This is a genomic window from Pseudomonas sp. FP1762 (assembly GCF_030687105.1).
Classification (GTDB): Bacteria; Pseudomonadota; Gammaproteobacteria; order Pseudomonadales; family Pseudomonadaceae; genus Aquipseudomonas; species Aquipseudomonas siliginis.
In genome coordinates this window covers 1207670-1432894 of sequence record NZ_CP117458.1, presented here as the reverse complement: position 1 = coordinate 1432894, position 225225 = coordinate 1207670, and the positions used below count along the sequence as shown (strand labels likewise).

At 60.5% G+C, this 225225-nt stretch carries 213 protein-coding genes, 2 tRNA genes and 1 pseudogene (1 of these 216 running past the window's edge); 87 read left to right on the top strand and 129 right to left on the bottom strand.

What is annotated here, in order from left to right:
- Positions 1 to 2093: the 3' portion of a beta-glucosidase BglX gene (gene bglX, locus PSH90_RS06225; protein ID WP_095180574.1), read on the top strand. The gene continues 199 nt to the left of window position 1, outside the view; only the last 2093 of its 2292 coding nucleotides appear in the window; its start codon lies off the left edge, out of view; it ends in the stop codon at positions 2091 to 2093.
- A 195-nt stretch (positions 2094 to 2288) separates the two neighbouring features.
- Here bglX and PSH90_RS06220 read toward each other — a convergent pair whose 3' ends face one another.
- The 5 genes from PSH90_RS06220 to PSH90_RS06200 all read right to left on the bottom strand — a co-directional run bounded on the left by PSH90_RS06220 (position 2289) and on the right by PSH90_RS06200 (position 6624).
- Complete coding sequence (locus PSH90_RS06220) at positions 2289 to 3446, bottom strand: phosphatidylserine/phosphatidylglycerophosphate/cardiolipin synthase family protein (RefSeq protein WP_305382369.1); 1158 nt, start codon at positions 3444 to 3446, stop codon at positions 2289 to 2291.
- 1 nt (position 3447) lies between these two features.
- The gene (locus PSH90_RS06215; RefSeq protein WP_039762684.1) at positions 3448 to 4038 is read right to left on the bottom strand and encodes a YceI family protein; all 591 of its coding nucleotides are present in this window, start codon (positions 4036 to 4038) and stop codon (positions 3448 to 3450) included.
- A gap of 170 nt (positions 4039 to 4208) precedes the next feature.
- On the bottom strand, positions 4209 to 4505 hold the full coding sequence (locus PSH90_RS06210; RefSeq protein WP_236167999.1) for an amidase: 297 nt from the start codon (positions 4503 to 4505) through the stop codon (positions 4209 to 4211).
- Entirely contained in the window at positions 4502 to 5581 is a 1080-nt protein-coding gene (locus PSH90_RS06205) for a serine hydrolase (RefSeq protein WP_305382368.1), read from the bottom strand. The genes PSH90_RS06210 and PSH90_RS06205 overlap by 4 nt, the downstream gene beginning before the upstream one ends.
- 164 nt (positions 5582 to 5745) lie before the next feature.
- Complete coding sequence (locus PSH90_RS06200; RefSeq protein ID WP_305382366.1) at positions 5746 to 6624, bottom strand: acyl-CoA dehydrogenase family protein; 879 nt, start codon at positions 6622 to 6624, stop codon at positions 5746 to 5748.
- Positions 6625 to 6777: 153 nt separating this feature from the next.
- Here PSH90_RS06200 and olsB point away from each other — a divergent pair, with 153 nt between their 5' ends.
- Positions 6778 to 7533: an L-ornithine N(alpha)-acyltransferase gene (gene olsB / locus PSH90_RS06195; RefSeq protein WP_016771324.1), complete on the top strand. Its 756-nt coding sequence runs from the start codon at positions 6778 to 6780 to the stop codon at positions 7531 to 7533.
- Positions 7533 to 8327 (top strand): 1-acyl-sn-glycerol-3-phosphate acyltransferase, encoded by a 795-nt coding sequence (locus PSH90_RS06190; RefSeq protein WP_122691696.1) that lies wholly within the window; start codon positions 7533 to 7535, stop codon positions 8325 to 8327. The genes olsB and PSH90_RS06190 overlap by 1 nt, the downstream gene beginning before the upstream one ends.
- Positions 8328 to 8432: 105 nt before the next feature.
- Here the strand turns inward: PSH90_RS06190 and PSH90_RS06185 are convergent, their stop codons facing one another.
- Positions 8433 to 9017, bottom strand: coding sequence for an ACP phosphodiesterase (locus PSH90_RS06185; protein ID WP_150636452.1), 585 nt, complete (start codon positions 9015 to 9017; stop codon positions 8433 to 8435).
- 168 nt (positions 9018 to 9185) lie between these two features.
- Here PSH90_RS06185 and PSH90_RS06180 point away from each other — a divergent pair, with 168 nt between their 5' ends.
- From PSH90_RS06180 to PSH90_RS06170, 3 genes are read left to right on the top strand one after another with little or no spacing between them, the layout of a single operon-like run.
- Positions 9186 to 9488: a helix-turn-helix transcriptional regulator gene (locus PSH90_RS06180; RefSeq protein ID WP_016771327.1), complete on the top strand. Its 303-nt coding sequence runs from the start codon at positions 9186 to 9188 to the stop codon at positions 9486 to 9488.
- A 34-nt stretch (positions 9489 to 9522) separates the two neighbouring features.
- Positions 9523 to 10689: an MFS transporter gene (locus PSH90_RS06175; protein ID WP_056783415.1), complete on the top strand. Its 1167-nt coding sequence runs from the start codon at positions 9523 to 9525 to the stop codon at positions 10687 to 10689.
- 33 nt (positions 10690 to 10722) lie between these two features.
- Entirely contained in the window at positions 10723 to 11772 is a 1050-nt protein-coding gene (locus PSH90_RS06170; RefSeq protein WP_016771329.1) for an alkene reductase, read from the top strand.
- A 211-nt stretch (positions 11773 to 11983) separates the two neighbouring features.
- On the opposite strand, the gene emhR is transcribed toward PSH90_RS06170, so the two are convergent.
- Positions 11984 to 12616 (bottom strand): efflux system transcriptional repressor EmhR, encoded by a 633-nt coding sequence (gene emhR, locus PSH90_RS06165; RefSeq protein ID WP_016771330.1) that lies wholly within the window; start codon positions 12614 to 12616, stop codon positions 11984 to 11986.
- 266 nt (positions 12617 to 12882) lie between these two features.
- Here emhR and emhA point away from each other — a divergent pair, with 266 nt between their 5' ends.
- From emhA to PSH90_RS06140, 5 genes are all read left to right on the top strand, one after another.
- Positions 12883 to 14040, top strand: coding sequence for an efflux RND transporter periplasmic adaptor subunit EmhA (gene emhA, locus PSH90_RS06160; protein WP_039762673.1), 1158 nt, complete (start codon positions 12883 to 12885; stop codon positions 14038 to 14040).
- A gap of 3 nt (positions 14041 to 14043) precedes the next feature.
- Complete coding sequence (emhB, locus tag PSH90_RS06155) at positions 14044 to 17208, top strand: efflux RND transporter permease subunit EmhB (protein ID WP_041478908.1); 3165 nt, start codon at positions 14044 to 14046, stop codon at positions 17206 to 17208.
- Positions 17205 to 18665 carry an efflux RND transporter outer membrane subunit EmhC gene (emhC, locus tag PSH90_RS06150; RefSeq protein ID WP_024011945.1) on the top strand — a complete coding sequence of 487 codons (1461 nt, stop codon included), beginning with the start codon at positions 17205 to 17207 and terminating at the stop codon, positions 18663 to 18665. Before emhB ends, emhC begins: the two co-directional genes overlap by 4 nt.
- Before the next feature lie 368 nt (positions 18666 to 19033).
- Complete coding sequence (locus PSH90_RS06145) at positions 19034 to 20293, top strand: OprD family porin (protein WP_305382365.1); 1260 nt, start codon at positions 19034 to 19036, stop codon at positions 20291 to 20293.
- A 292-nt stretch (positions 20294 to 20585) separates the two neighbouring features.
- Positions 20586 to 21392 carry a methyltransferase domain-containing protein gene (locus tag PSH90_RS06140; protein WP_305382363.1) on the top strand — a complete coding sequence of 269 codons (807 nt, stop codon included), beginning with the start codon at positions 20586 to 20588 and terminating at the stop codon, positions 21390 to 21392.
- A 103-nt stretch (positions 21393 to 21495) separates the two neighbouring features.
- Here the strand turns inward: PSH90_RS06140 and pcaC are convergent, their stop codons facing one another.
- From pcaC to pcaR, 11 genes are all read right to left on the bottom strand, one after another.
- Complete coding sequence (gene pcaC / locus PSH90_RS06135) at positions 21496 to 21888, bottom strand: 4-carboxymuconolactone decarboxylase (RefSeq protein WP_305382361.1); 393 nt, start codon at positions 21886 to 21888, stop codon at positions 21496 to 21498.
- Positions 21889 to 21898: 10 nt separating this feature from the next.
- A complete protein-coding gene (pcaD, locus tag PSH90_RS06130) occupies positions 21899 to 22690 on the bottom strand; it encodes a 3-oxoadipate enol-lactonase (RefSeq protein WP_305382359.1) in 792 nt (263 codons plus the stop codon).
- A gap of 11 nt (positions 22691 to 22701) precedes the next feature.
- A complete protein-coding gene (locus PSH90_RS06125) occupies positions 22702 to 24066 on the bottom strand; it encodes a 3-carboxy-cis,cis-muconate cycloisomerase (RefSeq protein WP_305382358.1) in 1365 nt (454 codons plus the stop codon).
- 45 nt (positions 24067 to 24111) lie between these two features.
- Positions 24112 to 25407 (bottom strand): MFS family transporter, encoded by a 1296-nt coding sequence (locus PSH90_RS06120; protein WP_041478914.1) that lies wholly within the window; start codon positions 25405 to 25407, stop codon positions 24112 to 24114.
- A 261-nt stretch (positions 25408 to 25668) separates the two neighbouring features.
- Positions 25669 to 26235 (bottom strand): protocatechuate 3,4-dioxygenase subunit alpha, encoded by a 567-nt coding sequence (gene pcaG, locus PSH90_RS06115; RefSeq protein ID WP_095180561.1) that lies wholly within the window; start codon positions 26233 to 26235, stop codon positions 25669 to 25671.
- Position 26236: 1 nt separating this feature from the next.
- Positions 26237 to 26941, bottom strand: a complete 705-nt coding sequence (pcaH, locus tag PSH90_RS06110; protein WP_041478916.1) for a protocatechuate 3,4-dioxygenase subunit beta — start codon at positions 26939 to 26941, stop codon at positions 26237 to 26239.
- A gap of 36 nt (positions 26942 to 26977) precedes the next feature.
- Positions 26978 to 28183, bottom strand: a complete 1206-nt coding sequence (gene pcaF / locus PSH90_RS06105; protein ID WP_177434204.1) for a 3-oxoadipyl-CoA thiolase — start codon at positions 28181 to 28183, stop codon at positions 26978 to 26980.
- The gene (locus PSH90_RS06100) at positions 28180 to 28959 is read right to left on the bottom strand and encodes a CoA-transferase subunit beta (RefSeq protein ID WP_016771341.1); all 780 of its coding nucleotides are present in this window, start codon (positions 28957 to 28959) and stop codon (positions 28180 to 28182) included. The genes pcaF and PSH90_RS06100 overlap by 4 nt, the downstream gene beginning before the upstream one ends.
- Entirely contained in the window at positions 28959 to 29816 is an 858-nt protein-coding gene (locus PSH90_RS06095) for a CoA transferase subunit A (RefSeq protein ID WP_024011937.1), read from the bottom strand. The genes PSH90_RS06100 and PSH90_RS06095 overlap by 1 nt, the downstream gene beginning before the upstream one ends.
- Positions 29817 to 30085: 269 nt before the next feature.
- Positions 30086 to 31432, bottom strand: coding sequence for an MFS transporter (locus tag PSH90_RS06090; RefSeq protein ID WP_041478919.1), 1347 nt, complete (start codon positions 31430 to 31432; stop codon positions 30086 to 30088).
- A gap of 293 nt (positions 31433 to 31725) precedes the next feature.
- A complete protein-coding gene (gene pcaR, locus PSH90_RS06085; RefSeq protein ID WP_016771343.1) occupies positions 31726 to 32568 on the bottom strand; it encodes a pca regulon transcriptional regulator PcaR in 843 nt (280 codons plus the stop codon).
- Between the two features lie 631 nt (positions 32569 to 33199).
- Between pcaR and PSH90_RS06080 the strand changes: the two genes are divergently transcribed.
- Positions 33200 to 33400: a hypothetical protein gene (locus PSH90_RS06080; RefSeq protein ID WP_008080067.1), complete on the top strand. Its 201-nt coding sequence runs from the start codon at positions 33200 to 33202 to the stop codon at positions 33398 to 33400.
- 370 nt (positions 33401 to 33770) lie between these two features.
- On the top strand, positions 33771 to 35246 hold the full coding sequence (locus PSH90_RS06075; RefSeq protein WP_016771345.1) for an inorganic phosphate transporter: 1476 nt from the start codon (positions 33771 to 33773) through the stop codon (positions 35244 to 35246).
- A 983-nt stretch (positions 35247 to 36229) separates the two neighbouring features.
- Here the strand turns inward: PSH90_RS06075 and ccoM are convergent.
- The 3 genes from ccoM to PSH90_RS06060 all read right to left on the bottom strand — a co-directional run bounded on the left by ccoM (position 36230) and on the right by PSH90_RS06060 (position 37095).
- On the bottom strand, positions 36230 to 36343 hold the full coding sequence (gene ccoM, locus PSH90_RS06070) for a cytochrome c oxidase subunit CcoM (protein WP_016771346.1): 114 nt from the start codon (positions 36341 to 36343) through the stop codon (positions 36230 to 36232).
- A gap of 154 nt (positions 36344 to 36497) precedes the next feature.
- Entirely contained in the window at positions 36498 to 36659 is a 162-nt protein-coding gene (locus PSH90_RS06065; RefSeq protein ID WP_016771347.1) for a hypothetical protein, read from the bottom strand.
- Positions 36660 to 36753: 94 nt separating this feature from the next.
- Positions 36754 to 37095 (bottom strand): hypothetical protein, encoded by a 342-nt coding sequence (locus PSH90_RS06060; RefSeq protein ID WP_024011931.1) that lies wholly within the window; start codon positions 37093 to 37095, stop codon positions 36754 to 36756.
- A gap of 252 nt (positions 37096 to 37347) precedes the next feature.
- On the opposite strand from PSH90_RS06060, the gene rapA reads away from it, so the two are divergent.
- Entirely contained in the window at positions 37348 to 40194 is a 2847-nt protein-coding gene (gene rapA, locus PSH90_RS06055) for an RNA polymerase-associated protein RapA (protein WP_252868915.1), read from the top strand.
- Positions 40195 to 40304: 110 nt separating this feature from the next.
- On the opposite strand, the gene PSH90_RS06050 is transcribed toward rapA, so the two are convergent.
- Positions 40305 to 41654, bottom strand: a complete 1350-nt coding sequence (locus PSH90_RS06050; RefSeq protein WP_041478024.1) for an MFS transporter — start codon at positions 41652 to 41654, stop codon at positions 40305 to 40307.
- A gap of 301 nt (positions 41655 to 41955) precedes the next feature.
- Between PSH90_RS06050 and PSH90_RS06045 the strand changes: the two genes are divergently transcribed.
- Both PSH90_RS06045 and PSH90_RS06040 read left to right on the top strand, forming a co-directional pair.
- A complete protein-coding gene (locus tag PSH90_RS06045; protein ID WP_256810546.1) occupies positions 41956 to 42324 on the top strand; it encodes a YkgJ family cysteine cluster protein in 369 nt (122 codons plus the stop codon).
- Between the two features lie 150 nt (positions 42325 to 42474).
- Positions 42475 to 44757, top strand: a complete 2283-nt coding sequence (locus tag PSH90_RS06040) for a bifunctional diguanylate cyclase/phosphodiesterase (protein WP_305382356.1) — start codon at positions 42475 to 42477, stop codon at positions 44755 to 44757.
- Here PSH90_RS06040 and PSH90_RS06035 read toward each other — a convergent pair.
- Positions 44648 to 45544, bottom strand: coding sequence for an NAD(P)-dependent oxidoreductase (locus tag PSH90_RS06035; protein WP_305382354.1), 897 nt, complete (start codon positions 45542 to 45544; stop codon positions 44648 to 44650). The genes PSH90_RS06040 and PSH90_RS06035 overlap by 110 nt on opposite strands.
- A gap of 196 nt (positions 45545 to 45740) precedes the next feature.
- On the opposite strand from PSH90_RS06035, the gene PSH90_RS06030 reads away from it, so the two are divergent.
- Positions 45741 to 47939, top strand: coding sequence for a hypothetical protein (locus tag PSH90_RS06030; RefSeq protein WP_095180557.1), 2199 nt, complete (start codon positions 45741 to 45743; stop codon positions 47937 to 47939).
- A gap of 284 nt (positions 47940 to 48223) precedes the next feature.
- On the opposite strand, the gene PSH90_RS06025 is transcribed toward PSH90_RS06030, so the two are convergent.
- Positions 48224 to 48529 carry a DUF2288 domain-containing protein gene (locus PSH90_RS06025; protein WP_016771353.1) on the bottom strand — a complete coding sequence of 102 codons (306 nt, stop codon included), beginning with the start codon at positions 48527 to 48529 and terminating at the stop codon, positions 48224 to 48226.
- Between the two features lie 351 nt (positions 48530 to 48880).
- Here PSH90_RS06025 and PSH90_RS06020 point away from each other — a divergent pair, with 351 nt between their 5' ends.
- The 9 genes from PSH90_RS06020 (at position 48881) to PSH90_RS05980 (ending at position 56619) form a co-directional block, all read left to right on the top strand.
- Positions 48881 to 50008 (top strand): branched-chain amino acid ABC transporter substrate-binding protein, encoded by a 1128-nt coding sequence (locus PSH90_RS06020; protein WP_016771354.1) that lies wholly within the window; start codon positions 48881 to 48883, stop codon positions 50006 to 50008.
- 229 nt (positions 50009 to 50237) lie between these two features.
- Positions 50238 to 51161, top strand: a complete 924-nt coding sequence (gene livH / locus PSH90_RS06015) for a high-affinity branched-chain amino acid ABC transporter permease LivH (RefSeq protein ID WP_016771355.1) — start codon at positions 50238 to 50240, stop codon at positions 51159 to 51161.
- The gene (locus PSH90_RS06010) at positions 51158 to 52414 is read left to right on the top strand and encodes a high-affinity branched-chain amino acid ABC transporter permease LivM (RefSeq protein WP_016771356.1); all 1257 of its coding nucleotides are present in this window, start codon (positions 51158 to 51160) and stop codon (positions 52412 to 52414) included. Before livH ends, PSH90_RS06010 begins: the two co-directional genes overlap by 4 nt.
- Positions 52411 to 53178 (top strand): high-affinity branched-chain amino acid ABC transporter ATP-binding protein LivG, encoded by a 768-nt coding sequence (gene livG, locus PSH90_RS06005; protein WP_016771357.1) that lies wholly within the window; start codon positions 52411 to 52413, stop codon positions 53176 to 53178. Before PSH90_RS06010 ends, livG begins: the two co-directional genes overlap by 4 nt.
- The gene (locus tag PSH90_RS06000) at positions 53179 to 53880 is read left to right on the top strand and encodes an ABC transporter ATP-binding protein (protein WP_003222380.1); all 702 of its coding nucleotides are present in this window, start codon (positions 53179 to 53181) and stop codon (positions 53878 to 53880) included.
- A 292-nt stretch (positions 53881 to 54172) separates the two neighbouring features.
- The gene (locus tag PSH90_RS05995; protein ID WP_016771358.1) at positions 54173 to 54478 is read left to right on the top strand and encodes a DUF2282 domain-containing protein; all 306 of its coding nucleotides are present in this window, start codon (positions 54173 to 54175) and stop codon (positions 54476 to 54478) included.
- 25 nt (positions 54479 to 54503) lie between these two features.
- Positions 54504 to 55391, top strand: coding sequence for a DUF692 domain-containing protein (locus PSH90_RS05990; RefSeq protein ID WP_305382353.1), 888 nt, complete (start codon positions 54504 to 54506; stop codon positions 55389 to 55391).
- Positions 55388 to 56146 carry a DUF2063 domain-containing protein gene (locus tag PSH90_RS05985; RefSeq protein WP_305382352.1) on the top strand — a complete coding sequence of 253 codons (759 nt, stop codon included), beginning with the start codon at positions 55388 to 55390 and terminating at the stop codon, positions 56144 to 56146. Before PSH90_RS05990 ends, PSH90_RS05985 begins: the two co-directional genes overlap by 4 nt.
- Entirely contained in the window at positions 56143 to 56619 is a 477-nt protein-coding gene (locus tag PSH90_RS05980) for a DoxX family protein (protein ID WP_305382351.1), read from the top strand. Before PSH90_RS05985 ends, PSH90_RS05980 begins: the two co-directional genes overlap by 4 nt.
- Positions 56620 to 56729: 110 nt before the next feature.
- On the opposite strand, the gene PSH90_RS05975 is transcribed toward PSH90_RS05980, so the two are convergent.
- Positions 56730 to 57644 carry a LysR family transcriptional regulator gene (locus tag PSH90_RS05975; protein ID WP_056783386.1) on the bottom strand — a complete coding sequence of 305 codons (915 nt, stop codon included), beginning with the start codon at positions 57642 to 57644 and terminating at the stop codon, positions 56730 to 56732.
- Positions 57645 to 57748: 104 nt separating this feature from the next.
- Between PSH90_RS05975 and PSH90_RS05970 the strand changes: the two genes are divergently transcribed.
- The 3 genes from PSH90_RS05970 (at position 57749) to PSH90_RS05960 (ending at position 60772) form a co-directional block, all read left to right on the top strand.
- Positions 57749 to 58348, top strand: coding sequence for a short chain dehydrogenase (locus PSH90_RS05970; RefSeq protein ID WP_252883296.1), 600 nt, complete (start codon positions 57749 to 57751; stop codon positions 58346 to 58348).
- Between the two features lie 60 nt (positions 58349 to 58408).
- Complete coding sequence (locus PSH90_RS05965; RefSeq protein WP_252868910.1) at positions 58409 to 59062, top strand: COG3650 family protein; 654 nt, start codon at positions 58409 to 58411, stop codon at positions 59060 to 59062.
- 96 nt (positions 59063 to 59158) lie between these two features.
- The gene (locus PSH90_RS05960) at positions 59159 to 60772 is read left to right on the top strand and encodes an NAD(P)/FAD-dependent oxidoreductase (RefSeq protein ID WP_258707701.1); all 1614 of its coding nucleotides are present in this window, start codon (positions 59159 to 59161) and stop codon (positions 60770 to 60772) included.
- Between the two features lie 138 nt (positions 60773 to 60910).
- On the opposite strand, the gene PSH90_RS05955 is transcribed toward PSH90_RS05960, so the two are convergent.
- Positions 60911 to 62005 carry a PLP-dependent cysteine synthase family protein gene (locus PSH90_RS05955; protein ID WP_305382350.1) on the bottom strand — a complete coding sequence of 365 codons (1095 nt, stop codon included), beginning with the start codon at positions 62003 to 62005 and terminating at the stop codon, positions 60911 to 60913.
- A gap of 251 nt (positions 62006 to 62256) precedes the next feature.
- On the opposite strand from PSH90_RS05955, the gene nhaA reads away from it, so the two are divergent.
- From nhaA to PSH90_RS05930, 5 genes are all read left to right on the top strand, one after another.
- On the top strand, positions 62257 to 63441 hold the full coding sequence (gene nhaA, locus PSH90_RS05950; protein ID WP_122505756.1) for a Na+/H+ antiporter NhaA: 1185 nt from the start codon (positions 62257 to 62259) through the stop codon (positions 63439 to 63441).
- Positions 63442 to 63612: 171 nt separating this feature from the next.
- Positions 63613 to 64827 carry an S-type pyocin domain-containing protein gene (locus tag PSH90_RS05945; RefSeq protein WP_305382348.1) on the top strand — a complete coding sequence of 405 codons (1215 nt, stop codon included), beginning with the start codon at positions 63613 to 63615 and terminating at the stop codon, positions 64825 to 64827.
- Between the two features lie 7 nt (positions 64828 to 64834).
- On the top strand, positions 64835 to 65086 hold the full coding sequence (locus tag PSH90_RS05940; RefSeq protein ID WP_252879551.1) for a colicin E3-like toxin immunity protein: 252 nt from the start codon (positions 64835 to 64837) through the stop codon (positions 65084 to 65086).
- Positions 65087 to 65332: a colicin E3-like toxin immunity protein gene (locus PSH90_RS05935; protein ID WP_095180547.1), complete on the top strand. Its 246-nt coding sequence runs from the start codon at positions 65087 to 65089 to the stop codon at positions 65330 to 65332.
- A 22-nt stretch (positions 65333 to 65354) separates the two neighbouring features.
- The gene (locus PSH90_RS05930) at positions 65355 to 65606 is read left to right on the top strand and encodes a pyocin S6 family toxin immunity protein (protein WP_122705009.1); all 252 of its coding nucleotides are present in this window, start codon (positions 65355 to 65357) and stop codon (positions 65604 to 65606) included.
- Positions 65607 to 65679: 73 nt separating this feature from the next.
- Here PSH90_RS05930 and PSH90_RS05925 read toward each other — a convergent pair whose 3' ends face one another.
- The 6 genes from PSH90_RS05925 to dinG all read right to left on the bottom strand — a co-directional run bounded on the left by PSH90_RS05925 (position 65680) and on the right by dinG (position 74278).
- Entirely contained in the window at positions 65680 to 66144 is a 465-nt protein-coding gene (locus PSH90_RS05925; protein WP_016771369.1) for a glycine zipper 2TM domain-containing protein, read from the bottom strand.
- 180 nt (positions 66145 to 66324) lie between these two features.
- Positions 66325 to 66972 carry a pyridoxamine 5'-phosphate oxidase gene (pdxH, locus tag PSH90_RS05920; protein WP_130902007.1) on the bottom strand — a complete coding sequence of 216 codons (648 nt, stop codon included), beginning with the start codon at positions 66970 to 66972 and terminating at the stop codon, positions 66325 to 66327.
- A 24-nt stretch (positions 66973 to 66996) separates the two neighbouring features.
- Positions 66997 to 68100 (bottom strand): OmpA family protein, encoded by a 1104-nt coding sequence (locus PSH90_RS05915; protein WP_305382346.1) that lies wholly within the window; start codon positions 68098 to 68100, stop codon positions 66997 to 66999.
- A gap of 113 nt (positions 68101 to 68213) precedes the next feature.
- Complete coding sequence (locus tag PSH90_RS05910; RefSeq protein ID WP_024011913.1) at positions 68214 to 69359, bottom strand: EstA family serine hydrolase; 1146 nt, start codon at positions 69357 to 69359, stop codon at positions 68214 to 68216.
- Positions 69360 to 69569: 210 nt separating this feature from the next.
- The gene (locus PSH90_RS05905; RefSeq protein WP_305382345.1) at positions 69570 to 72038 is read right to left on the bottom strand and encodes a beta-galactosidase; all 2469 of its coding nucleotides are present in this window, start codon (positions 72036 to 72038) and stop codon (positions 69570 to 69572) included.
- 95 nt (positions 72039 to 72133) lie between these two features.
- Positions 72134 to 74278: an ATP-dependent DNA helicase DinG gene (gene dinG, locus PSH90_RS05900; RefSeq protein ID WP_150636400.1), complete on the bottom strand. Its 2145-nt coding sequence runs from the start codon at positions 74276 to 74278 to the stop codon at positions 72134 to 72136.
- Positions 74279 to 74375: 97 nt separating this feature from the next.
- Here dinG and PSH90_RS05895 point away from each other — a divergent pair, with 97 nt between their 5' ends.
- Complete coding sequence (locus PSH90_RS05895) at positions 74376 to 74846, top strand: DUF2269 family protein (RefSeq protein ID WP_305382344.1); 471 nt, start codon at positions 74376 to 74378, stop codon at positions 74844 to 74846.
- Positions 74847 to 75046: 200 nt separating this feature from the next.
- Here the strand turns inward: PSH90_RS05895 and PSH90_RS05890 are convergent, their stop codons facing one another.
- From PSH90_RS05890 to PSH90_RS05875, 4 genes are all read right to left on the bottom strand, one after another.
- The gene (locus PSH90_RS05890) at positions 75047 to 75805 is read right to left on the bottom strand and encodes a collagen-like protein (protein WP_305382342.1); all 759 of its coding nucleotides are present in this window, start codon (positions 75803 to 75805) and stop codon (positions 75047 to 75049) included.
- The gene (locus PSH90_RS05885; protein ID WP_016771375.1) at positions 75798 to 76079 is read right to left on the bottom strand and encodes a DUF1145 domain-containing protein; all 282 of its coding nucleotides are present in this window, start codon (positions 76077 to 76079) and stop codon (positions 75798 to 75800) included. The genes PSH90_RS05890 and PSH90_RS05885 overlap by 8 nt, the downstream gene beginning before the upstream one ends.
- Before the next feature lie 160 nt (positions 76080 to 76239).
- Positions 76240 to 76962, bottom strand: coding sequence for an OmpA family protein (locus tag PSH90_RS05880; protein WP_150636395.1), 723 nt, complete (start codon positions 76960 to 76962; stop codon positions 76240 to 76242).
- A gap of 90 nt (positions 76963 to 77052) precedes the next feature.
- Positions 77053 to 77748: an OmpA family protein gene (locus tag PSH90_RS05875; protein ID WP_024011908.1), complete on the bottom strand. Its 696-nt coding sequence runs from the start codon at positions 77746 to 77748 to the stop codon at positions 77053 to 77055.
- Between the two features lie 199 nt (positions 77749 to 77947).
- Between PSH90_RS05875 and PSH90_RS05870 the strand changes: the two genes are divergently transcribed.
- The 4 genes from PSH90_RS05870 to PSH90_RS05855 all read left to right on the top strand — a co-directional run bounded on the left by PSH90_RS05870 (position 77948) and on the right by PSH90_RS05855 (position 79721).
- The gene (locus PSH90_RS05870) at positions 77948 to 78445 is read left to right on the top strand and encodes a DUF6231 family protein (protein WP_252868904.1); all 498 of its coding nucleotides are present in this window, start codon (positions 77948 to 77950) and stop codon (positions 78443 to 78445) included.
- A gap of 4 nt (positions 78446 to 78449) precedes the next feature.
- Entirely contained in the window at positions 78450 to 78926 is a 477-nt protein-coding gene (locus PSH90_RS05865; protein ID WP_041478058.1) for a YchJ family protein, read from the top strand.
- Positions 78927 to 79026: 100 nt separating this feature from the next.
- Positions 79027 to 79512, top strand: coding sequence for an LEA type 2 family protein (locus PSH90_RS05860; RefSeq protein ID WP_024011906.1), 486 nt, complete (start codon positions 79027 to 79029; stop codon positions 79510 to 79512).
- Positions 79513 to 79517: 5 nt separating this feature from the next.
- The gene (locus tag PSH90_RS05855) at positions 79518 to 79721 is read left to right on the top strand and encodes an SEC-C metal-binding domain-containing protein (protein ID WP_003198420.1); all 204 of its coding nucleotides are present in this window, start codon (positions 79518 to 79520) and stop codon (positions 79719 to 79721) included.
- 146 nt (positions 79722 to 79867) lie between these two features.
- Here the strand turns inward: PSH90_RS05855 and PSH90_RS05850 are convergent, their stop codons facing one another.
- Positions 79868 to 80425: a cysteine hydrolase family protein gene (locus tag PSH90_RS05850; RefSeq protein ID WP_305382340.1), complete on the bottom strand. Its 558-nt coding sequence runs from the start codon at positions 80423 to 80425 to the stop codon at positions 79868 to 79870.
- Positions 80426 to 80626: 201 nt separating this feature from the next.
- On the opposite strand from PSH90_RS05850, the gene PSH90_RS05845 reads away from it, so the two are divergent.
- From PSH90_RS05845 to pdeM, 10 genes are all read left to right on the top strand, one after another.
- Positions 80627 to 83077 carry a penicillin acylase family protein gene (locus tag PSH90_RS05845; protein WP_305382339.1) on the top strand — a complete coding sequence of 817 codons (2451 nt, stop codon included), beginning with the start codon at positions 80627 to 80629 and terminating at the stop codon, positions 83075 to 83077.
- Positions 83078 to 83490: 413 nt separating this feature from the next.
- Positions 83491 to 84525, top strand: a complete 1035-nt coding sequence (locus PSH90_RS05840) for a ligase-associated DNA damage response exonuclease (protein WP_305382338.1) — start codon at positions 83491 to 83493, stop codon at positions 84523 to 84525.
- On the top strand, positions 84522 to 86210 hold the full coding sequence (locus PSH90_RS05835) for an ATP-dependent DNA ligase (RefSeq protein WP_305382337.1): 1689 nt from the start codon (positions 84522 to 84524) through the stop codon (positions 86208 to 86210). Before PSH90_RS05840 ends, PSH90_RS05835 begins: the two co-directional genes overlap by 4 nt.
- A 374-nt stretch (positions 86211 to 86584) precedes the next feature.
- Positions 86585 to 87367 carry a transporter substrate-binding domain-containing protein gene (locus PSH90_RS05830; RefSeq protein WP_041478063.1) on the top strand — a complete coding sequence of 261 codons (783 nt, stop codon included), beginning with the start codon at positions 86585 to 86587 and terminating at the stop codon, positions 87365 to 87367.
- Between the two features lie 56 nt (positions 87368 to 87423).
- Entirely contained in the window at positions 87424 to 88152 is a 729-nt protein-coding gene (locus PSH90_RS05825; protein ID WP_016771383.1) for an ABC transporter permease, read from the top strand.
- Positions 88149 to 88859: an ABC transporter permease gene (locus tag PSH90_RS05820; protein ID WP_305382336.1), complete on the top strand. Its 711-nt coding sequence runs from the start codon at positions 88149 to 88151 to the stop codon at positions 88857 to 88859. The genes PSH90_RS05825 and PSH90_RS05820 overlap by 4 nt, the downstream gene beginning before the upstream one ends.
- Before the next feature lie 28 nt (positions 88860 to 88887).
- Positions 88888 to 90006 carry a succinylglutamate desuccinylase/aspartoacylase family protein gene (locus PSH90_RS05815; RefSeq protein ID WP_041478065.1) on the top strand — a complete coding sequence of 373 codons (1119 nt, stop codon included), beginning with the start codon at positions 88888 to 88890 and terminating at the stop codon, positions 90004 to 90006.
- A 12-nt stretch (positions 90007 to 90018) separates the two neighbouring features.
- Positions 90019 to 90783 (top strand): ABC transporter ATP-binding protein, encoded by a 765-nt coding sequence (locus PSH90_RS05810; protein ID WP_041478066.1) that lies wholly within the window; start codon positions 90019 to 90021, stop codon positions 90781 to 90783.
- Positions 90784 to 90976: 193 nt separating this feature from the next.
- Positions 90977 to 93466, top strand: coding sequence for a ligase-associated DNA damage response DEXH box helicase (locus PSH90_RS05805; RefSeq protein WP_252877597.1), 2490 nt, complete (start codon positions 90977 to 90979; stop codon positions 93464 to 93466).
- A complete protein-coding gene (pdeM, locus tag PSH90_RS05800) occupies positions 93463 to 94116 on the top strand; it encodes a ligase-associated DNA damage response endonuclease PdeM (protein ID WP_370695115.1) in 654 nt (217 codons plus the stop codon). Before PSH90_RS05805 ends, pdeM begins: the two co-directional genes overlap by 4 nt.
- A 44-nt stretch (positions 94117 to 94160) precedes the next feature.
- On the opposite strand, the gene PSH90_RS05795 is transcribed toward pdeM, so the two are convergent.
- Complete coding sequence (locus tag PSH90_RS05795; protein ID WP_016771389.1) at positions 94161 to 94370, bottom strand: hypothetical protein; 210 nt, start codon at positions 94368 to 94370, stop codon at positions 94161 to 94163.
- Between the two features lie 107 nt (positions 94371 to 94477).
- Complete coding sequence (gene dcd / locus PSH90_RS05790; protein WP_007940589.1) at positions 94478 to 95044, bottom strand: dCTP deaminase; 567 nt, start codon at positions 95042 to 95044, stop codon at positions 94478 to 94480.
- Between the two features lie 355 nt (positions 95045 to 95399).
- Here dcd and PSH90_RS05785 point away from each other — a divergent pair, with 355 nt between their 5' ends.
- Positions 95400 to 95609 carry a cold-shock protein gene (locus PSH90_RS05785; protein WP_002554837.1) on the top strand — a complete coding sequence of 70 codons (210 nt, stop codon included), beginning with the start codon at positions 95400 to 95402 and terminating at the stop codon, positions 95607 to 95609.
- Positions 95610 to 95728: 119 nt separating this feature from the next.
- On the opposite strand, the gene PSH90_RS05780 is transcribed toward PSH90_RS05785, so the two are convergent.
- Complete coding sequence (locus PSH90_RS05780) at positions 95729 to 96736, bottom strand: DUF481 domain-containing protein (RefSeq protein WP_024011896.1); 1008 nt, start codon at positions 96734 to 96736, stop codon at positions 95729 to 95731.
- 165 nt (positions 96737 to 96901) lie between these two features.
- Between PSH90_RS05780 and PSH90_RS05775 the strand changes: the two genes are divergently transcribed.
- The 4 genes from PSH90_RS05775 to PSH90_RS05760 all read left to right on the top strand — a co-directional run bounded on the left by PSH90_RS05775 (position 96902) and on the right by PSH90_RS05760 (position 101674).
- Positions 96902 to 97255: an MGMT family protein gene (locus PSH90_RS05775; RefSeq protein WP_083352143.1), complete on the top strand. Its 354-nt coding sequence runs from the start codon at positions 96902 to 96904 to the stop codon at positions 97253 to 97255.
- A gap of 43 nt (positions 97256 to 97298) precedes the next feature.
- Positions 97299 to 98858 carry an AmpG family muropeptide MFS transporter gene (locus tag PSH90_RS05770; RefSeq protein ID WP_076566230.1) on the top strand — a complete coding sequence of 520 codons (1560 nt, stop codon included), beginning with the start codon at positions 97299 to 97301 and terminating at the stop codon, positions 98856 to 98858.
- Positions 98859 to 98987: 129 nt separating this feature from the next.
- Positions 98988 to 100703, top strand: coding sequence for a proline--tRNA ligase (locus PSH90_RS05765; RefSeq protein WP_041478071.1), 1716 nt, complete (start codon positions 98988 to 98990; stop codon positions 100701 to 100703).
- A 17-nt stretch (positions 100704 to 100720) separates the two neighbouring features.
- A complete protein-coding gene (locus PSH90_RS05760; protein WP_056783330.1) occupies positions 100721 to 101674 on the top strand; it encodes a hypothetical protein in 954 nt (317 codons plus the stop codon).
- A gap of 126 nt (positions 101675 to 101800) precedes the next feature.
- Here PSH90_RS05760 and dinB read toward each other — a convergent pair whose 3' ends face one another.
- On the bottom strand, positions 101801 to 102862 hold the full coding sequence (gene dinB / locus PSH90_RS05755; protein WP_252877596.1) for a DNA polymerase IV: 1062 nt from the start codon (positions 102860 to 102862) through the stop codon (positions 101801 to 101803).
- A gap of 277 nt (positions 102863 to 103139) precedes the next feature.
- On the opposite strand from dinB, the gene PSH90_RS05750 reads away from it, so the two are divergent.
- The 5 genes from PSH90_RS05750 to PSH90_RS05730 all read left to right on the top strand — a co-directional run bounded on the left by PSH90_RS05750 (position 103140) and on the right by PSH90_RS05730 (position 108757).
- Positions 103140 to 103216, top strand: a tRNA-Met gene (locus tag PSH90_RS05750).
- Between the two features lie 217 nt (positions 103217 to 103433).
- Positions 103434 to 103510 (top strand) — tRNA-Met (locus PSH90_RS05745).
- 279 nt (positions 103511 to 103789) lie between these two features.
- A complete protein-coding gene (mprF, locus tag PSH90_RS05740) occupies positions 103790 to 106429 on the top strand; it encodes a bifunctional lysylphosphatidylglycerol flippase/synthetase MprF (RefSeq protein ID WP_252877595.1) in 2640 nt (879 codons plus the stop codon).
- On the top strand, positions 106429 to 107724 hold the full coding sequence (locus PSH90_RS05735) for a virulence factor family protein (RefSeq protein WP_252877594.1): 1296 nt from the start codon (positions 106429 to 106431) through the stop codon (positions 107722 to 107724). Before mprF ends, PSH90_RS05735 begins: the two co-directional genes overlap by 1 nt.
- 718 nt (positions 107725 to 108442) lie before the next feature.
- A complete protein-coding gene (locus tag PSH90_RS05730) occupies positions 108443 to 108757 on the top strand; it encodes a DUF3077 domain-containing protein (RefSeq protein ID WP_252877593.1) in 315 nt (104 codons plus the stop codon).
- Positions 108758 to 108955: 198 nt separating this feature from the next.
- Here the strand turns inward: PSH90_RS05730 and PSH90_RS05725 are convergent, their stop codons facing one another.
- Positions 108956 to 110797, bottom strand: a complete 1842-nt coding sequence (locus PSH90_RS05725) for a potassium transporter Kup (protein ID WP_370695135.1) — start codon at positions 110795 to 110797, stop codon at positions 108956 to 108958.
- Positions 110798 to 111146: 349 nt separating this feature from the next.
- Between PSH90_RS05725 and rimO the strand changes: the two genes are divergently transcribed.
- The 6 genes from rimO to tsaA all read left to right on the top strand — a co-directional run bounded on the left by rimO (position 111147) and on the right by tsaA (position 116485).
- Positions 111147 to 112484, top strand: coding sequence for a 30S ribosomal protein S12 methylthiotransferase RimO (rimO, locus tag PSH90_RS05720; RefSeq protein ID WP_041478077.1), 1338 nt, complete (start codon positions 111147 to 111149; stop codon positions 112482 to 112484).
- Between the two features lie 321 nt (positions 112485 to 112805).
- A complete protein-coding gene (locus PSH90_RS05715) occupies positions 112806 to 113279 on the top strand; it encodes an acetyltransferase (RefSeq protein WP_252877592.1) in 474 nt (157 codons plus the stop codon).
- 189 nt (positions 113280 to 113468) lie between these two features.
- Complete coding sequence (locus PSH90_RS05710) at positions 113469 to 114179, top strand: rRNA pseudouridine synthase (protein ID WP_056783317.1); 711 nt, start codon at positions 113469 to 113471, stop codon at positions 114177 to 114179.
- Positions 114180 to 114249: 70 nt separating this feature from the next.
- On the top strand, positions 114250 to 114720 hold the full coding sequence (locus tag PSH90_RS05705) for a DUF1456 family protein (RefSeq protein ID WP_056783315.1): 471 nt from the start codon (positions 114250 to 114252) through the stop codon (positions 114718 to 114720).
- A gap of 129 nt (positions 114721 to 114849) precedes the next feature.
- Positions 114850 to 115620 (top strand): SDR family oxidoreductase, encoded by a 771-nt coding sequence (locus tag PSH90_RS05700; protein ID WP_252868891.1) that lies wholly within the window; start codon positions 114850 to 114852, stop codon positions 115618 to 115620.
- A 166-nt stretch (positions 115621 to 115786) separates the two neighbouring features.
- The gene (gene tsaA / locus PSH90_RS05695; RefSeq protein ID WP_252877591.1) at positions 115787 to 116485 is read left to right on the top strand and encodes a tRNA (N6-threonylcarbamoyladenosine(37)-N6)-methyltransferase TrmO; all 699 of its coding nucleotides are present in this window, start codon (positions 115787 to 115789) and stop codon (positions 116483 to 116485) included.
- Positions 116486 to 116658: 173 nt separating this feature from the next.
- Here tsaA and fpr read toward each other — a convergent pair whose 3' ends face one another.
- Entirely contained in the window at positions 116659 to 117438 is a 780-nt protein-coding gene (gene fpr / locus PSH90_RS05690) for a ferredoxin-NADP reductase (protein WP_007908723.1), read from the bottom strand.
- 132 nt (positions 117439 to 117570) lie between these two features.
- Between fpr and PSH90_RS05685 the strand changes: the two genes are divergently transcribed.
- Positions 117571 to 118497, top strand: coding sequence for a LysR family transcriptional regulator (locus PSH90_RS05685; RefSeq protein ID WP_024011881.1), 927 nt, complete (start codon positions 117571 to 117573; stop codon positions 118495 to 118497).
- Here PSH90_RS05685 and PSH90_RS05680 read toward each other — a convergent pair.
- The 3 genes from PSH90_RS05680 to PSH90_RS05670 form a co-directional block, all read right to left on the bottom strand.
- Positions 118494 to 118856 (bottom strand): diacylglycerol kinase, encoded by a 363-nt coding sequence (locus PSH90_RS05680; RefSeq protein WP_042607041.1) that lies wholly within the window; start codon positions 118854 to 118856, stop codon positions 118494 to 118496. The genes PSH90_RS05685 and PSH90_RS05680 overlap by 4 nt on opposite strands.
- Before the next feature lie 74 nt (positions 118857 to 118930).
- Positions 118931 to 119581: a response regulator transcription factor ErdR gene (gene erdR, locus PSH90_RS05675; protein ID WP_016771412.1), complete on the bottom strand. Its 651-nt coding sequence runs from the start codon at positions 119579 to 119581 to the stop codon at positions 118931 to 118933.
- Between the two features lie 223 nt (positions 119582 to 119804).
- The gene (locus PSH90_RS05670) at positions 119805 to 120551 is read right to left on the bottom strand and encodes a tRNA-uridine aminocarboxypropyltransferase (RefSeq protein WP_305382334.1); all 747 of its coding nucleotides are present in this window, start codon (positions 120549 to 120551) and stop codon (positions 119805 to 119807) included.
- A 189-nt stretch (positions 120552 to 120740) separates the two neighbouring features.
- Between PSH90_RS05670 and PSH90_RS05665 the strand changes: the two genes are divergently transcribed.
- Positions 120741 to 121166 (top strand): PA3611 family quorum-sensing-regulated virulence factor, encoded by a 426-nt coding sequence (locus PSH90_RS05665; protein WP_007908738.1) that lies wholly within the window; start codon positions 120741 to 120743, stop codon positions 121164 to 121166.
- Here the strand turns inward: PSH90_RS05665 and PSH90_RS05660 are convergent, their stop codons facing one another.
- The gene (locus PSH90_RS05660; RefSeq protein ID WP_016770569.1) at positions 121167 to 121364 is read right to left on the bottom strand and encodes a hypothetical protein; all 198 of its coding nucleotides are present in this window, start codon (positions 121362 to 121364) and stop codon (positions 121167 to 121169) included.
- Positions 121365 to 121705: 341 nt separating this feature from the next.
- On the opposite strand from PSH90_RS05660, the gene PSH90_RS05655 reads away from it, so the two are divergent.
- Positions 121706 to 122821 (top strand): TIGR00730 family Rossman fold protein, encoded by a 1116-nt coding sequence (locus tag PSH90_RS05655; RefSeq protein WP_305382333.1) that lies wholly within the window; start codon positions 121706 to 121708, stop codon positions 122819 to 122821.
- 59 nt (positions 122822 to 122880) lie between these two features.
- Here PSH90_RS05655 and recX read toward each other — a convergent pair whose 3' ends face one another.
- The 40 genes from recX to PSH90_RS05455 all read right to left on the bottom strand — a co-directional run bounded on the left by recX (position 122881) and on the right by PSH90_RS05455 (position 154541).
- Entirely contained in the window at positions 122881 to 123351 is a 471-nt protein-coding gene (recX, locus tag PSH90_RS05650) for a recombination regulator RecX (RefSeq protein ID WP_252877589.1), read from the bottom strand.
- Between the two features lie 8 nt (positions 123352 to 123359).
- Positions 123360 to 124418 (bottom strand): recombinase RecA, encoded by a 1059-nt coding sequence (gene recA / locus PSH90_RS05645; RefSeq protein WP_024011876.1) that lies wholly within the window; start codon positions 124416 to 124418, stop codon positions 123360 to 123362.
- Between the two features lie 83 nt (positions 124419 to 124501).
- Positions 124502 to 125002 carry a CinA family protein gene (locus tag PSH90_RS05640; protein WP_041478216.1) on the bottom strand — a complete coding sequence of 167 codons (501 nt, stop codon included), beginning with the start codon at positions 125000 to 125002 and terminating at the stop codon, positions 124502 to 124504.
- A 67-nt stretch (positions 125003 to 125069) separates the two neighbouring features.
- Positions 125070 to 125588 carry a lysis system i-spanin subunit Rz gene (locus PSH90_RS05635; RefSeq protein WP_095180519.1) on the bottom strand — a complete coding sequence of 173 codons (519 nt, stop codon included), beginning with the start codon at positions 125586 to 125588 and terminating at the stop codon, positions 125070 to 125072.
- On the bottom strand, positions 125567 to 126133 hold the full coding sequence (locus tag PSH90_RS05630; protein WP_305382331.1) for a glycoside hydrolase family 19 protein: 567 nt from the start codon (positions 126131 to 126133) through the stop codon (positions 125567 to 125569). Before PSH90_RS05630 ends, PSH90_RS05635 begins: the two co-directional genes overlap by 22 nt.
- A gap of 113 nt (positions 126134 to 126246) precedes the next feature.
- Entirely contained in the window at positions 126247 to 126693 is a 447-nt protein-coding gene (locus PSH90_RS05625; RefSeq protein WP_236168043.1) for a phage tail assembly chaperone, read from the bottom strand.
- Positions 126694 to 127581 (bottom strand): hypothetical protein, encoded by an 888-nt coding sequence (locus tag PSH90_RS05620; protein ID WP_056783294.1) that lies wholly within the window; start codon positions 127579 to 127581, stop codon positions 126694 to 126696. It abuts the gene before it with no gap.
- Positions 127581 to 128051 carry a phage tail assembly chaperone gene (locus tag PSH90_RS05615; protein ID WP_056783291.1) on the bottom strand — a complete coding sequence of 157 codons (471 nt, stop codon included), beginning with the start codon at positions 128049 to 128051 and terminating at the stop codon, positions 127581 to 127583. Before PSH90_RS05615 ends, PSH90_RS05620 begins: the two co-directional genes overlap by 1 nt.
- Positions 128051 to 128977: a hypothetical protein gene (locus PSH90_RS05610; protein ID WP_305383111.1), complete on the bottom strand. Its 927-nt coding sequence runs from the start codon at positions 128975 to 128977 to the stop codon at positions 128051 to 128053. The genes PSH90_RS05615 and PSH90_RS05610 overlap by 1 nt, the downstream gene beginning before the upstream one ends.
- Positions 128978 to 129121: 144 nt before the next feature.
- Positions 129122 to 129637, bottom strand: a complete 516-nt coding sequence (locus PSH90_RS05605; protein WP_305382330.1) for a phage tail protein — start codon at positions 129635 to 129637, stop codon at positions 129122 to 129124.
- A complete protein-coding gene (locus PSH90_RS05600) occupies positions 129634 to 130791 on the bottom strand; it encodes a phage tail protein (protein WP_256810411.1) in 1158 nt (385 codons plus the stop codon). Before PSH90_RS05600 ends, PSH90_RS05605 begins: the two co-directional genes overlap by 4 nt.
- Before the next feature lie 13 nt (positions 130792 to 130804).
- Entirely contained in the window at positions 130805 to 131404 is a 600-nt protein-coding gene (locus PSH90_RS05595) for a YmfQ family protein (RefSeq protein WP_305382328.1), read from the bottom strand.
- Complete coding sequence (locus PSH90_RS05590) at positions 131392 to 132438, bottom strand: baseplate J/gp47 family protein (protein WP_305382327.1); 1047 nt, start codon at positions 132436 to 132438, stop codon at positions 131392 to 131394. Before PSH90_RS05590 ends, PSH90_RS05595 begins: the two co-directional genes overlap by 13 nt.
- Complete coding sequence (locus PSH90_RS05585; protein ID WP_056783279.1) at positions 132428 to 132826, bottom strand: phage GP46 family protein; 399 nt, start codon at positions 132824 to 132826, stop codon at positions 132428 to 132430. The genes PSH90_RS05590 and PSH90_RS05585 overlap by 11 nt, the downstream gene beginning before the upstream one ends.
- Entirely contained in the window at positions 132826 to 133335 is a 510-nt protein-coding gene (locus PSH90_RS05580) for a phage baseplate assembly protein V (protein WP_056783277.1), read from the bottom strand. The genes PSH90_RS05585 and PSH90_RS05580 overlap by 1 nt, the downstream gene beginning before the upstream one ends.
- Before the next feature lie 142 nt (positions 133336 to 133477).
- Positions 133478 to 134521, bottom strand: coding sequence for a phage baseplate assembly protein (locus PSH90_RS05575; RefSeq protein WP_056783274.1), 1044 nt, complete (start codon positions 134519 to 134521; stop codon positions 133478 to 133480).
- Between the two features lie 3 nt (positions 134522 to 134524).
- Complete coding sequence (locus tag PSH90_RS05570; RefSeq protein WP_305382326.1) at positions 134525 to 135763, bottom strand: DNA circularization protein; 1239 nt, start codon at positions 135761 to 135763, stop codon at positions 134525 to 134527.
- Positions 135760 to 137649, bottom strand: coding sequence for a phage tail protein (locus PSH90_RS05565; RefSeq protein WP_305382325.1), 1890 nt, complete (start codon positions 137647 to 137649; stop codon positions 135760 to 135762). The genes PSH90_RS05570 and PSH90_RS05565 overlap by 4 nt, the downstream gene beginning before the upstream one ends.
- A 130-nt stretch (positions 137650 to 137779) precedes the next feature.
- A complete protein-coding gene (locus PSH90_RS05560) occupies positions 137780 to 138076 on the bottom strand; it encodes a phage tail assembly protein (protein WP_007908778.1) in 297 nt (98 codons plus the stop codon).
- Positions 138073 to 138420 carry a phage tail tube protein gene (locus tag PSH90_RS05555; RefSeq protein ID WP_007908779.1) on the bottom strand — a complete coding sequence of 116 codons (348 nt, stop codon included), beginning with the start codon at positions 138418 to 138420 and terminating at the stop codon, positions 138073 to 138075. The genes PSH90_RS05560 and PSH90_RS05555 overlap by 4 nt, the downstream gene beginning before the upstream one ends.
- A gap of 67 nt (positions 138421 to 138487) precedes the next feature.
- Positions 138488 to 139984 (bottom strand): phage tail sheath subtilisin-like domain-containing protein, encoded by a 1497-nt coding sequence (locus PSH90_RS05550; protein ID WP_305382324.1) that lies wholly within the window; start codon positions 139982 to 139984, stop codon positions 138488 to 138490.
- Complete coding sequence (locus tag PSH90_RS05545; RefSeq protein ID WP_024011856.1) at positions 139984 to 140166, bottom strand: DUF2635 domain-containing protein; 183 nt, start codon at positions 140164 to 140166, stop codon at positions 139984 to 139986. The genes PSH90_RS05550 and PSH90_RS05545 overlap by 1 nt, the downstream gene beginning before the upstream one ends.
- Complete coding sequence (locus tag PSH90_RS05540; RefSeq protein ID WP_252877582.1) at positions 140163 to 140747, bottom strand: hypothetical protein; 585 nt, start codon at positions 140745 to 140747, stop codon at positions 140163 to 140165. The genes PSH90_RS05545 and PSH90_RS05540 overlap by 4 nt, the downstream gene beginning before the upstream one ends.
- A 157-nt stretch (positions 140748 to 140904) precedes the next feature.
- Entirely contained in the window at positions 140905 to 141927 is a 1023-nt protein-coding gene (locus PSH90_RS05535; protein WP_056783265.1) for a phage tail protein, read from the bottom strand.
- Between the two features lie 9 nt (positions 141928 to 141936).
- On the bottom strand, positions 141937 to 142149 hold the full coding sequence (locus PSH90_RS05530; protein WP_056783262.1) for a tail protein X: 213 nt from the start codon (positions 142147 to 142149) through the stop codon (positions 141937 to 141939).
- Positions 142142 to 142525 carry a phage tail protein gene (locus tag PSH90_RS05525; RefSeq protein WP_041478101.1) on the bottom strand — a complete coding sequence of 128 codons (384 nt, stop codon included), beginning with the start codon at positions 142523 to 142525 and terminating at the stop codon, positions 142142 to 142144. The genes PSH90_RS05530 and PSH90_RS05525 overlap by 8 nt, the downstream gene beginning before the upstream one ends.
- On the bottom strand, positions 142525 to 144498 hold the full coding sequence (locus tag PSH90_RS05520) for a phage tail tape measure protein (RefSeq protein WP_095180503.1): 1974 nt from the start codon (positions 144496 to 144498) through the stop codon (positions 142525 to 142527). The genes PSH90_RS05525 and PSH90_RS05520 overlap by 1 nt, the downstream gene beginning before the upstream one ends.
- A gap of 128 nt (positions 144499 to 144626) precedes the next feature.
- Positions 144627 to 145208, bottom strand: a complete 582-nt coding sequence (locus tag PSH90_RS05515; RefSeq protein WP_305382322.1) for a phage tail assembly protein — start codon at positions 145206 to 145208, stop codon at positions 144627 to 144629.
- Between the two features lie 152 nt (positions 145209 to 145360).
- Complete coding sequence (locus PSH90_RS05510; RefSeq protein WP_039762530.1) at positions 145361 to 145867, bottom strand: phage major tail tube protein; 507 nt, start codon at positions 145865 to 145867, stop codon at positions 145361 to 145363.
- Positions 145867 to 147033: a tail protein gene (locus PSH90_RS05505; protein ID WP_016771437.1), complete on the bottom strand. Its 1167-nt coding sequence runs from the start codon at positions 147031 to 147033 to the stop codon at positions 145867 to 145869. Before PSH90_RS05505 ends, PSH90_RS05510 begins: the two co-directional genes overlap by 1 nt.
- A 2-nt stretch (positions 147034 to 147035) precedes the next feature.
- The gene (locus tag PSH90_RS05500; protein ID WP_039762525.1) at positions 147036 to 147221 is read right to left on the bottom strand and encodes a hypothetical protein; all 186 of its coding nucleotides are present in this window, start codon (positions 147219 to 147221) and stop codon (positions 147036 to 147038) included.
- A 103-nt stretch (positions 147222 to 147324) separates the two neighbouring features.
- Positions 147325 to 147870, bottom strand: a complete 546-nt coding sequence (locus PSH90_RS05495; RefSeq protein ID WP_305382320.1) for a DUF4376 domain-containing protein — start codon at positions 147868 to 147870, stop codon at positions 147325 to 147327.
- Between the two features lie 9 nt (positions 147871 to 147879).
- A complete protein-coding gene (locus tag PSH90_RS05490; protein WP_305382318.1) occupies positions 147880 to 149757 on the bottom strand; it encodes a phage tail protein in 1878 nt (625 codons plus the stop codon).
- Positions 149758 to 150393: a phage tail protein I gene (locus PSH90_RS05485; RefSeq protein WP_252868878.1), complete on the bottom strand. Its 636-nt coding sequence runs from the start codon at positions 150391 to 150393 to the stop codon at positions 149758 to 149760.
- Complete coding sequence (locus PSH90_RS05480) at positions 150390 to 151385, bottom strand: baseplate J/gp47 family protein (protein WP_305382317.1); 996 nt, start codon at positions 151383 to 151385, stop codon at positions 150390 to 150392. The genes PSH90_RS05485 and PSH90_RS05480 overlap by 4 nt, the downstream gene beginning before the upstream one ends.
- Positions 151382 to 151714: a hypothetical protein gene (locus tag PSH90_RS05475; protein ID WP_056783245.1), complete on the bottom strand. Its 333-nt coding sequence runs from the start codon at positions 151712 to 151714 to the stop codon at positions 151382 to 151384. The genes PSH90_RS05480 and PSH90_RS05475 overlap by 4 nt, the downstream gene beginning before the upstream one ends.
- A gap of 14 nt (positions 151715 to 151728) precedes the next feature.
- Positions 151729 to 152337, bottom strand: a complete 609-nt coding sequence (locus tag PSH90_RS05470) for a phage baseplate assembly protein V (protein WP_095180495.1) — start codon at positions 152335 to 152337, stop codon at positions 151729 to 151731.
- Positions 152338 to 152340: 3 nt separating this feature from the next.
- The gene (locus PSH90_RS05465; RefSeq protein ID WP_256810376.1) at positions 152341 to 152862 is read right to left on the bottom strand and encodes a hypothetical protein; all 522 of its coding nucleotides are present in this window, start codon (positions 152860 to 152862) and stop codon (positions 152341 to 152343) included.
- Positions 152863 to 152933: 71 nt separating this feature from the next.
- The gene (locus PSH90_RS05460; RefSeq protein ID WP_041478110.1) at positions 152934 to 153272 is read right to left on the bottom strand and encodes a phage holin family protein; all 339 of its coding nucleotides are present in this window, start codon (positions 153270 to 153272) and stop codon (positions 152934 to 152936) included.
- Positions 153273 to 153797: 525 nt separating this feature from the next.
- The gene (locus PSH90_RS05455) at positions 153798 to 154541 is read right to left on the bottom strand and encodes an XRE family transcriptional regulator (protein ID WP_056783238.1); all 744 of its coding nucleotides are present in this window, start codon (positions 154539 to 154541) and stop codon (positions 153798 to 153800) included.
- Positions 154542 to 154743: 202 nt separating this feature from the next.
- Here PSH90_RS05455 and mutS point away from each other — a divergent pair, with 202 nt between their 5' ends.
- Complete coding sequence (gene mutS / locus PSH90_RS05450; protein WP_305382316.1) at positions 154744 to 157326, top strand: DNA mismatch repair protein MutS; 2583 nt, start codon at positions 154744 to 154746, stop codon at positions 157324 to 157326.
- 163 nt (positions 157327 to 157489) lie between these two features.
- Positions 157490 to 157813, top strand: coding sequence for a ferredoxin FdxA (gene fdxA / locus PSH90_RS05445; RefSeq protein ID WP_056783233.1), 324 nt, complete (start codon positions 157490 to 157492; stop codon positions 157811 to 157813).
- 527 nt (positions 157814 to 158340) lie between these two features.
- Here fdxA and rpoS read toward each other — a convergent pair.
- The 8 genes from rpoS to PSH90_RS05405 all read right to left on the bottom strand — a co-directional run bounded on the left by rpoS (position 158341) and on the right by PSH90_RS05405 (position 165566).
- Positions 158341 to 159348 (bottom strand): RNA polymerase sigma factor RpoS, encoded by a 1008-nt coding sequence (gene rpoS / locus PSH90_RS05440; RefSeq protein WP_016771451.1) that lies wholly within the window; start codon positions 159346 to 159348, stop codon positions 158341 to 158343.
- A 106-nt stretch (positions 159349 to 159454) separates the two neighbouring features.
- Positions 159455 to 160324, bottom strand: coding sequence for a peptidoglycan DD-metalloendopeptidase family protein (locus tag PSH90_RS05435; protein ID WP_016771452.1), 870 nt, complete (start codon positions 160322 to 160324; stop codon positions 159455 to 159457).
- A gap of 212 nt (positions 160325 to 160536) precedes the next feature.
- The gene (locus tag PSH90_RS05430; RefSeq protein WP_160768345.1) at positions 160537 to 161172 is read right to left on the bottom strand and encodes a protein-L-isoaspartate(D-aspartate) O-methyltransferase; all 636 of its coding nucleotides are present in this window, start codon (positions 161170 to 161172) and stop codon (positions 160537 to 160539) included.
- 38 nt (positions 161173 to 161210) lie between these two features.
- On the bottom strand, positions 161211 to 161960 hold the full coding sequence (gene surE, locus PSH90_RS05425; RefSeq protein ID WP_305382314.1) for a 5'/3'-nucleotidase SurE: 750 nt from the start codon (positions 161958 to 161960) through the stop codon (positions 161211 to 161213).
- Positions 161948 to 163006: a tRNA pseudouridine(13) synthase TruD gene (gene truD / locus PSH90_RS05420; RefSeq protein WP_305382313.1), complete on the bottom strand. Its 1059-nt coding sequence runs from the start codon at positions 163004 to 163006 to the stop codon at positions 161948 to 161950. Before truD ends, surE begins: the two co-directional genes overlap by 13 nt.
- The gene (gene ispF, locus PSH90_RS05415) at positions 163003 to 163476 is read right to left on the bottom strand and encodes a 2-C-methyl-D-erythritol 2,4-cyclodiphosphate synthase (RefSeq protein WP_016771456.1); all 474 of its coding nucleotides are present in this window, start codon (positions 163474 to 163476) and stop codon (positions 163003 to 163005) included. The genes truD and ispF overlap by 4 nt, the downstream gene beginning before the upstream one ends.
- 43 nt (positions 163477 to 163519) lie before the next feature.
- The gene (gene fghA / locus PSH90_RS05410; protein ID WP_305382311.1) at positions 163520 to 164365 is read right to left on the bottom strand and encodes an S-formylglutathione hydrolase; all 846 of its coding nucleotides are present in this window, start codon (positions 164363 to 164365) and stop codon (positions 163520 to 163522) included.
- 88 nt (positions 164366 to 164453) lie between these two features.
- A complete protein-coding gene (locus PSH90_RS05405; RefSeq protein WP_007908835.1) occupies positions 164454 to 165566 on the bottom strand; it encodes an S-(hydroxymethyl)glutathione dehydrogenase/class III alcohol dehydrogenase in 1113 nt (370 codons plus the stop codon).
- 116 nt (positions 165567 to 165682) lie between these two features.
- Here PSH90_RS05405 and PSH90_RS05400 point away from each other — a divergent pair, with 116 nt between their 5' ends.
- Positions 165683 to 166579, top strand: a complete 897-nt coding sequence (locus PSH90_RS05400) for a LysR substrate-binding domain-containing protein (RefSeq protein WP_056783227.1) — start codon at positions 165683 to 165685, stop codon at positions 166577 to 166579.
- 132 nt (positions 166580 to 166711) lie between these two features.
- Here PSH90_RS05400 and ispD read toward each other — a convergent pair whose 3' ends face one another.
- The 23 genes from ispD to rpsB form a co-directional block, all read right to left on the bottom strand.
- Positions 166712 to 167419, bottom strand: a complete 708-nt coding sequence (gene ispD, locus PSH90_RS05395) for a 2-C-methyl-D-erythritol 4-phosphate cytidylyltransferase (RefSeq protein ID WP_305382309.1) — start codon at positions 167417 to 167419, stop codon at positions 166712 to 166714.
- Positions 167416 to 167694: a cell division protein FtsB gene (gene ftsB / locus PSH90_RS05390; protein WP_016771460.1), complete on the bottom strand. Its 279-nt coding sequence runs from the start codon at positions 167692 to 167694 to the stop codon at positions 167416 to 167418. Before ftsB ends, ispD begins: the two co-directional genes overlap by 4 nt.
- Positions 167695 to 167863: 169 nt before the next feature.
- Positions 167864 to 169153 (bottom strand): phosphopyruvate hydratase, encoded by a 1290-nt coding sequence (eno, locus tag PSH90_RS05385; RefSeq protein ID WP_056783223.1) that lies wholly within the window; start codon positions 169151 to 169153, stop codon positions 167864 to 167866.
- A 155-nt stretch (positions 169154 to 169308) separates the two neighbouring features.
- A complete protein-coding gene (gene kdsA / locus PSH90_RS05380) occupies positions 169309 to 170154 on the bottom strand; it encodes a 3-deoxy-8-phosphooctulonate synthase (RefSeq protein ID WP_007954807.1) in 846 nt (281 codons plus the stop codon).
- A gap of 4 nt (positions 170155 to 170158) precedes the next feature.
- Complete coding sequence (locus PSH90_RS05375) at positions 170159 to 171790, bottom strand: CTP synthase (RefSeq protein WP_076566135.1); 1632 nt, start codon at positions 171788 to 171790, stop codon at positions 170159 to 170161.
- A gap of 274 nt (positions 171791 to 172064) precedes the next feature.
- On the bottom strand, positions 172065 to 173393 hold the full coding sequence (tilS, locus tag PSH90_RS05370; RefSeq protein WP_305382308.1) for a tRNA lysidine(34) synthetase TilS: 1329 nt from the start codon (positions 173391 to 173393) through the stop codon (positions 172065 to 172067).
- A gap of 131 nt (positions 173394 to 173524) precedes the next feature.
- A complete protein-coding gene (locus PSH90_RS05365; RefSeq protein WP_016771465.1) occupies positions 173525 to 174472 on the bottom strand; it encodes an acetyl-CoA carboxylase carboxyltransferase subunit alpha in 948 nt (315 codons plus the stop codon).
- 139 nt (positions 174473 to 174611) lie between these two features.
- Positions 174612 to 178133, bottom strand: a complete 3522-nt coding sequence (dnaE, locus tag PSH90_RS05360; RefSeq protein ID WP_056783220.1) for a DNA polymerase III subunit alpha — start codon at positions 178131 to 178133, stop codon at positions 174612 to 174614.
- A 76-nt stretch (positions 178134 to 178209) separates the two neighbouring features.
- On the bottom strand, positions 178210 to 178836 hold the full coding sequence (gene rnhB, locus PSH90_RS05355) for a ribonuclease HII (protein ID WP_016771466.1): 627 nt from the start codon (positions 178834 to 178836) through the stop codon (positions 178210 to 178212).
- 11 nt (positions 178837 to 178847) lie between these two features.
- Entirely contained in the window at positions 178848 to 179978 is a 1131-nt protein-coding gene (gene lpxB, locus PSH90_RS05350; protein ID WP_370695114.1) for a lipid-A-disaccharide synthase, read from the bottom strand.
- A 2-nt stretch (positions 179979 to 179980) separates the two neighbouring features.
- Entirely contained in the window at positions 179981 to 180757 is a 777-nt protein-coding gene (lpxA, locus tag PSH90_RS05345) for an acyl-ACP--UDP-N-acetylglucosamine O-acyltransferase (protein ID WP_150636319.1), read from the bottom strand.
- Entirely contained in the window at positions 180754 to 181194 is a 441-nt protein-coding gene (fabZ, locus tag PSH90_RS05340; RefSeq protein WP_016771469.1) for a 3-hydroxyacyl-ACP dehydratase FabZ, read from the bottom strand. Before fabZ ends, lpxA begins: the two co-directional genes overlap by 4 nt.
- 106 nt (positions 181195 to 181300) lie before the next feature.
- The gene (gene lpxD / locus PSH90_RS05335) at positions 181301 to 182356 is read right to left on the bottom strand and encodes a UDP-3-O-(3-hydroxymyristoyl)glucosamine N-acyltransferase (protein ID WP_056783213.1); all 1056 of its coding nucleotides are present in this window, start codon (positions 182354 to 182356) and stop codon (positions 181301 to 181303) included.
- A gap of 3 nt (positions 182357 to 182359) precedes the next feature.
- Positions 182360 to 182863: an OmpH family outer membrane protein gene (locus PSH90_RS05330; protein ID WP_003222140.1), complete on the bottom strand. Its 504-nt coding sequence runs from the start codon at positions 182861 to 182863 to the stop codon at positions 182360 to 182362.
- A 45-nt stretch (positions 182864 to 182908) separates the two neighbouring features.
- Complete coding sequence (gene bamA, locus PSH90_RS05325) at positions 182909 to 185284, bottom strand: outer membrane protein assembly factor BamA (protein WP_041478127.1); 2376 nt, start codon at positions 185282 to 185284, stop codon at positions 182909 to 182911.
- A gap of 74 nt (positions 185285 to 185358) precedes the next feature.
- Complete coding sequence (gene rseP / locus PSH90_RS05320; protein WP_095180489.1) at positions 185359 to 186711, bottom strand: sigma E protease regulator RseP; 1353 nt, start codon at positions 186709 to 186711, stop codon at positions 185359 to 185361.
- A gap of 54 nt (positions 186712 to 186765) precedes the next feature.
- Entirely contained in the window at positions 186766 to 187956 is a 1191-nt protein-coding gene (gene ispC, locus PSH90_RS05315) for a 1-deoxy-D-xylulose-5-phosphate reductoisomerase (RefSeq protein WP_305382307.1), read from the bottom strand.
- On the bottom strand, positions 187953 to 188759 hold the full coding sequence (locus PSH90_RS05310) for a phosphatidate cytidylyltransferase (protein ID WP_016771474.1): 807 nt from the start codon (positions 188757 to 188759) through the stop codon (positions 187953 to 187955). The genes ispC and PSH90_RS05310 overlap by 4 nt, the downstream gene beginning before the upstream one ends.
- Complete coding sequence (gene uppS, locus PSH90_RS05305; RefSeq protein ID WP_016771475.1) at positions 188759 to 189514, bottom strand: polyprenyl diphosphate synthase; 756 nt, start codon at positions 189512 to 189514, stop codon at positions 188759 to 188761. Before uppS ends, PSH90_RS05310 begins: the two co-directional genes overlap by 1 nt.
- A gap of 14 nt (positions 189515 to 189528) precedes the next feature.
- Positions 189529 to 190086 carry a ribosome recycling factor gene (gene frr / locus PSH90_RS05300; RefSeq protein WP_263470729.1) on the bottom strand — a complete coding sequence of 186 codons (558 nt, stop codon included), beginning with the start codon at positions 190084 to 190086 and terminating at the stop codon, positions 189529 to 189531.
- A complete protein-coding gene (gene pyrH, locus PSH90_RS05295; protein WP_003222124.1) occupies positions 190083 to 190826 on the bottom strand; it encodes a UMP kinase in 744 nt (247 codons plus the stop codon). Before pyrH ends, frr begins: the two co-directional genes overlap by 4 nt.
- A gap of 209 nt (positions 190827 to 191035) precedes the next feature.
- The gene (gene tsf, locus PSH90_RS05290; RefSeq protein ID WP_095180487.1) at positions 191036 to 191899 is read right to left on the bottom strand and encodes a translation elongation factor Ts; all 864 of its coding nucleotides are present in this window, start codon (positions 191897 to 191899) and stop codon (positions 191036 to 191038) included.
- A 191-nt stretch (positions 191900 to 192090) separates the two neighbouring features.
- Positions 192091 to 192828 carry a 30S ribosomal protein S2 gene (rpsB, locus tag PSH90_RS05285; RefSeq protein WP_003222119.1) on the bottom strand — a complete coding sequence of 246 codons (738 nt, stop codon included), beginning with the start codon at positions 192826 to 192828 and terminating at the stop codon, positions 192091 to 192093.
- Positions 192829 to 193201: 373 nt separating this feature from the next.
- Between rpsB and map the strand changes: the two genes are divergently transcribed.
- The 3 genes from map (at position 193202) to dapC (ending at position 198149) form a co-directional block, all read left to right on the top strand.
- A complete protein-coding gene (gene map, locus PSH90_RS05280) occupies positions 193202 to 193984 on the top strand; it encodes a type I methionyl aminopeptidase (RefSeq protein ID WP_024011828.1) in 783 nt (260 codons plus the stop codon).
- A gap of 40 nt (positions 193985 to 194024) precedes the next feature.
- Positions 194025 to 196727 carry a [protein-PII] uridylyltransferase gene (locus PSH90_RS05275; RefSeq protein ID WP_016771478.1) on the top strand — a complete coding sequence of 901 codons (2703 nt, stop codon included), beginning with the start codon at positions 194025 to 194027 and terminating at the stop codon, positions 196725 to 196727.
- Between the two features lie 222 nt (positions 196728 to 196949).
- Positions 196950 to 198149 carry a succinyldiaminopimelate transaminase gene (gene dapC, locus PSH90_RS05270; protein ID WP_305382305.1) on the top strand — a complete coding sequence of 400 codons (1200 nt, stop codon included), beginning with the start codon at positions 196950 to 196952 and terminating at the stop codon, positions 198147 to 198149.
- Between the two features lie 45 nt (positions 198150 to 198194).
- Here the strand turns inward: dapC and PSH90_RS05265 are convergent, their stop codons facing one another.
- The gene (locus tag PSH90_RS05265) at positions 198195 to 199826 is read right to left on the bottom strand and encodes a Na+/H+ antiporter (protein ID WP_305382303.1); all 1632 of its coding nucleotides are present in this window, start codon (positions 199824 to 199826) and stop codon (positions 198195 to 198197) included.
- A gap of 345 nt (positions 199827 to 200171) precedes the next feature.
- Here PSH90_RS05265 and PSH90_RS05260 point away from each other — a divergent pair, with 345 nt between their 5' ends.
- The 4 genes from PSH90_RS05260 to PSH90_RS05245 all read left to right on the top strand — a co-directional run bounded on the left by PSH90_RS05260 (position 200172) and on the right by PSH90_RS05245 (position 203284).
- Positions 200172 to 200480 carry an arsenate reductase gene (locus PSH90_RS05260; protein WP_050977860.1) on the top strand — a complete coding sequence of 103 codons (309 nt, stop codon included), beginning with the start codon at positions 200172 to 200174 and terminating at the stop codon, positions 200478 to 200480.
- Positions 200481 to 200511: 31 nt separating this feature from the next.
- Positions 200512 to 201546: a 2,3,4,5-tetrahydropyridine-2,6-dicarboxylate N-succinyltransferase gene (gene dapD, locus PSH90_RS05255; protein WP_041478134.1), complete on the top strand. Its 1035-nt coding sequence runs from the start codon at positions 200512 to 200514 to the stop codon at positions 201544 to 201546.
- A 131-nt stretch (positions 201547 to 201677) separates the two neighbouring features.
- On the top strand, positions 201678 to 202883 hold the full coding sequence (locus tag PSH90_RS05250) for an aminotransferase class V-fold PLP-dependent enzyme (protein ID WP_305382301.1): 1206 nt from the start codon (positions 201678 to 201680) through the stop codon (positions 202881 to 202883).
- Positions 202880 to 203284: a SufE family protein gene (locus tag PSH90_RS05245; protein WP_305382300.1), complete on the top strand. Its 405-nt coding sequence runs from the start codon at positions 202880 to 202882 to the stop codon at positions 203282 to 203284. The genes PSH90_RS05250 and PSH90_RS05245 overlap by 4 nt, the downstream gene beginning before the upstream one ends.
- Before the next feature lie 89 nt (positions 203285 to 203373).
- Here PSH90_RS05245 and tcdA read toward each other — a convergent pair whose 3' ends face one another.
- A complete protein-coding gene (gene tcdA / locus PSH90_RS05240; protein ID WP_039762445.1) occupies positions 203374 to 204192 on the bottom strand; it encodes a tRNA cyclic N6-threonylcarbamoyladenosine(37) synthase TcdA in 819 nt (272 codons plus the stop codon).
- A 214-nt stretch (positions 204193 to 204406) separates the two neighbouring features.
- Here tcdA and PSH90_RS05235 point away from each other — a divergent pair, with 214 nt between their 5' ends.
- From PSH90_RS05235 to PSH90_RS05220, 4 genes are all read left to right on the top strand, one after another.
- A complete protein-coding gene (locus PSH90_RS05235) occupies positions 204407 to 206998 on the top strand; it encodes a glycosyltransferase (RefSeq protein WP_110645889.1) in 2592 nt (863 codons plus the stop codon).
- 242 nt (positions 206999 to 207240) lie between these two features.
- The gene (gene dapE, locus PSH90_RS05230) at positions 207241 to 208392 is read left to right on the top strand and encodes a succinyl-diaminopimelate desuccinylase (protein ID WP_236168067.1); all 1152 of its coding nucleotides are present in this window, start codon (positions 207241 to 207243) and stop codon (positions 208390 to 208392) included.
- Positions 208392 to 209201: a putative RNA methyltransferase gene (locus PSH90_RS05225; RefSeq protein ID WP_305382298.1), complete on the top strand. Its 810-nt coding sequence runs from the start codon at positions 208392 to 208394 to the stop codon at positions 209199 to 209201. Before dapE ends, PSH90_RS05225 begins: the two co-directional genes overlap by 1 nt.
- Positions 209202 to 209276: 75 nt before the next feature.
- The gene (locus PSH90_RS05220; protein ID WP_056783189.1) at positions 209277 to 209654 is read left to right on the top strand and encodes a hypothetical protein; all 378 of its coding nucleotides are present in this window, start codon (positions 209277 to 209279) and stop codon (positions 209652 to 209654) included.
- A gap of 137 nt (positions 209655 to 209791) precedes the next feature.
- Here PSH90_RS05220 and PSH90_RS05215 read toward each other — a convergent pair whose 3' ends face one another.
- Positions 209792 to 210001, bottom strand: coding sequence for a cold-shock protein (locus PSH90_RS05215; RefSeq protein WP_016771489.1), 210 nt, complete (start codon positions 209999 to 210001; stop codon positions 209792 to 209794).
- Between the two features lie 236 nt (positions 210002 to 210237).
- Here PSH90_RS05215 and plsB point away from each other — a divergent pair, with 236 nt between their 5' ends.
- The 3 genes from plsB to PSH90_RS05200 all read left to right on the top strand — a co-directional run bounded on the left by plsB (position 210238) and on the right by PSH90_RS05200 (position 213970).
- Positions 210238 to 212739, top strand: a complete 2502-nt coding sequence (gene plsB, locus PSH90_RS05210) for a glycerol-3-phosphate 1-O-acyltransferase PlsB (RefSeq protein ID WP_122610711.1) — start codon at positions 210238 to 210240, stop codon at positions 212737 to 212739.
- A gap of 119 nt (positions 212740 to 212858) precedes the next feature.
- Positions 212859 to 213257 carry a YbaY family lipoprotein gene (locus PSH90_RS05205; protein ID WP_137215256.1) on the top strand — a complete coding sequence of 133 codons (399 nt, stop codon included), beginning with the start codon at positions 212859 to 212861 and terminating at the stop codon, positions 213255 to 213257.
- A gap of 23 nt (positions 213258 to 213280) precedes the next feature.
- Positions 213281 to 213970 (top strand): DUF4197 domain-containing protein, encoded by a 690-nt coding sequence (locus PSH90_RS05200; protein ID WP_122747638.1) that lies wholly within the window; start codon positions 213281 to 213283, stop codon positions 213968 to 213970.
- Here PSH90_RS05200 and PSH90_RS05195 read toward each other — a convergent pair.
- The 3 genes and pseudogenes from PSH90_RS05195 to PSH90_RS05185 all read right to left on the bottom strand — a co-directional run bounded on the left by PSH90_RS05195 (position 213967) and on the right by PSH90_RS05185 (position 220098).
- Positions 213967 to 215354 (bottom strand): annotated as a pseudogene (locus PSH90_RS05195) (Fic family protein). The gene PSH90_RS05200 and the pseudogene PSH90_RS05195 overlap by 4 nt on opposite strands.
- Positions 215355 to 215922: 568 nt before the next feature.
- Positions 215923 to 218991, bottom strand: coding sequence for an efflux RND transporter permease subunit (locus tag PSH90_RS05190; protein WP_041478146.1), 3069 nt, complete (start codon positions 218989 to 218991; stop codon positions 215923 to 215925).
- 6 nt (positions 218992 to 218997) lie between these two features.
- Positions 218998 to 220098 carry an efflux RND transporter periplasmic adaptor subunit gene (locus tag PSH90_RS05185; protein WP_305382296.1) on the bottom strand — a complete coding sequence of 367 codons (1101 nt, stop codon included), beginning with the start codon at positions 220096 to 220098 and terminating at the stop codon, positions 218998 to 219000.
- Positions 220099 to 220192: 94 nt separating this feature from the next.
- Between PSH90_RS05185 and PSH90_RS05180 the strand changes: the two genes are divergently transcribed.
- Positions 220193 to 220828 carry a TetR/AcrR family transcriptional regulator gene (locus PSH90_RS05180; protein WP_056783182.1) on the top strand — a complete coding sequence of 212 codons (636 nt, stop codon included), beginning with the start codon at positions 220193 to 220195 and terminating at the stop codon, positions 220826 to 220828.
- 108 nt (positions 220829 to 220936) lie between these two features.
- On the opposite strand, the gene PSH90_RS05175 is transcribed toward PSH90_RS05180, so the two are convergent.
- Positions 220937 to 221719 carry a class I SAM-dependent methyltransferase gene (locus tag PSH90_RS05175; protein ID WP_041478224.1) on the bottom strand — a complete coding sequence of 261 codons (783 nt, stop codon included), beginning with the start codon at positions 221717 to 221719 and terminating at the stop codon, positions 220937 to 220939.
- A 92-nt stretch (positions 221720 to 221811) separates the two neighbouring features.
- On the opposite strand from PSH90_RS05175, the gene PSH90_RS05170 reads away from it, so the two are divergent.
- Positions 221812 to 222432 carry a hypothetical protein gene (locus tag PSH90_RS05170; RefSeq protein ID WP_056783179.1) on the top strand — a complete coding sequence of 207 codons (621 nt, stop codon included), beginning with the start codon at positions 221812 to 221814 and terminating at the stop codon, positions 222430 to 222432.
- A gap of 3 nt (positions 222433 to 222435) precedes the next feature.
- On the opposite strand, the gene PSH90_RS05165 is transcribed toward PSH90_RS05170, so the two are convergent.
- Genes PSH90_RS05165 through PSH90_RS05150 form a run of 4 tightly spaced genes read right to left on the bottom strand, consistent with a single transcriptional unit; the run spans position 222436 to position 225167 of the window.
- Positions 222436 to 223128: an extensin family protein gene (locus PSH90_RS05165; RefSeq protein ID WP_305382295.1), complete on the bottom strand. Its 693-nt coding sequence runs from the start codon at positions 223126 to 223128 to the stop codon at positions 222436 to 222438.
- A gap of 2 nt (positions 223129 to 223130) precedes the next feature.
- On the bottom strand, positions 223131 to 223967 hold the full coding sequence (locus PSH90_RS05160; protein WP_095180473.1) for an oxaloacetate decarboxylase: 837 nt from the start codon (positions 223965 to 223967) through the stop codon (positions 223131 to 223133).
- A gap of 31 nt (positions 223968 to 223998) precedes the next feature.
- On the bottom strand, positions 223999 to 224859 hold the full coding sequence (locus PSH90_RS05155) for a DUF72 domain-containing protein (RefSeq protein WP_305382294.1): 861 nt from the start codon (positions 224857 to 224859) through the stop codon (positions 223999 to 224001).
- Complete coding sequence (locus PSH90_RS05150) at positions 224859 to 225167, bottom strand: hypothetical protein (RefSeq protein ID WP_016771497.1); 309 nt, start codon at positions 225165 to 225167, stop codon at positions 224859 to 224861. The genes PSH90_RS05155 and PSH90_RS05150 overlap by 1 nt, the downstream gene beginning before the upstream one ends.
- Positions 225168 to 225225: the final 58 nt, after the last annotated feature.

Here is a 225225-nt window from a genome sequence, read left to right as displayed (position 1 = left end):
AAATTGCCGGCGGCAACATCGGTGGCACGTTCAACTCGATCACCCGCGCGGAAAACCGTCCGATGCAGGACGCGGCCATGCGCAGTCGCCTGAAGATTCCAATGTTTTTCGCGTACGACGTGATCCACGGTCACCGTACGATTTTCCCGATTCCGCTGGCCCTTGCGTCGAGTTGGGACATGGACGCCATTGGCCAGTCCGGCCGCGTTGCGGCGAAAGAAGCCGCTGCCGACAGCCTCGACATCACCTTCGCGCCGATGGTGGATATCTCCCGCGATCCGCGCTGGGGCCGCAGCTCCGAAGGTTTCGGCGAAGACACTTACCTGACCTCGCGCATCGCCAAAGTCATGGTCAAAGCCTATCAGGGCGAGACCCCAAGCGCCGCCGACAGCATCATGGCCAGCGTCAAGCACTTCGCCCTTTACGGCGCGGTCGAGGGCGGCCGCGACTACAACACCGTCGACATGAGCCCGGTGAAGATGTACCAGGATTATCTGCCGCCCTACCGCGCCGCGATCGATGCCGGTGCTGGCGGTGTGATGGTGGCGTTGAACTCGATCAACGGCATTCCGGCCACGGCCAACACCTGGCTGATGAACGACCTGCTGCGCAAGGACTGGGGCTTCAAAGGCCTGGCGGTCAGCGATCACGGCGCGATCTTCGAACTGATCAAGCACGGCGTCGCCCGCGACGGTCGCGAAGCGGCAAAGCTGGCGATCAAGGCCGGCATCGACATGAGCATGAACGACACCCTCTACGGCAAAGAGCTGCCGGGGCTGCTCAAGTCCGGCGAGATCGAACAGAAAGACATCGACAATGCTGTGCGCGAAGTGCTCGCGGCCAAGTACGACATGGGCCTGTTCAAGGACCCGTACCTGCGCATCGGCAAGGCCGAGGATGACCCGGCCGATACCTACGCCGAGAGTCGCCTGCACCGCGCCGAGGCCCGCGAAGTCGCGCGGCGCAGTCTGGTGCTGCTGAAGAACCAGAACGAAACCCTGCCGCTGAAGAAAGACGCGAAAATCGCGCTGGTCGGCCCATTGGCGAAAGCGCCGATCGACATGATGGGCAGCTGGGCCGCCGCCGGGCGCCCGGCGCAATCGGTCACGCTATTCGATGGCATGAGTTCGGTGATCGGCGACAAGGCCAACCTGATCTACGCCCGTGGCGCCAACATCACGGGCGACAAGAAGGTCCTCGACTACCTGAACTTCCTCAACTTCGATGCCCCGGAAGTGGTCGATGACCCGCGCCCGGCCAGCGTGCTGATCGACGAAGCGGTGAAAGCGGCGAAGGATGCTGACGTGATCGTTGCAGCGGTGGGCGAGTCCCGTGGCATGTCCCACGAATCCTCGAGCCGCACCGACCTGAACATCCCGGAAACCCAGCGCGAATTGATCCGCGCGCTGAAAGCCACCGGCAAGCCGTTGGTGCTGGTGTTGATGAACGGCCGTCCGCTGACGATTCTCGAAGAGAACCAGTCGGCCGATGCGATTCTGGAAACCTGGTTCAGCGGCACCGAGGGCGGCAACGCCATCGCCGACGTGCTGTTCGGCGACTACAACCCGTCGGGCAAACTGCCGGTGACCTTCCCGCGTTCCGTGGGCCAGATCCCGACCTACTACAACCACCTGAGCATCGGCCGGCCGTTCACGCCGGGCAAACCGGGCAACTACACCTCGCAGTATTTCGATGACACCACCGGCCCGCTGTTTCCGTTCGGTTATGGTCTGAGCTACACCACCTTCGCCCTGAGCGATATGGCGCTGTCATCGACCACCCTGAACGCCAGCGGCAAGCTCGACGCCAGCGTCATGGTCAAGAACACCGGCAAGCGTGACGGCGAAACCGTGGTGCAGTTGTACATCCAGGACGTCACCGGTTCGATGATCCGCCCGGTGAAAGAACTGAAGAACTTCCAGAAGATCATGCTCAAGGCCGGCGAACAGAAAGTCGTGCACTTCACCATTACCGAGGAAGACCTGAAGTTCTACAACGCCCAGCTCAAATACGCGGCCGAGCCTGGCAAGTTCAACGTGCAGATCGGCCTGGATTCGCAGGCGGTGACGCAGCAGAGCTTTGAATTGCTGTAACAGCAAGCACACCGCCCCCCTGCACTGATCGTTCCCACGCTCTGCGTGGGAATGCAGCCGTGACGCTCCGCGTCACTGGACGCGGAGCGTCCCTAGAGGCATTCCCACGCGGAGCGTGGGAACGATCAAATGACACACCGCTTTCGCGAGCAGGCTCGCTCCCACATTGGATTCAGGGTGTATTCAAAATCGTGGTTATCCGCGTCTATCGAGAATATTCACCACCAACCGATCCACCCAGCCCCACACCCGCTGCTTGATCCGCCGCCACAACGGTCGGCGCTGCCATTCCTCCAGGCTCACCAGCTGACTCAAGCCGAAGTCCTTCACAAAACTCGCCTCTACCGCTGCCGTCAACGCCGGGTCCAGCGCTTCCAGATTCGCCTCCAGATTGAAACGCAGATTCCAGTGATCGAAATTGCACGAACCGATGCTTACCCATTCGTCGACCAGAACCATTTTCAGGTGCAGGAAACACGGCTGGTATTCGAAGATCTGCACCCCGGCCTTGAGCAGGCGCGGGTAGTAGCGATGGCCGGCGTAGCGCACTGACGGGTGATCGGTGCGCGGGCCGGTCAGCAGCAACCGCACATCGACACCGCGTGCGGCGGCTTTGCGCAGCGAGCGGCGGATTTTCCAGGTCGGCAGAAAGTACGGCGTGGCCATCCAGATGCGTTTTTGCCCGCTGTTCAACGCACGGAACAACGACTGCAAAATGTCGCGATGTTGACGGGCATCGGCATACGCCACGCGGCCCATGCCTTCGCCCTTGTCCGGCACACGCGGCAGGCGCGGCAAACCAAAATGCGCGGCCGGGCGCCAGGCGCGGCGGTAACGGTTGGCGATCCACTGGCGATCAAACAGCAATTGCCAATCGATCACCAATGGGCCGCTGATCTCGACCATCACTTCGTGCCACTCGCTGACATCATGGCCCGGCGTCCAGAATTCATCGGTCACGCCGGTGCCGCCGACCACGGCCAGGCATTGGTCGACCAGCAGCAACTTGCGGTGGTCACGATAGAAATTGCCGACCCAGCGCCGCCAGCTCAGGCGATTGTAGAAACGCAGCTCGACCCCGGCCTGGGTCAGGCGCTGGCGCAGATGCAACGTGAACGCGAGGCTGCCGTAATCATCGAACAGGCAACGCACGCGCACTCCGCGCTCGGCCGCCGCGACCAGCGCCTGGACGATGGCTTCGGCGCAGGCGCCGGCCTCGACCAGGTACAGCTCCAGTTCGATCTGCTCGGTAGCTCCAGCGATGTGCTCGAGCATGCGCGGAAAGAACTGCGGGCCGTCGATCAACAGTTCGAAACGGTTGCCGTCACGCCAGGGGAACACCGCACCGCGCATGTCAGCGCGCCGTGAAAATCAGCACCGCACCCACCGGCACCGACAGACTGATCGCCGACAGATCGGCGAGTTTGCGCAGGTTTTCCAGGCCAGGCGCCAGATCGAAATCCTCGGCGTTGATCACCAGCGGTTCCAGCGTGACCACCTGAAAGCGCCGATCATCCAGACGCGTGGCGAGCAACTCGGCCGGGTATTCGTGCTGCTTGCCGTGCAGGCTGACGGTCAGCGGCAGGCGCAACTCCAGCTGCGCGCCGGGGGCCAGATCGTTGATCGGGCGCAGGTCGATCTGGGTAGTGATGGTGGCTGCGGGAAACTGCTCGATCTGGAACAGCTCCTTGCGCATGCGCTCATCGCGCAGCGGAATGCCGCTGTTGATCGATTCGAGCTCTACTTCGACCTCGGCGCGACCGTTGGGGTCGACCTTGCCGTGCAGCACCAGAAAGCGCTGCACTTCCGAAACGCTGGCATTTTTGGTGCTGACGAACGACAGCCGCGACGACTCGCCGTCCAGATACCAATTGGCCTGGGCCGGCAGCGCAGCGGCGGTCAACAGCAGACTGGCGAAGGTTGTATAGAGGGAGCGGTTGAACATTGAACACTCGTGGGGGCGATAAACCTGCACGAACCTTAACCGCCCGCCAAGTTATTGCAAGCCCTGTGGGAGCGAGCCTGCTCGCGAATGCAATGCTCGCCGCACAGCATGTATTGCGGCTTGCGACGATTTCGCGAGCAAGCTCGCTCCCACAGGGGAGACCAGATAATTCAGGGATTCAGGCGACAGCCCTGGCGTTCGCTCAGCCACTGCGCGCTGTGGCTGCGGCCCAAGCCGCTGACGGTGATGGTTTTGCTCGAAGCGTCATCGGTAAAACGGCTGGTTGGCAGCCATTGCTTCACATAGCCACGGCAATACCCAGCATCGTTGTTCATCACATAACGACACGAGCAATATTCCTTGGCGGTGTAGGCGCTGATGATGTCCGGGAAAGCCCAGAGATTCTCCCGCTCATACCAACCCCAGCCGAGCAGCACGACCAACAGCAACAATAGAAAGCGCTTCATCGCCGCACCGCCTGCAACACGCGTTTGAGCAGTTCGTTGTGCCGGTAGCTGCCATCGCGGTCATCGCCGTAACGCACGATCACCAGTTTCTGGCTGGGCATCACATACAGCGCCTGGCCCCAGTGGCCGAGGGCGGCGAAGGTGTCGGGTGGGGCGTCGGGCCATGGTGATGTGGCGCCGTCGACACGACGATTGAGCCACCAGTGGCCGCCGGGTACGGCTTCGTCCTGATGCGCCTTGTAGCCGGCAAACGGTGTGAGGTTGAACGCGAGCCAATCCTCGGGCAGCAACTGCCGATCGTTCCAGCGCCCGCCCCGCGCCATCAATAGACCGACCCGCGCCAGATCCCGCGCGGTGAGATAGGCGTAGGACGAGGCGACAAAGGTGCCGCTGGCATCGCTTTCCCACACGGCGTGGCGAATGCCCAACGGCTCGAACAATGCTGTCCACGGATAATCGGCATAACGCTCTGCGCCGACCATGGTTTTCAGGGCAGCGGCGAGCAGATTGCTGTCACCGCTGGAATAACGGAAAGCCTGACCCGCTGCGGCGTAGGCGTCGTGGCCCGCAGTGAACGCGGCCATGTCGCGATGGCCGCGGGTGTAGAGCATCGCCACCACCGAAGATTTCAGCGGGGCGTATTCGTAGTCCTCCTGCCAATCCAGACCGGAGGCCCAGTTCAGCAGATGGCCGAGGGTGATCGCCGGGTGTTTGTCCAGCGCCGGGTAGAACTTCAGCGCTGGATCATCGAGTTTGAACCGGCCTTCGCCGTAGGCCACACCGAGAACGGTTGCCAGCAGACTTTTGCTGATTGACCAGGTCAGATGCGGTGTCTGAGCGGTGGTCGGAGCGGCGTAGCGTTCGTAGATGATCTGGCCGTCGTGGATGATCAGCAAGGCGTCGGTGCGGATGCCGTCGCGGGTGGTGTCGTTGCGCGGCGCGAAGGCGTAGTTTTCCAGCGCCTCGACGGCCGGGCCGGTGATCTGCGGGGCGATTGGCCATTGCTCGCCGGGCCATTGTTCGGCGCGGACGGTGAGGCTGATCAGCAGCAGGAACAGGGACAGGCCTTTGAACATGGTGGGCGCTCAGGGAATGAACCTGTCGAGACTAGTCGGGGTTTATGACAGATGTATGGTGATTTTGAGGCCGCCTTCGCGAGCAGGCTCGCTCCCACAGTTGATCGCATTTCAATTGAAGAATACCGTCCCTGTGGGAGCGAGCCTGCTCGCGAAGGGGCCGCTCAGGTCACCGCCAAAGCCTTGGCCAACCGCTTCGCCCTCGCCCCTGCCGCCAACTGCATCACGCCCTTGTCCCGCTGCCACATCTGCGCCCACTCCACCGGGCCATTGCCCAATGCCTGGTCCACCTCCCCCGCCAGCGCTTCAAACTGCGCAAACAACCCGCCCAGCAGCACATGCCCGGGCGGATTGTTCGGCGCTTGCCGGCTGGCCTCGGCGCACCCGGCCAGCAGCGCCAGCAAACGCAATTGCAGGGCCTGCGGCCAGTCGCTGTCCTGGCCGACGCCGTACAACCACGCGGTCATGGCGCTGAGCACGTAGACATCTTCAAGGGTGCGAAACGGTTTGACGTAGGCGTCCCAGCCGTCGCCGGCGAGCAATTCGCACAGGGCGCCGTCGAGGTACAGGCGACCGTGGCTGATGTCCGGCATCAACGGCAACGCCGGCAGTTTTTCCACCTTCACGCCGGGCTCGCCGGGATACACCACCGCCAGACTCAGGCGCGGTGGTTCGCCAGGCTCCTCACTGCGCGCAGCCACCAGCAGCCAATCCGCCGCGTCGCCGGCGGTGACGAAATCCTTGCGCCCGCTCAGGCGCAAATCTTTCAGCCGCGTTTGCATATCGGCCGGACGCAGGCTGCGTTGTTCGGTAGCGCACAAGGCGCCGAGGCTCAGCGGCGCGCTCGGCCACAACATGCGCAGCGCCGCCTGATAACCCACCAGAAACGCCAGCCCCGGCGTCGCCATCCGCCGCCCGCCGGCCACCGCCAATTCGAACGGCGTGACGTTGCCCAGCGTCTGCAACAACGTTGCAAAGCCCTCGGCCAGATCAGCTGCGGCGGGCAAGCGTTCACGGCGGTGCAGCAGATCTGTCCAGGGCATGGGCGCCTCCTCGTGGGCTGTCATATAAGCATCACCGAACGTTCATGGCGATGACACCGGGGCTACATAGCCTGACTTTGCACAACACGGCTGCATAAAGAAAGTCGATCGGCTGCAACCCACGACGGGTTAAAGGCCCGTACGGAGATTCACATGACGCAAATCGCCCGCATCAGCGACACCGGCAATGAACGCCGCCTGCAAGCCGAACGCCTGATCGGCGCCGAAGCCTTGCAGCAAGCCCAGGCCCTGCGCTTCGCCGTCTTCAGCGGCGAGTTCAACGCCAAACTCAAAGGCGCCGAACTGGGTCTGGACATGGATGATTATGATGTTCACTGCAGCCACATCGGCGTGCGTGATCTGAACACCGGGCGCCTGGTGGCGACCACGCGTCTGCTCGATCACACCGCCGCCAGCAGCCTCGGCAAGTTCTACAGCGAAGAAGAATTCAGCCTGCACGGCCTCGCCCATCTGCAAGGCCCGATCCTGGAAATCGGCCGCACCTGCGTCGATCCGGCGTACCGCAACGGCGGCACCATCGCCGTGCTCTGGGGCGAATTGGCCGAAGTGCTCAATCAGGGCGGCTACAGCTACCTGATGGGTTGCGCGAGCATCCCGATGCAGGACGGCGGCATTCAGGCCCATGCGATCATGCAGCGTCTGCGCGAGCGTTATCTGTGCACCGAACACCTGCGCGCCGAACCGAAAAATCCGCTGCCGACGCTGGATATCCCGTCCAACGTCATCGCCGAAATGCCGCCGCTGCTCAAGGCCTACATGCGCCTCGGTGCGAAGATCTGCGGCGAGCCGTGCTGGGACGAAGACTTCCAGGTGGCCGACGTGTTCATCCTGCTCAAGCGCGACGAACTCTGCCCGCGCTACGCCAAACACTTCAAGGCGGCGGTGTGATGAGCCGGTTGCGGGTGTACGCGCGAATCGCGCGAGTGCTGCTGGTGGTGACGCTGGGGCTGACCATGGCCAGCGTCTTCGGCGTGTTCGAGCGCATTGGTCTGGCGCACTCGATGGAGCGGCGTCAGCGCTGGTCGCGCTTCTTCATGGCGCGGCTGAGCAACGCCCTGCCGTTTCGCGTGAGCGTGCATGGCGAGCTGCCGAAACAGCCGATGCTTTGGGTCAGCAATCACGTGTCGTGGACCGACATTCCGCTGCTGGGCATGCTCACGCCGCTGTCGTTTCTGTCCAAGGCCGAAGTGCGCACCTGGCCGGTGGCCGGCTGGCTCGCAGCCAAAGCCGGCAGCCTGTTCATCCGCCGTGGGTCGGGCGACAGTCAGTTGATCCGCAAGCAGATGACCCGCCATCTGCAAACTGAACATGCACTGCTGATGTTCCCCGAAGGCACCACCACCGATGGCCGTTCGCTGCGCACCTTTCATGGTCGCCTGCTGTCGGCGGCGATCGATTCCGAAGTGATGCTGCAACCGGTGGCGATTCGTTATCTGCGTGACGGCGAAATCGATACGCTCGCACCGTTCATTGGTGACGATGATTTGCTCTCGCATCTGATGCGCCTGTTCAGCCATGACTGCGGCGATGTCGAGGTGCATCTGCTCAAGCCGATTGCCTGTCAGGGCCGCGAGCGCGCGGCGCTGGCGTTCGAAGCGCAGCAGGCGGTGCAGAAGGTGTTGTTTGGTGAGGTGGCGAAACCTGCCGAACCGCGTCGCGCAGGCGATTTGATCGCCGCCTGAAAATACAAATCCCCTGTGGGAGCGAGCCTGCTCGCGAATGCGACCTGTCAGTCGCCGAATATATTGACTGACAGGACGCCTTCGCGAGCAGGCTCGCTCCCACATTCAGATCTTCAGTGGATCAGAGTTTTGTGCGAAATCCTGCAATTGCGGGTAGAACAAGCTGAAGTCTTCACTCAACGGCTCATACAACCGCCGCAACTCCGCCATTGCCCCCGCCAATTCCTCCGGCCTGGTCAGCCGTCGCGAGATCCCGCGCAGCACCTGTTCCAGCACCTCAAATTCGCGATACGAGCCCAGCCAGTCGTTGGCGACCATGTGCGGGGCGATCTTTGCCAGCCGTTCCGGCAACTGTCGTTCGCGGGACAGCACCTGATAGACGTCTGCGGTGAACTGCTCCAGCGGTCGGTCGGCATACAGCGTCCAGTCCCGCGCAAGACAATGATCGAAAAACACATCGAGGACGATTCCGGCATAACGCCGCCGCGTTTCGTTGAAGCGGCCCAGAGCGATGTCGACCAGTGGATGCCGATCGGTGAACACGTCGATGCGCCGATGCAGCGCAATCGCCGCCTCCACTTCCGGGTCGAACTGGCCTTGCAGCCGACCTTTGACGAAGTCGCCATAGAGACTGCCGAGTAACTGACCGGGGCGCTGGCCGCCGAGATGCAAATGCGCGAGATAATTCATGAGCGCAGCTTAGCACTGCGGTCGCTCCTCCAGCATCCTCGTATCGTTATAACCCGATATAGCGATTTATGCGTTCGTCAGACCGAATTCATATTGGTATATCGCGATCCAACGATTTAAAGTTCGCTCCATCACGATATATCGCTACTGCCACCACGAGCCCAAGCCATGAACCTCGACCTCGACGAAATAATAAAAGCCCTGGCGCACCCAGTACGGCGAGACATCCTCAACTGGCTGAAGGACCCGAAAGGCGAATTCCCGGAGCAGTTGCACAACCACGAATACGGTATTTGCGCCGGGCAGATAGATCAGCGTTGCGGCCTGTCGCAATCGACCGTGTCGGCCCACTTGGCGACGTTGCAACGGGCCGGGCTGATCAGCAGCCAGAAGGCCGGGCAGTGGCATTTCTTCAAACGTAACGAGGACGTCATCCAGGCGTTTCTCAGCACCCTCAGTAAAGAGCTCTGACCCTTAACGTCAGCCAGCCGACAAGGAAACCTGCATGCCCCTTTCGCTTCTCATCCTCGCCCTGAGCGCCTTCGCCATCGGCACCACCGAGTTCGTCATCATGGGCCTGCTGCCCGACGTGGCGGCGGATCTTGGTGTGTCGATTCCCGGCGCCGGCTGGCTGGTCACCGGGTACGCCCTGGGCGTGGCCATCGGTGCACCGTTCATGGCGCTGGCCACCGCCAGGTTGCCGCGCAAGGCAGCGCTGGTGGCGTTGATGGGCATCTTCATTGTCGGCAACCTGCTCTGCGCCATCGCCAGCGACTACAACGTGCTGATGTTTGCCCGGGTAGTCACCGCGCTGTGTCACGGCGCGTTCTTCGGCATCGGCTCGGTGGTGGCGGCCAATCTGGTCGCGCCGAACAAACGTGCCTCGGCAGTAGCCTTGATGTTCACCGGTCTGACCCTGGCCAACGTACTTGGCGTACCGCTGGGTACCGCATTGGGTCAGGAAGCCGGCTGGCGTTCGACCTTCTGGGCAGTGACCGTCATCGGTGTGATCGCGCTGATCGGCCTGATCCGCTTTCTGCCGGCCAAGCGTGACGAAGAGAAACTCGACATGCGCGCCGAACTCGCCGCCCTCAAAGGCGCCGGCATCTGGCTGTCGCTGAGCATGACCGCGCTGTTCGCCGCCTCGGTCTTCACCCTGTTCACCTACGTCGCCCCACTGCTCGGTGAAGTCACCGGTGTGTCGCCGCGTGGCGTGACCTGGACACTGATGCTCATCGGTCTGGGCCTGACGGTCGGCAACATCATCGGCGGCAAACTCGCCGATAAAGGCATGGCCGCCACGCTGATCGGCGTGTTCATCGCCATGGCCGTGGTTTCCACGGTGCTGAGCTGGACCAGCGTCGCGCTGATCCCGACTGAAATCACCCTGTTCCTCTGGGCCACCGCGTGTTTCGCCGCTGTGCCCGCGCTGCAAGTCAACGTGGTGACCTTCGGCAAGGCTGCGCCGAACCTGGTTTCGACCCTGAACATCGGCGCTTTCAACGTCGGCAACGCGCTTGGCGCTTGGGTCGGCGGCAGCGTCATCGCCCACGGCTACGGCCTGACCAGCGTGCCACTGGCCGCCGCCGCGCTGGCCGTACTTGCCCTGCTGGTGACCCTGATTACCTTCCGCCAGAACGGCAATGCCGAGCTGGCGCCTGCTTCCAACTGATCAACTTCCTTAATTAAAGAGAGGCTTTTAGACATGGCGACTATTTTCGACCCGATCAAACTCGGCGACATCGAGCTGAACAACCGCATCATCATGGCCCCGCTGACCCGCTGCCGCGCCGACGAAGGCCGTGTGCCGAACGCGCTGATGGCCGAATACTACGTACAACGCGCCTCGGCCGGCCTGATCCTCAGCGAAGCCACTTCGGTAACACCGATGGGCGTCGGCTATCCGGACACCCCGGGCATCTGGTCCAACGATCAAGTGCGTGGCTGGGCCAACGTGACCAAAGCGATTCACGGCGCCGGCGGCAAGATCTTCCTGCAACTGTGGCACGTCGGCCGCATATCTCACCCTTCGTACCTGAATGGTGAAGCACCGGTCGCGCCAAGCGCCATCCAGCCAAAGGGCCACGTCAGCCTGGTGCGTCCGCTGGCCGACTACCCAACGCCGCGCGCTCTGGAAACCGCTGAAATCGCCGACATCGTCGACGCCTACCGCACCGGTGCCGAGAACGCCAAGGCCGCCGGTTTCGACGGCGTGGAAATCCACGGCGCCAACGGCTACCTGCTCGACCAGTTCCTGCAAAGCAGCACCAACCAGCGCACCGACCAGTACGGCGGCTCGCTGGAAAACCGTGCGCGCCTGCTGCTGGAAGTGACCGACGCCGCGATCGAAGTCTGGGGCGCTGGCCGCGTTGGTGTGCACCTGGCACCGCGTGCCGATTCCCATGACATGGGCGATGACAATCTTGCCGAGACCTTCACCTACGTCGCCCGTGAACTGGGCAAGCGTGGCATCGCGTTCATCTGCTCGCGCGAAAAAGAAGGCGCCGACAGCCTCGGCCCGCAACTGAAAGAAGCTTTCGGTGGCCCGTACATCGCCAACGAGAAGTTCACCAAGGAAAGCGCCAACGAGTGGCTGGCCAGCGGTAAGGCAGACGCCGTAGCGTTCGGCGTGCCGTTCATTGCCAACCCGGACCTGCCGGCACGTTTGCAGGCTGATGCGCCGCTGAACGAGCCGCATCCGGAGACTTTCTACGGCAAGGGTCCGGTCGGTTATATCGACTATCCGACCTTGTAATCACGCTGTAGCGCAGAAATAAGAAAGCCCCTGACTTTTGAGAGTCAGGGGCTTTTTGCTATTGGCGCAGGACAAGCGCAAGCAAACACCGTTTAACAACAGCGACACAATTTCCCTACAAAATCCACGACTCGCTACGTTTAAACTCCCCGCCGCGATGATCAGCCATGGCGGCTGATTGACATCCTGCCGGGCAATTGCGCATTTTGTTTCATTTGCGCAGGCTTGGGCTCAGGCGCAGCATGTCCAGCCCGGTGTCGACCCAGCGTTCAGCCTCGGCGTGCAGTTCGAAGCTGTCCGGGGCCAGCAGCCAGCCGTACAGCAGGCCGTCGATGTAGGCATGAATGCTGATGGCCGCGCGGGCAGTGTCGAGGTCTTCCGGCAACTGGCCGCGATTCACCGCATTACGCAAGGTCAGGCCGATGCGCAGATTGCAATCGAGACTGGCCGTCCGGCGCTGCTGGCGCAGATCGCACATTTCATCGGTGAACTCGCACTTATGAAACAGAATTTCGTTGATGCGCCGGGTTTTCGGGTCCAGTGCAACTTGATGAAACAAATGAATCAGCAACTGCCGCATGCAGCCCAGCGGGTCCGGTTCGTCCTCGCTTTCGCTGGCCTTGGCCAGTTCATCCAGCGGTTCGTGCAGGCTGTCGAGCATCGCCTGGACCAGATCGGCCTTGTTGCTGAAATGCCAGTAGATGGCGCCACGCGTTACGCCGGCGAGGGTCGCGATGTCCGCCAGGGTGGTGCGGGCAACCCCCCTTTCATAGAAGGCTTTCTCGGCCGCTTCCAGAATCTGGCTGCGGGTTTCCTGAGCTTCCTCTTTGGTACGACGGACCATGGCAGTAAAACCTCAAACAGGATGTTTCAGGGATGGCTGAATATCCGCTGAATAAAGAGGGGGCGATCTCTCGTGAATCGACTCCCCGGCCTACAATTTCAAACCTTGCGACGACTTTTGTATCAGGGTGGGTACGCGGCGCAGGTGTTTACAAACAACCATGAACGTAAGTATATTACTTAGCAAGCTACTTATCCACCCGGTGCCCGATTTTTACTCTTTCACACTTCTTGTGCGCTTCTTGCGCGCCTGACCCGAGGATCTTCATGCAATTCAAGCCAGCTGTTACCGCTCTGGTCACTGCCGTCGCCCTGGCATCGCTGCTCAGCGGATGTAAAAAGGAAGAAGCGGCCCCTGCCGCTCCGCCTCCTCAGGTCGGCGTCGTCACCCTGCAACCACAAGCCTTTACCCTGACCTCGGAACTTCCGGGCCGCACCAGTGCGTTCCGCATCGCTGAAGTTCGCCCACAGGTCAACGGCATCATTCTCAAACGTCTGTTCAAGGAAGGCGCCGACGTCAAAGCCGGTCAGCAGCTTTATCAGATCGATCCGTCGGTCTATGAAGCGACGCTGAAAAGTGCCGAAGCCAACCTGCGTTCGACCAAGTCCATCTCCGACCGCTACAAGCAATTGGTCGATGAGCAAGCCGTAAGCCGTCAGGAATACGACACCGCATTGGCCAACCGCCTGCAATCGGAAGCGTCGCTTCAGACTGCGCAGATCAACGTGCGTTACACCAAGGTCTATGCGCCGATCTCCGGCCGTATCGGCCGCTCTTCGGTGACCGAAGGCGCACTGGTCAGCAATGGCCAGGCCGATGCAATGGCAGTGATTCAGCAGCTCGATCCGATCTACGTCGACGTCACCCAGTCGTCGGTGGAACTGCTGGAACTGCGCCGCGAACTGGAAAGTGGCCGTCTGCAGAAGGCTGGCGACAACGCCGCCGCAGTCAAGCTGACCCTGGAAGACGGCAGCCAGTACAAGCTCGACGGCAAGCTGGAATTCTCCGAAGTCTCGGTTGACCAGACCACCGGCTCGGTGACCCTGCGCGCAGTGTTCCCGAACCCCGATCACACCCTGCTGCCAGGCATGTTCGTCCACGCCCAGTTGCAGGCCGGCGTCAACAGCGCAGCGATCCTCGCGCCACAGCAAGGCGTGACCCGCGACCTCAAAGGCACCCCGACCGCACTGGTCGTCGGCGCCGACAACAAGGTCGAGCTGCGTCAGCTCAAGGCCAGCCGCACTGTCGGAAGCCAGTGGTTGATCGAAGACGGCCTGAAAGCCGGCGATCGTCTGATCACCGAAGGGCTGCAGTACGTCAAACCGGGCGTCGAGGTCAAAGCGACCGAGGCGACTAACGTCGGCACCAAGAACCCGGCCCCCGCACAGGCAGCTGACAAAGCCGCCGGCGGCAAAGGGGAGTAACCCATGTCAAAATTCTTCATCGACCGTCCGATTTTCGCTTGGGTAATCGCCCTGGTGATCATGCTGGTCGGGGCACTTTCGATCCTGAAATTGCCGATCAACCAATACCCGAGCATTGCGCCACCGGCCATTGCGATCCAGGTGACCTACCCGGGTGCGTCCGCACAAACCGTGCAGGACACCGTGGTGCAGGTCATCGAGCAACAGCTCAACGGTATCGACAACCTGCGTTATGTGTCGTCGGAAAGTAACTCCGACGGCAGCATGACCATCACCGCGACCTTCGAGCAAGGCACCAACTCCGACACCGCGCAGGTCCAGGTCCAGAACAAGCTGAACCTGGCCACCCCGCTGCTGCCGCAGGAAGTGCAGCAACAGGGTATCCGCGTGACCAAGGCAGTGAAAAACTTCCTGCTGGTGATCGGCGTGGTGTCGCGTGACGGCAGCATGAGCAAGGACGACCTGTCCAACTACATCGTGTCGAACATGCAGGACCCGATCTCGCGCACCGCCGGTGTCGGTGACTTCCAGGTCTTCGGTGCGCAGTACGCGATGCGTATCTGGCTCGACCCGGCCAAGTTGAACAACTTCAACCTGACCCCGGTCGACGTGAAGAACGCCATTGCTGCGCAGAACGTCCAGGTGTCGTCCGGTCAGCTCGGTGGCTTGCCTGCCGTGCAGGGCCAGCAACTGAACGCGACGATCATCGGCAAGACCCGTCTGCAGACCGCTGAGCAGTTCAAGGAAATCCTGCTCAAGGTCAACAAGGACGGCTCGCAGGTTCGCCTCAAAGACGTGGCTGAAGTCGGCCTCGGCGGTGAGAACTACGCGATCAGTGCCCAGTTCAACGGCAGCCCGGCGTCCGGTCTGGCGGTGAAACTGGCCAACGGCGCCAACGCCCTCGATACCGCCAAAGCGCTGCGCAACACTATCGACAGCCTCAAGCCGTTCTTCCCGCAAGGCATGGAAGTGGTGTTCCCGTACGACACCACTCCGGTGGTGACCGAGTCGATCAAAGGCGTGGTGCACACCCTGGTCGAAGCGATCGCGCTGGTGTTCCTGGTGATGTTCCTGTTCCTGCAGAACTTCCGCGCCACCGTCATCACCACGATGACCGTGCCGGTGGTACTGCTCGGTACGTTCGGCATCCTCGCCGCCGCCGGTTTCAGCATCAACACCCTGACCATGTTCGGCATGGTGCTGGCCATCGGTCTGCTGGTGGACGATGCCATCGTCGTGGTGGAAAACGTCGAGCGGGTGATGAGCGAAGAAGGCTTGTCACCGAAGGAAGCGACGAAGAAATCCATGGGCCAGATCCAGGGCGCACTGGTCGGTATCGCCCTCGTACTCTCGGCGGTACTGCTGCCGATGGCATTCTTCAGCGGCTCCACTGGTGTGATCTACAAGCAGTTCTCGATCACCATCGTTTCGGCGATGGCCCTGTCGGTGCTGGTTGCCCTGATCTTCACCCCGGCGCTGTGCGCGACCATGCTCAAGCCGATTCCGAAAGGCGAGCACGGTACTCCGAAGAAAGGTTTCTTCGGCTGGTTCAACCGTAACTTTGACCGTGGCGTACGCAGCTACGAGCGCGGCGTCGGCAACATGCTGACCCGCAAGGCGCCGTACCTGCTGGCGTATCTGCTGATCGTCGTCGGCATGATCTGGCTGTTCACCCGCATCCCGACCGCGTTCCTGCCGGAAGAAGACCAGGGCGTACTGTTCGCCCAGGTGCAGACCCCGGCCGGTTCCAGTGCCCAGCGCACGCAGGTGGTCGTGGATGAAATGCGTGAGTACCTGCTGCGTCCGAACAAGGACGGTGGTGAGGCGGACGCGGTGGCTTCGGTGTTCACCGTGACCGGCTTCAACTTCGCCGGCCGTGGGCAGAGCTCGGGTATGGCGTTCATCATGCTCAAACCGTGGGGCGAGCGTAACGCCGACAACAGCGTGTTCAAGCTCGCCGCGCGTGCCCAGCAACACTTCTTCAGCTTCCGCGACGCGATGGTGTTTGCCTTCGCCCCGCCAGCGGTTCTGGAATTGGGTAACGCCACCGGTTTCGACGTGTTCCTGCAAGACCGCGCCGGTATCGGTCACGAAAAACTGATGGAAGCGCGCAACCAGTTCCTTGGCATGGCGGCGCAAAGCAAGGTGCTGACCCAGGTGCGTCCGAACGGCCTGAACGATGAGCCGCAGTTCCAGCTGGAAATCGACGACGAGAAGGCCAGTGCCCTCGGCATCACCATCAGCGATATCAACAACACCCTGTCGATCGCGCTGGGCAGTAGCTACGTCAACGACTTCATCGACCGTGGTCGGGTGAAGAAAGTCTACGTGCAGGGCCAGCCGGATTCGCGCATGAGCCCCGAAGACCTGAAGAAGTGGTACGTGCGCAACGCCGAAGGCACCATGGTTCCGTTCTCGGCGTTCGCCAAGGGTGAGTGGGTCTACGGTTCGCCGAAACTGGCGCGTTACAACGGTGTGGAAGCGGTCGAAGTCCTCGGGGCTCCGGCGCCGGGCTACTCCACCGGTGAAGCGATGGCTGAAGTCGAAGCGATTGCCAAGAAGCTGCCGGCCGGTGTCGGTATCTCCTGGACCGGTCTGTCCTACGAGGAACGTCTGTCCGGCTCGCAAGCGCCAGCGCTGTACGCCCTGTCGCTGCTGATGGTGTTCCTGTGTCTGGCGGCGCTGTATGAGAGCTGGTCGATTCCGATCGCGGTCATGCTCGTGGTACCGCTGGGGATCATCGGTGCGCTGATGGCTACCAGCCTGCGCGGTCTGTCCAACGACGTGTACTTCCAGGTGGGCTTGTTGACGACCATCGGTCTGGCGGCTAAAAACGCCATTCTGATCGTCGAATTCGCCAAGGAACTGCATGAACAGGGACGCAGCCTGCGTGAAGCGGCAATCGAAGCCTGCCGCATGCGTCTGCGCCCGATCATCATGACCTCGCTGGCCTTCGTTCTCGGTGTTGTGCCGCTGGCGATTTCCACCGGCGCCGGTTCAGGCAGTCAGCACGCGATCGGTACCGGCGTGATTGGCGGTATGCTCACGGCCACGATCCTGGCGATCTTCTGGGTCCCACTGTTCTTCGTTACTGTGTCGTCCATCGGTCAGCGTAAAAAGACCGACGCGGATGAGACTACTGAAACTCCTAAAGAGGCTGGCCAATGAGCAAGTCGCTACTCTCCATCGCAGTCGCCGCCTTCGTGCTGAGCGGTTGCTCGCTGATACCTGACTATCAGCAGCCTGAGGCTCCGGTCGCAGGCCAGTACCCGCAGGGGCCGGCATATTCGCCGGCCCAGGCTCCGGCGCAAGCCGCTGCCGAACAGGGCTGGAAGCAGTTTTTCCATGACCCGGCACTGCAACAGCTGATCCAGGTCGCCCTGGAAAACAACCGCGACCTGCGTGTCGCGGCGCTGAACATCGACGCTTACGCGGCGCAGTACCGCATCCAGCGCGCAGACCTGTTCCCGGCAGTGTCGGCCAATGCCGCCGGCAGCCGCCAGCGTCTGCCGGCCCGTGCCTCGCAGACCGGCGAGTCGATGATCAGCAGCTCCTACTCGGCTACCGTCGGCGTCAGCGCCTACGAACTCGACCTGTTCGGTCGGGTGCGCAGCCTGAGCGAGCAAGCGTTGCAACAGTACTTCGCTACCGAAGAAGCACGCCGCAGTACGCAGATCAGTCTGGTCGCCAACGTCGCCAATGCCTACCTGACCTGGCAAGCGGACAAGGAACTGCTCAAGCTGACGCAGGACACCCTCGGTGCCTTCGAAGAAAGCTACAAGCTGACCAGCCGCAGCAACGAAGTCGGTGTGGCTTCGGCGCTGGACCTGGCGCAATCGCGCACTTCCGTGGAAAACGCCCGGGCACAATTGGCGCGTTATACCCGCCAGGTCGCGCAGGACGAAAACAGCCTGACCCTGCTGCTCGGCACCGGTATCCCGGCCAATCTGCAAGCCGCCAAACCGCTGTCTGATGATCTGCTCAGCGACGTACCGGCCGGTCTGCCTTCGGACCTGCTGCAACGTCGTCCGGACATCCTCCAGGCCGAGTACAACCTGAAGGCGGCCAACGCTAACATCGGCGCGGCGCGGGCAGCGTTCTTCCCGAGCATCAGCCTGACCGCCAACGCGGGCAGCCTGAGCCCGGATCTGTCCGGTCTGTTCAAGGGTGGCTCGGGGACGTGGCTGTTCCAGCCGCAGATCAACCTGCCGATCTTCAACGCCGGCAGCCTGCGCGCCAGCCTCGACTACGCCAAGATCCAGAAGGACATTGGCGTGGCGAACTACGAGAAGTCCATTCAAACGGCCTTCCAGGAAGTCGCCGACGGCCTGGCCGCGCGCCAGACCTACACCGAGCAGTTGCAAGCGCAGCGTGACTTCGTGCAGGCCAACCAGGATTACTACCGCTTGGCCGAACGTCGCTATCGCATCGGCGTCGACAGCAACCTGACCTTCCTCGATGCCCAGCGTCAGTTGTTCAGCGCACAACAAGCGCTGATCACCGACCGCCTCGCGCAGCTGACCAGTGCGGTCAACCTGTACAAGGCCCTGGGTGGTGGCTGGAATGCGCAGACCGCGCAGAACGAAGCGCTGAAAGAAGAAGCGCCGAAGATGAAGCTGTTCTGATCCTCGGCTGAATACATCAAGCCCACCTTATTGGTGGGCTTTTTGTTTTTTGAAGATCAAAAGATCGCAGCCTTCGGCAGCTCCTACATTTGAAATGCGTTGCCCTGTAGGAGCTGCCGAAGGCTGCGATCTTTTGCTGTTCGATAACCGCCCAAAACCCGCTTTCAGCAATTGAACCTGAACACACAGTCCCTTCACCATTCGAACCAGAAAACCAATAACAACAAGGTTCGACACCATGCTCCAGCGCCCTGCCCCGCCCGGCTGACCGCCACCGCTGCATCTCAGACCTGCATCACGTTGCCTGCGCCGCACCCGCCGCGACAGCGCAGCCGTTCGCCCTAAAAAAACAAGAGAGACCCAAGTCCATGACAGTTTTCCCTGTGCCCTACGCATTGCCCGCTGTGATCGCCCTGGCCATCGCCGGTCTGGCCCTGCCGGCAAGCGCCGAAGAAGCCGGCTTCATCGAAGGCGCCAAGGTCAACCTCAACCTGCGCAACTTCTATATCAACCGCAACTTCACCAACCCGACCAAAACCCAGGGCAAGGCTGAAGAATGGACGCAGAGTTTCATCCTCGACGCCAAATCCGGCTTTACCCAAGGCACCGTCGGTTTCGGCATGGACGTACTCGGGCTGTATTCGATCAAGCTCGATGGCGGTAAAGGCACGGGCGGTACGCAGTTGTTGCCGCTGGACCATGACGGGCGCCCGGCGGACAACTTCGGTCGCACCAACGTCGCCTTCAAGGCCAGACTTTCGCAGACCGAGGTCAAGGTCGGCGAGTGGATGCCGGTATTGCCGATTCTGCGTTCGGACGACGGTCGCTCGCTGCCGCAAACCTTCCGTGGCGGCCAGATCACCTCCAAGGAAATCGCCGGCCTGACCCTCTATGGCGGCCAGTTCCGCGCCAACAGCCCGCGCGACGACAGCAGCATGAGCGACATGTCGATGACCGGCAAAGCCGCGTTCACCTCTGACCGTTTCAACTTCCAGGGCGGCGAATACCTGTTCAACGACAAGCGCACACAGATCGGCTTATGGAATGCGCAACTCAAGGACATCTACAGCCAGCAGTACCTCAATGTGCTGCACAGTCAGCCGCTCGGTGACTGGACGCTGGGCGCCAACCTCGGCTTTTTCTATGGCAAGGAAGATGGCAGCGCGCGTGCCGGCGATCTGGACAACAAGACCTGGTACGGGATGTTTTCGGCCAAGTACGGCGGCAGCACGTTCTACCTCGGCCTGCAGAAACTCACCGGCGACAGCGCCTGGATGCGCGTCAACGGCACCAGTGGCGGGACTCTGGCCAACGACAGCTACAACGCCAGTTATGACAACGCTCAGGAACGCTCCTGGCAGTTGCGTCACGACTACAACTTCGCCGCCATGGGCATCCCCGGCCTGACCCTGATGAACCGCTACATCAGCGGCGACAACGTGCACACCGGGACGATCACCGACGGCAAGGAATGGGGTCGCGAATCGGAACTCGGTTACACGGTGCAGAGCGGCACGTTGAAGGATTTGAACGTCAGATGGCGCAACTCGACCATGCGCCGCGACTTCAGTAACAACGAGTTCGACGAGAACCGATTGATCGTCAGCTACCCGATCAGCCTGCTTTAACCAAACATGCTCCACTGTGGGAGCGAGCCTGCTCGCGAAAGCGCTGCTTCAGTCGACATCTGTGTCGAATATGAAATGGCCTTCGCGAGCAGGCTCGCTCCCACATTTGATTCCCATCACAGATGCATGCCATTGGTCAGGCCATGTAGCGCTTTTGCGGGCGGCGGTTACAGTGAGCAAACCTGAAGGACTCAGGTGCTCCAACCCTTCACGCTTCCGTTTCGTAGTCGGTCTCCAGCTGTGCACCAGGTTGTCATCGGAAGACACCATTTGATCACCGGAGGATCACCTCATGATCACACGCCGCACCACTGCACCCGATTGGGACGCCAAGGCGTACCAGCAGTTTTCCCGTCTCAGACAACGTCCGGTCAACGAATTGCTCGACCGTATCGAACTGCAAAATCCCCAACGTATTTACGATCTGGGCTGCGGCACCGGCATTGCCACGCAGTTGTTGGCCAAACGCTGGCCGCGCGCGCAGTTGCAGGGCGTCGACAGCTCCGCGCAGATGCTCGTTGAGGCACGCTGCCTGCCGATCCGGGCGTTGTGGAAACATTGCGACCTGCTTGATTGGCAACCTGAGCAACCGGCGGATCTGCTGTTCGCAGCCGCCGTGCTGCACTTTATCGAAGGCCATGAAAAACTGCTGCCGCGCCTGCTCGGTTATCTGAATCCCGGCGGCTGTCTGGCGGCGCACATGCCGGACTGGCGCGATGCGCTGTGGTATCGGCTGATGCTCGACACCCTCGAAAACGGCGGCCCCGGTGGCACACCACTGGGCACACCTGAACTGCGCCAGCGCATGGCGGCGCGGCCGTTATTGGCACTGGAGGATTACTATCGGTTGCTCGCGCCCATGACTATGTCGCTGGATATCTGGGAGACCGAGCAGTTGCAGGTGGTTGACGGCAAGTCGCCGGTGTATGACTGGGTGAAGGTCTCGGCGCTGCGGCCGGTGATGCAGGCGTTGAGTTCAGCGGAACAGGCGCGGTTTATCTATCACTACCTGATGCGGGTGCATGAGCATTATCCGCAAGAGGGGGATGGGCATACGTTGTTTGCATTCAAGCGAATATTTATTGTCGCCAGGGTGTGATTCGTTACGGCCGCTACCGCTTTCGCGAGCAGGCTCGCTCCCACAGGGAAATGCATTCCAATGTGGGAGCGAGCCTGCTCGCGAAGGCGTCAGTGCAACAACCTCACTCGCGGGATTCAACCCCGAGTTCATCCCACACCGATTCGGCCAGATGAAACGTCGCGTTCGCCGCCGGTATGCCGCAGTAGATCGCGCTCTGCATGATCACTTCCTTGATCTCGCCACGGCTCACACCATTATTGGCCGCTGCGCGCAGGTGCAGTTTCAGTTCGCCCTTGCGGTTCATGCCGATCAGCATGGCGATGGTGATCAGGCTGCGGGTGTGCCGGGGCAGGCCCGGGCGGGTCCAGATGTCGCCCCAGGCGTGGCGGGTGATCATTTCCTGGAACTCCGAGTTGAACTCGGTCAGCGTGGTCAGGCTGCGATCGACGTGGGCATCGCCCAGCACCGCGCGGCGTACTTGCATGCCTTCGTCGTAACGTTGTTTCTCGTCCACAAAATCTTCCTCACTGAGCCTGCAAAAACGCCAGCACACGGTCGCTGAAATCGGCGCCGGCCTGCACGTTGGACAAATGCGCCGCATGGAACTCGGCGTACTCGGCGTCGCGCACATGGTCGCGAATGAAGTGCCCGCCGGACGGCGGCGTCACCGCATCTTCGCTGCCGGCAATCACCAGCAACGGCACGTTGATCGAAGCCAGTTGTTCACGAAAATCGGCATCTCGCACGGCCGCGCAGTTGGCCGCATAACCTTGTGGATTGGTCGCGGCGAGCATGTCGGTAATCTTCTTCGCCGCCTCGGGATGCGCTGCGGAAAAGTCTGGGGTGAACCAGCGCGCAATCGAGGCATCACGCAGTGCGACCATCGCCGCCGGGCCGTCACGCAACACGGTTTCGATGCGTGGATTCCATACCGACGGATCGCCGATTTTCGCCGCCGTGTTGCACACGATCAATTTGTGCAGACGATGGCCTGCGTTGATCCCCAGCCACTGACCGATCAGCCCGCCCATCGACAGCCCGCAGAAATGCGCGCGCTCGATGTGCAGCGCATCGAGCAGACCGAGTACGTCATGGCCCAATTGCTCGATGCTGTACGGCCCTTCGGTGACCAGCGATTGCCCATGGCCGCGCGTGTCGAAACGCAGCACGCGGTAATGCTCGGCGAACGCCGGCATTTGCGCGTCCCACATGTGCAGGTCGGTGCCCAGCGAGTTGGACAGCACCAGCACCGGCGCAGCGGCCGGGCCTTCTATTTGATAGTGCAGTTCGCCATCGGCGAGTTGAACGAAAGCCACAGCCCTCTCCTTCAGACAGTCAAAGCGTTGTGTTCAGCCACCGCGCGCTCGACCCAGACTTGCGCCTGGCCAAGGTAATGCGCGGGGTTCAGAAGATCATCGAGTTCAGCGCCACTGAGTTCGGCGGTGACTTGCGGCTCGTCAGCGAGCACCGCACGCAGATGGCGCTGCTCGGCCACCGCGCGTTTGCAGCACTGTTCGAGCAGATGATGCGCGGTGTCGCGGCCGACGCGTTGGGCGAGGACGATGCTCACCGCTTCGGCCAGCACCAGGCCTTGGGTCAGTTCGAGGTTGCGGGCCATGCGCGCCGCGTCGACTTCCAGACCGTCGGCCAGCAAACGCGCCTGTTGCAGCGAACCGGACACCAGGCAGCAGATCTCCGGCAAGGTTTCCCATTCGGCGTGCCACAAACCGAGACTGCGTTCGTGTTCCTGCGGCATCGCGCTGAACAGCGTCGACACCAGCCCCGGCACCCGCGTGGCCGCGCCGATCAGCACCGCCGCGCCGACCGGGTTGCGTTTGTGCGGCATGGTCGACGAGCCGCCCTTGCCCGGTGCCGCTGGCTCAAAAACTTCCGCTGCTTCGGTCTGCATCAACAGGCTGATGTCGCGGCCGAATTTGCCGAGGCTGCCGGCGATCAGGCCAAGCACAGCGCCGAATTCGACGATGCGATCACGCTGGGTGTGCCACGGTTGCTCGGGCAGGGTCAGTTGCAGCTCTTCGGCCAAGGCCTCAGCGATTGGCAACGCCTGTGCCCCCAGCGCCGCGAGCGTGCCGGAGGCGCCACCGAATTGCAGCACCAGCAGCCGTGGCTTCAGTTGTTGCAGACGCTGACGGCTGCGCGTCAAAGCGCCCAACCAACCGGCGATTTTCATGCCGAGGGTCACTGGCGTGGCGTGTTGCAGCCAGGTGCGCCCGGCCAGTGGCGTGGTGGCGAAACGTTGTGCCTGAGTGGCGAGCGAGTCGGCCAGTTGTGCCAGTTGGTTTTCGATCAGCGCCAGCGCCTGGCGTAATTGCAGGACCAGCCCGGAATCCATCACGTCCTGACTGGTCGCGCCCAGATGCACATAGCGCTCGGCTTCGGCATCGCTCGAGGCGATCTGCTTGCCCAAGGCCTTGACCAGCGGAATCGCTGAATTGCCGGCCGTAGCAATCGCCTCGCCCAGCGCCGCAAAGTCATACAGGCCCGCCTCGCACGCTGCGGCAATCGGTGCCACGGCCGATGAAGGAATCAGCCCGACCCGCGCTTCGGCCCGGGCCAGCGCCGCTTCGAAATCGAGCATCGCCTGCACCCGGCCCTGATCGCAGAACACTTCGCGCATATCGCGGGCGGTGAAGTAGGCATCGAACAATTGATTGCCCGGTCGCTGAGTCATAAACAGTCCTTGCCGGCGCGGGCCTCGCAGCCCGCGCACATGGGTTTACAGATCGTGGTGCAAATACTTCGCCTGCTTGGGCAAACGCAGACTGAACAGGAAGGCCACCGCCATCATCGCCGTAACGTACCAGTAGAAGGCGTTTTCCATGCCGCCGGCCTTGAGGCTCAGGGCCACAAACTCTGCCGAACCACCGAAGATCGCATTCGCCACCGCGTAAGCCAGGCCGACACCAAGCGCGCGGACTTCCGGCGGGAACATCTCGGCTTTTACCAGACCGCTGATCGAGGTGTAGAAACTGACGATTGCCAGCGCCAGGGTGATCAGCACGAAGGCGAGGAACGGGCTGCTGATACTTTTCAGGCTGAGCAGAATCGGCACGGTGAACAGCGTGCCAAGCGCGCCGAACCAGAGCATCGAATTACGCCGGCCGATCTTGTCGGCGAGCATGCCGAACAACGGCTGCATGCACATATACAGGAACAGCGCGCCGGTCATGATGTAGCTGGCGGTCTTGGCGTGCATGCCGGCGGTGTTCACCAGGTATTTCTGCATGTAGGTGGTGAAGGTGTAGAAAATCAGCGAGCCGCCAGCGGTGTAGCCGAGCACGGTGATGAACGCCGCTTTGTGATCGCGGAACAGTGCAGTAATGCTGCCGGCGTCTTTGTGCGCGCGGGTTTCTTTGTTGGTGGTTTCCTTCAGCGAACGACGCAGGAACAGCGAAATCAGCGCCGCCACCGCACCGACCACGAATGGAATCCGCCAGCCGTAGGCACGCAGGTCTTCTTCAGTGAGGAACTGTTGCAGCACCACCACCAGCGACACCGCCAGCAATTGGCCGCCAATCAGCGTCACGTACTGGAACGAGGCGAAGAATCCGCGCTGACCCTTGAGCGCGACTTCGCTCATGTAAGTCGCGGTGGTGCCGTACTCGCCGCCGACCGACAGACCTTGCAGCAAACGCGCGAACAGCAACAGCACCGGTGCCCAGACGCCGATGTCCTTGTAGGTCGGCAGGCAGGCAATCAGCAGCGAGCCGAAGCACATCATCAGAATCGAGATGAGCATCGAGTTCTTGCGCCCGTGCTTGTCAGCGACCCGGCCGAAAATCCAGCCACCAATCGGACGCATCAGGAACCCGGCAGCGAACACGCCAGCGGTGTTGACCAGTTGCACAGTCGGGTTATCGGAGGGGAAAAACGCCGGGGCGAAATAGATCGCGCAGAAGGCGTAGACGTAGAAGTCGAACCATTCGACGAGGTTGCCGGACGAGGCGCCGACGATGGCAAAGATGCGCTTGCTGCGCTCTTCGCCGGTGTAGTGGGAGGTGGTGGTTGTCATTGTTTTTCACTCGATAGGGACAGTCACAGTCTAGACATACTTTGCAACAGTCCCGTTCCGCATCGGATCATCACCCACGTATGGATCAGCCTTTGTGGCGAGGAGATTTATCCCCGCTCGAGTGCAAAGCACTCGCAAATCAGATACACGCGGTTCATCTGAATACCGCGCCGACTGGTTTTTGGGGCTGCTTCGCAGCCCAGCGGGGATAAATCCCCTCACCACAGGGACTCTGTCCTGCAGGGGATTTGGGGTGTTCTCTCAATAATCGAAGAACACCGTCTCGGCATCGGTGCCCTGCAGAACTACATTCCACTGGTACACACCCGACGCATCCGCCTTGGCCAGCAACGTCTGGCGACGCTCCGCCGGCACGCACTCGAGCAACGGGTCAGCAACGTTCGCCGGTTCGCCTTCAAAATAAATCCGCGTCAGCAAATGCTTGACCAGACCACGAGCAAACACCAGCACCACCAGATGCGGCGCCTGGGTCGAGCCTTTCAACCCCGGCACAGAGCCCGGTTTGATCGTGGTGAAACGGAAGCGCCCTTCGGCGTCGACCGGCACCCGACCGAAACCTTCAAAATTCGGGTCGAGCGGTTTGTCCTGCTGATCTTCCGGGTGGTCGTACTTGCCGGCGGCGTTGGCCTGCCAGACTTCGAGCATGGCGTCGTTGACGACATCGCCATTGCCATCCACCACTTGGCCGGTGATTGCCACGCGCTCGCCGAGGGTCAGCTCGTTGGCCAGGGTTTCGCGGTTCAGCCAGGTCAGGCCGATGTGGTAATACGGCCCGACGGTGTGGGACGTGGTCGCATAGAGCGTCATCTTATTTCTCCATCGGCGTGGCTTCACGGCCGCGCAGCACGATGTCCCAGCGGTAACCGAGGGCGTAGGACGGAATGGTTTTTTCCAGATCGAAACTGGCGATCAGGCGTTCCTTGGCCGAAGTGTCCGGCACGCAGTTGTAGATCGGGTCATACGCCAGCAGCGGATCACCGGGGAAGTACATCTGCGTGACCAGACGCGTAAGAATGCTCGGCCCAAACAGGGAAAAGTGGATGTGCGCCGGGCGCCAGGCGTTGTGGTGGTTGCCCCACGGATAGGCGCCGGGCTTGATGGTCTGGAACTGGTACCAGCCATCGGCATCGGTGACGGTGCGGCCGGTGCCGGTGAAGTTCGGGTCCAGCGGCGCGTCGTGCAGGTCGCGGGCATGGTTGTAGCGGCCGGCGGCGTTGGCCTGCCAGATCTCCACCAGAATCCCCGGCACCGGCAGGCCGTCTTCGTCGAGCACGCGGCCGTGAATGATGATGCGCTCGCCCAGCGGCTCGCCGTCGTGCTGCGCGGTGAGGTCATTGTCCTTCTCGGCAACGTGTTCGGCACCGATGGTCGGCCCGGTGATTTCCGACAGCGAGTGCGGCAGGTGCACCAACGGCTTGGACGGCGAGCGCAGGTTGGTGGATTGATACGTCGGGTGCAGGTAGTCAGGCTGAGTGCCTGCCTGTGGGCGACGGTAACCAGGCTTGTCAGTCATTTTGCTTTCCTCAGTTCTTGTAAGTGCCGCAGCGCGTCAGACACGTTCGATGGCTAGGGCCAGACCCTGGCCGACACCGACGCACATGGTCGCCAGACCTTTCTTGCCGCCAGTCTTTTCCAGATGATGCAGGGCGGTCAGCACCAGCCGCGCACCGCTCATGCCCAACGGGTGACCGAGGGCAATCGCGCCGCCATTCGGGTTGACCTGCGGCGCATCGTCGGCCAGACCCAACTCGCGCAGCACCGCCAAGCCTTGGCTGGCAAACGCTTCGTTGAGTTCGATCACGTCGAAATCGCTGACCGCCACGCCGAGGCGCTCGGTCAGTTTGCGCACCGCCGGCACCGGGCCGATGCCCATCACCCGTGGTGCGACACCGGCGCTGGCCATGCCGAGCACTTTTGCGCGGGCGGTCAGGCCGTGTTTTTTCACCGCTTCGGCCGAAGCCAGAATCAGCGCAGCAGCACCATCGTTGACCCCCGAGGCATTGCCGGCGGTGACGGTTTTGTCCGCGCCGTTGACCGGTTTCAACTTGGTCAACGCTTCAATCGTGGTATCGGCGCGCGGATGTTCGTCCTGGCTAACCACGGTTTCGCCCTTCTTGTGGGCAATCCGTACTTCAACAATTTCTTCGGCGAAGTAACCGGCGGCCTGCGCGGCGGCGGTACGTTGCTGACTGCGCAAGGCAAAGGCGTCCTGATCTGCGCGCGAGACCTTATAGTCGTCGGCGACGTTGTCAGCGGTTTGCGGCATGGCATCGACGCCGTACTGCGCCTTCATCAGCGGGTTGATGAAACGCCAGCCGATGGTGGTGTCCTCCAGCTTCATGTTGCGCGAGAACGCCGCGTCGGCCTTGCCCATCACGAATGGCGCGCGGGACATCGACTCGACGCCACCGGCAATCGCCAACTCCATCTCGCCACTGGCGATAGCGCGGAATGCGGTGCCGATCGCGTCCATGCCCGAAGCGCAGAGGCGATTGAGCGTAACGCCGGGCACGCTGTCCGGCAGGCCGGCGAGCAGCAATGCCATGCGTGCGACGTTGCGGTTGTCTTCGCCGGCCTGATTGGCGCAGCCGAGGAACACCTCATCGACGGCATTCCAGTCCACCGATGGATTGCGCTCCATCAGGGCCTTGATCGGCACGGCGGCCAGGTCGTCGGCGCGCACGGCGGACAATGCGCCACCGAAGCGGCCAATGGGGGTGCGAATCGCGTCGCAGATATACACGTCACGCATCATGCTTCTCCCGGTGCCTGACCGTGGGCGGCAGCGGTGCGCGCTTCAAGATCACGCAGCGCCGTCAGCTCGACTTCGGTCGGCTCAGCGGTGGTTTCAACAGAGTCGGCAAAACGGATCGCCCAACCGGTGGCGGCGACCACTTGCTCGCGGGTCACGCCCGGATGCAGCGCGGTGACCACAAATTCGTGGGTGCCCTCCTCCGGTTCCATGATGCACAGGTCGGTGATGATCCCCACCGGCCCGGCGCCCGGCAGGCCGAGACGTTTACGCGAATCGCCGCCCTCGCCGTGACCGACCGAGGTGATGAAATCGAGTTTGTCGACAAACGAACGCGCCGACTGTTTAAGGATGATCAGCACGCTTTTCGCCGAACCGGCAATCTCCGGCGCGCCACCGGCACCCGGCAGGCGCACTTTCGGCGCGTGGTAGTCGCCGACCACGGTGGTGTTGATGTTGCCGAAACGGTCGACCTGCGCGGCGCCGAGGAAGCCAACGTCGATGCGCCCGCCCTGCAACCAATAGCGAAAAATCTCACCGGTCGGCACCACGGTGTCGGCGGTCTCGGCCAGCTCACCGTCACCGATGGACAGCGGCAGTACGCTCGGCTTAGCGCCAATCGGGCCGGATTCGTAAATCAGCACCACGTCCGGCGATGAAGTCAGGCGCGCGAGGTTGGCGGCTTTCGATGGCAGGCCGATGCCGACGAAGCATACCGAGCCGTTCTTCAGGCGCCGGGCCGCCGCGACGGTCATCATTTCATTGGTGGTGTAAGTCATTACTTGGCCTCCGAAGCAGCGGCCAATTTGGCCTGGAATTCGCTGAAGTCAGCGCAGCCATGGATGTATTCGTTGATCCACGCGGTAAACGTCTCACGGTCGCGAGCGATCGGGTCCCACGCCTGATAGAAACGATTGTCACGCTCGGTGTAACCGTGGGCGTAGGACGGATGCGCGCCGCCCGGCACGTGGCAGACCGCGCTCAAGGCCCAGGTCGGCAGTACGCAAGCGTTCATCGGTGCGTTGAGGTCATCGACGATCTCTTCCACCGTGACGATGCAGCGCTTGGCCGCCAGCGCGGCTTCTTTCTGCACACCGAGAATGCCCCAGAGCAGCACGTTGCCTTTGCGGTCGGCCTTTTGCGCGTGGATCACGGTGACGTCCGGGCGCACCGATGGCACTGCCGCCAGCACTTCGCCGGTGAACGGACAGGTCACGGTTTTGATCAGCGGATTGACCTTCGGCAGGTCGGAACCGGCGTAGGCACGCAGCACCGCGAACGGCAGCCCGGACGCGCCGGCGACGTAGGCGTTGGCGAGGTCGGCGTGGCTGTGTTCTTCGATTTCCAGCGCGTGTGGCCACTGCTTTTCGACCGCGTCACGCAGACGGTGCAGCGAACCCACACCCGGGTTGCCGCCCCAGGAGAAAATCAGTTTGCGCGCGCAACCGGCGCCGATCAGTTGGTCGTAGATCAGGTCAGGCGTCATCCGCACCAGCGTCAGATCTTTCTTGCCTTGACGAATGATTTCATGACCCGCTGCCGTAGGGATCAGGTGAGTGAAGCCTTCGAGGGCGACGGTATCGCCGTCGTTGACGAATTGCTTCACCGCGTCGTGCAGCGAAAGGATCTCAGCCATGGAGCGGGCTCCTGTTCTTGTAAGGAATCGCCAGTGATAAAAAGGCGCGAGGTTCAGCGCCGGAGTCACTGAAGATTAAGCTCGGGAAAATCGCCAAACAATCCGATAATCGACTGAGTGTTCGTTTATCGAACGGATTGTTGTTCAGCTAACAATCAGATCAAAAGCTTCGCGAGCAGGCTCGCTCCCACCTTGGAATGCATTCCAGAATGTGGGAGCGAGCCTGCTCGCGAAGGGGCCAGCCTGTTCAATAACGATCTGCGCCCGATTCAGGTCGCATCCGCATGACTGACCATGCCCTTGATCAACACCGCCGCCGTCGCCAACCCCGCCGGGATCACCAGAGCGGTCAGCACTTGCTCGAAATTCCAGCCCAGGCCGAGCAAGGTTGCGCCCATCCACGCGCCAAGAATCGCGCCGAAGCGGCCGATGCCGAGCATCCACGACACCCCGGTCGCACGGCCCTGGGTCGGGTAGAAGCGCGCTGCCAATGACGGCATCGCCGATTGCGCGCCGTTAACGCACATGCCCGCCACCAGTACCAGCGTCGCCAGCAAAGTGATGTTGCCCAGGCTCTGCCCCACGGCGTAGGCAAACACCCCGGCCAGCAGGTAGAAAATGCCGATGACCTTGTGCGGATTGAAGCGGTCCATCGCCCAGCCCACCCCGACCGCGCTCAACACCCCACCAAACTGGAACAACGCACCGATGAACGCGGCCTGTTCCATGCTCGCGCCGCTGTCGCGCATCAGCGTCGGCAGCCAACTGGTCAGCAGGTAGACGATCACCAGGCCCATGAAATAGGTCAGCCACAACAGCAGCGTGCCGGTGCTGTAAGTGCCGGAGAAGATCACCGCGAAGACATTGCGCGCCTTGACGGTTTTCTGTTCCGGCACGCTGAAGCTCGCAGCCTGGGCGACGGTAATTGGATCGATCGGTGCCAAGGTCTTGCGAACTTTGTCGGTGCCGCGGTTGCGTACCACCAGGTAGCGCGCCGACTCCGGCAGCCAGAACACCAATACCACGGCGAGGATCAGCGGCAGGATCCCGCCGATCATCAACAGCGCGTGCCAGCCGAACGCCGGGATCAGTTTTGCCGAGATGAAACCGCCGCCGGCCATGCCGAGGTTGAAGCCGCAGAACATGCTGGTCACCAGCAGCGACTTCTTGCGCTCCGGGGTGTATTCCGAGAGCAGCGTCGTCGCGTTGGGCATGCCCGCGCCGAGACCGAGGCCGGTAAGGAAGCGCAACACCAGCAGTTGTTCGACGTTGGTGCTGTACGCCGAGGCCAGGCTGAAGCCGCCGAACAGAATCACCGCACCGACGAGTACGACTTTGCGCCCGAAGCGGTCAGCCAAAGGGCCGGAGCCGAGGGCGCCGAAGACCATGCCGATCAGCGCAGCACTCATCACCGGGCCGAGGCTGGCGCGGTCGATGCCCCAGTCTTGCGACAGCGCCGGGGCGATGAAGCCCATGGCGGCGGTGTCGAGGCCGTCGAGAAATACGATCAGGAAACACAGGATCACCACTCGCCACTGATAGCGCGAGATCGGTTGGGCGTTGATAAAGGTCTGCACATCGAGGCAGTTACCCACAGCGGACTGAGGCTGGTTCATTATTTTTATTCCACGCAAAAAACGCAGTCGAACGGCGGCCGGCCAAAGGAAGGCACGGTCACAAGAATAGAAGGTTGTTATCAGGCGTTGCGGTGAACCCGGCAACAACGGGTGGGATACGGACAGTCGGGGAGCGAGCGCATGGTGAGTTGCCTCTTGTCATTATTATGGGGTCGACAGTCCGGCGAGCTCATTCACATCAGCGCCGGATGACGCTGCCGCGACATTAATGATCCGAGGGTTTTAGCGTCAATTCGATAAACGCAACACTGTGCGTTTATCGAACAGCTTCCTCAGGCGAACAACTGCGCACTGAGGTCGCGGCTGGCGCTGAGCAGGCCGGGCAGGAAGCGCTGCTCCAGCTCGGCGCGGCTGACTCGCCCGGCGTGGGTGCTGACATTCAGCGCGGCGACCACTTGCCCGGAGGCGTCGTACACCGGCACAGCGATCGAGCGCAGGCCCTGTTCCAGTTCCTGATCGACAATGCACCAGCCCTGCTGACGCACCTGCTGCAAACATTCGAGCAACGCGTCCGGGGTATGAATGGTGCGGCTGGTCTTGGCCACCAGTTCGGCGTGGTCGAGGTATTCGCCCAGGGAGGTGTCATCCAGTGCCGCTAGCAGAATCCGCCCCATCGACGTGCAATACGCCGGCAACCGCCCACCGACGGAAAGGTCGACCGAGATCAATCGCTGAGTGGTCGCCGAACGTGCGATATAGAGAATGTCATCGCCCTCCAGCGTCGCCATGTTGCAGGCTTCGTGCAGTTGCTCGCTCATACGGTCGAGATACGGCTGTGCGGAAACGGCCAGCGGGGTTGAGGACAGATAGGCGTGGCCGAGGGTCAGCACTTTCGGCAGCAGCGAATAGGTGCGCCCGTCGGTGGTGGCGTAGCCGAGCTTGATCAGCGTGTGCAGACAACGGCGCACGGCGGCGCGGGGAATTTCCGTGCGATGACTGATCTGCGCGATGGTCAGGTGGCGTTTACGTTCCTGAAACGCCTGCACCACCGCCAGACCACGGGCCAAGGACGTCATGAAATCCGGATCACCGGTCAGCGCCTGAATGCGCTTGGCCGGCGAAGCGACGATGGGCGGCGCCACCGACGTGAAGGAGTTGCGCATTTGATCGTTCATTTCTTGTCCTTGTCCGGCACGCATCGATGCCTAGTCAAACGGCTCGCCGCGCGATGCACAAGCATCGCGGCACCAACATTGGGCGATTATCGAACCGCCGACCGATAATCGCAATCCAGCCGCCCGCCCTCCTCTTCATCGTTGAGGCAGCTTTAGCGATTCTGCTCGCAACTTAGTTGTTCCAGTTAATGGCGCCAAAAACAGAACGCCTGTTCTATAACGCGGTCTTTACACTTAACTAGCGGTAAAAGTTGCCGGTAACAAAACCCTCACACATTCAGAACCGTTTTTAACTTGGCAAAGATAGTCATTCCCGAATCGGCCGCTATAATGCACCCTAGTCGCGGCGCTTTAATCAAAAGCCCGCGACTTGCTGAAACGAGGTCCTTCGTCTCAGCTCCGGCCAGCGCCCGGCGCCCATCACACATGCAACGCCAGCGCTCGCTGAAACAGGAAACTGATGCTGCGTCAGTTTTTATCTGGTGCCGTAGCCGCCTGTAACACGGAAGTCTTGATCGCCTCTGCAATGTCTCCGCGCCTGATCGGGCTGTGGATGACTGGCGGGTTCGCTCAATTGACTCGTTGCAGTGTGTTTCACCGGATATTCAATTCAACTCATACAGGTAGCACCGTGACGAAAGACGAACTGCGCGCGGAACTAGAGCGCCAGGAACAACGTTACAAGGAAGTTTACGGCGGGGAAGTCACCACCTACGCCGCTCAGCCGGAACCGGAACGCAAGGCATGGCGCAAGCGCCCTACTGTTCAGGATCAGGTGTTCAAGCAGGAAATCGAAAAGATCGAAAAGGAACTCAAAGCCGAAGAGCCATGAGCCACGGCGGTTGAGCATTCGAAAGTCGGCGTCCGCCTGAGCCACAGCGCGGTGGAAGACGACACCTCGCGCGCCCGCTAACCGCGGGCAGCGGCTGCATCGCTGTTCTACGGCTTATGAACGAGCGTCCCACAGGTTTCAGAGATATTTCAGACAAGCGTTTGAGCCTTTGCGATGTCTGAAAAAACGGCTCGAAAATATAGTTTATTCAATAAAATCAAGTAGTTGAAAAACCCTGCGTGCTGCTTGGTTTTCACGCCCTGCAACAAATTAAATCGAAGAAGGGTGTGACCAGTGAGCAGACGGGGCATCGATTTCCTGTCTTTTCTGGCATAATCGCGCCCCCTTACGACCGGGTCAGAAAACCTTCATGATCGATTTATTCAGCGGACTGGATGCTTGGGTGCTTGTGAGCCTCTTGCTCGCCCTGACGTTTGTCCTCGCCTTCGAGTTCATCAATGGATTTCATGACACCGCTAACGCGGTAGCCACTGTTATCTACACCAAAGCCATGCCGCCACACCTGGCGGTGTTCTTTTCCGGTGTGTTCAATTTCCTCGGCGTGCTGCTGGGCGGCGTTGGCGTGGCTTATGCCATCGTCCACCTGCTGCCGGTTGAACTGCTGATCAATGTGAACACCGGCCATGGCCTGGCGATGGTGTTCTCGTTGCTCGCCGCGGCAATCGCCTGGAATTTGGGCACCTGGTACTTCGGTATCCCGGCTTCCAGCTCGCACACCCTGATCGGCTCGATCCTCGGCGTCGGTCTGGCCAACGCGCTGATCAACGACATTCCGTTGAGAGATGGCGTGAACTGGCAGAAAGCGATCGACATCGGCGCCTCGCTGGTGTTCTCGCCGATGGCCGGCTTCCTCATCGCCGCGCTGGTGCTGATCGGCCTGAAATGGTGGCGCCCGCTGTCGAAGATGCACAAGACGCCGGAACAGCGTCGCAAGATCGACGACAAAAAGCACCCGCCGTTCTGGAACCGTCTGGTTTTGGTGATCTCGGCCATGGCCGTGAGCTTCGTGCACGGTTCCAACGACGGCCAGAAAGGCATCGGCCTGATCATGCTGGTGCTGATCGGTATCGTCCCGGCGCAGTTCGTACTCGATCTGAACAGCACCACCTACCAGATCGAACGCACCCGCGACGCGACCCTGCACCTGAGCCAGTTCTACCAGCGCAACGCCGATTCGCTGGGTGAGTTCCTGGCCCTGGGCAAGAGCGTGGAAGGCGACCTGCCGGAGAAGTTCCGCTGCAACCCGCAGCAGACCGAACCGACCATCACCGCCCTGCTGCATACCCTCAAAGGTGTAGCGGACTACCATTCGCTGTCGTCGGACAGCCGCATCGAAGTGCGTCGCTACCTGCTCTGCCTGGACGACACGGCGAAGAAAGTCGGCAAATTGCCTGGCCTGGAAGCTCGTGAAAAAGCTGACCTCGACAAGCTGCGCAAAGACCTGACCACCACCACCGAATACGCGCCGTTCTGGGTGATCCTGGCGGTCGCCCTGGCCCTGGGCCTGGGCACCATGGTCGGCTGGAAGCGTGTGGTGCTGACCATTGGCGAGAAGATCGGCAAGCAGGGCATGACCTATTCCCAGGGCATGTCGGCGCAGATCACCACCGCCAGTTTGATCGGCATGGCCAACATCTTCAGCCTGCCGGTGTCGACCACTCATGTGTTGTCTTCGGGTGTGGCCGGGACCATGGTTGCCAACAAGAGCGGCCTGCAGGGTGGCACGGTCAAGACTATTCTGCTGGCCTGGGTGTTGACCTTGCCAGCGACCGTGGCGCTGTCGGCCGGGTTGTTCTGGTTGGCTTCGAAGGCTTTGGGTAGTTGATCTTTAGCTGTTGATTGGAAAAGGCGTGATTCGTGAGGATCACGCCTTTTTTGTTATAGGGATTGGGGGCATATCCGTTGCTGCGGGTGCTGCCGCTGGCGGTTTCGCTCTTACAGCGACTCACTTTTTCAAACGCCAAAAAGTAAGCAAAAGGCTTTGCCCCGGCGTACGGCCCGCTCGCTGGGGCTCGGGGTACCTTCGTTACGGGACCGATCCGGGCGCAGCGGCTCCGGTTGGCTTCGCTGCACCTACACTCGCTGTGTACGACTGCGTCGTACAGTCGCTACGCTCCCACCCCCGGATCGATCCCGTAACGAAGCCTGCCGAAGGGGCAAAAGATCAAAAGCAAAAGCCAAAGCCAGATCAAGAGCCCCTCACCCTAGCCCTCTCCCAGAGGGAGAGGGGACTGACCGAGGTGTTTGGGCGAAACACGCCGACTTGCGATACCGAGTCGAATGCAGGTTTTGAACACCGCAAAAATCGGCTCCCTCTCCCTCGGGAGAGGGCTGGGGTGAGGGGCGAATCCACCGAAAATCTCAAGCCATGCGACGCTTCTAACCACTCAACAATGAGCGCAAGCTCGAGTGCTTTTGATCTACGGGCGACGTCGGAAGGCTGAGTGGAGGGATTGATCCGGGGGTGGGAGCGCAGCGGCCGTCTGGCGCAGCCAGACACAGCGGAAGGAGGTGCAGCGAAGCAAACCGGAGCCGCTGCGCCCGGATCAGTCCCGGAGCGAAGGGACCCGAGCCTGCGAGGGCCGAACGCAGGAGCTAGCGTTTTTTGCTTACTTTTTTAGGCGCTTGTAAAAAAGTAAGTCGCCGTCAGGCGAAACCGCCAGCAGCCGCTACCGAAGCAACGGATATTCACCCAACCCCCCAACAGCCTGGTGGGCCCAAAGGCCGCCAAGGCCGCCAAGGCACAAAAAAAAAGGGGCAACCGAAGTCGCCCCAAAATGCCTTGCGTGCCCATCAATCCAGAAGAACTCACTTGCGCCGCTTATGCGCATCCTTCCAGATAAAAAATCCAAACCCTGCAAAAAACAGCACCATGAGCCCCACCGTGAGAACCCCGGCAAACACCACGTTATCGAAAAACATGACTGACCTCCCGGCCCTGCTTTGCTTTGCTTTGCTGCGATGGACTCAAATTAACAAACACACAGGCGCACATATTGATCAGGATCAATATCCGCAACGAAGGGAAATAAAGGAGGGGAAATAACTGATCTGCATCAACCAATGCAGCGGGAGATCAACGCTTTTTCGGTTTGTTCTTCGACTTTTTCTTGGCTTTTCCCAACGGCATCGCCTGCTCGAAAGCCTGGCGCACTTCGTTCAGGCGCTTTTCGTTGAGGTCATGCACTCGCTTGGCGCGTTCAGTGCTGAGGTCGATCAGTTTGTCGTCTTGGCTCATGGCGTCCGGCACATCGCAGAAGAGATCACAGCTGCCGTCACCGACAGGATTGCGCCAATCATGCCGCCTGGCGCAGGCGCTGACCAGTCACTGTTCAAATCTCGATATCGACCCACAAGCCCTGACGCGGCTGATCGTCTATCAGCGGCACCACCGGCACGGTGTTATCGGCATTGAGCTCAGTGCCCGGCACGGCCAGATGCTCTTCCGGATCCTCATCGGCCTCGCGACGTCGGCGGTCACGTTCCTGTTGGCGGCGCTGTTCTTCGCGCGCCAGCAGACGATCCTCTTCCGGATCACGCTTCTGCAGATCGATCGTGCTTTCGTTGGAGCTTTCCTGCACCGGCACCACCGGCGGGATGTCCGGCCGCTGTCGGATCGGATCCTGCTGGGAAGTGATCGGCACGGCGCTCAAGGGGAGCATCGGTGGCAACATATAAAGGTCTCCTGTCTGCAGGCTATCGGCTGGGGTGCAGGCGCCTTGAGCCGCCTGTCGTAATTGTGTGATGCACCTCGCACCCGTAGGAGCTGCCGCAGGCTGCGATCTTTCATGGGACAACGCAAAACCCAAGTGTTCCCACAGATCAAAAGATCGCAGCCTTCGGCAGCTCCTACGCCAGTAATCTTTGGCCCTGAAGCCGTCATTCCGTTAAGATAGCCCGCTTTTTCAAGGTGGGAGTCAGGCAGCATGGCGCAGCAGTATCAACCGGGGCAACGCTGGATCAGTGACAGCGAAGCAGAGCTTGGTTTAGGCACCGTTCTGGCACAGGACGGCCGCTTGCTGACCGTGCTTTACCCGGCCACTGGCGAAACCCGCCAGTACGCGCTACGGAATGCGCCCCTGACCCGCGTGCGGTTCTCGCCGGGCGACTCCATCACCCATTTCGAAGGCTGGAAGATGACCGTGCAGCAGGTCGACGACGTCGACGGGCTGATGGTCTATCACGGCCTCAACGGGCAGAACGAAGTCGTCACCCTGCCGGAAACCCAGCTGTCGAACTTCATTCAGTTCCGTCTGGCCAGCGACCGCCTGTTCGCCGGACAGATCGACCCGCTGCCGTGGTTCTCCCTGCGCTACAACACCCTTGAACACACCAGCCGCCAGTTGCAGTCCTCGCTGTGGGGCCTGGGTGGCGTGCGTGCGCAACCGATCGCGCACCAGCTGCACATCGCCCGCGAAGTCGCCGACCGTATCGCCCCGCGCGTATTGCTGGCGGACGAAGTGGGTCTGGGTAAAACCATCGAAGCCGGTCTGGTCATCCATCGCCAACTGCTTTCGGGGCGCGCCAACCGCGTGCTGATCCTGGTCCCGGAAAACCTCCAGCATCAGTGGCTGGTGGAGATGCGCCGCCGCTTCAATCTGCAGGTCGCGCTGTTCGACGAAGAACGCTTTATCGAAAGCGATGCCACTAACCCGTTCGAAGACACGCAACTGGCGCTGGTCGCGCTGGAGTGGCTTGTCGACGACGAGAAGGCGCAGGACGCCTTGTTCGCTGCCGGTTGGGACCTGATGGTGGTGGACGAAGCGCATCACCTGGTCTGGCATGAAGACAAGGCCAGCGCGGAATATTCGCTGGTCGAGCAACTGGCCGAAGTGATTCCCGGCGTGCTGCTGCTCACCGCCACCCCGGAACAACTCGGTCAGGACAGCCACTTCGCCCGTCTGCGCCTGCTCGACCCGAATCGTTTCCACGACCTGGCCGCGTTCCGCGCCGAGAGCGACAACTATCGCCCGGTCGCCGAAGCGGTGCAGGAACTGCTCGACAAGGGCCGTCTCTCCGCCGAAGCGCACAAGACCATTCACGGTTTCCTCGGCAACGAAGGTGAAGCCCTGCTCACCGCCGTCAACGATGGCGACACTGAAGCCAGCGCCCGCCTCGTCCGTGAGCTGCTTGATCGCCACGGCACCGGTCGCGTGCTGTTCCGTAATACCCGCGCCGCTGTGCAGGGTTTCCCGGAGCGCAAACTGCATCCGTACCCGTTGCCGTGCCCGGACGAATACCTCGAACTGCCGCTGGGCGAACACGCCGAGTTGTACCCGGAAGTCAGCTTCCAGGCGCAGCCGGACGCCAGCGAAGAAGAGCGCTGGTGGAAATTCGATCCGCGCGTCGAGTGGCTGATCGATCAGCTGAAAATGCTCAAGCGCACCAAGGTGCTGGTGATCTGCGCCCACGCCGAAACCGCGATGGACCTGGAAGACGCGTTGCGCGTGCGTTCCGGCATCCCGGCCACGGTGTTCCACGAAGGCATGAACATCCTTGAGCGTGACCGCGCCGCCGCCTACTTCGCTGATGAAGAGTTCGGCGCGCAAGTGCTGATCTGCTCGGAAATCGGCAGTGAGGGTCGCAACTTCCAGTTCGCTCATCATCTGGTGCTGTTCGATCTGCCGTCGCACCCGGACCTGCTCGAGCAGCGCATCGGCCGTCTCGACCGGATCGGCCAGAAGCACATCATCGAACTGCACGTGCCGTACCTGGAAACCAGCCCGCAAGAGCGCCTGTTCCAGTGGTACCACGAAGCGCTCAACGCCTTCCTCAATACCTGCCCGACCGGCAACGCCTTGCAGCATCAGTTCGGCCCACGCCTGCTGCCGCTGCTTGAAGAAGCCGATGACGGCGAATGGCAAGCGCTGATCGACGAAGCACGCGCCGAGCGTGAGCGTCTCGAAGCCGAGCTGCACACCGGTCGCGACCGTCTGCTGGAATTGAATTCCGGCGGCGCTGGCGAAGGTGAAGCGCTGGTCGAGGCGATTCTCGAGCAGGACGATCAGTTCGCCCTGCCGATCTACATGGAAACCCTGTTCGACGCGTTCGGCATCGACAGCGAAGACCATTCGGAAAACGCCCTGATCCTCAAGCCGAGCGAGAAGATGCTCGACGCCAGTTTCCCGCTCGGCGACGACGAAGGCGTGACCATCACTTACGACCGCAATCAGGCGCTGTCGCGCGAAGACATGCAGTTCATCACCTGGGAACACCCGATGGTGCAGGGCGGCATGGATCTGGTGCTGTCCGGTTCGATGGGCAACACCGCCGTCGCGCTGATCAAGAACAAGGCGCTGAAACCAGGCACCGTGTTGCTGGAATTGCTCTACGTCAGCGAAGTGGTCGCACCGCGCTCGCTGCAACTGGGTCGCTACCTGCCACCGGCGGCGCTGCGTTGCCTGCTCGATGCCAATGGCAACGACTTGTCGCCCCGGGTGTCGTTCGAAACCCTCAACGATCAGCTGGAAAGCGTGCCCCGCGCCAGCGCCAACAAATTCATCCAGGCTCAACGCGATCAGTTGACGCCACGGATCAATGCCGGCGAAGAAAAGATCGCCCCGCGTCACGCCGAACGTGTGGCCGAAGCGCGCCGTCGTCTGGCCGCCGACACTGACGAAGAACTGGCGCGCCTGACCGCCTTGCAAGCGGTCAACCCGACCGTGCGCGACAGCGAACTGGAGGCGTTGCGCACTCAGCGTGAGCAGGGTCTGGCGATGCTCGACAAAGCGGCGTTGCGCCTGGAAGCGATTCGGGTGTTGGTGGCGGGTTAACCGCCCCGCTTCACCGCTGAAAACCAAGAGGCCCGCAGTGATGCGGGCCGATCGTTCCCACGCTCTGCGTGGGAACGATCATGTGGGAGCGAGCCTGCTCGCGAAAACGGTCAGGCAGTCGCCGCAGAAATTTCAGGTTCAACCACCGCCACCAACCCCTCCTTCATCCGCTGTGCATCGCGAACAAAACACCGCGATGCCAGAAACAGAAAGACCATGGTCAGGAACAGCGCCACTGGGATCAGGTACATCGCGTCATGCAGGCCGACAGCCTTGAACGCTTCGGTCATCTGCTCAGCCCCTGCCGCCAGCATCGCCGTGTGCGCGAAGTGATCCGACAGACCACCCACGACCACCGGCCCCAACCCGCCGCCGAGCAGATACAGACCGGCGAAGAACAACGCCATCGCCGTGGCCCGCAGGCGCGGTTCGACGACGTCCTGAATCGCCGTGTACACGCAGGTATAGAAGTTGTAAGCGAACAGCCAGCCAACGCTGAACACCGCGACGAACACGCCGATCTCAATGCGCCCGGCATGCAGCGCCCAGGCTGTGCACAACGTCGAAATGATCAGACTGAACGCGGCGAACAACAGCCGCCCACTGGCGAAACGCTGATGGATCTTGTCGGCGATCCAGCCGCCAAGGGTCAGCCCGACCAGTCCGGTGACGCCGACGATCACGCCCGTGGCCACCGCTGCCTCCTGCAACGGCATGAGAAAGTAGCGTTGCAGCATCGGCACCAGAAACGAGTTGCAGGCATAGGTCGCGAAGTTGAAGCACAGCCCGGCCATCACCAGCCACAGGAAGGTCGGCACAGCGAGAACGCGGCGGATAGGCCTGTCGACTTTCTCCTGCGAGACCTGCACGGTTTCAGCCGCGCCGCGTTTCGGCTCTTTGATGAAGAACATGAACACCGCGAGGATCAGCCCCGGCACGGCGGCGATGAAGAACGGCGCGCGCCAGCTGTCGAACGCCTTGACCATCGCGCCGATGGTGAAGAACGCCAGCAGCAGCCCCAGCGGCAGGCCAAGCATGAAAATACCCATCGCCCGCGCCCGACGGTGCGCCGGAAACAGATCGCCGATCAGCGAGTTGGCCGCTGGTGCATAACTGGCTTCGCCGATGCCGATGCCCATGCGCACGATCAAAAAGCTCCAGAAACTGCCGACCATACCGTTGACCGCAGTCAGCGCACTCCAGGTGGCCAGGCCCCAGCCCATCAGCTTGCTGCGTGAACCGGTGTCGGCCATGCGCCCGAGTGGCAGGCCGGCAATGGCGTAAACGATGGTGAACGCGGTGCCGATGATGCCCAGCTGAAAGTCGCTGAGGTGCCATTCCATGCGGATCGGTTCGATGATGATCGCCGGGATGGTGCGGTCGAAGAAATTGAACAGGTTGGCGAGGAACAGCAGGAACAGAATGCGCCAGGCATTCGCCGCTTGGGTCGAGTTCTGCATGGGTCCGTCTCTTTATTGTTATGAGGGCTTCACTGCCAGCGCGTCGAGCCCGGAACCTGCAATCTAGTCAGCCGCGCGGGGGCTGTCTGTCATCATTCGTCAGCCTGATATCGACCCATCGCACTGTAACGAAACGTAAGCCCTTGATAACTCTGGAATCCCCCGCCATACGGGGCTTTCGCGGCAAAATCCGGCGACAAAAAAATAGTTTCGCGCCCCCCTTCCCAACGCCATGGCAAAGTCTAGAATGGCCGCCGGATCCGTCCGGATCTTCCGATCAATCCCTTTGATACCCCCGCTCATGTCCGAAGCCAGTCCGTGTCTGAATTGCGGTGCCTGCTGTTCCCATTTTCGCGTGTCTTTTTTCTGGGGTGAGTGCTCATCCTCTGGCGGGACGGTGCCCGATGAACTGGTCGCGCAGATCACCCCGAGCCGGGTGGCAATGATCGGCACCGATCGCAAACCGGCGCGTTGCATGTCCCTGGCGGGTGAGGTCGGCAGTGCCGTGGCCTGCACGATCTATGACAAGCGCTCGAGTACGTGTCGTGAGTTCGAGGCGTCGTGGGAGAACGGCGAACACAACCCGGACTGCGACAAGGCCCGCGCTGCCCACGGCCTGCCCCCCTTGCCGCCACACTGGAATGATCTGCCACTGGAGCGCACTGCCTGAGCCTTAGCGCAAATCGCTATGAGGCTAATGGCAAAATCATTACCACCAATGTGCCACTACGCCTTGCAGCGTGAAAACCGCCTCTATACTCCATCCATTCGCCTGCGTTGATTGACGCACGGGCCAGATGAATCCGAGACGGGGCATGCTATGGAGTGGCTTGGTTTGCAGTTTGTTGCCGAGCTGCCGGCGAGCGGGCAGATTCTCCTCGATTGCAGCCACAACCCTTTGTTGGTGATGGTGGCCTACCTGGTCGCCTGCGCGGCGAGTTTCGCCACCCTGGACATGGCAGAGCGCCTGGTACATGCCGAAGATCCGGGGTCGCGGCGCATCTGGCGCTGGATCGGCGCGACCTGCCTGGCCGGCGGCATCTGGGCCATGCACTTCATCGGCATGCTGGCCTTCCAGACCCCCATCGATATTCAGTACGACCTCGGCATCACCCTCTTGTCGTTGCTGATCGCCCTGCTCGCCTCGTGGCTGGCCATGCATACCCTCAGTGAGGTGCAGCCGAGCGCATTGCATTGCCTCAAGACCGCATGTGTCATCGGTTTGGGCATCGCTGGCATGCATTACGTCGGCATGGCCGCGATGAAGTCGAGCGCCACCGCCTACTACCAGCCGGGGCTGTTCGCGCTGTCGGTGCTGATTGCCATCGGCGCCAGTTTCGCCGCGCTGTGGGTGGCGCGCTATCTCAGCGAAGGCAGCGGCGTCGCGCATCAATTGCTCAAGTACAGCGCGGCGCTGATTCTCGGCGCTGGCATCATCAGCATGCACTTCACCGGCATGGCTGCGCTGGATCTGGTGCTTCCCGAAGGCGCTCTGGCAGCCAGCGGCGGCGACACCGGCCATCTGCAACTGGGCCTGACCGTAGCGCTGATCATCCTGTTGATTCTCGGCAGTGCGATCAGCGCCGCCCTCGCCGACAAGAAACTGCAGAACAAGGAAAACGACCTGCGCCGGCTCAACGCCCTGCTCAGCCAACTCGATCAGGCGCGCATGTCCTTGCAGCAAGCGGCCAATTACGACGCGCTGACCAACCTGATCAACCGCCGTGGTTTCAACCAGATGTTCGCCGAAAAACTTAGCCAGAAAACCAGCGAGGGCGGCATGCTCGCGGTGATGTTTCTCGACATCGACCACTTCAAGCGCATCAACGACAGCCTCGGCCATGACGCCGGTGACGCGCTGCTCAAAGTCATCGCCCAGCACATCAAGAGCTCGGTACGCAGCCATGAAGACGTGGTCGCGCGGTTCGGCGGCGACGAATTCTGCATCCTCATCAGCCTTCGCGACCGCGAAGAGGCGCGCGGCATGGCCCAGCGCATCATGCACAAGATGAAAGAGCCGATCGAACTGGCCGGCCGGCGCATGGTGATGACCACCAGCATCGGCATCAGCCTGTTCCCCGAAGACGGCACCACTTGCGAAGAGCTGCTCAAACACGCCGACCTGGCCTTGTACCAATCCAAGGGCGCCGGGCGCAACGGTCTGCACTTCTTCAATTCCAGCCTGAAGACCCGCGCCAGTTTCGAGCTGCAACTGGAAGAGGAACTGCGCAGTGCGCTGCGGCAAGACAACGCGCTGATGCTCTACTACCAGCCGATCTTCGAAGTGAAAACCGGACGCGTGACCAAGCTCGAGGCGCTGATTCGCTGGCAGCATCCGGTTCACGGTTTGCTCACCCCGGATCGCTTCATCGGTATCGCCGAGAACAACGGTCTGATCGCCGAACTGGACAACTGGGTGCTGCGCCGCGCCTGCAAGGATCTCGGCGAGCTGTCGCGGCATGGTTGTGCCGAACTGAAAATCGCCTGGAACTGCTCGCCGCTGAATCTGGCGCGCGAACAGCTGGCCGAGGAGATCGAGCACGCCTTGCACACGGCGGGCGTTGCCCCGGAACGCCTGGAACTGGAGGTCACCGAAAACGCCTTGATGGGCAATATCGCCGACACTCTGGTGCTGCTGCGGCAGATCCGCGCCCTCGGTGTGTCGCTGTCGATCGATGACTTCGGCACCGGCTACTCGTCGCTGGCCTACCTCAAGCGCCTGCCGCTGAACACCCTGAAGATCGACCGCTCGTTCATCCTCGACATCCCCACCGCCACGGCGGACATGGAGATCGTCCAAGCGATCATCGTCATGGCTCACACCCTGCATCTGCAGGTGGTCACCGAGGGCGTCGAGAGCCTGGAGCAATACGAGTTTCTCGAGCGTTCGGGCTGCGACTTCATTCAGGGTTATCTGCTCAGCCGCCCGGTGCCGCTGGACGAATTGCGCGCGGTGCTCGATGAAATCAACCAGCGCAACCCCGTGCTCGGGGTCAATCCGTTGAGTCTGGCGCGCGATACATTTGCACCAGCGTCGCTGGATCCTTCGCTAAAAAGCCTTGCGCCCCATGCAGGCGCATCAACTGTGCGGCCAATCCGCTGATTGGCGTCGCCGAGCCCTGCTCGCGGGAAAATTTCACCGCTGTGTCGAGATCCTTGAGCAGCGTGCGCACGTGCCACTTGATCGGTTCGAAACGGCTTTCGGCCATTTGCGGGGCAAGGATCTGCAACGGCTTCGAATCAGCAAAGCCACCGGCCAGCGCCTCGGCGATCAGGCTGGCATCGACCCCGGCCTGTTCGGCCAACGCCACCACTTCGGCAATCACCAGCGCATTGCACGCGACGATCATCTGGTTGCAGGCCTTGGTCACCTGGCCGGCACCGATGCCGCCCATGTGCGTGACGCGCTGACCGAGGCTGAGCAGCACCGGGCGTACGCGCTCAAGATCTGCCGCTGCACCACCAACCATGATCGCCAGACTGCCGGCCTCGGCGCCGACCACGCCGCCGGACACCGGGGAGTCAAGCCAGTCCATGCCGCTTTTCTCGGCCAGCGCTGCGGCCATCTCGCGAGTCGCGGTCGGTTCAAGACTGGAGAAATCCACCAAAAGCTGGCCGTTTTTCGCCCCTTCGGCGATGCCGCCAGTGCCAAACACCACTTCACGCACCACGGCGGTATCGGCCAGACACAGCATGACGATGTCGGCGTGTGCGCACAGTTCGGCGGGGCTCGATACCTGGCGGGCGCCGGCCGCAACCAGCGGTGCACACTTGTCCGGGTTGCGGTTCCACACCGCCAACGGGTAACCCGCCGCCAGCAGACGCCGGCACATCGGCAGGCCCATCAGGCCGATTCCGGCAAACCCCAACGAAGGTAGCGTTGACATCATTTCGCCTCTTTTCGATTAAAGATCACCGAATCATGGCCGATTCATCAACGATCAGGAAAGGATTCCGCCCGGCGATCAGACCAGCCAGCACTACGACGCCCGGGCCGTATTCGCGCACACAAGACGCGAGATCTTATTCCGAGAGGTTCGCCGGCACTGTTCGGCGGGCCAACCCAGTCCAGGTAAATGGCGCACCATGACCTCTAAAAACAACCCCGCCAGTGCAACAGCCGATCTGACCCTGAGCCCCGCCGCGAACAGCGCGTCATTATCCAGACCGACGCCGCCTTCGCGCCCGCTGTCGACCCAGCAATACCTGTACTTCACCGAAACCAACACTGACCGCATCCTCGATAACCTCGACGGCCTGCGCGATTCGGTATTCCCGCGCCCGGCGCATCAGGAAGGCGACAACGAGCAGCACAACGACCAGGAATTCCCCTCGGTGTGCCTGATCGGCCTCGGCCGCTGCGGCTCCAACATCGCCCTCGACGTGGCGGAGCTGGTGTACAACGCGCGCAAGTTCTACCTCAACGAATTCAACAACGAAGACCGCCCGAGCGACCGACGCCTGGCCGACAAGGGCTACAGCCCAGCGCAGTGGATCAAGAACAATCTGCGCATCGGCACCAGCAAATCGACCAAACCGGTGTTTCTGGTCGAACCGCTGGTGATGCTTGGCGACCTCGACAAGGACATCGCCGGGCGCATCCGTTTCTCGCGCAAGGGCGAGAAAAGCGGCTTCCTGCGCGACTACAGCAAAATGAAGATCATGGACTTGTCCGAAGTCCACGCCGGTGGCGCCGGTAACGCGCCGATCCTCGGCCAGTACCTGGCGAAGATCATCCTCAACAAGGACACTCAGCGCTTCTCCAGCCCTGACTGGAAAATGATCCACTCGTACCTGATCGACAGCTGCGGGATCAAAGCCAACCAGTCGCGCCTGTATTTCTCGATCTTCAGTGCCGGCGGCGGTACCGGTTCGGGCATGGCCTCGGAGTTCGGTCTGGCGCAGCAGCACTCGTACATGAACAAGACCTTCGACACCAAGCCGATGGACGAGCATGACGGCAAGAGCGGCCATTCGTTTGTCTTTGAGCCGATCTTCACCAGCGGCATCTGCGTGCTGCCGAACATTTCCGACCACCGCAGCGAAATGTCCGAAGCGCTGCACATCAACGCCGGGCGCCTGCTGTGCAAATACCTGTCGGAGGAATGGGATTTCTCCTACAACTTCGCCAACGAAGACAGCAGCGAAGCCAGCGTGATGGGGCGTATCCGCCCGTGGAACGCGATGATGCTGATCTCCAACGACATCATGCGTTACGCCGAAGAAAGCGATGACGGCAATATCCAGAACATTGATGTCAATGCCATGGAGAAGCATGCCAACCAGTACATCTCGCAGCAGATCTTCAATATTCTGACGGCGCAGGCAGTCACCACCGACTACGACCAGAACTACTTCCGCCGCGCCGGCATCGACATCGGCGAAACCATCCGCCTGGATGCCAACGACCTGTTCATGAGTCTGGCCGGCCCTGTGGCGATTGCCTACGCCGAATCGGTAGTCCCGGAAACTCCGCCGCCGAGCAGCGACAAGTTCAAGGTCTTCGATAAAGAGCCGCAGCGCCTGAACATCGACGACCTGTTCTTCCGTTCGATCGACCTGCCGCACTTCAACAAGGTCACTCAGGCCATCGAAGGCATCAGCCTGCTGCCGATCGAATCCAAGCGTTATCGCGCTTCGCTTGAGCAGTACAAGAATTCCGGCTACGACGCCGCCGCGCTGCACGATTTGCACTTCTTCAAGAATTGCTCGTCGGTGGTCTCGATCGTCTCGCTGCCGAAAGACTACAAACTGTCGTACATGGATCTGAACCGGTTGAAGACCCACCTCAACAGCCTGTTCCCCAACACCACGCTCAAGCGCTATGCGCTGGTGATCGGCGCTTCGGCCAACCTGTCGCTGACCACCCTGATCGCCAAGAGCCCGTGCCTGTCGGACGACTTCCTCACGCTGATCGTGGCGTTCATCAAGCGCTGCTTCGCGAAGAATCCGTACCGTTTCGACGAGACGCTGGATAACTCGATTCTCGACTTCATCATTCAGGAAGACTTCGACGAGGAACGGATCGACGACCTGCTCAACGAATTCGAGAACCCGGCGAAGATCCTCGATACCAACTGGTACGCGATCAAACCGATGTACGAGAAGAAATACCGCGAGCTGATCAACGACAAGGACAAGTTCGTCTCGATCAATGACATTCGCCTGTCACGCGATTGCGTGAAGAAGTCGATCAAGTACCTGCGCGAGATCTACCGCCACCGGATTGGCAAGACCAAGGTGATTTCGCTGAATAACCATACCGGCAAGACTTACTCGGTCTGATCCAGCACCGAGTCGCCCCATTCGCGAGCAGGCTCGCTCCCACAGGAAAGTGCATTCCAGTGTGGGAGCGAGCCTGCTCGCGAAGGCGCCCTCGACTTCACCGACAAACTCCAACACTGCGAACATTCAGAAACAATTAAGCGACCCTCAGGCCGCTCCATAAACTGTTCCCGTTACGTTTACGTCACCGTGAGGCGTGGCATTTCTCCACGGCAAGGTGCCATCACGCTACTCCGCTACACACTTGCGGTGCGGCAATCGAGGCACCAAAAGGGTGCAGGCAATTAAACGGCCGCCCTTTCCTGGATCAGAATCCACGGCGAAACCACCACGGCCCACAGCTGCGGATCACGTTCGAAAATATCCAGCGCCCGCGTTTCAGACAGCTTGGCGACCTTGTCGTCGGCCAGCCAGGCCGCGACTTTCTCGCCTTCATCCGAGGCCACGGCCTCGGCGGCGGCGATCAAATCGAGGTCAGGGTCGACCCACAATAGGGCACCCTTGGCGAAGAACGGCTCCAGCTCTTTCCAGGTAATAGATGCCGTTTCACCAAGCAGCTTGGCATAGAGGGTGCTAGGTTCTTGATTCATGGGAGCTGTCCGGAAAAGAAATCGACGCGAATGATAACGTCGGTGGTCCGGCAGAAAAACCCGGTTGCAAATCGCTGCACCGAACGAAAAGAGCAGGAACGCCAGGGAATGCTGCCTTTTGGGATATATGCCCCCGATTGCTCCGCCGCAATTCTGTCTCTTTCATTCAAAAATGCGACACCCCCAAGTTTTGCCCCGTGGCGCCCGCTTCCCAGTTGATCAAGCGGCGCTCTACACTGTACCGGTACAGTTGCCGGGGCATTTTCCGGAGGGTATCGCAAAGATATCTGACCCGGTTCTGCTGCTACGGCGCCAGAACTCTAAAAAATACAACAGTAAGAGTGGAGCACTATGACTAAGGCTACTAAGCAGATTTCCAAACTGTTTGCCGCTATGGTTCTGGCCGGGGTTGCCAGCCATTCGTTCGCAGCTGACACCATCAAAATCGGTATCGCCGGTCCTAAAACCGGTCCAGTAGCCCAGTACGGCGACATGCAGTTCAGTGGCGCGAAAATGGCCATCGAGCAGATCAACGCCAAGGGCGGCGTCGACGGCAAGAAACTCGAAGCCGTTGAATACGACGATGCCTGCGATCCGAAACAAGCGGTAGCGGTAGCGAACAAGGTCGTCAACGACGGCGTCAAGTTCGTGGTCGGTCACCTGTGCTCCAGCTCCACACAGCCAGCTTCGGACATCTACGAAGACGAAGGCGTGATCATGATCACCCCGGCTGCCACCAGCCCGGACATCACCGCCCGTGGCTACAAAATGATCTTCCGCACCATCGGTCTCGACAGCGCCCAAGGCCCTGCCGCCGGCAACTACATTGCCGATCACGTGAAACCGAAAGTGGTTGGCGTGCTGCACGACAAACAGCAGTACGGTGAAGGCATTGCCACCGCCGTCAAATCGACCCTTGAGAAGAAAGGCACCAAGGTTGCCGTCTTCGAAGGCGTCAACGCTGGCGACAAGGACTTCTCCGCCATCATCGCCAAGCTCAAGCAAGCCGGCGTCGACTTCGTCTACTACGGCGGCTACCACCCGGAGCTGGGCCTGATTCTGCGTCAGGCTCAGGAAAAAGGCCTGAAAGCCCGCTTCATGGGTCCGGAAGGCGTGGGTAACGACTCGATCACCCAGATCGCCAAGGACGCGTCCGAAGGCCTGCTGGTGACCCTGCCGAAATCCTTCGACCAGGATCCGGCCAACGTTGCCCTGGCTGACGCGTTCAAAGCCAAGAAGGAAGATCCGAGCGGTCCGTTCGTGTTCCCGTCCTACTCGGCAGTGACCGTGATTGCCGAAGGCATCAAGGCGGCCAAGTCCGAAGACGCGACCAAAGTGGCTGAAGCCATCCACGCCGGTTCGTTCAAGACCCCGACCGGCGACCTGAGCTTCGACGACAAGGGCGACCTGAAGGACTTCAAATTTGTCGTGTACGAGTGGCACAACGGCAAACCTAAAACCGAAGTTTCGCCTCAGTAAGGCCTTGCCCGACTGACTGCCAATAAAGCCCACGGCGTGCCGTGGGCTTTGTTTTGCGAATGTATGGGCCGCGCTGGCGTGATCCGCCAGTCTGCCCACCTGAAAATCTCAAAACCGTCATCAGCGGTTCGCTGGCAAAACCCGGATTCGAAGTGGATAGAGATCCACGGGGCCGGGCGGGAAAATGACTCCACCAGTGAAATGCGTACAGGTTTTTAGGAGCGCTGTAATGCCTGACCTCTATCACTTCTTCCAACAGCTGGTTAACGGCCTCAACGTTGGCAGCATGTATGCCCTGATCGCCATCGGCTACACGATGGTCTACGGCATCATTGGAATGATCAACTTCGCCCACGGCGAGGTGTACATGATCGGTTCCTACGTGGCCTTCATCGCCATCGCCGGGCTGACCATGATGGGACTCGACAGTGTCCCGCTGTTGATGACCGCGGCGTTCATCGCCAGCATCGTCGTCACCAGTTCCTACGGTTACAGCATCGAACGGATCGCCTACCGCCCCCTGCGCGGCAGTAACCGTCTGATCCCGCTGATTTCTGCCATCGGTATGTCGATCTTCCTGCAGAACACCGTTCTGCTGGCGCAAGACTCCAAGGACAAAGCTATCCCCAACCTGATCCCGGGCAACTTCGCCTTCGGTCCGGGTGGCGCACAAGAAGTGCTGATTTCCTACATGCAGATCGTGGTGTTCGTGGTGACCCTGATCGCCATGCTCGGCCTGACCCTGTTCATCTCCCGTTCCCGTCTGGGCCGCGCCTGCCGCGCCTGTGCCGAGGACATCAAGATGGCCAACCTGCTCGGCATCAACACCAACAACATCATCGCCCTGACCTTCGTCATCGGTGCTGCGCTGGCGGCGGTCGCTGCCGTGCTGTTGAGCATGCAATACGGCGTGATCAACCCTAACGCCGGTTTCCTCGTCGGCCTCAAGGCCTTCACCGCTGCGGTACTGGGCGGCATCGGCAGCATCCCCGGGGCAATGCTCGGCGGCTTGGTGCTCGGTGTAGCGGAAGCGTTCGGTGCCGATATCTTCGGCGACCAGTACAAGGACGTCGTTGCGTTCGGCCTGCTGGTTCTGGTGCTGTTGTTCCGTCCGACCGGCATTCTGGGCCGTCCGGAGGTTGAGAAAGTATGACTAGGAATCTTAAACAGGCACTATTCAGTGCCTTGCTGGTGTGGGCGGTGGCCTACCCGGTACTGGGTCTGAAACTGACCATCGTCGGCATCAATCTGGAAGTGCACAACACCAGCCCTGCGGTACTCGCGACCATCGCGATCTGCTCGGTGCTGATGTTCTTGCGCGTGCTGTTCAACCAGCAGATCAGCAAGGCCTGGCGCTCCTCGCCGGGCATGCCGCTGATCCCGGCCAAGGCCAGCAACTTTCTGACCCTGCCAACCACCCAGCGCTATTTCATCATTGCGCTGATTCTGATCGCCCTGGTCTGGCCGTTCTTCGGCTCCCGTGGCGCGGTGGATATCGCAACGCTGATCCTGATCTACGTGATGCTCGGCCTGGGCCTGAACATCGTCGTCGGTCTGGCCGGTCTGCTCGACCTGGGTTACGTCGGTTTCTACGCCGTCGGCGCCTACAGCTACGCGCTGCTGTCGCATTACTACGGCTTGAGCTTCTGGATCTGCCTGCCGATTGCCGGCCTGATGGCGGCGACGTTCGGCTTCCTGCTGGGCTTCCCGGTGTTGCGTCTGCGTGGCGACTATCTGGCGATCGTGACCTTGGGTTTCGGCGAAATCATCCGTCTGTTCCTGCGTAACCTGACCGACATCACCGGTGGCCCGAACGGCATCAGCAACATCGAAAAACCGACGTTCTTCGGCCTGACCTTCGAGCGCAAAGCCGCCGAAGGCCTGCAGACGTTCCACGAGTATTTCGGCCTGCAATACAACTCGATCAACAAGGTGATCTTCCTTTACCTGGTTGCGCTGTTGCTCGCACTGGCCGCGCTGTTCGTGATCAACCGTCTGCTGCGCATGCCGATCGGCCGTGCGTGGGAAGCACTGCGTGAAGACGAAATCGCCTGCCGCGCGTTGGGCCTGAACCCGACCGTGATCAAGCTCTCCGCCTTCACCCTGGGCGCTGCGTTCGCCGGTTTCGCCGGCAGCTTCTTCGCTGCACGTCAGGGGCTGGTAACGCCGGAGTCGTTCACCTTCATCGAGTCGGCGATCATCCTCGCCATCGTCGTGTTGGGCGGCATGGGCTCGCAACTGGGCGTGATTCTGGCGGCGATCGTGATGATCCTGTTGCCGGAAATGATGCGTGAGTTCAGCGAGTACCGCATGTTGATGTTCGGTGCGCTGATGGTGCTGATGATGATCTGGCGTCCACAAGGTCTGCTGCCGATGCAACGCCCACACATGGAGTTGCGCAAATGAGCCGCGAGATCCTTAAAGTCGAAAATCTGAGCATGCGCTTCGGCGGCTTGCTAGCGGTCAACGGCGTGGCGCTGACCGTCAAGGAAAAACAGGTGGTTGCCCTGATCGGCCCGAACGGCGCCGGCAAGACCACCGTGTTCAACTGCCTGACCGGTTTCTATCAGCCTACCGGCGGCAGCATCCTGCTCGACGGCGAGCCGATCCAGGGCCTGCCGGGCCACAAGATCGCCCTCAAAGGCGTGGTGCGTACCTTCCAGAACGTGCGTTTGTTCAAGGACATGACCGCGGTCGAGAACCTGTTGATCGCCCAGCACCGTCACTTGAACACCAACTTCCTGTCCGGCCTGTTCAAGACCCCGGCGTTCCGCAAAAGCGAGCGCGAGGCGATGGAATTTGCCGAGTACTGGCTGGAAAAGGTCAACCTCAAAGAGTTCGCCAACCGCACCGCCGGCACCCTCGCCTACGGCCAGCAACGGCGTCTGGAAATCGCCCGCTGCATGATGACCCGCCCGCGAATCCTCATGCTCGACGAACCGGCCGCCGGCCTGAACCCCAAGGAAACCGAAGACCTGAAGGCGCTGATCGGTGTGTTGCGCGAAGAGCACAACGTTACCGTGCTGCTGATTGAACACGACATGAAACTGGTCATGAGCATTTCCGACCACATCGTCGTGATCAACCAGGGCACGCCGCTGGCCGACGGCACGCCGGAACAGATCCGCGACAATCCTGAAGTGATCAAAGCCTACCTGGGGGAAGCGTAAATGCTGCAGTTCGAAAACGTTTCCACCTTCTACGGCAAGATTCAGGCCCTGCACAGCGTCAACGTCGAAGTCCGTCAGGGCGAGATCGTGACACTGATCGGCGCCAACGGTGCCGGCAAATCCACGCTGCTGATGACACTCTGCGGTTCGCCGCAGGCGCACAGCGGCAGCATCCGCTACATGGGTGAGGAACTGGTCGGCCAGGACTCGTCGCAGATCATGCGCAAGAGCATCGCCGTGGTCCCGGAAGGTCGTCGAGTGTTTGCCCGTCTGACCGTGGAAGAAAACCTGTCGATGGGCGGATTTTTCACCGACAAGGGCGACTATCAGGAACAGATGGACAAGGTCCTCGGACTTTTCCCACGCCTGAAAGAGCGTTTCAACCAGCGCGGCGGCACCATGTCCGGCGGTGAACAGCAGATGCTCGCCATCGGCCGTGCACTGATGAGCAAGCCCAAGCTGCTGCTGCTCGACGAGCCGTCGCTGGGTCTGGCGCCGATCATCATCCAGCAGATCTTCGACATCATCGAACAGCTGCGCAAGGACGGTGTGACGGTGTTCCTGGTCGAGCAGAACGCCAACCAGGCACTGAAAATCGCTGACCGCGCCTACGTTCTGGAGAACGGCCGCGTGGTCATGCAAGGCACCGGTGAAGCGCTGCTGACCGACCCGAAAGTACGCGAGGCGTACCTCGGCGGTTGAGTGTTATCGCTGCACAAAAAAAACGGCCTTCGGGCCGTTTTTTATGCCCAAACGAAAAACACCGATCCTCTGTGGGAGCGAGCCTGCTCGCGAAAGCGATGTATCACGCACCAATAATGTTGAATGTCACACCGCCTTCGCGAGCAGGCTCGCTCCCACAGGGATACTGCTGAATCCGAAATTTTTAATAAATTTCTCGCCCCACCTGTAACGCATCCCCCCACCCGTTCTCTAGAGGGACAAGCAAGCGCAACAGCACTTGCAGAAACCCTGATAAACCTGGAGAAACATCATGACTGCGACTACCCGTACCCTGTCCGCTACCGCCCTGGTTCTGGCCCTCGGTTCCGCTCTGAGCATCGCCACTGTCTCCACCGCCCAGGCCGCCGATGCCAACATGGAAAAATGCTTCGGCGTGGCCATGAAGGGCAAGAACGATTGCGCCGCAGGTGCCGGGACTACCTGCGCCGGCACGGCGAAAATGGACTATCAGGCCAACGCCTGGAAGCTCGTTCCGAAAGGCACCTGCGCCACCACCGAAAGCAAAACCTCGCCGACCGGTTTCGGTCAGCTCGAAGCCTTCAAAGCCAAGTCCTGATCCACGTCCTGCCTGAGTGACGCCCATGTTCAGTCATCACGAACCGTCCCTGCCGCGCACTCAGGCAGCTCGCACCGAGCTCCCTGCCCGCGCCGGGCTGGGGCTCAAGACCGGGCACTTCCTCGAAGTGCTCGGCTCCGTACCTGACCTCGGCTTCTTCGAAGTCCACGCCGAAAACTACATGGTGGCCGGCGGCCCGTTTCATCATTTTCTCGGTCTGATTCGCGAACAGTACCCGCTGTCATTGCACGGCGTGGGGCTGTCGATCGGTGGCGAAGGCGCGCTGGACAGCCAGCACCTCAAACGCCTCGCCGAGCTGATCGAGCGCTATCAACCGCAAGCCTTTTCCGAACACCTGGCATGGTCGAGCCACGGCCCGGTGTTCCTCAATGACCTGCTGCCACTGGCTTACGACACGCCGACGCTGAACCGCGTCTGTGCGCACATCGACCAGGTGCAGAACACTCTGAAGCGACCGATGCTGCTGGAGAACCCGGCGACGTATCTGGCGTTTGAGCATTCGACAATCGACGAGGCCGAGTTCATCGCCGAAGTAATCCGCCGCAGCGGCTGCGGCTTGTTGCTTGACGTCAACAATGTCTACGTGTCGTGCATCAATCATCAGCGCGATCCTTTGGCCTACCTTGATGCGTTACCGCTGCACGCAGTCGGCGAGATTCATCTGGCCGGCTTCGCTGAAGATTGCGACAACCTCGGCGACCGCTTGCTGATCGACGATCACGGCGCGCCGATTGATCCGGCCGTCTGGGATCTGTACCGGCAAGTGCTGCAACGTATCGGCCCGGTGGCGACACTCATCGAACGCGATAATCACGTCCCGACTTTCAACGCATTGCTCGCCGAAGCGCAGCAAGCCGAGACGCTGTTGCGCCGCGCGGAGCGTGCGGCATGAGCACGCAAGCGGACTTCGCCGCCGCCCTGCTCAATGCGCAACTGCCGCATCCCAAGGGCCTGTGCAGCCGCAATGGCGCTGATCCGTCGCGGCGTTTCGCGGTCTATCGCAACAACGTGCAAAGCTCGCTGATCAATGCCTTGGCCGACAGTTATCCGGTGGTGCTGCAATTGGTCGGCGAGGAATTCTTCCGCGCCATGGCGGCGATTTTCGTCCAGAGTCAGCCGCCACAAAGTCCGTTGATGAGCCGCTATGGCGAGAATCTCGCCGACTTCATCGCAGAGTTTGAACCCATCGCCGGCGTGCCTTATGTCGCTGATGTCGCGCGACTCGAGCATTTGCGCACTGTTGCCTACCACGCCGCCGATGCGCAGCCGATCCGGCCTGAACAAGTCAGTGCCGCGCTGGCCGATCCGCAGTTGCTGAGTGAACTGTGTTTCGAACTGCATCCCTCGCTGCACCTGCTCGACTCTGCTTTTGCGGTGGTGGCGATCTGGGCCGCGCATCAGCAGGAGCCAAGTCTCGCGGGCATTGGCCTCCATCAAGGCCAGCATGCCCTGGTGCTGCGCAACGGTCTCGACGTTGAGGTGTTCGCTCTTGAGGCGGGTGCGAGCGTGTTCATTGGTCATCTGCTCCAGGGCTCGCCACTGCTCGCGGCGGCAGAAAACAGCCCGCCGTTCGATCTCGCCCAAACCCTCGCTTTACTGATTGCGCATAACGCGATCACCCAGCTGAATTACAAGGAGTTGCCATGAACGCTTTTATCCCGCGCGTCATCGCGCTGTTGGAAAAAATCCCGCACAGCCTGATTGCCTTCATCGCGCGTTTTTCCATCGCTGCGGTGTTCTGGAAATCCGGGCAAACCAAGGTCGAAGGCCTGGCCGTCGATTTGATTGACGGCACCTTTGAACTGGGCTGGCCGCGTTTGGCCGACTCGACGATTCCGCTGTTTCAGAGCGAGTACCACCTGCCGCTGCTGTCGCCGGAAATTGCCGCGCATCTGGCGGCGTTTGCCGAACATGTGTTTCCGCTGCTGATCCTGCTCGGCTTCGCCACACGGTTTTCGGCGCTGGCATTGCTCGGCATGACGTTGACTATCCAACTGTTCGTCTACCCGGATGCCTACCCGACCCACGGCACCTGGGCGGCGGTGTTGCTGTACCTGATGGCGACCGGGCCGGGCAGGTTGTCGATCGATCACCTGATTGCCCGCCGTTTGGCAAAATAAGATCCCCCCTGTGGGAGCGAGCCTGCTCGCGAAAGCGGTGTGTCATTCAACATCGGTATCGACTGAACTGACGCATTCGCGAGCAGGCTCGCTCCCACAGGGAAATCACATCAGCGCTGGAGTCGATCCAGCGCCTCGCCACTGCGCTTGAACCAGCCCATCAAATAATCCGCCAACACCTGCGTGCGCTTGGGCAAACCACCCTGATACGGGTGCACCAGATACATCGGCATGCGTCGGGTCTGGTAATCGCGCAGCAACCAGCGCAAGCGGCCGTCCGCCAGTTCCGCTTGCAGTAGATACGACGGCAAACGGGCGATGCCGGCGCCGGACAGCGCTGCTTTCTTCAACAGGCTGTAGTGATTGCTGGCAAACGGACCCGAAACCCGCACCCGCAACAACTCGTGCTGCTGGTGATACAGCCATTCTTCGCGACCGCTGTAATGGCTGTTGAGCAGACAACGATGCTCGGCCAAGGCATGGGGCGTCGCCGGCTCGCCGAAGCGCTCGAGGTAGGCCGGGCTGGCGCAGGTCATTTCGTGCCACGCCAACAACGGCTTGGCCACCAGCCGATCGTCATTGGCCACTTCGGCGCGAATCGCCAGATCAAAGCCATCGCGCGACAGATCGCGATAGCTGTTGTTCAGCTCCAGCTCGATTTGCACCTCGGGGTATTGCCCGGAAAACTCCAGCAGCAAGCCATCGAAGAAGGTCTCGCCGAGCGACACCGGAACCGTCATGCGCACGGGGCCGGCCATGTCGTCCTTCAACCGCGCCAAAGCCTGCCGTGCGCGTTCGACCTGGACCACCAGCGCCTGGGCCTGTGGCAGCAGCGCCGCCCCCGCCGCCGTCAGGCTCAAGCGCCGGGTGGTCCGTTGCAGCAATACCACACCGAACTGCGCTTCGAGCTGGCTGATGCGCTTGGACAACTGGCCTTTGCTGCAGCCCAACTGCTGCGCCGCAAGGGTGAAACTGCCGGCCTCGATCAGCACAGCGAACGCGGCGAGATCATCCATTTCGCTCATGGATTGTTTCCATTTGAAAACCAAAGGTTGCCTATTAGTGCGCTTATCCGCAGAAAAAACCACCCTAGACTGAAACCTCATTCACACACATGGGGTACAGCACGATGAAAATTCTGTTGATAGGCGCAGGCGGCACCATCGGCTCAGCGGTGGACAAAGAATTGTCGCAACGTCACGAGGTCATTCGTATCGGTCGTAACAGCGGTGACTTGCAAGTGGATATCAGCGACAGCGCCTCGATCCGCAAGCTGTTCGAACAGACCGGCAAGTTCGATGCGCTGATCTGCGCGGCGGGCAACGTGACGTTCGCAGCGCTGGACGACATGACCGAAGACAGCTTCGCCCTCGGCCTGAAAGACAAACTGATGGGTCAGGTCAATCTGCTGCTGATCGGCCGCGAGTACGCCAACGATGGCGCTTCGTTCACGTTTACCACCGGCGTGCTCAGCCACGACCCGATTCGCAGCGGTGCCTCGGCAGCGCTGGTCAACGGCGCCATCGACAGCTTCGTCCGCGCCGCCGCCATCGAACTGCCGCGTGGCCTGCGGGTGAACTCGGTGAGCCCGACCGTACTGACCGAAGCCCTGGGCAAATACGCGCCCTACTTCCGTGGCTTCAAGCCGGTTCCTGCCGCGGAAGTGGCATTGGCCTACGCGAAAAGTGTCGAAGGCCTGCAAACCGGTCAGACGTTTCACGTGGGTTAAGGCCCTTGTGATGAGCGGTCAGGCTGCGTAACGTGGCAGCACTTGTCTGGAGAGCCAAAGATGCGTGTTGCCCGTTCGTTCGTCCTCGTTGCCCTGCTGCCGATGTTTGCCGCCTGCCAGTTGTTCGACGGCCAGCGTGAAAGTGTGTCCCATGCCGGACAGACGCGCATGCAGGGGCAACTGACCGCCGCCGACGGCAAACTGGTGTTCCAGCCGTGCCAGGATCAGCGGCAACTGGTGGTCAACGACATCGGCGGCACCAGCGTCCTGCAAGAGGCCGCTACACTCGCCGACGAACAGGGCAAGCTGTTTGCCGATGTGCGCGGCAAGGTCTCCGGCGACCGTCTCGACCTCGGCCAGTTGTATCGCGTCGAGCGCTCGGGCACGGCCTGCGACGACCCAAATTTCAAACTGCTGATCCTGCGCGCTGCCGGCCATGGCCCGGAGTGGAACGTCAAGGTCAGCGGCAAAGGCATGGTCATCGAGCGCGACGGCCAGGCTCCACTCGCCGTGCCGTATGTGGAAGAGCAACTGGGCGACGGCCGCTTCAATCTCAGCAGCGAAGCCAACAACCAGCGCATCGAATTATGGGTCGCGCCGCAGCGCTGCGTCGACAGCAGTACCGGCAGCGTGCAGCACATGAGCGCCGAGTTGCGTATCGACGGTCAGGTCCAGCGCGGCTGCGGCTATTTCGGCGGCGCACGCAACGACTGATCGTTTTTCCCCCACGGATCCGCTCGCGGCGGCTTATAATCGCCGCCTTCAAACGCCCTGGCGCAGTTGTGCGCCCCGCGAATCCGGATCCCCGCCATGTTACGAATCACTGAACTCAAGCTGCCAATCGACCATCCCGAAGAAGACCTGCGCGCCGCCATCGTGCAGCGTCTGGGCATCGCCAGCGATGATCTGCTCGATTTCACCTTGTTCAAGCGCAGCTATGACGCGCGCAAAAAGTCCTCCGAACTGTGCTTCATCTACACCATCGACCTCAACGTACGCGACGAGGCCAGAGTGTTGGGCAAGTTCGCCGACGACCGTAACGTCAACGTGGCGCCGGATGTCAGCTACAAATTCGTCGGCCAGGCACCGAGCGATCCCGGCCAGCGGCCGATCGTCGTCGGTTTCGGCCCCTGCGGCATCTTCGCCGGTCTGCTGCTGGCACAAATGGGCTTCAAACCGATCATTCTCGAACGCGGCACCGAAGTCCGTCAGCGCACCAAGGACACCTGGGGCCTGTGGCGCAAAAGCGTGCTCAATCCCGAGTCCAACGTGCAGTTCGGCGAAGGCGGCGCGGGCACGTTCTCCGACGGCAAGCTGTACAGCCAGATCAAGGACCCGAAATTCCTCGGCCGCAAAGTCCTGCACGAGTTCGTCAAGGCCGGCGCGCCGGAAGAAATCCTCTACGTCAGCAAGCCGCACATCGGTACGTTCCGCCTGACCGGTATGGTCGAAAACATGCGCGAGCAGATCCGCGAACTGGGCGGTGAAGTGCGCTTCCAGGAGCGCGTCAGCGACGTGCTGATCGAAGACGGCCAACTGGTCGGCGTGCAACTGGCCAGCGGCGAAATCCTGCATTCGAAGCATGTGGTTCTGGCCCTCGGCCACAGTGCCCGCGACACCTTCCGCATGCTCCACAGCCGTGGCGTGTTCATGGAAGCCAAGCCGTTCTCGGTGGGTTTCCGCATCGAGCACCCGCAATCGCTGATCGACCGCGCGCGCCTGGGCAAGTACGCCGGCCACCCGAAACTTGGCGCGGCCGATTACAAACTGGTGCACCACGCCAAGAACGGGCGTTCGGTCTACAGCTTCTGCATGTGCCCGGGCGGCACCGTGGTCGCGGCGACCTCCGAGCCCAATCGCGTGGTCACCAATGGCATGAGCCAGTACTCGCGTAACGAGCGCAATGCCAACTCCGGCATCGTCGTCGGCATTACCCCGGAAGTCGACTATCCGGGCGGCCCGCTCGCCGGTATCGAGTTGCAGGAGCGCCTGGAATCCCACGCGTTCATCCTTGGCGGCAGCGACTACAAGGCTCCGGCGCAACTGGTTGGCGACTTCATCAACGACATTCCATCGACCGAACTGGGCGAAGTCGAGCCGTCGTACAAGCCGGGCGTGGCCTTGGGCGATCTGGCCTTGGCGCTGCCGGACTTTGCCATTGAGGCGATCCGTGAAGCCTTGCCGGCGTTCGAGAAGCAGATTCGCGGTTATTCGCTGCACGACGCCGTGCTGACCGGAATCGAGACCCGCACTTCATCGCCGCTGCGCATCACCCGCAACGAGTCGCTGCAGAGCATGAACGTCAAGGGCCTGTTCCCGGCCGGTGAAGGCGCGGGCTATGCCGGCGGGATTCTCTCGGCGGGTGTCGACGGGATTCGCATTGCCGAGGCAGTGGCTCGCGATATCCTCGGACTGGAAGCCTGATCAGCATCAGCTGACCCAACACAAAACCCTGTGGGAGCGAGCCTGCTCGCGAAAGCGGTCTGTCACTCAACGAAGTTGTTGAATGTGATTCCGCCTTCGCGAGCAGGCTCGCTCCCACAGTGGTTTCTGCGTTGAGCTTTAGATATTCGCGCGCAGCACCGAGGTCGGCAGCGCCTCCCCGCGCTCGGCACTCGCCGCCACCGCTGCAATCAAATCACCCAGTTCATAGCCCTGCGCCTTCAGCCATTGCTGATCGTAATACGTGTCGGCATAACGCTCTCCGCCATCGCACAGGATCGCCACGATCGACCCCGACTGCCCCGCCGCTTTCATCTGCTGCGCCGCCATCAGCGCACCGATCAGATTGGTCCCGCTCGACCCGCCGACATGCCGCCCCAAACGCTGCGCCAGATAATGCATTGCCGCCAGCGACAGGGCGTCCGGCACCTTGACCATCGCATCGATCACCTTGGGCAGGAACGACGCTTCCACCCGAGGCCGGCCAATGCCTTCGATGCGTGAGCCGCAATCCAGACGCAGGCTGGCATCACCGCTCTGATAGAAATTGAAGAACACCGAACGCTCGGCATCGGCACACAACACGCGGGTGCAGTGCTGGCGATAGCGCACGTAGCGACCGAGGGTCGCGGTGGTGCCGCCGGTGCCGGGGCTGGAAATCAGCCAGGTCGGCTCAGGGTGTTTTTCGTAGCGCATCTGCTGGAAGATCGACTCGGCGATGTTGTTGTTCGCCCGCCAGTCGGTGGCACGTTCGGCGTAGGTGAACTGATCGATAAAGTGACCGCCATGCTCGCGGGCCAAGCGCTCGGATTCGGCGTAGATCTGCGTCGGATCCTGCACCAGATGACTCTGCCCGCCGTAAAAAGCAATCTGGGCAATCTTCTCTTTCGAGGTGGTCGCCGGCATTACTGCGATATACGGCAAACCGAGCATGCGCGCGAAATACGCTTCGGAAATCGCCGTCGAACCACTGGACGCTTCGATCACCGGCGCGCCGGGCTTGAGCCAGCCGTTGCACAGCGCGTAAAGGAACAGCGAACGTGCCAGGCGATGCTTGAGGCTGCCGGTCGGGTGGCTGGATTCGTCCTTGAAATACAACTCGATGCCGGCAAAACCGGGCAGCGGCAAAGGGATCAGGTGGGTGTCGGCGCTGCGCTGGAAGTCCGCCTCGATGATGCGGATGGCTTCGCGTGCCCACTGTCGGTTGTCGCTCATGGTTTCGGTTCTCGTTGAATCAGCCAGAAGATCGGTCTTCTGAAAAAGGTCTGCCGCAAGCTTAGGAAAAATCCCGCAGGCGGCAAAGATACAGCTGAGTCTCAATGTGTCAGGCAACTGCTAGGCTCAGTGCTGCCCGAGCCAGACAGCCTGTAACGACATATAACAAAAAAGAATATAACTTTTGTTTTAACAACTAACGGTACGGGTTAGGGTGTTTCACCTTTTTCTTGATTCGATGGAGAGCGACCTTGCCTCTGCGTAGCACTTTCACGCGTTTCTTTCAGTTGGAAGCCGCCAGCGGTCTGCTATTGATCGCCGCAGCCGTTCTCGCGCTGATCATCAACAACTCACCGCTGTCGTGGCTGTACACCGGCCTGCTCGACACCCCGGTGGTGGCGCAGATCGGCGCGTTGAAAATCGCCAAACCTCTGCTGCTGTGGATCAATGACGGCCTGATGGCGATGTTCTTCCTGCTGATCGGTCTGGAAGTCAAACGCGAAGTGCTCGACGGCCAATTGTCCAAGCCTTCGCAGATCGTCCTGCCCGGCGCAGCGGCGATCGGCGGCATGCTGGTGCCGGCGCTGATCTACTGGTTCCTCAACCGCGACAACCCCGCCGCCCTGAGTGGCTGGGCCATTCCGACCGCCACCGACATCGCCTTCGCCCTCGGCGTATTGGCCCTGCTCGGCAAACGCGTTCCGGTGTCGCTGAAACTGTTCCTGATGACCCTGGCGATCATCGATGACCTGGGCGCCATCGTCATCATCGCAATCTTCTATTCCGGCGAACTCTCGACCCTTTCCCTTGGCCTGGCGGCTGCGTGCATTGCCGCGCTGGTGGCGATGAACCGGCTCGGCGTGGTCAAGCTCGGGCCGTACATGATCATCGGCCTGATCCTCTGGGTCTGCGTGCTCAAGAGCGGTGTCCACGCGACACTGGCCGGCGTGACCCTGGCTTTCTGCATTCCCCTGCGCACGAAAAACGCCGAGTCGTCGCCGCTGCTGACCCTCGAACACGCGCTGCACCCCTGGGTCGCCTACGGCATCCTGCCGCTGTTCGCCTTCGCCAACGCCGGCCTGTCACTGAGCGGCGTCACCGTCGAAAGCTTCACCCACGACGTACCGATGGGCATCGCCATCGGCCTGCTGTTGGGCAAGACCGTCGGCGTGTTCGGCCTGACCTGGCTGGCGGTCAAGATCGGCATCGCCGCCCTGCCCCAAGGCGCCAACTGGGGCCAGGTCCTCGGCGTGGCAATCCTCTGCGGCATCGGCTTCACCATGAGCCTGTTCGTCGGCTCGCTGGCCTTCGAACCCGGCGTGAGTGATTACGCCGGCATGGATCGCATGGGCATCCTCACCGGCTCGATTCTCGCGGCGGTGATTGGTTATGCGGTGACGGCGGCGGCGAGTCGCAAGAATTCACAACTGCAATGACCCCTGTGGCGAGGGAGCTTGGCCCTCGCCACAGATTCTCCGCCTGACAGTTACGCAGCGAACAATCCCCACGTCATTAGCGACCCGTCCTACAGCCACACTTTCTCCGCTTCGATAACGTCGTGCAGCCCCTTTCCGAGGGGCTGTCGATGATGAACGAAGGGACGATCAGTGGCGCGGAACAAGGACATTCCCCGGGTGCAAAACCCACCGCAGGGCGACGGGCATCACGTTACCTGGCGGTATATGACGGCCGCAGAACTGGCCGAGCGCGAAGCCGGGCAAAACGCTTACGACGCGATGCTGGCGCGGCAGGAGGCTTTCGAGCACAGCCGTGAAGTGGCTGCGAAAAAACCTGAAGCCGTGCGTGCCGGCTGTGTATTCGCCAAGTCCTGCAAGTTGCCGGATGCGATTATCGATTACAGCAATCCTTCCGGCATGGTGCCGACCGACAGCCTGAAGGATTACGGCGAGCTGATCCTGCTCGGCGCTCGCGAAGCCGACGCAAGCGGCGGCATTCCTCTCAAGAAAATCAGCGCCAACACCATCCCGGTCGGGTTCGGCAGTCTGGCCTTGGCAGGCTCGGCTTTTGAAGTGCTACCGGCGCTCGCCTCCCCTGCGGCGGCTGCGACTTTGGTGGGGCTGATTGCGCTTTTGATGCCATCCAGCCTGGGCGACAGCGCGCTCTACACCGATGAGCAACTGAGCACACTCAAACAAGCCCGAACCCGCGTGCGCCTGCGCGTCGAGCAACAGGCCGATGGCCGCCTCAAGGGTTACGGCTTCTACACCGGCAAGAACCGCGATTGGGAAATGGTCGATGTCGTGCAGTTCACTGCACGCGGCGACCGGTTCGTTGCCGATCTGGGTGAAGGCGTCGAACTGCTCTGGACCCCGGCGGTGGATGGCTCGGACATTCTCGGCATTCCAGCACTGGAGGCCGCACCGCAGGCACCGCATATCTGGGTGTATCCACCGACGAAGGCGGCGGACGGGATACTGGTGAATCCGCTTTATCCGCCGGAGTACAAAGATTTCATTCTGGTGTTTCCCACAGACTCGGGTGTAAAACCGATTTACATCGTTGTCAGCTCTGCGAAAGGCACCGCTGAAGCGGGACATACCTATCACCCCGCTCCCGAAACGTCGGATATCACAGCCTTTCCCGATTTAAGAAGAGCAAAAAAGAAAACGCCGTTCAACGGTGGGCTCCGGGATCGCTGGATCAATGCAAAAGGCCGAATAATTTATGAATGGGACTATTTACATGGCGAGCTTGAAGCCTATCGCGCAAGTGATGGCAGCCATTTAGGCTCTTACGACCACAGAACTGGTGAACAGATAGATCCACCCAAAAAAAACCGTAGTATTAAAAAATATTTATGAGGATTACATGGGACTCAAAGCCAGACTCGAATGGTACGACCGACAAACCGAACTGGGTGAGGGGGAGGAACTGTCGAAAGATTTTGGCGAGGACGGCTCATTAATGGAAGCATTAGGCCTACCGTCGAAAAGCTTCAATAACGGCGGATTTGATGTAAAAGCCGATTGGATCAAGACTCTCCAGCCCCACTTCCAGCATTCCATTCAATTTTCTTCTTACGACTATCAGGTATCGTTCGTTTACCGGGATCAATGGTAGATGGGACTGGAACTGAGATTGGAATGGTACGACACAGCAACCTTGGAGTTTCAGGGGGAAGAGTCGTCAAAAGACCTGGGTGGTGACGAGTCAGTGTTAAACGCCTTGGGGATTCCCGCCGCGGACAACATCAACAATGGCAGTTTCAACGTCGCTCAAAATTGGCTCGCCACCATTCAGCCGTATTTTCAACATCAAATCGATTTGAGAGTTCACGACTATCAAATTTCGTTTGACTACGGCTAACAGCCCCGGAAGTATTAGCTCCATGCACTTTCTTTTAATTACCGGTTTTTTCCCTGACGAAGCCCAAGACGACTCCTTGCAATTCGAGCTGGATATCACAGGCAGCGAGATGAATGAAAAAGTGGCTCAGCTCATTGAATCAAAGCCCTTGGATGAGGTGGAACCCGGCGAGCTGTTGTTGACTCAGGATCAGGTAACCGCATTGGAAAACCTGCTCAACGTCAGTTTTCCAAAGGGCCTCGAATACTTCATGGGCACCTGCGCCACATACTGAATGAGCAATTCACAAACAAAGAAAAACCCCGACCAGTCACCTGATCGGGGTTTTCTTTTACCCGGCTTCCCGCTTAGTGCGAAACGCGGCTGGTTCCGCCAACGGTGGAAATCCGCACCCGCTCGCCAACGCGGAATACTTCATTCTCCTGAACCTGCTGCACATAGGCGCGCATGCTGCCGTCGTCTTCGCGGACGGTGATTTCCACGCCCTGGGTGCGGGTCAGGCCTTCTTCGGTGGCCGAGCCAAGCAGGCCGCCGGCCACTGCCCCGATGACCGCAGCCACAATGCTGCCCTTGCCGCCGCCGATAGCGCTGCCGCCGACGCCGCCGACCACTGCGCCTGCTGCGCCGCCGATCGGGGTCTTGGTGCCTTCGATTTTTACCGGTCGCAGGGATTCGATGGTGCCCATGCGAATCGTCTGCACACGACGCGCTTCGTCACGGGAGTAGGAGTCGCCGGTGAGGCTCGATTGGCAGCCGGTCAGCAACATCGCCATCGTCGAAAAGGAAGCAACCAGCAGAACAGACTTACGCATAGCATCAACTCCAAAAGAACATGTGTTCATTAAACCCCGTGGCCTGGCGCCTGTCACGACACCATCCGGATAAAATTGGCTTCCATTCAGGCCTGGTACAGATGCCCGCGAGCGTCCACTCAAGGTAGCGTCAAATCAGCGATCCTGCGCCATCCGCGTTTATCTCGCTCGGTAGACTGCTCAGGGTGCCAGTCGTTCCAGAATCCACTCAGTGCCCTGGAGGCGGTAGTTGAGGCGATCGTGCAGGCGGCTCGGACGGCCCTGCCAGAACTCGATGCGCTCAGGCAACAAGCGGTAACCGCCCCAATGTTCCGGGCAGTGCGGCTGGCTGTCGCTGAAGCGTTGCTCGGTGGCCTTGAGCAAATCCTCCAGTTCGCCACGACCGTTGATGACCCGGCTCTGCGGCGAGGCCCAGGCGCCGAGGCGGCTACCCAGCGGACGCACCTGATAATACGCGTCGGACTCTTGCGCCGTGACCTTGACCACCCGCCCTTCGATGCGCACCTGGCGCTCCAGGGTGGGCCAGAAGAAGGTCATGGCGGCAAACGGGTTTGCCGCCAGATGCTGGCCCTTGGCGCTGTCGTAGTTGGTGAAGAAGGTGAAGCCCTGCTCGTCCAGGCCCTTGAGCAACAAAATGCGGCAATGCGGACGACCGTCGGCATCGACCGTGGCCAGGGTCATGGCATTGGCTTCCACCGGCGCCTGCTCGGTTTTCACCGCATCGGCGAACCACTGGTGAAATAGCGCAAACGGCTCGGCCGGGGCTTGCGCCTCGGTCAAACCGTCACGGGTGTAGTCGCGACGCATATCGGCCAGAGCCTGGGTCATGGCGGATTCCTTTTCGTTAGCGGATCACTTCTTGGCGGCGTCGGCTGCGGCGACTTTCTTGTCGGTCGCGGCGGCTTTGGCTGGTGCAGTTTTTTTCGCTGGAGCCTTGGCCGGTGCCTTCTTCGCAGGAGCCTTGGCGGCGGTTTTCTTGGCTGGCGCCTTTTTCGCCGCCGGCACAGCGGCTTTTTTCGCGGCAGGCGCCGGGGTAACCGGTTTGGCCACTGGCTTGACGTCTTGCGCAGCGACCATCGTTACAGGCTTCGGTGCTGGCATGTTGTATTTGCTCAGCAGTGCAACCATGGTGTTCTGCGGAGTCACCAGCAGCTCGACACGACGATTCAAGGCGCGGCCTTCAACGCTGTCGTTGGCCGCACGCGGCGCTTCGGAACCCATGCCGCGCAGCATCAGGCGATCACGTTGCAAGCCGCTGAGGCGGAAGATCGCTGCCACCGATTGTGCACGTTCCTGACTCAGCTTGACGTTGGCCGGTGCGGCACCGCTGGTGTCACTGTGACCGAGCACCAGCACTGCGGTTTTCGGGTCGGCTTCAAGGATTTTCGCTACGCGAGTGAACGGGCCAAGAGTGACCGGCAGCAGCATCGCCGGGCGATCCGGGTTGAACGAGCCTTCGACCGGCGCCGTCACTACCAGCACATTGTCGCGACGTTCGAGTTGCAGATTGCTGTCCTTCACCGCTTCACGCAGACGCGGTTCGTAGTCATCCAGCCAGGCCTGAGTCACCTTCGGATCGGGCATCGGCACGGCTTTGGCGGTTGGCTGATCCTTGCCGCCGAACGGCCACCACCATTTGCCATTGGACTGCGCCTCGGCTTTGGCCACCTCGACCGGTTTGGCTTCAGGTTTGACCTCGGCTTTCAGATCAGCCTTGACCGCTTCATCGCTGGAACCGAACGGCCAGTACCACGGGTTGCTGCTTTCGGTCTTGGCCACTGGCGCAGTCGCCGCCGGTTTCAACGGAGCCGGAGCCGGGGCCGAATCTTTGGCCGCGACTTTGTCGGAAGAACCGAACGGCCACCAACTGCCGCCGTCTGCATCGTTTTTCGGAGTCTGTGCGCAACCGGTGATCGCTACACACAGGGCCAGGGCGAGGGTCTTTTTAGATGACATTGAAAATCCACAAAATGAAGTAATGAAAAATCAGAGCACTTTCGCCCGGATAAACAGCCGTTTTGAAACGAAAATCCCTTCGAGGTTCCGACCCTGGAACCTCAGTTGAAGCTTTACAGACAAGTGGCAAGCACCCGCGCCAGCTTTTGTGCACGCGGATCCATCAAAACGTAAGGCCCCAGGGTATTTGTCACGAAACCGAAAGCCACATCGTGCTCCGGATCAGCAAAACCGATCGAGCCGCCCGCTCCCGGATGACCGAACGCGCGTGGTCCGAGGCCGTAGGTGGCGTTGGGCACGTCCGGTTGATCGAGCATGCAGCCGAGGCCGAAACGGGTGCGGGTGAGCAAGGTCTTGTCATCGCCAAGGCTGTGCTCGCGGGTCAGCTCTTCGAGCATTTCGCTCTCGAGCAGGCTGCCATCGAGCAGGCCGGCATAGAACCCGGCGAGACTGCGCGCGTTGCCGTGGCCGTTGGCCGCCGGTTGCTGCATGCGGCGCCATTCCGGCTTGTTGGTGCTGGTCAGCACTGACGGCGGATTGGTGAAGGCGCGGGTAGTCATGGCCGTCGGTTCGCGCATGGTCACTTGCAGCAGACGCTGAGCCGCAGCGTCGCCGGCGTTGCCCTTGCCACGGGCGATGTGCGCCACGCGATGAAACTCTTCGTCGGCCAGGCCCACATGGAAATCCAGGCCCAACGGTTTGGCGACCCGAGCGACGATCGACTCGCCCGGCCCACGCCCGTCAGCGCGGCGCAGCAATTCGCCGACCAGCCAGCCGTAGGTGATCGCGGCATAACCGTGACCGGTGCCCGGCGTCCACCATGGCGCTTCGGCGGCGAGGGCGTCGACCATGGTTTGCCAGTCGTAAAGGGCTTCAGGGGCGAGCAGTTCGCGCAGCGCCGGCAAGCCGGCCTGATGGCAGAGCAATTGGCGCAGGGTGACGGATTCTTTGCCGGCGGCGGCGAATTCCGGCCAGTAGCGGGCAACCGGGGCATCGAGTTGCAACTTGCCTTCAGCCACCAGTTGCAGCGCGGTAACGGCGGTGAAGGTCTTGGTGCAGGAAAACAGGTTGGCGATGGTATCGCTGTGCCAGGCTTCGGCGCCGTCCTTGTCGGCAGTACCGGACCAGAGGTCGAGGACGGTTTCTCCACCGACCTGGATGCACAGGGCTGCGCCGCGTTCCTGGGGATCGTCGAACAGTGCGGCGAAAGCCTCGCGCACCGCTTCGAATTGAAGCTCGTAATGTCCCTGAATCTGCACCCGCAACTCCCCCGCGAAAACGCTCTACAAAGTGGCCCGCATTGTTCCAGCCCTTGAGGGATTTGGGAACAGGCGCGGGCCAGACGGTTGATCGGCAATTTGTGGTGATCCCTTCGCGAGCAGGCTCGCTCCCACACTGGATCTCAACAGCAGCGCAGTTCCCCTGTGGGAGCGAGCCTGCTCGCGAAGAACGATAACGCGGTCTGACACCTAGTGACCATTCCCCGAATGCCCACCCGCCTGTGCAGCCCCCGGCGCTTTGCCAGCTTCGGCCTTGCGCCCGCCTTCAATCTCTGCAACCGGTGCTTTCTGCGCCTCCTTGCCCAATTGCTCCAGCGCCTGCAGATTGCTCTTACGCACCGCCTCGACAAAACCCTGATACGGCAGGTCAGTGACCCCGACCAGACCGAAATGGCCATTCTCGCCGTCGAGCAAACGCCCGGTCACCGGTTGGTCGAGATACTGGAACCAGTGCACGCCGACAATCGACGGTTCGCTCAGCGCCTGTTTGAGGAAGTTGGCATAGGCCGGGCCGCGATCTTCCTCTTTGGCCAGCTGCGTCACGCCGCCCCAGAACGGGCCTCGGTCGGCCGAGCCGAAGTTGAATTCGGTGATCAGCACCGGTTTGTCCAGGGCTGCCAGCGCGGCGAAGTCGTAGCCGTCCTGCGGCTTGAGCGTGTACATGTTGAAGCTCAACACATCGCAATACTGTGCGCAGGACGCCACGGCTTCAGGGGTACTGATGGCGAAACGACCGCCAAGGAGCATCTGGTTCGGCGCGTGCCATTTCAGCGAATCGGAAATGGTCTTGAAATAGGTATCGGCGAAGACCTTCTGGAAGTATTTGAAATCCGCTTCGATCTCCGGATGCTCCGGGTTCGGCAGTGGCGGCACGAAGCCAGGGTCTTCCATCAATTCCCACGCCGGCAACTCGATGCCCCAGGCCTTGGACAGTCCGGCCTGATTGCGGTACTTGTCGCGCAATTGCTTGAGAAAGGCGCGTTTGGCCGGCACGTCGGTGGTCATTTTCAACGTGCCGTAGGCCAGCGCGTAGCGAGCTTTCGGATCGTCGCCAGGGCCGGCCCAGGCCAGTTCGTTGTCGGCGTAATAACCGATCAGCCACGGATCGTCACGGTGATCGCGGGCGGCAATGGCCACGGCACGCTCGGTGGCCATGGCGAAACGCGGATCGAACGGATCCGGCATGCCGCCCCACCAATCGCTGCCGGTGCTGATGCTGGTGTAATCGCCGACGATCGACAGCGGCAAGGTGTACGGTACGCGCTCAGCATCCGCCAGCGACGGCGCGCTCCAGTTGCCCACTGTGTTGAAGCCCCAGGCTTGCAGCCGATCGAGGGTATGCCGGGTCCAGCGCTGTTCATCAATCCTGGCTGTGCACGGAGCTATTTCCGTGCTGGACGCTTGCACCGCGTCAGTCTGCGCCGCTTCGGCAATTCCGGATTTTGGCTCGGCAGGCACCGCCGCAGTCTCAGCAGCCTGCACCGAATTGGCCTCAGCCGCCCCAGCCTTCGCCGCTTCGGCAATCCCGGCCTTGTTGTCGCTGTCTGCCTTGCACGGTTCGCCGTACAGGCGTTGCAGATTGGCGCCATAGAAGTCGTACCAGCGGCCGTTGCCGTAGCCACGCCCCTGGTCGGCGCCATTGCCGCCACGGTTGTCACCCTCGCCAAAATGCGCGGCCAGCGGGTCGTCGTTCTTCGGCAACGATTCGAACATGTATTCACGGCCGGCGACGTAGGTCTGGTTGACCTGCGGGCTGACTGTATTGACGCCCAGCGAATAGAACGGGTGGCCTTCAGGAGTCACCAGATACCAGCGGCCATCGCGTTTTTCCGTGCGGAAGAATCCGCTGGCCTTGAACGCCGGGCCTTTGTTCCAGCCGCCGAACTTGTCCAGCGAAGCCTTTTCACGCTCGGCCAGCCACGTATTCAGCTGTTGCTGCTCTTTGCTGGCGGCGCTTTTCAGTTGTTCGTCGCTGCTGACTTTTTCCGGCCATTTACTACGGGTTGACTGACCGTAGGCGTCGACCAGATTGCCGTACACCGCCCGCGTCACCGATTCGCCGTCCTGCACGCCGAACCGCTCGAGCAACAGGCTCTGCGCAACTTTCGGCTGATCCATCGACAGACTCACCGAGACCACTTGGCTGCGGTCGATCTCGCCAGTGCTGCTGGCCAGCAGGATGCGTTGGCCATCGACGGTCATCGGCATCGGCGGCCCGGCTTTCATGCCCTGGCTCAGCGGCGTCGAAGCCACCAGCGGCACCAGCAAGGTCTGCGCGGGGCCGGCCGGCAGATCGACGCGGCTGACCAGAGTGCGGCCATCGTTGCTCTGGATCTGCACATAGACTGTGACCGCCCAATTCATCGCACTTTGCAGACGCAGGGTCATCATGTCGGACTGCGACCAGTCCCAAGCGCCGGTCTGCGGGGTCAGGCGCAAGGTCGGGCGGGCGACCGGGTTGAACGTCACCCGGCGCAGCACTTCACCTTCGGCGGTCTGTTCGGCATTGGCCTGTGGCAGGTCGGCGTTTTCCGTGGCGACCTTGACCACGTCGGCCGGGCGTACGAAGTTGAACAGCGTCTGCTGACCGGCAGGGGCCGCCAGCAACGGCGCGGCAAAGATCAAGGCGAAAACAGCGGGCAACGAACGGCGGATCATAAGAACGGAGTTCTCCCTAACGACCAGTCAAGGCCAGTGGAAAAGCGGTGGCAGAGAGATAGACAACGCGGCGGGCCAATCGGCCCACCCGTGTCTCAGGATATTTCACGACGGAAAGGAGGCAACGCATTGAGGATCGCCTTGCCGTAGCGCTGAGTGACCAGACGCCGGTCGAGCAAGGTGATGGTGCCGCGGTCTTCTTCGGTGCGCAGCAGACGGCCGCAGGCCTGGACCAGTTTCAGCGAGGCATCGGGCACGGAGATTTCCATGAACGGATTGCCACCGCGCGCCTCGATCCACTCCGATAACGCGGCCTCAACCGGATCATCGGGCACCGAGAACGGAATCTTGGCGATCACCACGTGCTCGCAGTAGGCCCCCGGCAAATCGACACCTTCGGCAAAACTGGCCAGCCCGAACAGCACGCTGGAATCACCGCCATCGACCCGCGCCTTGTGCTTGTTCAGGGTTTCCTGTTTCGACAGGTTGCCCTGAATGAACACTTGCTTGCGCCAGTCGCGGTCGAGACCGTCGAATACGTCCTGCATTTGCTTGCGCGAGGAGAACAGCACCAGCGTGCCACGGGAACCGTCGACCAGATCCGGCAGTTCGCGAATGATCGCCGCCGTGTGAGCAGCAGCATCGCGCGGGTCGGCCTTCAGGTCCGGCACACGCAACACGCCGGCATCGGCATGATGGAACGGGCTCGGCACTACGGCGGTGACGGCTTTTTTCGGCAGACCGGCGCGCATGCGGAAACGGTCGAAGGTGCCCAGCGCCGTCAGCGTCGCCGACGTCACCAAGCAGCCGTAAGCGACGTTCCACAAACTGCGACGCAAGGTTTCCGCCGCCAGAATCGGGCTGGCGTTGACCTCGATGTCGAACAGCGAGCCGCTTTCGGCCAGGGTCAGCCAGCGTGCCATGGGCGGGCTGTCTTCCGGGTCTTCGGCGGTGAACGCGGTCCACAATTCCCAGTTGCCGGAAGCGCGGGACAGCAGGCTGCCGAACAGCGGATACCATTCTTCGGCCTGATTGCTGGCGATACCGATGTTGACCTCGCCGTCCATGCCTTCCTTGAGCAGGTCGGTCAGGCGTTGAAACAGGTCGTTTAGGCGCGAATAGCCTTTTTTCAGCTCGATGCCCATCTCGCGCATGTCCTCGGGAATCACCCCGCCGACAAAGCGATGACGCGGGCGCTCGCGGCCTTCGACGTCTTCGCCCGGTTTGAAATCGGCGATCTGCTCGCAGGCGGTGAACATGAACTGCTGCTGCGTCTTGATCTCCCGCGCCAGCTCGGGCACCTGCTCGATCAGCTTGCCGAGATCGCCCGGCAACGGATGCTGGGCCAGCAGCTTGGTCAGGTTCTTGGCGGTGGTTTCCAGCCAGTCGGCGGTGGAACGCAGGCGCGTGTAGTGAGCGAAGTGACCGATGGCCTTGTCCGGCAGGTGGTGACCTTCGTCGAACACGTAAATGGTGTCGCGCGGGTCAGGCAACACGGCGCCGCCGCCCAGTGCCAGATCCGCCAGGACCATGTCGTGGTTGGTAACGATCACGTCAACCTTGCCCATGCCTTCGCGAGCCTTGTAGAAAGCGCACTGGCCGAAGTTCGGGCAATGACGGTTGGTGCACTGGCTGTGATCGGTGGTCAGGCGCGCCCAGTCGGCGTCTTCCAGCGCGTTAGGCCAACTGTCGCGGTCGCCGTCCCATTTATTGCCGGCGAGCTTTTCGATCATGCTGGTGAACAGCTTCTGACTGGCCTCGTCGACTTCGATCTTGAAACCTTCTTCTTCGAACAGCTGCGCGGTGGCGGTTTGTGCGTGGCCTTCCTGCAACAGCATGTCGAGCTTGGACAGGCACATGTAGCGACCACGGCCCTTGGCCAGGGCAAAACTGAAATTCAGCCCGCTGTTGCGCATCAGGTCGGGCAAATCCTTGTAGACAATCTGCTCTTGCAGGGCGACGGTCGCGGTGGCAATGACCAGACGCTTGCCGGCCAGTTTCGCCGTAGGGATCGCCGCCAGGCTGTAGGCCACGGTCTTGCCGGTACCGGTGCCGGCTTCCACCGCGACAATCGCGGGGTCGCCACTGCGCCGGCCCTCGTCGTCGGTGTCGATATCTCCGAGGACTTTGGCGATTTCAGCGATCATCAGGCGCTGGCCGTAACGCGGCTTGAGGCTCTTGGCCTCTAGAAAACGCGAATAGGCGCCCTGGATCGTGGTTTTGAGTTCAGTGCTGATCATTGAGTGTCGGGCGCAAAACGCTGGATAAATTTTCAGTGGTTTGATTCGGCGGCTATCATACCCCGCTAATCGATCCCGCGCAGAACGGAGTGACCCAATGACACCTTTTAGCCTCGTTTACCCCCTGCATGTCCTCGCCGCTCTGGTGTGGGTCGGCGGTATGTTTTTCGCCTGGATGGTCTTGCGCCCTGCGGCTGTGAAGGCTCTGGACGGCCCCGCTCGCCTGACCCTGTGGGTGGAAGTGTTTCAAGGTTTTTTCCGTTGGGTCTGGGTCGCGGTGATCCTGTTGCCGATCAGCGGCGTGGGCATGTTGCATCTGCAGCAGGTCGGATTTGAAACCGCGCCGAAGTACGTGCAGGTGATGATCGGTTTGTACGTGGTGATGACGGCACTGTTCATCCGCATTCAGGGGTTGATGCTGCCAGAGTTGCGCAAGGCGGTTGAGGCGAAGGATTGGCCGGCGGGTGCGGCGGTGCTGGGGCGGATTCGGCGGGTGGTGGGGCTTAATCTGCTTGTCGGGTTGGTGCTGGTGCTGGTGGCGGTAGCGGCGGCGAGACCGATGCTCTGAATCGCACTATTTTTCTGCTGTGAACACAGTTGTGGCGAGGGGATTTATCCCCGCTGGGTCGCGAAGCGGCCCCGCTCTAAAAATCAAAAGCGGGACTGCTACGCAGCCCAGCGGGGATAAATCCCCTCGCCACATAATTTCACTCACCAAAGATCTTCACTCACCAAAGCATTTTATTGATCAGAGAGCGGGTCGCAGTTTTAGAGCCGTTGCACGGTAACCGAACCCGCCGCCCCCACCGGCCCCGGCTGGCCATCCGCACCGGCCTTACCGTTCTTGCCGCCATCAGCGCGATAGACCAGGCAGCCCTTGGATTTGCCACCCTTGCCCGCCTTGCCGCCAACACCCGCCGGGCCGCCGGCACCGCCAGCCACGTTGACCTTGATCAGCTCGGCCGGAAAATCCCGTGGTACGGCGAGTCGCACCAGCGCACCCGGCGCGCCTGGCTGGCCATCGCTGCCGTCACTGCCATCGGCGCCGTGGCCGGCCGATCCATAGGTGCAGCCCGGATCTTCACCGTTGCCGCCGTCGAGGCCGACGAAACCCGGCGCGCCCCTGCCGCCACGGGCATCGACCGTCAGTTGCGGCGCGCTCAGGGCCTGAAATTGCAGGTTCAGATTGCGCCCGGCCCGGGCCGCTTTTTCATAAGTGCCGGGGGCGCCGCGCGCGGTGATCTGGCTGCCCTCGCTCAATTCAGCGCGCTTGACCTTCACTTCCAGCGCTTGTTCAGCGGGAACGATAGCAATACGTGCTTCATGGCCCAGGCGCAGTTCATTGATGTTCAATTCAGTCACGTTGGACGGGATCAGCAAGGTGCCGTAATCGGCGACTTCCAGTTTCTCCAGTTGCAGCGTGCTGGCGGTGTTGGGCAAGCGCATCAAAGAATTGCTTTGCACGTTGACCACCTGGGCGCAGGCCAGTGGGCTGATGAATGCAGCGAGCAGGCAGAGGTTACGCATGGGAAGAAGCCTCCGGGGCGGCCGGGGCCGGGATGGTTTGCAGGTGGAAAACGCCGAACAACAGGATGCGGCCACGATCACGCCAAGGGTGCGGACGGCCCTTGAGGCTGCGGTTGCACAGCAGCACTTCGAGTAGATGAATCAGCAACAACAGAGCGCCGGCCAGATTGACCAGCAGATGCAGCGGATGAACAAACGGCACCAGTTGATTGGCCAGCACCACGCAGCAGAACAGCAGGGTCAGCAAACGCCCCAGCCCCCAGAACACCTTCATACGCTCCCCCGTGTTGCGAATTATTCTTTGCACGCACAGTACCGGCTTCTGCGGGGGATAAGCCAGAGGGAAAAATGAAATTTGTGCAAACGCTGATGAAATGGCTGCCGGGGCGACGATCTCGACCCGGCAGCTCTAGCCTGCGCACTACAGACGCTTTCTATCGATTGATGTGCAGCTCGACCCGGCGATTTTCCGCGCGGCCTTCATCGCTGGCGTTATCGGCGACCGGCTCACTTTCGCCTCGGCCCTCGCTGGTGAGCTTGTTCGGCGCCAGGCCCTGACTGAGCAAGTACGCGGCAACACTGCTCGCGCGCCGCTCTGACAAAGCCTGGTTATAGGCGTCGGAGCCCTTGCTGTCGGTATGCCCGATGACTTTGATGCTGACCACGTCGGCATTGCGCAGCTTGTCCATCAAGGTGTCGAGCTGGGCTTTGGCCGCCGGGGTCAGATCGGACTTGTCGAAATCGAACAGCACGTTGCCGGCATCGCTCAAGGTGATCACTTCAGATTGCGGCGCCGGTTCGACCGGTTTGACTGCCACCGGATATTGCGGCAGCGGGCAGCCACGGTGATCGACTTCGGTGTTTTCCGGAGTGTCCGGGCAGCGGTCGCGGCGGTCGAAGACGCCGTCGCTGTCTTCGTCGCCATCCTGGGCGTAACAGATCAGCCCGCCGGTGACGATACCCAATGCCGCGCCGCCGCCGGCCCAGCCGGCGCTTTCAATGGCGCCAAGACCGCCGCCGACCAGACCGCCAAGCAGGCTGCAGATCGGCCACGTACGTTGATTGAGGGGGGCGGTGCCATCGCTGTGAGTGGCACAACCGGTGAGCAAGCTGCCAAGCAGCAGCACCGGCAAGACGGACCTTGAGAAAAGACGCATTTGTGAACGCTCCTGTGTACCGGCCCATACCGGTTACACAGGAGTAAAGACCCGCATCCGCGACTGCACAAGCCGCGGATGCGAGAGGGGCTAGCGGACGATTTTGATTTCGGTGCGACGGTTCTGTGCACGACCATCAGCCGACTTGTTGTCAGCCACAGGCTGGCTTTCACCAAGGCCCGACACCGAAACGAAGCTGGCACGCGGTACACCCTGCTGGATCAGGTATTCCACCACCGAGTGCGCACGACGATCCGACAGTTTCTTGTTGTAGGCATCGCTGCCGACACTGTCGGTGTGACCGGTCACGGTCAGTTGCGCGGTAGAGGATTCCTGTTTCAGGCGATCGGCGACCTTGTCCAGCACTTGCTTGTCAGGGCCGGTCAGCGTGGCTTTGTCGAACTCGAAATGCACATCACGAATGACGATGGTTTCTTCCTTGACCACAACCGCTTCTTCGACCACTGGCGCAGGCGTTGGTGGCGGGCAACCGTCAGCATCGACCTGCACGCCTTTAGGCGTACCCGGGCACTTGTCGCGACTGTCCGGCACGCCATCGCCGTCTTCATCGCCATCACCATGAACCCAGCAATAGGCCGCTGCCGTACCGCCGACCAGCAGCGCACCGTAGCCAGCCCACGATGCGCTTTCCGTCGCACCGAGACCGGCGCCGACCACACCGCCGACCGCCGCACAGGTCGGCCAGTCGGTTTTCTGCAAACCTGCACAACCAGTCAACACACTGGTTAGCAGAACCAAGGGTAATGCTGTCCGAACTATGCTCATCTAGTTTTCTCCTGAGGGATCGGCTTAAAACCGATTCAGGGAGTAAAGACCGGAGTTTTAATCTCCGCCAGCAATAGGCCACCGCTGTTTGCGACCGTGTTCACAGGGGTTTGCCTCTTTTGGCGAAAACCACCGCCACCGGGCGCTTTGCCGACGCAGTCTGGGAGGCTAGTCTTGGCGGTCTGACTGAGGAGCTTCGATGAACGTCGCCATTTCTTCGCGCACGCCACAACAGGCGTTGGCCGCTTTGCTGGATCGCTACGCCCCGGCCCGACTGCTGCTGATCGGCGCCAGCGAGTTTCCCGCCTTGAGCGCTTTCAAGGACGCGCATCCAGATACCGTGGTCGCCCATGCCGCACCCGGCGGTCTGCCCGCCGAACTGGCCGCGCAACGCTTCGATCTGGCGCTGGTGGTCGATTGCCTGGAACATTTGCCCAAACGCGATGGCCTGAATCTGTTGGGCGGCATCCGCAATCTCAACACCAGTCGCATCGCAGTGCTGGCGGATCTGGCGGCCAGCGGCTGGCAGGAAACCGACTTCTATTCGCTGGCACTGCAGGCCAGCGAGCGTTTTCAGCGCGACGCGCAGGTGCTGACCCTGTTCACCTACGATCTGCTTGACTACAAACAAGTCCCCGACTGGCTCAATTCACGCTTCTGGGCCAATCCGGAAAACTTCGGGAAATACTGGTGGTAATGCAATGAGTACAGCCATTTGCCCTTGCGGCAGCGGCAATCTGCTGGATGCCTGCTGCGGCCCTTATCATGACGGCCACCCGGCGCCGTGTGCCGAAGCCTTGATGCGTTCGCGGTACAGCGCTTATGTGCTGGGGCTGATCGACTATCTGGTGGCGACCACCCTGCCCGCGCAGCAGGCGGGGCTGAACCGACAATCGATCAGCGACTGGAGTGCGCAAAGTACCTGGCTCGGCCTTGAGGTGGAAAGCTCGGAGGTTTTCGGCGGCCAGCCGGAACACGCTTTTGTGACATTCACCGCGCGCTGGCATGACAGCCAGGGCGAGCACAGCCATCGCGAGCGCTCTTCGTTTGTGCAGAACGGCGGGCGCTGGTACTTCATCGATCCCACGGTGCAGCTGAAGCTGGGGCGCAATGACGGCTGCCCTTGCGGCAGCGGGCAGAAGTTCAAGAAGTGTTGTTCGGGTTATTTCGGCGCTTGAAAGCCAAGATCAAAAGATCGCAGCCTTCGGCAGCTCCACGGGATTAGCCGAAGGCTGAAATCTTTTAAGGTCTAGACTGGGCACAAAGGGAGTCAATTTCATGCTCGGTCGTCGGCGCACATTACATTTCCTGCTGTTGATGCTGATCGTAAACCTCGGCGGCTGTGCCTCGTGGTTCAGCGATGACAGCGTCGAGCCTGCCGTGCATCTGGTGAAAGTCGAGGTGGTGCGGGCCAAACTGCTCGAGCAAAAATTCATCCTGCACTTTCGCGTCGACAATCCCAACGACAGCGATCTGACCGTGCGCGGCCTCGAATACCGGATTCACCTGGCGGACATGCTGCTCACCGAGGGCGAGCATGAGCACTGGTTTACCGTCGGGCCAAAGCGCAGCGCTTACTTCAAAGTGCCGATCCGCACCAACCTGTGGCCGAAGGTCAAACAGGTGGTGAAACTGCTGAAAAATCCGAACCAGCAGATTCCCTATCGATTGCAGGGGGAAATGGAAACCGGTTTATTCATCGCCCACTACGTGCACCTTGAGCGCAATGGCGTGATAATCCCCGCCGATCTAACTCCGGAGTGACCTCGATGACCCAGCAACCCCATGTCCATGGCCCTGACTGCAACCACGATCATGACCACCATCATGATCACGACCATGGCCATGTCCACGGCCCGAACTGCGGCCACGCCCACCAGGAACCGGTGCGCAACGCCCTGAAAGACGTCGGCCGCAACGACCCTTGCCCATGCGGCAACGGCAAGAAATTCAAGAAGTGCCACGGCGCTTGATGTCACGGGCGAAGATCTTCTTCGCCTGACACACCGCTTCGCGAGCAGGCTCGCTCCCACAGTGAATTGCATTCCTTCTGACGAAATGCGCTCGAATGTGGGAGCGAGCCTGCTCGCGAAGGCGGCGGCACATACGCTACAAAATTTCAGCCCGCCGCCAGAATCTGTGAAGAGCCGACCACCGTCGCATACTCCCCATGCAGATTGCCCAGCGACATCCCGTGCACCTCTTCAGCGGTACGCGGTTTGCCGAAATAATCGGCTTTGTCGAAGGTAAAGCACGCATCCTCTGCCACCCATGTGTCGAAACCCAGATTGCCCGCAGTGCGCGCCGTCGACTCAACAGAGTTATTGGTCGCCACACCAACGATGATCAGTTGCCCGATCCCGGCCTCACGCAACTGCGCCTCCAGCCCACTGGCACAAAACGCGTCCGGCACCTGTTTCTGGATCAGCCATTCCCCGCCCTGAGGGACAAAACGCTCTTGAAACTCGACTCCGTCCTGCTCCGGCCAGAACACCGAGTCAGGTGAGCGCGACAAATGCTGCACGTGAATCACCGGGCGCCCGCGCAGGCGCCACAGCGCCAATAACTCAAGCATTCGCTCTTCGGCCTGAGGATTATTCCGCCGCCCCAGACGCGGATGCAGAATGCCTTTCTGCTGGTCGATGATGATCAGCGCAGCGTTGCTTTGAAGCTCCATAGCGATCTTTCTCCTGACAGGTCTGGGGACTCATTCCGCAGTTCAACATCAGCGCTTTCCCACAAGCAACTGTCACGCCTCTGACCGATCAGCCGACAACTGCATAAATAACCACTCGCCCCGCTTGCGCGGCCCTCGCGCCGTCACTAACGTAGCGGCTTTATTGCGCCCCCAGCCTTATACCCCCGCAGGAGCTTCGCCATGGCCTCGCCAGCCCTTACACATTTTCTTCCCCGGTTCGGCGTTGCCGCAGCAGTGGCCGGTGTCCTCGGCCTGTCCGGTTGCCAGACCTGGAACGCCCAGGACAGCCTGCCGCCGACCTCCGGCGTGCAACCGCTCAAGGGCCTGGCGCAGAACGTGTCAGTGCGGCGCAATGCGATGGGCATGCCGTTGATCGAGAGCAACAGCTTCCATGACGCGCTGTTCAGCCTCGGCTATGTCCACGCCAGCGACCGCATCAACCAGATGGTCACCCTGCGCCTGTTGGCTCAGGGCCGGCTGGCGGAAATGTCTGGCGCGTCGATGCTCGATGCCGACCGCTACATGCGCGCGGTCAATCTGAAGAAGAGCGCCGGCGAGCTGTACAAGGCCTCGTCGCCACGGCTCAAGCGCTTCTTCGAAGTGTATGCACGGGGCGTCAACGCCTACCTGTTCCGCTACGCCGACAAGTTGCCGGGCGACCTCGCCGCCAGCGGTTACAAGCCCGAATACTGGAAACCGGAAGATTCGGCGCTGATTTTTGCCCTGCTGAATTTCAGCCAGTCGGCCAACCTGCCGGAGGAAATCCAGTCACTGGTGCTCGCGCAAACCGTGACCACTGACAAACTCGCCTGGCTGAGCCCGTCGGCGCCTGATGAAAACCTGCCAGTGGCTGAAGCCGACAAGCTGCAAGGCCTCAAGCTCAATGGGCAGATTCCGGGGCTGACCGAACTGAGCAGCGCCAGCCAGCAACTGTCGGCGCTGAACCTGCTCGCCACACCGACTGCGAACAATTGGGCGATCGCCCCGCAACGCAGCCGCAGCGGCAAGAGCCTGCTGGCCAGCGATGCGCACGGGCCGCTGGCCGCACCGTCTCTGTGGAGTTTCGTGCAGATCCGCGCGCCGAAATATCAGGCCGCCGGCGTCACGGTTGCCGGTCTGCCGATGGTGCTCGGCGGCTTCAACGGCAAAGTGGCGTGGAGCATGACCAGCGTGCTCGGCGACAATCAGGACCTGTTCCTCGAGAAAATCCGCCGTCAGGGCAGCAGCCTCACTTATGAAGTCAACGGCAAATGGCAGCCGTTGGGCGTGCGCAACGAAACCTATTTCGTCAAAGGCCAGCGGCCGATTCGCGAAGCCGTGTACGAAACCCGCCACGGCGCGCTGCTCAACAGTGCCCAGGCAGCGGCGCAAGGCAACGGTTTCGGCCTCGCCTTGCAGACGCCAAGCTTCACTGACGACAAAACCCTGGATGCCTTCTTCGACCTGACCCGCGCGCAGAACGTCGAGCGCGCCTCAGACGCCAGCCGTGAAATCCGCGCCATTACCCTGAATCTGGTCTTTGCCGATGCAAGCAATATCGGCTGGCAAGTCACCGGGCGCTTCCCCAACCGTCGCGAAGGTGAAGGCCTGCTGCCCTCGCCGGGTTGGGACGGTCGCTACGACTGGGACGGTTACGCCGACCCGATGCTGCACCCCTACGATCAGGACCCGGCACAAGGCTGGCTCGGTACCGCCAACCAGCGTGTAATTCCCGACGGCTACGGCATGCAGTTGTCGAAATCCTGGGCGGCACCGGAGCGCGGCGAGCGCCTGGCGGAAATGGCCGGCAGCGGCAAGCACGACAGCCGCAGCGTGATCGCCATGCAGTACGACCAGACCACCACGTTCGCCGCCAAGCTGAAAAAAGTCTTCGAAGCACCGGGGATGAAGCAACCGCTGAAACAGGCGATCGACGCCCTGCCGGAAGCCGAACGCAGCAAGGCCCGCGAAGCCTTCACGCGCTTGATGGCGTTCGACGGCAAGCTCAGCCCGACCTCGGCGGATGCGGCGATTTATGAACTGTTTCTGCAGGAAAGCATGAAGCAGATCTTCCTCGATGAACTGGGTCCTGAGTCGAGCCCGGCGTGGAAGGCCTTTGTCGCCAATGGCGATCTGTCCTACGCGGCGCAGGCCGATCATCTCTTGGGGCGTGAGGACAGTCCGTTCTGGGATGACCTGCGCACGCCGCAGAAGGAAGACAAATCCGTGATTCTCGCCCGTAGCCTCGCTGCGGCGATTACTGCCGGTGACAGCCAGTTGGGCGGCGATCATCGCGCCTGGCAGTGGGGCAAATTGCACAGCTATGCGTGGAAAAACAGCAACGGCCAGACCGTGCGCGGACCACTGGCAGCCGGTGGCGATCACACCACGCTGAACAACTCGGCGTTTGCCTGGGGCCAGGACTTCGTTACCACGCGCGCGCCGTCGATGCGTTTTATCGTCGACTTCGGCCAGAGCGAGCCACTGATGGCGCAGAACGGTACGGGGCAGTCGGGCAATCCACTGAGTCCGAACTACCTGAACGGGATCGATGCATGGCTGAAAGGTCAGTACATCGGCTTGCCGATGCAGCCGCAGAACTTTGATCGGGTGTATGGCAAGACCCGCTTGACCCTCACCCCCGGGAAATAGAGCAAAGATCAACAGCCCCTCACCCTAGCCCTCTCCCGGAGGGAGAGGGGACTGATTGGGGGATGCTTGGGTCTTGCGCCGACCTGAAAGAGAGATGGTGAATCCAACATTGGATCAGGCTCAAGGCTGTGCCGGATCCATATTCAACTCGGCCCCCCAGGTCGATGTACCTCACCAGACACCTCGGTCGGCCCCTCTACAAAGCGAGGTGAATCCAACATTGGATCAGGTTCAAGGCTGTGCCGGATCCATATTCAACTCGGTCCCCCAGGTCGATGTACCTCACCAGACACCTCGGTCGGCCCCCTCTCCCTCTGGGAGAGGGCTGGGGTAAGGGTAGCGCTTCAAAGCCGATCGAACTTCCAGCCTCACGCCCGCCTCATAGCTAACAAGCCCCCCATTCCGGTCACGACATGGATCTTGTTATTGCCCGACCTGAAGGTCTCTACTGCCCCGCCGGAGATTTCTATATCGATCCGTGGCGGCCGGTCGAGCGTTCGGTGATCACCCATGCCCATGGCGATCACGCGCGCACCGGTAATCAGCACTACCTGTCGAGCAGCGCCAGCGCCGGGATTCTGCACGCGCGTCTGGGTCAGGACATCCAGTTGCAAACACTCGACTACGGCCAGCGCCTGACCCATCACGGCGTGACCCTGAGCTTTCACCCCGCCGGGCATGTCCTCGGTTCGGCGCAGGTGCGCCTGGAATACGGCGGCGAAGTCTGGGTCGCGTCGGGGGATTACAAGGTCGAGCCGGATGGCACGTGCGCCCCATTCGAACCGGTGCGCTGCCACACCTTCATCACCGAATCGACCTTCGGCCTGCCTATCTACCGCTGGCAGCCGCAGGCGCAGATCTTCGCCGAGATCAATCGGTGGTGGGCGGCCAATATCGCCGCCGGCAAGGCCAGCGTGCTGTTCTGCTATTCCTTCGGCAAGGCCCAACGCATCCTCCACGGCATCGACGAAACCCTCGGGCCGATCCTCAGCCACGGCGCGGTCGAACCGTTGAACCGTGTGTACCGCGATGCCGGTGTGTACCTGCCGCCGACGATCTATGCGGGCGACGTGAAAAAAAGCGATCCGATCATGCGCCAGGCTTTGGTCATTGCTCCGCCGTCGGCGGGCGGCAGCACGTGGATGCGCCGTTTTGGCGACTTCAGCGATGCCTTCGCCAGCGGCTGGATGCGCTTGCGCGGGACCCGGCGGCGGCGCGGCGTCGATCGCGGTTTCGTCCTCTCCGATCACGCCGACTGGCCCGGCCTGCTCTGGGCGATCAACCAGACCGGCGCGGAGCGGGTGATGGTCACTCATGGCTCGATCGGCGTGCTCGTACGTCATCTGCGCGAACAGGGTCTTGATGCACAAGGCTTCACCACTGAATACGGCGATGACGAAGACGACAACATCGCCACCGAACCCACCGTTGCCGAGACGTCCCCATGAAAGCGTTCGCCGAGTTATATGCCGAACTCGACGCCACCACGTCGAGCAACGCCAAGCTGGCGGCGATGCAGGTGTACTTCGCGCAGGCCGCGCCGGAAGATGCCGCATGGGCGGTGTATTTCCTCTCCGGTGGTCGGCCTCGTCAACTGGTGCCGGTGCGCATCCTCCGTGAGCTGGCGGTAGAAGTTTCAGGGTTGGAGCCGTGGCTGTTCGAAGAAAGCTATCAGGCCGTCGGCGATCTGGCCGAGATCATTTCTCTGGTGCTGCCGGAAAATTCCCACAGCTCCGAGGCCGGTCTAGCCGAATGGATCGAAGACAAGCTGCTGCCACTTCGCGGTGAAACCCCGGAATATCTGGCGCGCCAACTGCCGATGTTGTGGGCGCAACTGGATCGGCCGAGCCTGATGCTGTGCATCAAGCTGATCACCGGCAGTTTCCGCGTCGGCGTGTCGAAGTTGCTGGTCACCCGCGCCCTGGCGTCGATGGCCGGCCTCGACAGCAAACGCGTCGCTCAGCGTCTGGTCGGTTACACCGATCTGTCGAACCGGCCCAACGCCGCGAGTTACCTGAAACTCATCGCCCCGGAATCCGCCGACGAACATGCCCAGCGCGGCGGCCAGCCCTACCCGTTCTTTCTTGCCCACGCCTTGGCGCAACCGGTCGAGGAATTCGAAGCCCTGCTCGGCCCCGCCAGCGACTGGCAGGTGGAATGGAAGTGGGACGGTATCCGCGCGCAAGTAGTCAAGCGCGACGGCAAGCTGTGGGTGTGGTCGCGCGGCGAGGAATTGGTGACCGAGCGCTTCCCCGAGTTCGATGTGCTGGTCCACGGCTTGCCCGACGGGACGGTGATCGACGGCGAAATCGTCGTGTGGAAGAGCACCCATCCGACTACGGAAGATGCCTTCGATCCGCAATCCGATGAGCCGCCGGCCGTGCAACCGTTCGCCCTGCTGCAACAACGCATCGGTCGCAAGACGCTCGACAAGAAAATTCTCGAAGAAGTGCCGGTGGTAGTGCTGGCCTACGACCTGCTGGAATGGCAGGGCGAGGACTGGCGCAACCAGCCGCAGGTCAAGCGACGGGCGCAACTCGAGGAAGTCATCGCGCGCTGCAACAGCCCGGTACTGCTGCCCTCCCCCGTATTGACCGGCGAAGACTGGCTCGACCTCGGCCGCCAGCGCGAAGCTTCACGCAAACTCGGCGTCGAAGGCATGATGCTCAAGGCGCGCGAATCGCTTTATGGCGTCGGCCGGACCAAGGACATGGGCGTGTGGTGGAAGTGGAAGGTCGACCCGTTCAGCGTCGACGCGGTACTGATTTATGCCCAGCGCGGACACGGTCGTCGCGCCAGTCTGTACAGCGATTACACCTTCGCGGTGTGGGACGGCCCGCCGGAATCCAGTCAACGCTCGCTGGTACCGTTCGCCAAGGCGTATTCGGGGCTGACCGATGAAGAGATGCGCCAGGTCGACAGCATCGTGCGCAAGACTACCGTGGAGAAATTCGGCCCGGTCAGCAGCGTCAAGCCGAGCCTGGTGTTCGAACTCGGCTTCGAAGGCATCGCCCTGTCGCGCCGGCACAAGAGCGGCATCGCCGTGCGTTTCCCGCGCATGCTGCGCTGGCGCAAGGACAAGACCGTCGAAGAAGCGGACAGCCTCGCTACCCTTCAGGATCTGTTGGCCTAACCCCTTTTCACTGATCGTTCCCACGCTCTGCGTGGGAATGCAGCCCGGGACGCTCTGCGTCCCCCCCAGAGCCGAACGCGGAGCGTCCGTTGATGCATTCCCACGCAGGAGCGTGGGAACGATCAGTCATCGGGGACAAATCCCTCGCCACAGTTTTTCCCTGCTCTGAGCTACGCGTTTGAACCGAAACAGTGCATGCAAACAGCAATGCCCGTTTCCGTGCATTCAACTACCCTTGCCTCTCTGCACTCGACCTTTTAAAACACCTGTTCGGCACTCTGGTTCGGAAATTGCTACTTTCTATAGGTCGTAAGCGTTGCAGTAACAATAATTCTGCGCCACAAGCGCTCATATTGGTTCTTAGGGATTGAATAATGAAAAAAGCATTGCTGACCCTTTCTGCACTGGCGTTGTGCATGGCCGCCGGCTCCGCGCTGGCCAAGGAATACAAAGAGCTGCGCTTTGGCGTTGACCCTTCGTACGCACCGTTCGAGTCGAAAGCGGCCGATGGCAGCCTGGTCGGGTTCGATATCGATCTGGGCAACGCGATCTGCGCCGAACTGAAGGTCAAGTGCAAATGGGTCGAAAGCGATTTCGACGGCATGATTCCGGGCCTCAAGGCCAACAAGTTCGATGGTGTGATCTCGTCGATGACCGTGACCCCGGCGCGCGAGAAGGTCATCGACTTCTCCAGCGAACTGTTTTCCGGCCCGACCGCTTACGTGTTCAAGAAAGGCTCCGGCATCACCGCCGACGTCACTTCGCTCAAGGGCAAAACCGTCGGTTACGAGCAAGGCACCATTCAGGAAGCCTACGCCAAAGCCGTGCTGGACAAGGCTGGCGTGAAAACCCAGGCCTATCAGAACCAGGATCAGGTGTATTCCGACCTGACCTCCGGTCGTCTCGACGCCGGTATCCAGGACATGCTGCAAGCCGAACTGGGCTTTCTGAAGTCGCCAAAAGGCGCTGATTATGAAATCAGCCAGCCGGTCGACAGCGAATTGCTGCCAGCCAAAACCGCTGTCGGTATCAAGAAAGGTAACACTGAGCTGAAAGCACTTTTGGATAAAGGTATCAAAGCGTTACACGACGACGGCAAATACGCCGAGATTCAAAAGAAACACTTTGGTGACCTGAATCTGTACAGCGGCAAATAATGCTCCGGCGCCCATCCTCGATGGGCGCCTTTTCCATCCGCTCAGGTTGCTGATTTATGTTTGAAACCCTCCTGCAAAATCTGGGGCTGGCCTCGTTCAGTCTGCAGGGCTTCGGCCCATTGCTGCTGCAAGGCACCTGGATGACCATCAAATTATCGGCAATGTCGCTGCTGGTGGCCGTGTTGCTCGGCCTGCTCGGCGCCAGTGCCAAACTGTCGAAAGTCAAACTGGTGCGCCTGCCCGCGCAGCTCTACACCACGCTGATTCGCGGCGTGCCGGATCTCGTGCTGATGCTGTTGATCTTCTACAGCCTGCAAACCTGGCTGACGTCGCTGACCGACTATATGGAATGGGAATATATTGAAATCGACCCGTTCAGCGCCGGCGTGCTGACGCTGGGGTTCATTTATGGCGCGTATTTCACCGAGACCTTCCGTGGCGCCATCCTCGCGGTGCCGCGTGGTCAGGTCGAAGCCGCCACCGCGTATGGCCTCAAACGTGGCCAGCGTTTTCGCTTCGTGGTGTTTCCGCAAATGATGCGCTTCGCTTTGCCGGGCATCGGCAACAACTGGATGGTCATGCTCAAGGCCACCGCGCTGGTGTCGATCATTGGCCTCGCCGATCTGGTCAAGGCTGCCCAGGACGCCGGTAAAAGCACCTATCAACTGTTCTACTTTCTGGTCCTCGCCGCCTTGATTTATCTGCTGATCACCAGTGCTTCGAACTTCATCCTGCGCTGGCTCGAACGCCGCTACGCCGCCGGTGCCCGGGAGGCCGTACGATGATCGAACTTCTTCAGGAATATTGGCGCGCCTTCCTTTATACCGACGGCCAGAACATCACCGGGCTGGCGATGACGATGTGGCTGCTGAGCGCCTCGATCTGCATCGGCTTCGTCGTCTCGATTCCGCTGTCGATTGCCCGCGTCTCGCCGCACTTCTACATTCGCTGGCCGGTGCAGTTCTACACCCACCTGTTCCGGGGCACGCCGCTGTATATCCAGCTGCTGATCTGCTACACGGGCATCTACAGCCTCGCCGCCGTGCGCGAACAGCCGATCCTCGACAGTTTCTTTCGCGACGCGATGAACTGCACGATCCTCGCTTTCGCGCTCAATACCTGCGCGTACACCACGGAGATTTTTGCCGGGGCGATCCGCAGCATGAACCACGGCGAAGTCGAAGCGGCCAAGGCTTATGGCCTGACCGGCTGGAAGCTGTACGCCTACGTGATCATGCCGTCAGCATTGCGCCGCTCGTTGCCTTACTACAGCAACGAAGTGATCCTGATGCTGCACTCGACGACCGTGGCGTTCACCGCGACCATTCCCGATATCCTGAAAGTCGCGCGGGATGCCAACTCGGCGACCTTCCTGACCTTCCAGTCATTCGGCATCGCCGCGCTGATCTACCTGACCATTACTTTTGCGCTGGTCGGTCTGTTCCGCCTCGCCGAACGCCGCTGGCTGGCCTTCCTCGGGCCGACTCACTAGCACTGGTTTCAAAAATAAAGAGATAACAATGCGCCACCAGATCCATGACTTGCTGGCCCCGCTGCCGGGGACCGCACGGCAGATTCACAGCTTCCACTTCGGCCCACCGCAGGCCAAGGGCAAGGTTTACATCCAGGCGTCGCTGCACGCTGACGAACTGCCGGGCATGCTGGTCGCCTGGCACCTGAAACAGCGTCTGGCCGAGCTGGAAGCTGCCGGCCGCCTGCGCAGCGAAATCGTCCTGGTGCCGGTGGCCAACCCGGTCGGCCTCGAACAAGTGCTGATGGACGTGCCGCTGGGCCGTTACGACCTGGAGAGCGGGCAGAACTTCAATCGCTGGTTCGTCGACCTCAGCGAAGAAATCGGCAACGCCATCGAAGGCCAACTCAACGACGACGCGCAGCACAACCTCGAACTGATCCGCGCCAGCCTGCGCAACGCCCTCGACCGTCAGAAGCCGACCACACAACTGCAATCCCAGCGTCTGACCCTGCAACGCCTGGCCTGCGATGCCGACATGGTGCTGGACTTGCACTGCGACTTCGAATCGGTGGTGCACCTGTACACCACGCCCGAGGCGTGGCCACAGGTCGAGCCCTTGGCGCGCTACATGGAAGCGCAGGCCAGCCTCCTCGCTACCGATTCCGGCGGGCAATCGTTCGACGAGTGCTTCACCCTGCTCTGGTGGCAACTGCGCGAGCGCTTCGGTGAGCAGTTCGAGATTCCGCTGGGCAGCTTCTCGGTGACCGTCGAATTGCGCGGCCAGGGCGACGTCAATCACCCGCTGGCCAGCCGCGATTGTCAGGCGCTGATCGACTATCTGATCCAGTTCGATGCCATCGTCGGCGAGACCAAGCCGCAACCGCCACTGCCGTACCCTGCCACGCCGCTGGCCGGGGTCGAACCGGTGACCACGCCAGTCGGCGGCCTGCTGGTGTACTGCGCGACACCCGGCCAATACCTGGAAGCCGGCCAGCAGATCGCCGAAATCATTGACCCGGTCCACGACAAGGTCACCCCCATTCATTGCACCGCCGCCGGCCTGCTGTATGCGCGCTCGCTGCGGCGCATGGCCACTGCCGGCATGGTCATCGCCCACGTCGCGGGCGCCCAGGCCTATCGCAGCGGCTACCTACTTTCGCCTTGAGGATGCTCGTCCATGTACAAACTGACCGTTGAAGGCCTGCACAAAAGCTATGGCGATCATCAGGTGCTCAAAGGCGTTTCGCTCAAGGCCAAAACCGGCGACGTGATCAGCCTGATCGGCGCCAGCGGCTCGGGCAAAAGCACCTTTTTGCGCTGCATCAATTTCCTTGAACAACCGAATGACGGCGCCATGAGCCTCGATGGCCAGGCGATCCGCATGGTCACCGACCGCCACGGCATGCACGTTGCCGACGCCGATGAACTGCAACGCCTGCGCACGCGGCTGGCGATGGTGTTCCAGCATTTCAACCTGTGGAGCCACATGACCGTGCTGGAAAACATCACCATGGCCCCGCGCCGGGTGCTGGGCTGCAGCAAACAGGAAGCCGAGGATCGCGCCCGACGTTATCTGGACAAAGTCGGCTTGCCGGCGCGGGTCGCCGATCAATACCCGGCGTTTCTGTCCGGCGGCCAGCAACAGCGCGTGGCGATCGCCCGGGCACTGGCGATGGAGCCGGAAGTGATGCTGTTCGACGAACCGACCTCGGCACTCGACCCGGAACTGGTCGGCGAAGTGCTGAAAGTGATTCAGGGCCTGGCCGAGGAAGGCCGGACGATGATCATGGTCACCCACGAAATGAGTTTTGCGCGCAAGGTGTCGAATCAGGTGCTGTTTCTGCATCAGGGTCTGGTGGAAGAAGAAGGCGCGCCGGAAGACGTGCTGGGCAACCCGAAAAGCGAACGCCTGAAGCAATTCCTGAGCGGCAATCTTAAATAAGGTTGGCACTCAACCCTTTGTGGGAGCGAGCCTGCTCGCGAAAGCGGTTTATCAGTCAACATCAATGTTGAAGGTGACATCGCATTCGCGAGCAGGCTCGCTCCCACGGGGGAATCCACCGACCGACAAAGTTAAACTTGTCCCCCCGCTTCGCTGTCTCTGAAACAACACCTCCAGAGCGCACGCAGCCGGCATGGCGAAATCCCCCGACTTTGCAAAAACCTGGTTCAGCGCCCGCGACTGGAAGCCGTTCGCCTTTCAAAAACAGGTGTGGGCGGCGGTGAAAAACGGCGAATCCGGGTTGCTCCACGCCAGCACCGGCGCCGGCAAAACTTATGCGGTATGGTTTGCTGCGCTCAACCGCTTCGCCCGCCTGCAACCGCCCGTGGCTACACCGCGCAAACGCAAACCGCCGGCCGAACCGCTGACGGTGCTGTGGATCACGCCGATGCGCGCCCTCGCCGCCGATACCGCCCGCGCGTTGCAGATTCCGGTGGATGACTTACAGATTCCGTGGTCCATCGGCCTGCGCACCGGCGATACCAGCAGCAGCGAACGCGCCCGCCAGGGCCGACGTCTGCCGACCACGCTGATCACCACCCCGGAAAGCCTCACTCTGCTACTAGCCCGCGCCGATGCGCGCACGGCGCTGTCGAGCCTGCGCATGATCGTCGTCGATGAATGGCACGAGTTGCTCGGCAACAAACGCGGCGTGCAACTGCAACTGGCTCTCGCCCGCCTGCGTCATTGGCAGCCGGAACTGATCGTTTGGGGCGTGTCCGCCACCCTCGGTAATCAATCCCACGCCGAGCAAGTGCTGATCCCACAGGGCGGCGGCGTCAGTGTTCAGGGCAAAAGCGAAAAAACCCTGCAAGTCGACACCCTGCTGCCTCCGGCCATCGAGCGTTTTCCCTGGGCCGGCCACATCGGTCTGAAGATGCTGCCGCAGGTGGTGGCCGAACTTGACGCCTGCGCCAGCAGCCTGGTGTTCACCAACACCCGCGCGCAATCGGAGATCTGGTATCAGGCGCTGCTGGAAGCGCGGCCGGACTGGGCCGGGTTGATCGCGCTGCACCACAGCTCACTGTCCCGCGATACCCGCGATTGGGTCGAGCAGGCGTTGAAGAATGGCCAGTTGAAAGCAGTGGTGTGCACCTCGAGCCTGGACTTGGGTGTGGATTTCCTCCCGGTCGAGCGCGTATTGCAAATCGGCTCGGCGAAAGGCGTCGCACGTTTGATGCAACGTGCCGGGCGCTCCGGCCACGCGCCGGGGCGCACCTCGCGGGTGACGCTGGTGCCGACCCACAGCCTTGAACTGATCGAAGCGGTCGCCGCACGCGATGCCGTCGAGCAACGGCGCATCGAGCCGCGCCTGTCACCGCTCAAGCCGCTGGATGTGCTGGTCCAGCATTTGGTCAGCATGGCCCTTGGCGGTGGCTTTATTCCTGGAGACTTGTACGAAGAAGTCCGAGGCGCCTGGGCCTATCGCGACCTGACAGCGGCAGACTGGGCCTGGGCGCTGGCGTTCGTACGCCATGGCGGGATGTCTCTTACAGCGTATCCGGATTACCGCCGGGTCGAGCCGGACGAACACGGCGTCTGGCGTGTGCCGGATGCGCGTCTGGCGCGGCGCCATCGCATGAGCATCGGCACCATCGTCAGCGACGCGAGCATCAACCTGAAATTCTGGAGCAAGGGCGGCGGCGGCAAACAGCTGGGCAGCGTCGAGGAAGGCTTTATCGCCCGGCTGAAACCGGGCGATGGTTTCCTCTTCGCCGGGCGCCTGCTGGAACTGGTGCGGGTGGAAAACATGACCGCCTACGTCAAACGCAGCACCGCGAAAAAGGCTGCCGTGCCGCGCTGGAATGGCGGACGCATGCCGTTATCCAACGAACTGGCCGAAGCGGTGGTCACGCGCTTCAGCGCCGCTGCTCAAGGTCAATTCAACGGCCCGGAAATGCACGCGTTGCGGCCGCTGCTGGAGACGCAGATACGCTGGTCCGGCTTGCCCACCACGGAAAATCTGCTGGCCGAAGTGCTGAAATCCCGCGAAGGCTGGCATCTTTTTCTCTATCCGTTCGCCGGGCGACAAGTGCATCTGGGACTGGCGAGCCTGTTGGCGTGGCGCGTCAGTCAGCGCCAGCCGGTGACCTTCTCGATTGCCGTGAATGATTACGGCCTGGAACTGCTCAGCGCCACGCCGGTGGATTGGGCCACGCATCTGGACGCGCACCTGTTCAATGCCGATGACCTGTTGCTGGACGTGCTCGCCAGCCTCAATGCCGGTGAACTGGCGTTGCGCCGCTTCCGCGAAATCGCGCGGATCGCCGGGCTGGTGTTCGCCGGGTATCCGGGCGCACCAAAAAGCACCCGCCAGGTGCAGGCGTCGAGTGGCTTGTTTTTCCAAGTGTTCAAACAATATGACGCCGACAACCTGCTGCTAGCCCAGGCTGGGGAAGAAGTCCTACGCGAAGAGCTGGATATTCGCCGTCTGGAACAGACACTGGAGCGCATCAATCAGATGAAAATGGACGTGCATCAGGTTAAACGTCCTACACCGTTGGGCTTTCCGCTGCTGGTGGAGCGGATGCGCGAGAGCATGAGTTCGGAAAAACTGGCTGACAGGATCAGAAGAATGGTTGGTGACCTGGAAAAAACCGCTGATAACGGGAAATCGTCGTGAGTGCGTACCCGGTGCGTTTGGCCGGTGAGGAGTTGTGGCTGCTGCCGGAGAAAGCGCTGTACTGGCCAGCGCAGGAAGCATTGCTGATCGCCGATGTGCATTTCGGTAAGGCGGCGGCCTATCGCAGCCTCGGCCAGCCGGTGCCGCATGGCACGACGGCGAGCAACATCGAGGTAATCGACGCGTTGCTGACGCGGTTGCCGTGTCGCCAGTTGATCTTCCTCGGGGATTTTCTGCATGGGCCTGGTTCCCATCTCCCGACCACACTGAATGCGCTGGCAGAGTGGCGCACGCGGCACGCTGACCTGCCGATGACGCTGATTCGCGGCAACCACGACAAACGCGCAGGCGACCCACCAGCCTCGCTGAATATTCGCGTGGTACCAGAGCCGCTGTTACTAGGGCCATTCGCCCTGCAGCATGAGCCCGATCCGCATCCGGAACGGCACGTGCTCGCGGGCCACGTGCATCCGGTTTATCGATTGCACGGCAAAGGTCGGCAGAGCCTGCGCCTGGCCTGTTTCAGACTCGGTGAGCGCATCAGCCTGATGCCGGCATTCGGTGCGTTCACCGGCGGCTATCAGGTCGAGCGCGACGACAGCTGCAGAGTCTTCGTGATCGGCGACAACGAAATATGGCCCGTCAGCTAGATCGCAAATCGATCAGACTGACGGGCCATATTCATGACAGTGGATCAGGCCACAGGCGCCGGAGGCGGCTCGTCCGGCAGCGTCGGTTCGCCTGGTTCGGTCGGTTGTTCGTTGGGAGTATCGGGATCGGGCTGGCCGGGCACGCCGCCGGACAGGCTCAAAGACGGATTCGCCAGTAACGACCAGGCCAGAACGCCTATCTGATTGGGCTCAAGCCTTGCCAGTTCAGCGCTGATTCGCGGGTCGATCTTCATAGGGCACTCCTCAGTGAAGGCCCGAATCTGTGTGTAACAAAAACGGGCAGTACACCCCATAGAGTGTCTGCCCGCCAAAGAATTCCCGACATCCGTCGGATGGTCGATCAGGTACGCGGCAAGGTCACGCCACGCTGGCCCTGGTACTTGCCGCCACGATCCTTGTAGGAAACTTCACATTCTTCATCGGATTCGAGGAAGAGCATCTGCGCCACACCTTCGTTGGCGTAGATTTTCGCCGGCAGGTTGGTGGTATTGGAGAATTCCAGGGTCACATGACCTTCCCACTCAGGCTCGAGCGGAGTGACGTTGACGATGATGCCGCAGCGCGCGTAGGTGCTTTTACCCAGGCAGATGGTCAGCACGTTGCGCGGAATGCGGAAGTATTCGACGGTGCTGGCCAGGGCGAAGGAGTTCGGCGGAATGATGCAGACGTCGCTGTGGATGTCGACGAAGCTGCCGGCGTCGAAGTTCTTCGGGTCAACAATGGCCGAGTTGATGTTGGTGAACACCTTGAAGTGGTTGGTGCAACGCACGTCGTAGCCGTAGCTCGACACGCCGTAGGAAATCACCCGGCTGTCGTCGCTGCCGCGCATCTGGCGCTCGACGAACGGTTCGATCATGCCGTGTTCCTGCGCCATGCGGCGAATCCACTTGTCCGATTTGATGCTCATGGCGGGTTTGTCCTGAATAGCGAGGTGGAAAAATTCTGTCCGGCATCTTACCGGGCGCGTCGTCTCGTTCAAAGTGCGCAACGCAATTCTCGGCGAACACCCCGTATTTACGCGATGTGGCGACGAACCGTCGCACCGCCGATCCCTAAAACACAGAATCCTTTGCAAGAAACATTGGCACGTTCCGGAAAAAGGGTTAAGGTGGCGTCACTGTGTTGCTTGTGTCACTGAGAATCTCTACACGATATGTTGAATTTCGATCCAACCATCTACAAGAATTTTTCCTGCTCTTTGCACTCAGTCTCGGCCAGGGTTCTTCCTGAGTCGCAGTTATCTTTGTTCAAGGAGTTACACCATGTCTAATCGCCAAACCGGTACCGTTAAGTGGTTCAACGATGAAAAAGGCTTCGGCTTCATCACTCCACAATCCGGTGACGACCTGTTCGTTCACTTCAAAGCTATCCAATCCGACGGCTTCAAAAGCCTGAAAGAAGGCCAACAGGTTTCTTTCATCGCTACCCGCGGTCAGAAAGGCATGCAAGCTGAAGAAGTACAAGTTATCTAACTTGTAGCTTCTTTAGAAAAGAGCCCCGCCCTTAAAAGCGGGGCTTTTTTGTGGGCGCCTGTTTTGCGCTGGCAAAAAAAATCGCGACCCTTGAGGCCGCGATTTTTTTGTTTCTGCCCTTACCAGGCGACGCCAAACCCTGCGGTATAACGGGTCTTGTTCAGATCCGCATCGTTGGTGCCACTGATGATGTCGCGCTCGGCCTTGAGGTTGAGCGAGGCCCAGTCGGTGACCTTGTAGCGCAGGCCCAGCTCGGCATCCAGTGCGTAATCGGCAACACCCGACAGCGGCTTGCCGACTTCGCCATTGGTGAAGAACTCGACCTTCTTGCCGATCAGGTAGCGGTTGTAGTCCCACTTCATCGCGACGGAGTAGAAGTTGTCCTTGCTGCCATCGCGGTATTCATAGTCGGTGCGGTTGAGCAACGAGCCCAGCGAGAACGCACCCAGTTCATCGTCCCAGAACTGGTAACCCGGACCGGTACCGACCACACGCTGACGCGCCAGCTCTTCGATGTGATCACGCTTGTAGTTGATGCGCCCTTGCCAGAACCACTGATCGGTAAGGAAGCGGTCGAGGGAGTATTCGGCGCGCCAGTTGTTGGTGGTGGTTTCCGCATCCTGGACTTCGCGGTTGTACTCGCCCTCGCCGGTATGGCGCCAGCGACCATGGCGAGCCGAAGTCTTGAAGGCGACGTCGTAATCGTCGGTGTCCTTTTCGGCGCGCTGATAGTCCAGCGCCAGATCGACGTTACCCTTCCATACCAGGTCGGTGACGATCGGCTTGGGCTTGAGAATCTGCTGAATGCTCGCCAGCTCGACCGTCTTCGGCGCCTCGCCGTTGGCCAGGGTGACCTTGCCATCGTCGGCCGCGGTGAGCGACTTCGACACTTCGCCGGCATAGGCGTCCTGCTTCACCAACAGATGCTGATCGCTGTCGAGGGTCTTGACCTCTTTCCAGTCAATCGCCACTGCGCCGGCGTATTTGGTCTGGATCAGCAGCTTGCCGCCATCGAATACCGTGATAGTGCCACTCAGCTTGTCGCCGTTTTTCAACCAGACGGTGTCGGCAAGCAGGGGCGTGGACGCGCTGAAAACAGCAAGGCACAACAGGGTTCTGGGGAACATAAGCAGATCGGGGGCTCAGAGTTGGCGAAAAGGGTCGGCATTATCCGTAGGATTTTGCCCATGACAAGGACTGACCGGACTATTTCAATTGAGTTCATTTCTCAACCGCGCCACGAGCGATTACCCTTGTCGCCATCATCACGCCAATGCTCAGGAGCCGCGTACGTGAAAGACCCGCTCGACAGCGTCGAAAACGATGCGCAAATCCGACGCACGGCACTCTACTCGACGCTCGCGCAAGTGCCCGAAGGCAAAGTCGTCAGTTATGGCCAGTTGGCCGAACTTGCGGGGCTGGGCCGCGCCGCGCGCTGGGTCGGGCGGACTTTGAGCCAGTTGCCCGGCGACACCAGGCTGCCTTGGCACCGCGTGCTCGGCGCCGGCGGGCGCATCAGCCTGCCGGTCGGCAGCCCCTCCGGTGATGAACAACGTGCGCGATTGCGCATGGAAGGCATCACCATCCAGAACAATCGTGTGGATATTCGGCGCCATGGCTGGCGTCCGGTAGAGCACAGCGGTTAGAGTGCGCGCTTTGTTTTCGCAATTTTGAGGCAGACTTCAGCCCATGCCCCGTAAAACCTGGCGCGCCGCGCTCGCCGCCTATGCCAGTCCTTCGACGCTCGTGCTGTTGTTGCTCGGTTTTGCCGCCGGCCTGCCGTACATGCTGGTGTTCTCGACGCTCTCCGTATGGCTGCGTGAAGCAGGCGTGGCCCGTGAAACCATTGGCTATGCCAGCCTGATCGGCCTGGCGTACGCGTTCAAATGGGTCTGGTCGCCGCTGCTCGATCAATGGCGCCTGCCCTTGCTGGGCAAACTCGGCCGCCGCCGTTCCTGGCTGGTGCTCTCCCAGGCACTGGTGATTCTCGGGCTGATCGGCATGGGTTTCTGTGATCCGCAGAAGCATTTGTCCTGGCTGATCGCCATTGCTGTCGTGGTTGCCTTCGCCTCCGCCACGCAAGATATCGCGGTCGACGCCTATCGCCTGGAAATCGCCGATGACAGCCGCCAGGCCGCCCTCGCCGCCAGCTACATGTCCGGTTACCGCGTTGCCGCCCTGCTCGCCACCGCCGGTGCGCTGTTCTTCGCCGAAGGTTTCGGCTCCACCGGCTTCAACTATAAGCACGCAGCTTGGACCGGCACCTATGTGCTGTTCGGCGCATTGATGGTGCCTGCGCTGCTGACCACGCTGTTCATGCGTGAACCACCCGTACCGCTGCGCACGCAGTTGCAGGCCGGGCGCTACACGTTCATGCATCAATTGATGTCGGTGTTCGTGCTGATCGTTTTGCTGGTTTCCGTACCGGCAATGTTCACCCAGCTGTACAACACCGATTTCGCCGGCGTGCTGTTCGGTGACATGAGCCCGCTGGACCTGCTGCTTGAAGACCGCGCCTTTCTGCGCGCCATCCTCTACATATTGCTCACCGGTTTGTGTCTGTCGGCCATGGGCCGGCGCGGACTGGCTCCGGTACTGACGCCGATCAATGACTTCATCCTGCGTTATCGCTGGCAGGCGCTGTTGCTGCTGGGCCTGATCGCCACTTACCGGATGTCCGACACGGTAATGGGCGTGATGGCCAACGTGTTCTACATCGACCAGGGTTTCACCAAGGATCAGATCGCCAGTGTCAGCAAGATTTTCGGCCTGATCATGACCCTCGTCGGCGCCGGCATGGGCGGCCTGTTGATCGTGCGTTTCGGCATTCTGCCGATCCTGTTTATCGGTGGTGTGTCTTCGGCGGCGACCAACCTGCTGTTCGTCATGCTCGCGGACATGGGCCCGAACCTGCAGATGCTGGTGGTGACCATTTCCCTCGACAACTTCAGCTCGGGCCTGGCGACATCGGCGTTCGTTGCCTACCTGTCGAGCCTGACCAACCTGAAGTTTTCCGCTACGCAATATGCCCTGCTCAGCTCGATCATGCTGCTGCTGCCGCGCCTGATGGGCGGCTATTCCGGCGTGCTGGTCGAGAAGTTCGGTTATCACAGCTTCTTCCTCATTACCGCCCTGCTCGGCGTACCGACGCTGCTACTGATCGCGCTGCACTGGTTCCAGGAGCGCCGCCGCGAAGGACAAACACCGACGCCCGAGCCTGCACCGACGCCCGTCACCGAAGAATCGTAGGACGCTTCGCCAATGGCGGGAGGAATCCCGCCGCTGGCGCCTTCCGCCGGCCACACTTCTGTACGTCAGCAAAACTCGCCGGTACACTGCTCCGTCATTTCCAGTCATAGCAACCGACAACGGCCAACCATGCGCACCAGTCAATTTTTGCTCGCCACACAGAAAGAAACGCCTTCCGACGCGGTCGTGATCAGCCACCAGCTGATGCTGCGGGCCGGCATGATCCGCAAGCTTGCCTCGGGCCTGTACACCTGGCTGCCGATGGGCCTGCGAGTCATGCGCAAGGTCGAAGCCATCGTTCGCGAAGAGATGAACGCTGCCGGTTCTCTGGAAGTGTTGATGCCGAGCACCCAACCGGCCGAGCTGTGGCAGGAATCGGGGCGCTGGGAAGAATACGGCCCTGAGCTGCTGCGCATCAAAGACCGCCATGGTCGTGATTTCTGCGCGGGCCCGACCCACGAAGAAGTGATCACCGATCTGATGCGCAACGAGTTGAGCAGCTATAAACAGCTGCCAATCAACCTGTATCAGATCCAGACCAAATTCCGCGACGAAATCCGCCCACGCTTCGGTTTGATGCGCGGCCGCGAATTCATCATGAAGGACGCCTACTCCTTCCACGCTGATCAGGCGTCGCTGCAGGTCACTTACGACCGCATGCATGAAGCCTACTGCAACATCTTCACGCGTCTGGGCCTGAAATTCCGCCCGGTAGAAGCCGACAACGGTTCGATCGGTGGTGCCGGTTCCCACGAATTCCACGTGCTGGCCGAGTCCGGCGAAGACGATATCGTCTTCAGCAACGGCTCCGACTACGCGGCGAACATCGAAAAAGCCGAAGCGGTGCCACGGGAAACCTCGCGCCCTGCGCCAACCGAAGAACTGCGTCTGGTCGACACGCCGGACACGAAAACCATCGCCGCCCTGGTGGAAAAATTCAATCTGCCGATTGAAAAGACCATCAAGACCCTGATCGTCCATGCCGAAGAAGAAGGCAAGCTGATCGCGCTGGTGATTCGTGGCGACCACGAACTGAACGAAATCAAGGCTGCCAACCAGCCTGGCGTGGCCAGCCCGCTGGTGATGGCCTCCGATGCCGAACTGCGTGACGCGATTGGCGCCGGCGCCGGCTCGCTCGGCCCGCTGAACCTGCCGCTGCCGATCATCATCGACCGCTCGGTGGCGATGATGAGCGACTTCGGTATTGGCGCGAACATCGACGACAAGCACTATTTCGGCGTGAACTGGGAGCGTGATCTGCCGGTTCCGACCGTTGCCGACCTGCGCAACGTCGTCGCTGGCGACCCAAGCCCGGACGGCAAAGGCACGCTGGAAATCAAGCGCGGCATCGAAGTCGGGCACATCTTCCAGCTGGGCAACAAGTACAGCAAGGCGATGAAGTGCGAAGTGCTGGGCGAAAACGGCAAGCCGGTGACTCTGGAAATGGGTTGCTACGGCATTGGCGTTTCCCGCGTGGTCGCTGCAGCTATCGAGCAGAACAACGACGCCAACGGCATCATCTGGAGCGACACCCTGGCGCCGTTCCAGATCGCGCTGGTACCGCTGCGCTATGAAACCGAGCAGGTGCGCGAAGCCACCGACAAGCTCTATGCCGAACTGACGGCGGCCGGCTTCGAAGTGCTGCTGGACGATCGCGACAAGAAAACCAGCCCGGGCATCAAGTTCGCGGACATGGAGCTGATCGGCATTCCACACCGGATCGTGGTCAGCGACCGCGGCCTCGCCGAAGGCAACCTGGAATACAAGAGTCGTTCCGAAGCAGAGGCGCAAGCGCTGCCGGTGGCCGATGTTGTGTCCTTCCTTCAGGCCCGTATCCGCCGCTGAAACCAGATAGAGACGTCATGTTCAAGCGAAACACCTTAGGCCTCGGTGGCGCCGCCCTGTGCGGCGCCCTGCTGGTCAGCGGCTGCGCCAATCACATGTCGCAACGCAGCGAGCACGAAGAGCGGGTCGAGCGAAAGTTGCTCGATCACAGCCTGCAGATCGATGTCGGCGAGCCCAAGGTGCTCGAGCTGCCGCAGCGACGCGTGAAGATCAACGAGCAGAAGACTTTCGAAGTCACCGAGTTCGAGGTCACCCGTCGTTACGACCGCTACACGCCTTACCAACCCTGGCGCGAAGTCTACGAGATTCCGCTGGGCGCGGTGGCCGTGGTCGGTGGTGTCGGTGCGAACGTGGTCAACGTGTTTGCCCTCGGTAACCTGCCGGATAGCGTCACCCGGGATTGGCTGAGCTACGGTTTCGCCGGGCTCAACCCGTTCATGAACGTGCAGTCCAATGGTCGCGCGCAGCAAAACCTCGCGGGCATCGACGAAGTCCAGCGCGACAAGCGCACGGAGTATTCGAGCCTGCCGTGGAGCGAACGACCGGTGCAGGTCAAGGCCGGCAAGCAGACGTTCGACATGACCACCGACCGCAACGGTGTGCTGCGCTTGAATCTGCTCGACAGTCCGTTCGCCGAACATGACCTCAACCATGTCGGCCGCTTGCAGATCAGTGTCGAAGACGCCAAGGACGATGTGCATTCCGACTCGACCCTGATGCTCAGCGGCCACCTGCGCGGCAAGTTGATTGAGGCGCATGGGCTGATTTATGACGATCTGGAAGATGACGAGGTGAGCCAGTGGGTGCACCGGGTCAAACGCCTGTCGGAGCTGGGTCTGGAAGAAGAAGCCAGTGAGCTGGAACAGAGCCTGATCGAACTGACGCGCAACGATCCGGAGTTGCAGGCTGAGTTTCTCAAGTCTCTGGCCAAGGATGCAGGGCGCCTGGTTGCAGATCCGGGACCGAATTAAAAGCTAAAGGCATCGCGGGCAAGCCCGCTCCCACAGGGTTTATGGGTGTTCACACAATATGTGTTTCACCATCGATCAGTGTGGGAGCGGGCTTGCCCGCGATGATTATCTGAATACGCCGCAAATCTACCGCTCAAACAACTCCATCTGCTCAAACCCGCCGCGCAAATCCTCCAGCCTCACTCCCACCCCCAACAGCCGCACCGGCTTGCCGCCGCGATTGAACGCCTGCGTCAGCATCAACTGATAACTGCCCAGGTCCCGCCCTGCCCCAGCCTGCTCCAGCGTGGTCTGGGTGAAATCATGAAATTTGACTTTGACGAACGGCTTGCCCGGTCGATAACTGCTGTCGATCCGCGCCATGCGGGTTTTCAGGGTATCGAGCAGCTCGGGCAATTTGTCCAGGCAGCTGCGCAAGTCCGGCAGATCAACGTCGTAGGTGTTTTCCACGCTGATCGACTGACGGCGGCTGTCGTTGTGCACCAGACGGTCATCGATCCCACGCGCCAGATTCCACAAGCGCTCGCCGAAACTGCCGAATTCGCGCACCAGCGCCAGCCTGCCCCACTCGCGCAGATGCTGGCAGTCAACGATGCCGAGCTTGCCGAGCTTGTCGGCGGTGACCTTGCCGACGCCGTGCAGCTTGCTCACCGGCAGACCACTGACGAACTCCTCGACCTGATCCGGGGTGATCACGAACAAACCGTTGGGTTTTTTCCAGTCGCTGGCGATCTTCGCCAGAAATTTGTTTGGCGCAACGCCTGCGGAAACGGTGATGTGCAATTGGTTGGAGACCCGGCGGCGAATGTCTTGGGCGATGCGCGTGGCGCTGCCGCCGAAATGCGCGCTGTCGGACACATCCAGATAGGCCTCGTCCAGCGACAGCGGCTCGATCAGGTCGGTGTAGTCGGCGAAGATCGTATGAATTTCCTTCGACGCTTCCCGATAAGCGTCCATGCGCGGCTTGACGATGGTCAGGTCCGGACACAGCTTTAATGCATGCCCGGAAGCCATGGCCGAGCGCACACCATAGGCGCGCGCTTCATAGTTGCAGGTGGCGATCACCCCGCGTCGATCCGCTGAACCACCCACCGCCAGTGGCTTGCCGGCCAGACGCGGGTCATCGCGCATCTCGATGGCGGCATAGAAACAGTCACAGTCGACGTGGATGATTTTTCGCTGGGTCATGTCGGAAAAAGACAACGTGGCAAGCCGGAGCGGCAGTATCTCATTGGTACCTGTATATAGCACCAGTGGTTGAATGTTCTTTTCCGACCGTAGGAGATTTCCGATGAATTTATTTTTTCAATCAAAGATCCGCGCGCAATAGAGCTGAAAGCCTTGCGCCACTTGCCCTGCGCCGGCCTCCCGCCGCGAAAATACGCTAAGCGCTTGAACCTCAACAGATTTATCCGGATCTACGGTTGACACGCTCGCGAACCTCTGTAGAATGCCGCCACACAGACGCGGGATGGAGCAGTCTGGTAGCTCGTCGGGCTCATAACCCGAAGGTCGTCGGTTCAAATCCGGCTCCCGCAACCAAACATCAGAAAAGGCTACTCGAAAGAGTGGCCTTTTTTGTGCGCGTCTGTTTTGCAAACGCGCGCCCTGCTCAATCGCCAGCGAAACGGCAATTTGTTGCATTTCCGAAACTTACGCATTACCTGCGACCGTTCGCCGCGATTTCGCAGTTATTTGGCCCATTCCAGGATTAGCGGTTGACACCTCGTCGTTCGCCTGTAGAATGCCGCCACACAGACGCGGGATGGAGCAGTCTGGTAGCTCGTCGGGCTCATAACCCGAAGGTCGTCGGTTCAAATCCGGCTCCCGCAACCAAACATCAAAAAAGGCTACTCGAAAGAGTGGCCTTTTTTGTATCTGTTGAAAAAGTCCTTTCGCAACAATGATCTGTCACTGTGCAGTGAACCGCTGGGGATCATCAGAACCACTGACTTGCGACTATGCTTGAGTCGCAGACAGGGTTTCTGCAATCCAGGAACTGCCCTCGCCGATGCCCGACGAGAGGCGTAGTATTTTGTGATTATTTTTTTCTACAGGGATTGGTAACTTGGCTGGATACCTCCATCCTGTCGCGCACAATCCAAGAGGTGATTGATGCGCGCCAACTCGTCTGATCCACAAGACACCGTTACAGCAGAACAACCGATCAAACCCGAGCGTTTGCGCTGGCTGGATCGATTAAGCAAATACCGTCAGCCGATCGGTCTGGCCGTCACGTTGCTGCTGTTTGCCATTGCCCTGATTGCCTGCCGCCATCTGCTCGCCGAGCTCGATCTCTATGCGTTGCATGACTCGATTCTCGACGTGCCGAAACCGGCCCTGCTCGGCGCCATCGGTGCGACCGTGGTCGGTTTCATCATTCTGCTCGGCTATGAATGGTCGGCCAGCCGCTACGCTGGCGTGAAACTGCCGCCGCGCACGCTCGCGCTCGGCGGCTTCACCGCATTTGCGATTGGCAATGCGATCGGCCTGTCGCTGCTGTCCGGCGGCTCGGTTCGTTATCGTTTATATGCGCGACTGGGCGTCGGTGCGTCGGAAGTTGCGCACATGACGCTATTTGCCAGCCTCTCGCTGGGCTGCGCCTTGCCGCCACTGGCAGCGCTGGCCACCCTGAGCAACCTGCCCGCCGCCTCGCAAGCGCTGGGGCTGTCCGAAATCTTGCTGGGCTCGGTTGCCGCTGCCATATTGATCCTTGGTACGGTGCTGGCGATCGGCATCTATCGTCGTCGCCTGCCGGAACAACCCTACCCCGACAATCTGCTGGTCCGTGCCGGGCGGCGCACCCTGCGCCTGCCGGGTCGTCGTCTGACCTTTCTGCAACTGGTGATCACCGCCCTCGATGTCGCGGCTGCCGCCACCGTTCTCTACTTGTTGCTGCCGGAAGCGCCGCCGTTTGCGCCGTTCCTGCTGGTGTATCTGCTGGCCCTGGCCGCCGGTGTGCTCAGTCATGTACCTGGCGGCGTCGGTGTGTTCGAAGCGATTCTGCTCGCCGCGTTTGCCGACAAGCTTGGCGCCGCGCCGCTGGCCGCTGCACTGCTGCTGTATCGCCTGATCTACGTGGTGCTGCCGCTGCTGGTCGCTTGCGTATTGCTGCTGATCAACGAAGGCCAGCGCCTGTTTCAATCCCAGACCATGCGCGCGGCGTCCGGTCTGGCCGCGCCGGTTCTGGCGGTGCTGGTGTTCCTGTCTGGCGTGGTGCTGCTGTTTTCCGGCGCGACCCCGGAAATCGATACCCGCCTGGAGCACATCGGTTTTCTGATCCCGCATCGTCTGGTCGACGCCTCGCACTTCGGCGCCAGCCTGATCGGCGTCCTCTGTCTGTTGCTCGCACAAGGTCTGCGCCGACGCCTGTCGGCGGCGTGGATGCTGACCACCATCCTGCTGCTGGTCGGCGCCCTGCTCTCACTGCTCAAAGGCTTCGACTGGGAAGAAGCCACGCTGATGACGTTGACGGCCGCGCTGCTCGGCGTGTTCCGCCGCTCCTTCTACCGTCCGAGCCGTTTGACCGAACTGCCGTTTTCGCCGCTGTATCTGGTCGCCAGTCTCTGCGTGCTGGGCGCTTCGGCCTGGTTGCTGCTGTTCGCCTATCAGGACGTACCCTACAGCCATCAACTGTGGTGGCAGTTCACCCTCGATGCTGACGCGCCGCGCGGTCTGCGCTCGCTGCTCGGCGCGGCGGTGTTGCTGGTGATCATCTCGCTGACCTGGCTGCTGCGCACGGCGCGCCCGGTGATTCATTTGCCGACGCCGGAGGAACTGGATCGCGCGGCGAAAATCCTCATGGCCTCGTCGCAACCCGACGGCGGCCTCGCGCTGACCGGTGACAAGGCGTTGCTGTTTCACCCCAACGATGAGGCGTTCCTGATGTACGCCCGCCGTGGCCGCAGTCTGGTGGCGCTGTACGACCCGATCGGGCCGAGCCAGCAACGCGCGGAAATGATCTGGCAGTTCCGCGATCTCTGCGACATCCATCACACCCGCCCCGTGTTCTATCAGGTGCGCGCGGAGAATCTGCCGTACTACATGGACATCGGCCTGACAGCGATCAAGCTCGGCGAAGAAGCCAGGGTCGATCTGCAACGCTTCGACCTGGAAGCCAAGGGCAAGGAGATGAAGGATCTGCGCTACACCTGGAACCGTGGCACTCGCGATGGTCTGTCGCTGGAAATCCATGAGCCGGGCCAGGCGCCGATGGACGAGCTGAAAGTGATTTCCGATGCCTGGCTGACCGGCAAGAACGTGCGCGAGAAAGGCTTCTCCCTCGGCCGTTTCAGCGACGATTACCTAAAGCATTTCCGCATTGCGGTGATTCGCTTCGAAGGCCGCCCGGTAGCATTCGCCAATCTGCTCGAGACCTACAGCCACGACCTGGCCAGTCTCGACCTGATGCGCGCGCACCCGGAAGCGCCGAAGCTGACCATGGAATTCATGATGGTCGGCCTGATTCAACACTATAAGAGTCACGGATACGCGCGCTTCAGCCTGGGCATGGTGCCGTTGTCGGGGCTGCAACCCCGGCGCGGCGCACCGCTGACCCAGCGCCTGGGTTCGATGGTTTTCCGCCGTGGTGAGCAGCTGTACAACTTCCAAGGCTTGCGCCGCTTCAAAGACAAGTTCCAGCCCGACTGGGAACCCCGTTATATGGCCGTGCCCGCCGGACTCGATCCGCTCGTGGCGCTGGCCGATACTGCTGCCCTGATCGCGGGCGGCTTGACTGGATTGGTGAAACGCTGATGATTCAACGCTCCCTGAAGTACATCCTGGCCGCCCTGCTGGTGCTGGCCGTGATTGCCGGCGGCGGTTACTGGTACCTCAAACGCCCGGCACCGGAACCGACCGTCGAACAGCTCAAACCCGCCGATGGCACGGTCATGACCCGCGTGATCCCCGGCAACAAGCCGAAGGCTCAGGTGCTGGTGGCCGTCACCGACGAACAGAAGCTTTCCGAGAAACAACTGACCACCCTCAGCCGCAGCGCTTCGGCGCAGATCGTTCAGGTGATTCTGCCCAAGGACTGCCTGCTGCAAAGCCGCGCCCTGCAATCGGGCCTGCGCGAACTGAATGGCCCGGCCACTCTGGTCAGCGGCATCGGCCCAGGCGCTGTGCTGGCGTGGCGCTGGCTGGCGGAACAGAAAGACGACAAGGCCCAGGCCGTCTCCGTCGATCTGGCCCTGGAAAAACCCGGCTGCACTCACCTGCTGCCGAAATCCGCCGCCCACGGCCACTGGCTGGTGGCGTGGAACGACAACCCGGACGACGCCAGCGCGGGCTTCGTGCGCGATCAGCCGAACGCCGAAACCAGCATCAGCGACTACGACATCAATCTGCCGCAAGTGCTGAACAACGAACTGCGCAAAATCCTCGTCGGCGGCGACAAGGCCAACGGCGGCCTGGCGATCCCGGTCGTGGAAGTGCCGGCCGGTCAGGCCAACGACACCGTGACCCTGTTCCTCTCCGGCGATGGCGGCTGGCGCGACCTCGACCGTGACGTGGCGGGCGAAATGGCCAAGATCGGCTACCCGGTCGTCGGCATCGACACCCTGCGCTACTACTGGCAGCACAAGAGCCCGGAGCAAAGCGCACTCGACCTCACCGAACTGATGCAGCACTACCGGCAGAAATGGGGCACCAAGCGCTTCATCCTCACCGGCTATTCGTTCGGCGCTGACGTCCTGCCGGCGATCTACAACCGCCTGCCAGAGAACGAACAGCAACGCGTCGACGCGATCATCCTGCTCGCCTTCGCCCGCACCGGCAGCTTCGAAATCGAAGTCGAAGGCTGGCTGGGCAACGCCGGCAAAGAAGCCGCGACCGGCCCGGAAATGGCCAAGCTGCCAGCGGCCAAGGTTGTGTGCATCTATGGCGAAGAAGAGACGGATGAAAGTGGCTGCACCGACAAGACTGCTGTCGGCGAAGCGGTGAAACTGCCCGGCGGGCATCACTTCGATGAGAACTATCCAGCGCTGGCCAAGCGTTTGGTGGACTTGATTCAGAAGCGCCAGAGCAAGGACTCGGTCGCCGAAGAGTGATCTGAAGCGCATCCACAAAAAGCCCCCGCAACTTCACGGTTGCGGGGGCTTTTTACATCCCAACAGCCACCAAAATCCCTGTGAGAGCGAGCCTGCTCGCGAAAGCGGTGGGTCAGTTTACAGATTCGGCGACTGACACTACGCCTTCGCGAGCAGGCTCGCTCCCACAGGGGAATTGCGCTGGATTCAGCGGTTTTGTGGCAAGGCTCGTAAATTTCTTGACTCTTCAGGAAACTAAAATCACCAAATGTCCACATTCCATAAAACGTGGACACCTGCTTAATTGGCATTATCGAATCGTCAACTCCACACTCATTCATCTACCGAACAAATACCCACAAAATCGCCAGCAACGTTTAGTTTCGTTTACTTCCGGTCTCGCAATATCAGATGACGCCCACAGACCTTGTAGGCAAACTCCGAAACTCTTGTTGGGGCGCTTTGCCGCTCTATTGCGCTGTTTTTCGACGGGATACTCTCAGGACGTCGCTGACCCATTCAGCGATCGGGCTTGGTAACCCGGTGGAATAAGGCGCAACAGCGCACCCGACACGACTCAGGCGAAATCCCGTCCGAGCCCCTGTGTTATGGCAGCTGTGTGTGGGACGCTTTCGAGCGTGCCGGTTTCCTTGGTTCCCCGGTTTACCAACCTGCGCACAGCTGCCACCCATTCGCTTGGTATCGGATGCGGCAGCTCTCGAAATCAAGGGAACTGACAATGAGCAATCCATCTGATCTTAAAACCATCGGCTTCACCCCTTTCCTCTACAACTCGGATCAAGCGTTCTTCAATGTCCGCTCCGGCGTCCCGATCATCAATGCCTTGTCCCAATCCTCCGACCTGCTGTCCCTTGCCAAATCCTTCGCAGAAGACGCCGCCTTCATCAGAGACACCGACCGCCATGCCTGGGCTGCGCATTACCTGACGGTGATGGGCAAAGCCTTGGTTGATGACGTGATCCAAGCGCTGATCCCACGACCTGCGCGGACGAAGACTGAATCTGAAGCTGATCTGTCTGAACGCACCTCTTGATTCAACCCAATACCCTGTGGGAGCGAGCCTGCTCGCGAATGCGGTGGTTCAGCCACCACATGCTTCGACTGACACTACGCCTTCGCGAGCAGGCTCGCTCCCACAGGGAATCAGCGGTGGTTTGAGGGATTGGGCACAGGCACAAAAAAGCCCCCGCCAACCACAAGGCTGACAGGGGCTTTTCAGTTGAGGCCAGGCTTACATCTCCACCTGCGTCCCCAACTCAATCACTCGGTTCAGCGGCAGATTAAAGAACCGCAAATTGCCATTGGCATTCTTCAACATGAACGCAAACAGCGCCTCACGCCAACGGGCCATACCTTCCAGTTTCGAGGCAATCACCGTCTCACGGCTGAGGAAGTAGGTCGTGCGCATTGGGCTGAAGTCCAGATCATCCAGATGACACAGCTTCAGCGCTTGCGGCACGTCTGGCTCGTCGGTGAAACCGAAGTGCAGGATCACCCGGAAGAAGCCTTCGCCGTGCGCTTCGACCTCGAAGCGCCGCGATGGCGGTACGCGCGGGATGTCTTCGTAGACCACCGTCAGCAACACCACTTGCTCATGCAACACCTGGTTATGCAGCAGATTGTGCAACAACGCGTGCGGTACGGCGTCGGAGCGTGCGGTGAGGAACACCGCGGTGCCTTGCACCCGATGCGGCGGTTGCACGCGGATGCTGCTGATGAAGATCGGCAGCGGCAGCGCGCCTTCGTCGAGGCGTTCGACCAGCAGCTGTTTGCCGCGCTTCCAGGTGGTCATCAGCACGAACAGCGCGATACCGGCGATCACCGGGAAAGCGCCGCCCTGGACGATCTTCGGTACGTTGGCAGCGAAATACAGACCATCCACCAACAGGAAGCCGATCAACACCGGCACCGCAAGGATCGGTGGCCATTTCCACAGCAGCAGCATGACCGCCGACACCAGAATGGTGGTCATCAGCATAGTGCCGGTCACTGCGACGCCGTAGGCCGAGGCCAGTGCACCGGAGGATTCGAAGCCCAGCACCAACAGCACCACGCCGACCATCAGCGCCCAGTTCACCGCGCCGATGTAGATCTGGCCTTGTTCGTCGCTGGAGGTGTGCTGGATGTACATGCGCGGGATGTAACCGAGCTGGATCGCCTGACGGGTCAGGGAGAACGCACCGGAAATCACGGCTTGCGAAGCGATCACCGTGGCCAGGGTCGACAGGCCGACCAGCGGAATCAGCGCCCAGCTCGGCGCCAGCAGATAGAACGGGTTGCGCGCGGCTTCCGGGTTTTCCAGCAGCAACGCGCCCTGGCCAAAGTAATTCAGCACCAGCGCCGGCAGCACCAGCAGAAACCAGGCGCGGGCGATCGGCTTGCGACCGAAGTGGCCCATGTCAGCGTATAGCGCTTCCGCGCCGGTCAGCGCCAGCACCACGGCGCCGAGAATTGCGACGCCCATGCCCGGGTGCACGACGAAAAAATTCACCGCCCACATCGGGTTCAGCGCGTGCAGCACTTCCGGGGTGTGGCTGATGCCGTACACACCGAGGGCGCCGAGGACGAGGAACCAGGTGACCATAATCGGCCCGAACAGAATGCCGATCCGCGCGGTACCGTGGCGCTGGATCAGAAACAAGGCGACCAGCACCACCAGCGACAGCGGCACCACCCAGTGATCAATGCCGTCAAACGCCAGGCCAAGGCCTTCGATCGCCGACAGCACCGAAATGGCCGGGGTGATCATGCTGTCGCCATAGAACAGCGCCGCGCCGATCAGCCCGCACACCACCAACAGCGTGCGCAGGCGCTTGCGCCCCGCCGCTGCGCGCCGTGCCAGTGCGGTCAGCGCCATGATGCCGCCCTCGCCCTGGTTGTCGGCGCGCAGGACGAACATCATGTACTTGATCGAGACCACCCAGATCAGCGACCAGAAGATCAACGACAGAATGCCCAGCACGCCGTCGTGATTGACCGGCACGCCGTAACCGCCGGAAAACACTTCCTTGAGGGTGTACAACGGGCTCGTACCGATGTCGCCATAAACCACCCCGACCGCCGCGACCAGCATGCTCAGCGGTCTGCTTGCCGAACCCTCGGCGCCCGCCGCATGACTACTTGCCTGACCCATCCAACACTCCTGATCTCGATACCGGCTTCTTTGAAGGAAGCACTATGCTTTGAGTTGCAGCATGCGCTGTTTTACCTGTTGTTACAGACCAATGATTGACTGCAAGAAATCGGTAAAGCTCAACGGCGCGAAGCATAGCGCAGCACTCGTCGTATTTCCCCGTATAAAGCTGGTCAAGTGCGTTGCCCGCCGCTAGAATTGCGCACTTTTTGATCAGAGGCGCGCCCTAAGCGCCCATCCGTCGGCTTGCGCACCAAGCAAGCGACGTCACAAAACACCGAGGTTAGACATGTCCACCACTCCTGCGCCGGCCAATCCAAAGGTTGGCTTTGTATCTCTGGGTTGCCCGAAAGCACTGGTCGACTCCGAGCGCATCCTGACCCAGCTGCGCATGGAAGGCTATGACGTGGTGTCCACCTATCAGGACGCCGACGTCGTGGTGGTCAACACCTGCGGTTTCATCGATTCGGCCAAGGCTGAGTCGCTGGAAGTGATCGGCGAAGCGATCAAGGAAAACGGCAAGGTCATCGTTACCGGCTGCATGGGCGTGGAAGAAGGCAACATCCGCAACGTGCACCCGAGCGTGCTGGCCGTGACCGGTCCGCAGCAGTACGAGCAAGTGGTCAACGCCGTGCACGAAGTGGTGCCGCCGCGTCAGGATCACAACCCGCTGATCGACCTGGTGCCGCCGCAAGGCATCAAACTGACCCCGCGCCACTACGCGTACCTGAAGATTTCCGAAGGCTGCAACCACAGCTGCTCGTTCTGCATCATCCCGTCGATGCGCGGCAAACTGGTCAGCCGTCCGGTTGGTGATGTGCTCGACGAGGCGCAGCGCCTGGTCAAATCCGGAGTCAAAGAGCTGCTGGTGATCTCGCAAGACACCAGCGCCTACGGCGTCGACGTGAAATACCGCACCGGTTTCTGGAACGGCGCGCCGGTGAAAACCCGCATGACCGAACTGTGCGAAGCGCTGAGCACGCTGGGCGTCTGGGTCCGCCTGCACTACGTTTATCCGTACCCGCACGTCGACGAGCTGATCCCGCTGATGGCCGCCGGCAAGATCCTGCCGTACCTGGATATCCCGTTCCAGCACGCCAGCCCGAAAGTACTGAAGTCGATGAAACGTCCGGCGTTCGAAGACAAGACCCTGGCGCGCATCAAGAACTGGCGCGAAATCTGCCCGGACCTGATCATCCGTTCGACCTTCATCGTCGGCTTCCCGGGCGAAACCGAAGAAGACTTCCAGTACCTGCTCAACTGGCTGACCGAAGCCCAGCTCGACCGCGTCGGCTGCTTCCAGTACTCGCCGGTGGATGGCGCACCGGCCAACGATCTGGATCTGGAAGTGGTCCCGGACGACGTCAAGCAAGACCGTTGGGAACGCTTCATGGCGCACCAGCAGGCGATCAGCTCGGCACGTCTGCAGATGCGCATTGGTCGTGAGATTGAAGTGCTGGTGGATGAGGTGGACGAGCAAGGCGCGGTCGGCCGTTGCTTCTTCGACGCCCCGGAAATCGATGGCAACGTGTTTATTGATAACGGCAGCAACCTGAAGCCGGGCGACAAGGTCTGGTGCAAGGTGACTGACGCTGACGAATATGATCTGTGGGCTGAGCAGATCTGATCTGAAGATCAAAAGCCCCTCACCCCAGCCCTCTCCCAGAGGGAGAGGGAGCTGACCGTGTTGTTCTTTCTAGGTACATCGACCTGAGCTATCCGGTCGAACTCAGGTTTGAAAAGCACGAAGTTCAGCTCCCTTCCCCCTCGCCCCCTCTGGGGGAGAGGGTTGGGGTGAGGGGGAGAGATCTTGCTGGCGACAGAAATAGCCAGCCAGACACCGCAACAAATCCAAAAAGCCCCGCTCTTTTCCGAGATACGGGGCTTTTTTGCGGCTATCGTTTAGCGGGGGACGGACTCCCTTGAACCGCACAAGAGGCACACGCACATGCGTCAGCATTCGGTCATCCACACACCGAAACTCAGCGATTACCAGGAACTGACCCGGGTCTGGGAGGCCTCGGTTCGCGCGACACATGATTTTCTGCCGGACAGCTATATCGAGCTGCTGCGCAATCTGGTGCTCACCCGCTATCTCGACGCGGTAATGCTGATCTGCACCAAGGACCGCCAGCAGCGCATCACCGGGTTTGCCGGTGTCGCGGCGGGCAAGATTGAAATGCTGTTCATCGATCCCGACCATCGTGGTCAGGGACTGGGCAAGCAGTTGCTGCGCTATGCGATCGAACGGCTCAACGCCGATGAACTCGACGTCAACGAACAAAATCCGCAAGCCTTGGGTTTTTACGAGAAACAGGGCTTCGAGGTGATCGGCCGCTCCGAGGTCGACGGCATGGGCCAGCCGTATCCGTTGCTGCATATGCGCTTGCGGCAGTCCCAGCAGCGCGCGAACCATGCCTGACACAACCTGGAACCCTGTGGGAGCTGGCTTGCCAGCGATGCAGACGCCGCGGTGTACGAGAAATACCGAGTTGATACCATCGCAGGCAAGCCAGCTCCCATAGGGAATACCAACACCCTGCAAATGGAACCGGGCTTAACCGCTTCCACACAGGTACAATGCCCACCCCTTTTTTGTTACGGCCCCGTCATGACTGACCCGATCCGCCTCTCCAAACGCCTCATCGAACTGGTCGGTTGCTCCCGCCGGGAGGCCGAGCTGTTCATCGAGGGCGGCTGGGTCACCGTGGACGGCGAAGTCATCGATGAGCCGCAATTCAAGGTCGGCGAGCAAAAGGTCGAGCTCGACAAGGACGCCAAGGCCACCGCGCCGGAGCCGGTGACCATCCTGCTTAACGCGCCCGCCGGCATGGATGTCGACAGCGCCATGCAATCGCTCAGCGCCGAAACCCTCAGCGAAGAGCATCGCTACGGCAAGCGTCCGTTGCGCGGGCATTTCCTGCGCCTGACCGCCAGCGCCGACCTGCAGCCCAAGGCCAGCGGCCTGCTGGTGTTCACCCAGGACTGGAAAATCCTGCGCAAACTCACCGCCGACGCGGCGAAGATCGAGCAGGAATACATCGTCGAAGTCGAAGGTGAGATGGCTGCCCACGGCCTCAACCGCCTGCAACATGGCCTGACGCACAAGGGCAAGGAGCTGCCGCCGGTCAAGGCCAGCTGGCAGAACGAAAACCGCCTGCGCTTCGCCATGAAAAACCCGCAGCCGGGAATCATCGCGCAGTTCTGCGAAGCGGTCGGCCTGAAGGTCATCGGCATCCGCCGTATCCGCATCGGCGGCGTCTCGATCGGCAAGGTCCCGGTTGGCCAATGGCGCTACCTGTCCGGCAAAGAGAAGTTCTAGAACTTCCACTGCCGCCACACATTCCGGCAGCGCCCGCGAGCGCTGCCCACAACGCATCAGGAATACCGACATGGTTCATAACGACGTACTGCGCAGCGTGCGCTACATGCTCGACATCAGCGACAAGAAAGTTGTCGAGATCATCAAACTGGGCGGCATGGACGTCACGCTCGCCGATGTCATCACCTGGCTCGACAAGAAAGAAGAAGACGAAGAAGGCTTCGTACGCTGCCCGGACGAAGTCATCGCGCACTTCCTCGACGGCCTGGTGATCTTCAAACGCGGCAAGGACGAAAGCCGTCCGCCGCAGCCGATCGAAGTGCCGGTGACCAACAACATCATCCTGAAAAAACTGCGTGTGGCCTTCGAACTGAAAGAAGACGACATGCACGCGATCCTCAAGGCCGCCGAGTTTCCGGTATCCAAGCCTGAACTGAGCGCGCTGTTCCGCAAGGTCGGCCACACCAACTATCGGCCGTGTGGCGATCAGTTGCTGCGTAACTTCCTCAAGGGTCTGACCCTGCGCGTTCGCCCGGCCTGATGCCCTTCTGCGGTGGCGACTGATGGTCGCCACCGCAGCGCATGACCGTTCATTCCCTTCGAAAATAGTGGCTCCGTTTTTTGCGGCTGGCGACTAGGGTGTATTGACCCCTAGCCCTCAGGATTCGCCATGCACCCGTACTTTTCCCTGCAAGGCCGCACCGCTCTGGTGACCGGCGGCACCCGTGGTATCGGCAAAATGATCGCCAAGGCCTTTGTCGAGGCTGGCGCCCGAGTGTTCGTCTGCTCCCGCGACGCCGAAGCCTGTCATCAAACGGCGCAAGAACTCAGTGCCTTCGGCACTTGCCACGGCGTGGCGGCGAATCTGGCCACTGAAGAAGGCGTGCAGGAACTGGCCGCGCGCTTGGGTGAGCAGATCACTCATCTGGACATTCTGGTGAACAATGCCGGCACCACGTGGGGCGCGCCGCTGGAGAGCTATCCGGTCAAGGGCTGGGAAAAGGTCATGCAGCTCAACGTGACGTCGGTGTTCAGTTGCATCCAGCAGTTTCTGCCGTTACTGCGCAAGGCTGGTTCGGCGGCGAATCCGGCGCGGATCATCAATATCGGTTCGGTGGCGGGGATTTCTTCGTTTGGCGAGCAGGCATATGCCTATGGGCCGAGCAAGGCCGCTCTGCATCAGTTGTCGCGCATTCTGGCGCGAGAACTGGTGAGCCAGCACATCAACGTCAACGTGATTGCGCCGGGTCGCTTTCCGAGCAAGATGACCCACCATATTGGTAATGATGAACAGGCATTGGCTGAGGATACTGCGCTGATTCCGATGAAGCGCTGGGGGCGTGAGGAAGAGATGGCGGCGCTGGCGATCAGCCTGGCGAGTACGGCGGGGGCTTATATGACCGGGAACATCATTCCTCTTGATGGTGGGTTCAGTCTGTAGGTCGGCGGTGCGGCATTCGCGAGCAGGCTCGCTCCCACAGGGATTTCGTACACAACGCAACTCCATTGTGGGAGCGAGCCTGCTCGCGAAGAGGCCAGCCCTGTCACCACCAGACTTGAAGCGGGCCGGGTTATCATGCCCGCCCTACCCGCTTCGATCCCAGACCATGACTTACAGCGTCTCCCCCATCGGCTTCGTGCGCTCCTGCTTCAAGGAGAAGTTCGCCATCCCCCGCCAGCCACAACTGGCCCCGGCCGCCCGTGGCGTGCTGGAACTGGTCGCGCCGTTCGACCAGGGTGACGCCGTGCAGGGGCTGGAGCAGGTCAGCCATGTGTGGCTGTTGTTTCTGTTCCACCAAGCCCTGGAAGACAAACCGCGACTGAAAGTGCGCCCGCCACGCCTGGGCGGCAACAAGTCGATGGGCGTGTTCGCCACCCGCGCCACGCACCGGCCGAACGGCATTGGCCAGTCGGTGGTGAAGCTGGACAGGGTCGAAGGTAATCGGCTGTTTATCTCCGGGATCGATCTGCTCGACGGCACGCCGGTGCTGGATATCAAACCGTATGTGCCGTATGCCGACATCATCCCTGGGGCAACCAATGACATCGCCAGCGCGGCGCCGCAGTTGATCGACGTCCAGTGGGTGGAGTCAGCCTTGAAACAAGCGCACACCCACGCTCAGCGGCTTGAAGAGCCATTGGTTGAGTTGATCGAGCAGTGCCTGGCGCAGGATCCGCGTCCGGCGTATCAGACACCGGCGCCGGAACGTGAATATGGTGCGCAGTTCTGGGATCTGGACGTGCGCTGGCATTACCCGACGCCCGAACAGATCCGCGTGCTGGAAGTCATCCCGGCCAAGGCATAAAACCCGCAAACGAAAAAGCCCGCGCTGCCTTCTCAGGCAACGCGGGCTTTTACTGTCACACCCAAAAACCAACTGTGGGAGCGAGCCTGCTCGCGAAGGCGTCGTGTCAGTCAACATCAATCTTAATGACAGACTGCTTTCGCGAGCGGGCTCGCTCCCACAGGTATCGCAGGTTATTTTTCGACGAACGCACGCTCGATCAGGTAATCACCCGGCTCGCGCATCCGCGCCGAGATTTTCAGGCCGAAGCTGTCGAGCACTTCGCTGGTCTCGTCGAGCATGCTTGGGCTGCCGCAGATCATTGCGCGGTCGTCCTGCGGGTTGATGGGTGGCAGGCCGATATCGCTGAACAGCTTGCCGCTGCGCATCAGGTCGGTCAGGCGGCCCTGATTCTCGAACGGCTCGCGGGTCACGGTCGGGTAGTAGATCAGCTTGTCACGCAGCGCCTCGCCGAAGAACTCGTTCTGCGGCAAATGCTCGGTGATAAATTCGCGGTAGGCGACTTCATTGACGTAACGCACACCGTGAACCAGGATCACTTTCTCAAAGCGCTCGTAGGTTTCCGGGTCCTGAATGACGCTCATGAACGGCGCCAGACCGGTGCCGGTGCTCAGCAGGTACAGGTGCTTGCCCGGGTTCAGGTCATCGAGAACCAGCGTACCGGTAGGCTTCTTCGAGATGATGATCTCGTCGCCTTCCTTCAAGTGCTGCAGCTGGGAGGTCAGCGGACCGTCCTGCACTTTGATGCTGAAGAACTCGAGATGCTCTTCCCAGTTCGGGCTGGCGATCGAGTAAGCGCGCATAAGCGGGCGGCCATTGGGCTGTTGCAGGCCGATCATCACGAACTGACCGTTCTCGAAGCGCAGGCCCGGATCGCGGGTGCACTTGAAGCTGAACAGAGTGTCGTTCCAGTGATGAACACTGAGGACACGCTCGTGGTTCATGTTGCTCATGTACGTTTGACTCCTGGAGATTGGTCTGCGCGGCTCAATGAGGCTCAACGTGCGCAATTGCATCGCATTCTAATAGCGACGACAATATCTGTTAACTGGATTATTAAGATAAGGGTTATCGGTTATATCGATATGCGATTTACTCTCCGTCAACTGCAAGTCTTCGTCGCCGTCGCCCAGCAGGAAAGCGTATCCCGTGCTGCGGGTCTGCTCAACCTCTCGCAATCGGCGGCGAGTACTTCGATCACCGAGCTTGAGCGCCAGTCCAGTTGCCAGCTGTTCGACCGCGCCGGCAAACGCCTGAGCCTCAACGCCCTCGGCAAACAACTGTTGCCGCAAGCGGTGGCCCTGCTCGACCAGGCCAAGGAAATCGAAGACCTGCTTAATGGCAAATCCGGTTTCGGCTCGTTATCAGTGGGGGCGACGCTGACCATTGGCAACTATCTGGCCACCCTGCTGATCGGCAGTTTCATGCAGCGCCACCCCGAAAGTCAGGTCAAGCTGCACGTGCAGAACACTGCCAATATCGTGCAGCAGGTCGCCCACTACGAAATTGATCTGGGTCTAATCGAAGGCGATTGCAGCCACCCGGACATCGAAGTGCAGAGTTGGGTCGAGGATGAGCTGGTGGTGTTTTGCGCGCCGCAGCATCCGTTGGCCAAACGCGGCAGTGCGACAATGGAAGAGCTGACCCATGAGGCATGGATTCTGCGTGAACAGGGTTCCGGCACGCGGCTGACCTTCGACCAAGCTATGCGTCACCATCGCAGCGCGCTGAATATTCGTCTCGAGCTGGAACACACCGAAGCGATCAAACGTGCAGTGGAATCTGGCTTGGGGATTGGCTGCATTTCGCGGCTGGCGCTGCGCGATGCCTTCCGGCGCGGCAGTCTGGTGCCGGTGGAGACGCCGGATCTGGACCTGGCCCGGCAGTTCTATTTCATCTGGCACAAACAGAAATACCAGACCTCGGCCATGCGCGAGTTTCTCGAGCTGTGTCGCGCGTTCACCGCCGGGGTGCAACGCAGCGACGAAATCGTGCTGCCGACGATTGCTTAAAGCAGAATCACTGCCCACACCAAAGCGATCATGCTCAGTGCGACAAATTGCGCGGCACTGCCCATGTCCTTGGCGTTTTTCGACAGCGGGTGCAATTCCAGCGAGATGCGGTCAATGGCCGCTTCCACCGCCGAATTCAGCAACTCGACAATCAGCGCCAGCAAACACACGGCAATCAACACCGCCTGCTCGACACGGCTGACATTGAGGAAAAATGTCAGCGGAATCAGCACCACGTTGAGCAGCACCAATTGGCGGAACGCCGCTTCGCCGGTGAAGGCAGCGCGCAGGCCATCGAGCGAATAGCCGGACGCGTTGAGGATGCGTTTCAGGCCGGTCTGGCCCTTGAAAGGTGACATAAGAAAGAAACCAGCCAAAAAGGTGTGGGGAAGCTAGATCAACGAAAGTCAAAAAAGCGTGAAACCGCCAGCCATCACTGGCTCGGAATTGACTCAAGTTGTTGCAGCAGTAAAGCCGCTTGCGTGCGAGTGCGCACGTTCAATTTGCGAAAGATCGCCGTGACGTGGGCCTTGATGGTCGCTTCCGACACGCTCAGCTCATAAGCTATCTGCTTGTTCAGCAGACCTTCGCAGACCATGGTCAGCACGCGGAACTGTTGCGGCGTCAGGCTGGCGAGGCCATCACTGGCAGCTTTCGCCTCATCCGACACGCTGACTGCTTCGAACGCTTGCGGCGGCCAGAACACGTCGCCATCGAGCACCTTGCGCACCGCTTCCTGAATCACGCTCAGATCGCTGGACTTGGGAATGAAGCCACTGGCGCCGAACTCGCGGGACTTGACCATCACCGAAGCTTCTTCCTGGGCCGAGACCATCACCACCGGAATCTGCGGATATTGTCCGCGCAGCAGCACCAGCCCGGAAAAACCGTAGGCGCCGGGCATGTTCAGGTCCAGCAGGACCAGATCCCAGTCAGCCTTCTCGGTCAGGCGCGCTTCCAGTTCGGCAATGCTCGCCACCTCCACCAGTCGCACGTCCGGGCCAAGGCCCAGCGTGACCGCTTGGTGCAGGGCGCTGCGAAACAGGGGGTGATCATCGGCAATCAGGATGTCGTATGTGGCCATTTTTCAAATGATCCTGTTTTTGATGGCAGACGCGGTAGATTCCGGTCTGGCCAAAGCAACTCGAGACAACGCTTGGAAGCGATATCCACAGGGGCACGTTCGACGCCAATCAACAGCAAACACGGCGTCTCAAACCTTGGCCGCACCCTAATCGGCGCCAAGCATGCCCAGCGCAGCCGGGGTGGTCAAGCAAGATGGCCAGCGCTGTCGACAGTATGAGCCACTATCGGGCCAACTCCGGCTGCGGCTTTCGTATATAGGGCAGCAGCTCGGCGTGAGCGGGCGTTGATTCATTCATGTCCAGTTGCTGCTTGGCACCGAGGTAATGCTGGCTGAACACATCGAAATATGCATCCAGCGCCGAAGCGGCTTCGCTGTCACCGGCCAGTTCCAGGCACAACGCCGCGACTTCGGCGGTGCACAGGTGCTCGCTGCGGGTCGAACGGCGCAAGCGATAGCGCGAGAGTTTGTCGGGCAGCAGGCTGAGGATCGGCAAGCGGTCGAAATACGGACTCTTGCGAAAGATCTTGCGCGCCTCCGTCCAGGTCGCATCGAGCAGAATGAACAGCGGGCGCTTGCTGCTATCGACTGTCACCGTGTTGGTCACCCGCGACGGTTCGACATACTCGCCCGGAAACACCAGGTACGGCTGCCATTGCGGATCGTTGAGCAGTGCAAGCATCTGCGGGTCGGGCTCGGTGCGTGACCAGATGAACGCATGGTTGTCGCGCACCACATCGGCAATCAGCCAACCGGTGTTGCTTGGCTTGAACACTTCCTTGCCGGTCATGATCAGGCACACGCCGGAGCGGGTGTCGACGCTTGGCCGCCACGCGCACAGGCAATGACTGATGATGACCCGGCAATCGCGGCAACGCTCGGAGCGAAAGCCGCGCGCCTGAATCGGCTTGATGCCTTCGTCTTCGCGCTGATCGCGCAGGCGGGCCACGGCGTTGGGGGCATGGTTCATCGCAGGCAACACCGGCTGACAGGGAAACTCGACACGAAAAACACTCGGCAGGGCAATAAAGGCCGGCAGTTTACCAGAGCGTCGGCCACAAGCCTGTACCGTCCAGACCGGCTCCCCTATAATTCGCCGCCACTGAACGCACCGCCCCGTGACGGGTCGAACCACCAGTCACCGAATCAGGAGAGTTTCATGCTGCGCCTTATCGTTCCCACCGCTGCCATTCTGCTGGCGTCGTCCTTTACCGCTCAGGCTGCGTCCCTGAGTGAGCAGAATCTGAACCGAGAGCTGCGCAACGTCGCCGCCCAAAGCAGCGTCGGCACGCCACGGGCGATCAATGAAGACATTCTTGATCAAGGCTACACCGTCGAAGGCACGCAGCTGATCAACCATCTGAGCGTGCAAAAGAGCCACGCCGACAAGATGCGCGCCGATCCCAAGGCTGTGTATTTCCAGTTGGGCGCGTCGGTGTGCAACAACCCGTCGTACCGCAAGCTGATGGCCAAGGGCGCGATCATGCGTTACGACTTCACCGAAGTGAAAACCAACAAAGCGATCGGCTCGGCCAGTTACCAGGAATCCGATTGCCCGAAAGCCGCGCCAGCGAAGAAGAAGTAATCAGCGCGAAGCCTTGGCGCGCCGCTGCTCATCCTCGGCGCGCAATTCCGCCACTAGCGCCTGCAGATAGCGCGAGCGACGCTCGCCGCCGGCCAATCGTCGGCAGCACTCTTCTTCGAGACTCAATTGATGCGTCTCGGCCGACTCCTGCAACATTCGATACAACTGCGTATCGATCTCCAGAACCACTCTGACCATGCATCCCGCCTCCTTGCCACCCACGAATCCTTGAATTGCTTTGCCTTGCGCAAACGCAAGGTTGTCTTGCGACGTCTGTATTTGAGTAAATCAGAGTGATGGCCCTTTGCGATACGTTCAGACGAGCGGCGGGGCTTTGGCGCAAATCAGTAAGCGGTTGCCAGACAAAACGTTACAGCGCACTGTTCAAGTCAGCGCGAATGCGTGCGAGGGTCTAGATTGAGAGTATTCCCGATCATTCGTTAACGGCAGAAATGGAACTGCCGGCCCTGTGTGTTTTTGCAGTGCGACCCGGACGCTGGTTGTCCGGGCTACCCGCCCTGTACAGAAGGAGACGTTGAATGCCTTATCAACCGAACGACCTCTTGAGCCGTCATTTTCAGGAAAGCGGCGACCTCATCAGCCAGGTCGAAGCCCAACTCAGTCATATTTCCACCAACAGCCCGAACATCCCCATCTACCGTGACATGATCCTGACCGTGCTGCGCATGGCTCAGGAAGACCACAACCGCTGGAACGCCAAGATCACCCTGCAAGCCCTGCGTGAACTGGAGCAAGCATTTCGTGTACTCGAGCAATTCAAGGGCCGGCGCAAAGTTACCGTGTTCGGCTCGGCACGTACGCCAGTGGAGCATCCGCTGTATGCAATGGCCCGCGAACTCGGCGCAGCACTGACACGCGCAGAGATGATGGTCATCACCGGCGCCGGCGGCGGCATCATGGCCGCCGCCCACGAAGGAGCCGGTCGAGATCACAGCTTGGGTTTCAATATCACCCTGCCCTTCGAGCAACATGCCAATCCCACCGTCGACGGCACCGACAATCTGTTGCCCTTCCACTTTTTCTTCACCCGAAAACTGTTCTTCGTCAAAGAGGCTGACGCGCTGGTGCTGTGCCCGGGCGGGTTTGGCACCCTTGATGAAGCGCTGGAAGTGCTGACGCTGATTCAGACCGGCAAAAGCCCATTGGTGCCGGTGGTGTTGCTGGATGTTCCGGGCGGGACGTTCTGGCAAGGCGCGCTGGACTTCATCCGCAATCAGCTGGAAGAAAACCGCTACATCCTGCCGACCGATATGAAGCTGATGCGACTGGTCTACAGCGTTGAAGAAGCGGTGGAAGAGATCAATCAGTTCTACAGCAACTTCCACTCCAGCCGCTGGCTCAAGCGGCAATTTGTGATTCGCATGAACCACAAGCTCAGCGACCAGGCACTGGCGCGGATGCAGGAGGAGTTTGCTGATCTGTGCCTGAGCGACCAGTTCCACCAACATGCCTACAGCGGCGAAGAACACGACGATGCGCAGTTCAGCCATCTGGCACGGCTGGCCTTTGCCTTCAATGGCCGTACCCATGGTCGTCTGAGGGAGTTGGTGGACTTTATCAATCTGCCGGAAAACTGGGCCGATTCAAAACCGCCCATTGCACAACGCTCACGCGAGCCTTTCAACGTAATTTGAAGGCAAAAAAAAGGCCCGCTATTTTCTAAAAAATAGCGGGCCTTTTTTGTTGAATCGGTCTAATCGTCTATCCCTCGACCGCTGAACAAGCGGTTGATCATCTCCATCGAGAACCCCCGATACGCCAGAAACCGGCCTTGCCTGGCCCGTTCTTTCGCATCAATCGGTAAATGTCCGGAGAACTTACGTTGCCACGTATCCTGAAGCTGCGCCTGCCAATTGATACCACTTTCGCGCAGGGCGATTTCGATATCGGTACGTTGCAAACCCCGCTGGCTGAGCTCCTCGCGAATTCGCAGAGGGCCATAGCCGGAACGGGCTCGGTAGGAGACAAAGCTTTCAAGGTAACGGGCTTCGGAAAGCAGACCCTCTTCCGTCAAACGGTCGAGGGCTGTTTCGATCAGCTCCGCCTCGGCGCCGCGCTGACGCAGCTTACGCGTCAACTCGACTCGACCATGCTCGCGACGTGCGAGCAGGTCCATGGCGGTTCGCCGCACCGCGACGAGGGTATCCAGTACGGCGGTGGTCATCGCTGATATCAGAGATCAGCGTCGGCCAGGTCGTCTTCGGTCTCTTTGACCGCCGAGGCCTTGGAATCCGCGATCACCGCTGGCGACAGCAGCTTGTCACGCAGCTGCTTCTCGAGCTTCGCGGCGATTTCCGGGTTGTCCGCCAGGAACTTGGCCGAGTTGGCCTTGCCCTGACCGATCTTGGTGCCTTCGTAGGCGTACCAGGCGCCGGACTTCTCGACAAAACCGTGCAGCACACCCAGGTCGATCATCTCGCCGTTGAGGTAGATGCCTTTGCCGTAAAGAATCTGGAACTCGGCCTGACGGAACGGCGAAGCCACCTTGTTCTTCACAACCTTGACGCGGGTTTCGCTGCCGACCACTTCGTCGCCTTCCTTCACCGCGCCGGTACGGCGGATGTCGAGACGAACCGAGGCGTAGAACTTCAGCGCGTTACCACCGGTGGTGGTTTCCGGGCTGCCGAACATCACGCCGATTTTCATACGGATCTGGTTGATGAAAATGACCAGGCAGTTGGCGTTCTTGATGTTACCGGTGATTTTACGCAGCGCCTGAGACATCAGACGTGCTTGCAGGCCGACGTGCATGTCGCCCATTTCACCTTCGATTTCAGCCTTCGGCACCAGTGCGGCCACGGAGTCGACGATGATCACGTCAACGGCGTTGGAGCGCACCAGCATGTCGGTGATTTCCAGGGCCTGTTCGCCGGTGTCCGGCTGGGAAACCAGCAGGTCGTCAACGTTGACGCCCAGCTTGCCGGCGTACTCTGGATCGAGCGCGTGCTCGGCGTCGACGAATGCGCAGGTCGCGCCGGCTTTTTGCGCCTGGGCGATCACGGACAACGTCAGCGTGGTTTTACCGGAGGATTCAGGACCGTAGATTTCAACAATACGGCCTTTTGGCAGACCGCCGATGCCGAGTGCGATGTCCAGACCCAGAGAGCCAGTAGAGATGGCCGGGATCGCCTGACGGTCCTGATCGCCCATACGCATTACGGCACCCTTGCCGAATTGACGTTCGATCTGACCCAGGGCCGCAGCCAAGGCTTTCTTCTTGTTGTCGTCCATTAAAGTCCTCACGTAATCAATAAGGCCTGACGGCCAACACCTGTATAAGTAGCCAGTATTATTCCACAGCGTTCGAAGATCGCCTACCCCTGATTTTCGATTTCTCGTGCCGCTAGTCGCACAAGCCCCTCTAGCGCGGCCTTCACCGTTTGTCGGCGGACTTCATCACGACCGCCGGGGAAGTGCTGAACTTCAGTGTAAACCTCATCGCCCACACCCCAGGCCAGCCACACTGTGCCCACCGGTTTGTTCGGCGTGCCACCGTCGGGACCGGCGACACCGCTGACCGCCACGGCAAAATGCGCCAGGCTGTGATGCTGCGCACCGCGCACCATGGCCTCGACCACTTCACGACTGACCGCCCCTACCGTCTCGAACAAATCGCCTGGCACATCCAGCTGCCGGGTTTTCTGCCGATTGGAGTACGTCACATAACCCGCTTCAAACCAGGCCGAACTGCCCGGAATCCGCGTAATCGCTTCGGCGATACCGCCACCGGTACAGGACTCGGCGGTAGTGACATGAGCATTGAGCACTTGCAGACGTCGGCCCAGTTCTGCGGCCAGTTGAGTGGTCTCTTTCACGGCGAGCTCCGAATCGTGTGGAATGCCTTCACCGTACACGAGCCGGCCATGCTTTCAATACACAAGATCATTCAAGATGTTCGGGCGCCAGCGCTCTGACATAGGCCTGACAGGCCTGCAACGCAATCAATCCACGGTCGCCGGTGTCGGTGATGGCGATAATTCGTTGAGCATGCGCCGGGTCAAGTCGGGCGCGTACGGTTGCAGGATCCACGCCGCCGGTGCCGGCGGCGGCTGGCACCGCACAGCCGTGGGCAACGTCGCCGGCATCGAGAAGGACTGACAGCCGCACATCGGCAGTAGCAAGGCGATCGCGCAAGCGATCCTGATCACGTTGGGCATCGCTCAGCGCTCGATAATGGGTTTGCTCACTGGCCGCGAGCCGCTGCTCCAGTGCCAGGCGTCTATCCTGCTCGGCCTGTTGCGCGGTGGCGGCGGTCTGCGTCAGTTGATTGAGGGTTTCGGCGTTTAACCGCGCCTGCTCGGCCAATTGCCGCCCGTAGCGCCAGTCCTGAAACTGCCATGCCGCTGCAAACGCCCCGGTCACCAGCAGCAACAGACCCATCACGCGCCAGGAGCCGGACATAGCACCGCCCTCGCCCGCGCCCAGATTTGCAGACGATCCTGCAAGCCGTTCAACCCGCCGTTGATCCGCCGGGTGATGGTGTTGAACTGGTCCGCGTCGGCCAGTTCATTCAGGCCCTTCTGCCCCCAGAACCACGCCGCCGATTCGGCGGCCCATTGCGGTTGCTCGAGCAATTCGGGCAACGACAAAAGACGCTCATCGCCAAACAAGCCGAGGCTGCATTGGCGATAGTTGGCGCGACCGGTGATTTGTATGAGCCCGCGCCCTCTGTATTTTTGCCCGTCGCCATCCGCTTCCGGAGTATTGCCCAAACGCAGCGCCAGCGTGCCAGTGTCGTATTTGCTCAAATACTGGTTATTGCCCAGTTCGCGCACGTAACGCAATTGGCCGGACTCGTGACCGACCTGTGCCAGAAACGCCGCGATGCGCTTGGGCGTATCGATGCGCTGCCTGGCCATCGCAGCGTTGAGTGCAGAAACAAAAACGCCCGCTTGGGAGCGGGCGTTGGGCATGATGTCGATAAGGTGTGTTTCAGTTAACTGCATGATGCTTGATCCTCCCTGGATGTTGTCCCGATTGAATCACGGCTGGCGGTTGATGCTTGCCAGCCATTGTTTTCCGGAGTTTTCCGCGAAAGTATTCGTGAAGTGACGCTGGGTCAGAGCGCCGCTACCAACCAGCGCGGCGCCACCGGGCGATGTTCGCTGAAGGGAAAAGAGGACCCTTGCGGCCAATCGCGTAATTCACGTCGATAGGCTTGCAGTTCAGCATATTGTTCAGTAGTCAGCGTCGTGCCACCGCCATCCTCCAGTTCATCGCGATCGCGTGCAACCATGCCATCGGTGGCTGCCAATTGCGCATCACGCCATAGACGCTCCATGTCCTCGACTTCTTTTGCCGAGGGTGGAGGTGGATCAACCAGAATCGGGTAGCCGTTGTCCGCACGCACCCCGATCATTTTCGCGCTGACCGCCAGTTGCTGCAGCAGCGAGATCCAGTAGCCCTGAGGAATTTCGATGACGTCGTCGGGGATGTCCGTCGAGTTGATGCCGGGTACGTAAACACCCCGGGTGGTGGCGCTGAATAAAACGTTGAAGTTGTCCATTCAATAGCCCTTTACAAAATAGTTGACGGTGCAATTGGCAGCCAACTGCGCATTCGCGTCGCGAATTTTCAAGGTGCAGCCCTGCTGATTGGCGGCATTCAGCACGATCATTGCGGTGTCACCTCCCGCATGTGTGGCCACGAGCGAGAAATAGGCCCTCGGAAACGAGATTGGGAATGTCACGTAGACCAGTCCCGCAGCATTCGACAGACCTGAGCCCCATTGATCGATATTGCCGCTGGCATGTTTTTGATATCCCTGGGCACTCGTCAATCCGGAAAAAAGCGAGGCATATTTCAGACTCGCCGTCCCGTGTACCGCCCAGGCTCCACTTTCCCTCACGATGGTGGCGCTCTCGCCACTGTTGATCACGATCGAGCTCAACAAGACGCCTTGCGGGCTTATTTTTGCGGCACCCGGGTGAGCAATCGTGACAGGAGCATTGCTGCGGCAGTGAAAGACGATGGCGGCGCCCATAGGAACCTTGTCAATTTCCGGCAGGGTCACGGTGTAAGGCGAGTTACCACCCAGACCTAACGACCAGCCCAAGTCAGCGAGCGTCAGTTGCGTAGTAGCAAGGATGTCACGCGCCCCCGCGTAGCTGCCAAGAGCTCGCTGAACAAACTCGCAAGTCGCCGCCGAACGGCTGACATCAAAAGGTGCTGCGGTCTTGAACAACTGAGCGCCGCGCAGTGCGCCTAGCAATTGCGCGTTGGACGCCTCACTCGGCGTCAACCCGCCGGCTTGAACGACGCTCAGGATTTCCTGGGTAACACCATTGCCCCAACTCGCCGGAATCAGCGATCCCGGTCTGCCGTTCAGCGGGTCTTCATCAACAAAGCTACCGTCCACCAACCCTGCGCTGGGGACGCTTTTTGGGTAATCCATTACTGTTCTCCTGTTTTGATAGCGAGCCATGCGGGTGCCAGAGGGCGGGCATTCAACGCCGGGAAAAGCGCTGAGTCAGGCCAGTCGCGCAATGCCTGTCGGTACTCAAGCAGTTCCAGATACTGCGTGGGCTTGAGCGATGTGCCGCGTCCCATATCCTGTTCATCGCGATGCCGCGTGACTAACCATTCGGTCGTGGCCAGAGAGGCTTGGCGCCAGACAAGTGCGGCCGCAGGTTCCTCTTCCGCAACAATGGGAGCCTGAGCTACCACACGGCTCTGCTGTGCAGGCAGTTCTTCGGCGCCTGTCGGAAGCCCGGTGATCGGCGCACCGATCTCGACCTCTTGACCCTCCGGCACGCGAACCATCGTCTCGACGAAGGATGGAGCAAACAGCTCGCAGATGGCGTACTCACCGGCGTCGATCCGTTCGACGACCACGCCGTTCTCGACCCGTGCATAAATGGCCATTATTCATACTCCCAGATTTCACAGAATGCGTTGCCGCCGGTGCCACTGAGTACGGCAGCCGAAGCGTTGGTCGAACAGGAGCCGCTGCCGCCGGAACCGCGTCCGCCGGTGATGCCAATCCCGTTGACCCCCACTCGGGTACCACCGCCGTCATACGGGCTGGCACCGCCCGCACCCGAGAGGACGCCCCAATTGGCGTTGTACATTGCGTATTCGCCGGGTGCGCCCCGAGCATTCGCAAGATTGCCGCCTGTGACCGCTTGCCCTCCTGCACCGCCCTGAACGAAACCAACTGTTGTGGCTGTTACGGCGACGGTAAGGACCTGCCCGCCTCCACCGCCCGCAGCGCTCATGTAGGTGCCGAACGAAGCACCTCCGCCGGCCAGCCCCATCACATTACTCGCAGCGCCACCGCCACCCAGCGTAACGGGCACGCCTGCAAGTATTTCCGGGGTCACGTCGTACAGGCTTTGAGCAAAGGCCCCAGAGCCTCCGCCACCACCAATACCCTGATAACCGGCGGCAACGGGCGAACACCCACCACCGCTCCCCCCCGCGCCGACCAGCCGCACATGGATCCTCTTGGCTTTGGGGTTTGGCTTGTAAAGCGTAATCCCGACCTTCTCGAACTGCCTGACCGCCAACAGCCGCCCCACCGCATCGGTGATGCCGTAACCGGCCAATGTGGTCGGGGTATTTTTCAGTTTGGTGAAATCGACCAGTCCACCGATCGCACTGGCGAGTTGATCCGTTTTGGCCTCATCGGGTGTCAACCCGGCCGCCTTGATCACGTTGAGAATCTCTTGTGTAACGCTGTTGCCCCACACCGCCGGAATCAACGAACCCGGTGTCCCCGCCACCGGGTTTTCATCGACGAAGCGGCCATCGACCAGTCCGACGCTGGGTACGCTTTTTGGATAATCCATAAGATGTTCGCTCCTTTGAAATGACAAATGACCGGCATCGGCATCGGCAAAACGTTCTTCGCCTACCTGTTCACGGTCTGTTTTCAGAAATAAAAAAGCCCACATCGAAGTGGGCTTGGGTGACGCAGAACTGAGGTTTTTGATTTAGCTGGATGGACCGTTGACCAGTTCGCGAATGGCGACAAATGCTTCGTCAGCAGAGCTGCGCGCCAGATCCATGTTGCCCTTGGCAGCTTGGGCGCGAATCTGCGCTTTGGCCTTCAGGCGCAGGGTACGCAGCGCCAACAGATGGTCGGTCAGTTGATCGGCCATGCTCAGAATCTGCTCGGTGGCCTGTTTGGCCGTGCGGCCTTTCGCGACCCACGCGGCGACTGAAAGCGGCACTTCCTTTTTCGGGTATCCGGCGTCGCTGAAAGCTCGAGCGTCTGCGGCTGCCTGTGCGTACTCCATGGCCTTGAGCGGGTCGCCTGCCAGTGCGATGCGAGCGTTGTCGGCGGTGGCGTCGACCTTGGCGCAAAGGCGTTCGGCTTCCTGCAGATCCAGAGCAATCTGCATATCTGCATTGAAAACCCAGTTCTGCCCATCCCACTCGTGCGCAGCCGACGGTTGCGGCAGGCGCAACTCACCGTCGCACTGATGAAGTTCCTGAATGACGATCATCGAATAAGCTCCCACGAGAATTGCACGTTCACCGCGTCGGAAAAGTTGATGGCAATGCCCACGCTGTAATCGGTGATTGGATGGGTTTTGATGCCCATGCTCAGCAATAGCTCATCGCTGTCGGCATTCGATTGGCCCAAGTTGTGTTCGGCCTGATAGCACTGCCACAGTGAGCGCAAATTGGCATGATCGAAACTCGCCGCCAACGTCGAAACCGTGACGTCATTGACGATGTTGTTGGTGAACAATACACACGGTGAAACCGTTGCCGGGTTCCACCCCCCCGGGTTGTTCGAACTGCCTGTCAGGATCGGCGACAGGAAGCAATAGTTGCCCCCTGCCCACCCGGTGGACGGAAAGGCGACTGAGGTGACCGCCGTCGAGGATGGCGTTGGGTTACCGGCGACGAGTCGTGCCGCACGCGCGTGGGGATCGAGCGGTAAAAATATTGCGCCTGTGCCGTTTACCGTTTGCGTCCAGGTCAAACGTGCGCGGTTGTATAGGGTCCGCACGACCGGCACCGAACCGGGTGCTCCGGTTATCACCCACGCCAGACACATGTCCAGAGACGTGGACTGAAAACCGCCGCCGGCAGCGCCGTTGACGGTCCCTTTGAGTGAGTCAGGCACGACGTCATGAATGCCACCGCGTTGGGTGTAGAACGTGAGTACCCCGGCGATAACTTGCGCTCGCAGAAAGTAATGGCTGCTGGGCAGCAAGTCGGCGCTGCTCCACGCCGTCGTCACGAAGGTGCGCGCACGCCCGAGTTGGCCGGCCACTACTTCCTGGCCAAGGCTAATAAAGGTTCCCGCTGCGATCGAAACCCGGCCACCACTGGTTGAGGCCGCAGCCGGACTGACCGGCAGACGTGCATCGGCGGTGGCAACTGTAGGCAAAGGCAAAGCAGCCAGCGGCAGCGCCAAATCCTGGTTCCAGCCCTTGGCCGTCACCGATTGAATCGCCTGCAACAACTGATCGTATTTCTTCTCGTCCGGCGTCAGGTCCGCCGCCTTGATCACGTTAAGAATTTCCTGGGTAACTCCGTTACCCCAATCCGCCGGAATCAACGATCCCGGCGTCCCCGTCATAGGGTTCTCATCAACAAACTTCCCATTCACCAAGCCGGCACTGGGCACACTCTTCGGATAATCCATCCCTCATCCCTCCCTAGTCATAATTGATGTGCACCTTGGTATGCGCCGGCGCGCTGCGGTGGATCAGGCATTCCAGCGCCGAGCCCGGGTTGACGCCGAAGCGCTCGCCCCAGTAGCTCGCGCCGTAACGGCGGCCGAGCAGCAGGCGGCCGCCGGTGTTGAGCGTCCACATGAACTGCGCTTCCCAAGTGCCCCAATGCGCCGAACCAAACCGGGCGTGGCCCATGCGTGGGGCTTCGTGTTCGGTGATGCTGGCGTTGGGGTAACCCTGGCTTTTGGCGATGTCGAGGTAGTAGCCGACAGCCTGGCTGCCGACCGCGAGCAAGCGGCGGCGTACGGCGAGGCGGCGGTCGTCGAACAGTGGCGTGGCGCCCAGGCACGGGTCGGGCAGGTTCATCACCCGCTCCCAGTCCGGCACCAGTTCGCTGACGCCGGCCGGGTCCATTTCGTTGAGCAGATCGGCGGCGCGCGCATCCAGACGGGCCAGTTCGACGGCGACGCCTTGCAGCACTTCCTCAAGCTCGGGCACCCGCTCCGGATCCCATGCCGGGCCACTGGGCAGCAAGGCGCGCAACTGCGCCTGGTATTGCGCGGCGGTTCTTATGCCCCCCATACGCAGCCTCCGAAGGTGAGCAGTTCGCTCTGCCCGGCCGGCACGTCAGCGGCCGGAGCAGTGAGCGTGTGATCGTATTCGCCGCCGGCGCTGCTGATCGCTTCGCGGATATGGCTGATCAGCAGCGGCACACCGAGATCGGCCTCGCGGTTGTGCAGATCGCGCAACTGCGCTTCAACGGCGGCGCGCACGGCGGTGGTGTCCGGATTGACGCTCTTGAAGCGATACACTACCGGCACCTGAACCGGTCGCTGCACGTGCACTTCCGCGGTCACCGGACGCAGCGGTTCGATGTACTCCTGAACCTCCGCCAACTGCTCATCGTTCGGCACCGGTTGCGGGTCTTCATCACGCATGATGAACACCGTCACCGTGCCCGGCCCGAGCAGGCCGCCCCGGCACCACGCCCGCGTCACACCCGGCACTTCCAGCGCCCAGGTTTCGTAGTCGCTGGCCGCGCCACCATGGGAAATCACGCGGTAGGAACGGATGACCCGCGAGCGCAGCGATTCGAGGCTTTCCCGCGCCACACCGCCGCTGAGTCCCGGCGCCAGCACCACGAAGCTGTTGCCGACAATCCCGGCAATCGGCTGCACCTGGGTCAGCGTCAAACCCGCATCAGCGTTGCCCAGACTGCCGGCCTCCAGCGCCGCAATCGTGGTGCTGTTGCTGCCATTGACCGTGGTGCGCGCCGTGGTGACTTTGTAGGTGCGGCCATCGTTCGCTTGCAGCAGAGTGTCGACGTCGAGCACGGCGCCGGGAGTGGCGGTAAAACTGACGCTGCCGGTAGCCACCTGCGCGGCTTTGCGCGGCTGATTCAGGCGCAGCGCGGCGATGCGTTCCAGGGTTGACTCATCGGCTTTGTCGGGCAGGATCTGCTCGGCAATCCAGTCGAGATAACCGTACAAGCCATAAGCGGCGCCGCCGAGGGTGCGGGCGAGCACTTGCGCATCGGACTGGCGCAGCGAATCGCCAGCCAGGTCGCTTTGGGTGCGCTTGATCAGCACCGGCAGCGAAGGGGTTTCAAACGGCATAGATCACCTGCCAACTGTTATCGGGGTTGATGTCCAGACGTTCGCCGTCGGCCAGCGTGAGGACCGTGCGCAGGTTCAGGCGCTGGGCATCGAGGCGTTCGCTGATGATGTCGATGGCGCTGCAGTGGCCGTCGTCGAGCAGCCATTGCAGGGCTTCGCGGGCATAGAACTCGGCGTCCATCTGCGTCTGCCGGGTCAGCTTGACCCGGCGCAGCAGCCACAGCCGCGAGCCGATGCGATCGTCGGCAACCGTGGGAAAACTGTCGCCCCACCAGCCGAAGCGTTCTTCGTCATCGAGGGTGTCGTCATCAGCGGCGCGACGCCAGGTGAACAGACTGATGAGCACGGCGCGGGTCAGTGCGGCGTGGAGGTTCTGGCTGATGAACATCACTGGCCTCCTGCCGGCGCGCCGGTCTGACCGTTGCCGGCCTGCACGCCAACATGCACGTGTTTGATCTGGCTGATGCCGCCAGCCAGTTGATCACCGGTGGAAACGATCTTGCCGGTCTGGTTTATCACCGGCGTGTCGAAGTTCACCGCGCTGCTGGCGCGGATGTTCAGCGTGGCGGTTTCGATGTCGATGATCCGCCCGCGCTTGAAATGAATTTTGTCGCCCTCGTCGGTGTAGATCGCCACTTCACCGGCAGCGAGCGCTTGCAGGCGATAGCGACGGTCGGCGATGACCAGGGCGATGGCGTGGGAACGGTCGCCGCCGATGAAGGTGACGACCCCTTCAGCGCCAGCCAACGGATGGCTGGTGAAACCGTAGGGTTCGAAGTGTTCGAGGTCGTCGTTGACTTCACCGGCGGTGAGGCGCATTTGCAGCGATTGCAGCTTGGTTGCCGAATTGGCGAGCACGACAGTGCCGCGCGCCAGCAGGCGTGTCAGTAGGCTCATGGGGTGTCCTTGAAAAGAGTCGCCCGAATGGGATCAGTGTGGGAGCGAGCCTGCTCGCGAACGCGGCGGGTCAGGCGCTGTGATGTTGAGGCTGGCGACGCTTTCGCGAGCAGGCTCGCTCCCACAGGGTTCGGGGTCAGGCTCAGGTTTTTTTCGGGGGCGTCGGATCAGGATCAAAGGTATGCGGCGGGGCAACTTGCAGCGTGGTCACCGAACCTTGCGCCGACAACGAATAAGTGACCTTGGAAATCAGCATGTCACCATCGAAATCGAGCACCGGATCCTTGACCTTCACTAGCGTGTTATGGCGCCACAAATCGCCATTGCTCTGCCGCCAGCCCTGCACCTGATAGGTGGTGGTCTGCGCACGGCCCATGCGAGTCGCGCTTTCCCATTGGGCACGCTGCTGCGCCAACTCAAAGGTCAGTTGCGTGCCTTCGTTGATCACCGTGGTGCGCCGCCGTTTGAAACTCAGGTCGGCCGCCGTCGACTCGACTTCGCTGACCGCCGCGCCGCTTTTCGCATCCGAGCCTTTCTGCTGGCCGATCACCCGATACTCGGAGAACACCTGGCTGAAATCCATTGGCGCACTGGCCGACAGGATGTTCTTGCCCAGCTCCAGCGCATCGCTGGCGCGTCCGCCGCTGCCGGGTTTGGCCAGCACCAACTGGCCCAGCTCGTTGTCGGTGGAAAACACCCGCAGCAGCGACAGCAATCGGTCGATCGACTGGAATGCCGTTTCACCCGGCACGATGGTGTGTTTGGTCAGGCGTGTGGTGTCGCTGATTTCATTGACGACCCACAGTCCATATTCGCTCGCCAGATCGCGGACGATAGTCAGCAAGGGTTGTTGCTGCCATTGGCTGGGCAGGTTACGGGCGGCGCAATCGACCAGATCCTGGGTTTTCGAACTGCCTTCGATGGTCAGGCTGATCTGCCGCCCGTCATAGCGGATCGGTGCCTTGAACACGTAACCGGTGAGCACCAGATCCTTGCCGATTTTCACCTCGCAGGGGTCGCCGGGTTTAATCGGTTTGCTCACCGCCTGCCCCGGCCATTGCCAGGTAATGTCGAGCTTGAAGGTGCGGAACTGACGCTCGAGATCGGCGGTGATTTCGACGCTTTTCCAGCCGCCGTATTCCATGCCGTTAACCGTCAGTGTGACGTGGTTATCCAACTCGTCCATGGTTCACTCCCTGGAGACTTTCACATCGCTTTGCGGGAGGTACAACGGATTGGTCACGCCGTTGCGCTGCACGACTTCGGTGACTCGCGTGGCGTCGCCAAACTGTTTGTACGCTATGACCAGTGCCGGAAGGCTTTCCTGAAAGGATTTGCTGACCAGTCGCACGCCCGAGGATGCCACGGCCTTGAGGTGCGCAACCAAGGCATCCTGCACGTCACTGATGGCTTGATAGTGATCAGGATCGGCCTTGTTTTTCGCCCCTTGCAGCGCCTCCACCAAATCCTTTTGCAGCGCCTGCAAATCATCCGTGGCCGGGACTTCCCGGCGGGTGACTTGCTGATGGGCCTGCTGAGCAACGGTGGGCGTCGACGGCAGTTGCAGCGCTCGGGTGGCCACTGGCATCGATGCGACCCACTGCGCCACTTTGACGATCAGCGTGTCCTGCACCAGATCGGCCATCGCCTGCGCTGCGGCATTGGTGTCCTTGCCGGTGGTGATCTTCGGCGCATCAGCCTTGCGAATCGCTTCGAGTTGCTGCGACACGTCGGCGATCACGCCACGGTAGCCTTCCTTGGCGAACGCTTTCAGTTCCTGGATATCGCCGAGCAAACCCTTGAATTCTGCCGCCACTTCCTTGGGCAGCTCCTTCACGGCCTTGACCAGTTCAGTGATCTGGCGGTACTGCTCGATCAAAGGTTTCAATTGCTCCTTGATCACTTCATAGACGCCGGTAAGGCTGTTGCGCAGGTTGGTGATGCCGATCCGCGCGGCCTTGATCAGCGTCATCGCTTGTTCGAAACGCGCCACCGCCGAACCCAGCAGCCCGTCGGCCTTGGCCAGCAGCACTTTCTGCGTGCTGACCGTAGCGGTCGGAAACGGCAGGGGTTGGTCGGGATAGAACTTCAATGCAAACGTCACCAGCCCACCGTCCTGGCGGGTGTGGGTCATGTCGCATTCGCCGACCTTGACTTGCAGGCGTCCAAGCCACGGATGCACCAGCTCGCCACGCCCCTGCTCCAGCGCCTTGAGCAGCTTGTCGCGCTGCTCAAGGCAATCGGGGCCGATGATGAACGCGGTCAGATCGTGAGTCTTGGCCTGCTGGCCGAGGTCCTCGAAAAACGGCAGGTCGCGTTGCGGGTACTCATGCAACTGTCCTTTGCGCCCGACCGGGGTTTTCGCCTGGTCGATCCAGAAACCGACACCGCGAAAGGATGCCGGCAATAAACGGTCACGCCAGTTCATTGGGAACCTCCCATCGACAGCGAGCGATAGCCGATGCGTGAAGACACGGCCAGGCCCGGTTGATTGGTTTGCGGTTGTTCGGTGCGCAGGCCGGCCGGCGCATTTTCGAAGCGCACGGTCAGGCCGCCTTCGAGTTGCGTACGGTTGTTGGCGGCACTTTGCTGGATCAGCGCGCTGGAGGTTTGTGGCAACGAACCGCTTTGCAGTGCGCCGTTGCCAGCAGGCGCCGGACTGGCAGCGAAGAACGCCGGTGCCAGTTCGCCTTTGCCTTCGGCATTGGTCTCGCGTTGCGCTTGGGTCAGCGTTTCGACCTTGCCGGTGACCTTGGCGATCAGTCCGGCGAAGCCACCCTCGAACAACTCCTTGATCGGCGCAATGACGGTTTGCAGCTTTTGCCACAACTCGCCGAACCACTCAGTGATCGGCCCCCAACTCTCGATGATCTGATCCAGAGGTTTCCATTCGAACAGACTGTGCAGAAAATCCACGACCGGCGCGGAAAGCGCCAACACGACGCCCCAGATCGCCGAAAAGACCTCACCGATCGGCTGCCAATACTGAGCAATCTGCTCCAGCGGCGACCACTCGAACAGGCTGGTGAAAAAGCCTCTGACCCGCTGCACAGAAGTTTGCAGCGCCATCCAGATCGGTTCGAAAAACCCGACAACCCCACCCCAGGCGCTGGTGAGCATTTGCATCGGGAAAAAATCGAACAGTGCCCGCAAAGTATCCCGGGTGCTTTGCACAGCCGATTGCAGCGTCGTCAATATCGGCTGGAAATACGCAACAATGCCTCCCCAGGCGCTGGTGATCATCTGCATTGGCGAGAAGTCGAACAGCGACACGAGGAATTCTTTAGCCGGTAGCGCGACTTCTCGCAGGCCGCTGAACATCGGTTCGAAGAACGCGACAACACCACCCCACGCATCGGTAAGCATCTGCATCGGCGAGAAATCGAACAGGTTTCTAAGAAATGCCATCACCGGCACACTCAAGGCCTTGAGCAATTCCCAGATCGCCGAGAACAGGCCGGTCAGCGGCCCCCAGTTTTCAATGATCATCCCCGCAGGCGACCACAAGAAAACCGACTTGAAGAAGTCGATCGCTGGCGCCGTCACGGCCATCACCTTGTCCCAGACTCCGGAGAAAAATCCCGTGACCGGTTCCCACAGCGCAGCCAGTGCCGCCAGCGGTCGCCAGTCGAGTACCGAGCGCAACGTCGCCATCGCACTCGCCCCGATGTTTTTCACGCCCTCCCACATCCCTGTGAAGAACGCGCTGATCGGCGTCCAGTTGGCCACGATCAAACCGGCCGCCACGGCAATGCCCATGGCGATCAGCATGATCGGGTTGGTCTTGAGCACCATGTTCATGACGTCCATCACCTGAGTCATACCGGTGACGGCGGTTTGCATGGCGGAGAAGGCAATCGCCCCCGCCGCCAGGCCTTCAACCAGTTTCGGGTTGTCGGCGAGCAGGCTGCCGACCTGCGTCAGCATCGGCTCCAGTCCGACCACCAAGGCCCCCACCGCCGGCACCAGCGCGGCGTCCACCGCCGCCGAAACCTTCTGCATCGACGCACTGAACACGTTCATGTTCTGCGTCGCTGCTGTCGGCGCGGCGGGCAGATCTACGGTTTTCGCCGTGTCGCTGACTTCGCTCAATTTGCCCTGGAACGCTGCGGCCGATTTGATGCCGTCTACAAACGGCGTGATCACGCTGCCGCCGTTGAACAGACCACTGATGTCCAGTTTGCCGAGGCCGGTCTGCTCGAGATTGTTTTTAAAACTCTCAACCTTCATGCGCAGGGCGCCCAGTTTGGGCGAGAGTTCATCGATGCCGGTGATCAGCACCGGTTTCGGGGTTTTCTTCTCTTCGTCTGCCATCACTGCACCTGCTGCATCGCATTGATCCGTTGCGCGTGCTCCAGCGATTCGCGGAGCACATCCAGTGGCCTGGCCATCATCTGTTCGGGATCAACCTTCCAGAACCAGGCCAGGTCATAGGCGACGGCGATCAGGTCGGTGATGGCGCCGACGCCGCACTCATGAAAAAACTCGCAACGGCCCAGCTCAGCGCGTTGAGGTCAGCCAGATCCAACTGGTTGACCGACGACGGCGGGATGCCCGCGCACACAGCGATGTATTTGGCCGCCACGTCCATGTCGAGGCTGACTTCTTCGCTCTTGTCGATCTTGTACGGCAGCGCCTTGATCGCTCGCACTTCCTGCACCGTCGGGCGGCGCAGAACGAGTTCGGTCAGAGGCTCGCCGTGGGCTTCGATCGCTACCTGAAGCTTCACGGCGCCGCTCATTGCCAGGTCCCCTTGATGCCTTCGAACTTCAGTTCGATGGTGGCGTCGTCGCCCTTGGAAACTGGCTCCTCGACCAGATAGGCGCCGGCCAGCACGTAGACTTTGCCGTTGCTGAATTCGCAGGTGACGGTGATATCAGTGCCTTCGATCAGCTTCTTCAGCGGGAAGTCGGCGGTGTGCAGCGCGGTCACTTTGAACGACGGTGCGATGTCGGTTTCCTTGTAGAAACCGGGCACGACGGTTTCACGTTTGACGGCCATCAGCGGGGCTTCGCAGCCGCCATTGATGGTCAGTTGTGCGCCGTCGACCTTGACGTAGCAGGTGCCTGCAATCAGTTGACCCATGGTGTTTCTCCCTTCAAATAAAAAGCCCACGCGAGGTGGGCTGAATGCTTAGCGCCGACTGCGCGGATCAGGCCGCGTCGTCGTACTGCAGACGGAACTGGTTGAGCAGTGCGAACACGCGCAGGCCGTTGATGTAATCCGGCGGGAACAGCACGTTCACGCGGCTCGGGTCCTGCACGTCGCGCTCGACGATCAGGTGTTCGGCGAACAGCTCGGCGTTCTCCACATGGCCTTCCAGCTCTAGCTTGGCGTACTGCGCAATCAGCTCGCCGCGAATGGTCGCAGGCGTGACGATCGGCTGACCGGCGCCGAAACGGGTACCGTCGGAGGCCAGTTTGTGGCGTCCGTATTTGCTGGTGATCACGCTTTGCAGACGACGCACGATGAACGCCGACTGGTGCATGGTTTCGCTGTCCAGATAGGAGTTGTCGGCCTGGCCGTAGGCGTTCTTCTGGTAGGTGGTGATCGAACGCTGGATGCGCACGTAACCGCCTTCGTAGTACGCAGTAGCGATGCCGTAGTTGAGCAGCGACTGACGCTCGGTCAGGGTGAAGCGCTCGCTGGCCGGCGCCGGGTCAACACCCGGCAGGCTGCCGCTTTGCGTCGGACGGCTGGCATCGGCGGAGATGAACACCGCCGTGCGCGCAGCCAGTGCCGCCGCTTGTACCCAGAACGGTTGCGGTACGCCCGGCTCCAGCGCCTGGATGGTCATGTGCTGATCGTTGCGCGCCTGGCCGGCAGCGACCAGCGTACCGACCGTGCCGCGTTTGGCGCTGTAGACGTGACCGAACAATTGCTTGGCCCACGACCAGCGCCCGGTGCTGTCATCCATCACCGCTTGCCAGGTGTTGAGGGTGGCCAGGTCGGACCACGGCAAGGCGATGAATTCGAATGGCTCATCGCCTAGAGCCGCGACGGCGGCGATCTGATCCGGCACACCGGCGCCGCCGGTCATGGCGGTGATTGCGCTGGTCAGACCGGCCGGAGTTTCTTCGCCGTTGCTCTTGCCCAGGCGATTGAATTGCAGGCTGATGTCATTGCCGCTGTCGCCGGTCCATTTGGCGGTCAGGGTGACCACGCCTTCGGCAGTGGCTGCGCTGACTGGCAGGTCGGCAGTGGCGTTGATTTTCTGCGCCAGTGCCGTGGCCGCTTGAGCGGCGGTGGCGCCATTGACCACGGTGGCCTGCACGCGCACGCCGCCGACATATAGATTGAGCATGCCCGCTTGAGTCGCGGTACCGGTCAGGGTCAACACACCCTTGGCGATGGCGCCTTCGGTGTTGTGCAGCGGCAGGCACCAGATCTCGCCGATCGGGTCAGCCTTGCGGAAGGTCTCGTACATCGAAGCGAGCATCGAGCCCTGGCCGCCGATGCTTTTCGCCAGCGCCACGCTGGAAACCAGCACCAGTTTGCCGACCTCAGTCGGGGCAATATTGTCGTTGACCTGCGCGACGATCAAACGGCGCATGGCCGAGGTCGCGCTGTTGGCGGCCGAGTTGTCCATTTCGGCATAGAACAGCGGCACACGAATGTCCGCCGGGATGTTGCTGAATCCGATCGCCATTATTTGGCTCCCTGTGGTTTAGCCGCTTTTGCGGTTTTGAGTGTGATATCGCCGTCGGCCAGACGCCGGCGCCACCAGGCGCTGTCCAGCACTTCACGGCCTGCGGCCGGCAGCAAGTCGCCGGCCTCCGGGTCAGGTACGACACGGCCAGCGGCCGGCACTACGGTGATGCGGTTGCTCATGGGGTTACGTCTCCAGAGAAAGTCATTTCCACCCGGCCATCCGGACCCGGGCGTTGCAGATTGGGGTCGGCCGGATCGATCGCATCGACCCGCACCGTCATCCCGGTAAAGGACGACAAAGCGTCCAGTTCGCGCTCGTGCCAACTCTCCGCAGGCTGACTTGGCAGATTGCGGCCGAGCTGGAACTCGGCATAAAAACGCAGCCGATAGAAGGCGCGGCTGCTGTTGATCGAGACCATCTCGCCGCCGTCGTAGACGATGGCGCTGTAGTCGGAATCGGGTTTGAACCCCACCAGCGCGCGCCACAGTTCGGCGCGCAGGTCGTGCAACCCATCCAGCGCTTTTGTCGCGTCGGTAGCGTCAAGGGCCAGGACGATTTCAAAGCGGTCGCGGATTGGTTGGGTGGTGAGGTTTTGTGTGTTGCTGTTGCTGGCCAGATCGGCGATTGCCAGCACGTGGGCCGAAGGTGTTGGCAGATCCGGGTTGCCTTGCAGCAACGCCAGATCGACACCCACCGAAATGTGATTGGCAAGCCCAGGGCATTGCCCACGCAGTTGCGTGAGGATCGGGGTGATCTTCATGGGGGTGTTCCGAAGTAAGAGAAATTACAGTGAACGCCGCAGTCCCTGTGGGAGCGAGCCTGCTCGCGAATGCGGTCGATCAGTCACATCGATGCTGAAGCTGACGTCCCTTTCGCGAGCAGGCTCGCTCCCACAGGAATAAGCACTCGGTTCAGGATTACTGTTCCGCCTTCGGGTCCAGGCACGACGCATCAATCAGGCAGCGATAGCTGTTCTCGCGACTGCCGCTGGCGGTGACCTTGTCGATCGACCAGCGTCCGCGCATGAAGTCCGGCCAGCTCTCATCGAGCAATACCAGCCCTTCGGCCGCGAGCCGTGGATCCCCCGGGCAAGTGATTTTCACTTTGTATTTCTGCCGCAACATCTTGCGTACTTCGCCCTCGCCAACTGCGATGGCATCCGCTTCGCTGGGCTGCTTCTGGCGCACCGTCTTGAACGGCGCTACGCCAGTCTCGATCCAACGCAACACCCCGGCCGCCGCATCCCAGAAACAGGTCTTGCAGCCCTTGACCTGCTCGCGGGCCGATTCTTCCAGCGTGGCGCTGATGAATGCGTGATCGCCGGGACGATTGTTGTGGGTAACCGACAGCGTCACGTCCGGCAGAATCTGCCCCGACAACGACTTGGTCTGCCCGGGCCGCGCAAGCACATAGACATCGCCGTAAGGCTTGGCGACGACGTTGTATTTTTTCGCCAGACGCGTGACAAACCCCATGTCGGTCTCGTTGGACTGGTCGATGTGCTCGATGCGTATCAACGAAATCTCAGGCGCGACCCGTGGCGAAAATCCGTGCAGCTCCACCAGCTTGCGAAATAAACCACCCAGCGTCGTTGGCCCATGACTGGCGGTGCGGCGCTGCTTGAAGCCGGTTTCATCATCCTTGCTGAATGGCGCCGCAGTGGCCACCAGGGTGAGGCGAAACGGAAACAGTGTCGGCGTCAGACGCGTCACTTTGAACAGGCCTTTATCGACCATTGCGGTTTCTCGATAACCGACTTGCAGGCCAATCTTGCCGCCCAGATTCGGCAACCCCTCAAGCCCCTCCAGATCGATAGTCAACGTCAGTTGATCGGACTCGAAACCGGCGGCGTCGATGTGCTCCCAACTGATCAGGCGCTGATTGAGCAGGGCCGCGTTGGCCCCGTAGATATTCACTGCCGGCGTAAATCCCAGTGCCATTCAACCTCCTTAATCCCACGCCGTCGCTGCTTTGACCACGGCGGGTTTCACATCCAGTTCCGGTAGCACGATCCAGACGCCGGCGGGCAGAATCGGCCCGTGTTCGGCCAGGGTCGGGTTGAGCTTCCACAGCACTTCTTCGGCAGCGTCATCACTGCGCCCGGTTTCGCGGTAGAGCAGCAGATTCACCGAATCACCGGCCACACTTCGTGCTTTACGCATTGTTGAACTCCGCTAGTTCGATGACCCAATCGACTACCATCGCCGTACCGTCATCGATGATCTGGGTCTGGGTTTCCTGAACGCTGCTGATCCGCCACAGGCCCCAGTTTCGACCAATCCCGTCGATCAACGGCAGCGGGATACGCAGCGCCTGCAAAGCTCGCAATTCATCGAGCCGATCCATGGCTACGGCGTACATCGACTTGCCGGTAATGGTCAGGGTTTCCGGTTTCTGTCCGGTCTGGCTGGACTTGGGTTTGCTGGTGAGGATCTGTATCTCGGTCCAGCCGCCGTCAGACTTGCGCAGCAACTGGTGGTACGCAAAGTTGCGCGACAGGCCGAAGATGAAACTGCCCAATGCCATTTGCTGTTTCATCAGGCGACTCCATCGGTCAGGGCCGCGTCGCGGCGGGTGGCAAGGGGGTTGTTGGTGAGCAGCGGGGTCATTTGCATGAACTGGTTTTGCAGATGCTGCGCGACCAACATACCGATCTTGTCCGAGCTGCCGGGGTCGCTGCAGTAGACCTGGACCGAAGGTGCGTAGGTCACGTGCTGGTCAGACGCATGGGCGCTCGCCAGATCCTTGCTCACTTGGGCGGGCGCAGAAAGCGTGTCAGGCGCGGTGATAGCAAGTCTTTCACTCAAAGCAGTTTGCGCGTTTCTGCTCGATGCCGGAATCGCCTGCGAAATAGCCTCCAGAGAAACCGTCGATGGCCCGAGGTGCGGCGTATCGACCAATGATGCTCGTTCGCCAATTGCCATTTCCGCACCGGCCGCAGGAGCCAGACTGGCAATCCCTGTCACCGGCTTGTCCGCTGCGAGCCTCGATGCAGAATCTGCTGTTGACGAAAGATCGGGGGGATTCGCCAGGGCGCTACCAGGTATCCGTTTGCGCAACCGGTCTTTCGCCTCATCGACACCGGCGTCCAACACAAGATCGAATAGCTTTTTCAGGGCTGAACCCAAAACAATGACCCCCGCCGTGATCGTCGGATGGTCCTCAGCGAATTCACTCATCCTGTCGATGCCGGCACCGGCAACGCTCAGCACTTCAGGAGAGGGCGCCACCGCCTGGGCGCTGGCGATAGCCAAGCGCTCGTTTCGAGCAGTCTGAGCATTCCACTGTCCTTGCGGGGAATTGGAGCGTGCCAGTGCAGACTGGCGCACCGAACTCCGCTCACCGATCACCGAAGTCGCGTACTGACTTTTGTCCTTTACTTGCGAAAAGGCCTCGTTGACATCGCCCGGATTCTGCGCCAACAACTGCACCGCATTGGCGCTGTCAGCAAACAGGCTTCGCGCCAGCGTGGCGCGTTGTTCGACAGGTTTTGCGTGCAGCGCGGCAAGCACCGAGAGCAGCGCACCCTGGGCATTCTGCTTGTCGGGGTCATGCATTGCAGCGGTCACGGCAGCAGGATCAAGTCCCAACTGCTTCCAGGCGCCACGTTCTGCGGCGGAGACGCTGTCACCTTTGCCCAAGGCAGCTGAAAGGCTTTTCAACGCCTGCCCGGCATCGTCTTTGCCCGTTCCGCTGCGGAGCAAGGCTGCCGACAGCGCTGCGGCCTGCTGGGGCTGCAAGCCTGCTGTGAGCGCCGCCTCGCCTGATTGCTTGAGTACGGCGCCGATGTCGGCGGACTTGACGCCACCCGGCATTTTGCCGAGCAGGTGTGTCGCATCCGCGAGGTCAAACGCCTGATCGCGAGTGAGCTTCATCGAGGTGCGCCACACCGTCATCATCTCGGCGACTTCCATCGCTGGGATTTTGAGTGCCGACGCTACGACCGCAGCGTCGCTGGCGAAGTTGAGCAGCTCAAAAGACTTGTCCGACGCGTTGGTCAGCTCATTGCCAATTCCTGAGTCGGCGGCCAGCGTTGCAACCTTGATCAGTTCGATACCGCTGGTGCCTCCCGCCGCCACCATCGGCTTACTGGCCATGATCAAGCTCGACAGTGCGATTTCGTTGGCCTGCACTGGCGTCAATTGTGCCGCGCTACCCAGATCGGCCGCCGCCGAATAAAAGTCAATCGCCGGCCTCACACTTTCTGGTGCCTTGGTCCGCTCGGCGGCCTCATCCGGCGCTGCCGACGCGCTGGTGGCTTCACCGTTCGCGGTGGAACTCAACGAGAGCATCCGCAAGTTGGACAATGCCAATCGCAATGAATCGATCGCTGTCGTCAACGCATCGATCCTGATACTTGCGGTGACGAGCGCCTGACTCAGCTGGGGATATTGATCGCCGATGATCGGTCCGGGGCCGGGGTTTGCCGCAGCCATGTTCAAGCGGATATCACCGGTTGCTGCGCCCCCCCGCTCATCGGCATTCATTGGCGCAAATTTGCTTTCTGCCATGCCGCTCTACTCCTGTTTCACGCCAAGGCGAGTGATCGCTATGTCGTAGCGGCGCAACGCCTTTTCGGCGTCCCATTCCAGAATCTCCGCTTCACTTACCGGGTAAATGAGCGGGACGATATCGAGGATTACTTCGATGTCGCGTTCCGAAAGTAGGCCGCCGGCTGGTTTAAAAAATCGTCGATGCGCACCTGCAATTGCGTCCAGTCGGGGACGGTCAGGTGGGCCAGATCGGGGATCATCAGGCCGGTGCAGTGGGCGGTGATGAATTCGGCGCGTTCCTTGGCCGTCTTCAGTTTCTTCATCACTTTGGTGGCGCGCAGCACGGGCATTTCCAGGCTCAGCGAGTCGACGGTGCGGCCGGTGACGGCGAGCGGTTGCAGCAATTGCACCTGGTCGGGATCGTCGGATTTCTCCGCGTCATCGATCTGGTCAAGAAAGTACGCACTCGGCCGGGTCGACATCTCATGGACGTACTGAGCGATGCTTACGTAGTCCGGACGTTTGAGTTGATCGAGCTCTTTCACCGACAGGCCGGTGGCGAGCAGCGCCAGCTCGAAGAACTGATCGTCTTCGTCATCGCCGGCGCGCTCCAGCGCATCTTTTTGTGCGGCGTAGAACAGCGGTTTGAGCTGGATAGATTCGATCAGCGAGCCATCGTCGCCGGTGATCGGCGACAGCAGTTCGTGTTGGGGGGGCATCCACGGCATGTATGAATTCCTTGGTGATTCGTTTAGATCCACTGTGGGAGCGAGCCTGCTCGCGAAGGCTTTGGCACATTCGACATTGATGTAACTGAACGACCGCTTTCGCGAGCAGGCTCGCTCCCACAGGGTTTTGTGATTTGCCGGTAAACCGGGGTTTACGGCATCAACACCGCACGCCGTGCATCACCGAGGATGTCGACGCCGTTGAGCACGAATTTCTGCGTGCGCACGTCGATGTCGATCACCGGCACGCCGTTTTCCAGGCGGTTGTAGGTGCGGCAGGACAGTTCCAGATTGGTCTTGGGCTTCTCGCCCATTTTCACTGCGGTTTCCTCAAGGGATTTCAACTGGCCGCCGACGGTGTGGTAGGTGAACCAGGTATTGCCGTCCTGATCCTGACCGGCTTCACGCACGTTCAGCAGAATGTCGTCGCCCAGCTTCACGCCCAGCGCCAGCAGAACCTCGGCGCCGAGGCCTTGCAGGGTCAGCTTGGCGCCGAGCGCTTTGCCGCCCTTGGCCATTTCTTCGACGATAAAGCGCCCGCCACGCATCTCTTCCATGTCGAATTCGATTTTCGGCGGGGTGAATTCCTCAACGGTCGCCGACAACGGCAGGCCTTGCAGGGTGGCCGCGATGGCCTGTCTTACGCGGTTGGTAAACATTAGAGAACGTCCTCCAGGAACTGCTCGATGATTTCATCGCGGGCGTTGAGTTGATAAACCATGTGTTCGTTCGGCGCGTAGCGGCCGTAGTCGATGACCACGTACCAGGTGCCGTTCTTGTACTTCTCGACGCTGTTGAGTTCCGGGTGCAGATACACGCTGCCGCCGGGAATGGTTTCATCGGCAACCAGGGTCTGCAGCCAGTCGTTGATGCGCTTGACCTCCTGATCCATGAAGGATTTGGTGAGGTTCTTGGCCATGGCTTTCTGGCCGGCCTTGACCAGCTTGCGGCTGATCGCATCCTCGAGGCCGACGTAGCTGATGAACTTGCCGGTGATCGAGCGGTTACCCAGCAGCGAGAAGCCGCCAAGCACGGTGCGGGCGTAGTAGCTGACGCCGTAACGGTTGAGCAGATCGCCTTCGGTGGACGTATCGAGGATGTTGTACTCGACGACCCGCGAAACGTCTTCGGCGAAAGTCACCTGGTTGCCCGGGCTCTCCCATTGCTTGACCTTGGCCAGCGCGGCAATCGCCAGACTGGAGGGCGACAGGAAGACGTTTTTCTTCGCCGCTTTCGAATACACGGCGGGCATGTTGTGCACCACCAGGCAACGGTCGAAACCGAGTTCGGCCCCGCCGAGTTCCTGGCTGTACAGGACCTGATCGGCCACCGAGACATCCTTGCCGTCCAGCACTACACGGGCCTTGATACGCTTGCCGAACGCGGCGAACTCGCCGGCCACCGCTTTAGTGCCGGTGAAGCCCGGCGCGCCGATGATGGTCAGGTCTTCCGGGACACTGCCCAGCGCCGCCAGACCGAGCTTGCGGCCAGTGGCCGGCTCGACACCGCCGATCACATTGTTGACCGTGTCGGCCGGTGTCGCGCCTGCCTCGACGATGACCACGTAGACCGGCACCTTGACCACTTTGAGGATCTGGTAGACCGCGTGGTACAGCGTGCCCTCTTCCGACCCAGTCGGATCGAGCAGCGCATGGGTGGTGAAGCTGTTGATGCGAAACGGCGCGTTTCGCGGAATCAGCGGATCGGCTTTCGGCGCGGTGCCGACCAGACCGATGACGTTGTCACCCAGGCCACCCATGGCCTCGGGGGATTCGGTGGCATTGACGGTAATGCCGTTGTGCTCGAAGTTCAGAACCTCAGCCATGTTCAGTCAGCCTTCTTGGCAGCGGCCTTTTTGGCCTGGGTGATAGGGGTTTTCGGCTCAAGTCGCCCGGCAAAGTGCAAGGCACTGGCCTCGACATCGAGCAGATCGAGTTCTTGACCAACGCTCGACCAATGCCCACCGCCGGTGGGGAATGGGACGAGCACGGTGTAGGTTTGGCGGGTTGCCATTTTTCGTTTCTCCATAAACGGGAAAGCCCCTCGGGAGGGAGGGGCTTTTTTTGGGGGGGGGGTGTTTTGAAGGGATAAGAAAAAGCGCTTGAGGTCGGGGCGGTTATAGCTCAGGAAGGTTGTTTAACCGGGCTGAGTTTGGCCAGCCTTGATGGATCATCTCCTCAGTACATTCACCAGACTCAACGGCTGCCAACAATACTCGTTCACGATCAAAACAATCTTGAACATGGGTCCGAATCAAAGTCGCCATTGCAATTATCTGGGCAGCCTCCAACTCGGCGAAACCTTCAGAAAACTTCCATGCACACTTGTAAGACGGGTCTAGAATTGCAGCTACCGCAGCACTTGCGACCAATGCCTGACCGTCTCGCGTGGTATCCGCTGTAGAGCCTTGAAATTCCACACCAGATGTTTCCCGGTGGAACCGTTCAACAGCGATTAACTTTGCAAAATCTACTTTGTCTTCAAATGGTATTTTGGTAAGCGCTCCATCGACTAGACACCATTGTCCTGTCATGTCTATCGCGGACTGCAGCCAAAGTTCTTCGCTAATGCGAACCGCTCCCTCGGGTATATCGCAAACACCTCGAATCAGGCGATCTTTAATGTGGCCTGACTCATCAAACGTCATGTATTTGTTAGTCATATTTTTTCCTCAGCAACCAACTGCGAGCCATCGAGTTGAAGTGCCCGAAGAAGACCGAACTGTAAAGCCGTTCTTGTTTAACGCGCCTAACGCAACGAATCCGACTGACCCGGAGCCCGGGGTATAGTCACTAATTGCGATGGCTGATAGCGCGGAATTAGGAAATGTGAGTGGAAAAGGAATTGCTTGATCCGCCGTGCTTGAGACAACTGAGTAAATTCCCCACTGGATAGTGAATCCTCCCAGCCAAGACGGGAATACACAGTAACCGACCCCACTTTTCTGAAATTGAAAGCCCCAGGTCATTTTTTTTGGTGTAACGATAGCGCTGTCATCGGCGCCGGTATTCGTCTGCGCTTGAGTGGCAACTTTCGCTGTCCCTTGATTGGTTTCGGAGGCTTGTTGCGCCAAAGCAGAGAGCGCAGCGATATCAATGGTCCCCTGGTTGACAGGGGCGTTCCAAGCTTTTATGCACCAGATGATCGCGAGATTGCGCGGGCGTGTCTCCGCAGAGGTACGCGCTACTTTTGAAGCATCAAACAACACACCGTGGTAAGCAGCTTTTTGGTTAAGCGGACTCAGGGCTCCGCTCAAATTCGCCAACCCGAACGCGCCACTTGCCGTGTTGATATCAAGATAGCCGTCAAAAGTCCCGGTAATGTTCTGTAACGTATCAGCCTGATAGCTGCCGAGCGCCCGACCTCCATCGACGCCCCGCCCATGATCCCAACCCCGCAAAAACTCCCCGCGCGCCTCTGGCAAACGGAAGTTCCCACCCCCCTCGTCCCCCTTGTTGAACTTGCCGCCCAGATAAGCGCTCAGGTCCGGATACGTCGCACTGCTCTTGACGCTGTTATCCAGCTCCAGAAAACCCGGCGGTGGCGCATCAACCGGAAACGCCACAATCGATCCAACTGGCAACGCGGAAGCCTTGGCGATCAACGCCTCAACTTCAGCCTTGGTGTACGAGTCCTTGATGCCAAACCCTGCCAGCGTTTCCGGATTGGCACCGGCAGTCGCCCGGCCATATTCATCAACCGTCAGACTCTTATAAGTCCCGGCTGCAATCCCGGTGCGCCCCGCGAGCATCTTGAACGTCAGCGCAGTCGTGCCGAGGGTGATCGGCGCATTGGTGGTCAGGTGCCACAGCGAATCTCCATTCGCTACGCCCTCCTCCACCATTACCGTCAGGCCCGGGGTAACCTTGGCGCTGGTGTTGGCATCGGTGGCCCGCACCCAGTCGCCATTGGCAACGATCCACAAGCCGTTGTCCTTGGCCAGCGTCTGGCTCATCAGCAACACACGATCGCCGGCGATCACTGCCACACCATCAATCTGCTGCGCGCTGTTCATCACGACATTGGCAGTCGCCGCAACGCGCACCGACTGCTTGCCATCAAGTTTGCCGAGTTCTTCAGCCAGATAACTCATGACCCACGCACGAGTAGCCTTGACCACCGTGTCATCAATCAACAAGGTCACCAGCGAGGCATTGCTGGTCTCGAAAATCGAGCGGATATAAAACTCTTTACCTGAACCCGACGTCGCTAGCACCGGTTTGAACGACTCCGGGTATTTGACGATAGCGTAGAGAATGCCGGTGTCGGTCCACAGCCCGGTTTCACGCACATACCAGCCGCCGACGTCCGGCGGGATAGTGACTTCGGCGAGCAGCCAGCTCGGGTTTTTCTCGTCCTGGAACAGTGCGTTGAGCGGTCCGCGCCAGACTTCGCGTTTCAGAGCGGTCGCGGTGGCGGCCGGGTTGTAGACCGCGCCGCCGCCGTCGCCGACGGAAATCTGCGTCAACTTGATCGGCACACCCGCAGCCTTGCACGCCGTTTCGTAGGCAATCCCTGCGTTGGTGAGCAGGGTGTAATAGTCAGCCATTCAGGCCCCCTGAGGATAAATAGTGGATGTTTCGACGGTGTACAACGCCGCGACCATGAACGCCTCGCCAGAGGTTTCAAGCCCTTCGATGAACACCGGATAAACCGTGGTCAGTTCGCCGCAAAACGTCGCAGCACCAATGACGTGATTGCCGAATGCGCTCAAACCCACCGACACGGAGAGAACGTCCCTCTCGCTTTTCGCATCGGCCAGACGGCGGTCGAGACGGGCGTCGATTTCTTCGCTGTAGGTTTGGTCGCTGAAGGCACGCACGGAAAAGCTGTACGGCGCGCCGGGCGGTGTCTGTTCGTACCAGGCGCGGATTTCCGGGCGCAGTTGCAAACCCTTGGCGGCGTTTTCCAGCGCCTTGCGTGTGCCGGCCTGGCGCGCGGTGGGCCAGGCCAGTTCGACAGTTACGCGCTTCTCCGCCACCGGCGCATCGGTGCTCCATTCGGCGACGCCGCGATCGGCAGCCAGATACGGCAGGAAGGCCACCGGCGTTTCGCTGGGGTTCATCAGTTCCGGGAACGGCGGCGCGATGCGGTCGAGCAAGGCGTCGAAGCCCAGATCCAGTCCGCGTTCGAGGGCCGAGCTGTTGGCCGGAAGCAAGGTTGGCCGCTGAGTTTTTTCACTCATAGCGTCAGCACCTCGACTTCAACCGCTGTGCAATACGGCGCCTGAAACGCGGTGGTCACGATCGGCGTCAGCGGTTCGAGAATCTGCAGTTGCACGGCGCCGGCGCTGTGCAGCGTGTAGTCGATCCAGCTCGGATCGACCCGGCCTTCGAGGCGATGGCAACTGTCGGCATACGCTTGCAATTGTGCTTGCGCCGCGACCTTGGTCAGGCCCGAGTCGGGGCCGGAATTGATCTTGGCGACGACGCGGATTTTGTAGCGCTGGATCTCGGCAGCCTTGACGGTGACGAGGTCGGTTTCCGGGCGCACGTCTGGACGAGCAAAGTGCTGACGGACGCCCTCGAGCAATGCTTCGGAAGGCGTGCCATCGCCGTCTCGAGAAAGCACGGTGACTTGCACTTCGCCCGGCGCAGTGCGGCGCCCGTTGCCATCCTTGACCTGCGCGGCGAGGCCGTCCGGGTTGAAGGTGTAAGTGACATTCACTACGCCGGCGTCGGTGGATTCGACCTGAACTGTTGGCCGCTCGCCGAGGGTGAACACCTCGCGGCGATACTGCATCCGCGAACCTGCCGCCGGTGCATGAGGTGCCAGGTAATAACGCAGCCGAGCGTCGTCATCACTTTCATAAATCGCCGGTACCGGAGGGAACGCTGCCGGGTCGCCTGGATCGAGCAACTGCCGTTCCAGGCCCATGTCCGCCAGCCGCGCATCGAGATTGCTGCCGGTCGCCCACCACGCCAGCATCTGTTTGATGCGTGCGTTGTATTTGCGCTCATGGGTTTGCAGACGCACGCAGAACGCTTCTAGCGCGAGGGTCAGCAATTCGCTTTCGTTTTCCAGGCTCACCTTGAGTTTCGCGGCGCTGGTCGGCGAGCGAGCACCCACGTATTCGACGACGAAGGCTTTGAACTCGTTGAGTAAGTCTTCGAACGCTTCAACCGTGATCAGCGCGGGTTCGGCCAGTTGATTCTGGCCGGGGATCAGCATGCTCATGTCACCACCTCGAAGGTTTGTTGGCGGTTTTTCCAGGTGCCGGCAAAACGCAGCAGCAGGCCGTCGCCGTGGCGACTGGCAACAATCACTTGCGGCTGAAAATCATCGATACCGTTATGCGGGTTGTAGAACGCTTGCGCGGCGTGGCTCTGTGCCAGAAGCAGAATGTCGTCACCGAGGTTCTGCCCGAGGAGAGTGGGAATCAGCGAACCGTACAAAGGTCGTTTCTGCCGAGTGCCCAGCGGTGTGGTCAGGGCTCGGGTCGCGCGCTGCACGAATTGCAGCCAGTCGTCGACCGTGGCCCCGCTGTCTCTATCGATTCCGATCATGGGAGGCTCTTGAATCAGGGGCTGATGACGCGGCCCTGGTGATCGACCAAGGGGCCGCTGAAGTGCACGCCCAAGGCGTCGATGCTCAGGCCGACGGCGCCCAGTTGCAGGGTGATCAGTTCTGGCGTCATGGCCAGACGTGCAGGGCCGATGCTCAGTTCGAGCGACTCGCGAGACCCGTTGAATTGCGCGGGTCCGTTCAGCCAGTGCAAGGCGTGGCTGGCGTCGTCGTAACCGCTTTCGCTGCCGTCCTGATGCACCCGACGGGTCAGCGTCGGCACAGTCGAGGCCGGGGGGAAACGGTCACTGTTCAAGCCGAACAACGCGACACTCTGCGCACCGCTTTCACCGCTGCCATAGTTGAACAGCAGGCACTGCTCGCCCACCGTCGGGATGCGCGATTCACTTTGCGCACCAGCGCTGGGGTTGAAGAACTTGATCGCTGGGGTGAGCAATCCACCATGGCTGACCTGGCAGGTATTGCTCGCCGCATCAATTGACTGACAGATGCCAATGCGACAGAAACTCTCGGCGCGGCGGTGCAAGTCTTCGATTTCCGCTTCCATTTCCGCCAGACGCTCAATGATCGGGCCGAGTTGCATGCGCAGTAATGCATCGAACATCGGTCAGCCCTCCAGCGCGGTGTACTGGTCTGGATCGTCGATGTTGCTGACTTCCCAGGTGCGAGCGAATTTCGGCATGCCCAGTGGATCGTCGAGCAGGGTCGAGCCGAGGTAGAGCGTCTGCTCGAAGGTCAGGGTCCAGGCTCTATATTGTTGATCAGCACTGATAAGCAACGATGGCAAGCCATCGATATTCATCGGCAGATCGCATTGATCGCCGGGCAATCCCCAGCGGTTGTCGGTGATCAGGTTTTTCAGCACGGCGATCAGATCGCACGCTGCAAATGCACTGGCGGCAAGGGCCGGGATGACTTGCAGAGAGAGCGTCATGACATGAGCAATTCGCCCGTCAGCGGCGCGCACCCCGGGTCCATTGCGGTCGAAGTCGATCAGCACCCAGGCCTGATCGCCCGGTGCAGTGAAATCATCATGGTTGCCGACGGTGAGGTTGAGGCCGGCGGTGTTGCGCAGTGACGTCGCGATGGCTGTAAACAGTTGCGACGGCTGCTGGATCGGTGTGGGCATACATGACCTCCTTTTCAATCGTCCACGCGCAGTCCTGCCGCCAACATGGCGGCACGGAAAAATATTCAGGGTTAAGGGAGGTCGCGCGGCGGCACTTCGCAGACGCCGATACGCTTGGCCGCCCAGCGTTCGTAAAGGCCTATGGCGACATCAGCGCCGGCCATCGCCGTCAGGCAGCCAAAAGCGCCAGCGGCCCAGATCGACATGCCGGCGGCATACAGCAGCATGATTGCCGACACCCCGCAGATCATGCAGGCGCCGGAACGCAGGGCCAGACGCCGCACAAGTGACCAGCCGCGGGCGCCCTCCTTGTCGGCGCGCCACATTTCGCCGGACACCCCGCCAACGACGGCAAGGAGGATGACCAGCCAGATCGGCATGTCCGCCAACGCTTGTTGCTCGTTTGTCATGTCACGCCTCCGTGGGTGATTGATGAGTATGGGTTGGGTTCAAACGGTTTCTCTTGAGGCAGGCATTCCAAAAAGCCCGGCGCTTGCACACCGGGCTTTTCAGTAATGCGCTCCTTCGCCTTCCTTCCAATCCTGTGTTCGAGAAGGAAGCTGACTTTTCGGCGCTACTGGCGCGGTACGAGTCCATTCAGATTGTTTTTCCGACCGCGGTCCCTGCCCGCCGGATAACTGCTTCTGGTGCTTTACGCTGCACACCCGGGTCAGTTGCCAACCCTCTGAACCGTTGAGGCCGGTTCATCGCTGCCTGTTCTTGTGGAACTAAAGAGCTTGTCTTGCCAGCCGCTTTGTCGAGCGGCTTGGTGGCAAGAATATGCATGGATGCATATACAGTCAATGCGTAAATGCATTTATTTATGCATTAAATTTGCGCATATGCATGAAACCCAAGCGGGCCAAGGGGTGGGGAGATTTGTGCAGGCGAAAAAAAACCTGCCGAGGGGCAGGTTTCAGTTGAATCGAAAGGGGCTAGCGGGCGTACATGCCCCACCAGAAGACGTGACCAAGGATAACGATCTGCTCTTCCTGGATTTCCTGGAAGCTGTAGTCCTCATCTGGATGCTCGTCTCGATTGAAGCTGCGCAGACGGATGCCGGTGGGCAGGCGATAGAGTTGCTTCACGCGCAATTGGCCGTTGTGATTGATCGCATACAGATCGCCATCAATGATGTCGCCGATGCCGCACTTGCCGGCGTTGACGCCGACGGTGGCGCCATCACGCAGAACCGGCAACATGCTGTTGCCGCGCACCGTCACGCATTTGGCCTGGTCGAACTGCACGCCGTTGTGGCGCAGGCTGCGCTTGCCGAAGCGCAGGCTTGAGCGCTCGCTCTCTTCGATGACGAATCTTCCTGATCCAGCAGCCAATTCAACCTCACGTAGAAAGGGCACCGACACCTCGTCGTCATCGACGGGGGTATCGTCGTCCCACAGGCTTATGTCCTTGAGTTCCGCATGCACGTCAGCGCGCGTGCCGGCCGCCGTTGGCGCGACATCCGCGCGCCCGCGCAACTGATCGGTGCTGACGTTGAAATATTCAGCGATCTTCGAGATGTGTTTATCCGAAGGATCGACAATCTTCCCGCTGAGAATCCGCGAGAGCGTTGATTGAGGCACGCCGGTGCGACGGTGGAGCTCCGTGGGGGAGATCCCGTGCTGGTCGAGCAGTGCTCTTAAGACGGAGGAAACGTTGCGTTTTTGCATAACGCGCATAGTGCTTGAAGTTTTTCGTGAAGACAAATGCTGATTTGCATAAATCGTGCATAGATCAACTTTTCCCTGCCAATAAATGCTCACCCGACCGCAGCGCCTGCGTCGGGCAGACTGGCCATGGTAACCTTGCGCCCATCGCGGAAAAGCCCGGCCACTGCCCGCGCTTTGCCCTACATCTTTTAACGAGTTGCCCGACAATCCGATGAATAAAGCCGTCTCCGACCTGTCCTCCCACACTCCGATGATGCAGCAATACTGGCGCCTGAAGAATCAGCACCCGGACCAGCTGATGTTCTATCGCATGGGCGATTTCTACGAAATCTTCTACGAAGATGCGAAGAAAGCCGCCAAGTTGCTGGACATCACCCTGACTGCGCGCGGGCAGTCGGCGGGTCAGGCGATTCCGATGTGTGGGATTCCTTACCACGCGGCGGAAGGGTACCTGGCAAAACTGGTCAAGCTCGGCGAGTCGGTGGTGATATGTGAGCAGGTCGGCGACCCGGCCACCAGCAAAGGCCCGGTGGAGCGCCAGGTCGTACGGATCATCACGCCGGGGACGGTCAGTGACGAGGCGCTGCTGGATGAACGCCGCGATAACCTGATCGCAGCGGTGTTGGGCGACGAGCGACTATTCGGTCTGGCGGTGCTGGACATCACCAGCGGGAACTTCACCGTGCTCGAGATCAAAGGCTGGGAAAACCTGCTCGCCGAACTGGAGCGGGTCAACCCGGTGGAATTGCTGATTCCGGATGACTGGCCGAAAGACCTGCCGGCGGAAAAACGCCGTGGCGTACGCCGTCGCGCGCCGTGGGATTTCGAGCGCGATTCGGCGCTGAAAAGTCTCTGCCAGCAGTTTTCCACCCAAGACCTGAAAGGCTTCGGCTGCGAGAACCTGACCCTGGCCATTGGCGCTGCCGGTTGCCTGTTGGCCTACGCCAAGGAAACCCAGCGCACTGCCCTGCCCCATTTGCGTAGCCTGCGTCACGAACGTCTCGATGACACCGTGGTGCTCGACGGCGCCAGCCGGCGCAATCTGGAACTCGACACCAATCTGGCCGGTGGCCGCGACAACACGCTGCAATCGGTGGTCGATCGCTGCCAGACCGCCATGGGCAGCCGTTTACTGACCCGCTGGCTGAACCGGCCGTTGCGCGACCTCACCGTGCTGCTGGCACGCCAGACTTCGATCCGCTGCCTGCTCGACGGCTATCGCTTCGAAAAGCTGCAACCGCAGCTCAAGGAAATCGGCGACATCGAGCGGATTCTGGCGCGTATCGGTCTGCGCAATGCACGACCACGTGACCTTGCGCGTCTGCGTGATGCTCTCGGCGCACTGCCCGAACTGCAAGTGGCGATGACCGATCTGGAAGCGCCGCACCTGCAGCATCTGGCGGCCACCACCAGCACCTATCCGGAACTGGCGGCGCTGCTGGCAAAAGCCATTATCGACAACCCGCCTGCGGTGATCCGCGACGGCGGTGTGCTGAAAACCGGTTACGACAGTGAGCTCGATGAACTGCAATCACTGAGCGAAAACGCCGGCCAGTTCCTCATCGATCTCGAAGCCCGGGAGAAAGTCCGTACTGGTCTGGCCAACCTCAAAGTCGGCTACAACCGTATCCACGGCTACTTCATCGAATTGCCGAGCAAGCAGGCTGAATCGGCGCCGGCCGACTATATCCGCCGGCAGACGCTCAAAGGCGCCGAGCGCTTCATCACGCCCGAGCTGAAAGAATTCGAAGACAAGGCACTGTCCGCCAAGAGTCGCGCGCTGGCCCGGGAAAAAATGCTTTACGAGGCGCTGCTCGAAGACTTGATCAGCCAGCTGCCACCGCTGCAGGACACCGCCGGCGCATTGGCCGAACTGGATGTGCTGAGCAACCTTGCCGAGCGTGCGCTGAATCTCGACCTCAATTGCCCGCGTTTCGTCAGCGAGCCGTGCATGCGCATCACCCAGGGTCGTCACCCTGTGGTTGAGCAAGTGCTGACCACGCCGTTCGTGGCCAACGATCTGAGCCTGGACGACAATACGCGCATGCTGGTCATCACCGGCCCGAACATGGGCGGTAAATCCACTTACATGCGGCAAACCGCGTTGATCGTGTTGCTAGCGCATATTGGCAGTTTCGTGCCGGCCGCCAGTTGCGAGCTGTCGCTGGTCGACCGCATCTTCACCCGTATCGGCTCAAGCGATGATCTGGCCGGCGGTCGCTCGACCTTCATGGTCGAGATGAGCGAAACCGCCAACATCCTGCATAACGCGACCGAGCGCAGTCTGGTCCTGATGGACGAAGTCGGGCGCGGTACCAGCACCTTTGACGGTCTGTCGCTGGCGTGGGCGGCGGCCGAGCGCTTGGCCCATTTGCGCGCCTACACCCTGTTTGCTACGCACTATTTTGAGCTGACCGTGCTGCCGGAAGCCGAACCTCTTGTCGCTAACGTGCATCTCAATGCCACCGAGCACAACGAACGGATCGTGTTCCTGCACCATGTTCTGCCTGGGCCTGCCAGTCAGAGCTATGGCTTGGCAGTCGCACAACTGGCCGGCGTGCCGAGCGAGGTGATTCTGCGAGCGCGCGAGCATCTGAGTCGCCTGGAAGACACTGCCCTGCCCCACGAGGCGCCGAAACCGGCGGCCAAGGGCAAGCCGTCGACACCGCAGCAAAGCGACATGTTCGCCTCACTGCCACATCCGGTGCTGGACGAATTGGCGAAAGTGGATCTGGACGACATGACGCCACGTCGAGCGCTGGAAATGCTCTATGCACTGAAGAACCGGATATAAGCACTGAAGAAGCGGATATAACGCAATTCGCTTCAAGCTGTTAGAATCTCGCGCGGTTCGGGATGCTGCTGGCTCATAGCCTGGTCAGCAGGTATCGCTCCCGAACCTGGCGACCCCAACCGTGAAGGGGCAACGCTGCCGCCGCCTGAGGAGAAAATTAGAAATGACCTTCGTCGTCACCGACAACTGCATCAAGTGCAAGTACACCGACTGCGTAGAAGTCTGTCCGGTGGACTGCTTTTACGAAGGCCCGAACTTCCTGGTGATTCACCCGGACGAGTGCATCGACTGCGCGCTGTGTGAACCAGAATGCCCGGCTGTGGCGATCTTCTCGGAAGACGAGATCCCAAGCGGCATGGAAAACTTCATCGAGCTCAATGCCGAGCTGGCGGATATCTGGCCGAACATCACCGAGAAAAAAGAATCGCTGCCGGATGCCGAAGAGTGGGATGGCCAGCCGAACAAGATCAAACACCTCGAACGCTGATCTACCCCGCGCTCGACTGAAAGGCCCCTTGCGGGCCTTTTTGCTTTTGCAGATTCTGCTTTTCTGCAGACGAAAAAAGGGGCGGTATGACCCGCCCACATTTTTTCCCTATTCCCTGTAGTCCTTTTCATCGTCCTGATGAATCGCCTCCTGCGATGTCCGTTCCCCTCTTCCGTGAAGGGCGTGTCTGTCCGTCGACACAGTTGAGATATTAGAGAGTTTCTGGAGACGAGCAATTGGCCCACGGCGTACGCGCGCTCTGTCACAAGGACATAACATTTACGAAATAATTAACAAAATCAAAAGGTTGCTCACTGAGAGTGAGCGCGATCGCCTTCCACCGAAGTGTAAAAATAACGAACACTTACGACACAGTAAGCAAAGGCTTACAGCGCGAGACTACAAATTCAGAAATTGACGACCGCTTGTCTGGTGGCTGCCGAAAGCCCGATTTGCTGCACGCGAAAAACAAAAAAGCCCCGACTGATCGAATCAGCCGGGGCTTTTGCGGGCGGAGGAGAAGGCGCTTATTGAAACAGCGACTCGCTCGACAGGCCGTTCTTTTCAAGGATCTCGCGAAGGCGCTTGAGCCCTTCCACCTGAATCTGCCGTACCCGCTCGCGGGTCAGGCCGATCTCCAGGCCGACATCTTCCAGCGTGCTGCTTTCGTGACCACGCAGGCCGAAGCGGCGAATCACCACCTCGCGCTGCTTGTCGGTCAGCTCTGACAGCCATTGATCGATGCTCTGCGACAGATCATCGTCCTGCAGCAGTTCGCACGGATCGGTCGGACGATCGTCAGTGAGTGTGTCCAGCAGGGTTTTATCCGAATCCGGACCCAGCGAGACGTCGACCGAAGAAACCCTTTCGTTGAGGCCGAGCATGCGCTTGACCTCCCCCACCGGTTTTTCCAGCAGGTTGGCGATTTCTTCGGGTGAAGGTTCGTGGTCGAGTTTTTGCGTCAGCTCCCGTGCGGCCCGCAGGTACACGTTGAGCTCCTTGACCACGTGAATCGGCAGCCGGATGGTCCGGGTCTGATTCATGATCGCGCGCTCGATGGTCTGACGGATCCACCAGGTTGCGTAGGTCGAGAAGCGGAAGCCGCGCTCGGGATCGAACTTTTCCACCGCGCGGATCAGGCCGAGGTTGCCCTCTTCGATCAGATCCAGCAGCGACAGCCCCCGATTGACGTAACGCCGGGCGATCTTGACGACCAGCCGCAGGTTACTTTCGATCATGCGCTTGCGCCCGGCAGGATCGCCACTTTGCGACAAGCGCGCAAAATGAACTTCTTCTTCCGGGGAGAGCAGAGGGGAAAAGCCGATTTCGTTGAGATACAGCTGCGTGGCATCAAGTGCCCGAGTGTAGTCGATGTATTTATGTTGTTTGAGTGTGGCGGAGTGTCTGGATTTGGAACGAACGGAAGGTGGAGCAGCCCCTTCATCATTCAACATCGAATCCGAATCGATGCCGGTCTCCATAAGGAGAACCTCATCGTCGATGTCAAACTCCGGCACTTCTTTACTGAGAGCCATTGTTATAGTCCTTTGGTGAGTTCGACCCCAAGCTCAAGCGACGCCTTTATCCTTGGCAACGCTGGAGCCTGTCCCCTCTACGCGACGGAACAGGCTGGCCTTCAAATCAACGTCTTGGCAGGAACTGCAGCGGATCCACTGGTTTACCTTGGCGGCGAATCTCAAAATGCAGCTTCACCCGGTCTGTACCCGTTGACCCCATTTCGGCAATTGTCTGTCCGACCTTGACCTGCTGCCCCTCCCGAACCAACAGCCTGCGGTTATGTCCGTAAGCACTGACGTAGGTTTCGCTGTGTTTGATGATGACCAATTCGCCGTAGCCCCTTAAGCCACTCCCGGCGTATACGACCGTCCCATCAGACGCAGCTAAAACAGGCTGTCCCAAATCTCCGGCGATATCAATTCCTTTATTCAAACTACCGTTTGAAGAGAATTTTCCAATCAGAACGCCATTAGATGGCCATCCCCAGCCGGTCGGGGCCGGGCCTGCCGGAGGCAGTGGAGCGGGTGCAGGTTTGCTCGCGACGGACGGTACAACCCCTTTGGAACCGGTGGTTGTAGTGGTTGTGGTGCCATTCGCCTGGCGCCGGATTACTGTGGTTTTACTCGACGAAGAAGGTGAGGAACTGGAGTTGCTCACCACCGCTGTCGGCGTTGAACCGCTGCGCCCGTCGAAGCGAATTGTCTGACCCGGATGGATCGTATACGGCGTAGGAATATTGTTCCGGGCGGCGAGGGTTTTGTAGTCCCAGCCGTAACGAAAGGCGATCGAAAACAAAGTATCGCCGGGACGGACTACATATTGCCCGGTAGTAACGGTCGGACGTTGCGCGACCGAATTATTGCGATCGACAACCCGTACGTTGCTCGATTTGGTGCTGGAGCAACCGACCAGCAAGGTGCTCAAGACAAGGCCAGTCACCAGGCGCTGAAAGCTCGTGTTACCCATACGCTGCGCAATGACTGTGAGACTCACCCGCCGCTCCCTTTGTGGTGGCTGAAAAATTCTGAATGCCGCATTGCGGCATGAGGTGTCGCAAGTATAACGGGCCGAACCGGCTTTACCTTTAATGAAGCGAAATCACCGGACGCACACGTTTGCCAGGGGCAAGTACGCTGCGTTTAAACTCTGGCTGCCGGTGTAAGACCGGCGCCGTTGAAAGGAATTCAGCGCCTGCTCGCAAATGCTCAGGCCAGTGGCCCGTTGAGCAACGGCACGAAACGCACAGCGCCCAGAACGTGTCGGGAAAAGCCATGTTCTTCGCGCACGATCAGCATCAGTTGTTGCACTTCACCCGAGCCAACCGGAATTACCATGCGCCCACCGGGGGCCAGTTGATCGAGCAAAGCTTGCGGTACATCGGTGGCAACGGCGGTGACGATGATGCCGTTGTATGGGGCCAGCGCCGGCCAGCCCTCCCAACCATCGCCCCAGCGAAACACCACGTTGCGCAGGTTCAACTCGACCAGACGCTCCTTGGCGCGGTCCTGCAGCACCTTGATGCGTTCGACCGAAAACACCCGTTCGACCAGCTGCGACAACACCGCCGTCTGGTAGCCGGAACCGGTGCCGATCTCCAACACCTTATCCAGCGGGCCGGCCTCCAGCAGCAGCTCGCTCATGCGCGCCACCATATAAGGCTGGGAAATGGTCTGGTTGTTGCCGATCGGCAGCGCGGTGTCTTCATAAGCGCGATGTGCCAGCGCCTCGTCGACAAACAGATGACGCGGCGTGCGGCGGATCACTTCCAGCACCTTGGCGTTCGACACGCCTTCTTCATATAGACGCTGGATCAGGCGCTCGCGCGTACGCTGTGAAGTCATGCCTATGCCGCTGCGCAGGCGGTCGTCGTGTTCGCGCATCAGCTCAGCCCTCCCAGCCAGCCATCCAGACTTCTGAAGGCATCATTGAAGGTGCGATCGAGCTGCAACGGCGTGATGGACACATAGCCCTGCATCACGGCATGAAAATCGGTGCCCGGGCCGCCGTCTTCAGCGTCGCCGGCAGCGGCGATCCAGTAACCGGCCTTGCCGCGCGGATCGACCACTTTCATCGGCGCCGCCGCGCGGGCGCGATGGCCGAGGCGGGTCAACTGAATGCCACGGATGTGATCGATGGGCAGATTGGGAATGTTCACGTTGAGCACCGTGCGCGGCGGCAGATCCAGCCCGGCGTGGGCCTCGACCACTTTGCGCGCAAAGTAGGCCGCAGTCGGCAGATTGTCCACCTGACGCGAGACCAGGGAGAAGGCAAACGATGGGCGCTCGAGAAATCGTCCTTCCAGCGCTGCCGCCACGGTTCCGGAATACAGCACGTCGTCACCAAGATTGGCGCCCAGATTAATGCCGGATACCACCATGTCCGCTTCGCGCTCAAGCAAGCCGTTAAGGCCCAGGTGAATGCAATCGGTCGGTGTGCCGTTGAGGCTGATAAAGCCGTTGGCCAGGTATTGCGGGTGCAGCGGACGGTCGAGCGTCAGCGAACTGCTGGCGCCGCTTTTGTCCTGCTCCGGGGCGATAACCACGCATTCGGTGTAATCCGCCAGCGCAGCATAAAGCGCGGCGAGACCGGGCGCGGTTACCCCATCGTCGTTAGAAATCAGAATACGCATGGGCTGTCCGTCTGCCCCACCGGCACCAGATCAACGAGCTCGCGCACCAATACGGTGGCAAAGCATCCGGCCGGGAGGACGAATTCCAGTTGCAGAATGTCAGGTTGGGGATAATGCCACGTCAACCCGCCAATGGGCAGCCGCAGGATGCGACGTTCATGGCTCATGCCGGCGTGGATCAACCAGTCACGCAGATCCGCTTCGCGGGCGGCGATCGCCTGCTCCAGTTCATGGACTGCGCCAGCGGTGGGCGAGTCACCTTCGCCCCACTGCGGACCGGTCGGGTGCAGGTCGAGAATCGCCAGACGCGGGTCGCTGCATTCGGCTTCACCGGCCGGGAAAAAACTGCGGCTGTCGGTGAAGGCCAGCAGATCGCCAACCAGCGCGGTGTTCCAGGTGCCATCGGCGACGCGCGCCGCGAGCACCTGGTTGAACAGAAAGCTACGCGCCGTCGACAGCAACCGCGAACGCACATTGCGCTGTTCCGGCAAAGCCTTGCGCGCCGCCCACGCCCGGGCATCGACAACGTTGCCGCCGTCATGGCCGAAGCGCTGGGCGCCGAAATAATTGGGGATGCCTTGTTTGGCGATCAGTTGCAGCCGCTGTTCAATCGCATCTTTGTCGCCATTGAATTGCGTCAGGCGCAGGGTGAAACCGTTGGCCGAATGCGCACCGCGTTGCAGCTTGCGCTTGTGGCGCGTGGTCTTGAGGATCTTCAGCGTGTCGTTTTCCGCGGCCGACAGATCCGGATCGGCCTTGCCCGGCAACTGCACGCTGAACCACTGTCGGGTCAGGGCCTGACGGTCCTTCAGCCCGGCATAGCTGACGGTACGCAACGGCACGCCGGCTGCCTTGGCAATACGCCGCGCCGCTTCTTCGGTATTGAGGCCGCGCTTTTCCACCCAGATCCACAGGTGTTCGCCGTCACCGCTGAACGGAATATCCAGCACTTCATCGACCTGGAAATCTTCGGCGATGGCTTTCAGTACCGCTGTGCCGAGGGGTTCGCCATAGGCCCGTGAGCCGAGTAATTGCAGTTCATTCATGCGCGCAGCAACAAGGCAACGGAGTGCACGGCGATGCCTTCTTCGCGACCGACAAAGCCAAGCTTTTCGGTGGTGGTAGCTTTGACGTTCACTTGATCCAACTCAACTTGAAGATCCGCCGCGATCAGCGCGCGCATCGATTCGATATGCGGCGCCATTTTTGGCGCCTGGGCAACGATGGTGTTGTCGACGTTGCCGACTTTCCAGCCCTTGGCGTGGATCAGACTGACCACATGACGCAACAGCACACGGCTGTCGGCGCCCTTGAATTGCGGATCGGTGTCCGGGAAGTGTTTGCCGATATCACCCAGCGCCGCCGCGCCGAGCAAGGCATCGCTCAAGGCGTGCAGCAGGACGTCACCGTCGGAATGAGCGAGCAGCCCGAAGCTGTGTGCAATCTGCACGCCGCCCAGAGTAATGAAATCGCCTTCAGCGAAACGGTGCACATCGTAGCCGTGGCCAATACGCATAAAAAAACGCCCCGATTTTTGTCAGGGCGTGATTCTACCTGCATTAACCGCGCAGAGCGCGTGCGTGATGCTGCAAGTGGTCGTCAATGAAGCTTGAGATGAAGAAATAGCTGTGGTCGTAGCCCGGTTGCAGGCGCAGCTCCAGCGGATGCCCCGCTTGTTTTGCGGCGTGTTGCAGGGCCTCGGGTTTCAATTGCGTGGCGAGGAAATCGTCACGATCACCTTGATCGACCAGCAACGGCAACTTCTCCGTCGCCTCCGCGATCAGCACACAGGCGTCCCACTCCTTCCACTTCGAACGGTCTTCGCCCAAATAGTTGGAAAAGGCCTTCTGACCCCACGGGCAATCGATTGGATGGGTAATCGGCGAGAACGCCGACACTGACTGAAAACGCCCGGGATTGCGCAGCGCGCAGACCAATGCGCCGTGGCCGCCCATGGAGTGACCGCTGATACTGCGTTTGTCGGAAGCGGGGAAATGCGCTTCGACCAGAGCAGGCAGTTCCTGCACGACATAGTCATGCATCTGATAGTGCCGCGCCCACGGTTCCTGCGTGGCGTTCAGATAAAACCCGGCGCCGAGACCGAAATCCCAAGCTTTGTCGGCATCATCCGGGACATCCGCGCCACGCGGACTGGTATCCGGGGCGACGATGATCAACCCGAGCTCGGCAGCCATGCGCATCGCACCGGCCTTCTGCATGAAGTTCTCATCGGTGCAGGTCAGGCCTGACAACCAGTACAACACCGGCAGCTTGCCGCCCTGCTCCGCTTGTGGCGGCAGGTACACGGCAAAGACCATGTCGCAATCAAGCACTTCGGAGCGATGGCGATAACGCTTGTGCCAGCCACCAAAACTCTTCTGACAGGAAATGTTTTCCAGATTCATAGCACTTCAGCCGCAAGATGCGAGCTTCAAGCTGCAAGAGGCAATTGCGCCTGCTTGCAGCTTGTGGCTTGTAGCTTGCCGCTGCTCCTTAGAAATGAATGACTGTGCGGATGCTCTTGCCTTCGTGCATCAGGTCGAACGCCTTGTTGATATCTTCCAGGCCCATGGTGTGGGTGATGAAGGTATCCAGCGGGATTTCGCCGCTCTGGGCCATGTCGACGTAGCTTGGCAATTCAGTACGGCCACGCACGCCGCCGAACGCCGAACCGCGCCAGACGCGACCGGTGACTAACTGGAACGGACGGGTAGCGATTTCCTGGCCGGCACCGGCGACACCGATGATGACCGACTCGCCCCAGCCTTTGTGGCAGCACTCAAGCGCAGCGCGCATCAGTTGCACATTGCCGATGCACTCGAAGGAGAAGTCGACGCCGCCATCGGTCATGTCGACGATTACTTCCTGGATCGGACGATCAAAGTCTTTCGGATTCACGCAATCGGTGGCACCGAGTTGTTTGGCGATTTCGAACTTGGCTGGATTGATGTCGATGGCGATGATCCGCGCAGCCTTGGCTTTCACCGCGCCGATCACGGCCGACAAGCCGATACCGCCGAGACCGAAGATGGCCACGGTGTCACCCGGCTTGACCTTGGCGGTGTTGAGCACGGCGCCGATACCGGTGGTGACGCCGCAACCGAGCAGGCAGACCTTTTCCAGCGGCGCGTCTTTGGAGATCTTCGCTACGGAAATTTCCGGCAGTACGGTGTACTCCGAAAACGTCGAAGTGCCCATGTAGTGGAAAATCGTTTCGCCCTTGTAGGAAAAGCGCGAAGTGCCATCCGGCATCAGGCCCTTGCCTTGGGTGGCGCGAATCGCCTGGCAGAGGTTGGTCTTGCCCGACTTGCAGAATTTGCACTGGCCGCATTCCGGGGTGTACAGCGGAATGACGTGATCGCCGACGGCGACCGAAGTCACGCCTTCGCCGATCGCTTCAACGATGGCGCCACCTTCATGGCCGAGGATCGACGGGAAGATGCCTTCCGGGTCTGCGCCGGACAAGGTGTAGGCATCGGTGTGGCAAACCCCGGAAGCGACGACGCGCAGCAATACTTCACCGGCCTTGGGCATGGCGACATCGACTTCTACGATTTCCAGCGGCTTCTTGGCCTCGAAGGCAACGGCGGCGCGCGACTTGATCATGCTGACTCTCCAGTGAACCCAATAAATAAAAAAGCAGACAGACAGTGTAGTTCAGCGCTTCCTGAGGAATAATCCGGACCAAAGCAAAACATTATTGCCATACAGGGATAATCCAAGTGTCGGAAAACCGCTGGGAAGGCATCGATGAGTTCGTTGCCGTCGCCGAATGCAATCAATTCACCGCCGCTGCCGAGCGTCTTGGGGTTTCTTCCTCACACATCAGTCGACAAATCGTACGGCTCGAAGAGCGTCTGCAGACGCGACTGCTCTACCGCAGCACCCGGCGAGTTACGTTGACCGAAGCCGGGCAGACTTTTCTGCAGCATTGCCAGCGCCTGCAGGACGGTCGCGAAGAAGCCTTGCGCGCGGTAGGTGATCTGACCAGCGAACCGAAAGGCATGCTGCGCATGACCTGCGCGGTGGCCTACGGCGAACGTTTTATCGTGCCGCTGGTGACTCGCTTCATGGGGCTGTACCCGCAGTTGCGCATCGATATAGAGCTGAGCAATCGCCAACTGGATCTGGTGCATGAAGGGCTGGACCTGGCGATCCGTCTGGGTCGGTTACAGGATTCGCGCTTGGTCGCGACACGCCTTGCGCCACGAAGAATGTACCTATGCGCGTCGCCTTCCTACCTGGAACGGTATGGGCGCCCACACAGTTTGTCGGAGTTGAGTCGACACAATTGCCTGATCGGCAGTTCGGATATATGGCAACTGGAACAGAACGGCCGGGAATTTTCCCAGCGAGTCCAGGGCAACTGGCGTTGCAACAGTGGGCAGGCAGTGCTGGACGCGGCGCTTCAGGGTGTCGGGTTGTGTCAGTTGCCGGACTATTACGTGCTCGAGCATCTGCACAGCGGCGCGCTGATTTCCTTGCTGGAGGCGCATCAGCCGCCGAATACGGCGGTGTGGGCGCTGTATCCGCAGCAGCGGCATCTGTCGCCGAAGGTGCGCAAGTTGGTGGATTATTTGAAGGTGGGACTGGCTGAAAGGCCGGAGTACAAACTTTGAGTTATTGGTCGCCTGTGCGACCGCTTTCGCGAGCAGGCTCGCTCCCACAATTGACCGAGCTCGACAGCTGAATGCATTCCCTCTGCGGGAGCGAGCCTGCTCGCGAAGGTAATGCCACAGCGACCACAAATCTCAGCGGCGATTCGCCCAACGCTGGCGCAACCACTCCAGATCTTCCGGCCGGGTCACCTTGAGGTTATCCGCCCGCCCTTCGATCAGACGCGGTGCCAGACCGGCCCATTCCATCGCAGAAGCTTCATCGGTAATCACGGCATCCGCAACCAGGCTGTCGGCCAACGCCCGATGCAACGCGCCGAGGCGAAACATCTGCGGCGTATACGCCTGCCAGATCACACTGCGGTCCACCGTTTCAACCACACGACCGTTTTTATCAATGCGTTTGAGCGTGTCGCGAGCGGGCACCGCCAACAGACCACCGACCGGGTCATCCGCCAGTTCGGCAAGCAACTTGTCGAGATCATCGCGACTCAGATTTGGCCGGGCCGCATCGTGCACCAGCACCCAATCGTCATCGTCGGCACCTTGCGCATGCAGATGCAGCAAGGCATTGAGCACCGAAGCAGAACGCTCCGCCCCGCCGTCGACCCGCTGAATGCGTGGATCGTTGACGCATGCCAGATTCGGCCAATAGGGATCGTCAACAGCAAGACTGACCACAAGGCCCTTGAGGCTCGGGTGATCGAGGAAACAGCCGAGGCTGTGTTCGAGAATTGTGCGCCCGCCCAGTTGCAGATATTGCTTGGGACGGTCCGCGGCCATTCGGGCACCGACGCCCGCGGCAGGAATCACGGCCCAGAAGGCCGACAGGGAATCGATCATTGGGCCAACTGGTAAAGGGTTTCGCCGTCCTTGACCATGCCCAGTTCGTGACGAGCCCGCTCTTCAACGGTCTCCATGCCTTTTTTCAATTCGCTGACTTCCGCGTCCATCACCCGGTTGCGCTCCAACAGGCCTTCGTTCTCGGCATGTTGTTCGGCGATCTGCTGTTTCAGCTCGGCGACCTGCGCCAGACTGCCATTGCCCACCCACAGGCGGTACTGCAGACCGGCCAGCAGCAAGAGCAAAACAAGAAACAACCAGTAAGGACTGCGCATCGAATATCAGGTATCCAGTGAAAAAAGACAGCCACGCATAATGTTGCAGCATCTGATAGCACGAAGCCTGGAAAGATCCAGGCTTGTGCTTAAGGCATCAGATTAGTGGCAAATCCATCGCTGTCACGACTTTTCCGACACAATCCGGTGTCCTTTGATCAGGTTGCGCTTAACCGCGGAACTCGGCACGGCCGTTGTACTGGGCCTTGCCGTTCAACTGCTCTTCGATACGCAGCAGTTGGTTGTACTTGGAAACGCGGTCGGAGCGGCACAGCGAACCGGTCTTGATCTGGCCAGCCGAGGTGCCCACAGCCAGGTCGGCAATGGTCGAATCTTCGGTTTCGCCGGAGCGGTGCGAGATCACTGCGGTGTAGCCGGCAGCCTTGGCCATCTGGATGGCTTCCAGGGTTTCGGTCAGGGTGCCGATCTGGTTGAACTTGATCAGGATCGAGTTGGCGATCTTTTTATCGATGCCTTCTTTGAGGATCTTGGTATTGGTCACGAACAGGTCGTCGCCTACCAGTTGGGTCTTCTCGCCGATCTTGTCGGTGAGGATTTTCCAGCCGGCCCAGTCGGACTCGTCCAGACCGTCTTCGATGGAGATGATCGGGTAACGCTCGGTCAGACCTTTGAGGTAGTCGGCGAAACCTTCAGCAGTGAACACCTGGCCTTCGCCGGACAGGTTGTACTTGCCGTCTTCGTAGAACTCGCTCGCGGCGCAGTCCAGCGCCAGGGTCACGTCGGTGCCCAGCTTGTAACCGGCGTTGGCCACGGCTTCGGAGATCACTTTCAGCGCGTCTTCGTTGGAAGCCAGGTTCGGTGCGAAACCGCCTTCGTCACCAACGGCGGTGCTCAGGCCACGGGCCTTCAGCACAGCTTTCAAGTGATGGAAAATCTCGGTGCCCATGCGCAGACCTTCCGAGAACGACTTGGCGCCGACCGGCTGCACCATGAATTCCTGGATGTCGACGTTGTTATCGGCGTGCTCGCCACCGTTGATGATGTTCATCATCGGTACCGGCATCGAGTACACACCCGGGGTGCCGTTGAGGTTGGCGATGTGTGCGTACAGCGGCAGATCCTGATCCTGCGCAGCTGCCTTGGCCGCAGCCAGGGACACGGCGAGGATGGCGTTGGCGCCCAGGGTCGCTTTGTTTTCGGTACCGTCGAGCTTGATCATCGCTTGGTCGAGGGCTTTCTGGTCGCTCGGGTCGGTGCCCAGCAGCAGATCGCGGATCGGACCGTTGATGTTGGCTACCGCCTTGAGCACGCCCTTGCCCAGGTAACGGCTCTTGTCGCCATCACGCAGCTCGAGCGCTTCACGCGAGCCAGTGGATGCACCGGACGGCGCGCAGGCGCTGCCGATGATGCCGTTGTCGAGAAGCACGTCCGCTTCCACGGTGGGATTGCCACGGGAGTCGAGAACTTCACGACCTTTGATGTCGACGATTTTTGCCATTGTTGTAAACACTCCAAAGTTGACGAAAACGACGCAGCTAGAGGAAATCTTTATCGTCGGCAAGCGAAGTACAGCGGGCAGACTTGCAGACGACAACGCTCACGCCCGAGGGCATGAGCGACAAATCGTGCGGTACTTTACCGGAGAATCGAGCGTTACGCGGTTTCTACCGTCGGAAAACTCTTCACCAGTTCGTCCAGAGCCTTGAGCTGGGCCAGGAATGGCTCCAGTTTGTCCAGACGCAAGGCGCAAGGGCCGTCGCATTTGGCGTTGTCCGGATCCGGATGCGCTTCGAGGAACAGACCCGCCAGCGACTGGCTCATGCCGGCCTTGGCCAGATCGGTGACCTGCGCACGGCGACCGCCGGCGGAGTCGGAACGACCGCCAGGCATTTGCAACGAGTGGGTCACGTCGAAGAACACCGGGTATTCGAACTGCTTCATGATGCCGAAGCCGAGCATGTCGACCACGAGATTGTTGTAGCCGAAGCTCGAACCACGCTCGCAGAGGATCAACTGATCGTTACCGGCTTCCACGCACTTGTTCAGGATGTGTTTCATTTCCTGAGGCGCGAGGAACTGGGCTTTCTTGATGTTGATCACGGCATTGGTCTTGGCCATCGCGACAACCAGATCGGTCTGGCGCGACAGGAAGGCCGGCAGCTGAATGATGTCGCAGACTTCAGCGACGACCGCAGCCTGATCCGGCTCGTGGACGTCGGTGATGATCGGCACGCCGAAGGCTTGCTTGATGTCCTGGAAGATGCGCATGCCCTCTTCCAGGCCAGGACCGCGATACGAAGTCACAGAAGACCGGTTGGCCTTGTCGAAGCTGGCCTTGAACACGTAAGGGATACCGAGTTTTTCGGTGACCTTCACGTACTCTTCGCAAACCTGCATGGCCATGTCACGGCTTTCCAGCACGTTCATGCCGCCGAACAGCACCATGGGTTTGTCGTTGGCAATCTCGATGTCGCCGACGCGGATGATCTTCTGTGCCATCGGGTTACGCCTTCTTCTGGTGTTGAGCCAACGCGGCTTTGACGAAACCGCTGAACAGCGGATGGCCGTCGCGTGGCGTCGAGGTGAACTCAGGGTGGAACTGGCAGGCGACGAACCATGGATGATCCGGCGCTTCAACCACTTCGACCAGCGCAGCATCGGCGGAGCGACCGGAAATCTTCAGGCCGGCTTCGATGATCTGCGGCAGCAGGTTGTTGTTCACTTCGTAACGGTGACGGTGACGCTCGACAATCACGTCCTTGCCGTAGCAATCGTGCACTTTGGAGCCCGGCTCGAGCAGGCACTCCTGCGCGCCGAGGCGCATGGTGCCGCCCAGATCGGACGCTTCGGTACGCACTTCGACAGCGCCGGTGGCGTCTTCCCACTCGGTGATCAGACCGACCACCGGATGGCCGCTGGCCCGATCGAACTCGGTGGAGTTGGCGTCTTTCCAGCCCAGTACGTTACGGGCGAATTCGATGACCGCCACTTGCATGCCGAGGCAGATGCCAAGGTACGGAACCTTGTTTTCGCGAGCGTACTGAACAGCGGTGATCTTGCCTTCCACGCCACGCAGACCGAAGCCGCCCGGCACCAGAATCGCATCAACACCTTCGAGCAGCGCAGTGCCCTGGTTCTCGATGTCTTCGGAATCGATGTAGCGCAGGTTGACCTTGGTGCGGTTGCTGATGCCGGCATGACTCATCGCTTCGATCAGCGACTTGTACGCGTCGAGCAGTTCCATGTACTTGCCGACCATGGCGATGGTCACTTCGTGTTCCGGGTTCAGCTTGGCATCGACCACTGCGTCCCACTCGGACAGATCGGCGCTGCCGCACTGCAGACCGAAACGCTCGACGACGAAATCGTCCAGGCCCTGCGAGTGCAGGATGCCCGGGATCTTGTAGATGGTATCGGCGTCTTCCAGCGCGATTACCGCACGCTCTTCAACGTTGGTGAACTGCGCGATCTTGCGACGCGAGGACACATCGATCGGGTGATCGGAGCGGCACACCAGCACGTCTGGCTGCAGACCGATCGAGCGCAGTTCCTTGACGGAGTGCTGGGTCGGTTTGGTCTTGGTTTCGCCAGCGGTGGCGATGTACGGCACCAGCGTCAGGTGCATCAGCATCGCGCGCTTGGCGCCGACTTCAAAACGCAACTGGCGGATGGCTTCGAGGAATGGTTGCGACTCGATGTCACCGACGGTGCCACCGATTTCAACCATCGCCACGTCAGCGTCACCGGCACCTTTGATGATGCGACGCTTGATTTCGTCGGTGATGTGCGGGATCACCTGGATGGTTGCACCCAGGTAGTCGCCACGGCGCTCTTTGCGCAGCACGTGCTCGTAGACACGGCCGGTGGTGAAGTTGTTGTTCTGGGTCATGGTCGTGCGGATGAACCGCTCGTAGTGCCCCAGATCCAGATCGGTCTCAGCGCCGTCGTGGGTGACGAATACTTCACCGTGCTGGAACGGACTCATGGTGCCTGGATCGACGTTGATGTACGGATCCAGCTTCAGCATGGTGACCTTAAGCCCCCGCGCCTCCAGGATAGCCGCCAATGAAGCCGAGGCAATGCCTTTCCCCAATGAAGAAACAACACCGCCCGTGACGAATATGTAGCGCGTCATGAAAAACCCTAGAAGTCTGCGTTAAAGCGGAACGAGCCGCCGGGGAAAGCGAAGGAAGGCCGAAGCCCCCGATCACCTGCATTAATCACAGTGCACCTTTCGAAAAAACCGCCGCGTTGTGACAGACCGGCAGATGAAACACCGGTACGTTGCTCGCTACACATTTTTTGGAATCGCCCAGCAAAGACTGCTTGGTAATCGGCAACTCCTGCAATTCAGGCGAATCCACAGAAGTTGTATCAAGAAGGGAGCGTAGTCTACCGGAATGCTCCTTTCAGCTCAAACCTTGATCTTCGTCTGTTGGCTGCCAGTGCAATGTCCAGCCTTCGTCCATCTGACCAGCAAGACCCGGCAGGTTCGCCACGGCGAGCAATTCTTCGCCACGAAACAGCAGCGGCAATCTGCCACGCACGAAGGCCGGGACCGCGCGCTCGTTGAGCAGACGCTTGAGATCACGACTGCCGCGCTCGGCCAGTTGCATGACCTCACCGCCTTGCCGATAGGCAATACGCAAAGGCCCGGATGGAGCTTGCCCGTGGAGCATGACGCGTCCGTTATCCGGCAAGCGTAGCGCTGAAGTCGGGGTCTGCCAGTCGGCGCCGATCACTGGCGCGCCCAACCAATTGCCGCTCAGCCACCAGACGCGAAGGCCGCTGCGGTGCAGCTCTCCGTCGGCCAGACGCCAGATCGGAGAAGCGTCGGCGCCGGCATTGCACAGTGTTGTCCAACCCGACCAATGGTCAGCATCCGGCAGCCGGGTCAACGGTTCGAGCCAGTGGCTGAGGACATTTCGCTGGCGCGCGTCAGACAACTCCGTCAATGGTGTCAGCTCCAGCGATGGCACACCCAGCCAAGCGAATTCATTGGGCGTTTCGGCTTGTGCGAGATCAATCTGCGCCAGCTCATCGAGCAAGCCCTGCGCCTCACGCAGATGCGCAGCGGTGCGCGCCATGCTGGCCTGCGCTTGCGGCCAGCGCTCGGTGAGGACCGGCATGACTTGATGGCGCAGATAGTTGCGCGAAAACTGCCGGTCCTGGTTCGACGGGTCTTCGATCCAGCGCAACTGATGCGCCTGTGCATAACCTTCCAGCTCAGCACGGCTGACATCCAGCAACGGTCGAACCAGCGTGCCCTGCCCCACTGGACGCTGCTGCGGCATCGCCCCGAGCCCGCGTACACCGGCACCGCGCAACAGCCGAAACAGCAGCGTTTCCGCTTGGTCATCGCGGTGCTGGCCAGTCAGCAACACGTCATTGCTCTGCGTCAGCGAACTGAACGCGGCATAACGCGCATCCCGCGCCGCCCGCTCCAGGCTCGCCCCGCCCTTTACGGTCACCCGCTTCACTTGCAACGGCACGCCCAGCGCATTACAGACGGCCTGGCAATGTTGCGGCCATGCATCGGCCGCAGCCTGAAGGCCGTGGTGGATATGAATGGCGCTGAGCGCAGGGAGGGATTCGGTGTTCGCCAGAGTGGCGAGCAGATGCAGGAGGACGGTGGAATCGAGGCCACCGGAGAAGGCGATGCGCCAGTGAGCGGCGTGGCGCCAAGGCTCAAGGTTCAGCAATAGCCGGGATGGCAAATCAATTGAGGACTGGCCCATATCTGCACCTTTGCCTAACCCTCTGTGGGAGCGAGCCTGCTCGCGAAAGCGATTTAACATTCAACAATTTAGTCGACTGTCATACCGGCTTCGCGAGCTGGCTCGCTCCCACAGGGATAGTACGCGTCTGATTAGAGACCGTAGCTCATCAGGCGATCGTAACGGCGCTTGAGCAGCGCTTCGTTATCGAACTGCTTGAGCATCGCCAGTTGCGAGCTCAGTTCGGCGCGGATCGAAGCGGCGGCAGCAGCCGGATCACGGTGGGCGCCGCCCAGTGGCTCGCTGATCACTTTGTCGACGATACCCAGGCCTTTCAAACGCTCAGCGGTGATGCCCATTGCTTCAGCGGCATCCGGTGCTTTCTCGGCGGTCTTCCACAGGATCGATGCGCAACCTTCCGGCGAGATCACCGCGTAGGTCGAATATTGCAGCATGTTCAATTGATCGCAGACGCCGATGGCCAGTGCGCCGCCGGAACCACCTTCACCAATTACAGTGGCGATGATCGGAGTCTTCAGACGCGCCATCACCCGCAGGTTCCAGGCAATCGCTTCGCTCTGGTTGCGCTCTTCAGCGTCGATGCCAGGGTAGGCACCCGGGGTGTCGATGAAAGTCAGGATAGGCATCTTGAAGCGCTCGGCCATCTCCATCAGACGGCAGGCCTTGCGGTAGCCTTCCGGACGCGGCATACCGAAGTTGCGGCGAACTTTCTCACGCACTTCACGGCCCTTCTGGTGGCCGATGATCATCACCGGCTGGTCTTCCAGACGGGCGATACCGCCAACGATGGCAGCGTCGTCGGAGAAGTGACGGTCGCCGTGCAGTTCGTCGAACTCGGTGAAGATGTGCTCGATGTAATCGAGGGTGTAAGGGCGTTTCGGGTGACGCGCCAGGCGTGCGATCTGCCAGCTGGTCAGCTTGCCGAAGATGTCTTCGGTCAGCGTCTTGCTCTTGTCCTGCAGGCGGGAGATCTCATCGCCGATATTCAGCGAATTGTCATTACCGACCAAGCGCAACTCTTCGATCTTGGCTTGCAGGTCGGCGATCGGCTGTTCGAAATCTAGAAAATTCGGGTTCATAGGCGTCCGTCTTGGGTCGTGTCCCAAGTGAGCTTGGGCCGGCCGGTTGTCTATTCGCGCCCTACCTTAAGGGAGAGGCGCGCTGAGGTCGAGATTAAAAATTCAGGTTGCGGGCAAGCGCCATGATGGCACTTGCCGGTCAACGGTATTGGAGGAAGACGTTGTCTCGCCCGAACTGGTCACGCAGGGCTTGAATCAAGGCATCCGCCGGGTCGATCCGCCAGGTCTCGCCGAACTGCAGCAAGGTCTTCGCATCCGGGCTGGTGTACTCCATGGTCACCGGGCACGCGCCGCGATGACGCTTGAGCAGTTCGCCCAACCAGCGTAGCTGATCGCCTTTCAGATCCTGGGTGTGCAGCTTCAGGCGCAGGCTCTCGGCCAGATTGGTGCGCGCATCTTCCATGCTCATCACGCGCTTGACCCGCAGGCGCAGGCCGCCGGAGAAGTCGTCATTGCTGACCTCGCCTTCGACCACCACCATCGCGTCGGTCTGCAGCAGCGACTGCGCCGAATGGAACGCATCGGCAAACAGCGACGCTTCGATCCGTCCGGAGCGGTCGTCGAGGGTGATGAAGCCCATCTTGTCGCCCTTCTTGTTCTTCATCACCCGCAGGGCAATGATCATCCCCGCCACCGTCTGCGTATCGCGCGCCGGTTTCAGGTCGATGATGCGCTGACGGGCGAAGCGGCGGATTTCGCCTTCGTATTCGTCGATCGGGTGACCGGTCAGGTACAGGCCCAGGGTGTCTTTTTCACCCTTGAGGCGTTCCTTGAGGGTCAGTTCCTTGGCTTTGCGATGAGACGCGTAAACGTCAGCGTCTTCTTCGACGAACAAGCCGCCAAACAGGTCGGCGTGGCCACTGTCGTGGGTCCGCGCAGTCTGCTCGGCCGCCTTGATCGCCTCTTCCATCGCCGCCAGCAGTACCGCGCGGTTACGGTCGATGTTGGCTTGATAGGCCTTTTGTTCGTCGTGGAAATACGGGCCGAGGCGATCCAGCGCGCCGCTGCGAATCAAGCCATCAAGAGTTCGTTTGTTGATGCGCTTGAGGTCGACCCGCGCGCAGAAATCGAACAGATCCTTGAACGGACCGGCCTGACGCGCTTCGGTGATCGCTTCCACCGGGCCTTCACCGACGCCTTTGATCGCGCCGAGGCCGTAAACGATGCGGCCGTCGTCGTTCACCGTGAACTTGAACTCCGAAGTGTTCACGTCCGGCGCGTCGAGGCGCAGCTTCATCGTCCGCACTTCCTCGATCAAGGTCACGACCTTGTCGGTGTTGTGCATATCCGCCGAAAGTACCGCGGCCATGAACGGCGCCGGGTAGTGAGCTTTCAGCCAAGCGGTCTGGTACGACACCAGGCCGTAAGCGGCGGAGTGGGATTTGTTGAAGCCGTAACCGGCGAATTTCTCCACCAGGTCGAAAATGTTACCGGCAAGATCCGCGTCGATCCCGTTGGTCGCGCAGCCCTCGATGAAGCCGCCGCGCTGCTTGGCCATTTCTTCGGGCTTTTTCTTACCCATCGCCCGACGCAGCATGTCCGCACCGCCGAGGGTGTAACCGGCCATGACCTGGGCAATCTGCATCACCTGTTCCTGATACAGGATGATGCCGTAAGTCGGCGCCAGTACCGGCTTGAGGCCGTCGTACTGGTAGTCCGAGTGCGGATAGGCCAGTTCGGCGCGACCGTGCTTACGGTTGATGAAGTCGTCCACCATGCCCGATTGCAGCGGACCGGGGCGGAACAGTGCAACGAGTGCGATCAAGTCTTCCAGGCAGTCGGGCTTGAGCTTTTTGATCAGCTCTTTCATGCCCCGGGATTCAAGCTGGAACACCGCCGTGGTTTCGGCTTTTTGCAGCAACTGATAGGTCGGCTTGTCGTCGAGCGGGATAAAGGCGATATCCAGCGGCGGCTCGTTGACCTTGGCGCGGTCGCGGTTGATGGTTTTCAGCGCCCAGTCGATGATCGTCAGGGTACGCAGGCCGAGGAAGTCGAACTTCACCAGACCGGCGGCCTCAACGTCGTCCTTGTCGAACTGGGTCACCAGACCGTCACCGGCCTCGTCGCAATAGATCGGCGAGAAGTCGGTGAGTTTGGTCGGCGCGATCACCACACCACCGGCGTGCTTGCCGACGTTACGCACCACGCCCTCAAGCTTGCGCGCCATCTCCCAGATTTCCGCTGCTTCTTCATCGACCTTGATGAAGTCGCGCAGGATTTCTTCCTGTTCGTAGGCTTTTTCCAGGGTCATGCCGACTTCGAACGGAATCATCTTCGACAGACGATCCGCCAGGCCATAGGACTTGCCCTGCACCCGCGCCACGTCACGGACCACAGCCTTGGCGGCCATGGAACCAAAGGTGATGATCTGGCTCACCGCGTTGCGGCCGTATTTCTCGGCCACGTAATCGATCACCCGGTCACGACCGTCCATGCAGAAGTCGACGTCGAAGTCGGGCATGGAGACCCGTTCCGGGTTGAGGAAACGTTCGAACAGCAGGTCATATTCCAGCGGGTCGAGGTCGGTGATCTTCTGTACGTAAGCCACCAGCGAACCGGCACCCGACCCACGGCCCGGACCTACCGGCACGCCGTTGTTCTTGGCCCACTGGATAAAGTCCATCACGATCAGGAAGTAACCGGGGAAGCCCATCTGGATGATGATATCCAGCTCGAAATTCAAGCGGTCGACGTAGACCTGACGCTTGGCTTCGTAGTCTTCAGTAGTGTCTTTGGGCAGCAGCACAGCCAAGCGTTCTTCGAGACCTTCGAAGGAGACCTTGCGGAAATATTCGTCGATGGTCATGCCATCGGGAATCGGGAAGTTGGGCAGGAAGTGTGTGCCCAGCTTCACTTCGATGTTGCAGCGCTTGGCGATCTCGACGGTGTTTTCGATGGCGTCGGGAATATCGCTGAACAGCTCGAGCATTTCCTCGGCGCTTTTCAGGTATTGCTGATCGCTGTAATTCTTCGAACGACGCGGGTCATCGAGGGCGCGGCCCTCACCGATGCACACACGAGTTTCGTGGGCGGCGAAGTCTTCCTGCTTGATGAAACGCACATCGTTGGTCGCCACCAGCGGTGCGCCAAGCTTGTCGGCCAGTGCCACGGCGCCGTGCAGCTGTTCTTCATCGTTGGGGCGGTTGGTGCGCTGGATTTCCAGATAGAAGCGATCCGGGAACACCGCCATCCACTCGCGCGCCAGCGCTTCGGCTTCCGCCGGATTGCCGCCGATCATGGCCATGCCGATCTCGCCTTCTTTGGCGGCGGACAGCATGATCAAACCTTCGTTGGCCTCGGCCACCCACTCGCGCTCGACGATGACCATGCCGTTGCGCTGGCCTTCGATGAAGCCACGCGAGATCAATTCGGTGAGATTGCGATAACCCTGAGCGTTCATCACCAGCAGGCTGAGGCGGCTCAGCGGTGCATCCGGGTCCTTGTTCGCCAGCCACAGGTCGGCGCCGCAGATCGGCTTGATGCCGGCGCCCATGGCGTTTTTATAGAACTTGACCAGGGAACACATGTTGTTCTGGTCGGTGACCGCGACCGCCGGCATGTTCATGGCGGTCAGCGCCTTGACCAGCGGCTTGATCCGCACCAGCCCGTCGACCAGGGAGTATTCAGTGTGCAGGCGTAGATGAACGAATGAAGCCGGCATAGTGATCCTGTCCAGTTACATAGAGACAACGAGGCCCGGATTGTACCGGGCCTCGAATAAAACATCAGCCTTGCGCCTAAACCTGCGTCAGGCTTTCCCGCGCCTCGTAAGCCAGGCGTACCGGGGCGAAAGAGCGGCGGTGAATCGGCGTCGGGCCGAGCCGCGCCAGTGCTTCCAGATGAACGGGCGTCGGGTAGCCTTTATGGCCGCCGATGCCGTAGCCCGGGTAGATCAATTCGAATGCCGCCATTTCGCGGTCACGACTGACCTTGGCCAGAATCGACGCCGCCGCGATCGCCGGCACCTTGCCGTCGCCCTGAATCACCGCCTCGGCACGCATCGGCAGATGCGGACAGCGGTTACCGTCGATCATCGCCAGTTTCGGCTGAATGTGCAGACCGGCAACCGCGCGCTGCATGGCCAGCATGGTCGCGTGGAGGATATTCAGATCGTCGATTTCTTCGACTTCGGCGCGAGCGATGCACCAGCTCAGCGCCTTTTCGCAGATCTCGTCATAGAGCTTTTCGCGCTTGGCTTCGGTGAGTTTTTTCGAATCGTCGAGGCCGAGGATCGGCCGGTTCGGATCGAGAATCACTGCCGCCGTCACCACCGCACCGCACAACGGACCACGACCGACTTCATCAACACCAGCGACCAGTTCTTCGACTTCGGCTACCAGAGTGAAATCCAGACCCATTTGCATGCTTGTCTTGCTCATTGTGTTTTGCCGATCAGGTCAAGGACGGCTTGCGCCGCCTGATTGGAAGCATCGCGCCGCAGCGTGCGGTGGATCTCGTCGAAGCCGCGGGTCTGTTCATCACCGCCATCGATCAATGGCGACAGCGTCTGCGCCAACGCCTCGACAGTCGCATCATCCTGCAACAACTCCGGCACCAGCAAGCGCTGAGCGAGCAAGTTGGGCAGCGACACGTATGGGCTTTTGACCATACGCTTGAGAATCCAGAATGTCAGCGGCGCCAACCGATACGCCACCACCATCGGCCGCTTGTACAGCAGCGCTTCAAGGGTAGCAGTGCCGGAGGCGATCAACACGGCGTTGCACGCGGCGAGGGCCAAGTGGGATTTACCGTCGAGCAAGGTTACCGGCAAATCCCGGCCAGCAAGCAAGGCCTCGAGTTGCACCCGGCGTTCCGGGTTTGCACAAGGAATGACAAAGCGCACGCCCGGACGCATGCCGCGCAGACGTTCGGCGGTGTCGAGGAACAGCGCACCGAGGCGACTGACTTCCCCGCCACGGCTGCCCGGCATCAGCGCTACCAGCGGACCGTCGGCCAAGCCTAGTTCGGTGCGTGCAGCGGCGCGGTCGGCTTGCAGCGGAATGGTATCGGCCAAGGTGTGACCGACGAAACGCACCGGCACGCCTTTCTCTTCGTAGAATTTCGCCTCGAACGGCAACAGGGTCAGCATCAGATCGCAGCCTTCGCGGATCTTCAGCACCCGCTTCTGCCGCCACGCCCATACCGACGGGCTGACGTAATGCACGGTCTTGATCCCGGCCTGACGCAGCTTGAGTTCGATATTGAGGTTGAAATCCGGCGCATCGATGCCGATGAACACGTCCGGCTTCGCGGCGATCAGTGTGGCAATCAGCTCTTTGCGGCGTTTGAGTAACTCACGCAGCCGACCGAGGACCTCCACCAGCCCCATGACCGACAGGCGCTCCATGGGAAAGTACGAGGTCAGGCCTTCAGCCTGCATCAGCGGACCGCCGACGCCGATGAACTCGACTGTCGGGTGCTGAGTCTTGAGCGCGCGCATGAGGCCGGCGCCGAGAATGTCACCGGAAGCCTCACCCGCCACCAGCGCGATACGCAGACTGGCCATGATCAGCGGGTGATGCCGCGAGTCGACGCCTGGATCGAATCGCGGAACACGGCGACTTCAGGGAACTGCGCAGACGGCTCGGCCAGCTCGGCCAGCGCCTGCTCGACCGTCAGGCCCTGCCGATAGACCGTCTTGTAAGCACGACGCAAGGCGTGGATCGCGTCTTCGCTGAAACCGCGACGGCGCATGCCTTCGAAGTTCATGCTGCGCGCTTCGGCCGGGTTGCCGAATACGGTGACGAACGCCGGAACGTCCTTGCCGATCGCCGTGCCCATGCCGGAAAAGCTGTGGGCGCCGATGTGGCAGTACTGGTGCACCAGGGTGAAACCGGAGAGGATCGCCCAGTCGTCAACGTGTACATGCCCGGCCAACGCAGTGTTGTTGACCAGAATGCAGTGATTGCCGATGACGCTGTCATGGCCGATGTGGGCATAGGCCATGATCAGGTTGTGATCACCCAGTGTGGTTTCCGAACGGTCCTGCACGGTGCCACGGTGAATGGTCACGCCTTCGCGGATGACGTTGTGGTCGCCGATCACCAGGCGGGTTTCCTCGCCTTTGTACTTCAGATCCGGGGTGTCTTCGCCTACCGAAGAAAACTGGTAGATGCGATTGTTTTTACCAATGCGGGTCGGCCCCTTGAGGATCACGTGCGGCCCGATCACGGTACCCTCGCCGATTTCCACACCTGCGCCGATGATCGACCACGGGCCGACCTCGACGCCGTCAGCCAGAACGGCGGACGGATCGATGATTGCGCGAGGGTCAATCAAACTCATACTTTCTGTTCCGCGCAGATGATTTCTGCCGAGCAGACCGGCTTGCCGTCCACCGAAGCCTGGCATTCGAACTTCCAGATCTTGCGCTTGCAGCTGATGAAAGTCGCTTCAAGGATCAACTGATCGCCCGGCTTGACTGGCTGGCGGAAGCGCAGCTTGTCGGAACCGACGAAGTAATACAGGGTGCCGTCGGCCGGTTTGACGTCGAGCATCTTGAAACCGAGGATCCCGGCAGCCTGAGCCATCGCTTCGATGATCAGCACGCCCGGCATGATTGGATGCGCAGGGAAGTGACCATTGAAGAACGGTTCATTGATGCTGACATTCTTGTAGGCGCGAATTCGCTTGCCTTCAGTGTCCAGTTCCACCACCCGGTCCACCAGCAGGAACGGGTAACGGTGAGGCAGATATTCGCGAATCTCGTTGATGTCCATCATTTCAGGGGAAAGCCTATGTAAAGATTGGGAGCGCGACTGACGCGCACTCCTCTAGCAAATCAAGGAGGCAGTCCAGAGGCTGTGCACACTTGATATGGAAATGGTATCAGCCATCAGATGAAGCATTACCGTCAGGGGTCACTTCCCCAACGCGCTTTTCCAGCTGTTTCAACCGTCGCGCGATGTCATCGAGCTGACGGATTCGGGCCGCGCTTTTGCGCCATTCGGCCGCCGGTTGCATGGCTGTGCCGGAAGAATAGGCGCCCGGCTCGGTAATCGAGTGAGTCACCATGGTCATCCCGGTCAGGAAAACGTTGTCGCAAATATCAATGTGGCCGACCAGACCAACACCGCCGGCGAGCATGCAGTGCTTGCCGATCTTGGTGCTGCCGGAAATGCCAACGCATGCAGCCATGGCGGTGTGATCACCGACCTGGACGTTGTGCGCGATCTGAATCTGGTTGTCGAGCTTCACACCGTTGCCGATCACAGTATCGGCCAGAGCGCCGCGGTCGATGGCGGTGTTCACGCCAATCTCGACATCGTCGCCGATGGTCACGCCACCGATCTGGGCGATTTTCTGCCAGACACCTTTTTCGTTGGCGAAGCCGAAGCCCTCACCGCCGATCACTGCGCCGGACTGAATAACCACACGCTTGCCGATGCGCACATCGTGATAGAGCGTGACGCGCGGAGCCAGCCAGCCGCCTTCACCGATTTCGCTGCGCGCGCCGACTACGCAATGCGCGCCCAGCGTGACCTGTGCAGCGATGCGTGCACCGGCTTCGATCACCACGAACGGACCGATGCTGGCACTTGGATCAACCACTGCGTCCGCCGCGATCACCGCTGTCGGATGAATCCCGCCAGCCGCTTTTGGCTTTGGATCGAACAGATGCGAGATGCGTGCATAGGCCAGGTAAGGGTCCGGCACCACCAGGGCATTACCGGCAAAACCCTCAGCGTCGGCCTCCTTGAGCAGCAGTGCAGCTGCCTGAGAACCGGCCAGGTATTTGCGGTATTGGGGATTTGCCAGAAAGCTCAACTGAGCTGGGCCAGCCTCTTGCAAAGTGGCTAGCCCAGTAATTTGCGTCTCGGGGTCGCCACGCAGGGTGGCGCCGAGGTGCTCGGCCAACTGGCCGAGCCTGATAGTCACGGTCATGGGTTACTTCAGCTGATTCATGCGCTCGATAACCTGGCGCGTGATGTCGTACTGAGGTTTGACATCGATGACTGCGCCACGCTCGAACACCAGGTCAAAACCACCTTTCTTGATGACTTCTTCCACGGCACTGTCCAGTTTCGGCTTCAGTTGCTTGAGCATTTCACGGTCGGCAACGGCTTTGGCTTCATTCAGTTCCTTGGACTGGAACTGGAAGTCACGAGCCTTTTGCTTGAATTCCAGCTCCAGACGCTCACGCTCGCCCTGCTGCATTTTGTCGCCACCGGCCATCAGACGGTCCTGAATGCCTTTGGCGCTGCTTTCCAGGGTTTTCAGCTTGGTCAGTTGCGGACCGAACTTCTTCTCTGCATCCACCGCGTACTTCTTCGCCGCGTCGGATTCCAGCAGAGCCATCTGATAGTTCAGCACGGCAATTTTCATGTCGGCGAACGCCGGGCCTGCCACCAGTACGGAGGCCAGGAGAACCAATTGAGTCAACTTACGCACGATGCACTCCTACAAAATCCATTGTCGTTATCTTGGGTCAGACGCTTAGAACGTCTGGCCGAGGGAGAATTGGAACACTTGAGTTTCAGCGTCATCCGGTTTCTTGATCGGCATCGCCAGGGCGAAGCTCAACGGCCCCAGTGCGGTGACCCAGGTCACGCCGACACCGACGGAACTGGCCATGTTGCTCAGGCTGATGTCGTTGCACTTGGTGTTGGACGACGAACCATTGGCGTTCGTAGTGTCCTTGCACTGCGAGTCAAACACGTTACCGACATCCCAGAAGACCGAAGTACGCAGGGAACGCTGATCCTTGACGAATGGCAGCGGGAACAGAACTTCTACACCGCCCTGGATCAGGACGTTACCACCGAACGGCAGTGGATCCTGGTCCGGGTCTGCAATAGTGCCCGGGTTGTTACCACGGCTCGGCGTACTGCGCGGGCCGAGGGTGCTGTCCTTGAAGCCACGAACCGAGTTGAAACCACCGGCATAGTAGTTTTCATAGAACGGCAGACCATCGGTCGAACCGTAACCATCGCCATAACCGAGTTCGGAGTGCAGGCGCAGTGTGTAGTTTTCGGTGATCGGCTGGAACAGCTGACCACGGTAGTCAAGTTTGAAGAACGACAGGTCGCTGCCCGGAATGGTGGTTTCCAGGGTCAGGCTCTGGGAACGACCACGGGTCGGCAACACGCCTTTGTTCAGGGTCGACTCGGACCAACCGGCCGAGGCCTTGAAGTTCAGGTAGTTGTCGCCTTCCTTCTCGACGAAATCGAAAATCTCGTCAACGGTATAGCGACCGGTGTTGATCTTGTCCTGCTGGGCAGACAGACCGAACGTCAGACGCGAAGTCTCACTGATCGGGTAGCCGACGTTTACGCCCGCACCGAGACTGTCTACCGCATAGCTGGAAATATCGGCATCGAGTTCATCGTAGTCGGTGGTGCGATAGAACGCGTTGTAACCCAGGCTTACGCCATCAGCGGTCCAGTAGGGGTCAACGTAGCCGAAGTTGTAGCGGCTCTGGTATTCGCTGCGGGTCAGGCCGATGCTGACGCGGTTACCGGTACCGAGGAAGTTGTTCTGGGTGATCGAACCACCGAGGATCAAACCGGCGCTCTGCGCGAAACCGACGCTGGCGGTGATCGAACCGGAAGCCTGTTCTTCAACGGCGTAGTTCACATCGACCTGGTCGTCGACACCTGGCACGGCCGGGGTTTCAACGTTGACTTCCTTGAAGAAGCCCAGGCGCTCCAGACGGGTCTTGGACTGGTCAATCAGGTAGGTCGAAGCCCAGCCACCTTCCATCTGACGCATTTCACGACGCAGCACTTCGTCCTCGGACTTGGTGTTGCCACGGAAATTGATGCGGTTGACGTAGGCACGCTTGCCCGGATCGACAGCGAAGAGGATGTCCACAGTGTGGTCATCATCGTGCGGCTGAGGCACGCCGTTGACGTTGGCGAAGGTGTAGCCCTCGTTACCCAGACGACGGGTGATCAGCTCGGAGGTGGTGGTCATCAGCTTGCGCGAGAACACCTGGCCCTTCTGCACGAGCAACAGCGACTTGATCTGGTCTTCAGGGACTTTCAGGTCACCGCTTAGCTTGACGTCACGAACGGTGTACTTCTCGCCTTCGGTGACGTTGACAGTAATGTAGACGTGCTTCTTGTCCGGGGTAATCGATACCTGGGTCGAAGCGATGTCCATGTTGATATAGCCGCGGTCCAGATAGTAGGAACGCAGACGCTCCAGGTCACCGGAAAGTTTTTCACGGGCATATTTGTCATCGTTCTTGAAGAACGACAGCCAGTTGGTGGTTTTCAGTTCGAACAGGTCGGTCAGGTCTTCCTCAGGGAAAACCGTATTGCCTACCACGTTGATGTGCTGAATGGCGGCAACGGTACCTTCGTTGATCTTCACCTTCAGACCCACGCGGTTACGCGGCTGCGAAACCACTTCGGTGTCAACGGTTGCCGAGTAGCGACCCTGGGCGACGTACTGACGTTGCAGTTCGTTACGCACACCCTCGAGGGTGGCGCGCTGGAAGATTTCGCCTTCGGCCAGACCGGATTGCTTGAGGCCTTTCATCAGGTCTTCAGTGGAAATCGCCTTGTTGCCTTCGATTTCGATACTGGCGACCGATGGACGCTCGACCACGGTGATGACCAGAACGTTGCCTTCGCGGCCCAGCTGGATATCTTGAAAGAAACCGGTTTTGAACAACGCACGAGTGGATTCCACCAGGCGACGATCATCCGCCTGCTCGCCGACGTTCAACGGCAAGGCACCAAAGACGCTACCCGCGGAGACCCGCTGGAGGCCATTGACGCGAATATCAGAGATAGTGAAGGACTCGGCGTGAACTTCGGCGATCATCAATACGGTGAGAACCGCAGTTAGCAGCAGACGTTTCATGAAGTCCTTTCTTATTCCAACTGGCAATAAACAAACTGCCGCAAAATGCGGCAGATTCGCAATTCAGCGAAGCGCTACAGTCGACCCAGATCGTTGACCAGAGCAAGCAACATCACCCCGACCACCAAACTGATACCGATCTGTATCCCCCAACCTTGCACCCGATCCGACAAGGGGCGACCACGCACCCACTCGATCAGATAAAACAACAAATGCCCCCCATCCAGTACAGGAATGGGCAGCAAATTCAGAACGCCCAGGCTAATACTCAGATAAGCAAGGAAATTCAGGAAATCAGCGACGCCCGACTGGGCAGAAGCGCCCGCCACTTTAGCAATGGTTATCGGTCCACTCAAGTTTTTTACCGAGAGCTCGCCGAACAGCATTTTCTTCAGTGAATCCAGCGTCAGAATGCTCATGGTCCAAGTGCGACGGGCACCCTCGCCAATCGCGGCCAGCGGGCCATAGCTGACTTCGCGGATCATTTCCGGTGGCCAGTCGATGGCTTTGACGCCAGCGCCCAGATAACCGCTTGGCGATTTGCTTTCACCGCGCGCCGCCAGGGTCACAGGGACGTCGATTTGAGCATTGTCGCGCTCGATGCGCAGCATGATTTTGGTATCAGGACGCGTACGAACGGTATCGACCACTTGCTGCCAGTCATCGAGCGGCTGGCCATCAAGCGCCAGCAAGCGATCGCCGGTTTTCAGCCCGGCGGCCTGGGCCGGACCTTTCGGGTCCAGCTCGGCAAGCACCGGCGGCAAGGCCGGACGCCAAGGACGAATGCCCAGCGAGCGGATCGGATCCGGCTCGTCGGCACCTTTTAGCCAGTTATCCAGTGCCAGCGTGCGCGGTGATTCTGCCGTCGAACCCTGCTCGCGCACCAGCAATTGAATCGCACCGCTTTCACCGAGACGACGCACCAGTTGCAAATTGACCGCAGCCCAACCGGACGTTGGCTCGCCATCGATCGAGACGATCTCCTGACCCGCGTTCAGACCCGCCTTGGCGGCAATGCTGCCAGACTCGACCGCGCCGATGACCGGACGCACCTGCTCGCTGCCGAGCATCGCCAGCACCCAGAAAAACACCAGCGCCAGCAGGAAGTTGGCAATCGGGCCGGCAGCAACAATAGCGATACGCTGACGTACCGATTTGCGATTGAACGACTGATCAAGTTGATCAACCGGCACTTCGCCTTCGCGCTCGTCGAGCATCTTGACGTAGCCGCCCAGCGGAATCGCGGCGACCACGAACTCAGTGCCTTGCTTGTCATGCCAGCGCAGCAGCGGCATGCCGAAGCCCACGGAAAAACGCAGAACCTTGACGCCACAGCGACGCGCGACCCAGAAGTGGCCGAATTCGTGGAAGGTGACCAGCACACCCAAGGCGATCAGGGTGCCGGCAATCATATAGAGCGCGCTCATCTACTTTCTCCGCAATCCTGTTCAGTGTCGCGTGTCGCCGTTGTGTTGCAAAAACTATCGGCCGTGCCGACTCAACCATTGCTCGGCCAGCAATCGCGCTTTCGCGTCCGCCGTAAATACGGCATCCAGATCGTTCAGCGCCACCACCGGCTCCAGATTCAAGACTTCCTCGATGATACTCGCGATTTCCAGGTAGCGAACCCGTCCGTCGAGAAACGCTGCAACCGCCACTTCATTGGCCGCGTTAAGCATCGCCGGCGCGCTGTCGCCAGCTTCGGCCGCCTGACGGGCCAAACGCAGGCAGGGGAAACGGCTTTCATCGGGCGCTTCGAAATCCAGTCGTGCAATGGCGAACAGATCAAGTGGCGCTACGCCGGAATCGATACGCTCCGGCCAGGCCAATGCGTTAGCGATCGGTGTGCGCATGTCGGGGTTGCCCAATTGCGCCAGCACCGAGCCATCGACGTAATCCACCAGAGAATGGATCACGCTCTGCGGATGAATCACCACTTCGACCTGAGCCGGCCTGGCATCGAACAACCAGCAGGCTTCGATCAGTTCCAGGCCCTTGTTCATCATGCTCGCAGAATCCACGGAGATCTTGCGCCCCATGGACCAGTTCGGATGTGCACACGCCTGCTCAGGCGAAACATTCGCCAGCTCGGACATCGGTGTCTGCCGGAACGGCCCGCCAGAGGCTGTCAGCAAAATCCGTCGCACACCCACCGAGCCCAAGCCGCGGGCGAAATCCGCTGGCATGCACTGAAAAATCGCATTGTGTTCGCTGTCGATCGGCAGCAGTACCGAACCGCTTTTGCGCACGGCCTGCATGAACAGAGCGCCGGACATCACCAGCGCTTCTTTATTGGCCAGCAGAATTTTCTTGCCCGCCTCGACCGCCGCCAGTGTCGGACGCAGCCCGGCCGCACCGACGATGGCCGCCATTACTGCATCGACTTCGGGCGCGGAGGCAACCTGACACAGACCCTCCTCGCCTACCAGGACGCGAGTCGGCAAACCGGCTGCACGCAAGTCATCCTGCAAACCGCGCGCTGCGGCCACTTCAGGCACCACGGCAAACTGGGGCACATGACGCACGCACAACGCGAACAACTCACTGAGGCGTGTGAAACCACTCAATGCAAAAACCTGATAACGCTCAGGATGACGCGCAATCACATCCAGGGTGCTCAGACCGATCGAACCGGTCGCACCCAACACCGTAATCTGCTGGGGACGACTCACGGTGCGGCCATCCAGAGCAATACGGCGAACACCGGAATGGCTGCGGTCAGGCTGTCGATGCGATCCAGCACGCCACCATGCCCGGGCAGCAGATTACTGCTGTCCTTGATGCCGGATTGGCGCTTGAACATGCTTTCGGTAAGGTCACCGACCACGGAAATAAAGACGATCACTGCAGCGCCGATCAGGCCTTTGAGCAGCTCGGCTACGGTCCAGTCGCGCACCAGCCCGACGATCGCAGTGATCACCAGACTCAGCGCCAGACCACCGTACACGCCTTCCCAGCTCTTGCCCGGGCTGACCTGCGGCGCGAGCTTGCGCTTGCCGAACTTGCGCCCGGAAAAGTAAGCACCGATGTCCGCACCCCAGACCAACACCATCACCGCCATGATCAACCAGTTACCCAGCGGGTACTGCTTGATCTGCACCAGACCCTGCCACGCAGGCAGCAGGATCAGCAGACCAATCAGCAGTTTGGTCGCCGCTGTGGACCAGTGCGCGCTGGAGCGTGGATACGTCAGCACCAGATAAGTCGCAATCGCCCACCAGATCACCGATGCACCGAGCACCCAAGGCGCAAGGCCCGGCAGCACATACATGACGAACAGCATCAGGGCGACCACAGCGGCAAAGCCGACGCGGAACGACTGTGCGGTGAAGCCGGCCAGACGCGCCCATTCCCACGCACCGAGACTGACTACCAGACCGATGAACAGCGCGAAGCCGGCACCTTTGAGCAGGAAAAACCCGCACAAGGCGATCGGCAGCAGGATCAGTGCAGTGATGATTCGTTGTTTAAGCATTAAACCCGGGCTCCAGCTTCGACCTGTTCGCTCGTTTTACCGAAACGACGCTGGCGCGAAGCGAAATCGGCCAGCGCAGTGCGCATGGCGTCGTGTTTGAAGTCCGGCCAGAACAGGTCGGAGAAGTACAGCTCGGCGTAGGCCAGCTGCCACAGCAGGAAGTTGCTGATGCGATGCTCGCCACCGGTGCGGATGCATAGGTCAGGCAACGGCAGATCGCCGGTGGCCAGACAAGTCTGCAGCAGATCCGGGGTAATGTCCTCCGGGCGCAAATGCCCGGCCTGGACTTCACGCGCCAGACGCTGCGCGGCCTGAGCGATATCCCACTGGCCGCCATAGTTGGCGGCGATCTGCAGGACAAAGCGGTTGGCACCGACCGTCATGGCCTCGGCCTCGCGCATCGCCGCCTGAAGCTCAGGGTGGAAGCGCGAGCGATCGCCAATGATGCGCAGGCTGATGTTGTTGTCGTTGAGACGCTTGGCCTCACGACGCAGAGCCTTGAAGAATAGATCCATCAAGGCACTGACTTCATCGGCCGGGCGCTGCCAGTTTTCACTGGAGAAGGCGAACAGGGTCAGGACTTCGACCTTGGCCTCAGCGCACACCTCGATCACCGCCCGCACAGCATCCACGCCCGCTTTATGCCCGGCGACACCCGGCATAAAGCGTTTTTTCGCCCAGCGATTATTGCCATCCATGATGATCGCGACATGGCGCGGCACCGCGGACGGCGCAGTCTGCTTGGTCTTGTCCATTTAAAGCTCGACCCTTATACGGCCATCAGGTCTTTTTCTTTCTCGTCCGTGGCCTTGGTGATCTGGGCCTCGGATTCTTTGGTCAGCTTGTCGATATCGGCGATGGCACGACGCTCTTCGTCTTCGCTGATTTCCTTGTCCTTGACCAGTTTTTTCAGCTCACCCAATGCATCACGACGAATGTTGCGCACGGCAACGCGCGCGTCTTCCGCTGCACTACGGGCCTGCTTGGTGAAGCCCTTGCGGGTTTCTTCGGTGAGGGCAGGCATCGGGATCAGCAGCAACTCGCCCAGGTTGGTCGGGTTGAGGTTCAGGCCGGCGCTCTGGATCGCCTTGTCGACAGCCGCAAGCATGTTGCGCTCGAATGCCACGACCTGCAGGGTGCGCGAATCTTTTACGGTGACGTTGGCAACGCCGCTCAGCGGGGTGTCAGTGCCGTAGTAAGGCACCATGACGCTGCCGAGGATACTCGGGTGAGCCTTGCCGGTACGGATCTGGCCGAACGCGTGGTTCAGAGAGTCCAGGGATTTCTGCATGCGCTCTTTAGCGTCTTTCTTGATTTCGTTGATCATTGTTGGCCTTCCTCGATCAAAGTCCCTTCAGCGCCGCCGTGCACAATGTTCAGCAGGGCGCCGGGCTTGTTCATGTTGAATACGCGCAGCGGCATTTTGTGATCGCGGCACAGGCAGATAGCAGTCAGATCCATAACGCCCAGCTTGCGATCCAGTACTTCATCATAAGTCAGATGATCGAACTTCTCGGCATGCGGGTCCTTGAACGGGTCTGCGGTGTACACGCCATCAACCTTGGTGGCCTTGAGCACAACGTCGGCGTCGATTTCGATTGCACGCAGGCAGGCTGCCGAATCCGTGGTGAAGAACGGATTGCCGGTACCGGCCGCGAAGATCACGACGTCTTTGGAGTTCAGGTGGCGCATGGCTTTGCGGCGATCGTAATGATCGGTCACACCGACCATGGAGATGGCGGACATGACGATGGCCGAGATATTGGCACGTTCCAGCGCATCGCGCATGGCCAAGGCGTTCATCACAGTGGCCAGCATGCCCATGTGGTCGCCCGTGACCCGATCCATCCCGGCCTTGCTCAGGGCTTCGCCACGGAACAGGTTGCCACCGCCGATGACCAGACCGACCTGGACGCCGATGCCGACCAGCTGGCCGACTTCCAGCGCCATGCGATCCAGTACCTTCGGATCGATCCCGAACTCTTCCGAGCCCATCAGGGCCTCGCCGCTAAGCTTGAGTAGAATGCGTTTATAGCGAGCCTGATAACCACTGCCCTGCTGAGCCATTGCGAATCTCTCCTGCGGCGTATTTAAAATTCTTTGCGAGCTGTTTACAGCTGGCGTTCACTCTAGCTTGGCGCTGCTGCAGCGCCATCGGAACATGGCTTTGTAAGTCAGTTCCGGGTGGAAACCAAATAAAAAATTGGTACCCCATCTGAAAAGAGGCTGCGCGCGTTAGCGGGCAGCCTCTTTCGGGCGACAGTTGAAAAACCGTCTTATTGCTTGGCGGCAGCCAGCTGGGCAGCAACTTCTTCAGCGAAGTTGTCGACCGGCTTCTCGATGCCTTCGCCTACTTTGAAGTAAGTGAAGGAAACGATTTCAGCGCCGGCTTTCTTGGCCAGCTCGCCAACCTTGACTTCAGGGTTCTTGACGAACGCCTGCTCGACCAGGCTCGCTTCTGCCAGGAACTTGCTGATACGGCCTTTGACCATGTTCTCAACAATGTTTTCTGGCTTGCCTTTGATCTTTTCTTCGTTCAGCTGCAGGAACACAGCTTTCTCACGCTCGATCGCTTCGTCGGAGACTTGCGAAGGCAGCAGGAACTCAGGGTTGCTTGCAGCAACGTGCATAGCGATGTCTTTGGCCAGCTCGACGTCACCGCCTTTCAGGACAACAGCAACACCGATCTTGTTACCGTGCAGGTAGGTGCCGACAACGTCACCTTCTACGCGTACCAGACGACGGATGTTGACGTTCTCGCCGACTTTGGCAACCAGCGCTTCACGAGCCGTTTCCTGAGCGGCGATCAGCGGAGCTGCGTCGGTCAGTTTTTCGTCGAAAGCTTTTTCTACGCTGGCAGCAACGAAGTTCTTGAAATCGTCTTGCAGGGCCAGGAAGTCGGTCTGCGAGTTGACTTCCAGCAGCACGGCTGCCTTGTCATTCGATTTGATGGCGATTGCGCCTTCAGCGGCAACGTTGCCAGCTTTTTTCGCAGCCTTGATGGCGCCCGAAGCACGCATGTCATCAATGGCTTTTTCGATGTCGCCGTCAGCCTTTTCCAGGGCTTTCTTGCAATCCATCATGCCTTCGCCGGTACGCTCGCGCAGTTCTTTGACCAACGCTGCAGTAATTGCTGCCATTTTCAAATTCCTCTTGGATAGGTTTTCAACCATTCCACCCGATCGAACGGGCGTTCAATTCTTCCCGAACCACCCATGTTGGCTGCCGCACATGACAAATACAGACGTGGGCGCCGACAAATGGTTTTCGAGGTGGCAAAAAGGGGGCCAAGCCCCCTTTTTGCTTACTGAGTCAACGCCAGGGGCGTCGATTACTCAGCTGCAGCCTGAGTTTCTTCAGCTGCGAATTCAACAGTACCGCCAGCAACGTTGTTGCGACCGCGGATAACTGCGTCAGCCATCGAACCCATGTACAGCTGGATAGCGCGGATGGCGTCATCGTTGCCTGGGATGATGTAGTCAACGCCTTCCGGGCTGCTGTTGGTATCGACAACGCCGATGACCGGGATGCCCAGCTTGTTGGCTTCGGTGATCGCGATGCGCTCGTGGTCAACGTCGATCACGAACAGTGCGTCTGGCAGACCGCCCATGTCCTTGATGCCGCCCAGCGAACGATCCAGCTTCTCAAGATCACGGGAGCGCATCAGCGCTTCTTTCTTGGTCAGCTTGGCGAAAGTACCGTCTTCGGCTTGAACTTCAAGGTCACGCAGACGCTTGATGGAAGCACGAATGGTCTTGAAGTTGGTCAGCATGCCGCCCAACCAGCGGTGATCGACGTACGGCGAACCGCAACGTGCTGCTTCTTCAGCAACGATCTTGCCAGCGGAACGCTTGGTGCCGACGAACAGAATCTTGTTTTTGCCCTGGGCCAGACGCTCTACGAAAGTCAGAGCTTCGTTGAACATTGGCAGGGTTTTTTCAAGGTTGATGATGTGAATCTTGTTACGCGCGCCGAAAATGTACTTACCCATTTTCGGATTCCAGTAACGGGTTTGGTGACCGAAGTGCACACCGGCCTTCAGCATATCGCGCATGTTGACTTGGGACATGATAGTTCCTTGATAAGTCGGGTTTGGCCTCCACGTATCCCAATGACCAACCAGAGGCATAAAGCCCAAGGCACCCAGGTCATCGTGTCGACACGTGTGTGGATTTAAGCTTTTCGGGGCATCCCCGGAAAGCGGCGCATTTTATACCACAGGGTGCGCAGAAACGGAACCCGGAATCTGTATTCGCACCAGTGACATGGGCGCAGCCCCCTTGGAATCGGCTCGATGGGCACCATTGTATAGATAGAAGCTGGACATGCAGGCGCGGATTTGCGCCTCCCGTCTGGTAGAATCGCGTTTTTCAGGGTCGCAAAATGTCCGCTTGCCACCCAATTCGTATCCGTAAGCGCCGCCGAGCGCAGAGAGAGCCTGTATGACCGTCAACCTCAAAACCCCCGAGGACATCGCTGGCATGCGTGTCGCCGGCAAACTGGCCGCCGATGTGCTGGAAATGATTGCCGAACATGTCAAACCGGGCGTGACCACTGATCAGCTCAACCAGATCTGCCATGACTACATCGTCAACGTGCAGCAGGCCATCCCTGCCCCGCTCAACTACAAGGGCTACCCGAAGTCGATCTGCACTTCGATCAACCATGTGGTCTGCCACGGCATCCCGAACGACAAACCGCTGAAAAACGGCGACACCCTGAACATCGACGTCACGGTGATCAAGGACGGCTACCACGGCGATACCAGCCGCATGTTCCACGTCGGCGAGGTACCGGTCTGGGCCGAGCGCCTGTCGCAGGTCACCCAGGAATGCATGTACAAGGCGATCGAGATCGTCAAGCCCGGCTGCCGCCTCGGCGACATCGGCGAAGTAATCCAGAAGCACGCGGAAAAGAACGGTTTCTCAGTGGTGCGCGAGTTCTGCGGCCACGGCATCGGCAAGGTCTTCCACGAAGAACCGCAGATCCTGCACTACGGTCGCGCCGGCACTGGCATGGAACTGAAGGCCGGCATGACCTTCACCATCGAGCCGATGATCAACCAGGGCAAGGCCGACACCAAGGTACTGGGCGACGGCTGGACCGCGATCACCAAGGACCGCAAGCTTTCGGCCCAGTGGGAGCACACCCTGCTGGTCACCGACACCGGCTACGAGATTTTCACTTTGCGCAGCGATGACACCATCCCGCGTATCTCGGCCTGACACCCAGAACGCTCCCAGCCTATAGAAGGAAAGCCAATCGATGCCGCAGGTGGATCCCGAACTCTTCGACCGCGGCCAGTTCCAGGCTGAACTGGCCCTCAAAGCGAGTCCCATCGCGGCGTTCAAGAAGGCGATCCGCCAGGCTCGCGAGGTCCTTGACACGCGTTTTCGCAATGGCCGCGACATCCGCCGGCTGATCGAAGACCGCGCCTGGTTTGTCGACAACATCCTGCAAAAGGCCTGGGAGCAGTTCAACTGGAGCGAAGACGCCGACATCGCCCTGGTGGCGGTAGGCGGCTACGGCCGCGGCGAGCTGCATCCCTATTCCGACATTGATCTGCTGATCCTGCTCGACAGTGCCGACCACGAAGTTTTCCGCGATTCCATCGAGCGTTTTCTTACGCTTCTGTGGGACATCGGCCTGGAAGTCGGCCAGAGCGTGCGCTCGGTCGATGAGTGTGCCGAAGAGGCCCGCGCCGACCTGACCGTGGTCACCAACCTGATGGAAAGCCGCACCATCTGCGGCCCCGAGCGTTTGCGCCAGCGCATGCTCGACGTCACCAGCACCGCGCACATGTGGCCGGCCAAGGAGTTCTTCCTGGCCAAGCGAGCCGAGCAGAAGGCTCGTCATCACAAATACAACGACACCGAATACAACCTCGAACCGAACGTCAAAGGCTCGCCCGGCGGCCTGCGCGATATTCAGACAATCCTCTGGGTCGCCCGCAGACAGTACGGCACCCTGAACCTGCGCGCCCTCGCCGGCGAAGGTTTTCTGGTCGAAAGCGAAAATGCCCTGCTCGCCTCCTCCCAGGAGTTTCTGTGGAAAGTGCGCTACGCGCTGCACATGCTCGCCGGCCGTTCCGAAGACCGCTTGCTGTTCGATCATCAACGCACCATTGCCGGCCTGCTTGGCTTTGAAGGAGACGACGCCAAACAGGCGGTCGAAAACTTCATGCAGCAGTACTTCCGCACCGTGATGAGCATCGCCCAACTGAGCGATCTGATCATCCAGCACTTCGAGGAAGTCATCCTCGCTCCGGAAGACGAGGCACCGCCGCAACCGATCAATTCACGCTTCCAGCTGCATGACGGCTACATCGAGGCGCGCAATGACAATGTGTTCCGCCGCACGCCGTTCGCCATGCTGGAAATTTTCGTGCTGATGGCCCAGCAGCCGGAAATCAAAGGCGTGCGCGCCGACACCATTCGTCTGCTGCGCGAACATCGTCATCTGATCGACGACAACTTCCGTAACGATATCCGCAACACCAGCCTGTTCATCGAGCTGTTCAAGTGCAAGATCGGTATCCACCGCAATCTGCGGCGGATGAACCGTTACGGCATTCTCGGCCGTTATCTGCCGGAGTTCGGTTTTATCGTCGGGCAGATGCAGCACGACCTGTTCCACATCTATACGGTCGATGCGCACACGCTGAACCTGATCAAGCACCTGCGCAAACTGCAGTACACCCAGGTCTCGGAGAAATTTCCGCTGGCCGCCAAGCTCATGGCCAAGCTGCCCAAACCTGAGCTGATCTACATGGCCGGTCTGTATCACGACATCGGCAAGGGCCGGCATGGCGATCACTCGGAGATTGGCGCGGTCGATGCCGAGGCGTTCTGCCAGCGCCATCAGTTGCCGGTGTGGGACAGCCGCCTGATCGTCTGGCTGGTGCAGAACCACCTGGTGATGTCCACCACTGCGCAGCGCAAGGATCTGTCCGACCCGCAGGTGATCCACGATTTCGCCCAGGCGGTCGGCGACGAAACGCGCCTCGACTACCTCTACGTGCTGACCGTGGCCGATATCAACGCGACCAACCCGACGCTGTGGAACTCATGGCGCGCCAGTCTGCTGCGCCAGCTCTATACGGAGACCAAACGAGCCCTGCGCCGGGGTCTGGAAAATCCGGTGGATCGCGAAGAGCAGATCCGCCAGACGCAGAGCGCCGCGCTGGACATTCTGGTGCGCGGCGGCACCGACCCGGACGACGTCGAGCAGCTGTGGGCGCAATTGGGCGATGACTATTTCCTGCGCCACACCGCCGGCGACGTCGCCTGGCACAGCGATGCGATCCTGCAGCAACCGGTCGATGGCGGGCCTCTGGTGCTGATCAAGGAAACCACCCAGCGCGAGTTCGAGGGCGGCACGCAGATCTTCATTTATGCACCGGACCAGCACGACTTCTTCGCCGTGACCGTGGCGGCGATGGACCAGCTCAACCTGAACATTCACGATGCCCGGGTCATCACCTCGAGCAGCCAGTTCACCCTCGACACCTACATCGTGCTCGACAACGAAGGCGAATCGATCGGCGACAACCCGGCGCGGATCAAGCAGATCCGTGAAGGCCTCACCGAAGCCCTGCGCAACCCGGACGACTACCCGACAATCATCCAGCGCCGGGTGCCGCGTCAGCTCAAACACTTCGCCTTTGCGCCGCAAGTGACCATTCACAACGACGCCCAGCGTCCGGTGACCGTGCTGGAACTGACGGCGCCTGACCGGCCGGGCCTGCTGGCGCGGGTCGGGGGGATCTTCCTCGAGTTCGACCTGTCGCTGCAGAACGCCAAGATTGCGACCCTGGGCGAGCGCGTGGAAGACGTGTTCTTCATCACCGACGCGCATAACCAGCCGCTGTCCGATCCGCTGCTATGCAGCCGTTTGCAGGATGCGATCGTCGAACAGCTGAGCGTCAATCAGGAACCGGATATCAAACTTTCGCGGATCAGTATCTGAATCACCCGTTTATCCCTGTGAATGCAGCCCATGCTTTCCTCCGGTACATACAATCCCCTGTGGCGAGGGGATTTATCCCCGTTCGGCTGTGGAGCAGTCGTAAAACCTGTGTATGCGGACATTCAGTTGAACCGCAGCGAATGGTTTTGGGGCCGCTGCGCAGCCCAACGGGGATAAATCCCCTCGCCACAGAAAGCTCTTGAGCATTTAAAAGAGGCCCCCATGAACAACGCTCTGAACCAGCTCCAGCCGTACCCGTTCGAAAAGCTCCGCGCCCTGCTTGGCACCGTGACCCCGAACCCGGACAAACGCCCGATCGCCCTGTCGATCGGCGAGCCGAAACACCGTTCGCCGAGCTTTGTCGCCGAAGCGCTGGCGAACAATCTGGATCAGATGGCGGTGTACCCGACCACCCTCGGTATCCCGGCCCTGCGCGAAGCCATCGCTGGCTGGTGCGAGCGTCGTTTTGGTGTGCCGAACGGCTGGATCGATCCGGCGCGCAATGTGCTGCCGGTCAACGGCACCCGTGAAGCGCTGTTCGCCTTTACCCAGACCGTGGTCAATCGTGGTGACGATGCGCTGGTGGTCAGCCCCAACCCGTTCTATCAGATCTACGAAGGCGCGGCGTTCCTCGCCGGGGCCAAGCCGCATTACCTGCCATGCCTGGATGAAAACGGCTTCAACCCGGACTTCGACGCAGTAGCGCCAGACATCTGGCAGCGCTGCCAGATCCTGTTCCTGTGCTCGCCGGGCAACCCGACCGGCGCGCTGATTCCGGTCGAGACCTTGAAGAAGTTGATCGCCCTCGCCGATCAGTACGACTTCGTGATTGCCGCCGACGAGTGCTACAGCGAACTGTACTTCGACGAGCAAACCCCGCCGCCGGGCCTGCTGAGTGCTTGCGTCGAACTCGGCCGCAATGACTTCAAGCGCTGCGTGGTCTTTCATAGCCTGTCCAAGCGCTCCAACCTGCCGGGCCTGCGTTCAGGCTTCGTTGCCGGCGATGCCGACATCCTCAAAGGCTTCCTGCTCTATCGCACTTACCACGGCTGCGCGATGCCGGTGCAGACTCAACTGGCCAGCGTTGCCGCGTGGAATGACGAAGTGCATGTGCGCGCCAACCGTGCGCTGTATCGCGAGAAGTTCGATGCGGTGCTGAACATCCTCAGCCCGGTGATGGACGTGCAGCGCCCGGACGGCAGCTTCTATCTGTGGCCGAACGTGCAGGGCGATGATGCGGCGTTCTGCCGCGATCTGTTCGAGCAGGAACACGTGACCGTGGTGCCGGGCTCGTATCTGTCTCGCGATGTCGATGGCGTCAATCCTGGCGCCGGCCGTGTGCGTATGGCACTGGTTGCGCCGCTGGCGGAATGCGTCGAAGCCGCCGAACGGATTCGTGACTTCATCACCCGCCAGAAGTGATCACGGAGCGCTTGCGGCAGCCCCCTGCTGCAAGCGCTCAACCGGCTATTTGACCTGGCCCAGATTGGCCTCGCTCAAATCCAGTTCGCCGAGCACTTCTCGCAACACGTCATCACCGATCTGGTGCTGACGACTCAGACTGTAAAGTTCAAGACGCTGCGCGCGCAGCGCTTTCAAACGCAGGCGACGCTCAAGCAGATCCATCTGGAATGCCAGCGCCTGAGCCTCGGCAGAATCATTGAACACATCAAGTTGATGGCGATATTCGGACATGATCCGCGCCTTGAGCTCCGCCGCCAGCGCTGCTTGAGCGGCATCCTGTGGGACGACTTCTTCGGTTTCCAGCGAGTGAATCGCCGCTTCGGCCGTCTTGCGCCAGGCGTCGCGCACTTCCTGACGACGCTTGTCGTCGGGACTTTTGTCGATGCCGCGCAGCAGCAAGGGCAGCGCGATACAGGCCGAGATCAGCGACAGCAGAATCACCCCGGCAGCAATGAAAATCAGCAAGTCGCGCTCAGGAAAAGCCTCGGCGCCGATCAGCATCGGCACCGACATCACGCCCGCCAGCGTCACCGCCCCGCGCACACCACCCACCGTCAGCAACCAGCATGAACGCGCCGTCGGCACTTGGGTCAGCTCGCCCTTGCCGCGCACTCGGCGCAGCAACACCGACAAGCGCCAGATGCTCTGCACCCAGATGAACCGCAGCAGCACCAGCGCGACGAAAATCGCCAGCACATCGAGGCAGCGATAGAACAGCGTTGGCCACAGCGTCGGCTCATGGCTGATCACGGCCTTGATGATGTCTGGCAATTGCAGGCCAAGCAGCAGGAAGATCAAGCCATTGAACGCAAATTCGAGCAGCGCCCAGACGCTGCGGTTGAGCAGCCGCGTGCTGGTCTGGCGCGGCAGCAGGTCGAGCCAGCTTTGCATCATCCCCGCTGCCACCGCCGAGAGAATGCCCGAAGCGCCCAGACGTTCAGCCAGTACGTAAGCGGCGAACGGCAGCAGCAACATGAACACCACGTGAGTGGCCGGATCGTCCCAGCCCCGGGCGATCATCCACGCGCGCAGGCGCCCGACCAGCCAGCTCAACGCTACACCCACAGCCAGGCCACCGAGCGCCACCGCGACGAAGGTCAGACTGGCATTGGTCAACGAGAACACGCCCGTGACCGCTGCAGCGAGGGCGAATTTGAAGGTCACCAGGCCTGAGGCGTCATTCATCAGCGCCTCGCCCTGAAGGATGTGCATCAGCGGCGTGGGGAGACGGTTCTGCGAAATCGCTGAAACCGCTACGGCGTCTGTCGGTGACAAAACCGCTGCAAGGGCGAAGGCCACCGGCAGCGGAATCGTCGGCAACAGCCAATGAATGAAATAGCCGGCACCGACCACGGTGAACAGAACAAGGCCGACGGCCAGGGTCAGGATCGGTCCGCGCAATTGCCAGAAGGCGCGTTTGGGCATGCGCCAGCCATCGGAAAACAACAACGGCGGCAGGAACAGAAACAGGAACAATTCCGGGTCGAGGGCGACGTGCAGCCCCAGGGTCGGCCAGGCGAGCAAGGCACCGGCGGCGATTTGCACCAGCGGCAATGGCAGCGGGATAACCCGCCCGACCAAGCGCGAGACGCTGACCAGCATCAGCAGGATCAGGACGGTGTAAGCAGTTTGCATAAAACCAAAATCTCAGGCGATCGACAGCGTTGAACTGCCATATTAGCGCCTTAGGCTGTGGCTGACCGTTGCACCTATGTCGCACGACCGCAAGCGACACCCTTGTGGGAGCGAGCCTGCTCGCGAAAGCGGTCGTTCAGCACACAGAGATATTGATTGATGTGGCCTCTTCGCGAGCAGGCTCGCTCCCACAGGTTTTACAGCGTTACGACAACCGTGGCCGACGAAACCGTCCGGTCATGGCATAATCCGTCACCATTTTTTTCCAGCACCTGTAAAGGGGGCGATTCCTTGGCCGTTTCAAGTAAAACGTTGCACCTTTTCGGCATCAAAGCCTGCGACACCATGAAAAAGGCGCGCACCTGGCTCGATGAACACGCTGTCAGCTATGACTTTCACGATTACAAGACCGCCGGCATTGACCGTGAGCACCTGACCCAATGGTGCGACGAGCACGGCTGGCAAACCGTGCTGAACCGCGCCGGCACGACCTTTCGCAAACTCGACGACGAACGCAAAGCCGATCTCGACCAGGCGAAAGCCATCGAACTGATGCTCGCGCAACCCTCGATGATCAAGCGCCCGGTGCTCGATCTCGGTGACCGAACCCTGATTGGCTTCAAGCCAGATATCTACGCGGCCGCTCTGAAGTAAGCAGCCCGTCACTCTTTGTAGAGGTATTCACATGTCCAATTCCCTGTTCAGCATCGCCTTTGGTGTCGGCACCCAGAACCGTCAAGGCGCATGGCTGGAAGTGTTCTACGCACAGCCACTGCTCAATCCTTCGGCCGAACTGGTCGCAGCGGTCGCGCCGATCCTCGGTTACACCGAAGGCAACCAGGCCATCACCTTCACCACCGCCCAGGCCGCGCAACTGGCTGAAGCCGTGAAAGGCATCGACGCTGTGCAAGGCAAGCTGCTGACTCGCCTGGCTGAAAGCCACAAGCCGTTGGTTGCCACGCTGCTGGCCGAAGACGCGCAACTGACCTCCACGCCTGAGGCCTACCTCAAGCTGCATCTGCTCTCGCACCGTCTGGTCAAGCCGCACGGCGTCAGCCTCGCCGGTATCTTCCCGCTGCTGCCGAACGTGGCGTGGACCAGCCAGGGCGCGATCGACCTGAGCGAACTGGCGGAAATGCAACTCGAAGCGCGTCTGCGCGGCGAACTGCTGGAAGTGTTCTCCGTGGACAAGTTCCCGAAGATGACCGACTACGTGGTACCGGCCGGCGTGCGTATCGCTGATGCTGCACGTCTGCGTCTGGGCGCTTACGTCGGCGAAGGCACCACCGTCATGCACGAAGGCTTCATCAACTTCAACGCCGGCACCGAAGGCCCGGGCATGATCGAAGGCCGCGTTTCCGCTGGCGTATTCGTCGGCAAGGGTTCGGACCTGGGCGGCGGTTGCTCGACCATGGGTACCCTGTCGGGCGGCGGCAACATCGTGATCAAGGTCGGTGAAGGCTGCCTGATCGGCGCCAACGCCGGTATCGGTATTCCGTTGGGCGACCGCAACACTGTGGAGTCGGGCCTGTACGTGACCGCTGGCACCAAGGTTGCGCTGCTCGACGAAAACAACAATCTGGTCAAGGTTGTGAAGGCGCGCGAGCTGGCTGGTCAGACTGATCTGCTGTTCCGTCGTAATTCGGAAACCGGTGCTGTGGAATGCAAGACCCACAAATCGGCGATCGAACTGAACGAAGCGCTGCACGCTCACAACTAAGCAGCACATCGACCTCCTGTGGGAGCGAGCCTGCTCGCGAAGCTTCTGGCGTCCTCAAGGACGCTGTCGCGAGCAGGCTCGCTCCCACAAGGTTTGGCGTACATCCCGCCCAATTTCACAGGGCTGAACCCATGATGATCCCCTCCCCTTGGCGCGCCGATTTCCCGGCCATCGCCGCGCTGCAACGGCAAGACCAGACCTATCTGGACAACGCCGCCACCACGCAAAAACCCCAGGCCCTGCTCGACGCACTGACGCATTACTACGCCAACGGCGCGGCCAATGTGCATCGTGCGCAACACCTGCCCGGTGCCCACGCGACACAAGCGTTCGAAGACAGCCGGCGCAAGGTTGGCCAGTGGCTGAATGCCGGTGACAGCGGGCAGATAATTTTCACGCACGGCGCCACCAGTGCCTTGAATCTGCTGGCTTACGGTCTTGAAAATTTGTTCGAGCCGGGCGATGAGATTGTCATCAGCGCTCTGGAGCATCACGCCAACCTGTTGCCGTGGCAGCAACTGGCGCAACGCCGCAACCTGAAACTGGTGATCCTGCCGCTGGATGCCGACGGCCTGATCGACCTCGCCGCTGCCGTGCATCTGATCGGCCCGCGCACGCGTTTGCTGGCAGTCAGTCAGCTGTCCAACGTCCTTGGTGCCTGGCAACCGCTGACCGCTTTGCTCGGCATGGCCAAGGCGCAGAACGCGCTGACGGTAGTCGATGGCGCGCAAGGCGTGGTGCACGGCCGGCATGATGTGCAGGCGCTGGGTTGCGACTTCTATGTGTTTTCCAGCCACAAACTCTACGGCCCTGAGGGACTGGGCGTGCTGTTCGGACGCAACGCTGCGCTGGAGCAATTGCAGCCATGGCAGTTCGGCGGCGAGATGGTGCTGGACGCCAACTATCAGGATTCGCGCTTCCGCCCGGCGCCGTTAGGGTTCGAGGCTGGCACACCGCCAATCGCCAGTGTCATCGGCCTCGGAGCGACCCTCGACTACTTGGCCGGTTTGGATCAGGACGCCGTATCTGCCCATGAAGCGGCACTGCACGACTATCTGTTGCGCGGCCTCGCCGCCCGCAATGGCATTCGCTTGCTCGGCAAGCCGCAACTGGCGCTGGCCAGTTTTGTCGTCGAAGGCGTGCACAACGCTGATCTGGCGCATCTGCTCACCGAACAAGGCATTGCCGTACGCGCGGGGCATCACTGCGCCATGCCGCTGATGAAAAGCTTCGAACTGGCTGGCGCGATTCGCGTGTCGCTGGCGCTGTATAACGATTCGGAAGATCTGGAGCGCTTTTTCGAGGCGCTGGATCAGGCGCTGGAGTTGTTGCGATGAGCCTGCCGGTGGAAGCGGCCGAAGCGCTGCAGACGTTTCAGAATGCGGCGGGCTGGGAACAGCGCGCGCGGCTGCTGATGCAGTTTGGCGATCGCTTGCCGGTGCTGGATGACGCGCAAAAGTGCGAGGCCAACCGGGTGCATGGCTGTGAGAGTCAGGTGTGGCTGGTCGGGGATTTGCGCGACGGGCACTGGCAGTTCAAGGCGAGCAGCGATGCGCGGATGATTCGCGGGTTGGTGGCGTTGCTGCTGTTGCGGGTCAACGGATTGTCGGCGGTGGAGTTGCAGCAGGTGGATTTGCCGCAGTGGTTCAATCAGTTGGGCTTGTCGCGGCAGCTGTCGCCTTCGCGCAGTAATGGCTTGAATGCCGTGCTCCAGCGGATGAATGAGTTGGCGCGCTAATCGCCTTCGCGAGCAGGCTCGCTCCCACAATGGAAATGCATTTCCCTGTGGGAGCGAGCCTGCTCGCGAAGAGGCCCTCATTGATACCTTCAGGCTTGAGGCTTGACCCGGTCCGCCGGGCGCCGAACACCAGCGACAATCTTGTCCACAGCCTTGGTCGCCGCGACCATGCCAAATGTCGCCGTGACCATCATCACCGCGCCAAACCCGCCAGCGCAGTCGAGCTTCACGCCGTCGCCGACAAAACTTTTCTGCAGACAAATGCTGCCATCCGGTTTCGGGTAGCGCAGCTGTTCGGTGGAAAATACGCACGGCACGCTGTAGTGACGGGTCACGGTGCGGGAGAAGCCGTAGTCCCGGCGCAACGTCGAACGGACTTTCGAGGCCAGCGGATCGTTGAAGGTGCGGTTCAAGTCGCAAACCTGAATCAGCGTCGGGTCGATCTGCCCGCCCGCGCCGCCGGTGGTAATGATCTGGATCTTGCGGCGTTTGCACCAGGCGATCAGCGCCGCTTTGGCGTTCACCGCATCGATGCAGTCGATCACGCAGTCGATGTTCGGCGTGATGTATTCGGCCATGGTGTCGCGGGTGACGAAATCGGCCACGGCGTGCACCGTGCAATCGGGGTTGATCCCGCGCAGGCGCTCGGCCATCACCTCGACCTTGGGTTTGCCGACAGTGCTGTCCAAGGCGTGCAACTGACGGTTGGCATTACTGACGCAGACGTCATCAAGGTCGAACAGCGAGATCTCGCCCACCCCGCAACGGGCCATCGCTTCCGCCGCCCAGGAACCGACGCCACCAACGCCGACGATCGCCACATGGGCGGCGCGCAAGCGTTCCAGGCCCTCGATGCCATACAACCGGGCGATGCCTGCAAACCGCGGATCTTCTGTACTCATGACCATTACCCCAAAAACCGGCGCGCATTATAGGGCTACGCAGCGACAAGTTTTAAGCTGCAAGCGACAAGTGTAAGAACTTAAGTCAGAGACGGCTGCCCAATGTCAGGCATTTTCCCGTCAGTTGTACGACTGGTTAACCGCCGGTGTAGGATGCGCGCCCCTCGGGCGTCTATCCGACCGATCCTTCGTTCCACAGCCTTTGGAACCCGAAACAGCTATGTCATCGCGTAAATTTGGACTCAACCTGGTGGTGGTGCTGGCCATCGCTGCCTTGTTCACCGGTTTCTGGGCGCTGGTCAATCGCCCGGTCACGGCGCCGAACTGGCCGCAGCAAATCTCCGGCTTCTCGTATTCGCCATTCCAGCAAGGCCAATTCCCACAGAAGGATCAGTATCCGTCTGACGATGAAATGCGCCGTGACCTGGAAATCATGAGCAAGCTGACCGACAACATTCGTATCTATTCGGTCGACGGTTCGCTGGGAGACATCCCGAAACTGGCGGAGGAATTCGGCCTGCGTGTCACCCTCGGCATCTGGATCAGCCCGGACCAGGAACGCAACGAACGGGAAATCACCAAAGCCATCGAACTGGCCAACACCTCGCGCAGCGTCGTGCGCGTGGTGGTCGGCAACGAAGCGCTGTTTCGTGAAGAAATCACACCTGAGGCCTTGATCGTTCTGCTGGATCGGGTGCGCGCTGCCGTCAAAGTACCGGTGACTACTTCCGAGCAATGGCACATCTGGGAGAAATACCCGCAACTGGCCAAGCACGTGGATTTGATCGCCGCTCACGTCCTGCCCTACTGGGAATTCATTCCGGTGGACAAGGCCGGCCAGTTCGTCTTCGACCGCGCCCGCGATCTGAAAAAACTCTTTCCGAAAAAACCGCTGCTGCTGTCCGAGGTCGGCTGGCCGAGCAACGGTCGCATGCGCGGTGGCGCCGATGCATCGCCGGCAGATCAGGCAATTTATCTGCGCACGCTGGTCAACAAGCTCAATCGCCAAGGCTTCAACTACTTCGTGATCGAAGCGTTTGACCAACCGTGGAAGGCCAGCGACGAAGGTTCGGTCGGCGCCTACTGGGGCGTGTTCAACGCCGCGCGTCAGCAGAAATTCAATTTCGAAGGCCCGGTGGTGGCGATTCCACAATGGCGCGTACTGGCGATCGGCTCAGTGGTGCTGGCGCTGCTGTCGCTGACCCTGCTGATGATCGACGGCTCGGCCCTGCGCCAGCGCGGTCGCACGTTCCTGACGTTTATCGCGTTCCTCTGCGGTTCGGTGCTGGTGTACATCGGTTACGACTACAGCCAGCAATACAGCACGTGGTTCAGCCTCACGGTCGGATTCCTCCTGGCGCTCGGTGCGCTCGGGGTATTCATCGTCCTGCTCACCGAGGCCCATGAACTGGCCGAAGCGGTGTGGATTCACAAGCGCCGTCGGGAATTCCTGCCGGTGCTGGGCGATTCCGACTACCGGCCGAAAGTGTCGATCCACGTGCCGTGCTACAACGAGCCGCCAGAGATGGTCAAACAGACCCTCGATGCCCTGGCCGCGCTCGACTATCCGGATTTCGAAGTCCTGATCATCGACAACAACACCAAGGATCCGGCGGTGTGGGAACCGGTGCGCGATTACTGCGCAACCCTCGGCCCGCGCTTCAAGTTCTTCCACGTTTCGCCGCTGGCCGGTTTCAAGGGCGGCGCGCTGAATTATCTGATCCCGCACACCGCCAAGGACGCCGAAGTCATTGCCGTGATCGACTCCGATTACTGCGTGCACCCGAACTGGCTCAAGCACATGGTGCCGCACTTCGCCGACCCGAAAATCGCCGTGGTGCAGTCGCCGCAGGATTATCGCGACCAGAACGAAAGCACCTTCAAAAAGCTCTGCTACGCCGAATACAAAGGCTTCTTCCATATCGGCATGGTCACCCGCAACGACCGTGACGCGATCATTCAGCACGGCACCATGACCATGACCCGCCGCTCGGTGCTGGAAGAATTGGGCTGGGCTGACTGGTGCATCTGTGAAGACGCCGAACTCGGCCTGCGCGTATTCGAGAAAGGCCTGTCGGCGGCGTATTACCACGACAGCTACGGCAAGGGCCTGATGCCGGATACCTTCATCGACTTCAAGAAACAGCGTTTCCGCTGGGCCTATGGCGCGATCCAGATCATCAAGCGCCACACCCGCAGCCTGCTGCGCGGCAAGGACACCGAACTGACTCGCGGTCAGCGTTATCACTTCCTCGCCGGTTGGCTGCCGTGGGTTGCCGATGGCATGAACATCTTCTTCACCGTTGGCGCGCTGTTGTGGTCGGCGGCGATGATCATCGTGCCGCAACGGGTCGATCCACCGTTGCTGATTTTCGCGATCCCGCCACTGGCGCTGTTCGTGTTCAAGGTCGGCAAGATCATCTTCCTCTACCGTCGCGCCGTCGGCGTGAATCTGAAAGATGCGTTCTGCGCGGCACTGGCCGGGCTGGCGTTGTCGCACACCATCGCCAAAGCGGTGCTGTACGGTTTCTTCACCAGCAGCATTCCGTTCTTCCGCACGCCGAAAAACGCTGACAACCACGGTTTCTGGGTGGCGATCAGCGAGGCTCGCGAGGAGCTGTTCATCATGCTGTTGCTGTGGGGCGCGGCGCTGGGGATTTTCCTCGTGCAGGGCATTCCGAGCAATGACATGCGCTTCTGGGTAACCATGCTACTGGTGCAGTCGCTGCCGTACCTGGCGGCGCTGATCATGGCGTTCCTGTCGTCGCTGCCCAAACCAGCGGCCAAGGCTGAGCCGGCACCGGTCGTCTAAATCCGCAACGCAGCACTAAACGGCGGCCAATGGTCGCCGTTTTGCTTTAAGATAACCGCCATTTTGCGGGGCTTGGCGTGATAACCGGTCTGACTGACCACCCCTGTCCCTTGTGGGAGCGAGCCTGCTCGCGAAGGCGTTGTAACATTCAACCTTTAAGGTGCCTGGTAGACCGCTTTCGCGAGCAGGCTCGCTCCCACATTAGAAGCCCAAGCTCACACCCCATGATCCCGGAGTTTTCCATGACGGCCCACGCCGACCTATCGCCGACCCTTCAACTGGCCATCGACCTGATCCGCCGTCCTTCCGTGACCCCGGTCGATGCCGACTGCCAGAAGCAGATGATGCAGCGCCTGGGCGATGCCGGTTTCACCCTGGAGCCGATGCGCATCGAAGATGTGGATAACTTCTGGGCGACTCACGGCAACAACGACGGCCCGGTGCTGTGCTTCGCCGGCCACACCGACGTGGTACCGACCGGTCCGGTTACCGCATGGCAGATCGATCCGTTCAATGCCGTGATCGACGAACATGGCATGCTCTGCGGCCGTGGCGCGGCAGACATGAAAGGCAGTCTGGCGTCGATGACCGTCGCCGCTGAACGCTTTGTCGCCGATTACCCGAACCATAAAGGCAAGGTTGCGTTCCTGATCACCAGCGACGAAGAAGGCCCGGCGCATCACGGCACCAAGGCTGTGGTCGAACGTCTGGTCGCGCGCAAGGAGCGTCTGGACTGGTGCATCGTTGGCGAGCCGTCGAGCACCACCCTGGTCGGCGACGTGGTGAAAAACGGCCGTCGCGGCTCCCTCGGTGCCAAGCTCACGGTCAAAGGCGTGCAGGGCCACGTGGCCTACCCGCATCTGGCGAAAAACCCGATTCACCTCGCCGCTCCGGCGCTGGCCGAGCTGGCCGCCGAGCACTGGGACCACGGTAACGACTTCTTCCCGCCGACCAGTTTCCAGATTTCCAACGTCAATTCCGGCACCGGCGCGACCAACGTGATTCCCGGTGATCTGGTGGCGGTGTTCAACTTCCGTTTTTCCACCGAATCAACCGTCGAAGGCCTGCAGAAACGCGTTGCCGATATTCTCGACAAGCACGATCTGGACTGGCACATCGACTGGGCGCTGTCCGGCCTGCCGTTCCTCACCGAACCGGGCGCGCTGCTCGATGCGGTATCGTCGAGCATCAAGGACATCACCGGTCGCGAGACCAAGGCGTCGACCAGCGGCGGCACCTCCGATGGCCGCTTCATCGCGACCATGGGCACGCAAGTGGTTGAACTGGGCCCGGTCAACGCGACCATCCACCAGGTCAACGAGCGCGTGCTGGCAGCCGATCTCGACGTGCTGACGGAAATTTATTACCAGACCCTGATCAAGTTGCTCGCCTGATGCTCGCGTGCCCGATCTGCAGTGAACCGCTCAACGCGGTAGAGAACGGCGTGGTCTGCCCCGCCGGGCATCGGTTCGACCGTGCGCGTCAGGGTTATCTGAACCTGTTGCCGGTGCAGCACAAGAACAGCCGCGACCCCGGCGACAATCAGGCCATGGTCGAGGCGCGGCGTGATTTCCTCAACGCCGGGCATTACGCGCCAGTGGCCAAACGTCTGGCTGAACTCGCGGCGAGTTATGCGCCGGCGCGCTGGGTCGATATCGGTTGCGGCGAGGGTTACTACACCGCGCAAATCGCCGAAGCTTTGCCGAACGCTGATGGCTACGCGCTGGACATCTCCCGCGAAGCGGTCAAACGCGCCTGCAAACGCAACCCGGCGATCACCTGGTTGATCGCCAGCATGGCCCGCGTGCCATTGGCTTCAGGCAGTTGCCAGTTTCTCGCCAGCGTCTTCAGTCCGTTGGATTGGGAGGAAGCCAAGCGTCTGCTCAGCGTCGGCGGCGGCCTGATGAAAGTCGGCCCGACCCGTGGCCATCTGATGGAATTGCGCGAACGCCTGTACGACGAAGTGCGCGAGTACACCGACGACAAGCACCTGGCCCTGGTGCCGGAAGGCATGGTTTTGGCGCACAGCGAAACCCTGGAATTCAAGCTGACCCTGGACAAGCCCGAGGACCGCGCCAACCTGTTGGCGATGACGCCTCACGGCTGGCGTGCCAGTGCCGAGCGTCGTGCGGCGGTGATCGAACAGGCCGAGCCGTTCGAGACCACTGTGTCGATGCGCTACGATTATTTCGTTCTTCAATAACTTTTGGTCTCGGGCACAGGCCCGGGGCCGGCTAAATCCGCGAATGGATTTTTCAGACCCGCAGTGAGGACATCCATGCGCCAACCGGACATCGAGATTTACCTGAAAGACGCCGACGTCGACCACAAGGCCATCGCCGCCTGGCTCGGCCAAGCGCTTGGCCCGTGCAGCGACTGGGTGCAGAAAGGCCAGACGTACAAGTGCAAGGCCGGCAACGTGCCGGTGACCTGGCTGCCGAAAGCCGTGGGCAAGTGGAACAGCCTGTTCCTGGAAAGCGACCAGACCCCTTGGGACGACGACATCGCCTGCGCCCGCGCAGCCTTTGCCGCGCTGAACGTCGAAGTGCGTTGCGCACCGGGGACGTGGGTCGAAGAAGAAGGTGAAGAAACCGCCGATCGCTGGATTCGCATCAGCGAAGACGGAGAAGAAGAGATCACCTGGAAGACCGTGTAATCAGGGCAACGTAGAGCCCATGTGGGAGCGAGCCTGCTCGCGAATGCGCAGTGTCAGTCGATATGAATGGTGACTGATACACCGCATTCGCGAGCAGGCTCGCTCCCACAGTGGTTTTGGCGTTCTGGAGGTTTGTGTTACAGACCTACAACATCCTCAGCCTGCAACCCCTTCTCGCCGGTGATCACCGCGTACTCGACCTGTTGACCTTCGGTCAGCGAGCGGTGCCCTTCGCCGCGTATCGCGCGGTAGTGCACGAACACGTCCACGCCGTCGTCGCGCTGGATAAAGCCATAGCCTTTGGCGTCGTTGAACCACTTCACGTTGCCGGTTTCGCGTGTTGCCATCTGTTCATACTCCTTTTTTATTATTGAACGGGCTTTTCGCAGGAAAGCCTTAGAGGAACGTCAGCCTGCGTCCGACGTCCATGACAGGGCACCGGCAACAGAGCGCCGAGTATATGACAGGTGCGGAAACTCTCAACAGGAGATTACTTCGGCGCTTTTTTGCCGATTTTCGCCTAATACGGCAAACTGTCCGCCCCGAGCGCCTGCTCGGTTTTATCCACTCACGCAGAAGCCGTATGACCCGTTCCCCGTTCCGCCGTCTTGTGTTTGGCACCCTGCGCCGCCTGTTGTATCTCTGGGTTCGCTCCGAGACCATCAATCAGTCGTCGTTCACTCTTAACCTCGACCGCAGTCGTCCGGTGTTCTACGTCCTGCAAAACCCTTCGCTGACCGATCTGGCGGTGGTTGACACCGAGTGCACCAAGGCCGGTCTGCCACGCCCGGTGCTGGCGGTGTCGGTGGGTTCACTCATCGAACCAGCGGCGTTTTTCTATTTGACGCCGGACCCGGACTGGCTCGGCCGCCAGGACAAACGCGGTGCGCCGCCGACCCTCACCCGCCTGGTCAGCGCGCTGACGCAGAACGCTGCCGAAGACGCGCAGATCATTCCGGTCAGCGTGTTCTGGGGCCAGTCGCCAGACAGCGAAAACAGTCCGTGGAAACTGTTGTTCGCCGACAGCTGGGCAGTCACCGGACGCCTGCGCCGGCTGCTGAGCATTATCGTCCTCGGGCGTAAAACCCGCGTGCAGTTTTCCGCGCCGATCCACCTGCGCGAACTGATCGATCACAACAAGGGTCATGAGCGCACCGTGCGCATGGCCCAGCGCATCCTGCGCGTGCACTTCCGCAACCTCAAAGCTGCGGTGATCGGCCCGGACATTTCCCACCGGCGCAATCTGGTCAAAGGCCTGCTCAATCAGCCGCTGGTCAAACAGGCGATCCTCGACGAAGCCGAGCGCGAAAAAATCTCCCCGGAAAAAGCCAAGGCCCAGGCCCTGCGCTATGGCAACGAGATTGCTTCGGACTACACCTACACCGCGATCCGTTTTCTCGAAGTGGTGCTGAGCTGGTTCTGGAACAAGATCTACGACGGCATCAAGGTCAATCACATCGAAGGTGTGCAGAACGTCGCGCAGGGTCACGAAGTGATTTACGTGCCGTGCCATCGCAGCCACATCGATTACCTGCTGCTTTCCTATCTGCTGTTCCGCAACGGCCTGACCCCGCCGCACATCGCCGCCGGGATCAACCTGAACATGCCGGTGATCGGCAGCCTGCTGCGTCGCGGCGGTGCGTTCTTCATGCGCCGCACATTCAAGGGCAATCCGTTGTACACCTCGGTGTTCAACGAATACCTGCACACGCTGTTCACCAAAGGTTTCCCGGTGGAGTATTTCGTCGAGGGCGGGCGCTCGCGCACCGGGCGCATGCTGCAACCGAAAACCGGCATGCTCGCGATCACCCTGCGCAGTTTCCTGCGTTCGTCGCGGATGCCGATCGTGTTCGTGCCGGTGTACATCGGATACGAGCGCGTGCTCGAAGGCCGCACCTACCTCGGTGAGCTGCGCGGCGCGAGCAAAAAGAAAGAGTCGATCTTCGATATTTTCAAAGTGATCGGCGCGCTCAAGCAGCGCTTCGGTCAGGTCGCGGTCAACTTCGGCGAGCCGATCAAACTGGCGGAATTCCTTGACGCCGAGCAACCGGACTGGCGCCAGCAGGAACTCGGCCCGCAATTCAAACCGGCGTGGCTCAACGAAACCACCAACCGCCTCGGCGAGAAAGTCGCCCGGCACCTCAACGAAGCGGCGGCGATCAATCCAGTGAATCTGGTAGCGCTGGCCCTGCTGTCGACCACGCGTCTGGCCCTGGATGATCGAGCCATGGCGCGGGTGCTTGACTTGTATCTCGCGCTGCTGCGCAAAGTCCCTTATTCGCCGCACACCACCTTGCCGGAAGGCGACGGCCGTGCGCTGATCGAGCATGTGAAAGACATGGATCTGCTCGCCGAGCAGAACGATGCGCTGGGCAAGATTCTGTATCTGGACGAGCAGAACGCGGTCCTGATGACTTACTACCGCAACAACGTCCTGCACATCTTCGCCCTGCCCTCGTTGCTCGCGAGTTTCTTCCAGAGCACCTCGCGCATGAGCCGCGAGCAGATCCTGCGCTACACCCGCGCGCTGTATCCGTACCTGCAATCGGAATTGTTCATCCGCTGGAGCCTGGACGAACTCGACGCGGTGATCGATCAGTGGCTGGAAGCGTTCGTCGAGCAGGGCCTGCTGCGTTTCGAGAAAGACGTTTACCTGCGCCCGGCACCGAGTTCGCGGCATTTCGTGCTGCTGACGCTGCTGTCGAAAAGCATCGCGCAGACCCTGCAGCGGTTCTACATGACCGTATCTTTGCTGCTCAACAGCGGCCAGAACAGCATCAGCGCCGAAGAGCTGGAAGACCTCTGCACAGTGATGGCCCAGCGTCTGTCGATCCTCCATGGCCTGAATGCGCCGGAGTTCTTCGACAAGAGTCTGTTCCGCCACTTCATCCAGACCCTGCTCGACCTCGACGTCCTGCGCCGCGACGAAGCCGGCAAGCTCAGCTACCACGAACTGCTCGGCGAGCTGGCCGAAGGCGCGGCCAAGCGCGTGTTGCCGGCGGAGATTCGCCTGTCGATCCGCCAGGTCGCGCTGCACCGCAGTGAAGATGCGGCGGATCAGATCACGCCACAGCCTGAGGCTTGAAGCCTTACCCCTGTGGGAGCGAGCCTGCTCGCGAAGACGGAATGTCAGTCGACATTTAGTTTGACTGACCCAGCGCTTTCGCGAGCAGGCTCGCTCCCACATTGAAAGGAGATTCACCCATGAAAAAACTGCTGACCCTCGCCGCCGCCACGCTGCTGAGCGCCTGCCAATCAACCACACCCGCCGGCAAGGCCAGCCTCGACGGCGAAGTCTTCTACCTGCAACGCATCGCTTTGCCCCCGAGCGCGACTCTGAGCGTGAGCCTGCAAGATGTGTCGCTGGCCGATGCACCGGCCGTCGTCCTCGACCAACAGAACGGCCCGATCAAAGGCCAGGTGCCGCTGCCGTTTCATTTGAGCTACGATCCGGCGCAGGTCAAACCCGGCCATCGTTATTCGATCAGCGCACGCATTGAAGTCAACGGCGAGCTGATGTTCATCACCACCGAAAACCACGCCGTGCAACTCGACGGCAACGACCCGCAGCCGCTGAAAATCCGCGTCGACGCCGTTCGTTAATCCACTCGCCAAAGGAAGACGCCATGCGCCGCCCTACCCTTCGCTTCGCCGCCGCCTGCGCCGGCTTGCTGATCTCCGCCAACGCCCTGGCCCTGTCGCTCAGCGACCTGTCCCAGCAAGACGCTACCGGCGGCCTCAAGGACGCCCTGACCCAAGGCGCCCAGATCGCCGTGAAACAACTCGGCACCCCGGGCGGCTTCAGCAATAACCCCGAAGTGAAAATCGAACTGCCGGGCAAACTCGGCAAAGCCGCGAGCAAGATGAAAGCCTTCGGCATGGGGGCCCAGGTCGAAGAACTGGAAAACGCGATGAACAAAGCCGCCGAATCCGCCGTGACCCAGGCCCAGCCAATCCTCGTCGATGCAGTGAAGAAAATGAGCGTGGCCGACGCCAAAGGTATCCTCAGCGGCGGCAATGATTCGGCCACCCAATACCTGAACAAATCCAGCCGCGAACAGATCCGCGCGAAATTCCTGCCCATCGTCAAGCAAGCTACCGACAAGGTCGGCGTCGCGCAGAAGTACAACTCCTTCGCAGGCCAGGCCGCTGCGTTTGGCGTGGTGGACGCGAAGAGCGCGAACGTTGAGAGCTACGTTACTGAACAGGCACTCAATGGTTTGTTCGAAATGATCGGAAAACAGGAAGAAACCATCCGCCAGAACCCGGCCGCTGCGGCGACGAGTCTGGCGAAGAAAGTGTTTGGTACGCTTTAAGTCGTTACAACATGGGGGCGATTCAATTCGCTCCCATGCTTGCCTCCACGTAAAGAACTACGTAAAAAAAACACCCACTCCCGCCCCATCTTCCTTCTCTCAAAAAGCTGCAATTGGTCCAGCTCTTCCAGAATCGACGCCGCCTCGCTACCCGAGCAGGAAAAATTTTCCGCGACATTGCTCGCCGTAAACTCCTTCGCCTCCCCGCTTTTAGCCACCTGATAAACCGCGCGCTGCCGTTCCGTCAGTTGAGCAATTACGCCAGAGCTCGTCAGCCAGCGCTGAAAGTCCTGAGTGTCTGCCAGACTCTTGCGGTACACAGATGTAAAACCGACCACGGCTCGCAAAACAACCGCGCATTGAAACTCGATGAAATAAGTCAGATCCAGCTCATCTGCCTCGGTGTGCAGGTAGGAGCGTCCGTATTTCACCGGTACATTGCGCAGCAGCAGACTGATCGCAATGTAGCGAAACGCCGCGAACTCATGTTTGAACATGAACCAGTAAAACAAGGCTCTCGCGACCCGTCCGTTACCGTCGCGAAATGGATGTTCATAACCCATGGCGAAATGCAGCGTCACGGCCTTGGTCAGTGGATGCAGATAATTTTTGTCCAGAATCGAGGCAGCGGGCCGGTTGATCCAGGCGGACAGCCTCGCCAACCGCGCAACCAATCCTGCAGCAGGAGGTGGTCGGTGCACGGTGTTGCCTGAACCATCCTGAACAACCACCTCATCATTGGTCCGGAACAATCCGGGGGAATACTGCCCGTCATCGATCCCCTCCACACCCACTCGATGGATCTCTGCAATCAGCTCAATGCTCAGAGGTTCATAACGCTTTTCCCAAGCGAAATTCATCATTCGATAATTCCCCATGACCATGCGCTCATCTGGCGTCCGCGGCTGGCGCTGATGCTTGAGCATGTCCCTGGCTACGCGCGTGGTAGTCGCCGCGCCCTCCAACTGGCTACTGGCGATGGCTTCGTCTTCGATCAGGTCATTGAGCAGACAGGAGAAATGCGCCCGCTCGCCGATCTGACTGGTCATGTAATCCAGCGCGGCCTGGCGTAACGATCCACCACAGCCAAGGTTTTCTGCGCCAACGGCGTTGGCACGTATTTGCCCCACTGCACCGGCTCGCCCAACGGCAACAAATGAATGTACTGGGCCGCCCGCGCCTTCTTCACCAACGACCAACAAAGATTCGCGTCCAACCCTGCCGCCCAGCGATAGCGCAACGCCTCGAATGGCAGATAGCGCCCCTGATCATCGAGCGGCTTGAGCAGCGCCAGATAATCCGCAAGTCGTTGCTTGTGGGGCGAGCGGGCCAACAGGTCGAAAACAGGATCCGTTCTGCCAGCTAATGTCGGTGGTTTCTTCATCAGACAGACTCAAGGACTCGGAAAAGCAGAACCCGGAGTACAGCATTGGACGGCCAGCGCCTCAAGATCGGAGGACTCTGAAAAAGCTGTAGGAAGGCAGCGTGAATTGGCGATTCGAAATGAATTGGCTGTCAGACCGCCTTCGCGAGCAGGCTCGCTCCCACAAAAGCAAAGCAGCGCAGCTGCCCGCGGCAAAGCCGCCCCACTCAACAATGAGCGCAAGCTCGAGTACCGCTTTTGATCTTGATCCACCGGCGACGTCGGAAGGCTGAGTGGAGGGATTGATCCGGGCGTGGGAGCGCAGCGACCGTACGACGCAGTCGTACACAGCGAGTGTAGGTGCAGCGAAGCAAACCGGAGCCGCTGCGCCCGGATCGATCCCGCAGCGAAGGAACCCGAGCCTGCGAGGGCCGAACGCAGGAGCAAGCCTTTTTGGGTACTTTTTCGGCGTCTGGAAAAAGTGCCTCGCCGTAAGGGCGAAACCGCCAGCCGCAACACCCACAGCAACGGATATACACCCAATACCCCAAAGTCATGGTCGGCCCGAAGGCCGCCAAGACAAAGAAACTCAAGCCTCCTTACGCACCCGAAACCACGCCGCATACAACGCCGGCAAAAACAACAGCGTCAGCGCCGTGGCAACAATTAGCCCGCCCATGATCGCCACCGCCATCGGCCCGAAAAACACACTGCGCGACAGCGGAATCATCGCCAGCACCGCCGCCAGCGCCGTCAACACAATCGGCCTGAAGCGCCGCACCGTCGCCTCGATAATCGCCTGCCAAGGCTTAAGCCCCGAAGCGATATCCTGCTCGATCTGATCGACCAGAATCACCGAATTGCGCATGATCATCCCGGACAATGCGATGGTCCCCAGCATCGCCACAAACCCGAACGGCTGCCGGAACACCATCAGAAACAACGTCACCCCGATCAACCCCAACGGCGCCGTCAGAAACACCATCGCCGTGCGCGAGAAGCTGCGCAACTGCACCATCAGCAAGGTCAGCACCACGACAATGAACATCGGCACCCCGGCATTCACCGACTTCTGCCCGCGCTCGGAATCCTCCACCGTGCCGCCGACATCCAGCAGATAACCATCGGGTAATTCGGCGCGAATCGGGTCCAGCGTCGGCATGATCTGCTTGACCAGCGTCGCCGGTTGCTCCTTGCCGTAAATGTCGGCGCGCACCGTCACGTTCGGCAGCCGATTGCGGTGCCAGATGATGCCTTCCTCGAAGCCGTATTCCAGCGTGGCAATCTGCGACAACGCCACACTGCGACCGTTATCCGTCGGCACCGCCAGGCTCGGCAACAACGACAATTCAGTGCGCTCGTGCACGGTGCCGCGCAGTAGAATCTCGATCAATTCGTTGTCTTCGCGGTACTGGCTGACGGTCGAGCCGACCAGCGAACTCTGCAGGAATTTCGCCAGATTGGCCGTGCTCACACCGAGGGCGCGGGCGCGATCCTGGTCGATGTTCAGGTAGACAACTTTGCTCGGCTCCTCCCAGTCCAGATGCACGTTGACCACATGCGGATTCTCGCGAACCTTTGCCGCCACTTTGCGCGCCAACGCACGGACTTCTTCGATGTGTTCACCGGTAACGCGGAACTGCACCGGATAGCCAACCGGCGGGCCGTTTTCCAAACGGGTGACCCGCGAACGCAGGGCCGGGAACTGTTCGTTGAGGGTTTCGATCAACCAGCTGCGCAGCGCTTCACGCTCTTCGATGGTTTTTGCCAGCACCACGAACTGGGCAAAACTCGCCGCCGGCAGTTGCTGATCCAGCGGCAGGTAGAAACGCGGCGAGCCGGTGCCGACGTAGGCCACGTAATTGTCGATGCCGGCGTGCTCCTTGAGCAGCGCTTCGAGGCGTTTGACTTCGCTGGTGGTATTGGCCAGCGAAACACCTTCGGCCAGTTTCAGATCGACCATCAACTCCAGCCGGTTCGAAGCCGGGAAGAACTGCTGCGGGACGAAACGGAACAACATTACCGAGGCGATAAACAGGCCCACGGTGAGCACGATCACCGTCTTGCGATGGGCCACGCACCACTCCACCAGACGCCGGACGCGCTGATAAAACGGCGTCGCATAGGGGTCCGGCTGACCATCGCCTGTGCCGTGTTTCGCCGCGTGAATTTTCGCCAGATCCGGCAGGAGTTTTTCCCCCAGATACGGCACGAACATGACCGCCGCGACCCATGAGGCGAGCAAGGCAATGGTCACCACCTGGAAAATCGAACGGGTGTATTCGCCGGTGCCGGACTGCGCAGTGGCAATCGGCAGGAAGCCGGCGGCGGTGATCAACGTGCCGGTGAGCATCGGGAATGCGGTGCTGGTCCAGGCATAACTCGCGGCGCGAATGCGGTCAAAACCCTGCTCCATTTTGATCGCCATCATTTCCACGGCAATGATCGCATCGTCCACCAGCAGACCCAGCGCCAGCACCAGCGCACCGAGGGAAATCTTGTGCAGGCCGATGCCGAGGTAATACATGCAGGCGAAGGTCATCGCCAGCACCAGCGGAATGGTCAGCGCTACGACCATGCCAGTGCGCACGCCGAGGGAGAAGAAGCTCACCAGCAAGACGATCGCCAGTGCCTCGACCAACACCTGGACGAACTCGCCGACGCCGGTTTTTACCGCTGCCGGCTGATCGGACACCTTGCGCAACTGCATGCCGGCCGGGAGGTTTTTCTGGATCCGCGAGAACTCGCCTTCCAGCGCCTTGCCCAGCACCAGAATGTCGCCGCCATCCTTCATCGCCACGGCCAGACCGATCGCATCGTCGCCCATGAAACGCATGCGCGGCGCCGGTGGATCGCTGAAACCGCGACGCACATCGGCAATATCGGAGATGCGGAACGTACGATCGGCGACGCGGATCGGAAAGTTCTTTATCTCATCGACTGTCTGAAAATTCCCCGAGACGCGTAGCTGCAAGCGCTCGCTGCCGGTTTCGAAGAACCCCGCCGTGGATACCGCGTTCTGTTCCTCTAGCGCCTGCTGCACCGCCGCCAGCGGCAAGCCGAGGGTTGCGAGCTTGACGTTGGACAGCTCGACCCAGATTTTCTCGTCCTGCAACCCAAGCAGTTCGACCTTGCCGACGTCCTTGACCCGCTGCAACTGAATCTGGATGCGGTCGGCGTAATCCTTGAGCACGGCGTAGTCGAAACCGTCACCGGTCAACGCATAGATATTGCCGAAGGTGGTGCCGAACTCATCGTTAAAGAACGGCCCCTGAATTCCCGGCGGCAAGGTCTGGCGGATATCGCCGACCTTCTTGCGCAACTGATACCAGAGATCGGGGATTTGCTTGGAGTGCATCGAGTCGCGGGCGATGAAGGTCACCTGGGACTCACCGGGGCGGGAGAACGACATGATGCGTTCGTACTCGCCGGTTTCCATCAGTTTCTTTTCGATCCGTTCAGTGACCTGACGCGAGACTTCTTGCGCGGTCGCACCGGGCCAGCGGGTTTGAATGACCATCGCCTTGAAGGTGAACGGCGGGTCTTCGCTCTGGCCGAGCTTGGTGTAGGACAACGCGCCGACAACGGCGAGCAAAAGCATCAGGAACAGTACGATCTGGCGATTACGCAACGCCCATTCGGAGAGGTTGAAGCGCATTGGGGCTTACTCCTTGTTCGCCAGATTGACCACACGGTTGGAGCGATCCACCGGCCGCACCTGCTGGCCGTCGAGCAGCACATGAACGCCGGCAGCCACTACCCAGTCGCTGGCATTCAAGCCTTCGAGCACCGCCACGCTTTTCTCGCCGAACGGACCGACCCGCACCGGGGTTTTCTTCAACGTGTTGTTGCCGTTGACCACCCAGACGTAGGTCGCGCCGTTTTCAGCGGTCAGCGCGGAAAGCGGTATCGACAGCGAGACACTGTCAGCCGATTGCACGAACACCCGGGCGCTCTGCCCCAGTTCAGCCGGCACTTTGCCGCTGGTGAACGAGATACGCGCGGCAAAAGTGCGTGAGCGCGGGTCGGCGGACGGCGACAACTCGCGGATCTGCCCAGCGAAGCGTTGACTTTGCTGTGCCCACAATTCCACGGTAACCGGCTGACCAACCTTGAAGCGGCCGAAGCTTTGCTCCGGCAGGCTGATCAACACTTCGCGCTCACCATCGGTGGCGAGGGTGAACACGGTTTGCCCGGCAGCGACCACCTGACCGACTTCCACCGAACGCTTGGCCACCACGCCATCCTGTGGCGCACGCAGTACCGCGTAACTGGCCTGGTTGGTCGAAACGTTGAATTCAGCTTTGATTTGTTTAAGGCGGGCTTCGCCGGAGCGATATAGATTTTCGGCGTTGTCATAGGCCGAGCGGCTGACCATCTGCCGATCCATCAGGGTTTTATAGCGATCCCGTTCGGCGCGGACCAGGTTCAGATTGGCCTCGGCGGCGGCGACCTGCGCGCGGGTGGCTTCCAGTTGCAGGCGCACATCCTGCGGATCGAGTTCGGCCAAGGGCTGATCGGCCTTGACGCGCTGGCCTTCGTCGACCAGTCGTCGGCTGACTTTGCCGCCAATGCGGAATGCCAGATCAGGCTCATAACGGGCACGCACCTCGCCCGGATAACTTTCCATCGCCTGCGCCGAAGGCTCGGGCTGTACCACCATGGCCGGGCGTACGGTGACCTTGGTCACCTCTTCCTGACCGCACGCCGATAACAGGAACGCCAGACTGACTGGCACGGCAAAGGACAACGCATGGCGGTACATGGTGACGGACCTTTCGCGAATGAGGCTTGGAATATTTATACTGGCGGGTATGGTATTAATAGCAAACTCACCAGTCCAGTATTAAAAGCGAAGAATGTCGAACAATCTTTCAGCTCCAAACGGCCCGGGCCGCCCCAAGGATCTGGCCAAGCGCCAGGCGATCCTGGATGCGGCGAAAACCCTGTTTCTCTGCCATGGCTACGCCAACACCAGCATGGACGCGGTGGCCAGCGAGGCGGGCGTGTCGAAGCTGACGGTCTACAGCCATTTCAACGACAAGGAGACGCTGTTCTCCGCCGCCGTCGTCGCGAAATGCGAGGAACAATTGCCGCCGCTGTTCTTCGAATTGCCGGACGGCATCGCGGTGGAAAATGTATTGCTGAACATTGCCCGGGGCTTTCATCAACTGATCAACAGCGATGAATCAGTGAACCTGCACCGCCTGATCATGGCGCTGGGCAGTCAGGATCCGAAGCTGTCGCTGATCTTCTTCGAGGCCGGCCCAGAGCGCGTGGTCAACGGCATGGAAGGTCTGCTGGCGAAAATCCATGCAACCGGCGCGCTGAGCATCGACCAGCCACGCAACGCCGCCGAGCACTTCTTCTGCCTGATCAAAGGGGCGGGGAATTTCCGTTTGTTGTATGGCTGCGGCGAGCCGCTGACCGGAGAGGAAGCGGAGCGGCATGTGCGGGAGGTGGTGGGGTTGTTTATGCGGGCTTACAAACCCTGACAGTTTTGCGGTGCTTGTGCAGACCGCTTCGCGAGCAGGCTCGCTCCCACACTGGAATGCATTTCCTACTGTGGGAGCGAGCCTGCTCGCGAATGGGGCGACGCGGTCTCAGGGCTTCAGCGCTTTCTTCGGATAAATGTCATACCGGCTCGATTTGCCATCCAGCGCATGGCTCGGTTTCGGCCCTTCGATGCACGGCGCCTTGCGCGGGCGTTTGACCACCACCCGGTGCGTGGCCAAGGCCAGCGCCGCTTCAAGCAGGGCCGGTGCATCCGGATCATCACCGACCAGCGGGCGGAACAGGCGCATTTCCTTTTTCACCAGCGCGGTTTTCTCGCGATGCGGGAACATCGGGTCGAGATAGATCACCTGCGGCGGCTCCCCTTCCCAACTGCGCATCACTTCGATGGAGTTGCCCTTGAGCAATTTCATCCGCGCCACGATCGGCGCCACGTCGAAATCTTCCGCCGCCCGCGCCAAGCCGTCCTCAAGCAGTGCGCCGATCAGCGGCTGACGCTCGATCAGGCTCATTTCACAACCGAGACTGGCCAGCACAAATGCATCCTTGCCCAAGCCCGCCGTGGCATCCAGCACACGCGGGCGAACGCCTTGGGCGATGCCGACAGCCTTGGCAATCATCTGGCCGCTGCCGCCGCCATACAAACGACGATGCGCCGCGCCGCCTTCGACGAAGTCGACCCGCACCGGTCCAGGCGCATCCGGGCCAAGCTGCTGCAACTGCAAACCCTGCTCGCCGACCTGCAAGACGAACTCGCCGTCCGCCTCGCCGAGCGGCAGGCCGAGACGTTCGGCCCAGTGTGCGGCTTGTGCTTGAAACGTCGGGGCGAGGGCCTGGACATGGATGCGGCAGGCCGCGGGTGACTCGATCATGAAAAAACGCTCAAAAAAGTTAAGGATTGACAAAAACCGCCGATAAACCATTCAACGCGCATTTTGCCAGAGCTGAGCGTCAACCGAAAAAAATGTCAGGCATTCTTCCCACATCGATTGGCTACGTTTCGCCCCATGGCGACTTTAGCCGTCATAACACTCAAGCACTGAGCGGCGTCAGTCACCTGTGGCAGGATTTCTTTGCCCAGGCCCTGGCCGAACAGACGAGTGAAGTGGTGCCTGCCTGTGGCACGTTTCCACCGGTTGACCTGAACAGCCCGGAAGAACCGACCGTTGGCAGCGAGCTGCACGCGCACATCGTCAGCCAGCGTGAGTGCGACGTGGTTGAAACCCAGGTTCGCCCGCCGGAGCCACTGTTCCTGCCGATCGCCGAGTTCGAAATGGAGCTGCTGGACAAGCCGTTCCCACCGTTCCCGCCGGAAGAGCTCAAAGCCCAGCAAGAGCAACAGGATTTCGACAGCAGCTGGGTACGCCCGATTGTGATCAACAATGGCCAGCCAGTGCCGGAGCCAGGCCCTGCGCCGCAGAAACGTCCGCTGTACCTGCCGATTGCCGAGTTCGATCTGGACTTGCTGCAGAAGCCTTACCCGCCGTTCCCGCCGGAAGAAATCGTCGAGCAGCAGAAAGCTCTGGACTTCGATAATGGCTGGGCTCGGCCGATCGTTCTGCAGAACCTGCGCCTCGCTGCCTGATTCTCAGCGACACACGCTCCAGCGCCCGACATCGACATGAAAGTGATTGCGATGGGCGGCGTTGTAGTCCGGACTCAACACCACACTGAATGACTCACAGGCGCCGTCGCGCAGTTGGCGGAGAAACTCTGCGTCCTGGTTTTGCTTGGGCCAATCCCTGAGCACGCTGATCGTGCGTCCGCCGGCCAGACGGAAACCGGCAATGTCCAGCGCGTCGGCACTGGCATGTCGACTGAGGGCACCGCTCTCACGGTTGTAGACATTGCGACAGGCAAAGCTGCCGAGGTGATCGACACGCGCGATCTTCTGGCCATAAGCCGATTGCGCGGCCGGTTGCAGGGTGTGGTGTTCGAACATCGCGTAGGCCACCGCCAGCGGGCAACTGGCAATGAAACTGCTGCTCAGCGCCACTCCACCGCCCTGCACCCGCAGAGCACCGACCAGCGGACACTTGGCGCCGGGGCTGTCGGCCTGGGGGCTGACGCGCAGATCCGAGCTGCTCAATGCCTGTGCGCAAAGCTCGGGATCACTGCGCAGGCGCATGAGTTTGTAACCGGTCAGCCAGTTGGGCGCGGCTTTTATGTCCAATGGCGCCCACGGGTTCCACTGCGGCGGCACGTCCAGCCAGCCACGCCAGACACTCACCGCGCCACCAGCGATCGCGAGCAACACCCCCCAGAACAGCCAACGTCCCATGCTCAGCCCTTGAAGAATTGGTTGGCCCTGGCGTACGGCATCGACTGCGACGTAAAGCCAAACGTGCCGCACTGGTGGATTTCTTCAGCCGCGCGGAAGAACTCGCCGAACGCCGCCAGCGCCAGTGCCGACCCGGTGCTGATCCGCCGGACGCCCAGTTCCTCGAGCTGTTGCACGGTCAGTTTCAAACCGCCAGACATCAACACATTGACCGGTTTCGGCGCCACCGCTTGCACCACTGCGCGCACTTCTTCGGCGCTGCGCAAACCCGGCGCATAGAGCACGTCGGCACCCGCTTCGGCGAATGCCTGCAAGCGGCGAATGGTGTCGTCAAGATCGGGGTTGCCGTGCAGGTAATTTTCCGCGCGAGCGGTGAGGACGAAAGGAAACGGCAGGGTGCGCACCGCCGCGACAGCGGCTTCAATCCGTGCAACGGCGTGTTCGAAGCAATAGATCGGCGCGTCCGGACGTCCCGTAGCGTCTTCGATCGACCCGCCCACCGCGCCCGCTTCGGCGGCGCGCAGAAGACTCTGCGCAGACTCGACCGGGTCATCGGCAAAGCCGTTTTCCAGATCCACCGCCACCGGCAGATCCGTCGCCGCGACAATCGCGCGGACATTGGCCAGGGTCTCGTCGAGACTCAACGCGCCATCAGGCTTGCCTTGGGAAAACGCGTAACCGGCACTGGTGGTGGCCAAGGCCTGATAGCCAAGACCGGCGAGCATCTTCGCCGAGCCGGCATCCCACGGATTAGGGATGACGAAGATCCCCTGGCGATCATGCAGGGCTTTGAAGGCTTGGGCTTTGAGGCGTTGCTGTTGACTGACTTGGACGTTCATCGACGGCCTCCCGGGCAGAAAAAAACCCGCCTCAGAGCAAGCCAAGCTGCTCGGCGGCGGGTTCTCTGTATAGCTCAGGCAGCGCGGGCAAGCCAGGCAAACGTTGCATCAGTTGTGCATGAAAACGTTGCGCCAGTTTCGCTGCCAACAGGTTGTCAGCGGTGTGCAGGAAAATGTACGGCGTGCGGCCTTCTTCGATCCATTCAGCAATTTTCGCCACCCACGGCACAAGAAACGCATCGTTTGCCTCAAGCTCGGGATGGCCGATGAAACGCACCTGCGGAAACTGCGTGAACGCCGCCGGACGCGTCGGTACACGCGGTTTTTTTGACTGCGCGTGGATCACCGAGGACTCGGTCGACAAGCAGCTGAACAGCGCGCGCGGGTCGAGACAGATGCGCTCGACACCGCGATCCAGCAACAGACGATTGAGCAGACGTTCGCTCTCGCCCTTGGCGAAGAACTGTTCATTGCGCACCTCGACCGCAAGCGGGCAATCCAGCGCATCGATAAACGCCGCGAGCTCCGGCAGACGCTGCGGCGTGAAGCTTTTCGACAGTTGCAGCCACAGCGGCGAAACACGTTCGCCTAACGGCTTGAGTAATTGCAGGAAGGTTTCGGCAGCGGTCAGTTGCTCGCGCAAGTCGCCGCTGTGGCTGATGTCGCCGGGGAATTTGGCAGTGAAGCGAAAGTGCGCCGGCATGATATCGGCCCAGCGTTGCACAGTGGCTGGCGACGGGCTGGCGTAGAAGGTGGTGTTGCCTTCAACGGCGTTGAACACCTGGCAGTAGAGAGCGAGAAAGTCGGAGGTTTTTGCGTCTACCGGATACAGATACTCGCGCCAGGCATTTTCGCTCCAGGACGGGCAACCGAGGTAGTAAGGCAGATCCATCAGATATACAGATCGAGGCCCAGCACGTCTGCGTCCCAATCGACAAAACCGGCGGTGCTCAGGTAGCTGGCCAGGGCCATGGCTACGCTTTTCTTCATCGCGCGGTGGTAGATCATGTCTTGCTGACGGGCAGGCAGGTTGCTCAGGCGTTGCGCGGTAGCTTGGGCAGCACGGGCGGCCAACTGCTCTTCGCTCGGGAATTCCAGCTCGCCGTCGATGATCTCGACGGACTCATCCAGCGCCGCATTGCCTTTGCGCGGCTTGCGCTTGATGGGGTAGGACTGAGTGGAAACGCCGTCTATACGCATAATGTCATGCTCGGTATCAATGATGGCAATTTAGCGGCACTTGACCGACTTAGCAAAC

What these genes read in the sequence shown, in the direction of transcription:
- PSH90_RS06220 (WP_305382369.1), bottom strand. Translation starts at nt 3,446, where the DNA reads ATGCGCGGTGCGGTGTTCCCCTGGCGTGACGGCAACCGTTTCGAACTG.
- PSH90_RS06215 (WP_039762684.1), bottom strand. Translation starts at nt 4,038, where the DNA reads ATGTTCAACCGCTCCCTCTATACAACCTTCGCCAGTCTGCTGTTGACC.
- PSH90_RS06210 (WP_236167999.1), bottom strand. Translation starts at nt 4,505, where the DNA reads ATGAAGCGCTTTCTATTGTTGCTGTTGGTCGTGCTGCTCGGCTGGGGT.
- PSH90_RS06205 (WP_305382368.1), bottom strand. Translation starts at nt 5,581, where the DNA reads ATGTTCAAAGGCCTGTCCCTGTTCCTGCTGCTGATCAGCCTCACCGTC.
- PSH90_RS06200 (WP_305382366.1), bottom strand. Translation starts at nt 6,624, where the DNA reads ATGCCCTGGACAGATCTGCTGCACCGCCGTGAACGCTTGCCCGCCGCA.
- olsB (WP_016771324.1), top strand. Translation starts at nt 6,778, where the DNA reads ATGACGCAAATCGCCCGCATCAGCGACACCGGCAATGAACGCCGCCTG.
- PSH90_RS06190 (WP_122691696.1), top strand. Translation starts at nt 7,533, where the DNA reads ATGAGCCGGTTGCGGGTGTACGCGCGAATCGCGCGAGTGCTGCTGGTG.
- PSH90_RS06185 (WP_150636452.1), bottom strand. Translation starts at nt 9,017, where the DNA reads ATGAATTATCTCGCGCATTTGCATCTCGGCGGCCAGCGCCCCGGTCAG.
- PSH90_RS06180 (WP_016771327.1), top strand. Translation starts at nt 9,186, where the DNA reads ATGAACCTCGACCTCGACGAAATAATAAAAGCCCTGGCGCACCCAGTA.
- PSH90_RS06175 (WP_056783415.1), top strand. Translation starts at nt 9,523, where the DNA reads ATGCCCCTTTCGCTTCTCATCCTCGCCCTGAGCGCCTTCGCCATCGGC.
- PSH90_RS06170 (WP_016771329.1), top strand. Translation starts at nt 10,723, where the DNA reads ATGGCGACTATTTTCGACCCGATCAAACTCGGCGACATCGAGCTGAAC.
- emhR (WP_016771330.1), bottom strand. Translation starts at nt 12,616, where the DNA reads ATGGTCCGTCGTACCAAAGAGGAAGCTCAGGAAACCCGCAGCCAGATT.
- emhA (WP_039762673.1), top strand. Translation starts at nt 12,883, where the DNA reads ATGCAATTCAAGCCAGCTGTTACCGCTCTGGTCACTGCCGTCGCCCTG.
- emhB (WP_041478908.1), top strand. Translation starts at nt 14,044, where the DNA reads ATGTCAAAATTCTTCATCGACCGTCCGATTTTCGCTTGGGTAATCGCC.
- emhC (WP_024011945.1), top strand. Translation starts at nt 17,205, where the DNA reads ATGAGCAAGTCGCTACTCTCCATCGCAGTCGCCGCCTTCGTGCTGAGC.
- PSH90_RS06145 (WP_305382365.1), top strand. Translation starts at nt 19,034, where the DNA reads ATGACAGTTTTCCCTGTGCCCTACGCATTGCCCGCTGTGATCGCCCTG.
- PSH90_RS06140 (WP_305382363.1), top strand. Translation starts at nt 20,586, where the DNA reads ATGATCACACGCCGCACCACTGCACCCGATTGGGACGCCAAGGCGTAC.
- PSH90_RS06125 (WP_305382358.1), bottom strand. Translation starts at nt 24,066, where the DNA reads ATGACTCAGCGACCGGGCAATCAATTGTTCGATGCCTACTTCACCGCC.
- PSH90_RS06120 (WP_041478914.1), bottom strand. Translation starts at nt 25,407, where the DNA reads ATGACAACCACCACCTCCCACTACACCGGCGAAGAGCGCAGCAAGCGC.
- pcaG (WP_095180561.1), bottom strand. Translation starts at nt 26,235, where the DNA reads ATGACGCTCTATGCGACCACGTCCCACACCGTCGGGCCGTATTACCAC.
- pcaH (WP_041478916.1), bottom strand. Translation starts at nt 26,941, where the DNA reads ATGACTGACAAGCCTGGTTACCGTCGCCCACAGGCAGGCACTCAGCCT.
- pcaF (WP_177434204.1), bottom strand. Translation starts at nt 28,183, where the DNA reads ATGATGCGTGACGTGTATATCTGCGACGCGATTCGCACCCCCATTGGC.
- PSH90_RS06100 (WP_016771341.1), bottom strand. Translation starts at nt 28,959, where the DNA reads ATGACTTACACCACCAATGAAATGATGACCGTCGCGGCGGCCCGGCGC.
- PSH90_RS06095 (WP_024011937.1), bottom strand. Translation starts at nt 29,816, where the DNA reads ATGGCTGAGATCCTTTCGCTGCACGACGCGGTGAAGCAATTCGTCAAC.
- PSH90_RS06090 (WP_041478919.1), bottom strand. Translation starts at nt 31,432, where the DNA reads ATGAACCAGCCTCAGTCCGCTGTGGGTAACTGCCTCGATGTGCAGACC.
- pcaR (WP_016771343.1), bottom strand. Translation starts at nt 32,568, where the DNA reads ATGAACGATCAAATGCGCAACTCCTTCACGTCGGTGGCGCCGCCCATC.
- PSH90_RS06075 (WP_016771345.1), top strand. Translation starts at nt 33,771, where the DNA reads ATGATCGATTTATTCAGCGGACTGGATGCTTGGGTGCTTGTGAGCCTC.
- ccoM (WP_016771346.1), bottom strand. Translation starts at nt 36,343, where the DNA reads ATGTTTTTCGATAACGTGGTGTTTGCCGGGGTTCTCACGGTGGGGCTC.
- PSH90_RS06065 (WP_016771347.1), bottom strand. Translation starts at nt 36,659, where the DNA reads ATGAGCCAAGACGACAAACTGATCGACCTCAGCACTGAACGCGCCAAG.
- PSH90_RS06060 (WP_024011931.1), bottom strand. Translation starts at nt 37,095, where the DNA reads ATGTTGCCACCGATGCTCCCCTTGAGCGCCGTGCCGATCACTTCCCAG.
- rapA (WP_252868915.1), top strand. Translation starts at nt 37,348, where the DNA reads ATGGCGCAGCAGTATCAACCGGGGCAACGCTGGATCAGTGACAGCGAA.
- PSH90_RS06050 (WP_041478024.1), bottom strand. Translation starts at nt 41,654, where the DNA reads ATGCAGAACTCGACCCAAGCGGCGAATGCCTGGCGCATTCTGTTCCTG.
- PSH90_RS06045 (WP_256810546.1), top strand. Translation starts at nt 41,956, where the DNA reads ATGTCCGAAGCCAGTCCGTGTCTGAATTGCGGTGCCTGCTGTTCCCAT.
- PSH90_RS06040 (WP_305382356.1), top strand. Translation starts at nt 42,475, where the DNA reads ATGGAGTGGCTTGGTTTGCAGTTTGTTGCCGAGCTGCCGGCGAGCGGG.
- PSH90_RS06035 (WP_305382354.1), bottom strand. Translation starts at nt 45,544, where the DNA reads ATGATGTCAACGCTACCTTCGTTGGGGTTTGCCGGAATCGGCCTGATG.
- PSH90_RS06030 (WP_095180557.1), top strand. Translation starts at nt 45,741, where the DNA reads ATGACCTCTAAAAACAACCCCGCCAGTGCAACAGCCGATCTGACCCTG.
- PSH90_RS06025 (WP_016771353.1), bottom strand. Translation starts at nt 48,529, where the DNA reads ATGAATCAAGAACCTAGCACCCTCTATGCCAAGCTGCTTGGTGAAACG.
- PSH90_RS06020 (WP_016771354.1), top strand. Translation starts at nt 48,881, where the DNA reads ATGACTAAGGCTACTAAGCAGATTTCCAAACTGTTTGCCGCTATGGTT.
- livH (WP_016771355.1), top strand. Translation starts at nt 50,238, where the DNA reads ATGCCTGACCTCTATCACTTCTTCCAACAGCTGGTTAACGGCCTCAAC.
- PSH90_RS06010 (WP_016771356.1), top strand. Translation starts at nt 51,158, where the DNA reads ATGACTAGGAATCTTAAACAGGCACTATTCAGTGCCTTGCTGGTGTGG.
- livG (WP_016771357.1), top strand. Translation starts at nt 52,411, where the DNA reads ATGAGCCGCGAGATCCTTAAAGTCGAAAATCTGAGCATGCGCTTCGGC.
- PSH90_RS06000 (WP_003222380.1), top strand. Translation starts at nt 53,179, where the DNA reads ATGCTGCAGTTCGAAAACGTTTCCACCTTCTACGGCAAGATTCAGGCC.
- PSH90_RS05995 (WP_016771358.1), top strand. Translation starts at nt 54,173, where the DNA reads ATGACTGCGACTACCCGTACCCTGTCCGCTACCGCCCTGGTTCTGGCC.
- PSH90_RS05990 (WP_305382353.1), top strand. Translation starts at nt 54,504, where the DNA reads ATGTTCAGTCATCACGAACCGTCCCTGCCGCGCACTCAGGCAGCTCGC.
- PSH90_RS05985 (WP_305382352.1), top strand. Translation starts at nt 55,388, where the DNA reads ATGAGCACGCAAGCGGACTTCGCCGCCGCCCTGCTCAATGCGCAACTG.
- PSH90_RS05980 (WP_305382351.1), top strand. Translation starts at nt 56,143, where the DNA reads ATGAACGCTTTTATCCCGCGCGTCATCGCGCTGTTGGAAAAAATCCCG.
- PSH90_RS05975 (WP_056783386.1), bottom strand. Translation starts at nt 57,644, where the DNA reads ATGAGCGAAATGGATGATCTCGCCGCGTTCGCTGTGCTGATCGAGGCC.
- PSH90_RS05970 (WP_252883296.1), top strand. Translation starts at nt 57,749, where the DNA reads ATGAAAATTCTGTTGATAGGCGCAGGCGGCACCATCGGCTCAGCGGTG.
- PSH90_RS05965 (WP_252868910.1), top strand. Translation starts at nt 58,409, where the DNA reads ATGCGTGTTGCCCGTTCGTTCGTCCTCGTTGCCCTGCTGCCGATGTTT.
- PSH90_RS05960 (WP_258707701.1), top strand. Translation starts at nt 59,159, where the DNA reads ATGTTACGAATCACTGAACTCAAGCTGCCAATCGACCATCCCGAAGAA.
- PSH90_RS05955 (WP_305382350.1), bottom strand. Translation starts at nt 62,005, where the DNA reads ATGAGCGACAACCGACAGTGGGCACGCGAAGCCATCCGCATCATCGAG.
- PSH90_RS05940 (WP_252879551.1), top strand. Translation starts at nt 64,835, where the DNA reads ATGGGACTCAAAGCCAGACTCGAATGGTACGACCGACAAACCGAACTG.
- PSH90_RS05935 (WP_095180547.1), top strand. Translation starts at nt 65,087, where the DNA reads ATGGGACTGGAACTGAGATTGGAATGGTACGACACAGCAACCTTGGAG.
- PSH90_RS05930 (WP_122705009.1), top strand. Translation starts at nt 65,355, where the DNA reads ATGCACTTTCTTTTAATTACCGGTTTTTTCCCTGACGAAGCCCAAGAC.
- PSH90_RS05925 (WP_016771369.1), bottom strand. Translation starts at nt 66,144, where the DNA reads ATGCGTAAGTCTGTTCTGCTGGTTGCTTCCTTTTCGACGATGGCGATG.
- pdxH (WP_130902007.1), bottom strand. Translation starts at nt 66,972, where the DNA reads ATGACCCAGGCTCTGGCCGATATGCGTCGCGACTACACCCGTGACGGT.
- PSH90_RS05915 (WP_305382346.1), bottom strand. Translation starts at nt 68,100, where the DNA reads ATGTCATCTAAAAAGACCCTCGCCCTGGCCCTGTGTGTAGCGATCACC.
- PSH90_RS05905 (WP_305382345.1), bottom strand. Translation starts at nt 72,038, where the DNA reads ATGATCCGCCGTTCGTTGCCCGCTGTTTTCGCCTTGATCTTTGCCGCG.
- dinG (WP_150636400.1), bottom strand. Translation starts at nt 74,278, where the DNA reads ATGATCAGCACTGAACTCAAAACCACGATCCAGGGCGCCTATTCGCGT.
- PSH90_RS05895 (WP_305382344.1), top strand. Translation starts at nt 74,376, where the DNA reads ATGACACCTTTTAGCCTCGTTTACCCCCTGCATGTCCTCGCCGCTCTG.
- PSH90_RS05890 (WP_305382342.1), bottom strand. Translation starts at nt 75,805, where the DNA reads ATGCGTAACCTCTGCCTGCTCGCTGCATTCATCAGCCCACTGGCCTGC.
- PSH90_RS05885 (WP_016771375.1), bottom strand. Translation starts at nt 76,079, where the DNA reads ATGAAGGTGTTCTGGGGGCTGGGGCGTTTGCTGACCCTGCTGTTCTGC.
- PSH90_RS05880 (WP_150636395.1), bottom strand. Translation starts at nt 76,962, where the DNA reads ATGCGTCTTTTCTCAAGGTCCGTCTTGCCGGTGCTGCTGCTTGGCAGC.
- PSH90_RS05875 (WP_024011908.1), bottom strand. Translation starts at nt 77,748, where the DNA reads ATGAGCATAGTTCGGACAGCATTACCCTTGGTTCTGCTAACCAGTGTG.
- PSH90_RS05870 (WP_252868904.1), top strand. Translation starts at nt 77,948, where the DNA reads ATGAACGTCGCCATTTCTTCGCGCACGCCACAACAGGCGTTGGCCGCT.
- PSH90_RS05865 (WP_041478058.1), top strand. Translation starts at nt 78,450, where the DNA reads ATGAGTACAGCCATTTGCCCTTGCGGCAGCGGCAATCTGCTGGATGCC.
- PSH90_RS05860 (WP_024011906.1), top strand. Translation starts at nt 79,027, where the DNA reads ATGCTCGGTCGTCGGCGCACATTACATTTCCTGCTGTTGATGCTGATC.
- PSH90_RS05855 (WP_003198420.1), top strand. Translation starts at nt 79,518, where the DNA reads ATGACCCAGCAACCCCATGTCCATGGCCCTGACTGCAACCACGATCAT.
- PSH90_RS05850 (WP_305382340.1), bottom strand. Translation starts at nt 80,425, where the DNA reads ATGGAGCTTCAAAGCAACGCTGCGCTGATCATCATCGACCAGCAGAAA.
- PSH90_RS05845 (WP_305382339.1), top strand. Translation starts at nt 80,627, where the DNA reads ATGGCCTCGCCAGCCCTTACACATTTTCTTCCCCGGTTCGGCGTTGCC.
- PSH90_RS05840 (WP_305382338.1), top strand. Translation starts at nt 83,491, where the DNA reads ATGGATCTTGTTATTGCCCGACCTGAAGGTCTCTACTGCCCCGCCGGA.
- PSH90_RS05835 (WP_305382337.1), top strand. Translation starts at nt 84,522, where the DNA reads ATGAAAGCGTTCGCCGAGTTATATGCCGAACTCGACGCCACCACGTCG.
- PSH90_RS05830 (WP_041478063.1), top strand. Translation starts at nt 86,585, where the DNA reads ATGAAAAAAGCATTGCTGACCCTTTCTGCACTGGCGTTGTGCATGGCC.
- PSH90_RS05825 (WP_016771383.1), top strand. Translation starts at nt 87,424, where the DNA reads ATGTTTGAAACCCTCCTGCAAAATCTGGGGCTGGCCTCGTTCAGTCTG.
- PSH90_RS05820 (WP_305382336.1), top strand. Translation starts at nt 88,149, where the DNA reads ATGATCGAACTTCTTCAGGAATATTGGCGCGCCTTCCTTTATACCGAC.
- PSH90_RS05815 (WP_041478065.1), top strand. Translation starts at nt 88,888, where the DNA reads ATGCGCCACCAGATCCATGACTTGCTGGCCCCGCTGCCGGGGACCGCA.
- PSH90_RS05810 (WP_041478066.1), top strand. Translation starts at nt 90,019, where the DNA reads ATGTACAAACTGACCGTTGAAGGCCTGCACAAAAGCTATGGCGATCAT.
- PSH90_RS05805 (WP_252877597.1), top strand. Translation starts at nt 90,977, where the DNA reads ATGGCGAAATCCCCCGACTTTGCAAAAACCTGGTTCAGCGCCCGCGAC.
- PSH90_RS05795 (WP_016771389.1), bottom strand. Translation starts at nt 94,370, where the DNA reads ATGAAGATCGACCCGCGAATCAGCGCTGAACTGGCAAGGCTTGAGCCC.
- dcd (WP_007940589.1), bottom strand. Translation starts at nt 95,044, where the DNA reads ATGAGCATCAAATCGGACAAGTGGATTCGCCGCATGGCGCAGGAACAC.
- PSH90_RS05785 (WP_002554837.1), top strand. Translation starts at nt 95,400, where the DNA reads ATGTCTAATCGCCAAACCGGTACCGTTAAGTGGTTCAACGATGAAAAA.
- PSH90_RS05780 (WP_024011896.1), bottom strand. Translation starts at nt 96,736, where the DNA reads ATGTTCCCCAGAACCCTGTTGTGCCTTGCTGTTTTCAGCGCGTCCACG.
- PSH90_RS05770 (WP_076566230.1), top strand. Translation starts at nt 97,299, where the DNA reads ATGCCCCGTAAAACCTGGCGCGCCGCGCTCGCCGCCTATGCCAGTCCT.
- PSH90_RS05765 (WP_041478071.1), top strand. Translation starts at nt 98,988, where the DNA reads ATGCGCACCAGTCAATTTTTGCTCGCCACACAGAAAGAAACGCCTTCC.
- PSH90_RS05760 (WP_056783330.1), top strand. Translation starts at nt 100,721, where the DNA reads ATGTTCAAGCGAAACACCTTAGGCCTCGGTGGCGCCGCCCTGTGCGGC.
- dinB (WP_252877596.1), bottom strand. Translation starts at nt 102,862, where the DNA reads ATGACCCAGCGAAAAATCATCCACGTCGACTGTGACTGTTTCTATGCC.
- mprF (WP_252877595.1), top strand. Translation starts at nt 103,790, where the DNA reads ATGCGCGCCAACTCGTCTGATCCACAAGACACCGTTACAGCAGAACAA.
- PSH90_RS05735 (WP_252877594.1), top strand. Translation starts at nt 106,429, where the DNA reads ATGATTCAACGCTCCCTGAAGTACATCCTGGCCGCCCTGCTGGTGCTG.
- PSH90_RS05730 (WP_252877593.1), top strand. Translation starts at nt 108,443, where the DNA reads ATGAGCAATCCATCTGATCTTAAAACCATCGGCTTCACCCCTTTCCTC.
- PSH90_RS05725 (WP_370695135.1), bottom strand. Translation starts at nt 110,797, where the DNA reads ATGCTGGTCGCGGCGGTCGGGGTGGTTTATGGCGACATCGGTACGAGC.
- rimO (WP_041478077.1), top strand. Translation starts at nt 111,147, where the DNA reads ATGTCCACCACTCCTGCGCCGGCCAATCCAAAGGTTGGCTTTGTATCT.
- PSH90_RS05715 (WP_252877592.1), top strand. Translation starts at nt 112,806, where the DNA reads ATGCGTCAGCATTCGGTCATCCACACACCGAAACTCAGCGATTACCAG.
- PSH90_RS05710 (WP_056783317.1), top strand. Translation starts at nt 113,469, where the DNA reads ATGACTGACCCGATCCGCCTCTCCAAACGCCTCATCGAACTGGTCGGT.
- PSH90_RS05705 (WP_056783315.1), top strand. Translation starts at nt 114,250, where the DNA reads ATGGTTCATAACGACGTACTGCGCAGCGTGCGCTACATGCTCGACATC.
- PSH90_RS05700 (WP_252868891.1), top strand. Translation starts at nt 114,850, where the DNA reads ATGCACCCGTACTTTTCCCTGCAAGGCCGCACCGCTCTGGTGACCGGC.
- tsaA (WP_252877591.1), top strand. Translation starts at nt 115,787, where the DNA reads ATGACTTACAGCGTCTCCCCCATCGGCTTCGTGCGCTCCTGCTTCAAG.
- fpr (WP_007908723.1), bottom strand. Translation starts at nt 117,438, where the DNA reads ATGAGCAACATGAACCACGAGCGTGTCCTCAGTGTTCATCACTGGAAC.
- PSH90_RS05685 (WP_024011881.1), top strand. Translation starts at nt 117,571, where the DNA reads ATGCGATTTACTCTCCGTCAACTGCAAGTCTTCGTCGCCGTCGCCCAG.
- PSH90_RS05680 (WP_042607041.1), bottom strand. Translation starts at nt 118,856, where the DNA reads ATGTCACCTTTCAAGGGCCAGACCGGCCTGAAACGCATCCTCAACGCG.
- erdR (WP_016771412.1), bottom strand. Translation starts at nt 119,581, where the DNA reads ATGGCCACATACGACATCCTGATTGCCGATGATCACCCCCTGTTTCGC.
- PSH90_RS05670 (WP_305382334.1), bottom strand. Translation starts at nt 120,551, where the DNA reads ATGAACCATGCCCCCAACGCCGTGGCCCGCCTGCGCGATCAGCGCGAA.
- PSH90_RS05665 (WP_007908738.1), top strand. Translation starts at nt 120,741, where the DNA reads ATGCTGCGCCTTATCGTTCCCACCGCTGCCATTCTGCTGGCGTCGTCC.
- PSH90_RS05660 (WP_016770569.1), bottom strand. Translation starts at nt 121,364, where the DNA reads ATGGTCAGAGTGGTTCTGGAGATCGATACGCAGTTGTATCGAATGTTG.
- PSH90_RS05655 (WP_305382333.1), top strand. Translation starts at nt 121,706, where the DNA reads ATGCCTTATCAACCGAACGACCTCTTGAGCCGTCATTTTCAGGAAAGC.
- recX (WP_252877589.1), bottom strand. Translation starts at nt 123,351, where the DNA reads ATGACCACCGCCGTACTGGATACCCTCGTCGCGGTGCGGCGAACCGCC.
- recA (WP_024011876.1), bottom strand. Translation starts at nt 124,418, where the DNA reads ATGGACGACAACAAGAAGAAAGCCTTGGCTGCGGCCCTGGGTCAGATC.
- PSH90_RS05635 (WP_095180519.1), bottom strand. Translation starts at nt 125,588, where the DNA reads ATGTCCGGCTCCTGGCGCGTGATGGGTCTGTTGCTGCTGGTGACCGGG.
- PSH90_RS05630 (WP_305382331.1), bottom strand. Translation starts at nt 126,133, where the DNA reads ATGCAGTTAACTGAAACACACCTTATCGACATCATGCCCAACGCCCGC.
- PSH90_RS05625 (WP_236168043.1), bottom strand. Translation starts at nt 126,693, where the DNA reads ATGGACAACTTCAACGTTTTATTCAGCGCCACCACCCGGGGTGTTTAC.
- PSH90_RS05620 (WP_056783294.1), bottom strand. Translation starts at nt 127,581, where the DNA reads ATGGATTACCCAAAAAGCGTCCCCAGCGCAGGGTTGGTGGACGGTAGC.
- PSH90_RS05615 (WP_056783291.1), bottom strand. Translation starts at nt 128,051, where the DNA reads ATGGCCATTTATGCACGGGTCGAGAACGGCGTGGTCGTCGAACGGATC.
- PSH90_RS05610 (WP_305383111.1), bottom strand. Translation starts at nt 128,977, where the DNA reads ATGGATTATCCAAAAAGCGTACCCAGCGTCGGACTGGTCGATGGCCGC.
- PSH90_RS05605 (WP_305382330.1), bottom strand. Translation starts at nt 129,637, where the DNA reads ATGATCGTCATTCAGGAACTTCATCAGTGCGACGGTGAGTTGCGCCTG.
- PSH90_RS05600 (WP_256810411.1), bottom strand. Translation starts at nt 130,791, where the DNA reads ATGGATTATCCGAAGAGTGTGCCCAGTGCCGGCTTGGTGAATGGGAAG.
- PSH90_RS05595 (WP_305382328.1), bottom strand. Translation starts at nt 131,404, where the DNA reads ATGGGGGGCATAAGAACCGCCGCGCAATACCAGGCGCAGTTGCGCGCC.
- PSH90_RS05590 (WP_305382327.1), bottom strand. Translation starts at nt 132,438, where the DNA reads ATGCCGTTTGAAACCCCTTCGCTGCCGGTGCTGATCAAGCGCACCCAA.
- PSH90_RS05585 (WP_056783279.1), bottom strand. Translation starts at nt 132,826, where the DNA reads ATGTTCATCAGCCAGAACCTCCACGCCGCACTGACCCGCGCCGTGCTC.
- PSH90_RS05580 (WP_056783277.1), bottom strand. Translation starts at nt 133,335, where the DNA reads ATGAGCCTACTGACACGCCTGCTGGCGCGCGGCACTGTCGTGCTCGCC.
- PSH90_RS05575 (WP_056783274.1), bottom strand. Translation starts at nt 134,521, where the DNA reads ATGGACGAGTTGGATAACCACGTCACACTGACGGTTAACGGCATGGAA.
- PSH90_RS05570 (WP_305382326.1), bottom strand. Translation starts at nt 135,763, where the DNA reads ATGAACTGGCGTGACCGTTTATTGCCGGCATCCTTTCGCGGTGTCGGT.
- PSH90_RS05565 (WP_305382325.1), bottom strand. Translation starts at nt 137,649, where the DNA reads ATGGCAGACGAAGAGAAGAAAACCCCGAAACCGGTGCTGATCACCGGC.
- PSH90_RS05560 (WP_007908778.1), bottom strand. Translation starts at nt 138,076, where the DNA reads ATGAGCGGCGCCGTGAAGCTTCAGGTAGCGATCGAAGCCCACGGCGAG.
- PSH90_RS05555 (WP_007908779.1), bottom strand. Translation starts at nt 138,420, where the DNA reads ATGGGTCAACTGATTGCAGGCACCTGCTACGTCAAGGTCGACGGCGCA.
- PSH90_RS05550 (WP_305382324.1), bottom strand. Translation starts at nt 139,984, where the DNA reads ATGGCGATCGGATTCAGCAACATCCCGGCGGACATTCGTGTGCCGCTG.
- PSH90_RS05545 (WP_024011856.1), bottom strand. Translation starts at nt 140,166, where the DNA reads ATGAGCAACCGCATCACCGTAGTGCCGGCCGCTGGCCGTGTCGTACCT.
- PSH90_RS05540 (WP_252877582.1), bottom strand. Translation starts at nt 140,747, where the DNA reads ATGAAGATCACCCCGATCCTCACGCAACTGCGTGGGCAATGCCCTGGG.
- PSH90_RS05535 (WP_056783265.1), bottom strand. Translation starts at nt 141,927, where the DNA reads ATGGCACTGGGATTTACGCCGGCAGTGAATATCTACGGGGCCAACGCG.
- PSH90_RS05530 (WP_056783262.1), bottom strand. Translation starts at nt 142,149, where the DNA reads ATGCGTAAAGCACGAAGTGTGGCCGGTGATTCGGTGAATCTGCTGCTC.
- PSH90_RS05525 (WP_041478101.1), bottom strand. Translation starts at nt 142,525, where the DNA reads ATGAAACAGCAAATGGCATTGGGCAGTTTCATCTTCGGCCTGTCGCGC.
- PSH90_RS05520 (WP_095180503.1), bottom strand. Translation starts at nt 144,498, where the DNA reads ATGGCAGAAAGCAAATTTGCGCCAATGAATGCCGATGAGCGGGGGGGC.
- PSH90_RS05515 (WP_305382322.1), bottom strand. Translation starts at nt 145,208, where the DNA reads ATGCCGTGGATGCCCCCCCAACACGAACTGCTGTCGCCGATCACCGGC.
- PSH90_RS05510 (WP_039762530.1), bottom strand. Translation starts at nt 145,867, where the DNA reads ATGTTTACCAACCGCGTAAGACAGGCCATCGCGGCCACCCTGCAAGGC.
- PSH90_RS05505 (WP_016771437.1), bottom strand. Translation starts at nt 147,033, where the DNA reads ATGGCTGAGGTTCTGAACTTCGAGCACAACGGCATTACCGTCAATGCC.
- PSH90_RS05500 (WP_039762525.1), bottom strand. Translation starts at nt 147,221, where the DNA reads ATGGCAACCCGCCAAACCTACACCGTGCTCGTCCCATTCCCCACCGGC.
- PSH90_RS05495 (WP_305382320.1), bottom strand. Translation starts at nt 147,870, where the DNA reads ATGACTAACAAATACATGACGTTTGATGAGTCAGGCCACATTAAAGAT.
- PSH90_RS05490 (WP_305382318.1), bottom strand. Translation starts at nt 149,757, where the DNA reads ATGGCTGACTATTACACCCTGCTCACCAACGCAGGGATTGCCTACGAA.
- PSH90_RS05485 (WP_252868878.1), bottom strand. Translation starts at nt 150,393, where the DNA reads ATGAGTGAAAAAACTCAGCGGCCAACCTTGCTTCCGGCCAACAGCTCG.
- PSH90_RS05480 (WP_305382317.1), bottom strand. Translation starts at nt 151,385, where the DNA reads ATGAGCATGCTGATCCCCGGCCAGAATCAACTGGCCGAACCCGCGCTG.
- PSH90_RS05475 (WP_056783245.1), bottom strand. Translation starts at nt 151,714, where the DNA reads ATGATCGGAATCGATAGAGACAGCGGGGCCACGGTCGACGACTGGCTG.
- PSH90_RS05470 (WP_095180495.1), bottom strand. Translation starts at nt 152,337, where the DNA reads ATGTTCGATGCATTACTGCGCATGCAACTCGGCCCGATCATTGAGCGT.
- PSH90_RS05465 (WP_256810376.1), bottom strand. Translation starts at nt 152,862, where the DNA reads ATGCCCACACCGATCCAGCAGCCGTCGCAACTGTTTACAGCCATCGCG.
- PSH90_RS05460 (WP_041478110.1), bottom strand. Translation starts at nt 153,272, where the DNA reads ATGACAAACGAGCAACAAGCGTTGGCGGACATGCCGATCTGGCTGGTC.
- PSH90_RS05455 (WP_056783238.1), bottom strand. Translation starts at nt 154,541, where the DNA reads ATGCGCGTTATGCAAAAACGCAACGTTTCCTCCGTCTTAAGAGCACTG.
- mutS (WP_305382316.1), top strand. Translation starts at nt 154,744, where the DNA reads ATGAATAAAGCCGTCTCCGACCTGTCCTCCCACACTCCGATGATGCAG.
- fdxA (WP_056783233.1), top strand. Translation starts at nt 157,490, where the DNA reads ATGACCTTCGTCGTCACCGACAACTGCATCAAGTGCAAGTACACCGAC.
- rpoS (WP_016771451.1), bottom strand. Translation starts at nt 159,348, where the DNA reads ATGGCTCTCAGTAAAGAAGTGCCGGAGTTTGACATCGACGATGAGGTT.
- PSH90_RS05430 (WP_160768345.1), bottom strand. Translation starts at nt 161,172, where the DNA reads ATGACTTCACAGCGTACGCGCGAGCGCCTGATCCAGCGTCTATATGAA.
- surE (WP_305382314.1), bottom strand. Translation starts at nt 161,960, where the DNA reads ATGCGTATTCTGATTTCTAACGACGATGGGGTAACCGCGCCCGGTCTC.
- truD (WP_305382313.1), bottom strand. Translation starts at nt 163,006, where the DNA reads ATGAATGAACTGCAATTACTCGGCTCACGGGCCTATGGCGAACCCCTC.
- ispF (WP_016771456.1), bottom strand. Translation starts at nt 163,476, where the DNA reads ATGCGTATTGGCCACGGCTACGATGTGCACCGTTTCGCTGAAGGCGAT.
- fghA (WP_305382311.1), bottom strand. Translation starts at nt 164,365, where the DNA reads ATGAATCTGGAAAACATTTCCTGTCAGAAGAGTTTTGGTGGCTGGCAC.
- PSH90_RS05405 (WP_007908835.1), bottom strand. Translation starts at nt 165,566, where the DNA reads ATGATCAAGTCGCGCGCCGCCGTTGCCTTCGAGGCCAAGAAGCCGCTG.
- ispD (WP_305382309.1), bottom strand. Translation starts at nt 167,419, where the DNA reads ATGATCGATTCCCTGTCGGCCTTCTGGGCCGTGATTCCTGCCGCGGGC.
- ftsB (WP_016771460.1), bottom strand. Translation starts at nt 167,694, where the DNA reads ATGCGCAGTCCTTACTGGTTGTTTCTTGTTTTGCTCTTGCTGCTGGCC.
- eno (WP_056783223.1), bottom strand. Translation starts at nt 169,153, where the DNA reads ATGGCAAAAATCGTCGACATCAAAGGTCGTGAAGTTCTCGACTCCCGT.
- kdsA (WP_007954807.1), bottom strand. Translation starts at nt 170,154, where the DNA reads ATGGCACAGAAGATCATCCGCGTCGGCGACATCGAGATTGCCAACGAC.
- PSH90_RS05375 (WP_076566135.1), bottom strand. Translation starts at nt 171,790, where the DNA reads ATGACGCGCTACATATTCGTCACGGGCGGTGTTGTTTCTTCATTGGGG.
- tilS (WP_305382308.1), bottom strand. Translation starts at nt 173,393, where the DNA reads ATGGGCCAGTCCTCAATTGATTTGCCATCCCGGCTATTGCTGAACCTT.
- PSH90_RS05365 (WP_016771465.1), bottom strand. Translation starts at nt 174,472, where the DNA reads ATGAACCCGAATTTTCTAGATTTCGAACAGCCGATCGCCGACCTGCAA.
- dnaE (WP_056783220.1), bottom strand. Translation starts at nt 178,133, where the DNA reads ATGCCGGCTTCATTCGTTCATCTACGCCTGCACACTGAATACTCCCTG.
- rnhB (WP_016771466.1), bottom strand. Translation starts at nt 178,836, where the DNA reads ATGCAAATGGGTCTGGATTTCACTCTGGTAGCCGAAGTCGAAGAACTG.
- lpxB (WP_370695114.1), bottom strand. Translation starts at nt 179,978, where the DNA reads ATGGCCAGTCTGCGTATCGCGCTGGTGGCGGGTGAGGCTTCCGGTGAC.
- lpxA (WP_150636319.1), bottom strand. Translation starts at nt 180,757, where the DNA reads ATGAGTTTGATTGACCCTCGCGCAATCATCGATCCGTCCGCCGTTCTG.
- fabZ (WP_016771469.1), bottom strand. Translation starts at nt 181,194, where the DNA reads ATGATGGACATCAACGAGATTCGCGAATATCTGCCTCACCGTTACCCG.
- lpxD (WP_056783213.1), bottom strand. Translation starts at nt 182,356, where the DNA reads ATGACCGTGACTATCAGGCTCGGCCAGTTGGCCGAGCACCTCGGCGCC.
- bamA (WP_041478127.1), bottom strand. Translation starts at nt 185,284, where the DNA reads ATGAAACGTCTGCTGCTAACTGCGGTTCTCACCGTATTGATGATCGCC.
- rseP (WP_095180489.1), bottom strand. Translation starts at nt 186,711, where the DNA reads ATGAGCGCGCTCTATATGATTGCCGGCACCCTGATCGCCTTGGGTGTG.
- PSH90_RS05310 (WP_016771474.1), bottom strand. Translation starts at nt 188,759, where the DNA reads ATGCTTAAACAACGAATCATCACTGCACTGATCCTGCTGCCGATCGCC.
- uppS (WP_016771475.1), bottom strand. Translation starts at nt 189,514, where the DNA reads ATGGACAAGACCAAGCAGACTGCGCCGTCCGCGGTGCCGCGCCATGTC.
- frr (WP_263470729.1), bottom strand. Translation starts at nt 190,086, where the DNA reads ATGATCAACGAAATCAAGAAAGACGCTAAAGAGCGCATGCAGAAATCC.
- pyrH (WP_003222124.1), bottom strand. Translation starts at nt 190,826, where the DNA reads ATGGCTCAGCAGGGCAGTGGTTATCAGGCTCGCTATAAACGCATTCTA.
- tsf (WP_095180487.1), bottom strand. Translation starts at nt 191,899, where the DNA reads ATGGCAGCAATTACTGCAGCGTTGGTCAAAGAACTGCGCGAGCGTACC.
- rpsB (WP_003222119.1), bottom strand. Translation starts at nt 192,828, where the DNA reads ATGTCCCAAGTCAACATGCGCGATATGCTGAAGGCCGGTGTGCACTTC.
- map (WP_024011828.1), top strand. Translation starts at nt 193,202, where the DNA reads ATGACCGTCAACCTCAAAACCCCCGAGGACATCGCTGGCATGCGTGTC.
- PSH90_RS05275 (WP_016771478.1), top strand. Translation starts at nt 194,025, where the DNA reads ATGCCGCAGGTGGATCCCGAACTCTTCGACCGCGGCCAGTTCCAGGCT.
- dapC (WP_305382305.1), top strand. Translation starts at nt 196,950, where the DNA reads ATGAACAACGCTCTGAACCAGCTCCAGCCGTACCCGTTCGAAAAGCTC.
- PSH90_RS05265 (WP_305382303.1), bottom strand. Translation starts at nt 199,826, where the DNA reads ATGCAAACTGCTTACACCGTCCTGATCCTGCTGATGCTGGTCAGCGTC.
- PSH90_RS05260 (WP_050977860.1), top strand. Translation starts at nt 200,172, where the DNA reads ATGAAAAAGGCGCGCACCTGGCTCGATGAACACGCTGTCAGCTATGAC.
- dapD (WP_041478134.1), top strand. Translation starts at nt 200,512, where the DNA reads ATGTCCAATTCCCTGTTCAGCATCGCCTTTGGTGTCGGCACCCAGAAC.
- PSH90_RS05250 (WP_305382301.1), top strand. Translation starts at nt 201,678, where the DNA reads ATGATGATCCCCTCCCCTTGGCGCGCCGATTTCCCGGCCATCGCCGCG.
- PSH90_RS05245 (WP_305382300.1), top strand. Translation starts at nt 202,880, where the DNA reads ATGAGCCTGCCGGTGGAAGCGGCCGAAGCGCTGCAGACGTTTCAGAAT.
- tcdA (WP_039762445.1), bottom strand. Translation starts at nt 204,192, where the DNA reads ATGGTCATGAGTACAGAAGATCCGCGGTTTGCAGGCATCGCCCGGTTG.
- PSH90_RS05235 (WP_110645889.1), top strand. Translation starts at nt 204,407, where the DNA reads ATGTCATCGCGTAAATTTGGACTCAACCTGGTGGTGGTGCTGGCCATC.
- dapE (WP_236168067.1), top strand. Translation starts at nt 207,241, where the DNA reads ATGACGGCCCACGCCGACCTATCGCCGACCCTTCAACTGGCCATCGAC.
- PSH90_RS05225 (WP_305382298.1), top strand. Translation starts at nt 208,392, where the DNA reads ATGCTCGCGTGCCCGATCTGCAGTGAACCGCTCAACGCGGTAGAGAAC.
- PSH90_RS05220 (WP_056783189.1), top strand. Translation starts at nt 209,277, where the DNA reads ATGCGCCAACCGGACATCGAGATTTACCTGAAAGACGCCGACGTCGAC.
- PSH90_RS05215 (WP_016771489.1), bottom strand. Translation starts at nt 210,001, where the DNA reads ATGGCAACACGCGAAACCGGCAACGTGAAGTGGTTCAACGACGCCAAA.
- plsB (WP_122610711.1), top strand. Translation starts at nt 210,238, where the DNA reads ATGACCCGTTCCCCGTTCCGCCGTCTTGTGTTTGGCACCCTGCGCCGC.
- PSH90_RS05205 (WP_137215256.1), top strand. Translation starts at nt 212,859, where the DNA reads ATGAAAAAACTGCTGACCCTCGCCGCCGCCACGCTGCTGAGCGCCTGC.
- PSH90_RS05200 (WP_122747638.1), top strand. Translation starts at nt 213,281, where the DNA reads ATGCGCCGCCCTACCCTTCGCTTCGCCGCCGCCTGCGCCGGCTTGCTG.
- PSH90_RS05190 (WP_041478146.1), bottom strand. Translation starts at nt 218,991, where the DNA reads ATGCGCTTCAACCTCTCCGAATGGGCGTTGCGTAATCGCCAGATCGTA.
- PSH90_RS05185 (WP_305382296.1), bottom strand. Translation starts at nt 220,098, where the DNA reads ATGTACCGCCATGCGTTGTCCTTTGCCGTGCCAGTCAGTCTGGCGTTC.
- PSH90_RS05180 (WP_056783182.1), top strand. Translation starts at nt 220,193, where the DNA reads ATGTCGAACAATCTTTCAGCTCCAAACGGCCCGGGCCGCCCCAAGGAT.
- PSH90_RS05175 (WP_041478224.1), bottom strand. Translation starts at nt 221,719, where the DNA reads ATGATCGAGTCACCCGCGGCCTGCCGCATCCATGTCCAGGCCCTCGCC.
- PSH90_RS05170 (WP_056783179.1), top strand. Translation starts at nt 221,812, where the DNA reads ATGTCAGGCATTCTTCCCACATCGATTGGCTACGTTTCGCCCCATGGC.
- PSH90_RS05165 (WP_305382295.1), bottom strand. Translation starts at nt 223,128, where the DNA reads ATGGGACGTTGGCTGTTCTGGGGGGTGTTGCTCGCGATCGCTGGTGGC.
- PSH90_RS05160 (WP_095180473.1), bottom strand. Translation starts at nt 223,967, where the DNA reads ATGAACGTCCAAGTCAGTCAACAGCAACGCCTCAAAGCCCAAGCCTTC.
- PSH90_RS05155 (WP_305382294.1), bottom strand. Translation starts at nt 224,859, where the DNA reads ATGGATCTGCCTTACTACCTCGGTTGCCCGTCCTGGAGCGAAAATGCC.
- PSH90_RS05150 (WP_016771497.1), bottom strand. Translation starts at nt 225,167, where the DNA reads ATGCGTATAGACGGCGTTTCCACTCAGTCCTACCCCATCAAGCGCAAG.